The 230,686-nt window shown below is 60.5% G+C and carries 173 protein-coding genes, 3 tRNA genes, 4 rRNA genes and 4 pseudogenes (1 of these 184 cut by a window edge); 97 read left to right on the plus strand and 87 right to left on the minus strand.

Going from position 1 to position 230,686, the window contains the following annotated elements:
• Positions 1-241 precede the first annotated feature (241 nt).
• The 4 genes from PspS04_RS00550 to rrf (PspS04_RS00565) all read left to right on the plus strand — a co-directional run bounded on the left by PspS04_RS00550 (position 242) and on the right by rrf (PspS04_RS00565) (position 5,509).
• Positions 242-1,778: ribosomal RNA gene (locus tag PspS04_RS00550) — 16S ribosomal RNA — on the plus strand.
• 328 nt (positions 1,779-2,106) lie between these two features.
• A 23S ribosomal RNA gene (locus PspS04_RS00555) occupies positions 2,107-4,998 on the plus strand.
• Positions 4,999-5,168: 170 nt separating this feature from the next.
• Positions 5,169-5,284: ribosomal RNA gene (gene rrf, locus PspS04_RS00560) — 5S ribosomal RNA — on the plus strand.
• 109 nt (positions 5,285-5,393) lie between these two features.
• Positions 5,394-5,509, plus strand: a 5S ribosomal RNA gene (gene rrf, locus PspS04_RS00565).
• Together the 16S, 23S and 5S rRNA genes form the textbook arrangement of a ribosomal RNA operon.
• A gap of 149 nt (positions 5,510-5,658) precedes the next feature.
• Here the strand turns inward: rrf (PspS04_RS00565) and PspS04_RS00570 are convergent.
• The 3 genes from PspS04_RS00570 to PspS04_RS00580 form a co-directional block, all read right to left on the minus strand.
• A complete protein-coding gene (locus PspS04_RS00570) occupies positions 5,659-8,172 on the minus strand; it encodes a TonB-dependent siderophore receptor (RefSeq protein WP_159993026.1) in 2,514 nt (837 codons plus the stop codon).
• Between the two features lie 82 nt (positions 8,173-8,254).
• Complete coding sequence (locus PspS04_RS00575) at positions 8,255-9,253, minus strand: FecR domain-containing protein (protein WP_442966608.1); 999 nt, start codon at positions 9,251-9,253, stop codon at positions 8,255-8,257.
• On the minus strand, positions 9,246-9,758 hold the full coding sequence (locus tag PspS04_RS00580; protein ID WP_095172010.1) for a sigma-70 family RNA polymerase sigma factor: 513 nt from the start codon (positions 9,756-9,758) through the stop codon (positions 9,246-9,248). The genes PspS04_RS00575 and PspS04_RS00580 overlap by 8 nt, the downstream gene beginning before the upstream one ends.
• 311 nt (positions 9,759-10,069) lie before the next feature.
• Here PspS04_RS00580 and PspS04_RS28010 point away from each other — a divergent pair.
• A pseudogene (locus tag PspS04_RS28010) lies at positions 10,070-11,095 on the plus strand (HAMP domain-containing protein); the annotation flags it as partial.
• A gap of 69 nt (positions 11,096-11,164) precedes the next feature.
• Complete coding sequence (locus tag PspS04_RS28015) at positions 11,165-11,950, plus strand: methyl-accepting chemotaxis protein (protein ID WP_371917616.1); 786 nt, start codon at positions 11,165-11,167, stop codon at positions 11,948-11,950.
• Positions 11,951-12,028: 78 nt separating this feature from the next.
• On the opposite strand, the gene PspS04_RS00590 is transcribed toward PspS04_RS28015, so the two are convergent.
• A complete protein-coding gene (locus PspS04_RS00590; protein ID WP_159993032.1) occupies positions 12,029-12,739 on the minus strand; it encodes a GntR family transcriptional regulator in 711 nt (236 codons plus the stop codon).
• Positions 12,740-13,010: 271 nt separating this feature from the next.
• Here PspS04_RS00590 and lapG point away from each other — a divergent pair, with 271 nt between their 5' ends.
• Both lapG and lapD read left to right on the plus strand, forming a co-directional pair.
• Positions 13,011-13,703, plus strand: a complete 693-nt coding sequence (lapG, locus tag PspS04_RS00595; protein ID WP_095172004.1) for a cysteine protease LapG — start codon at positions 13,011-13,013, stop codon at positions 13,701-13,703.
• A 14-nt stretch (positions 13,704-13,717) separates the two neighbouring features.
• Entirely contained in the window at positions 13,718-15,664 is a 1,947-nt protein-coding gene (gene lapD, locus PspS04_RS00600; protein ID WP_159993034.1) for a cyclic di-GMP receptor LapD, read from the plus strand.
• 43 nt (positions 15,665-15,707) lie between these two features.
• Here lapD and PspS04_RS00605 read toward each other — a convergent pair whose 3' ends face one another.
• The gene (locus tag PspS04_RS00605) at positions 15,708-16,046 is read right to left on the minus strand and encodes a tryptophan synthase subunit beta (protein WP_095172001.1); all 339 of its coding nucleotides are present in this window, start codon (positions 16,044-16,046) and stop codon (positions 15,708-15,710) included.
• Between the two features lie 149 nt (positions 16,047-16,195).
• Positions 16,196-44,581 (minus strand): retention module-containing protein, encoded by a 28,386-nt coding sequence (locus PspS04_RS00610; RefSeq protein ID WP_159993036.1) that lies wholly within the window; start codon positions 44,579-44,581, stop codon positions 16,196-16,198.
• 356 nt (positions 44,582-44,937) lie between these two features.
• Between PspS04_RS00610 and PspS04_RS00615 the strand changes: the two genes are divergently transcribed.
• The 8 genes from PspS04_RS00615 (at position 44,938) to PspS04_RS00650 (ending at position 55,960) form a co-directional block, all read left to right on the plus strand.
• Entirely contained in the window at positions 44,938-46,290 is a 1,353-nt protein-coding gene (locus PspS04_RS00615; RefSeq protein WP_095170822.1) for a TolC family outer membrane protein, read from the plus strand.
• Between the two features lie 40 nt (positions 46,291-46,330).
• On the plus strand, positions 46,331-48,487 hold the full coding sequence (locus PspS04_RS00620) for a type I secretion system permease/ATPase (protein WP_159993038.1): 2,157 nt from the start codon (positions 46,331-46,333) through the stop codon (positions 48,485-48,487).
• Positions 48,477-49,844, plus strand: a complete 1,368-nt coding sequence (locus PspS04_RS00625) for an HlyD family type I secretion periplasmic adaptor subunit (RefSeq protein WP_095170826.1) — start codon at positions 48,477-48,479, stop codon at positions 49,842-49,844. Before PspS04_RS00620 ends, PspS04_RS00625 begins: the two co-directional genes overlap by 11 nt.
• A 249-nt stretch (positions 49,845-50,093) precedes the next feature.
• Positions 50,094-50,744 (plus strand): TonB family protein, encoded by a 651-nt coding sequence (locus PspS04_RS00630; protein ID WP_095170828.1) that lies wholly within the window; start codon positions 50,094-50,096, stop codon positions 50,742-50,744.
• Positions 50,745-50,799: 55 nt separating this feature from the next.
• Positions 50,800-51,723 carry a LysR family transcriptional regulator gene (locus tag PspS04_RS00635; protein WP_159993040.1) on the plus strand — a complete coding sequence of 308 codons (924 nt, stop codon included), beginning with the start codon at positions 50,800-50,802 and terminating at the stop codon, positions 51,721-51,723.
• 129 nt (positions 51,724-51,852) lie between these two features.
• A complete protein-coding gene (locus tag PspS04_RS00640) occupies positions 51,853-53,391 on the plus strand; it encodes an MFS transporter (RefSeq protein WP_159993042.1) in 1,539 nt (512 codons plus the stop codon).
• Between the two features lie 26 nt (positions 53,392-53,417).
• Positions 53,418-54,488 carry an HlyD family secretion protein gene (locus PspS04_RS00645; protein ID WP_159993044.1) on the plus strand — a complete coding sequence of 357 codons (1,071 nt, stop codon included), beginning with the start codon at positions 53,418-53,420 and terminating at the stop codon, positions 54,486-54,488.
• Complete coding sequence (locus PspS04_RS00650) at positions 54,485-55,960, plus strand: efflux transporter outer membrane subunit (RefSeq protein ID WP_159993046.1); 1,476 nt, start codon at positions 54,485-54,487, stop codon at positions 55,958-55,960. The genes PspS04_RS00645 and PspS04_RS00650 overlap by 4 nt, the downstream gene beginning before the upstream one ends.
• A gap of 17 nt (positions 55,961-55,977) precedes the next feature.
• Here PspS04_RS00650 and PspS04_RS00655 read toward each other — a convergent pair whose 3' ends face one another.
• On the minus strand, positions 55,978-56,736 hold the full coding sequence (locus tag PspS04_RS00655) for a slipin family protein (protein ID WP_159993048.1): 759 nt from the start codon (positions 56,734-56,736) through the stop codon (positions 55,978-55,980).
• A 2-nt stretch (positions 56,737-56,738) separates the two neighbouring features.
• The gene (locus tag PspS04_RS00660) at positions 56,739-57,311 is read right to left on the minus strand and encodes an NfeD family protein (RefSeq protein WP_095170839.1); all 573 of its coding nucleotides are present in this window, start codon (positions 57,309-57,311) and stop codon (positions 56,739-56,741) included.
• A gap of 180 nt (positions 57,312-57,491) precedes the next feature.
• Here PspS04_RS00660 and PspS04_RS00665 point away from each other — a divergent pair, with 180 nt between their 5' ends.
• The 14 genes from PspS04_RS00665 (at position 57,492) to PspS04_RS27470 (ending at position 72,781) form a co-directional block, all read left to right on the plus strand.
• Positions 57,492-57,953 (plus strand): aminoacyl-tRNA deacylase, encoded by a 462-nt coding sequence (locus tag PspS04_RS00665; protein WP_095170840.1) that lies wholly within the window; start codon positions 57,492-57,494, stop codon positions 57,951-57,953.
• 23 nt (positions 57,954-57,976) lie between these two features.
• The gene (locus PspS04_RS00670) at positions 57,977-58,222 is read left to right on the plus strand and encodes a DUF2789 domain-containing protein (RefSeq protein ID WP_159993050.1); all 246 of its coding nucleotides are present in this window, start codon (positions 57,977-57,979) and stop codon (positions 58,220-58,222) included.
• 302 nt (positions 58,223-58,524) lie between these two features.
• The gene (locus PspS04_RS00675; RefSeq protein WP_095170843.1) at positions 58,525-58,953 is read left to right on the plus strand and encodes a MarR family winged helix-turn-helix transcriptional regulator; all 429 of its coding nucleotides are present in this window, start codon (positions 58,525-58,527) and stop codon (positions 58,951-58,953) included.
• Positions 58,950-61,031 carry an FUSC family protein gene (locus PspS04_RS00680; protein WP_159993052.1) on the plus strand — a complete coding sequence of 694 codons (2,082 nt, stop codon included), beginning with the start codon at positions 58,950-58,952 and terminating at the stop codon, positions 61,029-61,031. The genes PspS04_RS00675 and PspS04_RS00680 overlap by 4 nt, the downstream gene beginning before the upstream one ends.
• A complete protein-coding gene (locus PspS04_RS00685; protein WP_095170847.1) occupies positions 61,028-61,237 on the plus strand; it encodes a DUF1656 domain-containing protein in 210 nt (69 codons plus the stop codon). Before PspS04_RS00680 ends, PspS04_RS00685 begins: the two co-directional genes overlap by 4 nt.
• Positions 61,234-62,124 (plus strand): efflux RND transporter periplasmic adaptor subunit, encoded by an 891-nt coding sequence (locus PspS04_RS00690; RefSeq protein WP_095170849.1) that lies wholly within the window; start codon positions 61,234-61,236, stop codon positions 62,122-62,124. The genes PspS04_RS00685 and PspS04_RS00690 overlap by 4 nt, the downstream gene beginning before the upstream one ends.
• The gene (locus PspS04_RS00695; RefSeq protein WP_095170851.1) at positions 62,121-63,569 is read left to right on the plus strand and encodes an efflux transporter outer membrane subunit; all 1,449 of its coding nucleotides are present in this window, start codon (positions 62,121-62,123) and stop codon (positions 63,567-63,569) included. The genes PspS04_RS00690 and PspS04_RS00695 overlap by 4 nt, the downstream gene beginning before the upstream one ends.
• An 83-nt stretch (positions 63,570-63,652) precedes the next feature.
• Positions 63,653-64,288, plus strand: a complete 636-nt coding sequence (locus PspS04_RS00700) for an NADH:ubiquinone oxidoreductase subunit N (protein ID WP_159993054.1) — start codon at positions 63,653-63,655, stop codon at positions 64,286-64,288.
• A gap of 198 nt (positions 64,289-64,486) precedes the next feature.
• The gene (locus PspS04_RS00705) at positions 64,487-65,998 is read left to right on the plus strand and encodes a YdgA family protein (RefSeq protein WP_159993056.1); all 1,512 of its coding nucleotides are present in this window, start codon (positions 64,487-64,489) and stop codon (positions 65,996-65,998) included.
• A 235-nt stretch (positions 65,999-66,233) separates the two neighbouring features.
• Complete coding sequence (pgaA, locus tag PspS04_RS00710) at positions 66,234-68,702, plus strand: poly-beta-1,6 N-acetyl-D-glucosamine export porin PgaA (RefSeq protein ID WP_159993058.1); 2,469 nt, start codon at positions 66,234-66,236, stop codon at positions 68,700-68,702.
• 12 nt (positions 68,703-68,714) lie between these two features.
• Positions 68,715-70,715 (plus strand): poly-beta-1,6-N-acetyl-D-glucosamine N-deacetylase PgaB, encoded by a 2,001-nt coding sequence (gene pgaB / locus PspS04_RS00715; RefSeq protein ID WP_159993060.1) that lies wholly within the window; start codon positions 68,715-68,717, stop codon positions 70,713-70,715.
• 1 nt (position 70,716) lies between these two features.
• On the plus strand, positions 70,717-72,075 hold the full coding sequence (gene pgaC / locus PspS04_RS00720) for a poly-beta-1,6-N-acetyl-D-glucosamine synthase (RefSeq protein WP_095170861.1): 1,359 nt from the start codon (positions 70,717-70,719) through the stop codon (positions 72,073-72,075).
• The gene (pgaD, locus tag PspS04_RS00725) at positions 72,072-72,515 is read left to right on the plus strand and encodes a poly-beta-1,6-N-acetyl-D-glucosamine biosynthesis protein PgaD (RefSeq protein ID WP_095170863.1); all 444 of its coding nucleotides are present in this window, start codon (positions 72,072-72,074) and stop codon (positions 72,513-72,515) included. Before pgaC ends, pgaD begins: the two co-directional genes overlap by 4 nt.
• An 89-nt stretch (positions 72,516-72,604) precedes the next feature.
• On the plus strand, positions 72,605-72,781 hold the full coding sequence (locus tag PspS04_RS27470) for a hypothetical protein (protein WP_174244560.1): 177 nt from the start codon (positions 72,605-72,607) through the stop codon (positions 72,779-72,781).
• 3 nt (positions 72,782-72,784) lie between these two features.
• Here the strand turns inward: PspS04_RS27470 and PspS04_RS00730 are convergent, their stop codons facing one another.
• Positions 72,785-73,357 carry a transglycosylase SLT domain-containing protein gene (locus PspS04_RS00730; RefSeq protein WP_095170867.1) on the minus strand — a complete coding sequence of 191 codons (573 nt, stop codon included), beginning with the start codon at positions 73,355-73,357 and terminating at the stop codon, positions 72,785-72,787.
• 217 nt (positions 73,358-73,574) lie between these two features.
• Here PspS04_RS00730 and PspS04_RS00735 point away from each other — a divergent pair, with 217 nt between their 5' ends.
• The 3 genes from PspS04_RS00735 to PspS04_RS00745 all read left to right on the plus strand — a co-directional run bounded on the left by PspS04_RS00735 (position 73,575) and on the right by PspS04_RS00745 (position 75,256).
• Complete coding sequence (locus tag PspS04_RS00735; protein ID WP_095170869.1) at positions 73,575-73,874, plus strand: type II toxin-antitoxin system Phd/YefM family antitoxin; 300 nt, start codon at positions 73,575-73,577, stop codon at positions 73,872-73,874.
• 20 nt (positions 73,875-73,894) lie between these two features.
• Complete coding sequence (locus PspS04_RS00740; RefSeq protein ID WP_237234949.1) at positions 73,895-74,179, plus strand: type II toxin-antitoxin system RelE/ParE family toxin; 285 nt, start codon at positions 73,895-73,897, stop codon at positions 74,177-74,179.
• Between the two features lie 72 nt (positions 74,180-74,251).
• Positions 74,252-75,256 carry a DUF4434 domain-containing protein gene (locus tag PspS04_RS00745; protein WP_159993064.1) on the plus strand — a complete coding sequence of 335 codons (1,005 nt, stop codon included), beginning with the start codon at positions 74,252-74,254 and terminating at the stop codon, positions 75,254-75,256.
• An 18-nt stretch (positions 75,257-75,274) separates the two neighbouring features.
• On the opposite strand, the gene PspS04_RS00750 is transcribed toward PspS04_RS00745, so the two are convergent.
• Together PspS04_RS00750 and PspS04_RS00755 are read right to left on the minus strand one after the other, a co-directional pair.
• On the minus strand, positions 75,275-76,402 hold the full coding sequence (locus tag PspS04_RS00750) for an acyl-CoA dehydrogenase family protein (protein WP_159993066.1): 1,128 nt from the start codon (positions 76,400-76,402) through the stop codon (positions 75,275-75,277).
• A gap of 8 nt (positions 76,403-76,410) precedes the next feature.
• On the minus strand, positions 76,411-76,644 hold the full coding sequence (locus PspS04_RS00755) for a hypothetical protein (RefSeq protein ID WP_159993068.1): 234 nt from the start codon (positions 76,642-76,644) through the stop codon (positions 76,411-76,413).
• Between the two features lie 82 nt (positions 76,645-76,726).
• Between PspS04_RS00755 and PspS04_RS00760 the strand changes: the two are divergent.
• From PspS04_RS00760 to PspS04_RS00770, 3 genes and pseudogenes are all read left to right on the plus strand, one after another.
• Positions 76,727-78,655 (plus strand): annotated as a pseudogene (locus tag PspS04_RS00760) (type I secretion system permease/ATPase); the annotation flags it as partial.
• 43 nt (positions 78,656-78,698) lie between these two features.
• Positions 78,699-79,949 (plus strand): HlyD family type I secretion periplasmic adaptor subunit, encoded by a 1,251-nt coding sequence (locus PspS04_RS00765; protein ID WP_159993070.1) that lies wholly within the window; start codon positions 78,699-78,701, stop codon positions 79,947-79,949.
• Positions 79,950-79,960: 11 nt separating this feature from the next.
• On the plus strand, positions 79,961-80,851 hold the full coding sequence (locus PspS04_RS00770) for an alpha/beta hydrolase family protein (RefSeq protein ID WP_159993072.1): 891 nt from the start codon (positions 79,961-79,963) through the stop codon (positions 80,849-80,851).
• A gap of 44 nt (positions 80,852-80,895) precedes the next feature.
• On the opposite strand, the gene PspS04_RS00775 is transcribed toward PspS04_RS00770, so the two are convergent.
• Both PspS04_RS00775 and PspS04_RS00780 read right to left on the minus strand, forming a co-directional pair.
• Complete coding sequence (locus PspS04_RS00775) at positions 80,896-83,970, minus strand: Mur ligase family protein (RefSeq protein ID WP_237234951.1); 3,075 nt, start codon at positions 83,968-83,970, stop codon at positions 80,896-80,898.
• A gap of 270 nt (positions 83,971-84,240) precedes the next feature.
• Entirely contained in the window at positions 84,241-84,441 is a 201-nt protein-coding gene (locus PspS04_RS00780; protein ID WP_095170694.1) for a hypothetical protein, read from the minus strand.
• Positions 84,442-85,203: 762 nt separating this feature from the next.
• Between PspS04_RS00780 and PspS04_RS00785 the strand changes: the two genes are divergently transcribed.
• From PspS04_RS00785 to PspS04_RS00795, 3 genes are all read left to right on the plus strand, one after another.
• Positions 85,204-86,058: a MinD/ParA family protein gene (locus PspS04_RS00785; protein WP_159993076.1), complete on the plus strand. Its 855-nt coding sequence runs from the start codon at positions 85,204-85,206 to the stop codon at positions 86,056-86,058.
• Entirely contained in the window at positions 86,051-86,326 is a 276-nt protein-coding gene (locus tag PspS04_RS00790; protein ID WP_159993078.1) for a hypothetical protein, read from the plus strand. The genes PspS04_RS00785 and PspS04_RS00790 overlap by 8 nt, the downstream gene beginning before the upstream one ends.
• Positions 86,327-86,423: 97 nt before the next feature.
• On the plus strand, positions 86,424-86,963 hold the full coding sequence (locus PspS04_RS00795) for a hypothetical protein (RefSeq protein WP_159993080.1): 540 nt from the start codon (positions 86,424-86,426) through the stop codon (positions 86,961-86,963).
• Positions 86,964-87,325: 362 nt separating this feature from the next.
• Here PspS04_RS00795 and PspS04_RS00805 read toward each other — a convergent pair.
• Positions 87,326-87,402, minus strand: a tRNA-Arg gene (locus PspS04_RS00805).
• Positions 87,403-87,752: 350 nt separating this feature from the next.
• On the opposite strand from PspS04_RS00805, the gene gabD reads away from it, so the two are divergent.
• The 3 genes from gabD to PspS04_RS00820 all read left to right on the plus strand — a co-directional run bounded on the left by gabD (position 87,753) and on the right by PspS04_RS00820 (position 92,020).
• Positions 87,753-89,195: an NADP-dependent succinate-semialdehyde dehydrogenase gene (gene gabD, locus PspS04_RS00810; protein WP_095170691.1), complete on the plus strand. Its 1,443-nt coding sequence runs from the start codon at positions 87,753-87,755 to the stop codon at positions 89,193-89,195.
• A gap of 196 nt (positions 89,196-89,391) precedes the next feature.
• Complete coding sequence (gene gabT / locus PspS04_RS00815) at positions 89,392-90,669, plus strand: 4-aminobutyrate--2-oxoglutarate transaminase (RefSeq protein ID WP_159993082.1); 1,278 nt, start codon at positions 89,392-89,394, stop codon at positions 90,667-90,669.
• Between the two features lie 136 nt (positions 90,670-90,805).
• A complete protein-coding gene (locus PspS04_RS00820) occupies positions 90,806-92,020 on the plus strand; it encodes a response regulator (protein WP_095170687.1) in 1,215 nt (404 codons plus the stop codon).
• 60 nt (positions 92,021-92,080) lie between these two features.
• Here PspS04_RS00820 and desA read toward each other — a convergent pair whose 3' ends face one another.
• A complete protein-coding gene (desA, locus tag PspS04_RS00825; RefSeq protein WP_095170685.1) occupies positions 92,081-93,259 on the minus strand; it encodes a delta-9 fatty acid desaturase DesA in 1,179 nt (392 codons plus the stop codon).
• Positions 93,260-93,405: 146 nt separating this feature from the next.
• Between desA and dibA the strand changes: the two genes are divergently transcribed.
• The 6 genes from dibA (at position 93,406) to PspS04_RS00855 (ending at position 99,607) form a co-directional block, all read left to right on the plus strand.
• On the plus strand, positions 93,406-95,325 hold the full coding sequence (dibA, locus tag PspS04_RS00830; protein WP_159993084.1) for a phosphodiesterase DibA: 1,920 nt from the start codon (positions 93,406-93,408) through the stop codon (positions 95,323-95,325).
• A 247-nt stretch (positions 95,326-95,572) separates the two neighbouring features.
• Positions 95,573-95,755 carry a sulfur starvation response protein OscA gene (gene oscA, locus PspS04_RS00835; protein ID WP_095170681.1) on the plus strand — a complete coding sequence of 61 codons (183 nt, stop codon included), beginning with the start codon at positions 95,573-95,575 and terminating at the stop codon, positions 95,753-95,755.
• 70 nt (positions 95,756-95,825) lie between these two features.
• Positions 95,826-96,839, plus strand: a complete 1,014-nt coding sequence (locus PspS04_RS00840; RefSeq protein WP_159993086.1) for a sulfate ABC transporter substrate-binding protein — start codon at positions 95,826-95,828, stop codon at positions 96,837-96,839.
• A 70-nt stretch (positions 96,840-96,909) separates the two neighbouring features.
• On the plus strand, positions 96,910-97,728 hold the full coding sequence (cysT, locus tag PspS04_RS00845; protein ID WP_095170677.1) for a sulfate ABC transporter permease subunit CysT: 819 nt from the start codon (positions 96,910-96,912) through the stop codon (positions 97,726-97,728).
• Positions 97,729-97,741: 13 nt separating this feature from the next.
• On the plus strand, positions 97,742-98,614 hold the full coding sequence (cysW, locus tag PspS04_RS00850; protein WP_159993088.1) for a sulfate ABC transporter permease subunit CysW: 873 nt from the start codon (positions 97,742-97,744) through the stop codon (positions 98,612-98,614).
• Positions 98,615-98,617: 3 nt separating this feature from the next.
• Positions 98,618-99,607 (plus strand): sulfate/molybdate ABC transporter ATP-binding protein, encoded by a 990-nt coding sequence (locus PspS04_RS00855; RefSeq protein WP_095170673.1) that lies wholly within the window; start codon positions 98,618-98,620, stop codon positions 99,605-99,607.
• A gap of 23 nt (positions 99,608-99,630) precedes the next feature.
• On the opposite strand, the gene PspS04_RS00860 is transcribed toward PspS04_RS00855, so the two are convergent.
• Positions 99,631-100,251 (minus strand): LysE family translocator, encoded by a 621-nt coding sequence (locus tag PspS04_RS00860; RefSeq protein WP_159993090.1) that lies wholly within the window; start codon positions 100,249-100,251, stop codon positions 99,631-99,633.
• A 175-nt stretch (positions 100,252-100,426) separates the two neighbouring features.
• Positions 100,427-101,083 (minus strand): response regulator, encoded by a 657-nt coding sequence (locus PspS04_RS00865; RefSeq protein WP_095170669.1) that lies wholly within the window; start codon positions 101,081-101,083, stop codon positions 100,427-100,429.
• Between the two features lie 30 nt (positions 101,084-101,113).
• Here PspS04_RS00865 and PspS04_RS00870 point away from each other — a divergent pair, with 30 nt between their 5' ends.
• Entirely contained in the window at positions 101,114-102,871 is a 1,758-nt protein-coding gene (locus PspS04_RS00870; protein WP_159993092.1) for an ATP-binding response regulator, read from the plus strand.
• Positions 102,872-102,882: 11 nt separating this feature from the next.
• On the opposite strand, the gene PspS04_RS00875 is transcribed toward PspS04_RS00870, so the two are convergent.
• Positions 102,883-103,404 (minus strand): Mpo1 family 2-hydroxy fatty acid dioxygenase, encoded by a 522-nt coding sequence (locus tag PspS04_RS00875; protein WP_159993094.1) that lies wholly within the window; start codon positions 103,402-103,404, stop codon positions 102,883-102,885.
• Between the two features lie 85 nt (positions 103,405-103,489).
• Here PspS04_RS00875 and PspS04_RS00880 point away from each other — a divergent pair, with 85 nt between their 5' ends.
• The 4 genes from PspS04_RS00880 to PspS04_RS00895 all read left to right on the plus strand — a co-directional run bounded on the left by PspS04_RS00880 (position 103,490) and on the right by PspS04_RS00895 (position 106,231).
• Positions 103,490-104,176, plus strand: coding sequence for a Crp/Fnr family transcriptional regulator (locus PspS04_RS00880; protein ID WP_159993096.1), 687 nt, complete (start codon positions 103,490-103,492; stop codon positions 104,174-104,176).
• Between the two features lie 88 nt (positions 104,177-104,264).
• Positions 104,265-104,630 (plus strand): response regulator, encoded by a 366-nt coding sequence (locus PspS04_RS00885; protein ID WP_159993098.1) that lies wholly within the window; start codon positions 104,265-104,267, stop codon positions 104,628-104,630.
• 127 nt (positions 104,631-104,757) lie between these two features.
• Positions 104,758-105,006 carry a helix-turn-helix domain-containing protein gene (locus tag PspS04_RS00890; protein ID WP_159993100.1) on the plus strand — a complete coding sequence of 83 codons (249 nt, stop codon included), beginning with the start codon at positions 104,758-104,760 and terminating at the stop codon, positions 105,004-105,006.
• The gene (locus tag PspS04_RS00895; protein WP_159993102.1) at positions 104,999-106,231 is read left to right on the plus strand and encodes a type II toxin-antitoxin system HipA family toxin; all 1,233 of its coding nucleotides are present in this window, start codon (positions 104,999-105,001) and stop codon (positions 106,229-106,231) included. Before PspS04_RS00890 ends, PspS04_RS00895 begins: the two co-directional genes overlap by 8 nt.
• On the opposite strand, the gene PspS04_RS00900 is transcribed toward PspS04_RS00895, so the two are convergent.
• Complete coding sequence (locus PspS04_RS00900) at positions 106,232-107,236, minus strand: AraC family transcriptional regulator (RefSeq protein WP_095170662.1); 1,005 nt, start codon at positions 107,234-107,236, stop codon at positions 106,232-106,234.
• A gap of 100 nt (positions 107,237-107,336) precedes the next feature.
• On the opposite strand from PspS04_RS00900, the gene PspS04_RS00905 reads away from it, so the two are divergent.
• Positions 107,337-108,410 carry a fatty acid desaturase gene (locus PspS04_RS00905; protein ID WP_159993104.1) on the plus strand — a complete coding sequence of 358 codons (1,074 nt, stop codon included), beginning with the start codon at positions 107,337-107,339 and terminating at the stop codon, positions 108,408-108,410.
• Between the two features lie 64 nt (positions 108,411-108,474).
• Here the strand turns inward: PspS04_RS00905 and PspS04_RS00910 are convergent, their stop codons facing one another.
• Positions 108,475-109,395, minus strand: a complete 921-nt coding sequence (locus PspS04_RS00910; RefSeq protein WP_159993106.1) for a LysR family transcriptional regulator — start codon at positions 109,393-109,395, stop codon at positions 108,475-108,477.
• A 407-nt stretch (positions 109,396-109,802) separates the two neighbouring features.
• Here PspS04_RS00910 and PspS04_RS00915 point away from each other — a divergent pair, with 407 nt between their 5' ends.
• The 10 genes from PspS04_RS00915 (at position 109,803) to PspS04_RS00960 (ending at position 117,746) form a co-directional block, all read left to right on the plus strand.
• Positions 109,803-110,612, plus strand: a complete 810-nt coding sequence (locus PspS04_RS00915) for an energy transducer TonB (RefSeq protein ID WP_095170642.1) — start codon at positions 109,803-109,805, stop codon at positions 110,610-110,612.
• A gap of 45 nt (positions 110,613-110,657) precedes the next feature.
• On the plus strand, positions 110,658-111,380 hold the full coding sequence (locus PspS04_RS00920) for a MotA/TolQ/ExbB proton channel family protein (protein WP_095170640.1): 723 nt from the start codon (positions 110,658-110,660) through the stop codon (positions 111,378-111,380).
• Between the two features lies 1 nt (position 111,381).
• A complete protein-coding gene (locus PspS04_RS00925; protein WP_034148436.1) occupies positions 111,382-111,783 on the plus strand; it encodes an ExbD/TolR family protein in 402 nt (133 codons plus the stop codon).
• Between the two features lie 218 nt (positions 111,784-112,001).
• Complete coding sequence (locus tag PspS04_RS00930; protein ID WP_095170639.1) at positions 112,002-112,583, plus strand: alpha/beta hydrolase; 582 nt, start codon at positions 112,002-112,004, stop codon at positions 112,581-112,583.
• A 56-nt stretch (positions 112,584-112,639) separates the two neighbouring features.
• On the plus strand, positions 112,640-113,563 hold the full coding sequence (locus PspS04_RS00935) for a sigma 54-interacting transcriptional regulator (protein ID WP_159993108.1): 924 nt from the start codon (positions 112,640-112,642) through the stop codon (positions 113,561-113,563).
• A 173-nt stretch (positions 113,564-113,736) separates the two neighbouring features.
• Positions 113,737-114,519: a MetQ/NlpA family ABC transporter substrate-binding protein gene (locus PspS04_RS00940; RefSeq protein ID WP_095170635.1), complete on the plus strand. Its 783-nt coding sequence runs from the start codon at positions 113,737-113,739 to the stop codon at positions 114,517-114,519.
• Positions 114,520-114,768: 249 nt separating this feature from the next.
• Positions 114,769-115,434 carry an amino acid ABC transporter permease gene (locus PspS04_RS00945; RefSeq protein ID WP_159993110.1) on the plus strand — a complete coding sequence of 222 codons (666 nt, stop codon included), beginning with the start codon at positions 114,769-114,771 and terminating at the stop codon, positions 115,432-115,434.
• Positions 115,415-116,074: an amino acid ABC transporter permease gene (locus PspS04_RS00950; RefSeq protein WP_095170631.1), complete on the plus strand. Its 660-nt coding sequence runs from the start codon at positions 115,415-115,417 to the stop codon at positions 116,072-116,074. Before PspS04_RS00945 ends, PspS04_RS00950 begins: the two co-directional genes overlap by 20 nt.
• On the plus strand, positions 116,071-116,868 hold the full coding sequence (locus tag PspS04_RS00955) for an amino acid ABC transporter ATP-binding protein (RefSeq protein ID WP_095170629.1): 798 nt from the start codon (positions 116,071-116,073) through the stop codon (positions 116,866-116,868). The genes PspS04_RS00950 and PspS04_RS00955 overlap by 4 nt, the downstream gene beginning before the upstream one ends.
• Complete coding sequence (locus tag PspS04_RS00960) at positions 116,865-117,746, plus strand: transporter substrate-binding domain-containing protein (protein ID WP_159993112.1); 882 nt, start codon at positions 116,865-116,867, stop codon at positions 117,744-117,746. Before PspS04_RS00955 ends, PspS04_RS00960 begins: the two co-directional genes overlap by 4 nt.
• A 70-nt stretch (positions 117,747-117,816) precedes the next feature.
• Here the strand turns inward: PspS04_RS00960 and PspS04_RS00965 are convergent, their stop codons facing one another.
• Positions 117,817-118,986: an AAA family ATPase gene (locus PspS04_RS00965; protein WP_095170625.1), complete on the minus strand. Its 1,170-nt coding sequence runs from the start codon at positions 118,984-118,986 to the stop codon at positions 117,817-117,819.
• A gap of 252 nt (positions 118,987-119,238) precedes the next feature.
• Here PspS04_RS00965 and PspS04_RS00970 point away from each other — a divergent pair, with 252 nt between their 5' ends.
• The 3 genes from PspS04_RS00970 to PspS04_RS00980 are packed head-to-tail and all read left to right on the plus strand — an operon-like array spanning position 119,239 to position 124,462.
• On the plus strand, positions 119,239-120,345 hold the full coding sequence (locus PspS04_RS00970; RefSeq protein ID WP_159993114.1) for an efflux RND transporter periplasmic adaptor subunit: 1,107 nt from the start codon (positions 119,239-119,241) through the stop codon (positions 120,343-120,345).
• Complete coding sequence (locus PspS04_RS00975; RefSeq protein ID WP_095170621.1) at positions 120,342-121,412, plus strand: efflux RND transporter periplasmic adaptor subunit; 1,071 nt, start codon at positions 120,342-120,344, stop codon at positions 121,410-121,412. The genes PspS04_RS00970 and PspS04_RS00975 overlap by 4 nt, the downstream gene beginning before the upstream one ends.
• A complete protein-coding gene (locus tag PspS04_RS00980; RefSeq protein ID WP_095170619.1) occupies positions 121,409-124,462 on the plus strand; it encodes an efflux RND transporter permease subunit in 3,054 nt (1,017 codons plus the stop codon). The genes PspS04_RS00975 and PspS04_RS00980 overlap by 4 nt, the downstream gene beginning before the upstream one ends.
• 463 nt (positions 124,463-124,925) lie before the next feature.
• On the opposite strand, the gene PspS04_RS00985 is transcribed toward PspS04_RS00980, so the two are convergent.
• The 12 genes from PspS04_RS00985 to PspS04_RS01040 all read right to left on the minus strand — a co-directional run bounded on the left by PspS04_RS00985 (position 124,926) and on the right by PspS04_RS01040 (position 136,969).
• A complete protein-coding gene (locus PspS04_RS00985) occupies positions 124,926-125,555 on the minus strand; it encodes a class I SAM-dependent methyltransferase (RefSeq protein ID WP_159993116.1) in 630 nt (209 codons plus the stop codon).
• A gap of 55 nt (positions 125,556-125,610) precedes the next feature.
• The gene (locus tag PspS04_RS00990) at positions 125,611-126,255 is read right to left on the minus strand and encodes a methionine ABC transporter permease (RefSeq protein ID WP_095167511.1); all 645 of its coding nucleotides are present in this window, start codon (positions 126,253-126,255) and stop codon (positions 125,611-125,613) included.
• Positions 126,245-127,366: a methionine ABC transporter ATP-binding protein gene (locus PspS04_RS00995; RefSeq protein WP_159993118.1), complete on the minus strand. Its 1,122-nt coding sequence runs from the start codon at positions 127,364-127,366 to the stop codon at positions 126,245-126,247. The genes PspS04_RS00990 and PspS04_RS00995 overlap by 11 nt, the downstream gene beginning before the upstream one ends.
• A gap of 2 nt (positions 127,367-127,368) precedes the next feature.
• The gene (locus PspS04_RS01000; RefSeq protein ID WP_095167508.1) at positions 127,369-128,178 is read right to left on the minus strand and encodes a MetQ/NlpA family ABC transporter substrate-binding protein; all 810 of its coding nucleotides are present in this window, start codon (positions 128,176-128,178) and stop codon (positions 127,369-127,371) included.
• 82 nt (positions 128,179-128,260) lie between these two features.
• Positions 128,261-129,628 (minus strand): LLM class flavin-dependent oxidoreductase, encoded by a 1,368-nt coding sequence (locus PspS04_RS01005; protein ID WP_159993120.1) that lies wholly within the window; start codon positions 129,626-129,628, stop codon positions 128,261-128,263.
• Positions 129,628-130,821: an SfnB family sulfur acquisition oxidoreductase gene (locus PspS04_RS01010; protein WP_159993122.1), complete on the minus strand. Its 1,194-nt coding sequence runs from the start codon at positions 130,819-130,821 to the stop codon at positions 129,628-129,630. Before PspS04_RS01010 ends, PspS04_RS01005 begins: the two co-directional genes overlap by 1 nt.
• Positions 130,822-130,845: 24 nt before the next feature.
• A complete protein-coding gene (locus tag PspS04_RS01015; RefSeq protein WP_095167503.1) occupies positions 130,846-132,087 on the minus strand; it encodes an SfnB family sulfur acquisition oxidoreductase in 1,242 nt (413 codons plus the stop codon).
• A gap of 175 nt (positions 132,088-132,262) precedes the next feature.
• Positions 132,263-133,039, minus strand: coding sequence for a hypothetical protein (locus tag PspS04_RS01020; protein ID WP_159993124.1), 777 nt, complete (start codon positions 133,037-133,039; stop codon positions 132,263-132,265).
• A gap of 469 nt (positions 133,040-133,508) precedes the next feature.
• Positions 133,509-134,255, minus strand: coding sequence for an L-cystine ABC transporter ATP-binding protein TcyN (gene tcyN, locus PspS04_RS01025; protein ID WP_095167502.1), 747 nt, complete (start codon positions 134,253-134,255; stop codon positions 133,509-133,511).
• Between the two features lie 4 nt (positions 134,256-134,259).
• Positions 134,260-134,925, minus strand: a complete 666-nt coding sequence (tcyL, locus tag PspS04_RS01030; protein WP_095167500.1) for a cystine ABC transporter permease — start codon at positions 134,923-134,925, stop codon at positions 134,260-134,262.
• Complete coding sequence (tcyJ, locus tag PspS04_RS01035; protein ID WP_095167499.1) at positions 134,925-135,719, minus strand: cystine ABC transporter substrate-binding protein; 795 nt, start codon at positions 135,717-135,719, stop codon at positions 134,925-134,927. Before tcyJ ends, tcyL begins: the two co-directional genes overlap by 1 nt.
• A 254-nt stretch (positions 135,720-135,973) precedes the next feature.
• Positions 135,974-136,969: a D-cysteine desulfhydrase gene (locus PspS04_RS01040; protein ID WP_095167497.1), complete on the minus strand. Its 996-nt coding sequence runs from the start codon at positions 136,967-136,969 to the stop codon at positions 135,974-135,976.
• A 192-nt stretch (positions 136,970-137,161) separates the two neighbouring features.
• On the opposite strand from PspS04_RS01040, the gene epsC reads away from it, so the two are divergent.
• Positions 137,162-138,088, plus strand: a complete 927-nt coding sequence (epsC, locus tag PspS04_RS01045; RefSeq protein ID WP_095167496.1) for a serine O-acetyltransferase EpsC — start codon at positions 137,162-137,164, stop codon at positions 138,086-138,088.
• A 1,332-nt stretch (positions 138,089-139,420) separates the two neighbouring features.
• Positions 139,421-141,382 carry a choline transporter BetT gene (gene betT / locus PspS04_RS01055; RefSeq protein ID WP_162530218.1) on the plus strand — a complete coding sequence of 654 codons (1,962 nt, stop codon included), beginning with the start codon at positions 139,421-139,423 and terminating at the stop codon, positions 141,380-141,382.
• A 15-nt stretch (positions 141,383-141,397) separates the two neighbouring features.
• On the opposite strand, the gene PspS04_RS01060 is transcribed toward betT, so the two are convergent.
• The 8 genes from PspS04_RS01060 to PspS04_RS01095 all read right to left on the minus strand — a co-directional run bounded on the left by PspS04_RS01060 (position 141,398) and on the right by PspS04_RS01095 (position 150,074).
• Positions 141,398-141,655 carry a hypothetical protein gene (locus tag PspS04_RS01060; protein ID WP_159993126.1) on the minus strand — a complete coding sequence of 86 codons (258 nt, stop codon included), beginning with the start codon at positions 141,653-141,655 and terminating at the stop codon, positions 141,398-141,400.
• A gap of 89 nt (positions 141,656-141,744) precedes the next feature.
• Positions 141,745-142,581 carry a taurine dioxygenase gene (gene tauD, locus PspS04_RS01065; RefSeq protein ID WP_159993128.1) on the minus strand — a complete coding sequence of 279 codons (837 nt, stop codon included), beginning with the start codon at positions 142,579-142,581 and terminating at the stop codon, positions 141,745-141,747.
• A 44-nt stretch (positions 142,582-142,625) separates the two neighbouring features.
• Positions 142,626-143,465 (minus strand): taurine ABC transporter permease TauC, encoded by an 840-nt coding sequence (gene tauC / locus PspS04_RS01070; protein WP_159993130.1) that lies wholly within the window; start codon positions 143,463-143,465, stop codon positions 142,626-142,628.
• Positions 143,462-144,256: a taurine ABC transporter ATP-binding subunit gene (gene tauB, locus PspS04_RS01075; protein ID WP_159993132.1), complete on the minus strand. Its 795-nt coding sequence runs from the start codon at positions 144,254-144,256 to the stop codon at positions 143,462-143,464. The genes tauC and tauB overlap by 4 nt, the downstream gene beginning before the upstream one ends.
• 15 nt (positions 144,257-144,271) lie before the next feature.
• Entirely contained in the window at positions 144,272-145,249 is a 978-nt protein-coding gene (tauA, locus tag PspS04_RS01080; protein ID WP_159993134.1) for a taurine ABC transporter substrate-binding protein, read from the minus strand.
• 261 nt (positions 145,250-145,510) lie between these two features.
• Positions 145,511-147,094: a glutamate--cysteine ligase gene (gene gshA / locus PspS04_RS01085; RefSeq protein WP_095167482.1), complete on the minus strand. Its 1,584-nt coding sequence runs from the start codon at positions 147,092-147,094 to the stop codon at positions 145,511-145,513.
• 272 nt (positions 147,095-147,366) lie between these two features.
• Entirely contained in the window at positions 147,367-147,750 is a 384-nt protein-coding gene (locus tag PspS04_RS01090) for a PaaI family thioesterase (RefSeq protein WP_095167480.1), read from the minus strand.
• Complete coding sequence (locus PspS04_RS01095) at positions 147,750-150,074, minus strand: Tex family protein (protein WP_095167478.1); 2,325 nt, start codon at positions 150,072-150,074, stop codon at positions 147,750-147,752. The genes PspS04_RS01090 and PspS04_RS01095 overlap by 1 nt, the downstream gene beginning before the upstream one ends.
• Before the next feature lie 361 nt (positions 150,075-150,435).
• Here PspS04_RS01095 and ompR point away from each other — a divergent pair, with 361 nt between their 5' ends.
• Together ompR and PspS04_RS01105 are read left to right on the plus strand one after the other, a co-directional pair.
• A complete protein-coding gene (ompR, locus tag PspS04_RS01100) occupies positions 150,436-151,176 on the plus strand; it encodes an osmolarity response regulator transcription factor OmpR (RefSeq protein WP_095167476.1) in 741 nt (246 codons plus the stop codon).
• A 108-nt stretch (positions 151,177-151,284) separates the two neighbouring features.
• Positions 151,285-152,598: an ATP-binding protein gene (locus PspS04_RS01105; RefSeq protein ID WP_095167474.1), complete on the plus strand. Its 1,314-nt coding sequence runs from the start codon at positions 151,285-151,287 to the stop codon at positions 152,596-152,598.
• Between the two features lie 61 nt (positions 152,599-152,659).
• On the opposite strand, the gene rimK is transcribed toward PspS04_RS01105, so the two are convergent.
• Together rimK and rimB are read right to left on the minus strand one after the other, a co-directional pair.
• Positions 152,660-153,565, minus strand: coding sequence for a 30S ribosomal protein S6--L-glutamate ligase (gene rimK / locus PspS04_RS01110; protein ID WP_095167472.1), 906 nt, complete (start codon positions 153,563-153,565; stop codon positions 152,660-152,662).
• Positions 153,562-154,044 carry a retropepsin-like aspartic endopeptidase RimB gene (gene rimB / locus PspS04_RS01115; protein WP_095167470.1) on the minus strand — a complete coding sequence of 161 codons (483 nt, stop codon included), beginning with the start codon at positions 154,042-154,044 and terminating at the stop codon, positions 153,562-153,564. The genes rimK and rimB overlap by 4 nt, the downstream gene beginning before the upstream one ends.
• A gap of 220 nt (positions 154,045-154,264) precedes the next feature.
• On the opposite strand from rimB, the gene PspS04_RS01120 reads away from it, so the two are divergent.
• Positions 154,265-154,669, plus strand: a complete 405-nt coding sequence (locus tag PspS04_RS01120; RefSeq protein ID WP_159993136.1) for an RNA-binding S4 domain-containing protein — start codon at positions 154,265-154,267, stop codon at positions 154,667-154,669.
• Between the two features lie 51 nt (positions 154,670-154,720).
• Here the strand turns inward: PspS04_RS01120 and PspS04_RS01125 are convergent, their stop codons facing one another.
• Positions 154,721-155,530, minus strand: coding sequence for a phosphatase PAP2 family protein (locus PspS04_RS01125; RefSeq protein WP_095167466.1), 810 nt, complete (start codon positions 155,528-155,530; stop codon positions 154,721-154,723).
• A 100-nt stretch (positions 155,531-155,630) separates the two neighbouring features.
• Here PspS04_RS01125 and hslO point away from each other — a divergent pair, with 100 nt between their 5' ends.
• Together hslO and PspS04_RS01135 are read left to right on the plus strand one after the other, a co-directional pair.
• Complete coding sequence (gene hslO / locus PspS04_RS01130) at positions 155,631-156,533, plus strand: Hsp33 family molecular chaperone HslO (protein ID WP_159993138.1); 903 nt, start codon at positions 155,631-155,633, stop codon at positions 156,531-156,533.
• Positions 156,534-156,712: 179 nt separating this feature from the next.
• Positions 156,713-158,254 carry a phosphoenolpyruvate carboxykinase gene (locus PspS04_RS01135; protein WP_095167462.1) on the plus strand — a complete coding sequence of 514 codons (1,542 nt, stop codon included), beginning with the start codon at positions 156,713-156,715 and terminating at the stop codon, positions 158,252-158,254.
• Between the two features lie 71 nt (positions 158,255-158,325).
• On the opposite strand, the gene PspS04_RS01140 is transcribed toward PspS04_RS01135, so the two are convergent.
• On the minus strand, positions 158,326-159,456 hold the full coding sequence (locus PspS04_RS01140; protein WP_159993140.1) for a hypothetical protein: 1,131 nt from the start codon (positions 159,454-159,456) through the stop codon (positions 158,326-158,328).
• A 102-nt stretch (positions 159,457-159,558) separates the two neighbouring features.
• The gene (locus PspS04_RS01145; RefSeq protein ID WP_095167457.1) at positions 159,559-159,846 is read right to left on the minus strand and encodes a hypothetical protein; all 288 of its coding nucleotides are present in this window, start codon (positions 159,844-159,846) and stop codon (positions 159,559-159,561) included.
• 422 nt (positions 159,847-160,268) lie between these two features.
• Between PspS04_RS01145 and PspS04_RS01150 the strand changes: the two genes are divergently transcribed.
• From PspS04_RS01150 to PspS04_RS01160, 3 genes are all read left to right on the plus strand, one after another.
• Positions 160,269-162,218, plus strand: coding sequence for a RecQ family ATP-dependent DNA helicase (locus PspS04_RS01150; protein WP_159993142.1), 1,950 nt, complete (start codon positions 160,269-160,271; stop codon positions 162,216-162,218).
• Between the two features lie 90 nt (positions 162,219-162,308).
• A complete protein-coding gene (locus PspS04_RS01155) occupies positions 162,309-163,544 on the plus strand; it encodes a 3-hydroxyacyl-CoA dehydrogenase (RefSeq protein ID WP_159993144.1) in 1,236 nt (411 codons plus the stop codon).
• Between the two features lie 48 nt (positions 163,545-163,592).
• Positions 163,593-164,024 carry an acyl-CoA thioesterase gene (locus PspS04_RS01160; protein WP_159993146.1) on the plus strand — a complete coding sequence of 144 codons (432 nt, stop codon included), beginning with the start codon at positions 163,593-163,595 and terminating at the stop codon, positions 164,022-164,024.
• A 62-nt stretch (positions 164,025-164,086) separates the two neighbouring features.
• On the opposite strand, the gene PspS04_RS01165 is transcribed toward PspS04_RS01160, so the two are convergent.
• From PspS04_RS01165 to PspS04_RS01180, 4 genes are all read right to left on the minus strand, one after another.
• Positions 164,087-164,581, minus strand: coding sequence for a glycine zipper domain-containing protein (locus PspS04_RS01165; protein ID WP_159993148.1), 495 nt, complete (start codon positions 164,579-164,581; stop codon positions 164,087-164,089).
• Positions 164,582-164,815: 234 nt separating this feature from the next.
• On the minus strand, positions 164,816-167,164 hold the full coding sequence (locus PspS04_RS01170; protein WP_159993150.1) for an FdhF/YdeP family oxidoreductase: 2,349 nt from the start codon (positions 167,162-167,164) through the stop codon (positions 164,816-164,818).
• A complete protein-coding gene (gene fdhD / locus PspS04_RS01175; RefSeq protein WP_159993152.1) occupies positions 167,161-168,000 on the minus strand; it encodes a formate dehydrogenase accessory sulfurtransferase FdhD in 840 nt (279 codons plus the stop codon). Before fdhD ends, PspS04_RS01170 begins: the two co-directional genes overlap by 4 nt.
• Before the next feature lie 94 nt (positions 168,001-168,094).
• A complete protein-coding gene (locus PspS04_RS01180) occupies positions 168,095-168,982 on the minus strand; it encodes a LysR family transcriptional regulator (RefSeq protein WP_095167445.1) in 888 nt (295 codons plus the stop codon).
• 136 nt (positions 168,983-169,118) lie between these two features.
• On the opposite strand from PspS04_RS01180, the gene lysM reads away from it, so the two are divergent.
• Complete coding sequence (gene lysM / locus PspS04_RS01185) at positions 169,119-169,559, plus strand: peptidoglycan-binding protein LysM (RefSeq protein ID WP_159993154.1); 441 nt, start codon at positions 169,119-169,121, stop codon at positions 169,557-169,559.
• Positions 169,560-169,633: 74 nt separating this feature from the next.
• On the opposite strand, the gene yrfG is transcribed toward lysM, so the two are convergent.
• Positions 169,634-170,296 (minus strand): GMP/IMP nucleotidase, encoded by a 663-nt coding sequence (gene yrfG / locus PspS04_RS01190; RefSeq protein ID WP_095167441.1) that lies wholly within the window; start codon positions 170,294-170,296, stop codon positions 169,634-169,636.
• An 88-nt stretch (positions 170,297-170,384) separates the two neighbouring features.
• On the opposite strand from yrfG, the gene nudE reads away from it, so the two are divergent.
• Positions 170,385-170,951: an ADP compounds hydrolase NudE gene (gene nudE / locus PspS04_RS01195; protein WP_095167439.1), complete on the plus strand. Its 567-nt coding sequence runs from the start codon at positions 170,385-170,387 to the stop codon at positions 170,949-170,951.
• Positions 170,948-171,784: a 3'(2'),5'-bisphosphate nucleotidase CysQ gene (gene cysQ, locus PspS04_RS01200; protein ID WP_159993156.1), complete on the plus strand. Its 837-nt coding sequence runs from the start codon at positions 170,948-170,950 to the stop codon at positions 171,782-171,784. The genes nudE and cysQ overlap by 4 nt, the downstream gene beginning before the upstream one ends.
• 23 nt (positions 171,785-171,807) lie before the next feature.
• On the opposite strand, the gene PspS04_RS01205 is transcribed toward cysQ, so the two are convergent.
• Genes PspS04_RS01205 through PspS04_RS01215 form a run of 3 tightly spaced genes read right to left on the minus strand, consistent with a single transcriptional unit; the run spans position 171,808 to position 175,521 of the window.
• Positions 171,808-172,263 carry a YiiD C-terminal domain-containing protein gene (locus PspS04_RS01205; protein WP_095167435.1) on the minus strand — a complete coding sequence of 152 codons (456 nt, stop codon included), beginning with the start codon at positions 172,261-172,263 and terminating at the stop codon, positions 171,808-171,810.
• A gap of 49 nt (positions 172,264-172,312) precedes the next feature.
• Positions 172,313-173,716 (minus strand): sigma-54-dependent transcriptional regulator, encoded by a 1,404-nt coding sequence (locus PspS04_RS01210; RefSeq protein ID WP_095167433.1) that lies wholly within the window; start codon positions 173,714-173,716, stop codon positions 172,313-172,315.
• Positions 173,713-175,521 carry a sensor histidine kinase gene (locus tag PspS04_RS01215; protein ID WP_159998706.1) on the minus strand — a complete coding sequence of 603 codons (1,809 nt, stop codon included), beginning with the start codon at positions 175,519-175,521 and terminating at the stop codon, positions 173,713-173,715. The genes PspS04_RS01210 and PspS04_RS01215 overlap by 4 nt, the downstream gene beginning before the upstream one ends.
• A 172-nt stretch (positions 175,522-175,693) precedes the next feature.
• Here PspS04_RS01215 and PspS04_RS01220 point away from each other — a divergent pair, with 172 nt between their 5' ends.
• The 4 genes from PspS04_RS01220 to PspS04_RS01235 all read left to right on the plus strand — a co-directional run bounded on the left by PspS04_RS01220 (position 175,694) and on the right by PspS04_RS01235 (position 181,342).
• Entirely contained in the window at positions 175,694-178,606 is a 2,913-nt protein-coding gene (locus PspS04_RS01220) for an aminotransferase (protein WP_159993158.1), read from the plus strand.
• Positions 178,607-178,905: 299 nt separating this feature from the next.
• Positions 178,906-179,784, plus strand: coding sequence for an N-carbamoylputrescine amidase (gene aguB / locus PspS04_RS01225; RefSeq protein WP_095167429.1), 879 nt, complete (start codon positions 178,906-178,908; stop codon positions 179,782-179,784).
• A 5-nt stretch (positions 179,785-179,789) separates the two neighbouring features.
• Positions 179,790-180,896, plus strand: coding sequence for an agmatine deiminase (aguA, locus tag PspS04_RS01230; protein ID WP_095167427.1), 1,107 nt, complete (start codon positions 179,790-179,792; stop codon positions 180,894-180,896).
• 245 nt (positions 180,897-181,141) lie between these two features.
• Positions 181,142-181,342, plus strand: a complete 201-nt coding sequence (locus PspS04_RS01235) for a hypothetical protein (RefSeq protein ID WP_159993160.1) — start codon at positions 181,142-181,144, stop codon at positions 181,340-181,342.
• Positions 181,343-181,394: 52 nt separating this feature from the next.
• Here PspS04_RS01235 and PspS04_RS01240 read toward each other — a convergent pair whose 3' ends face one another.
• Complete coding sequence (locus PspS04_RS01240) at positions 181,395-183,491, minus strand: TonB-dependent receptor (protein ID WP_159993162.1); 2,097 nt, start codon at positions 183,489-183,491, stop codon at positions 181,395-181,397.
• Between the two features lie 228 nt (positions 183,492-183,719).
• Between PspS04_RS01240 and PspS04_RS01245 the strand changes: the two genes are divergently transcribed.
• Together PspS04_RS01245 and PspS04_RS01250 are read left to right on the plus strand one after the other, a co-directional pair.
• Positions 183,720-184,415, plus strand: a complete 696-nt coding sequence (locus PspS04_RS01245; protein ID WP_159993164.1) for a DsbA family protein — start codon at positions 183,720-183,722, stop codon at positions 184,413-184,415.
• 291 nt (positions 184,416-184,706) lie between these two features.
• Positions 184,707-185,993: an OprD family porin gene (locus tag PspS04_RS01250; RefSeq protein ID WP_095167420.1), complete on the plus strand. Its 1,287-nt coding sequence runs from the start codon at positions 184,707-184,709 to the stop codon at positions 185,991-185,993.
• Positions 185,994-186,240: 247 nt separating this feature from the next.
• Here the strand turns inward: PspS04_RS01250 and PspS04_RS01255 are convergent, their stop codons facing one another.
• From PspS04_RS01255 to PspS04_RS01270, 4 genes are all read right to left on the minus strand, one after another.
• A complete protein-coding gene (locus PspS04_RS01255) occupies positions 186,241-187,074 on the minus strand; it encodes a hypothetical protein (protein ID WP_237234952.1) in 834 nt (277 codons plus the stop codon).
• A complete protein-coding gene (locus PspS04_RS01260) occupies positions 187,074-188,900 on the minus strand; it encodes a hypothetical protein (protein WP_159993166.1) in 1,827 nt (608 codons plus the stop codon). Before PspS04_RS01260 ends, PspS04_RS01255 begins: the two co-directional genes overlap by 1 nt.
• An 18-nt stretch (positions 188,901-188,918) precedes the next feature.
• Positions 188,919-190,463 (minus strand): OmpA family protein, encoded by a 1,545-nt coding sequence (locus PspS04_RS01265; RefSeq protein ID WP_095167416.1) that lies wholly within the window; start codon positions 190,461-190,463, stop codon positions 188,919-188,921.
• Positions 190,464-191,489: 1,026 nt separating this feature from the next.
• Positions 191,490-193,187 (minus strand): ATP-dependent nuclease, encoded by a 1,698-nt coding sequence (locus tag PspS04_RS01270; protein WP_159993168.1) that lies wholly within the window; start codon positions 193,185-193,187, stop codon positions 191,490-191,492.
• A gap of 528 nt (positions 193,188-193,715) precedes the next feature.
• Between PspS04_RS01270 and PspS04_RS01275 the strand changes: the two genes are divergently transcribed.
• Entirely contained in the window at positions 193,716-196,013 is a 2,298-nt protein-coding gene (locus PspS04_RS01275) for an AAA family ATPase (protein WP_237234953.1), read from the plus strand.
• Positions 195,974-196,288, plus strand: a complete 315-nt coding sequence (locus PspS04_RS27595; protein ID WP_237234954.1) for a hypothetical protein — start codon at positions 195,974-195,976, stop codon at positions 196,286-196,288. Before PspS04_RS01275 ends, PspS04_RS27595 begins: the two co-directional genes overlap by 40 nt.
• A 143-nt stretch (positions 196,289-196,431) precedes the next feature.
• Here the strand turns inward: PspS04_RS27595 and PspS04_RS01280 are convergent, their stop codons facing one another.
• From PspS04_RS01280 to PspS04_RS01300, 5 genes and pseudogenes are all read right to left on the minus strand, one after another.
• The gene (locus tag PspS04_RS01280) at positions 196,432-197,427 is read right to left on the minus strand and encodes a hypothetical protein (RefSeq protein WP_159993170.1); all 996 of its coding nucleotides are present in this window, start codon (positions 197,425-197,427) and stop codon (positions 196,432-196,434) included.
• A 165-nt stretch (positions 197,428-197,592) separates the two neighbouring features.
• Positions 197,593-198,234, minus strand: coding sequence for a hypothetical protein (locus PspS04_RS01285; RefSeq protein ID WP_159993172.1), 642 nt, complete (start codon positions 198,232-198,234; stop codon positions 197,593-197,595).
• A gap of 350 nt (positions 198,235-198,584) precedes the next feature.
• Complete coding sequence (locus PspS04_RS01290; RefSeq protein ID WP_159993174.1) at positions 198,585-199,160, minus strand: poly-gamma-glutamate hydrolase family protein; 576 nt, start codon at positions 199,158-199,160, stop codon at positions 198,585-198,587.
• 286 nt (positions 199,161-199,446) lie between these two features.
• On the minus strand, positions 199,447-199,722 hold the full coding sequence (locus PspS04_RS01295) for a hypothetical protein (RefSeq protein WP_159993176.1): 276 nt from the start codon (positions 199,720-199,722) through the stop codon (positions 199,447-199,449).
• A pseudogene (locus PspS04_RS01300) lies at positions 199,719-200,699 on the minus strand (integrase domain-containing protein). The gene PspS04_RS01295 and the pseudogene PspS04_RS01300 overlap by 4 nt, the downstream one beginning before the upstream one ends.
• Before the next feature lie 1,144 nt (positions 200,700-201,843).
• Here PspS04_RS01300 and PspS04_RS01310 point away from each other — a divergent pair.
• On the plus strand, positions 201,844-203,832 hold the full coding sequence (locus tag PspS04_RS01310; protein WP_159993180.1) for an RNA-binding domain-containing protein: 1,989 nt from the start codon (positions 201,844-201,846) through the stop codon (positions 203,830-203,832).
• A gap of 18 nt (positions 203,833-203,850) precedes the next feature.
• Here PspS04_RS01310 and PspS04_RS01315 read toward each other — a convergent pair whose 3' ends face one another.
• The 14 genes and pseudogenes from PspS04_RS01315 to PspS04_RS01380 all read right to left on the minus strand — a co-directional run.
• Entirely contained in the window at positions 203,851-205,164 is a 1,314-nt protein-coding gene (locus tag PspS04_RS01315) for a tyrosine-type recombinase/integrase (RefSeq protein WP_159993182.1), read from the minus strand.
• Between the two features lie 171 nt (positions 205,165-205,335).
• Positions 205,336-205,411 (minus strand) — tRNA-Thr (locus PspS04_RS01320).
• 78 nt (positions 205,412-205,489) lie between these two features.
• A complete protein-coding gene (locus tag PspS04_RS01325; protein ID WP_159993184.1) occupies positions 205,490-206,311 on the minus strand; it encodes an FkbM family methyltransferase in 822 nt (273 codons plus the stop codon).
• Positions 206,312-206,665: 354 nt separating this feature from the next.
• Positions 206,666-207,895: a methyltransferase gene (locus tag PspS04_RS01330; protein WP_159993186.1), complete on the minus strand. Its 1,230-nt coding sequence runs from the start codon at positions 207,893-207,895 to the stop codon at positions 206,666-206,668.
• A complete protein-coding gene (locus PspS04_RS01335) occupies positions 207,876-208,565 on the minus strand; it encodes an ABC transporter permease (RefSeq protein ID WP_095167402.1) in 690 nt (229 codons plus the stop codon). Before PspS04_RS01335 ends, PspS04_RS01330 begins: the two co-directional genes overlap by 20 nt.
• Positions 208,562-209,257: an ABC transporter permease gene (locus PspS04_RS01340; protein ID WP_159993188.1), complete on the minus strand. Its 696-nt coding sequence runs from the start codon at positions 209,255-209,257 to the stop codon at positions 208,562-208,564. The genes PspS04_RS01335 and PspS04_RS01340 overlap by 4 nt, the downstream gene beginning before the upstream one ends.
• Positions 209,258-209,335: 78 nt before the next feature.
• Positions 209,336-210,091, minus strand: a complete 756-nt coding sequence (locus tag PspS04_RS01345; protein ID WP_159993190.1) for an ABC transporter substrate-binding protein — start codon at positions 210,089-210,091, stop codon at positions 209,336-209,338.
• A 13-nt stretch (positions 210,092-210,104) separates the two neighbouring features.
• Positions 210,105-210,878 carry an ABC transporter ATP-binding protein gene (locus PspS04_RS01350; RefSeq protein WP_095167396.1) on the minus strand — a complete coding sequence of 258 codons (774 nt, stop codon included), beginning with the start codon at positions 210,876-210,878 and terminating at the stop codon, positions 210,105-210,107.
• Between the two features lie 493 nt (positions 210,879-211,371).
• Positions 211,372-211,779: a type II toxin-antitoxin system tRNA(fMet)-specific endonuclease VapC gene (vapC, locus tag PspS04_RS01355; RefSeq protein WP_159993192.1), complete on the minus strand. Its 408-nt coding sequence runs from the start codon at positions 211,777-211,779 to the stop codon at positions 211,372-211,374.
• Positions 211,779-212,009: a type II toxin-antitoxin system VapB family antitoxin gene (vapB, locus tag PspS04_RS01360; protein WP_159993194.1), complete on the minus strand. Its 231-nt coding sequence runs from the start codon at positions 212,007-212,009 to the stop codon at positions 211,779-211,781. The genes vapC and vapB overlap by 1 nt, the downstream gene beginning before the upstream one ends.
• Positions 212,010-212,189: 180 nt before the next feature.
• A complete protein-coding gene (locus PspS04_RS01365) occupies positions 212,190-212,642 on the minus strand; it encodes a hypothetical protein (RefSeq protein ID WP_159993196.1) in 453 nt (150 codons plus the stop codon).
• Between the two features lie 5 nt (positions 212,643-212,647).
• Positions 212,648-213,064: a hypothetical protein gene (locus PspS04_RS01370; protein ID WP_159993198.1), complete on the minus strand. Its 417-nt coding sequence runs from the start codon at positions 213,062-213,064 to the stop codon at positions 212,648-212,650.
• A 39-nt stretch (positions 213,065-213,103) separates the two neighbouring features.
• The gene (locus PspS04_RS01375; RefSeq protein ID WP_095167390.1) at positions 213,104-214,078 is read right to left on the minus strand and encodes an alpha/beta hydrolase family protein; all 975 of its coding nucleotides are present in this window, start codon (positions 214,076-214,078) and stop codon (positions 213,104-213,106) included.
• A gap of 55 nt (positions 214,079-214,133) precedes the next feature.
• Positions 214,134-214,712, minus strand: a pseudogene (locus tag PspS04_RS01380) (DUF1016 N-terminal domain-containing protein); the annotation flags it as partial.
• 260 nt (positions 214,713-214,972) lie between these two features.
• Here PspS04_RS01380 and PspS04_RS01385 point away from each other — a divergent pair.
• The gene (locus tag PspS04_RS01385; RefSeq protein WP_159993200.1) at positions 214,973-215,422 is read left to right on the plus strand and encodes a carboxypeptidase regulatory-like domain-containing protein; all 450 of its coding nucleotides are present in this window, start codon (positions 214,973-214,975) and stop codon (positions 215,420-215,422) included.
• Positions 215,423-215,471: 49 nt separating this feature from the next.
• Here the strand turns inward: PspS04_RS01385 and PspS04_RS01390 are convergent, their stop codons facing one another.
• The 5 genes from PspS04_RS01390 to PspS04_RS01410 all read right to left on the minus strand — a co-directional run bounded on the left by PspS04_RS01390 (position 215,472) and on the right by PspS04_RS01410 (position 220,402).
• Complete coding sequence (locus PspS04_RS01390; protein WP_159993202.1) at positions 215,472-216,551, minus strand: hypothetical protein; 1,080 nt, start codon at positions 216,549-216,551, stop codon at positions 215,472-215,474.
• Between the two features lie 113 nt (positions 216,552-216,664).
• Positions 216,665-216,740 (minus strand) — tRNA-Phe (locus PspS04_RS01395).
• Between the two features lie 103 nt (positions 216,741-216,843).
• Positions 216,844-217,116, minus strand: coding sequence for an oxidative damage protection protein (locus PspS04_RS01400; protein WP_095167384.1), 273 nt, complete (start codon positions 217,114-217,116; stop codon positions 216,844-216,846).
• The gene (mutY, locus tag PspS04_RS01405; protein ID WP_159993204.1) at positions 217,113-218,180 is read right to left on the minus strand and encodes an A/G-specific adenine glycosylase; all 1,068 of its coding nucleotides are present in this window, start codon (positions 218,178-218,180) and stop codon (positions 217,113-217,115) included. Before mutY ends, PspS04_RS01400 begins: the two co-directional genes overlap by 4 nt.
• A complete protein-coding gene (locus PspS04_RS01410; protein ID WP_159993206.1) occupies positions 218,177-220,402 on the minus strand; it encodes an AsmA family protein in 2,226 nt (741 codons plus the stop codon). The genes mutY and PspS04_RS01410 overlap by 4 nt, the downstream gene beginning before the upstream one ends.
• Before the next feature lie 251 nt (positions 220,403-220,653).
• Here PspS04_RS01410 and PspS04_RS01415 point away from each other — a divergent pair, with 251 nt between their 5' ends.
• From PspS04_RS01415 to PspS04_RS01445, 7 genes are all read left to right on the plus strand, one after another.
• A complete protein-coding gene (locus PspS04_RS01415) occupies positions 220,654-222,315 on the plus strand; it encodes an OFA family MFS transporter (RefSeq protein WP_159993208.1) in 1,662 nt (553 codons plus the stop codon).
• A gap of 243 nt (positions 222,316-222,558) precedes the next feature.
• Positions 222,559-223,152 carry an imidazoleglycerol-phosphate dehydratase HisB gene (gene hisB, locus PspS04_RS01420; RefSeq protein WP_095167520.1) on the plus strand — a complete coding sequence of 198 codons (594 nt, stop codon included), beginning with the start codon at positions 222,559-222,561 and terminating at the stop codon, positions 223,150-223,152.
• Positions 223,152-223,790, plus strand: coding sequence for an imidazole glycerol phosphate synthase subunit HisH (gene hisH, locus PspS04_RS01425; RefSeq protein ID WP_159993210.1), 639 nt, complete (start codon positions 223,152-223,154; stop codon positions 223,788-223,790). The genes hisB and hisH overlap by 1 nt, the downstream gene beginning before the upstream one ends.
• A complete protein-coding gene (locus PspS04_RS01430) occupies positions 223,791-224,048 on the plus strand; it encodes a DUF2164 domain-containing protein (RefSeq protein WP_095167374.1) in 258 nt (85 codons plus the stop codon).
• A 42-nt stretch (positions 224,049-224,090) separates the two neighbouring features.
• Complete coding sequence (gene hisA / locus PspS04_RS01435) at positions 224,091-224,828, plus strand: 1-(5-phosphoribosyl)-5-[(5-phosphoribosylamino)methylideneamino]imidazole-4-carboxamide isomerase (protein WP_095167373.1); 738 nt, start codon at positions 224,091-224,093, stop codon at positions 224,826-224,828.
• 9 nt (positions 224,829-224,837) lie between these two features.
• The gene (gene hisF, locus PspS04_RS01440; protein WP_159993212.1) at positions 224,838-225,608 is read left to right on the plus strand and encodes an imidazole glycerol phosphate synthase subunit HisF; all 771 of its coding nucleotides are present in this window, start codon (positions 224,838-224,840) and stop codon (positions 225,606-225,608) included.
• Positions 225,609-225,674: 66 nt separating this feature from the next.
• A complete protein-coding gene (locus PspS04_RS01445) occupies positions 225,675-226,430 on the plus strand; it encodes a substrate-binding periplasmic protein (RefSeq protein ID WP_159993214.1) in 756 nt (251 codons plus the stop codon).
• A gap of 15 nt (positions 226,431-226,445) precedes the next feature.
• Here the strand turns inward: PspS04_RS01445 and PspS04_RS01450 are convergent, their stop codons facing one another.
• The 4 genes from PspS04_RS01450 to PspS04_RS01465 form a co-directional block, all read right to left on the minus strand.
• Complete coding sequence (locus PspS04_RS01450; RefSeq protein ID WP_159993216.1) at positions 226,446-227,717, minus strand: Vps62-related protein; 1,272 nt, start codon at positions 227,715-227,717, stop codon at positions 226,446-226,448.
• 103 nt (positions 227,718-227,820) lie between these two features.
• Positions 227,821-228,597 (minus strand): divergent polysaccharide deacetylase family protein, encoded by a 777-nt coding sequence (locus PspS04_RS01455; protein ID WP_095167365.1) that lies wholly within the window; start codon positions 228,595-228,597, stop codon positions 227,821-227,823.
• 1 nt (position 228,598) lies between these two features.
• Complete coding sequence (locus PspS04_RS01460; RefSeq protein WP_095167363.1) at positions 228,599-229,906, minus strand: S41 family peptidase; 1,308 nt, start codon at positions 229,904-229,906, stop codon at positions 228,599-228,601.
• 31 nt (positions 229,907-229,937) lie between these two features.
• Positions 229,938-230,686: the 3' portion of a murein hydrolase activator EnvC family protein gene (locus PspS04_RS01465; RefSeq protein WP_095167361.1), read on the minus strand. 547 nt of this gene lie beyond the right edge of the window; the window shows 749 of its 1,296 coding nt (coding positions 548-1,296); its start codon lies off the right edge, out of view; it ends in the stop codon at positions 229,938-229,940.

Here is a 230,686-nt window from a genome sequence, read left to right on the forward strand (position 1 = left end):
TTCTGAAAAATACCACTTGACAGCAAATGAGGCTGCTGTAGAATGCGCGCCTCGGTTGAGACGAAAGATCTTAACCAATCGCTCTTTAACAACTGAATCAAGCAATTCGTGTGGGTGCTTGTGCTGTCAGACTGATAGTCAAAAAGATTATCAGCATCACAAGTTACTCCGCGAGAAATCAAAGATGTAACCAACGATTGCTGAGCCAAGTTTAGGGTTTCTTAAAAACCCAAAGATGTTTGAACTGAAGAGTTTGATCATGGCTCAGATTGAACGCTGGCGGCAGGCCTAACACATGCAAGTCGAGCGGTAGAGAGAAGCTTGCTTCTCTTGAGAGCGGCGGACGGGTGAGTAATGCCTAGGAATCTGCCTGGTAGTGGGGGATAACGCTCGGAAACGGACGCTAATACCGCATACGTCCTACGGGAGAAAGCAGGGGACCTTCGGGCCTTGCGCTATCAGATGAGCCTAGGTCGGATTAGCTAGTTGGTGGGGTAATGGCTCACCAAGGCGACGATCCGTAACTGGTCTGAGAGGATGATCAGTCACACTGGAACTGAGACACGGTCCAGACTCCTACGGGAGGCAGCAGTGGGGAATATTGGACAATGGGCGAAAGCCTGATCCAGCCATGCCGCGTGTGTGAAGAAGGTCTTCGGATTGTAAAGCACTTTAAGTTGGGAGGAAGGGCAGTAACCTAATACGTTGCTGTCTTGACGTTACCGACAGAATAAGCACCGGCTAACTCTGTGCCAGCAGCCGCGGTAATACAGAGGGTGCAAGCGTTAATCGGAATTACTGGGCGTAAAGCGCGCGTAGGTGGTTTGTTAAGTTGGATGTGAAATCCCCGGGCTCAACCTGGGAACTGCATTCAAAACTGACAAGCTAGAGTATGGTAGAGGGTGGTGGAATTTCCTGTGTAGCGGTGAAATGCGTAGATATAGGAAGGAACACCAGTGGCGAAGGCGACCACCTGGACTGATACTGACACTGAGGTGCGAAAGCGTGGGGAGCAAACAGGATTAGATACCCTGGTAGTCCACGCCGTAAACGATGTCAACTAGCCGTTGGGAGCCTTGAGCTCTTAGTGGCGCAGCTAACGCATTAAGTTGACCGCCTGGGGAGTACGGCCGCAAGGTTAAAACTCAAATGAATTGACGGGGGCCCGCACAAGCGGTGGAGCATGTGGTTTAATTCGAAGCAACGCGAAGAACCTTACCAGGCCTTGACATCCAATGAACTTTCTAGAGATAGATTGGTGCCTTCGGGAACATTGAGACAGGTGCTGCATGGCTGTCGTCAGCTCGTGTCGTGAGATGTTGGGTTAAGTCCCGTAACGAGCGCAACCCTTGTCCTTAGTTACCAGCACGTAATGGTGGGCACTCTAAGGAGACTGCCGGTGACAAACCGGAGGAAGGTGGGGATGACGTCAAGTCATCATGGCCCTTACGGCCTGGGCTACACACGTGCTACAATGGTCGGTACAGAGGGTTGCCAAGCCGCGAGGTGGAGCTAATCCCACAAAACCGATCGTAGTCCGGATCGCAGTCTGCAACTCGACTGCGTGAAGTCGGAATCGCTAGTAATCGCGAATCAGAATGTCGCGGTGAATACGTTCCCGGGCCTTGTACACACCGCCCGTCACACCATGGGAGTGGGTTGCACCAGAAGTAGCTAGTCTAACCTTCGGGAGGACGGTTACCACGGTGTGATTCATGACTGGGGTGAAGTCGTAACAAGGTAGCCGTAGGGGAACCTGCGGCTGGATCACCTCCTTAATCGACGACATCAGCTGCTGCATAAGCTCCCACACGAATTGCTTGATTCATTGAAGAAGACGAGAAACAGCCCTGAGGCATAGGGTTGTTGTTTGTCGTAAAGCTTAGAAATGAGCATTCCATCAAGGCGATGGTGAATGTTGATTTCTGATCTTTAAGATTAGATCGTTCTTTAAAAATTTGGGTATGTGATAGAAAGATAGACTGAACGTTACTTTCACTGGTAACGGATCAGGCTAAGGTAAAATTTGTGAGTTGCTCTATGAGCAAGTGCGAATTTTCGGCGAATGTCGTCTTCATAGTATAACCAGATTGCTTGGGGTTATATGGTCAAGTGAAGAAGCGCATACGGTGGATGCCTTGGCAGTCAGAGGCGATGAAAGACGTGGTAGCCTGCGAAAAGCTTCGGGGAGTCGGCAAACAGACTTTGATCCGGAGATGTCTGAATGGGGGAACCCAGCCATCATAAGATGGTTATCTTAAGCTGAATACATAGGCTTAAGAGGCGAACCAGGGGAACTGAAACATCTAAGTACCCTGAGGAAAAGAAATCAACCGAGATTCCCTTAGTAGTGGCGAGCGAACGGGGACTAGCCCTTAAGTGGCTTTGAGATTAGCGGAACGTTCTGGAAAGTACGGCCATAGTGGGTGATAGCCCTGTACGCGAAAATCTCTTAGTCATGAAATCGAGTAGGACGGAGCACGAGAAACTTTGTCTGAATATGGGGGGACCATCCTCCAAGGCTAAATACTACTGACTGACCGATAGTGAACTAGTACCGTGAGGGAAAGGCGAAAAGAACCCCGGAGAGGGGAGTGAAATAGATCCTGAAACCGTATGCGTACAAGCAGTGGGAGCCCACTTTGTTGGGTGACTGCGTACCTTTTGTATAATGGGTCAGCGACTTATTTTCAGTGGCGAGCTTAACCGAATAGGGGAGGCGTAGCGAAAGCGAGTCTTAATAGGGCGTCTAGTCGCTGGGAATAGACCCGAAACCGGGCGATCTATCCATGGGCAGGTTGAAGGTTGGGTAACACTAACTGGAGGACCGAACCGACTACCGTTGAAAAGTTAGCGGATGACCTGTGGATCGGAGTGAAAGGCTAATCAAGCTCGGAGATAGCTGGTTCTCCTCGAAAGCTATTTAGGTAGCGCCTCATGTATCACTGTAGGGGGTAGAGCACTGTTTCGGCTAGGGGGTCATCCCGACTTACCAAACCGATGCAAACTCCGAATACCTACAAGTGCCGAGCATGGGAGACACACGGCGGGTGCTAACGTCCGTCGTGAAAAGGGAAACAACCCAGACCGTCAGCTAAGGTCCCAAAGTTATGGTTAAGTGGGAAACGATGTGGGAAGGCTTAGACAGCTAGGAGGTTGGCTTAGAAGCAGCCACCCTTTAAAGAAAGCGTAATAGCTCACTAGTCGAGTCGGCCTGCGCGGAAGATGTAACGGGGCTCAAACCATACACCGAAGCTACGGGTATCACTTAGGTGATGCGGTAGAGGAGCGTTCTGTAAGCCTGTGAAGGTGAGTTGAGAAGCTTGCTGGAGGTATCAGAAGTGCGAATGCTGACATGAGTAACGACAATGGGTGTGAAAAACACCCACGCCGAAAGACCAAGGTTTCCTGCGCAACGTTAATCGACGCAGGGTTAGTCGGTCCCTAAGGCGAGGCTGAAAAGCGTAGTCGATGGAAAACAGGTTAATATTCCTGTACTTCTGGTTATTGCGATGGAGGGACGGAGAAGGCTAGGCCAGCTTGGCGTTGGTTGTCCAAGTTTAAGGTGGTAGGCTGGAATCTTAGGTAAATCCGGGATTCTAAGGCCGAGAGCTGATGACGAGTGTTCTTTTAGAACACGAAGTGGTTGATGCCATGCTTCCAAGAAAAGCTTCTAAGCTTCAGGTAACCAGGAACCGTACCCCAAACCGACACAGGTGGTTGGGTAGAGAATACCAAGGCGCTTGAGAGAACTCGGGTGAAGGAACTAGGCAAAATGGCACCGTAACTTCGGGAGAAGGTGCGCCGGTGAGGGTGAAGGACTTGCTCCGTAAGCCCACGCCGGTCGAAGATACCAGGCCGCTGCGACTGTTTATTAAAAACACAGCACTCTGCAAACACGAAAGTGGACGTATAGGGTGTGACGCCTGCCCGGTGCCGGAAGGTTAATTGATGGGGTTAGCTAACGCGAAGCTCTTGATCGAAGCCCCGGTAAACGGCGGCCGTAACTATAACGGTCCTAAGGTAGCGAAATTCCTTGTCGGGTAAGTTCCGACCTGCACGAATGGCGTAACGATGGCGGCGCTGTCTCCACCCGAGACTCAGTGAAATTGAAATCGCTGTGAAGATGCAGTGTATCCGCGGCTAGACGGAAAGACCCCGTGAACCTTTACTATAGCTTTGCACTGGACTTTGAATTTGCTTGTGTAGGATAGGTGGGAGGCTTTGAAGCGTGGACGCCAGTCTGCGTGGAGCCAACCTTGAAATACCACCCTGGCAACTTTGAGGTTCTAACTCAGGTCCGTTATCCGGATCGAGGACAGTGTATGGTGGGTAGTTTGACTGGGGCGGTCTCCTCCTAAAGAGTAACGGAGGAGTACGAAGGTGCGCTCAGACCGGTCGGAAATCGGTCGTAGAGTATAAAGGCAAAAGCGCGCTTGACTGCGAGACAGACACGTCGAGCAGGTACGAAAGTAGGTCTTAGTGATCCGGTGGTTCTGTATGGAAGGGCCATCGCTCAACGGATAAAAGGTACTCCGGGGATAACAGGCTGATACCGCCCAAGAGTTCATATCGACGGCGGTGTTTGGCACCTCGATGTCGGCTCATCACATCCTGGGGCTGAAGCCGGTCCCAAGGGTATGGCTGTTCGCCATTTAAAGTGGTACGCGAGCTGGGTTTAGAACGTCGTGAGACAGTTCGGTCCCTATCTGCCGTGGACGTTTGAGATTTGAGAGGGGCTGCTCCTAGTACGAGAGGACCGGAGTGGACGAACCTCTGGTGTTCCGGTTGTCACGCCAGTGGCATTGCCGGGTAGCTATGTTCGGAATAGATAACCGCTGAAAGCATCTAAGCGGGAAACTAGCCTCAAGATGAGATCTCACTGGGACCTTGAGTCCCCTGAAGGGCCGTCGAAGACTACGACGTTGATAGGTTGGGTGTGTAAGCGCTGTGAGGCGTTGAGCTAACCAATACTAATTGCCCGTGAGGCTTGACCATATAACACCCAAGCAATTTGACTACTTCGAAAGAAGCATCAGATTGCGGTGTGTGAAGACGAAACGAACCGAAAGTTCGAATCTGCTCAAAGCAACACACAACACCGAAAGCTATCACATACCCAATTTGCTGAAGCGAGGTCATCTGGCCACGACTCAGTACCCGAATTTCTTGACGACCATAGAGCATTGGAACCACCTGATCCCATCCCGAACTCAGCAGTGAAACGATGCATCGCCGATGGTAGTGTGGGGTTTCCCCATGTGAGAGTAGGTCATCGTCAAGATTAAATTCCGAAACCCCTATCTGCGTATGCAGGTAGGGGTTTTGTTTTTGTAGAAGTCCATGAATTTCATCGGCACGCTGCTAGCGCAACGGACCGGTACACAGAATTTCTTGACGACCATAGAGCATTGGAACCACCTGATCCCATCCCGAACTCAGCAGTGAAACGATGCATCGCCGATGGTAGTGTGGGGTTTCCCCATGTGAGAGTAGGTCATCGTCAAGATTGAATTCCGAAACCCCTGTCTGCATTGCAGACAGGGGTTTTGTCGTTTCAGGGGTAACCAAAGTCTCTGCAGGGCCTCATAGCTTGCTGCAGAGACAACAAAGCCAGCGGCTGAGACCAGGCGCTGGCTTTGTTGGAATGACCCGCAGTTAGAACTGGTAGCTCACCGTGGCCGCCACGTTACGTTCCTCGCCCATGTAGCAGAAGCTCAGGCTGGCACAGGACGCAATGTAGGATTCGTCAGTCAGGTTGTTGGCATTCAGGCGCACATCGACCCCCTTCAGGCCCACCTTGCCCAGGTCGTAGCCGATCGAAGCATCAAACAGCGTGTACGCAGGCACCTTCATGGTGTTCTCGGCATCCGCCCAACTGTAGCCGACATATCGCACGCCACCGCCCAGGCGCAGGCCATCGAGTGCTGCGCTATCGAACAGGTAGTCCGCCCACAGCGAGGCCATATGGCGTGGTGCCTGAGTCGGCGAGTTGCCCTTGTTTTCGATCACATCGGTGTCGGTGCTCAGGGTGCTGATCATCGATTTGGAGTACTCGATGTCGGTAAAGGTGTAGCTGCCGAGCACTTTCAGGTTGTCGGTCACCTGGGTGTGTGCTTCCAGCTCCAGGCCCTGGGAGCGAACGGCCCCGACTGCACGATAGAAGTTTTCCTGGGGCAGCTTGGTCGCCAGGTTCTCCTGGTCAATGCGGAACAGCGATGCAGTGAACAGGTTGTCCGTCCCGGGTGGCTGGTACTTCAAGCCCACTTCCCATTGGGTGCCATCGGTCGGTGCCAGGGGGTTGCCCGCACTGTCTGCGTAGGAGTTCGGATTGAACGACTCGGAGTAGCTGATGTACGGTGCAATGCCGTTATCAAACAGATACAGCGCCCCGGCGCGTCCGGTCAGCTTGGTGCGTTTGTCGTTGACCTCGGTGCCTTCCGGGCGATTGAACTCGGCCAGGCGGTTTTCTTCCGAGGTTTCTACCCAGTCCTGACGCAGGCCCAGGGAGAACCGCCACTGGTCCATCTCGATCAGGTCCTGCAGGTAAACGCCGGTCTGCTCCAGGCGACGCAGGTAGCTCAATGGATCGTAGTAGGTGATCTCGGCGTTGCCGTACACCGGGTCGAAGGCGTTGATCGGTGCCACCGAACCACTGGTCCAGTCGACCACAGTCTTGCGCCGCTGGTAGTCAGCGCCCATCAATACCGTGTGCTTGCTGTCGCCGGTGAGGAACTCGGCCTGGAGCATGTTATCGACGATGAACGAATGCAGCTTCTCATCGCCACCGGTGTAGTAGCGGTTCAGCTCATTGCTGGTAGGGGTGGTCCAGCCATACCCATAGATCTGGTCGAGTTTGACCTTGGAGTCCAGGTAACGGAAGTTCTGCCGCGCGGTGAAAACATCATTGAAGCGGTGTTCGAACTGGTAGCCGAAAGACTGCTGGTCGCGCTGGTAGCCATCGACTCCCGGTTCGCCTTCAAAGAAGTGCTCCGAGATGCGCTGGCCATTGCGCTGATGCAGTGCGCCATCGGCCGGCATACCGCTGTGATAGCCGCCATCGGGATCGTGCTGCAGGTAGGCCTGCAGGGTCAGTGAGGTGTCGTCGGTGAAGTCGATGCTCAAGGTCGGTGCCAGGGCGAAGCGCTTTTCCTTGTTGTGATCGAATTGCGTGTCGGATTTGTCGGCAAGGCCGGTCAGGCGATAGGCAATGTGCTTGTCGTCGTCTACAGGGCCACTGAAGTCAAAACCCATACCTTGTTGGCCCTGCGTGCCGACCGTGGCTTGAACCTGATGATAGGCCTCGTACAGCGGCTTCTTGCTGGTGAGCGCCACCAGGCCACCGGGCGAACTGCGCCCATAGAGCACCGAGGAAGGTCCCTTGAGGATGTCCACGCGCTCCAGGAAGTACGGGTCGATCTGCATGCTGCTGTAAGTGCCGCTGTCCCCCATGGACTTCAAGCCATCAAGGTAGATGTTGTCCACCGAGCCATCGTTGAAGCCGCGCATGGCCACGTAGTCGTAGCGATGGGTGGCACCATAGGGGTTGGTCAGCACGCCCGGGGTGTAGCGCATGGTCTGGGATACGGTTTGCGCGCCCTGGTCGTCCATTTGCTGGCGAGTGACCACCGACACGCTTTGCGAGGTTTCCAGCAGGGCAGTGCTGGTCTTGGTGGCGACCTGACTGTGAGTGGCGTTGTAGCCTTCCATGCTGCCCAGTGCGTTACCCAGGGCAAACCCCTTGATGTCGGTGGTCGGCAGATTCAGTGCTGCGCCTTCGGCTTGCGGCCGCAGGACGTAACTGCTGCCGTCCTGGCTGACCGCCTGTAGGCCCGAACCGTTGAGCACGTGGCTCAAGGCCTGATCTGCCGAGTAGTCGCCCTGCACCCCAGGCGATTGCCGGCCCTGGGTGAGTTCGGGAGTGGTCGACAGGGTGATGCCGGCCTGGCGCGCGAACTGATTCAGCACATCGCTCAAGGGGCCGGCGGCGATGTCATAGCTACGGCTGGCACTGGCGACGCTGGCATCCGCGCCATGGGCGAGCAACGGCAGCGCGCTCACCCCCAGTGCGGTGGAGAACAGCGCGGCGCGGATGGCTTGGCGCAGCAAGCTGGCGGACGGTGAGTCTGGGGCGCAGGGGCAGGGCAGGGAACGGTGGGTGCGAACAGTCATCATGGGTTTCCGTGGGAGTCGCTCAAGGCAGATTGAAGTGCTTACTGTCTAAGCCGGACTACGCTGGAAAACCCGCCAAAAATCACACCTGGCGCTCCACGGTCACCCACCAGCGTGTGCGATAGCGCACCTGAACGGGGAGCGTCTGCGCCACGATGGCCAGCAGCTTGTCGGTATCCTCCAGGCGGAACACCCCAGACAGACGCAAGTCGGCGATCTGCGAGGCGCAGGCAAGATGCCCACGGCGGTAGCGGCTCACTTCCTTGAGGAAATCCGCCAGGCGCATGTTGCGCGTGACGATCAAGCCATCCACCCAGGCGCCGGGGTCCATCGCCAGAGGCGGGGCAGGTGCCGCCAGGGCAGGGGTGATCAGGTAGCTTTGCCCTGCCTGGACCCGCATCGGCGCGCCGTCCGCCGCCTGCGGTGCAAGCACTGCGACACTGCCACTGGTGACGCTGAGCCGGGTGCAGTCGCGCTCCTGGCGCACGACAAACCGTGCCGTGCTCGCCTCGAACAGACCGTGCTCGCTTTGCACCCGCAACGGCTGGCCCGGGGTCGGCGTCAGGCTGCTGCCGCAGGTCACCATGATTTCGCCACGTGCCAGCTTGATCAGGCGTTGCCCGGCGGTGAAATCCAGGTTGGCGGCGCTGTCGGTGTTCAGGCGCAGGCGAGTGCCGTCTGGCAACTGGAAGCCGCGGCGCTCGCCCGTGGCGGTGGCGAAATCGGCGTTCCACTGCAACCCGCCCATCTGCTCCCGACCGAGCCACGCGGCAGAGCCCAGCAACAGCGCGCCGCCAAGCAGCTTCAGGGCCTGGCGACGGTCCAGGCGTTGCGCACTCTGTTCCAGGGTGTGCAACGCGATCTGGGCACCCGGCACCGCCCGCAGGTTGGCGCTCAACTCTTGTTGCAGCGACTGCACCCGCTGCCAGGCCAGTTCGTGTTCCGGGTGTGCCGTGCGCCACCGCTGACATTGCGCCTGGAGCTTGGGGTTGCTGGCGTTATTGCGCAGGCGCAGCAGCCAACTGATGGCCTGCTTGACCACCTGCTGGTGGGGTTCGCCGTGGGCGCGCAGATTACTCACCCGCCTGGCCCTCATAACGCAGGACGTAGCAGTGATAGAGCGCATCGGCGACGTACCGCTCCACCGACCGCAAGGACAACCCCATCTGCTCGGCGATCTGCTTATGGGGCAGTCCCTCGCACTGGGCCAACACAAACGCCTTGCGCACCTTCGGCTTGAGGCCTTCGAGCATCCGCGTTATGCGCTCCAGCAACTCGAGCACCAAGGCCCGCGCTTCGGCACTCGGCGCTTCGGCTTCGGGCAGGTGGGCGATGCTTTCCAGGTAGGCGCGCTCGATCTCCGCACGGCGCCAGTGATCGATCACCAGGCCACGGGCAATGGTCCGCAAGAAGGCGCGGGGGGCCTTGAGTTCGAGTCGCTCGGTACGCTGCAACAGGCGCACGAATGTGTCCTGGGCCAGATCCGCCGCATCGGCGGCATTGCCCAGGCGGCTGCGCAGCCAAGTATTGAGCCAACCATGGTGGTTGCTGTAGAGCACCTGTACCGCTGACTCAGGAGAGGGCATGAACGCGACAGCCTGGACGTCACAAATGATAATTAGTCGCATTGTCATCAAGGCCTGTGATTTTTGCAACTGCCGCCGCTCTACGCCCTCGATAAACCTCAATGAAAGTGCTCTAGCCCGCCATTCGCCGGGTTTTTGCAGAGATTGTCCCGGGTTCTGCACAAAAGCCTAAGTTTTCCCGACTTGGTGCCGAAAGAGTGGGGGAGACATGCGTGCACCAAAGTAGAGCGGCCACAGAGCGGCCTATGGCGTCACATGGAATGTTGCACCCGGAACGCATCCCTACTCTTTCGCATGAGAAGTCCCCTGACATGAATCTCAAGTTCAGCCATAAAATCCTGTTGGCCGCTTCGGGCGTCGTGGTCCTGGCGTTCGCCTTGTTCACTTTGTATAACGACTACCTGCAGCGCAACACCATCCAGCAAAACCTCGACGCCTCGGTCCAGCAAGCGGGGGCCCTGACCGCCAGCAGCGTGCAGAACTGGCTCAGTGGGCGGATCCTGGTCCTCGAGAACCTGGCGCAGAACGTCGCGCACCAGGGCGCCAACGCCGACTTCCCGGGCCTGGTCGACCAGCCGGCCTTCACCTCGAACTTCCAGTTCACCTACGTCGGCCAGGCAAACGGAGTGTTTACCCAGCGCCCTGACGCGAAAATGCCCGAGGGCTACGACCCGCGCCAGCGCCCCTGGTACAAGCAGGCGGTCGCGGCTGACCAAACCATGCTGACCCCGCCCTACATGGCTGCAGTCGGCGGGCTGGTGGTGACCATCGCCATGCCGGTCAAGAAGCATGGCGAACTGCTGGGTGTGGTGGGCGGCGACTTGAGCCTGGCGACCCTGGTCAACATCATCAACTCGGTGGACTTCGGCGGCATCGGCCATGCGTTCCTGGTCAGCGCCGACGGCCAGGTAATCGTCAGCCCGGACAAAGACCAGGTGATGAAAAACCTCAAGGACATCTACCCAGGCGCTAACGTGCGTGTCGGTGCGGGCAACCAGGACGTGCTGCTCAACCAGCAGGAACGCATCCTGTCCTTTACCCCGGTCAACGGTCTGCCGAATGCGCAGTGGTACATAGGCCTGTCGATCGACCGGGACAAGGCCTACGCCGCCCTGGGCAAGTTCCGCACCTCGGCCTTGATCGCCATGTTCGTCGCCGTGACCGCCATTGCCGTGCTGCTGAGCCTGTTGATCCAAGTGCTGATGCGCCCACTGACCACCATGGGCCGCGCCATGCAGGACATCGCCCAGGGTGAGGGCGACCTGACTCGTCGCCTGGCCGTGGAAAGCAAGGATGAATTCGGTGAGCTGGGCGGGGCCTTCAACCAGTTCGTGGAGCGCATTCATGCCTCCATCAGCGAAGTTTCGTCGGCCACCCGCCAGGTGCACGACTTGTCGCAACGAGTGATGGCGTCCTCCAATGCCTCGATCGTCGGTTCCGATGAGCAAAGTGCACGCACCAACAGCGTCGCCGCGGCCATCAATGAACTGGGCGCAGCGACCCAGGAAATCGCCCGCAACGCGGCGGACGCTTCGCAACACGCCAGCGGCGCCAGCGAGCAGGCCGACGACGGGCGCCAAGTGGTGGAGCAGACCATTCTGGCGATGACCGAGCTGTCGCAGAAAATCAGTCTGTCCTGCACCCAGATCGAAACCCTCAACGCCAGCACCGACAACATCGGGCACATTCTCGATGTGATCAAAGGCATCTCCCAGCAGACCAACCTGCTGGCGCTCAACGCCGCAATCGAAGCGGCGCGTGCCGGTGAAGCCGGGCGCGGGTTTGCCGTGGTGGCGGACGAAGTGCGCAACCTGGCTCACCGCACCCAGGAGTCGGCCGAAGAGATCCACAAGATGATCACCTCGCTGCAAGTCGGCTCGCGTGAGGCGGTATCGACCATGAACGCCAGCCAGCTCTCCAGCGAAGAAAGTGTCGAAGTGGCGAATCAGGCGGGTGCGCGACTGGTCAGCGTGACCCAGCGCATCACCGAGATCGACGGCATGAACCAGTCGGTGGCAGCCGCGACGGAAGAGCAGACCGCCGTGGTGGAGACCCTCAACGTCGACATCAACCAGATCAACCTGCTGAACCAGCAGGGTGTGGCCAACCTCAATGAAACCTTGAAGGATTGCGATGCCCTGTCGCTGCAGGCCAATCGCCTGAAGCAACTGGTGGACAGCTTCAAGATCTGAAGCCTCGTAGCACTGGCAAAAACGCGATGAGCCCGGCTGGGCTCATCGCGTTTTTTTTCGCCTGTGCACCTGCGAGTATCAGTTCGCTGAGGTCTTGCCCTGGGACTCGACGCTGTTCAGATAGCGGGTGATGACGTCCACCGCGCGATTGAGGTGGTGCGTCAGTTTGGCCACGCCCAGGGAGATGTCCCCGGCTTGGGCGATGCGCAGCAGTTCGCGGTGATCTTCCTGGGTGAGCTTGCCCAGCCCCATGGACCCCAGGTTGAAGCGCAGGAAGCGTTCTTCTTCCCACAAGCCGTTTTCGATCAGGGTCAGCAACCGACGGTTGGGCGCCTTGCGGTACAGGGCCATATGGAACAGGCGATTGAGCCGGCCGATTTCGGCGTAATCGGTCTCGGTTTCCAGGTGGTCGATGTGGCTCGCTGCCTCGGCGAAATCCGCTTCATCGAGCAGCGGAATCGACAAGCGCAGGGCCTCGCACTCCAGCAGGATGCGCAGCGCATAAGTCTCGGCGGCATCACCTTCGATCAGAGGCGCCACGACCGCGCCTTTGTGGGCGACGACATGCAGCAGCGATTGCGCTTCGAGCTGGCGCAGCGCTTCGCGTACCGGCATGCGGCTGACGCCGAACAGGTCGGCCAGGTCTTGCTGGCGCAGTGCGGTGCCGCAGGGCAGGCGCCCGTCGAGAATCGCCGAGCGCAGGGTCTCTTCGATCACCGCACGAGCCAGGTGAGCGGGGATAGGGCCGCTGACGGTAATGGTGCTGAGTGGGTTGGGCTTCTGTGCCACGACAATGCCCTCCGACAGTAGAAGTAAATATTGGATCCAATGCACACTAGTGACTGGGTGCCAGCTTGTCAAACGGGCGAGACAATGCCTTTTTCGAGCGTTTAACGCCACAGGCATAGGTGCCGGATGAGCGGATGGCAAACTCGGCGCTGTGATCTTGGTCGGTCCTTCAAGTTTAGCCTGCGCGCAGTGATTGCATCGTGCCATTGTCTTTTACCGATCCAGGCTGCACCATCATCGATTTCCCCACCGCCCTCCCGGAATCACTGCATTGCTGGCACGTTGCGCACTCACTTTGACCTGGCGTTGGCTGTGCTCGGCACTGCTGATCGGCAGTGTCATGCTCGGTGCCCTGCAGGCCGATTGGGACTTCTCGCTGATCAGTCGGCGGGCAGAGGCCTTGTACGGGCCGCTAGGCGAGGGCAAGCAGCGGATCGATGCGTGGCAGCACCTGCTGGCCACACAGCAGCAAGTGCCGGAGCTCGAGCAGCTCAAAGTGGTCAATCTATTCTTCAACAAGCAGATGCGTTACGTGGAAGACATCGACCTGTGGCGTCAGGTCGATTATTGGGAAACACCCGTCGAAGGCTTATGGAAGGGCGCCGGAGATTGCGAAGACTATGCGATCGCCAAATACTTCAGCCTGCGCCATCTCGGGGTTTCCAGCGACAAGTTGCGTATCACCTACGTCAAGGCCCTGCGCCAGAACCGCGCGCACATGGTCTTGACCTACTATGCCAGCCCGGACGCGATGCCACTGGTGCTCGACAGCCTGGTCGACGCCATTGCGCCCGCCAGCCAGCGTACCGACCTGTTGCCGGTCTACTCCTTCAATGCGCAGGGCTTGTGGCTACCGGGCGCCAAGGGTAACCAGAAAGTCGGCGATACCAAGCGCCTGTCCCGTTGGCAGGATGTGTTGAAAAAAATGCAGGCCGAGGGATTTCCGGCCGAGACGACCCACTAGGAGCACGCGTTCAGATGTCATTGTTCAAACAGTTGTTGCTTGCTATCTGCCTGTTCCTGGTGGTCGCCTTCACCGGCAGCTTCATGGTCAGCCTGGAAAGTTCGCGGACCCAGTACGTCAATCAACTGCGCTCCCACGCCCAGGACGCGGCTACGGCGCTGGCGTTGTCGCTGACCCCGAACATCGACGACCCGGCGATGGTCGAGCTGCTGGTCAGCTCGATCTTCGACAGCGGTTATTACGCGAGCATTCGTGTGGTGGACCTCAAGACCGACACCGCCATTGTCGAGCGCAGCGGTACACCCGACGTGAGCAAGGTACCGCAGTGGTTCGTCAACCTGATCGGCCTGGAGCCAGCCGGTGGTGATGCCTTGGTCAGCCGCGGCTGGGAACAGGCGGCCAGGGTCGAGGTAATCAGCCATCCGATGTTCGCCGTGGCCAAGCTCTGGCAGAGCGCCCTGGGCAGCCTTGGCTGGTTGCTGGTGTGTGGCGCGGTCAGCGCGGTGTTGGGGGCGTTGTTGCTGCGCCGCCAGCTCAAGCCGCTGGACTACATGGTCAAGCAGTCCCATGCGATTGCCCGGCGCGAGTTCCTCAGCCTGCCGGAGCTGCCGCGCACACCTGAGTTACGGCGTGTGGTGCAGGCGATGAACCAGATGGTCGAAAAGCTCAAGGCACTGTTCCAGGAGCAGGCCGAGCGCAGCGAGAAACTGCGCGCGCAATCCTATCAGGACACCCTCACGGGCTTGGCCAACCGGCGCTATTTCGAGATGCAGTTGAATGCCCGGGTGAGCAATGCCGAACAGGCGAGCACCGGTTATCTGTTGCTGCTGCGGGTCAAGGACCTGGCGGGCCTCAACCAGCGCCTGGGCGGGCAACGTACCGACCAGTTGCTGCAGGCCGTCGGCCAACAGCTATCGCGTGAGTGTGCGCGGTACCCGGAAACCCAGAACCTGGTCACCCGGATCCGTGGCGGCGAATTTGCAGTGCTGGCGCCAGGACTGGTCCGCGAAGAGGCGCAGCAACTGGCACAGAGCCTGGACAGTGCATTGGCCAGCCTGCATGCCACCGGCGCGACTGACGTGCCAACGGTGGCGGCGATCGGCCTGGCGCCGTTCGTCCACGGCGACACGCCGCAGGCGGTGTTGAGCCTGGCCGACCAGGCACTGTTGCAAGCGGAAGGCGAGGGCGAGTCGAACTGGGCGTGCCTGGAGCACAACGTGGCCGCGACCGTTGGCGAAGACCATCATGCCTGGCACCGGCTGCTGGACCAGGCACTCGAGCAACAGCGCTTCCAGCTGTACTTCCAGCCGGTGGTGGCCAGCCAGGACACCGACCTGGTGCTGCATTACAAAGTCCTGTCGCGTCTGCTCGACGAGCAGGGCCAGACCATTCCCGCCGGGCGCTTCCTGCCGTGGCTGGAGCGTTTTGGCTGGATGTCACGGCTTGACCGCCTGATGCTCGAGGGCGTGTTGACGCAGATGGCCAGCCATCAGCAATCGCTGGCGCTCAATCTGTCCGCCGCGACCCTGGCCGATCCGCAGGCGCTGAACAAGGTCTTCGAGATCCTGCGCCAGCATTCGGACCTGGGGCCACGCCTGACCCTGGAAATCGGTGAGGAGCAACTCCCTGACCAAGCCGTGCTCGAACAACTGACCCAGCGTCTGCGCGAGCTGGGGTTCTCCCTCAGCCTGCAGCGTTTCGGTGGACGGTTCAGCATGATCGGCAATCTGTCGCGCCTGGGCCTGGCCTACCTGAAAATCGATGGCAGCTACATCCGCGCCATCGATCAGGAAAGTGACAAGCGCCTGTTCATCGAAGCCATCCAGCGCGCCGCCCACAGCATCGACCTGCCGCTGATTGCCGAGCGGGTGGAGACCGAAGGAGAGTTGCGGGTGATTCGCGAGATGGGTCTGTACGGGGTGCAGGGCCAGTTGTTCGGCGAACCGAAACCCTGGCAGTAGTAATGAGGATGAGCGTACCCGTCGACCGGGTGCGCTCCGGGGCTCAGATCAGCCCGCTTTCATCTTCGTTGATCAGATGGCTCAACCCACCCAGGGCTTCACGTGCCTGGGTCCGGTCCATCAGCTTGGCTTGTGCGGCCGGCGGCAGGTCGGTGACGCGAATCACCCCTTTGCTGGTCAGCACCTGAATCAGGTCGTCGAGTACCCGGATCATCTCCAGGTCACTCTGTTTAAGCTGTTTGAGGCTGGTTTCCACCACCTCGTTGGCGTACCAGGCCTGGATCTCGTGGTGGTCGGCGGGCAGCGTTTCCGTTGCCTCGGCGTAGGGCGCAGCCTCTACGCGCACCAGCAGGCCCTGTGCATCACGTTGCACGTAGAACATCGACAATCCCTCATGAATGAACCAGCGTCGTGCTGTCAGCAGCATAGGCCAACGCAGGTGAGTATGCGGGGCAACGCTCAAGTCGTCACCCCGGCGGTCACTCGAACAAGCCTGCCGACCTCCCGTGTGGGCGGTCGGCAGGTACCCGGTCAACTGTTGTTGTGGTCGATCTTGATGGTTGGGTCGAGGCCGACCACCAGCGAGTTGACGCTCTGACCGGACCAGTTGTTGCCTTCCAGTTTGATCGTCACGTCGGCGTTGGCGATGCCACCTGCGGTATTGAGCTTGCCTTCGGAACTGACCTGCAACGTCGATACCCCTTCCACCGTGGTGATTTTCAGGAAGTTGTCGATGGTGCTGGCGCTCTCGCCCTGCAACAGGTCACGCAGATCGATGCGGTCACCTTCGCTGGCCTTGAAGTCCTTGATCACGTCATTGCCGGTATCACCTGACTTCCAGACGAAGGTGTCGGCACCAGAGCCGCCGGTCAGGATGTCATTGCCCGAACCGCCCAACAGGATGTCGTTGCCTTCACCGCCCAGCAGCGTGTCCTTGCCGGTACCACCCAGCAGGATGTCATTGCCCTTGCCGCCGTCGAGCACATCGTCGCCACCCTGGCCGAAGATGATGTCGTTACCGGCACCGCCCAGCAGGTTGTCGATACCGTCACGCGCCCCGGACACATCGAACGCGTTGTAGTGCTCGGTGACGTACTGGTGCACATTGCTGGCAGTGACCTTGCTGGCGTCCACCCCAGTTTGCTGGCCAACGAAGGCCTGCATGGCCTGGTAACCCTCGCCGGCAATGCCATTGAAGCTCACCAGGTCGCCGAAGATGATGTCGTTGCCATCACCGCCATCGACCTTGTCGGCACCCGGCAGGGTCGCCTCGGAGTGGCCGAGGATGGCATTGGCCAGGTCCTTCGGATCGATGTTGGTTTGCGGCTTGTCATCGGTGTCGTACGGAATCAGGTCGGCCGGCTTGATGGTCTTGTTCAGGCCGATCGCCTCGACCTGCGACAGGCCACTGAGCAACAGGAAGCTGCTGTTGGAGTTACTGGTCGTGCCATTCCTGTCATCGGTGTAGGAGATCTCATACGTACCGTCACCCTGCGCACGGATCGTGCCGAGGGTATTGGAGTTGTACCACTTGCCCGGCTCGTATTCCGTCCATTTGAGGACCTGGCCGTTACTGTTGATCAACTGGCGGCTCACACCGCCCAGGGTGATATACGCGGTATCGCCCAGTTTGTAGTTGTTGACGTTCAAGTAGTCGTCCAGCTTGCCGTCGTTTTTGGTGGTGCTGTAGTAGAAGTCCGCTACCACCGGGTTGGTCTGCTCGCCACTCTGGTAGTAGTTGGGCTGACCGTCGGTGATGAAGTACGTCAGGTTGGTGGCGCCTTTGTTACCCGTAGCCTGATCGCTCTGGAACCAGTTGGCCGTGGTCTTGAAGACGTCCTCGTAGTTGGTGCCGCCGCCCGACTGCATCGACCTGACCATGCCCTGCAGTTGCTCCAGCGCGCCCTGGTCATTGAGATTGACCGACAGCGTCTTGCTCACGGTGCTGTCGAAGGTTGTCAGGAAGATGTTCACCGTCCCCGAGGAGTCCGCACCCAGGCTCTGCTTGAGGGTGTTGAACATCAGGGCCAGCGACTCCTTCGCCGCCTTGATCGAGGTGTCCATACTGCCGGAGGTGTCGACCATGAACGCGATGTTGTAGTTCTTGCCCTGGACCACGTTCAGGCCACCGATGTCGGCAATGACGATGTCATTGCTGTCGGTCCCCAGGATGTTGTCATCCTTGGTCGTGCCCATGATCGGGTTGTACGTCGCCGGGTACAGGGTCACCGGGATCTGCGCAGTACTTGGCGCGGAACCACCCAACTGCTCGGTGGACGTCGACGTCACCGTCAAGTTGAACGAGGTGCTGTGGTACGGCGGCGGGGTGATGGTCAGCGTGCCGAGGTTCCAGCCGGTGACAATCGCCTCGCCATTGGTCGCGGTGGCCGTGAAGGTATGACCGGCGCCATCGCTGAGCACGGAGCCCGCCGGAATCCCGCCGATCTTCACGCTCAGGCTTTCGGAACCGTCCCTGTCGGTCAGTTCGGTGGTGATGGCCGACAGCTTGATGGTGCCGCCTTCTGGACCGGTGTTGAGTTTGTAACCGTCGTAGTAACCCTCACCGTTGCTGCCGTGCAGGTCGGAAACCGTCACGCCGGCATTGATCAGGTCGTTGACGCCGGTGTAGATCGGCACGCCGGCATTATTCAGGTTGAGCACCGGACCGTTGTCCACCTTGATGTTGACGTCGTAGCTGCCCGCGCCGCTCTGGTTGTGGTGGTAGATGTCCAGGGTGTAGTAACCGCTGGTGGTCGGCGTGAAGCTACCGTTGAGCGTGCCGCCATTGCCCCACAGGGCGCTGGCCACGTTCTGGCCGCCAATGGTCACCAGCAGGCTGTCGTCGCCGGTACCGCTGAAGGAGTAGACCTTGCCGGCTTCGAGGTAAATCAGGCCGGAGGTTTTCGAGGCAACCCCAGCCGTCACACTGCCTTCCTGCACGTCGCTGACGGTGGTGCTGGTGTTTGGCTTGCCGGCCGCGTCGATCACCGATTTCAGGGTGTTGGTTGGTGCACCGCTGCCTGCACCATTGAAGCCGGTGTTCAGCGCAGTCAGGCCGGTCCAGGTTTCCTTGATCAAGCCGGTCGAGTTCACGTTGGTGCCGGCGATGCTCAGTGTTGGCGCATCGGCCTGCGGAGTGATATCGACCTTCAAGGTCGCTTCATTGCCCAGGTTGAAGCCATCGGTAGGCTTGAACTTGATCTGCGCGTAATCCGCGGCTTTGTTGCCCACTCCGGTGCCGCCATAACCGTCGGCACCCGACTCGTTGCGTGCGGGCACAAACGTCAGTTTGCCGAGGGCGATATCCGCCTGGCTGATGGTTTGGCCAACCGTGACCTTGACGCCGTTGAACAGTAACTCGCCAGCGCCCGATACCTGGGTGATGGTGATGCTCAACGGGCTGTCGTTATCGACGTCGGTGACCTTGAAGTTGTCCCAGGTCAGGGTCATGGTCGTGTCTTCGAGACCGGTAACGGCCCCGCCGACAGTCACAGGTGCATGGTCGTTGTCGACGATGGTGGTGATCACGCTGGACTTGTCCGGATCGATCCCCAGGCTTTCGAAGGAACCACCGGTAGCCTTGTCGATAGTGATCACGAAGTTCTCGGCACCTTCGACCAGCTTGTCATCGCGGGTGCTGATATCGAACCCGACATTGTTGCTGTTGGCCGGAATCGTGACCGTCACTACACCGCTGAAATCCACACCATCGATCGCGGTGCCAGTGTACTTCAAGGTCACCGTCACATCGGTCTTGGCGGTGTTGCTCAGGTTCAGCGTGTAATGCGCCGATTGGCCTTCGATCACCGAAGTCACACCACTGATACCCACGGTGGTCAGGTCGCCCTGGCCACTTGGTTCATCTGTCACGGTGGTGGTCAACGTGGTGTCTTTGAGCGTCAGCTTCTCGAAGTTCTCGTTACCGGTGACCGAAACCAGCTTGTTGACGATCGGAGCCTGGCCGCCAGTGAAGATGTCGTCCTTGGCAAAGACCACTGCAGTGCCCGTGGTGCCATTGGCCGGGATCTTGACCGTGGTGCCGTCGCTGAGTTTGAAGGTCAGCTCACCGTGGCTGGCCATTGGCAGGCCAGCGGTGTTGGTCAGGGTCACGGTGTAGGTGATCTGGCCGCCTTCGGCGACAGTGGTTTTATCCACACTCAGGGTGGCCGTCACTTCGGTGAGGGTGTCGCTGACTTTCACCACGGCTTCGCCGCCGAGCACCAGGTTCTCGAACGACTTGCCCGGAACCGTTGCGTCAGTGACGCTCAGCTTGATGGTTTCGCCGTCTTTGTAGACGTCATCGCCCTGGGCTTTCAGCTCGTATGGAACGCTGGTGGTGCCGGCTTTGATCACCACGGTTGCACCGTTGCTCAAGGTGACGGTCAGGTCTTGTTTCAGTTCCTGATCGACTTTCACCGTGAACTTAGGCGCAGCGTTTTCCAGTACATCGCCATTGCTTTCGATGGTGACGGTGATCTTGTCGCCTTGGCCCGCTGGCTCGTCGGTGACGGTAGTGGTGTATTGGTCTTTGCCGAGGGTCAGCTTCTCGAAGTTGTTGGCCGAAACCGACTCGAGTTTGTTGACGATCGCATCCTGACCACCGGTGAAGATGTTGTCTTTGGCGGTGACCACGGCAGTGCCGGTGGTGCTGTTGGCCGGGATCTTGATCTCGGTGCCGTCGGTGAGTTTGAAGGTCAACTCGCCGTGGCTGGCCATCGGCATGCCGGCAGCGTTGGTCAGCGTCACGGTGTAAGTGACTTCACCGCCTTCGGCGACGGTGGTTTTATCCACAGTCAGGGTGGCTTTCACCTCGGTGAGGGTGTCGCCAACCTTGACCACAGCCTCGTCGCCGAGCACCAGATTCTCGAACGATTTACCTGGAACCGTTGCGTCAGTGACGCTCAGCTTGATGGTTTCGCCGTCTTTGTAGACGTCGTCGCCTTGGGCTTTCAGTTCGTATGGCACGCTGGTAGTGCCGGCTTTGATCACCACGGTCGCGCCGTTGCTCAGGGTGACGGTCAGGTCCTGTTTCAGCTCCTGATCGACTTTGACGGTGAACTTAGGCGCAGCGTTTTCCAGCACGTCGCCGTTGCTTTCGATGGTGACGGTGATTTTGTCGCCTTGGCCCGATGGCTCGTCGGTGACGGTAGTGGTGTATTGGTCTTTGCCGAGGGTCAGCTTCTCGAAGTTGTTCGAGGAGACGGTCTCGAGTTTATTGACGATCGCGTCCTGACCGCCGGTGAAGATGTTGTCTTTGGCGGTGACCACGGCAGTGCCACTGGTGCCGTTAGCCGGGATCTTGATCTCGGTGCCGTCGGTGAGTTTGAAGGTCAACTCGCCGTGGCTGGCCATCGGCATGCCGGCGGCGTTGGTCAGGGTCACGGTGTAAGTGACTTCACCACCTTCGGCGACGGTGGTTTTATCCACAGTCAGGGTGGCCTTCACCTCAGTGAGGGTGTCGCCAACCTTGACCACAGCCTCGTCGCCGAGCACCAGGTTCTCGAAGGACTTGCCTGGAACTGTTGCGTCAGTGACGCTCAGTTTGATGGTTTCGCCATCTTTGTAGACATCGTCGCCTTGCGCTTTCAGCTCGTACGGCACGCTGGTGGTGCCAGCCTTGATCACCACGGTCGCGCCGTTGCTCAAGGTCACGGTCAGGTCTTGTTTCAGTTCCTGATCGACTTTCACCGTGAACTTCGGTGCAGCGTTTTCCAGCACGTCGCCGTTGCTTTCGATGGTGACGGTGATTTTGTCGCCTTGGCCCGATGGCTCGTCGGTGACGGTGGTGGTGTATTGGTCTTCGCCGAGGGTCAACTTCTCGAAGTTGTTGGCCGAGACGGATTCCAGCTTGTTGACGATCGCGTCCTGGCCGCCGGTGAAGATGTTGTCTTTGGCGGTGACCACAGCCGTACCACTGGTGCTATTGGCCGGAATCTTGATCTCGGTGCCGTCGGTGAGCTTGAAGGTCAACTCGCCGTGGCTCGCCATCGGCATGCCAGCAGCATTGGTCAGGGTCACGGTGTAAGTAACTTCACCGCCTTCGGCGACAGTGGTTTTATCCACAGTCAGTGTGGCTTTCACCTCGGTGAGAGTGTCACCCACCTTGACCACAGCCTCGTCGCCGAGCACCAGGTTTTCGAACGACTTACCTGGAACCGTTGCGTCAGTGACGCTCAGTTTGATGGTTTCGCCGTCTTTGTAGACGTCGTCACCCTGGGCTTTCAGTTCGTACGGCACGCTGGTGGTGCCGGCCTTGATCACCACGGTTGCACCGTTGCTCAGGGTGACGCTCAGGTCTTGTTTCAGTTCCTGATCGACTTTGACGGTGAACTTCGGTGCCGCGTTTTCCAGCACATCACCGTTGCTTTCGATGGTGACAGTGATCTTGTCGCCGTCAGTACCTGGCTCGTCAGTGACCGAAGTGGTCAGCGTGGTATCACCCAGGGTCAGTTTCTCGAAGTTGTTCGAGGAGACCGACTCGAGTTTATTGACGATTGCGTCCTGGCCACCGATGAAGATGTTGTCTTTGGCGGTGACCACTGCAGTGCCGGTGGTACCGTTAGCCGGGATTTTCACCACGGTGCCATCGGTCAGCGTGAACTCCAGAGGACCATGGCTCGCCATTGGCATGCCAGCAGCGTTGGTCAGCGTCACGGTGTAAGTGACTTCACCACCTTCGGCGACAGTGGATTTATCCACAGTCAGGGTGGCTTTCACCTCAGTGAGGGTGTCGCCAACCTTGACCACAGCCTCGTCGCCAAGCACCAGGTTCTCGAACGACTTGCCCGGAACCGTTGCGTCAGTGACGCTCAGTTTGATGGTTTCGCCGTCTTTGTAGACGTCATCGCCCTGGGCTTTCAGCTCGTACGGCACGCTGGTGGTGCCAGCTTTGATCACCACGGTCGCGCCGTTGCTCAAGGTCACGGTCAGGTCTTGTTTCAGTTCCTGATCGACTTTCACCGTGAATTTAGGCGCAGCGTTTTCCAGTACATCGCCATTGCTTTCGATGGTGACGGTGATTTTGTCGCCTTCGTTAGCTGGGTCTTTTGGATCGCCCGAGCCTGGCTCGTCGGTGACCGAAGTGGTCAACGTCGTGTCGCCGAGGGTCAGCTTCTCGAAGTTGTTAGCCGAGACGGATTCCAGCTTGTTGACGATCGCATCCTGACCACCGGTGAAGATGTTGTCTTTGGCGGTGACCACTGCAGTACCGCTGGTGCCGTTAGCCGGGATTTTCACCACGGTGCCATCGGTCAGCGTGAACTCCAGAGGACCATGGCTGGCCATTGGCATGCCAGCAGCGTTGGTCAGCGTCACGGTGTAAGTGACTTCACCGCCTTCGGCGACGGTGGTTTTATCCACAGTCAGGGTGGCTTTCACCTCGGTGAGGGTGTCGCCAACCTTGACCACAGCCTCGTCGCCGAGCACCAGATTCTCGAACGATTTACCTGGAACCGTTGCGTCAGTGACGCTCAGCTTGATGGTTTCGCCGTCTTTGTAGACGTCGTCGCCTTGGGCTTTCAGTTCGTATGGCACGCTGGTAGTGCCGGCTTTGATCACCACGGTCGCGCCGTTGCTCAGGGTGACGGTCAGGTCTTGTTTTAGCTCCTGATCGACTTTCACCGTGAACTTCGGTGCAGCGTTTTCCAGCACGTCGCCGTTGCTTTCGATGGTGACGGTGATTTTGTCGCCTTGGCCCGATGGCTCGTCGGTGACGGTAGTGGTGTATTGGTCTTTGCCGAGGGTCAGCTTCTCGAAGTTGTTCGAGGAGACGGTCTCGAGTTTATTGACGATCGCGTCCTGACCGCCGGTGAAGATGTTGTCTTTGGCGGTGACCACGGCAGTGCCACTGGTGCCGTTAGCCGGGATCTTGATCTCGGTGCCGTCGGTGAGTTTGAAGGTCAACTCGCCGTGGCTGGCCATCGGCATGCCGGCGGCGTTGGTCAGGGTCACGGTGTAAGTGACTTCACCACCTTCGGCGACGGTGGTTTTATCCACAGTCAGGGTGGCCTTCACCTCAGTGAGGGTGTCGCCAACCTTGACCACAGCCTCGTCGCCGAGCACCAGGTTCTCGAACGACTTGCCCGGAACCGTTGCGTCAGTGACGCTCAGTTTGATGGTTTCGCCGTCTTTGTAGACGTCATCGCCCTGGGCTTTCAGCTCGTACGGCACGCTGGTGGTGCCAGCTTTGATCACCACGGTCGCGCCGTTGCTCAAGGTCACGGTCAGGTCTTGTTTCAGTTCCTGATCGACTTTCACCGTGAATTTAGGCGCAGCGTTTTCCAGTACATCGCCATTGCTTTCGATGGTGACGGTGATTTTGTCGCCTTCGTTAGCTGGGTCTTTTGGATCGCCCGAGCCTGGCTCGTCGGTGACCGAAGTGGTCAACGTCGTGTCGCCGAGGGTCAGCTTCTCGAAGTTGTTAGCCGAGACGGATTCCAGCTTGTTGACGATCGCATCCTGACCACCGGTGAAGATGTTGTCTTTGGCGGTGACCACTGCAGTACCGCTGGTGCCGTTAGCCGGGATTTTCACCACGGTGCCATCGGTCAGCGTGAACTCCAGAGGACCATGGCTGGCCATTGGCATGCCAGCAGCGTTGGTCAGCGTCACGGTGTAAGTGACTTCACCGCCTTCGGCGACGGTGGTTTTATCCACAGTCAGGGTGGCTTTCACCTCGGTGAGGGTGTCGCCAACCTTGACCACAGCCTCGTCGCCGAGCACCAGATTCTCGAACGATTTACCTGGAACCGTTGCGTCAGTGACGCTCAGCTTGATGGTTTCGCCGTCTTTGTAGACGTCGTCGCCTTGGGCTTTCAGTTCGTATGGCACGCTGGTAGTGCCGGCTTTGATCACCACGGTCGCGCCGTTGCTCAGGGTGACGGTCAGGTCTTGTTTTAGCTCCTGATCGACTTTCACCGTGAACTTCGGTGCAGCGTTTTCCAGCACGTCGCCGTTGCTTTCGATGGTGACGGTGATTTTGTCGCCTTGGCCCGATGGCTCGTCGGTGACGGTAGTGGTGTATTGGTCTTTGCCGAGGGTCAGCTTCTCGAAGTTGTTCGAGGAGACGGTCTCGAGTTTATTGACGATCGCGTCCTGACCGCCGGTGAAGATGTTGTCTTTGGCGGTGACCACGGCAGTGCCACTGGTGCCGTTAGCCGGGATCTTGATCTCGGTGCCGTCGGTGAGTTTGAAGGTCAACTCGCCGTGGCTGGCCATCGGCATGCCGGCGGCGTTGGTCAGGGTCACGGTGTAAGTGACTTCACCACCTTCGGCGACGGTGGTTTTATCCACAGTCAGGGTGGCCTTCACCTCAGTGAGGGTGTCGCCAACCTTGACCACAGCCTCGTCGCCGAGCACCAGGTTCTCGAAGGACTTGCCTGGAACTGTTGCGTCAGTGACGCTCAGTTTGATGGTTTCGCCATCTTTGTAGACATCGTCGCCTTGCGCTTTCAGCTCGTACGGCACGCTGGTGGTGCCAGCCTTGATCACCACGGTCGCGCCGTTGCTCAAGGTCACGGTCAGGTCTTGTTTCAGTTCCTGATCGACTTTCACCGTGAACTTCGGTGCAGCGTTTTCCAGCACGTCGCCGTTGCTTTCGATGGTGACGGTGATTTTGTCGCCTTGGCCCGATGGCTCGTCGGTGACGGTGGTGGTGTATTGGTCTTCGCCGAGGGTCAACTTCTCGAAGTTGTTGGCCGAGACGGATTCCAGCTTGTTGACGATCGCGTCCTGGCCGCCGGTGAAGATGTTGTCTTTGGCGGTGACCACAGCCGTACCACTGGTGCTATTGGCCGGAATCTTGATCTCGGTGCCGTCGGTGAGCTTGAAGGTCAACTCGCCGTGGCTCGCCATCGGCATGCCAGCAGCATTGGTCAGGGTCACGGTGTAAGTAACTTCACCGCCTTCGGCGACAGTGGTTTTATCCACAGTCAGTGTGGCTTTCACCTCGGTGAGAGTGTCACCCACCTTGACCACAGCCTCGTCGCCGAGCACCAGGTTTTCGAACGACTTACCTGGAACCGTTGCGTCAGTGACGCTCAGTTTGATGGTTTCGCCGTCTTTGTAGACGTCGTCGCCCTGGGCTTTCAGCTCGTACGGCACGCTGGTGGTGCCAGCTTTGATCACCACGGTCGCGCCGTTGCTCAGGGTCACGGTCAGGTCTTGCTTGAGTTCCTGATCGACTTTGACGGTGAACTTCGGAGCAGCGTTTTCCAGCACATCGCCGTTGCTTTCGATGGTGACGGTGATCTTGTCGCCTTCGTTGGCCGGATCTTTTGGATCGCCCGAACCTGGCTCGTCGGTAACGGTGGTGGTGTATTGGTCTTCGCCCAGTGTCAACTTCTCGAAGTTGTTGGCCGAGACGGTCTCAAGTTTATTGACGATCGCGTCCTGACCGCCGGTGAAGATGTTGTCTTTGGCGGTGACCACGGCAGTGCCGGTGGTGCTGTTGGCCGGGATCTTGATCTCGGTGCCGTCGGTGAGTTTGAAGGTCAACTCGCCGTGGCTCGCCATCGGCATGCCGGCAGCGTTGGTCAGGGTCACGGTGTAGGTAACTTCACCGCCTTCGGCGACAGTGGATTTATCCACAGTCAGGGTGGCTTTCACCTCAGTGAGGGTGTCGCCAACTTTGACCACAGCTTCGTCGCCGAGCACCAGGTTTTCGAATGACTTACCTGGAACCGTTGCGTCAGTGACGCTCAGCTTGATGGTTTCGCCGTCTTTATAGACGTCATCGCCTTGCGCTTTCAGCTCGTACGGCACGCTGGTGGTGCCGGCTTTGATCACCACGGTCGCGCCGTTGCTCAGGGTGACAGTCAGGTCTTGCTTCAGCTCCTGATCGACTTTGACGGTGAACTTCGGTGCAGCGTTTTCCAGCACGTCGCCGTTGCTTTCGATGGTGACGGTGATCTTGTCGCCTTGGCCCGCTGGCTCGTCGGTGACGGTAGTGGTGTATTGGTCTTTGCCGAGGGTCAGCTTCTCGAAGTTGTTAGCCGAAACCGACTCGAGTTTGTTGACGATCGCATCCTGGCCGCCGGTGAAGATGTTGTCTTTGGCGGTGACCACAGCAGTGCCGGTGGTGCCGTTAGCCGGGATCTTGATCTCGGTGCCGTCGGTGAGTTTGAAGGTCAACTCGCCATGGTTCGCCATCGGCATGCCGGCGGCGTTGGTCAGGGTCACGGTGTAGGTGACTTCACCACCTTCGGCGACAGTGGATTTATCCACAGTCAGGGTGGCTTTCACCTCAGTGAGGGTGTCGCCAACCTTGACCACAGCCTCGTCGCCGAGCACCAGGTTCTCGAAGGACTTACCCGGAACCGTTGCGTCAGTGACGCTCAGTTTGATGGTTTCGCCGTCTTTGTAGACGTCATCGCCCTGGGCTTTCAGCTCGTATGGCACGCTGGTGGTGCCGGCCTTGATCACGACGGTTGCACCGTTGCTCAAGGTGACGGTCAAGTCTTGTTTCAGCTCCTGATCGACCTTGACGGTGAACTTCGGTGCAGCGTTTTCCAGTACATCACCGTTGCTTTCGATGGTGACGGTGATCTTGTCGCCGTCAGTATCTGGCTCGTCGGTGACCGAAGTGGTCAACGTCGTGTCGCCCAGTGTCAGCTTCTCGAAGTTGTTAGCCGAGACGGTCTCGAGTTTATTGACGATCGCATCTTGGCCACCGGTGAAGATGTTGTCTTTGGCGGTGACCACTGCAGTGCCGCTGGTGCTGTTTGCCGGGATCTTGATCTCGGTGCCGTCGGTGAGTTTGAAGGTCAACTCGCCGTGGCTCGCCATCGGCATGCCGGCAGCGTTGGTCAGGGTCACGGTGTAGGTGACTTCACCACCTTCGGCGACAGTGGATTTATCCACAGTCAGGGTGGCTTTCACCTCAGTGAGGGTGTCGCCAACCTTGACCACAGCCTCGTCGCCGAGCACCAGGTTCTCGAAGGACTTACCCGGAACCGTTGCGTCAGTGACGCTCAGTTTGATGGTTTCGCCGTCTTTGTAGACGTCGTCGCCTTGGGCTTTCAGCTCGTATGGCACGCTGGTGGTGCCGGCTTTGATCACCACGGTTGCACCGTTGCTCAAGGTTACGGTCAGGTCTTGTTTCAGTTCCTGATCAACCTTGACGGTGAACTTAGGTGCAGCGTTTTCCAGCACGTCGCCGTTGCTTTCGATGGTGACGGTGATCTTGTCGCCGTCAGTATCTGGCTCGTCGGTGACCGAAGTGGTCAACGTCGTGTCGCCCAGTGTCAGCTTCTCGAAGTTGTTAGCCGAGACGGTCTCGAGTTTATTGACGATCGCATCTTGGCCACCGGTGAAGATGTTGTCTTTGGCGGTGACCACTGCAGTGCCGCTGGTGCTGTTTGCCGGGATCTTGATCTCGGTGCCGTCGGTGAGTTTGAAGGTCAACTCGCCGTGGCTCGCCATCGGCATGCCGGCAGCGTTGGTCAGGGTCACGGTGTAAGTAACTTCACCGCCTTCAGCGACAGTGGATTTATCCACAGTCAGGGTGGCTTTCACCTCAGTGAGGGTGTCGCCAACGTTGACCACAGCTTCGTCGCCCAGCACCAGGTTCTCGAACGACTGACCTGGAACCGTTGCGTCAGTGACGCTCAGTTTGATGGTTTCGCCGTCTTTGTAGACGTCGTCGCCTTGGGCTTTCAGCTCGTATGGCACGCTGGTGGTGCCGGCTTTGATCACCACGGTTGCACCGTTGCTCAAGGTTACGGTCAGGTCTTGTTTCAGTTCCTGATCAACCTTGACGGTGAACTTAGGTGCAGCGTTTTCCAGCACGTCGCCGTTGCTTTCGATGGTGACGGTGATCTTGTCGCCTTGGCCTGCTGGCTCGTCGGTGACCGAAGTGGTCAACGTCGTGTCACCCAGTGTTAGCTTCTCGAAGTTGTTAGCCGAGACGGATTCCAGCTTGTTGACGATCGCATCCTGGCCGCCGGTGAAGATGTTGTCTTTGGCGGTGACCACGGCAGTACCGGTGGTGCCGTTTGCCGGGATCTTGATCTCGGTGCCGTCGGTGAGTTTGAAGGTCAACTCGCCGTGGCTCGCCATCGGCATGCCGGCGGCGTTGGTCAGGGTCACGGTGTAGGTGACTTCACCACCTTCGGCGACAGTGGATTTATCCACAGTCAGGGTGGCTTTCACCTCAGTGAGGGTGTCGCCAACCTTGACCACAGCCTCGTCGCCGAGCACCAGGTTCTCGAAGGACTTACCCGGAACCGTTGCGTCAGTGACGCTCAGTTTGATGGTTTCGCCGTCTTTGTAGACGTCATCGCCCTGGGCTTTCAGCTCGTATGGCACGCTGGTGGTGCCGGCCTTGATCACGACGGTTGCACCGTTGCTCAAGGTGACGGTCAAGTCTTGTTTCAGCTCCTGATCGACCTTGACGGTGAACTTCGGTGCAGCGTTTTCCAGTACATCACCGTTGCTTTCGATGGTGACGGTGATCTTGTCGCCGTCAGTATCTGGCTCGTCGGTGACCGAAGTGGTCAACGTCGTGTCGCCCAGTGTCAGCTTCTCGAAGTTGTTAGCCGAGACGGTCTCGAGTTTATTGACGATCGCATCTTGGCCACCGGTGAAGATGTTGTCTTTGGCGGTGACCACTGCAGTGCCGCTGGTGCTGTTTGCCGGGATCTTGATCTCGGTGCCGTCGGTGAGTTTGAAGGTCAACTCGCCGTGGCTCGCCATCGGCATGCCGGCAGCGTTGGTCAGGGTCACGGTGTAAGTAACTTCACCGCCTTCAGCGACAGTGGATTTATCCACAGTCAGGGTGGCTTTCACCTCAGTGAGGGTGTCGCCAACGTTGACCACAGCTTCGTCGCCCAGCACCAGGTTCTCGAACGACTGACCTGGAACCGTTGCGTCAGTGACGCTCAGTTTGATGGTTTCGCCGTCTTTGTAGACGTCGTCGCCTTGGGCTTTCAGCTCGTATGGCACGCTGGTGGTGCCGGCTTTGATCACCACGGTTGCACCGTTGCTCAAGGTTACGGTCAGGTCTTGTTTCAGTTCCTGATCAACCTTGACGGTGAACTTAGGTGCAGCGTTTTCCAGCACGTCGCCGTTGCTTTCGATGGTGACGGTGATCTTGTCGCCTTGGCCTGCTGGCTCGTCGGTGACCGAAGTGGTCAACGTCGTGTCACCCAGTGTTAGCTTCTCGAAGTTGTTAGCCGAGACGGATTCCAGCTTGTTGACGATCGCATCCTGGCCGCCGGTGAAGATGTTGTCTTTGGCGGTGACCACGGCAGTACCGGTGGTGCCGTTTGCCGGGATCTTGATCTCGGTGCCGTCGGTGAGTTTGAAGGTCAACTCGCCGTGGCTCGCCATCGGCATGCCGGCGGCGTTGGTCAGGGTCACGGTGTAGGTGACTTCACCACCTTCGGCGACAGTGGATTTATCCACAGTCAGGGTGGCTTTCACCTCAGTGAGGGTGTCGCCAACCTTGACCACAGCCTCGTCGCCGAGCACCAGGTTCTCGAAGGACTTACCCGGAACCGTTGCGTCAGTGACGCTCAGTTTGATGGTTTCGCCGTCTTTGTAGACGTCATCGCCCTGGGCTTTCAGCTCGTATGGCACGCTGGTGGTGCCGGCCTTGATCACGACGGTTGCACCGTTGCTCAAGGTGACGGTCAAGTCTTGTTTCAGCTCCTGATCGACCTTGACGGTGAACTTCGGTGCAGCGTTTTCCAGTACATCACCGTTGCTTTCGATGGTGACGGTGATCTTGTCGCCGTCAGTATCTGGCTCGTCGGTGACCGAAGTGGTCAACGTCGTGTCGCCCAGTGTCAGCTTCTCGAAGTTGTTAGCCGAGACGGTCTCGAGTTTATTGACGATCGCATCTTGGCCACCGGTGAAGATGTTGTCTTTGGCGGTGACCACTGCAGTGCCGCTGGTGCTGTTTGCCGGGATCTTGATCTCGGTGCCGTCGGTGAGTTTGAAGGTCAACTCGCCGTGGCTCGCCATCGGCATGCCGGCAGCGTTGGTCAGGGTCACGGTGTAAGTAACTTCACCGCCTTCAGCGACAGTGGATTTATCCACAGTCAGGGTGGCTTTCACCTCAGTGAGGGTGTCGCCAACGTTGACCACAGCTTCGTCGCCCAGCACCAGGTTCTCGAACGACTGACCTGGAACCGTTGCGTCAGTGACGCTCAGTTTGATGGTTTCGCCGTCTTTGTAGACGTCGTCGCCTTGGGCTTTCAGCTCGTATGGCACGCTGGTGGTGCCGGCCTTGATCACGACGGTTGCACCGTTGCTCAAGGTGACGGTCAAGTCTTGTTTCAGCTCCTGATCGACCTTGACGGTGAACTTCGGTGCAGCGTTTTCCAGTACATCACCGTTGCTTTCGATGGTGACGGTGATCTTGTCGCCGTCAGTATCTGGCTCGTCGGTGACCGAAGTGGTCAACGTCGTGTCGCCCAGTGTCAGCTTCTCGAAGTTGTTAGCCGAGACGGTCTCGAGTTTATTGACGATCGCATCTTGGCCACCGGTGAAGATGTTGTCTTTGGCGGTGACCACTGCAGTGCCGCTGGTGCTGTTTGCCGGGATCTTGATCTCGGTGCCGTCGGTGAGTTTGAAGGTCAACTCGCCGTGGCTCGCCATCGGCATGCCGGCAGCGTTGGTCAGGGTCACGGTGTAGGTGACTTCACCACCTTCGGCGACAGTGGATTTATCCACAGTCAGGGTGGCTTTCACCTCAGTGAGGGTGTCGCCAACCTTGACCACAGCCTCGTCGCCGAGCACCAGGTTCTCGAAGGACTTACCCGGAACCGTTGCGTCAGTGACGCTCAGTTTGATGGTTTCGCCGTCTTTGTAGACGTCGTCGCCTTGGGCTTTCAGCTCGTATGGCACGCTGGTGGTGCCGGCTTTGATCACCACGGTTGCACCGTTGCTCAAGGTTACGGTCAGGTCTTGTTTCAGTTCCTGATCAACCTTGACGGTGAACTTAGGTGCAGCGTTTTCCAGCACGTCGCCGTTGCTTTCGATGGTGACGGTGATCTTGTCGCCGTCAGTATCTGGCTCGTCGGTGACCGAAGTGGTCAACGTCGTGTCGCCCAGTGTCAGCTTCTCGAAGTTGTTAGCCGAGACGGTCTCGAGTTTATTGACGATCGCATCTTGGCCACCGGTGAAGATGTTGTCTTTGGCGGTGACCACTGCAGTGCCGCTGGTGCTGTTTGCCGGGATCTTGATCTCGGTGCCGTCGGTGAGTTTGAAGGTCAACTCGCCGTGGCTCGCCATCGGCATGCCGGCAGCGTTGGTCAGGGTCACGGTGTAAGTAACTTCACCGCCTTCAGCGACAGTGGATTTATCCACAGTCAGGGTGGCTTTCACCTCAGTGAGGGTGTCGCCAACGTTGACCACAGCTTCGTCGCCCAGCACCAGGTTCTCGAACGACTGACCTGGAACCGTTGCGTCAGTGACGCTCAGTTTGATGGTTTCGCCGTCTTTGTAGACGTCGTCGCCTTGGGCTTTCAGCTCGTATGGCACGCTGGTGGTGCCGGCTTTGATCACCACGGTTGCACCGTTGCTCAAGGTTACGGTCAGGTCTTGTTTCAGTTCCTGATCAACCTTGACGGTGAACTTAGGTGCAGCGTTTTCCAGCACGTCGCCGTTGCTTTCGATGGTGACGGTGATCTTGTCGCCTTGGCCTGCTGGCTCGTCGGTGACCGAAGTGGTCAACGTCGTGTCACCCAGTGTTAGCTTCTCGAAGTTGTTAGCCGAGACGGATTCCAGCTTGTTGACGATCGCATCCTGGCCGCCGGTGAAGATGTTGTCTTTGGCGGTGACCACGGCAGTACCGGTGGTGCCGTTTGCCGGGATCTTGATCTCGGTGCCGTCGGTGAGTTTGAAGGTCAACTCGCCGTGGCTCGCCATCGGCATGCCGGCGGCGTTGGTCAGGGTCACGGTGTAGGTGACTTCACCACCTTCGGCGACAGTGGATTTATCCACAGTCAGGGTGGCTTTCACCTCAGTGAGGGTGTCGCCAACCTTGACCACAGCCTCGTCGCCGAGCACCAGGTTCTCGAAGGACTTACCCGGAACCGTTGCGTCAGTGACGCTCAGTTTGATGGTTTCGCCGTCTTTGTAGACGTCATCGCCCTGGGCTTTCAGCTCGTATGGCACGCTGGTGGTGCCGGCCTTGATCACGACGGTTGCACCGTTGCTCAAGGTGACGGTCAAGTCTTGTTTCAGCTCCTGATCGACCTTGACGGTGAACTTCGGTGCAGCGTTTTCCAGTACATCACCGTTGCTTTCGATGGTGACGGTGATCTTGTCGCCGTCAGTATCTGGCTCGTCGGTGACCGAAGTGGTCAACGTCGTGTCGCCCAGTGTCAGCTTCTCGAAGTTGTTAGCCGAGACGGTCTCGAGTTTATTGACGATCGCATCTTGGCCACCGGTGAAGATGTTGTCTTTGGCGGTGACCACTGCAGTGCCGCTGGTGCTGTTTGCCGGGATCTTGATCTCGGTGCCGTCGGTGAGTTTGAAGGTCAACTCGCCGTGGCTCGCCATCGGCATGCCGGCAGCGTTGGTCAGGGTCACGGTGTAAGTAACTTCACCGCCTTCAGCGACAGTGGATTTATCCACAGTCAGGGTGGCTTTCACCTCAGTGAGGGTGTCGCCAACGTTGACCACAGCTTCGTCGCCCAGCACCAGGTTCTCGAACGACTGACCTGGAACCGTTGCGTCAGTGACGCTCAGTTTGATGGTTTCGCCGTCTTTGTAGACGTCGTCGCCTTGGGCTTTCAGCTCGTATGGCACGCTGGTGGTGCCGGCTTTGATCACCACGGTTGCACCGTTGCTCAAGGTTACGGTCAGGTCTTGTTTCAGTTCCTGATCAACCTTGACGGTGAACTTAGGTGCAGCGTTTTCCAGCACGTCGCCGTTGCTTTCGATGGTGACGGTGATCTTGTCGCCTTGGCCTGCTGGCTCGTCGGTGACCGAAGTGGTCAACGTCGTGTCACCCAGTGTTAGCTTCTCGAAGTTGTTAGCCGAGACGGATTCCAGCTTGTTGACGATCGCATCCTGGCCGCCGGTGAAGATGTTGTCTTTGGCGGTGACCACGGCAGTACCGGTGGTGCCGTTTGCCGGGATCTTGATCTCGGTGCCGTCGGTGAGTTTGAAGGTCAACTCGCCGTGGCTCGCCATCGGCATGCCGGCGGCGTTGGTCAGGGTCACGGTGTAGGTGACTTCACCACCTTCGGCGACAGTGGATTTATCCACAGTCAGGGTGGCTTTCACCTCAGTGAGGGTGTCGCCAACCTTGACCACAGCCTCGTCGCCGAGCACCAGGTTTTCGAACGACTTGCCCGGAACCGTTGCGTCAGTGACGCTGAGCTTGATGGTTTCGCCGTCTTTGTAGACGTCATCGCCTTGCGCTTTCAGTTCGTATGGAACGCTGGTGGTGCCGGCTTTGATCACCACGGTTGCACCGTTGCTCAGGGTCACGGTCAGGTCTTGTTTCAGTTCCTGATCGACTTTGACGGTGAACTTCGGCGCAGCGTTTTCCAGCACGTCGCCGTTGCTTTCGATGGTGACGGTGATTTTGTCGCCGTCAGTACCTGGCTCGTCGGTAACGGTGGTGGTGTATTGGTCTTCGCCGAGGGTCAACTTCTCGAAGTTGTTAGTCGAAACCGACTCGAGCTTGTTGACGATCGCGTCCTGACCGCCGGTGAAGATGTTGTCTTTGGCGGTGACAGTTGCGCTGGCCGAAGTCCCGTTCGCAGGAACGGTGATTTTGGTGCCGTCGGACAGAGTGAAGACCAGCGGACCATGGCTCGCCATCGGCATGCCAGCGGCGTTGGTCAGGGTTACGGTGTAAGTGACTTCACCGCCCTCGGCGACAGTGGTTTTATCCACAGTCAGGGTGGCTTTCACCTCAGTGAGGGTGTCGCCAACCTTGACCACAGCCTCGTCGCCGAGCACCAGGTTCTCGAACGATTTACCTGGAACCGTTGCGTCAGTGACGCTCAGTTTGATGGTTTCGCCGTCTTTGTAGACGTCATCGCCTTGGGCTTTCAGCTCGTATGGAACGCTGGTGGTGCCGGCTTTGATCACCACGGTTGCACCGTTGCTCAGGGTCACGGTCAGGTCTTGTTTCAGTTCCTGATCAACCTTGACGGTGAACTTAGGCGCAGCATTTTCCAGTACATCACCGTTGCTTTCGATGGTGACGGTGATCTTGTCGCCTTGGCCCGATGGCTCGTCGGTGACCGAAGTGGTCAATGTCGTGTCGCCCAGTGTCAGCTTCTCGAAGTTGTTAGCCGAAACCGACTCGAGCTTGTTGACGATCGCGTCCTGGCCACCGGTGAAGATGTTGTCTTTGGCGGTGACCACGGCAGTGCCGCTGGTGCCGTTAGCCGGAATCTTGATCTCGGTGCCGTCGGTGAGTTTGAAGGTCAACTCGCCGTGGCTCGCCATCGGCATGCCGGCAGCGTTGGTCAGGGTCACGGTGTAGGTGACTTCACCACCTTCGGCGACAGTGGATTTATCCACAGTCAGGGTGGCTTTCACCTCAGTGAGGGTGTCGCCAACCTTGACCACAGCCTCGTCGCCGAGCACCAGGTTCTCGAAGGACTTACCCGGAACCGTTGCGTCAGTGACGCTCAGTTTGATGGTTTCGCCGTCTTTGTAGACGTCGTCGCCTTGGGCTTTCAGCTCGTATGGCACGCTGGTGGTGCCGGCTTTGATCACCACGGTTGCACCGTTGCTCAAGGTTACGGTCAGGTCTTGTTTCAGTTCCTGATCAACCTTGACGGTGAACTTAGGTGCAGCGTTTTCCAGCACGTCGCCGTTGCTTTCGATGGTGACGGTGATCTTGTCGCCGTCAGTATCTGGCTCGTCGGTGACCGAAGTGGTCAACGTCGTGTCGCCCAGTGTCAGCTTCTCGAAGTTGTTAGCCGAGACGGTCTCGAGTTTATTGACGATCGCATCTTGGCCACCGGTGAAGATGTTGTCTTTGGCGGTGACCACTGCAGTGCCGCTGGTGCTGTTTGCCGGGATCTTGATCTCGGTGCCGTCGGTGAGTTTGAAGGTCAACTCGCCGTGGCTCGCCATCGGCATGCCGGCAGCGTTGGTCAGGGTCACGGTGTAAGTAACTTCACCGCCTTCAGCGACAGTGGATTTATCCACAGTCAGGGTGGCTTTCACCTCAGTGAGGGTGTCGCCAACGTTGACCACAGCTTCGTCGCCCAGCACCAGGTTCTCGAACGACTGACCTGGAACCGTTGCGTCAGTGACGCTCAGTTTGATGGTTTCGCCGTCTTTGTAGACGTCGTCGCCTTGGGCTTTCAGCTCGTATGGCACGCTGGTGGTGCCGGCTTTGATCACCACGGTTGCACCGTTGCTCAAGGTTACGGTCAGGTCTTGTTTCAGTTCCTGATCAACCTTGACGGTGAACTTAGGTGCAGCGTTTTCCAGCACGTCGCCGTTGCTTTCGATGGTGACGGTGATCTTGTCGCCTTGGCCTGCTGGCTCGTCGGTGACCGAAGTGGTCAACGTCGTGTCACCCAGTGTTAGCTTCTCGAAGTTGTTAGCCGAGACGGATTCCAGCTTGTTGACGATCGCATCCTGGCCGCCGGTGAAGATGTTGTCTTTGGCGGTGACCACGGCAGTACCGGTGGTGCCGTTTGCCGGGATCTTGATCTCGGTGCCGTCGGTGAGTTTGAAGGTCAACTCGCCGTGGCTCGCCATCGGCATGCCGGCGGCGTTGGTCAGGGTCACGGTGTAGGTGACTTCACCACCTTCGGCGACAGTGGATTTATCCACAGTCAGGGTGGCTTTCACCTCAGTGAGGGTGTCGCCAACCTTGACCACAGCCTCGTCGCCGAGCACCAGGTTTTCGAACGACTTGCCCGGAACCGTTGCGTCAGTGACGCTGAGCTTGATGGTTTCGCCGTCTTTGTAGACGTCGTCGCCCTGGGCTTTCAGCTCGTATGGAACGCTGGTGGTGCCGGCTTTGATCACCACGGTTGCACCGTTGCTCAGGGTTACGGTCAGGTCTTGCTTGAGTTCCTGATCGACTTTGATGGTGAACTTCGGCGCAGCGTTTTCCAGCACGTCGCCGTTGCTTTCGATGGTGACGGTGATCTTGTCGCCGTCAGCACCTGGCTCGTCAGTGACGGTGGTGGTGTATTGGTCTTCGCCGAGGGTCAGCTTCTCGAAGTTGTTGGCCGAGACGGATTCCAGCTTGTTGACGATCGCGTCCTGGCCGCCGGTGAAGATGTTGTCTTTGGCGGTGACTACGGCAGTGCCGCTGGTGCCGTTAGCCGGGATTTTCACCACGGTGCCATCGGTCAGCGTGAACTCCAGAGGACCATGGCTGGCCATTGGCATGCCGGCAGCGTTGGTCAGGGTCACGGTGTAAGTAACTTCACCGCCTTCAGCGACAGTGGATTTATCCACAGTCAGGGTGGCTTTCACCTCGGTGAGGGTGTCGCCAACTTTGACCACAGCCTCGTCGCCCAGCACCAGGTTTTCGAACGACTTGCCCGGAACTGTTGCGTCAGTGACGCTGAGCTTGATGGTTTCGCCGTCTTTGTAGACGTCGTCGCCCTGGGCTTTCAGCTCGTATGGAACGCTGGTGGTGCCGGCTTTGATCACCACGGTCGCGCCGTTGCTCAGGGTGACGGTCAGGTCCTGTTTCAGCTCCTGATCGACTTTGACGGTGAACTTAGGCGCAGCGTTTTCCAGCACATCGCCATTGCTTTCGATGGTGACGGTGATTTTGTCGCCTTCGTTAGCCGGATCTTTTGGATCGCCCGAACCTGGCTCGTCAGTGACCGAAGTGGTCAACGTCGTGTCGCCCAGTGTCAGCTTCTCGAAGTTGTTAGTCGAGACCGACTCGAGTTTGTTGACGATCGCATCCTGGCCGCCGGTGAAGATGTTGTCTTTGGCGGTGACCACAGCAGTGCCGCTGGTGCCGTTAGCCGGGATTTTCACCACGGTGCCATCGGTCAGCGTGAACTCCAGAGGACCATGGCTGGCCATTGGCATGCCGGCAGCGTTGGTCAGGGTCACGGTGTAAGTAACTTCACCGCCTTCAGCGACAGTGGATTTATCCACAGTCAGGGTGGCCTTCACCTCGGTGAGGGTGTCGCCAACCTTGACCACAGCCTCGTCGCCGAGCACCAGGTTTTCGAACGACTTGCCCGGAACTGTTGCGTCAGTGACGCTGAGCTTGATGGTTTCACCGTCTTTGTAGACGTCATCGCCCTGGGCTTTCAGCTCGTATGGCACGCTGGTGGTGCCGGCTTTGATCACCACGGTCGCGCCGTTGCTCAGGGTCACGGTCAGGTCTTGTTTCAGCTCCTGATCGACTTTCACCGTGAACTTCGGTGCAGCGTTTTCCAGCACGTCGCCGTTGCTTTCGATGGTGACGGTGATTTTGTCGCCTTCGTTAGCCGGATCTTTTGGATCGCCCGAACCTGGCTCGTCAGTGACCGAAGTGGTCAACGTCGTGTCGCCCAGTGTCAGCTTCTCGAAGTTGTTAGCCGAGACCGACTCGAGTTTATTGACGATCGCGTCCTGGCCACCGGTGAAGATGTTGTCTTTGGCGGTGACCACGGCAGTGCCGCTGGTGCCGTTAGCCGGGATTTTCACCACGGTGCCATCGGTCAGCGTGAACTCCAGAGGACCATGGCTGGCCATTGGCATGCCGGCAGCGTTGGTCAGGGTCACGGTGTAAGTGACTTCGCCGCCTTCGGCGACAGTGGTTTTATCCACAGTCAGGGTGGCTTTCACCTCAGTGAGTGTGTCGCCAACTTTGACCACAGCCTCGTCGCCAAGCACCAGGTTTTCGAACGACTTGCCCGGAACTGTTGCGTCAGTGACGCTGAGCTTGATGGTTTCGCCGTCTTTGTAGACGTCGTCGCCTTGGGCTTTCAGCTCGTATGGAACGCTGGTGGTGCCGGCTTTGATCACCACGGTCGCGCCGTTGCTCAGGGTGACGGTCAGGTCTTGCTTGAGTTCCTGATCGACTTTCACCGTGAACTTCGGAGCGGCGTTTTCCAGGACGTCGCCATTGCTTTCGATGGTGACGGTGATCTTGTCGCCTTCGTTAGCCGGATCTTTTGGATCGCCCGAACCTGGCTCGTCAGTGACCGAAGTGGTCAACGTCGTGTCGCCCAGTGTCAGCTTCTCGAAGTTGTTAGCCGAGACCGACTCGAGTTTGTTGACGATCGCGTCCTGGCCACCGGTGAAGATGTTGTCTTTGGCGGTGACCACGGCAGTACCGGTGGTGCCGTTTGCCGGGATCTTGATCTCGGTGCCGTCGGAGAGTTTGAAGGTCAACTCGCCGTGGTTGCTCATCGGCAGGCCAGCGGCGTTGGTCAGGGTCACGGTGTAGGTGACGGAGCCGCCTTCGGTGACGGTGGACTTATCCACAGACAGAGTGGCAACCACTTCAGAAATGGTGTCGCCGACTGTAACGATGGCTTCGTTGCCGAGGACCAGGTTTTCGAAGGATTTGCCGTCTACTGCAGCGTCGGTGACGCCGAGTTTGATGGTTTCGCCGTCTTTGTAGACGTCATCGCCCTGGGCTTTCAGTTCGTACGGCACGCTGCTGGTGCCGGCTTTGATGACGACGGTGTCGCCGTTGCTCAGGGTCACGGTCAAGTCTTGTTTGAGGACTTGATCAACCTTGACGGTGAACTTAGGCGCAGCATTTTCCAGTACGTCACCGTTGCTTTCGATGGTGACGGTGATCTTGTCGCCTTCGCCCGAGGGTTGGTCGGTGACGGTGGTGGTGAACTGGTCTTTGCCCAGGGTCAGTTTCTCGAACTGATCGGTGCCAGAAACGCTTTCCAGCTTGTTGACCAGCGCTGGCTGACCGCCGGTGAAGATGTCGTTGCTGGTGACCACGGTAGCCGTGCCAGTGGTGCTGTTGGCCGGAACGGTGAGGGTGGTGCCGTCGGAAAGCTTGAAGGTCAGCTCGCCGTGGTTGCTCATCGGCAGGCCAGCGGCGTTGGTCAGGGTCACGGTGTAGGTGACGGAACCGCCTTCGGTGACGGTGGACTTATCCACAGACAGAGTGGCAACCACTTCAGAAAGGGTATCGTCGATAGTGACTTGGGCTTTGTCGCCCAGCACCAGATTCTCGAAGGATTTGCCGTCGACGGTGGCATTGCTGACACCAACTTCCACGACTTGACCGTCTTTGTAGACGTCGTCGCCCTGGGCTTTCAGCTCGTACGGCACGCTAGTGGTGCCGGCTTTGATGACGACGGTGTCGCCGTTGCTCAGGGTCACGGTCAAGTCCTGCTTGAGAACCTGATCAACCTTGACGGTGAACTTCGATGCAGCGTTTTCCAGCACATCGCCATTGCTTTCGATGGTGACGGTGATCTTGTCGCCTTCGCCCGACGGTTGGTCGGTGACGGTGGTAGTGAACTGGTCTTTGCCCAGAGTCAGTTTCTCGAACTGATCGGCGCCAGATACGCTTTCCAGCTTGTTGACCAGCGCTGGCTGACCGCCGGTGAAGATGTCGTTGCTGGTGACCACGGTAGCCGTGCCGGTGGTGCTGTTGGCTGGAACGGTGATGGTGGTGCCGTCGGAGAGCTTGAAGGTCAACTCGCCGTGGTTGCTCATCGGCAGGCCAGCGGCGTTGGTCAGGGTCACGGTGTAGGTGACGGAGCCGCCTTCGGTGACGGTGGTTTTATCCACAGACAGAGTGGCAACCACTTCAGAAGTGGTGTCGCCGACTGTAACGATGGCTTCGTTGCCCAGTACCAGGTTTTCGAAGGATTTGCCGTCGACTGCAGCGTCGGTGACGCCGAGTTTGATGGTTTCGCCGTCTTTGTAGACATCGTCGCCTTGGGCTTTCAGCTCGTACGGCGTGCTGTTGGTGCCGGCCTTGATGACCACGGTGTCACCGTTGCTCAGGGTCACGGTCAGGTCCTGTTTGAGGACTTGATCAACCTTGACGGTGAACTTAGGTGCAGCGTTTTCCAGCACGTCGCCGTTGCTTTCGATGGTGACGGTGATCTTGTCGCCGTCAGTACCTGGCTCGTCAGTGACCGAAGTGGTCAACGTGGTATCGCCCAGTGTCAGCTTCTCGAAGTTCTCAGCGCCGGTAACCGAAACCAGCTTGTTGACGATTGGAGTCTGGCCGCCAGCGAAGATGTCGTCTTTGGCAGTGACGGTCGCGCTGGCCGAAGTCCCGTTCGCAGGAACGGTGATTTTGGTGCCGTCGGACAGAGTGAATACCAGCGGGCCGTGGTTGCTCATCGGCAAACCAGCAGCGTTAGTCAGGGTCACGGTGTAGGTGACGGAACCGCCTTCGGTGACGGTGGTTTTATCCACAGACAGAGTGGCAACCACTTCAGAAGTGGTGTCGCCGATGGTGACCTGGGCTTTGTCGCCCAGTACCAGGTTTTCGAAGGATTTACCGTCGACTGCAGCGTCGGTGACGCCGAGTTTGATGGTTTCGCCGTCTTTGTAGACGTCATCGCCTTGGGCTTTCAGTTCGTACGGCACGCTGCTGGTGCCGGCTTTGATGACGACGGTGTCGCCGTTGCTCAGGGTGACGGTCAAGTCTTGTTTGAGGACTTGATCAACCTTGACGGTGAACTTCGGTGCAGCGTTTTCCAGGACGTCACCGTTGCTTTCGATGGTGACGGTGATCTTGTCGCCTTCGCCCGACGGTTGGTCGGTGACGGTGGTGGTGAACTGGTCTTTGCCCAGAGTCAGTTTCTCGAACTGATCGGCGCCAGAAACGCTTTCCAGCTTGTTGACCAGCGCTGGCTGACCGCCGGTGAAGATGTCGTTGCTGGTGACCACGGTAGCCGTGCCGGTGGTGCTGTTGGCCGGAACGGTGATGGTGGTGCCGTCGGAGAGTTTGAAGGTCAACTCGCCGTGGTTGCTCATCGGCAGGCCAGCGGCGTTGGTCAGGGTCACGGTGTAGGTGACGGAGCCGCCTTCGGTGACGGTGGTTTTATCCACGGACAGAGTGGCGACCACTTCAGAAGTGGTGTCGCCGATGGTGACCTGAGCTTTGTCGCCCAGTACCAGGTTTTCGAAGGATTTGCCGTCGACTGCAGCGTCGGTGACGCCGAGTTTGATGGTTTCGCCGTCTTTGTAGACATCGTCGCCTTGGGCTTTCAGTTCGTACGGCGTGCTGTTGGTGCCGGCCTTGATGACCACGGTGTCACCGTTGCTCAGGGTCACGGTCAGGTCCTGTTTGAGGACTTGATCAACCTTGACGGTGAACTTAGGTGCAGCGTTTTCCAGCACGTCGCCGTTGCTTTCGATGGTGACGGTGATCTTGTCGCCGTCAGTACCTGGCTCGTCAGTGACCGAAGTGGTCAGCGTGGTGTCGCCCAGTGTCAGCTTCTCGAAGTTCTCAGCGCCGGTAACCGAAACCAGCTTGTTGACGATTGGAGTCTGGCCGCCAGCGAAGATGTCGTCTTTGGCAGTGACGGTCGCGCTGGCCGAAGTCCCGTTCGCAGGAACGGTGATTTTGGTGCCGTCGGACAGAGTGAATACCAGCGGGCCGTGGTTGCTCATCGGCAAACCAGCAGCGTTAGTCAGGGTCACGGTGTAGGTGACGGAACCGCCTTCGGTGACGGTGGTTTTATCCACAGACAGAGTGGCGACCACTTCAGACAGGGTGTCGCCGATGGTGACTTGGGCTTTGTCGCCCAGCACCAGGTTCTCGAACGACTTACCGTCGACGGTGGCATTGTCGATACCGACTTCCACAACTTGACCGTCTTTGTAGACGTCATCGCCTTGCGCCGCCAACTCGTACGGAACACTGCTGGTGCCAGCCTTGATGACCACGGTGTCGCCGTTGCTCAGGGTCACGGTCAGGTCCTGTTTGAGGACTTGATCAACCTTGACGGTGAACTTAGGTGCAGCGTTTTCCAGCACGTCGCCATTGCTTTCGATGGTGACGGTAACGGTGTCGATGCTATCGGCGATGGTGGTAACGGCCGGAGTAGTGCTTGGCACCAAGTTCTCAAAGTTACCGCCAGTGGTGCCTGTGATCGTCGTGCTAACGGTGCTGCCGTTGACATACACATCGTTCGCTGGGGTATCGACCACTACAGAACCGCTGGTTTTACCCGCCTCGATGACGATGACCGAGCCATTGCTCAAGGTCACGGTCATCGGCGTGCCCGCCGGGTTGCTCAGGGTTGCAATGTAAGTGATCTGACCGCCTTCGGTAATACCGCCGGTGGCGGTGAGGGTCAGGCCGGTGGCATCTGGCGAATCGGTAATGGTGGTGACAGCTGGTGTGGTGTCCGGCATCAGGTTCTCGAAGTTACCGCCAGTGGTAGCCGTGATCGTCGTGCTAACGGTGCTGCCGTTGACATACACATCGTTCGCTGGGGTATCGACCACTACAGAACCGCTGGTTTTACCCGCCTCGATAACGATGACCGAGCCATTGCTCAAGGTCACAGTCATCGGCGTGCCCGCCGGATTGGTCAGGGTCGCGGTGTAAGTGATCTGCCCGCCTTCGGTGATACCGCCAGTGGCGGTCAAGGTCAGGCCGGTAGTGTCAGGCGAGTCGGTAATGGTGGTAACGGCTGGAGTGGTGTCTGGCACCAGGTTTTCGAAGTTGCCGCCGGTAGTATCGGTAATGGTGGTACTGACAGTACTGCCATTGTTGTAGACGTCATTGGCCGGAGTATCGACCACCACGGTACCGCTGGTTTTACCCGCTTCGATGACGATGACCGAGCCATTGCTCAAGGTCACAGTCATCGGCGTACCCGCCGGATTGGTCAGGGTCGCGGTGTAAGTGATCTGGCCGCCTTCGGTAATACCGCCAGTAGCGGTCAAGGTCAGACCGGTAGTGTCAGGCGAATCGGTAATGGTGGTGACAGCCGGAGTAGGGCTTGGCACCAGGTTCTCGAAGTTGCCACCGGTAGCGCCAGTAATGGTGGTAGTGACAGTACTGCCATTGTTGTAGACGTCATTGATTGGAGTATCGACCACCACGGTGCCGGTGGATTTACCGGCTTCGATGGTGATGACCGAGCCGTTGCTCAAGGTCACGGTCACCGGCGTTTGTGCCGGGTTGGTCAAGGTGGCGGTGTAGGTGATCTGGCCGCCTTCAGTGATCGTCGGCTCCGCGGTCAGTGTGACCGTGGTGGTGTCGATGGTGTCGGTGATCTGGGTGACGGCAGGTGTCGGGTCGACGGTCAGTACCAGGCCGCCGCCACCGGTGGTGCCGGTTACGGTGACGGTAATTTGCGACGGGTCGGTGTAGACGCTGTCGTTCGGGGCCAGGGGAACGTTGACGCTGCCAGTGACCTGACCGGCAGGGATGACAATGATCGCGCCATTGGACAGGGTGATGGTCAGGTCGCTCAGCGGCGCCTGGGTCACGTTCGCGGTGTAGACCAGTACGCCGCCCGCTTCGGTGATGGTCGGCGTGGCGCTCAGGCTCAGGGTCGAGCCGCGCAGCAGGTTGTCGTTACTGCGGTTGTCCTGGCCGCCGGTGGTGTCTTCCACGGCGGTGAAGGCGGAATTGATGCCCGCTGTCGGGAAACCAATGGTCGGGTCAACCCGGCCAGCGGTGGCGTCCAGCATCACAAAACTGTGACCACCTCCGGCGGCGCCCCCGGTACCTGCGGCGCTTTGGCCGGCTGCGGTGGCTTCCAGTTCGGTGGTCGGGTCGGCGCCCGCGACGATGGCTTGCTGCAGTTCTTCTACCGACGGTGCGGCCTGCGCGGTGGCTTGTGCCAAGTCGGTACTGGAGTCCGGAGCACTGCCGCTCCATTGGCTGTCGCGGCCCAGGTCCAGCATGCGACCGTCAGCCAGTTCCAGGGTCACGGCGCCCGCCGGGCCGGTGTCCAGTTGGTCACCTACGAACAGCCGATCGCCTTCAATCAAAATACGGCGGATGCCCTCTGGGGACACCGCAAAAACTTGACCGACAATGCTTTTGACGATGGCAACAACACTGCTCATTAAGGACTCTCCGGTGTTCCGTTCAGTAGGCTTCCATAGACCTGAAAGGGCATTTTGCCGATTCAGCCTGGACGTACATAAAAATAATAGACGTACAAATGACGCGCTTTTCTGTCAATAATTTGGCAATAACTTTTCGCGATTAACTTAATGCCAAACTATTGACCTTCTGCAGGGCATCCTAAACAATTGCCCCGGTAATGTCACATTGATATTTACGCGGCGACCTGTCCTGCAGCGTGTGATCCAGTTCCTGTTTCGAGCTATCTGACATACGGCCATTTCGGTTGCCATTTTCCGCCGCAGCAGCTCCTTTTTGCTGTGATTTGAGACATGAAGTCCTGGGAAATCCTTTTATGCTTTCGCACCTGTTCAAGGCTCTACCGTTTGCCCTCGCCGCCAGTTTTGTAAACGCTCAAACCCTGCCTCAAGCCATGCAACAGGCACTGGACGTCCACCCGGAAATCCAGGCCGGCGTGAACAATCGCCTGGCTGCTGATTATCAACTCAGAGCAGCAGAAGGGGGGTACCTGCCCAAGGTCGATTTGCTCGGCGGGTATGGTCGCGAAGGTACCGACAGTCCGAGCACCCGCGCGGGTACTGGCAGGAACGATTGGGAAACCTTGAGCCGTGGCGAGTCGAGTCTGCGCCTGCAACAAATGGTTTTTGACGGTTTTGCGACGTCCAGCGAAGTCGGGCGTCAACAAGCCACCGTCAATTCTCGCGCCTATTCCTTGCTGGGGACCTCCGAGCGCACCGCGTTGACCGTGGCCCAGGTTTACCTCGATGTGCTGACCCGTCGCGAGTTCGTGCAACTGGCCGAAGACAACCTGCGTAATCACGAACGCATCTTCGATCAGATCAGGTTGCGCACCGAGCGCGGCGTAGGCCGTACCGCCGACCGTGACCAGGCAGAGGCGCGCCTGGCCCAGGCACGCAACAACCTGATCACCGAGCAGACCAACCTGGCCGATGCCCAGACCAATTACTTGAGCGCCGTGGGCCAACTGCCGGATCAACTGGAGCGTCCTGCGCCGTTCATGGCCATGCTGCCGGCCAACCTTAATGAGGCGCGCCAGCAGATGCTGGACAACAGCCCTATCCTGCGTTCCGCAGAATCGGACATCGTTGCCGCCGAGAAGCAGTACGACACCGCCAAGTCGGCGTTCTACCCGCGTTTTGATGCCGAGCTGGGCCGCACCGCCGACAACGACCTGGATGGCATGAACGGTCACAGCAATGAATGGCAGGCGATGTTGCGCATGCGCTTCAACTTGTATGCCGGCGGCAGCAACAAGGCTGACCTGGAATCCAAGGCCTATCAGTCCAACCAGGCGCTGGATATCCGCAACAATGCCCTGCGGGTGCTGAACGAGGAGCTGGGCCTGGCCTGGAACGCCTTGAACAACGCCAACGCCCAGGTGCCGATCGCCCAGAAGTATGTCGACTACAGCACCAGCGTTCGCAGTGCCTACCAGCAGCAGTTCAGTCTTGGCGAGCGGACCCTGCTCGACTTGCTCGACAGTGAAAACGAATTGTTCAGCGCTTCCCGCCGCCTGGCGGAAATCAAGAACATTCAGTTATTTACTCAGTATCGAATCAAGGCGACCATGGGCGAGTTGCTCAAAAGCCAGGGAGTGGTCGCACCGATGGCCTCCGTCGTGCAGAACGACGTGAAGCCAAAAGTCCAGCTACCTGGCATGAATTGAGCTTTATTTAATGTTCAATTGATAGCCAAGAGTACCGAGCGTGGAATCAGAAGCCAGTCGAGTTCATCTCAGTCATGATCCACGCGCGATGCACGATGATCCGTTGCTCGACGGATTATTGGCGCTATGCGCCCTGCACCAGAAACCCGCCAGCGCAGCAATGCTGACCACCGGGTTGCCATTGCCCAAGCAGCGCCTGAGTATCGATCTGCTGCCCCGTGCAGCGGCGCGTGCCGGCCTGCAAGGGCGGGTGCTGCAACGCAAGCTGGACAAGATCCCCGCGATTGCCATGCCGGCGCTGTTGCTGCTCAAGGACGATCGCAGTGCGGTCCTCCTGGGCTGGCAGGGCGACGACCAGGCACGCTTGCTGCTCAGCGAAAGCGACGGTGGCGAAGTCCTGGTCAGCCGCGAGATGCTCGCGGACGATTACACCGGGCAGGCGTTCTTCGCCCAGCCCCAGCATAAATTCGATGTGAACCACGGCACCCTGATCCCGCGTGCGCGTTCCTGGTTCCGCGACACCCTCAAGCGTTCGCGCTGGCTGTACGCCGACGCCATCGCCGCCAGTTTCCTGATCAACATTATCGCCATGGCCGCGCCGCTGTTCGTGATGAACGTCTACGACCGCGTGGTGCCCAACCAGGCTGAAGCGACCCTGTGGGTGCTGGTGGTTGGTATTACCGGCGCCTATATGTTCGACCTGATCCTCAAGAGTTTGCGCAGCCTGTGCCTGGACCTGGCTGGCAAGAAAACCGACCTGATCATCTCCGCCACCCTGTTCGAGCGGATCGTCGGCATGTCGATGAAATACCGACCCGCCCGGGTCGGCAGCTTTGCGCAGAACATCCATGAGTTCCAGAGCCTGCGCGACTTCCTCGCCTCGTTGACACTCACCAGCCTGATCGACTTGCCGTTCACCCTCCTGATTTTCCTGGTGATCGCCCTGCTGGGTGGGCATCTGGTGTGGATTCCGATGCTGGCCTTCCCGATCGCCCTGTTGATCGGCTATGTCTTGCAGAAGCCGTTGCAGGCGACCATGGAACGCACCATGGCCCTGGGCGCAGAGCGCCAGTCGAGCCTGATCGAAACCCTCGCCGGCCTGGACGCAGTCAAGGTCAACAACGCCGAGAGCGAGCGCCAGTATCAGTGGGAGCAGACCATCGGCACCCTCAGCCGGCTAGAACTGCGGGTAAAAATGCTCTCCGGGTTGTCGATCAACATCACCTTGCTGATCCAGCAACTGGCCGGGGTGATCATGATCGCCTTCGGTGTGTACCAGATCATCGCCGGCAACCTGAGCATGGGCGGCCTGATCGCGTGCTACATGCTCAGTGGCCGGGCACTTAGCCCGCTGGCCTCGCTGTCCGGCCTGCTGACCCGCTATCAACAGGCGAAGGTCACCATGGGTTCGGTCGACCACATGATGGAGCTGCCCCAAGAGCGCAACTTCGAAGAGCGCCCGCTGAGCCGCCGCGTGGTGCAAGGCGGCATCGAGTGCCGCCAATTGAACTTCACCTACCCGGGGCAACAGAACCCGGCGTTGAAAAACATCAACCTGGTGATCAAGCCGGGCGAGAAGATCGGCATCATCGGCCGCAGCGGCTCGGGCAAAAGCTCCCTGGCCAAGCTGCTGGTCGGCCTGTACCAGCCGGATGACGGTGCCTTGCTGGTCGACGGTGTGGACATTCGCCAGATCGACGTCAGCGAGCTGCGCCACAACATTGGCTACGTGCCGCAGGACATCCAGCTGCTGGCCGGGACCCTGCGCGATAACCTGGTCTCCGGTGCCCGCTACGTGGAAGACGAAATGGTCCTGCAGGCTGCCGAGCTGGCGGGCGTGCACGAATTTGCCCGCCTGCACCCGCAGGGTTACGAGCTGCAAGTCGGCGAGCGTGGGCAAAACCTTTCCGGCGGCCAGCGGCAGAACGTGGCCATGGCCCGTGCGCTGCTGCTCAATCCGCCGATCATGCTGCTCGACGAACCGACCAGCGCCATGGACAACACCGGTGAAGAACGCTTGAAACAACGCCTGCAAGCCGTTATCGAGAACAAGACCGTGTTGCTGGTCACGCACCGAGCCTCACTGTTGTCGCTGGTCGACCGGTTGCTGGTCATCGATCGTGGGCAAATTCTCGCCGATGGTCCAAAAGCCGTGGTCATGGAAGCGTTGAAGAAGGGGCAGATCAGTGTTGCTTAAGTCCGGTATGCGCGACTCGATCCGTCGTTATTTCAAAGGCTCCGACTCACTCGATGGGCAACCGCTGCCAGAGGTCAAGAAGGCGCTGATCGAAGACGCCCCGCGCGTGGTGCGATTGACCATCTGGGGCATCATCGGCTTCTTCGTGTTCATGCTGGTCTGGGCCAATTTTGCGGTGATCGATGAGGTCACCCGTGGCGACGGCAAGGCGATCCCCTCGTCCAAGCTGCAGAAAATCCAGAACCTCGAGGGCGGGATCGTTGCCGAATTGTTCGTTCGCGAAGGGCAGATCGTCGAGGCCGGCGCGCCACTGATTCGCCTGGATGACACGCGGTTTGTGTCCAACGTCGGCGAAACCGAAGCCGACCGCCTGTCCATGCTGCTGCGTGTGGAGCGCTTGAGCGCCGAGGTCGATGACCGCCCGCTGGCCTTCCCGGATGACGTGATGAAAGCCGTGCCAGTGCAGGCCGCCAGCGAAGAATCTTTGTACATCAGCCGTCGCCAGCAATTGCACGATGAAATTGGCGGGTTGCAGGAACAACTGATCCAGCGTCAGCAAGAGCTGCGTGAATTCAGCTCCAAACAAGCGCAGTACCGCCAGGCCCTGGGCTTGCAGCGCCAGGAAATCAACATGTCCGAGCCGCTGGTGGCGCAGGGCGCGGTGTCTCCGGTGGAAGTGTTGCGACTCAAGCGCGCGGAAGTCGAAACCCGCGGCCAACTGGATGCCACCACCCTGGCGATCCCTCGTGCCGAGTCGGCGATCAAGGAAGTACAACGCAAGATCGACGAAACCCGCGGTAAATTCCGCAGTGAGGCGCTCACCCAGCTCAACGAGGCGCGCACCGACCTGAACAAGGCCCAGGCAACCGGCAAGGCGTTGGAAGACCGTGTCAGCCGCACCCTGGTGACCTCGCCGGTGCGGGGTATCGTCAAGCAACTGCTGGTCAACACCATCGGTGGGGTGATTCAGCCCGGCAGCGACATGGTGGAAATCGTCCCACTGGACGACACCCTGCTGGTGGAGGCGAAGATTCGCCCGCAAGACATCGCGTTCCTGCATCCGGGCCAGGAAGCCATCGTCAAGTTCACTGCCTATGACTACACCATCTACGGTGGCCTCAAGGCCAAGCTGGAGCAGATCGGTGCCGACACCATCACCGACGAAGACAAGAAAAACACCTACTACATGATCACCCTGCGCACCGATCGCAGCCACCTGGGAACCGATGAAAAGCCCTTGCTGATCATCCCCGGCATGGTGGCCTCGGTGGACATCATCACCGGCAAGAAATCGATCCTCAGCTACCTGCTCAAGCCGATCATCAAGGCCCGGGCGGAGGCGTTGCACGAGCGTTGATCGCCAGGCTTGCGCTTGACCTGTAGGAGCGAGCGCCCGCTTGCGGCTTGCTCGCGATGGGCGTCAACGATGACGCGTTAAGCCTGGTGCACCGCGCCGTCCTTGTGTCCATCGCGAGCAAGCTCGCTCCTACAATGATTTTCGATCGCCCACCCCATCACCGTGGATGAAGATGAGAACGGTTGTCCTTTGTCGGGGAGGTGCGCGACAATCGTCGCCCCTGTTTCGGCGCCTCTAAAAGGACTTTCCATGCGTCTACTTCTGCTCGGTGCAGCCCTGCTGTGCTCGTTCAACGCGCTGGCGGCATTCCCTCCGTCTACAGACACGGCCTATATGCCCAAACCCTGGTATCCGGCGGAGCTGGTCGATGTGGTGGGGGATGCGCGGATCAGCCTGAACATTCATAACGATGGTTCCGTCACCGACGTTAAAGTCCTCAGTGCCACCCATGAAGCGTTTGCTGTGGCGGCGAAAGCGGCGGCCGAGCATTGGCGGTTCGAGCCCTGGGAGGTCACGGCGGACGCGCCAGCGGTGATCGACGCGCAGAACACCATGATCTTCTCGCCCGCGTCTGCGCCGAATCAGTTCCTCAATGCGCAGGAAGTCGTGCACAACATGCTGTTCCAGCCGTGCAGCGCGCTGAACGAGGAGTTGGCGCTGTTTCGCAAGAGCTACCCCAAGCAGCCCTTGAGCAGCGCGCCGACGTTCGCCAAGACCAGCGCGGCGCTGCTGCTCCCGGTCTTCGCCAGCCAGCCCGATTCGCAAAAGGGCATGACGCTCAATCACCAGTTGATCGATGCCTTGCCCGACATCGTTCGTCGCTGTGAGGCGCAGCCGGCAAGGATGTACAGCAGTGTGCTGCCCAAAGAGCTGCAAAAGGTCTTTGGCATACCCGGGTAGCAAAGGCTGCTAGCATTGCGTCTGAGTCAATTCTGATCAGCCATGAGTGCTTAGCATGCAGCTACCGGACATGAACCTGTTGGTCGCCCTCGATGCCTTGCTCGACGAAGGCAGCGTGGTGGGGGCCGCGCGACGGATGAACCTGAGCCCGGCGGCCATGAGTCGGACCCTGACCCGGGTTCGTGAAGCGCTCGGCGACCCGATCCTGGTGCGTGCGGGGCGTGGCCTGGTGCCGACACCCAAGGCCCTGGAGTTGCGGGCGCAGGTGCGGGACCTGGTCGAGCAGGCGGCACTGCTGTTCCGCTCGGCCGATGAGGTGGACCTCAGCACCCTGCGTCGGCGGTTCAGCGTGCGCGCCAACGACTTTTTCGTCGGGGTCTACGGTGGGCGTTTGATCGATACACTGAATCGCCAGGCACCCCATTGCGAGTTGCGCTTTGTGCCTGAAGGCGATGGCGACGATGAGGCGCTGCGCGAGGGGCGGATCGACCTGATGATCAGCAACACCCGCCCGCGCACCCCGGAAGTGAAAGCGCAGAACCTGTTCACCACGCACTTTGTCGGGCTGGTGCGCGAAGGTCATCCGCTGCTGAAGGGTGAGATCAGCGCCGAGCGCTACGCCAGTTTTTCCCACATCAGCATGTCTCGGCGCGGTATCGCCCGCGGGCCGATCGATACCGCCCTCAATGCCCTGGGGCTGGAGCGGCGGGTGGCCTTGATCGCACCGAGCTTCCACGCGGCGATGTTCGTGCTGCCCGATTCCGACCTGATCCTGCCGGTACCCAAGGAAGCGTTGCTCAGTGTCGCCCGCCTGGGCTTGCGCCTGCGCTCGTTTACCCTGCCGATCGCGCTGCCGACGCTGATGCTGACCCAGGCCTGGCACCCGCGCTACGACAAGGACCCGGCCCATCGCTGGTTGCGCGAAATGGTCAAGACCAGTTGCGCAGAGACCTGGCAGGCGGCCCAGCCCCCCGGGTAGGAGTGTGTGATAGGGGTCATGGCATTGCTGCGTCCGACGCACTTATAAGCTGTCAATAAGTCAGTTTTCGTCAGCTGTCGGTCTTTCTAAACTGCTCCGGTATTTCTGATATCTGGAGCTGTTCCTGCCATGACTTCCCTCGCTGTCCCTGCCCCGATCGAGGCGGCCAGCACCCCCAAGGTGGTGGCGCCGCCGACGTTCGGGCCGCGCATCATCATCGGCCTGGTTGGCGTGTTGCTGGCCGTGCTGGTCTCGGGCCTGAATGAAATGGTGACCAAGGTCGCCCTGGCCGATATCCGCGGAGCCATGGCGATCGGTTACGACGAGGGCACCTGGCTCGTCGCCTGCTACGCCGCGACCTCCGTGGCCGCGATGGCGTTCGCCCCCTGGTGCTCGGTGACCTTTTCCCTGCGTCGTTTCACCTTGTGTGCAATTGGCCTGTTCACCCTGTTGGGGTTACTGATCCCGTTCGCGCCCACCTATGAAAGCCTGCTGCTGCTGCGCACCGTGCAAGGCCTGGCCGGTGGCGCGTTGCCGCCGATGTTGATGACCGTCGCCCTGCGGTTCCTGCCGGCCAACATCAAACTCTACGGCCTGGCCGGTTATGCCCTGACGGCCACCTTCGGCCCTGGCCTAGGCACGCCGTTGGCGGGCCTGTGGACTGAGTATGTGAGTTGGCACTGGACCTTCTGGCAGATCATCGTGCCGAGCCTGCTGGCGATGGCAGCGGTGGCCTACGGTTTGCCGCAGGACCCGCTGCGCCTGGAGCGCTTCAGGCAGTTCAACTGGCGTGGCCTGCTGCTGGGGTTTCCGGCCATCTGCATGCTGGTGATCGGCATCCTGCAAGGCAATCGCCTGGACTGGTTCGAGTCGAGCTTGATCTGCTGGTTGTTGGGTGCGGGCGTGGTGTTGCTGGTGCTGTTCCTGTTCAACGAATGGTCGCAGCCGGTGCCGTTTTTCAAGTTGCAGATGCTCGGCATCCGCAACCTGAGCTTTTCCTTGCTGACCCTGGCCGGGGTGTTGGTGGTGCTGCTGGCGGTGATCATCATCCCCTCCAGCTACCTGGCGCAGGTCCAGGGTTACCGGCCGATCCAGACCGCCCCGGTGATGCTGTTGATGGCCGCCCCGCAACTGATCGCGCTGCCCTTGGTCGCGGCGCTGTGCAACCAGCGCTGGGTCGACTGTCGCTGGGTACTGGGCATCGGCCTGGGCATGCTGGCGCTGTCCTGCATCGGTGGTTCGCAGCTGACCTCGGTGTGGATCCGCGACGATTTCTACCTGCTGCAATTGCTGCAGATCTTCGGCCAGCCGATGTCGGTGCTGCCGTTGCTGATGCTCGCGACCGGCAGTATCAGCCCGATGGAAGGCCCCTTCGCCTCGGCCTGGTTCAACACCGTCAAAGGCCTCTCGGCGGTGCTCGCTACCGGCTTGCTGGAAACCCTGACCACGGTGCGCCTGCATTTTCACTCGACGATGCTGGTGGACCGCCTTGGCAACTCACCCCTGGTCGGTGGCGATAGCGCCAGCCTGGCGCGGCGCCTGCACCAGCAAGCCGTGGTGCTGACTTCTGCGGACTTGTACCTGTGCATGGCCGGGATCGCGCTGGCGCTGATCCTGCTGATTTTCTGGCTGCCGACGCGGATGTATCCGCCGCGCGCGCCAACTTGAATGTTGACTGAAACAGAAGGTTTTTTATGACGATCTCTAGCAAGCAAAAACTCACCGGCGCCACCGCCGCGGTGTTGGCGGTGGGCGTATTGGTCTACCTGCTGGCCCCCGGGGTATTCGGCAAGAAGCCGCAGCAGAGCACCAATGACGCGTTTGTCAGTGCCGACTTCACCCTGGTGGCGCCACGCGTGGCCGGATTCATCAAGGAGGTGCTGGTCGAAGACAACCAGCGGGTCCAGGCCGGGCAATTGCTCGCGCTGATCGATGACCGCGACTTTCGCGCCGCCGCCCAAGCCGCCGATGCCGATACGCTGGTGGCCAGGGCGCAACTGCAAAACGCCCGGGCGACCCTTGAGCGCCAGGCGTCAGTGATCGCCCAGGCCCAGGCCACGGTGGTGGCCGCCAAGGCGGAGCAGGCCTTCGCCGAGCATGAACTGAATCGCTACAACCACTTGGCGGGTGTCGGCGCCGGCACCGTGCAGAACGCCCAGCAGGCGCGCACCCGGATCGACCAGGCGGGCGCTCGGTTGGCCAATGCCACGGCGGTGCTGGCGGCGGAACGCAAGCAAGTGGAGATCCTCACGGCCCAGCGCGACGCCGCCGAAGGCGGGCTCAAGCGGGCGCAGGCGGACCTGGAAATGGCCAGCTTCCAGTTGTCCTATACGCGCATCGTCGCCCCCGTGGACGGCATGGTCGGCGAGCGCGCAGTGCGGGTTGGCGCTTACGTCACCCCGGGCAGCAAGATCCTCGCCGTGGTGCCGCTGGCGCAGGCCTATGTGCTGGGCAACTTCCAGGAAACCCAATTGACCGATGTAGAGCCGGGGCAGGACGTCGTGGTGCACGTCGACAGCCTGGGCGGCGAAGCCCTGACCGGGCGGGTCGAGAGCATTGCGCCGGCGACCGGGGTGACCTTTGCCGCCGTCAAGCCGGACAACGCCACCGGTAACTTCACCAAGGTGGTGCAGCGTATTCCGGTGAAAATCATCCTCGACCCGGGCCAGCCTTTGGCCCAGCGGTTGCGTGTCGGCATGTCGGTGGAAGCCAGCATTGACACCACAAGCTCGCAGAGCAGCGTGCGCGAGGTGACGCAGCGATGAGCCCTGGCATTCCCCACAAACTCCTGTTGCTCGCCCTGGGCCTGCTGTCATTGAGCGCCTGCACCCTGGGTCCGGACTTTGTCCGGCCGCAGGCACCCCAGGTCGAGCAGTGGTCGAAAGCGCAAAAGGCGGCGGCCAGCGAGGCGGTGAGCACGCAAATGGATGAGCGCTGGTGGGAGGTGTTTGCTGACCCGCAACTGTCCGCCCTCAGCCGTCGCGCGTTGACCGACAACCTTGACCTGCAACTGGCCAGCAGTCGCCTGCAACAAAGCCTGGCGGTGCGCCAGGTGGTCACGGCCGAGCAGTACCCCAGCACCGCTGCCACGGGCGGTTACGCCCGTAAACGCAACAGCGGCGAAGGGCTGAACGACCCGTCCGGGCGCAATGGCAACTCAGCGTTCAGTTTGTGGGAGGCGGGTTTCTCCGCCTCCTGGGAGCTGGACTTCTGGGGCCGCGTGCGGCGCCAGACCGAAGCCGCCGACGCCACCCTGGAAGTGGCGCAAAACGATCGCCGTGGCGTGCTGCTCTCGGTGTTGGCGCAAATTGCCCAGGACTACATCCAGTTGCGTGGCGTGCAGAGCACCCGTGCAGTCACCGAGCAAAACCTCGAGGTCGCCCGGCATAGCTTGAAGTTGTCGCAACTGCGCCTGGCCGACGGCGTGGCCACTGACCTGGACGTCGCTGAAGCGGCTGCCCAGGTGGCCGCCATCGAAGCACGCCTGCCGGCGTTGCAGCAGCGCCAGGCGCAACTGATCAACGCCTTGAGCCTGTTGCTGGGCGAGCGGCCGCAAGCCCTGCAGGCCGAGTTGGCGCAAGACGGCCCGGTGCCGCAGACCCCGCGTCAGGTGGCGATCGGCTTGCCGTCGCAACTGGCCGAGCGTCGCCCCGATATCCGCCAGGCCGAGGCCCGCCTGCACGCTGCCACGGCCAGCATCGGCGTGGCCAAGGGCGATTTTTATCCACGTATCACCCTGTCCGGCAACTTCGGCTCCCAGGCCATGCAATTGAGCGATTTCGGTTCCTGGGGCTCACGCCAGTTTGGTCTCGGGCCGCAATTCAGCGTGCCGCTGTTCGATGGCGGTCGCCTGCGCGGCATGCTTGAGTTGCGCGAGGCACAACAACAGGAAGCGGCGCTGGCCTACCAGCAAACCGTGTTGCGCGCCTGGCATGAAATCGACGACCAGTTGACCCGCTACAACGCCAGCCAACTGCGCCGCGACAGCCTCGCCGAAGCGGTGCGGCAAAACCAGATCGCCCTGCGCACCGCCCAACAGCAGTACGTCGAAGGGGTGGTGGACTTCGTCAACGTCTTGACCGTGCAGGGCGAGCTGCTGGCGACCCAGGAACAACTGGTGGACAGCGCGACCAGCGTGTCACTGGCCATGGTCGGGCTGTACAAGGCGCTGGGCGGCGGCTGGCAGTCGGTGTACCCGCTGGCGCAGGTCGAGGCTGCCGGCCAGGGGCATGGCTGAGTCAAGGCCGGTTGCCCTCAGCCCCTGGAGGACAAGTCCGCCATGCCTTTGAGCAACTCGATCGGTAGCGGGAAGACAATGGTCGAACTCTTGTCCCCGGCAATCGAACTGAGGGTCTGCATGTAGCGCAATTGCATGGCGCCCGGCTGCCGGCCGAGCATTTCGGCGGCCTGCATGAGTTTTTCCGAGGCTTGCAGTTCACCTTCGGCGTGGATCACCTTGGCCCGGCGTTCCCGCTCGGCTTCGGCCTGCTTGGCGATGGCGCGGATCATCGATTCGTTGAGGTCGACGTGCTTGATCTCGACATTGGCCACTTTGATGCCCCAGGCATCGGTTTGCGCGTCCAGCACCTGCTGGATGTCGACGTTCAGGCGCTCGCGCTCGGCCAGCAACTCGTCCAGTTCATGTTTGCCGAGCACCGCGCGCAGGGTGGTCTGGGCCAGTTGGCTGGTGGCCATGAGGAAGTCTTCGACTTGAATGATGGCTTTCTGTGGGTCGAGTACACGAAAGTACAGGACCGCGTTGACCTTCACCGAGACGTTGTCACGGGTGATCACATCTTGCGCTGGCACATCGAGCACCACGGTGCGCAGGTCCACGCGGACCATTTGCTGGACCACCGGAATCAGCAGGATCAGCCCCGGCCCCTTGACTTGCCAGAAGCGTCCGAGCTGGAACACGACCCCGCGTTCGTACTCACGCAGGATACGAAAAGTCGACCCCGCCAATGCAATCAGCAGCACCAGCAGCGCGGCAAAACCCAGTTGCAGGCCCATGGTCATTCTCCCTGCGGCGCCGCGTCAGTCGCGGCCACTTCCAGCATCAGCCCCTTGCGCGCCACCACCTGGACCCATTGCCCCGGTTGCAGCGGCGTCGTACTGCGCACCTGCCAGCGCTCGCCCTGCAGATGGACCCAGCCGTGGTAGACGCTGCCGGGCTGCAGGGCCAGCACCTGGGTGATGCTGCCAAATAGTTCGGTATCGCCGCTGACCGTGTGCCGCGGACGGGTTTTCAGGGCGTGGATCAGCAAGGCCAGCAACAGCAGGGCGCTGATCAGTGCCAGGCCGATGATCAGTGGCGTCGGCACGTCGTTGTTGGCCAACATCACCGCGCCGACCACGAACATCAGGATGCCGCCCAGGCCGATCACGCCGTAATTGGGCAACAGGGCTTCGGCCACCAGAAAGGCGATCCCGAACATCATCAGCCAGACCGCGAACGGGTTGGTCACCAGCAGCATGACCGTGTCCGCCGCGAACACTGAAGCGCTCACACCCGACAACACCACAACCGCACACCAGCCACCGATGTTCACTTGACCCTCCGGGAGAGTCGTCCGTCTGCGAGCCATACGCAGGCCCTGTCTACAGTCTAGTTGAGCCTGGGGTTGAACGAAATTTGATCAGTGCAGGTCGACTGCTCCAGTGGGCAGATTTTCCTTCGCCGCTGAACAGCCGGCCTAGACTTTGAAGTGACAACAGAAGGTTTAACCATGGTCCGCCAGCCTGGGCTGCGGACACCGAGGTGCATCATGCGTATGGCAAGAACCGTACAGCGCAGCCTGGAAGAGGCGCACTGTGAATTTGACGTGGTGGCTCACCCACATTCGGCCAGCAGCCTGGAAACCGCCCGCGTCTCGGGTATTCCGGCCGAGCGCGTGGCCAAGTCAGTGATCCTCGACGACCATCACGGGCACTATTTGATGGCGGTATTGCCGGCCAGCCGGCACCTGGACCTGAGCAAAGTGCGCGGCAGTGGCGAATGGCAGGTCACCCGCGAAAGCACCCTGGCCCACCTGTTCAATGACTGTGAACGCGGCGCTGTGCCGGCCCTGGGCGAATCCTATGGCCTGGACATGGTCATCGACCCCTTGTTGACTCGTCAGAAAGAGATCTACGTTGAAGCCGGCAACCACAACAACCTGCTGCACATGAGCATGGTGCAGTACCTGAAAATGGTGCCCCATGCACAAATCTGCGAACTGAGCCATTAACCCCCTTCACCAGGAGAGTCCCCATGGAAGCACCGACCCACAGCCTGCCCAACCTGTTCAAGCAACTTGGCCTGGAGCATGACGCCGAGAGCATCGATAAATTCATCGCCACTCATTCGCCGCTCAAACCGGAACTGCACCTGGCCGACGCGTTTTTCTGGACTAAAAGCCAGGCGCAGTTCCTGCGCGAAGAAATCCGCGAGGACGCCGACTGGGCAGAAGTGGTCGACCAGTTGAACGTGCTGTTGCGCAAAGGCCGCGGGATATAACCCCCGTAGCAGCTGCCGAGCTCCGCGAGGCTGCGTTCGACTGCGAAGCAGTCGCAGAAGTCGACTAGAGTTTATCTACCCATGAACCGAACGAGGACGTTGTCCTTGGACGCAGCCTCGCGGAGCTCGGCAGCGGCTACAGGCGAATGCGAGGGTGAAGGTGAGCGCGGACGAGTGAATTGGCTGCCGATCAGCAAATTGTTTCAAAACTTGACTGGATTTCCCTTCCAGTGCGATATTGATAGTTAGCAAACTAACAGTGTGCGAATTCTCCTGTGCCCCAGACCCTCGACGCCCTTCAAATGAACATCAGCAGTGCCATGGTGGTGGCCGCGCGGCATTGGCGAAAAATCTGCCAGACCACGCTGGTCAACTTTGGTATCTCCGAAGCCTGTGCTGTCCCGTTATTGATGATCGGGCGCCTGGGTGAGGGTGTGCGCCAGGTGACCGTGGCCCAGGCCGCGGGGATGGAGAGTCCTTCGCTGGTGCGCCTGCTCGACCAGTTATGCCATGCCGGGTATGTCTGCCGCACCGAAGATACCCACGACCGGCGCGCCAAATGCCTGAGCCTGACCGACTCCGGTCGCGAGCTGGTGCAAGCGGTGGAGGTGGAGTTGGTGCGCCTGCGCCGCGAGGTGCTTGAAGGGATCGATGCGGCGGACCTGGAAGCGGCGCTGCGGGTGATTCGCGCGTTCGAGACCGCCGAGCAGGCAGCGGTGAGCCCATCTTGAGCGGATTTTTTTCTGGGATGCCGCCGGCTCGCGACTGGTTCTACGGGGTACGGACTTTCTCGGCGTCGATGATTGCGCTGTACATCGCCATGCTCATGCAGATGCCACGGCCGTACTGGGCGATGGCCACGGTCTACATCGTTTCCAGCCCGTTCGTCGGGCCTACCAGTTCCAAGGCCCTGTACCGCGCCATCGGCACCTTTACCGGTGCGGCGGCGGCCTTGCTGTTCGTGCCGATGTTCGTGCAGAGCCCCTATGTGCTGGTGGTGGTGATTGCGTTGTGGACCGGCACCCTGTTGTTCCTCTCCATGCACCTGCGCACCGCTAACAGCTACGCGCTGATGCTTGCCGGTTACACCTTGCCGCTGATCGCCCTGCCGGTGGTGGATAACCCGTTGGCGGTGTGGGATGTGGCAGAGGCGCGCACTGAGGAGATCTTTCTCGGGATTGTCTGCGCGGCGGTGGTGGGCAGTCTGTTCTGGCCCCGGCGCCTGGCCCCGGTGTTCGATGACGCGGTGAGCAAGTGGTTCGGTAGCGCCGTGACCTATAGCCAGCGCTTCCTCAGTCGTGAGGTCGAGCCTGGGGAAATCAGCGCGCTGCAGGCTTCGATGGTTGCCACCTTCAACTCCCTGGAGCTGATGATCGGCCAACTGCCCCACGAAGGTGCCCGGCCGCAAACCGTGCGCAACATCAAGGAACTGCGCGGGCGGATGATCCACCTGCTGCCGGTGATCGATGCCCTGGACGATGCGCTCTACGCCTTGCAGCGACGTACCCCGGAGTTGGTCGACAAGTTTGCGCCGATCCTCAGTTCATCCCTGCAATGGCTCGAGTACAGCGATGCCTCGGTCGCGCGCTGGGAGGCCCTGCGCGCGCAACTCCAGGCCCTGCAACCCAGCGCGCAAGCCCTGGATGATCGCAAGCAACTGCTGTTTTCCAACGCGCTGTACCGCCTGGGCGAGTGGATCGACCTGTGGCAGGACCTGCGCAGCCTGCAATACGCGATTCACACCGATAACCAGGACAACTGGCGGGCGGTGTACCGGCACTGGCGTCTCGGACGCCTGACGCCCTTTCTCGACCGGGGATTGATGCTGTACTCGGCGACCTCCACCGTGCTGGCGATCATTGTCGCCTCGCTGCTGTGGATTGCGCTGGGCTGGCCCGACGGCGGCAGCGCGGTGATCCTGGCGGCGGTGGCGTGCAGTTTCTTTGCGGCGATGGACGACCCGGCGCCACAGATCTACCGGTTCTTCTTCTGGACCGCATTGTCAGTGGTATTCGCCAGCCTTTACCTGTTCCTGATCCTGCCCAACCTGCATGACTTCCCGATGCTGGTGCTGGCGTTCGCCGTGCCCTACATCGTCGTCGGCACCCTGACGGTGCAGCCGGCGTTTTACCTGGGCATGCTGCTGACCATCGTCAACACCTCGTCGTTCATCAGCCTGCAAGGCGTCTACGACGCGGACTTCCTGAGCTTCGTCAACTCCAACCTGGCCGGTCCCATCGGCTTGTTGTTTGCCTTTGTCTGGACCCTGGTGGCGCGGCCATTTGGTTCGGAGTTGGCGGCCAAGCGCCTGACCCGCTTCAGTTGGCACGACATCGTCGGCATGACGGAGCCGGCCAACCTGGCCGAAAGCCGCAAACTGGGGGTGCAAATGCTCGACCGCTTGATGCAGCACCTGCCACGCCTGGCCATGACGGGCCAGGACACCGGCATCGCCCTGCGCGAAGTGCGGGTCGGGCTCAACCTGCTGGACATCCTGGCCTACGCGCCACGGGTGCTTGGGGTGCCCAATGTGCTGTTGCGCCAGGTGGTGGCCGAGGTCGGCGAATACTTCAAGGCGTGCCTGAAGGCCGGCGAACGCCTGCCGGCCCCGGCCTCGTTGCAGATGACCATGGACCGCGCCCGGCGTGCGCTCAATGGCCAGGGCCTGCAAGGCGACGATGACACCCGCCTGAACCTGTTGCACGCCCTCAGTGGCCTGCGCCTGGCGCTGTTGCCGGGCGTGGAATTCCTCGGCACGGGCGAGCTGGAAGAACCGCTACCCCATGGCATTGATGGAGCGCCTCTATGATCGGTGACCTGGACGTCAGCGGGGTGTTCCTGCCCACCCTGCTGGTGCTGATGGGCATTACCTATGTGTTGTACCTGCTGGTGCACGGGGTGCTGACGCGCTTGCACTTTTATCGCCTGGTCTGGCACCGGGCGTTGTTCAACGTGGGTCTGTACGCCTTGCTGCTCGGCGCCGTGGACTCAATCAGTCGATACCTGATGACATGAAAAAACCTTTTTTGACCCTTGGCCGTGTGGTGTTGACCCTGCTGATCGTGACGCTGGCCGTGTTCGTGGTGTGGCGCATGGTGGCGTACTACATGTTCGCCCCGTGGACCCGTGACGGACACATTCGCGCCGACATCGTGCAGATCGCCCCGGACGTTTCCGGGTTGATCCAGCAAGTGGAGGTGCGCGACAACCAGCCAGTCAAGCGTGGCCAGGTGTTGTTCGCCATTGACCCGGACCGCTTCAAGCTGGCGCTGCGCCAGGCCAAGGCGGCTGTTGCCGACCGTCAGGAAACCCTGGCCCAGGCCCAGCGCGAAGCCAAGCGCAACCGCGGCCTGGGCAACCTGGTGCCGGGTGAGCAACTGGAAGAAAGCCAGTCGCGCGTGGCCCGTGCCGAGGTGGCGCTGATGGAGGCCCAGGTCGCGGTGGACAGCGCCCAGCTCAACCTCGACCGCTCGGTGATCCGCAGCCCTGTCGACGGCTACGTCAACGACCGCGCGCCCCGGGTGCAGGAGTTCGTGACTGCCGGGCGCCCGGTGTTGTCGGTGGTCGACAGCAACTCGTTCCACATCGACGGTTATTTTGAAGAGACCAAGCTAGGTGGCATTCATGTTGGCCAGCGCGTCGACATCCGGGTGATCGGTGACAACGCGCGCCTGCGTGGGCACGTCGAAAGCATCGTCGCCGGGATCGAAGACCGCGACCGCAGCAGCGGCGCCAACCTGCTGCCCAACGTCAACCCGGCGTTCAGTTGGGTGCGGCTGGCCCAGCGGATTCCCGTGCGCATTGCCTTTGACGAGGTACCGCAGGACTTCCGCATGATCGCCGGGCGTACCGCCACTGTGTCGATCATCGCCGACCAGCCCGCCCAGGAGCCAGCCCAATGAAGACCGCTGGCGGATTAGTCACGGTGGGCCTGGGCCTGCTGCTGTCGGCCTGCCAGGTGGTCGGCCCGGATTACCAGGTGCCCAAGGACGCGGCGGTGCAGCGTGCGGACTTGCAGGGCGAGCTGCCAATCGACGCGCACAACGTGGTCTCGGCACCAGTGCCGGCGGATTGGTGGCGCCTGTACCAGGACCCGCGCCTGGATCAATTGGTGCAACAGGCCATGGCCTCCAACACCGATTTGCGAGTGGCGGCGGCCAACCTGTCCCGCGCTCGCACGCAAGTCGAGCAGGCCGAATCGGCCGGTGGCTGGAGTGGTGGGGTCAAGCTTGGCGCCCAACGCTTGCAGGAATCCGGGGAAGCTTTCTTGCTGCCGGAAAAAGTCCCGGTGGCCAACGTCGGCGACGTGGCCCTGACCACGTCCTATCAGTTCGATCTGTTCGGCACCTTGCAGCGCGGTATCGAAGCGGCCAAGGCCAATGCCGATGCCACCCAGGCGGCGGCCGATACCGCACGCATCACCGTGGTCGCCGATGTGGTGCGTGCCTACACCCAGGTGTGCGCGGCCAACGAAGAGCGCGAAATCGCCGAGCATTCTCTCGACCTGCAACGGCAGAGCACCCAGTTGATCCAGCGCCTGCGCGATGCCGGGCGCGGTGACGAAACCCAGGTCACTCGTTCGTTGACCCAATTCAAGTCCCTGCGCGCGGAAATGCCGCGCTATGAAGCGGCGCGCCAGGCCGGGTTGTTCCGCCTGTCGATGCTGTTGGCCAAGCCGGTCGACCAGTTACCGGCCGGCACTGCCAGTTGCCACGAGCTGCCCAGAATCGCCCAACTGTTGCCGGTGGGCGACGGTGCCACGCTGCTCAAACGGCGGCCGGACGTGCGCCAGGCCGAGCGCCGGCTGGCGGCGGCGACTGCGGAAATTGGCGTGGCCACCGGTCAGTTGTACCCGGACATCAGCATCGGGGCGACTGTGGGCACCGTCGGCATCCTCGATCACCTGGGCGAGTCCCAGACCAATCGCTGGGGCTTCGGCCCGTTGCTGACCTGGAGCGTGCCGACCAACGGCGCCCGCGCGCGGGTGCATGAGGCCGAGGCGGTGAGCCAGGGCGCACTGGCGCACTTCGACGGGGTGGTGCTCAACGCCATTCGCGAAACCCAGACCGGCCTCACTCAATACGCTGCGCTGTTGCAGCGCCGCGATGCGCTGGCCGACGCCGAGCAGTCGGCGCAAGTGGCGGCAGACCAGACGCACCGCTTCTTCCAGGCCGGTCGGGCATCGTTCCTCGCCGACCTGCAGGCCACCCGCACCTACACCGACGTACGGGCGCAAGTGTCCATGGCCAACACCCAGGTTGCCATGAGCCAGATCGATCTGTTCCTGGCCCTGGGCGGCGGCTGGGAAAGCGGACGAACGCAAGCGGCAAAACCGACGAAACCCTGAGGCCGTTGCTATGCTTTGAGATGTCGGATCCGCGCGGGCGAATCCGCCAATCAAGGCTCGCACAGGTCATGGGGATTCCAATAATGAAAAACCCTTATGCTCCCGGCTTCTGGTGCGCGATCGCCGCACTGGTGTTGCTGTCTGCTACCTATTTTTATGGCGTCATGCTGGCTCACCAGCTCGACAAGGCCCTACTCTTTCTCGACAGTGCCAGCGCGATGATCGGCGTACTGTCGATCGCGGTGGTCGCCTGGGCCTCGCTGCAAGGCCAGCGGATCAAGAAAAAACAACTCGAACAAGGCAAGACCCTGGTGCAGATCTGGGACACCAAGGTGGCGCTGCGCCGGGTCGAAACGGTGTTCGACCGGTATTTCTGGGGCAGCTACTGGCAGCCGGGTCGCACCTTCCAGGAAGTCATGGGCGAACTGACCGGCACCCCGCTGGAAAAAAGCCTCGAAGCGCTCAAGGTGCAATGCCGGGCCCTCGACCAGCAAGTGACCGGCGAAGGCTGGCACTGGCTGAACAACGCCCGGGAACTCGCTGACGTCGCCACCGCCATGGCCCGCGAACGCTACCAGCTGGATGTCTGCGACCCACGCTTCGATTCACCCGACGGCACGGTGATCAATCGTGACTTCGAGGTGCTGGTGTACACCTGGACCGCGCGCCTGAAAAGCTTTGATCATCAGCTCGACGAGATGGAAACGGAGTATTCCTGAGGCACAAGCCGCTCCTGCAACGGTGCGGGCGTGGCCGCGACTGGTCGTGGTCACTGGACACTCTTTAACCCTTATTCATTGGGTTGCCATAGACCGCTAATGCTAATCTGCTGCGCAATTTGAACGAAGTCGCGCCACGGCCTGTCATGGGTTCAGGGAAGACGACCCTTTCAACAACGGACAATGAACAGGTATTTCATGAATAAATCAGCAGGTGTGCTTCTTGGAATCGTAGTGGCCATTGGTGCAATCAGTGCCGGCGGCGCGTGGTACACCGGCACCAAGCTGGAAGGGGTGTTGCAGACGTCCATCGCCGACGCCAACCAGCAGTTGCAAGCGGCCATGGTCGGCTCCAACGGCACCGCGACCCTGGAATTGGTGTCGCTGGATCGCCAGCTGTTCAGCAGCACCGCCCATTACCGCCTCAAGGGTCAGGGCGAGATGTTTGGCGAACACGCCGATGGCGTAGAGCTGCTGTTCACCGACCATATCGAACACGGCCCGCTGCCGTTCTCGCGGCTGGTATCGCTGAAATGGCTGCCGGTCATGGCCACCAGTCACTACTCCCTGGAAAAAACCCCGCTGACCGCCAAATGGTTCGCCGCCACCAAGGACGTGTCGCCGCTCAAGGGGGTGATCAACCTTGGCTATGACCGCGCCACCAACGGCACCCTTGAGTTGTTGCCTGTCGACACCGTGCTCGACGACCAGTCGACGCTGAAGTTTTCCGGGCTCAACCTTGAGGTCTCGGCCAGCGCCGAGGCGCAGAAGGTCAAGGCCAACGGCTACATGGACAGCCTGACGCTGACCAGCGTCGCCGAGGACCAGTCGCCGGTAAAAGTCGAACTCAACGGCCTGACCCTGGCCAGCAACCTGACTAAAAGCAGCTTCGGCTATTACCTGGGCGATAACACCGTCGAGGTCAGCAGCAGCAAAACTACCTTCGGTGACAAGCAGGCGGTGCTGCACCTGAAGAAACTGGAAATGAAGACCGCCACCAGCGAATCCGGGAGCAACGCGGCGGGCCGTGCCGATTACAAGATTGCCGAAATCACCCTCAACGACAAATCGCTCGGCTCGGCCAAAATGGCCTGGAGCATGAAGAACCTCGACATCCCGTCGACGCTGTCGCTGGTGCAGATCTATCAATCCAAACTGCAGCCGTACGAGGAAGCCGCCGCCGCAGCCGCTGCGGCAGGGCAACCCGTGCCGGAGTTGCAACTGAGCGAAGCCGAGGAGGCCCAGGCCAAGGCTGACCTGGAAAAACTGCTGGCCGCCCAGCCGCAAATCGCCCTGGAGAACCTCTCGTTCACCACCGCCAACGGTGAAAGCAAGGCCAGCCTGGTGCTGGACCTGACCAAGCCGAAGTCGATGGACCAGCCGACCGATCAGATGGTGCGCGAGCTGATTGCCCTGCTGGACTTCAACCTGCAGGTCTCCAAGCCGATGATCACTGACCTTGTGAGTGTGCAGGCCCTGGTCGAAGGCCAGACAGACGCCAAGGCCATTGCCGAAGAAGCCCTGGCCACCAGTGATATGTTCAGCAGCATGGCGGTCGGCACCCAACTGGCGACGCTGGAAGGCAACAACGTCGTGTCCAAGCTGCACTACGCCAACAACCAGGTGGAGTTCAACGGCCAGAAAATGACCGTCGAGGAGTTTGTCGCTTTCGTCATGAGCAAGCTCGGGACCCCGGGCGAAGTCCAGTAAGCCACTGGCACCACCGCCTCACCCAAACGCCCGGCCTGTGCTTACGCACGGTCGGGCGTTTTGTTTTGTAGGACGATTCTGAAGAAATATGCGGATTCGTCTTTTGCCTACCCTCGCCATGGAAGACTGCATCGCAGGATAGCTTGGCCGTGTCATCAGGCACTGGCCGCCTGATGGTGTTGCCATCAGGGGGAAAACCCATCGCTCCAGCTTTCCTCGTACAGGAAACCTGCGAATGTTGCGTACCCTCCATCCCCACCTGCGCCCGATTGTTCGCGTAGCGCTGTGCAGCCAGTTGCTCTGGCCGACCCTGGCGGTTGCCGACACGGCATACGATGACCTGGTGCGCCAGGCCCGTGCGGGCAACTACGGGCCGGTATTGAGCGTGCTGCGCCAGGTTCCCGGCAAGCAGTTATCCACAGGCCAGCTCAGCGATCATCTGCAGATCGCCAGTTGGGCGGGCCTCGACAGCGAAGTCGTCAAGGTTTATGAAACCCAGGCCCGCCAGCGGCAATTGCCCCTCCAGGCGCTGACCGCCACCGCGCGTGCCTACCGCAATCTACAGCGCTGGGATGAAGCCGCCGCGCTGTATCGCAGGGCGCTGGAGCGCGACCCCGATAACGCCGACGTGCAGCTGGGGCTGGCGCTGGTTCAGGCCGATGCCGGTCAACCGGGTGACGCGGTCAACCGCGCCAAAGCATTGGTGGCCGCCAAGCCCGGGGATCCGCATCGCCGGTTGGCACTGGCCTATGCCCTGACTCGCGCCGGGGCGACCTACGACGCCTTGTTCGAGTACGACCAGGCGTTCGTCCGTGCAGGGAGCACGCCTGAAGTCGCCCGCGAATATGTGTTCGCCCTGCAGCGTGCGCGTTTACCGGAACCGGCGCTACGCCTGGCGCGTCAGCGCCCGGGGTTGATCGAACCGACACTGTTGCGGCGTATCGAGGGCGATGTGGCGGCCGAGCGGGTGCGCCTGGCGGAGCTGGCCACGCGCAGCGAGAAGGAGCGCTACGTTATTGCCGACCGTGCCCTGGCCGACTACGACCAGCTCATCCGAACCTGGAGCGCCGACGCCCAGGCACGCGATGACGTGCGGCGCTGGCGTATCGACCGCTTGGGTGCGCTCAAGGCGCGTGCGCGTACCGCCGAGGTTATCCATGACTACCAACAACTGATTGGCGAAGGTGTGCCCATTCCCACCTATGCGCTGCGCTGGGTGGCCGCCTCCTATCTGGATCAGCGTCAGCCGGAAGTGGCCGTCGATATGTACCGCCAGGTTCTGGCGGCACCCGATGCCGACCAGGGTGATCGCCTGGAAGACAGCACGGCGCTGTACTACGCCCTGCTGGAAAACGATCAACCGGAACAAGCGCGCGAGCTCGCCGACAGCCTGGCCCAGAGCCAGAACCCACGGGTCGAGCTCAAGGGCTTGCCGGTGGGCAACCCCAATGATGAGTGGATGGATGCGCAGCAACTGGCGGCCCAGGCCGGCACCTATGGGGCGGATTTGCCCGGGGCCGAGCAGCGCCTGGCGGCCTTGGTCGAACAGGGCCCGGGGAATATCGGCCTGCGCCTGGCCCAGGCAGACCTGTACCGCGCCCGTGACTGGCCGCGTCGTGCGGAGTCCCAGCTCAAGGAAACCGAAAGCATGGCGCCACGCGACGTTGGCCTGGAAGTCGGGCAGGGCTATACCGCACTGGACTTGCAGGAGTGGCGGCAACTGGATGCGTTGACCGACGACGTGGTGGCGCGCTACCCGGACAACCGCCAGGTCCAGCGTCTGCAGCGTCTGCGTGAAGTTCATGACATGGCTGAACTGCGGGTCTCGGCCTATGGCGGCAAGAGTTACGGCGGCGCAGACAGCGGTGCCGGCGCGGTCAACGGCAGCCGCGACCTGGGCATTGAAACAGTGCTCTATAGCCCACCGATCGATGAGGACTGGCGACTGTTCGGTGGTGCCGGCTACGCCACCGGCGACTTCCAGGAAGGCACCGGTCACCATCGCTGGCAGCGCGTGGGTGTGGAGCGGCGGACGCGCGACATGACCCTGGAAGCGGAAATCTCCAATCACTCGTACGGCTATGGCAACAAGACCGGTGCACGCCTGGCGGCGGCTCGTGACATCGACGATCACTGGCAGTACGGCGCTAGCCTCGACTACCTGTCGGCCAATACGCCGCTACGGGCCCTGAACAGTGACATCACGGCCAATGGCGGCAGTGCTTTCCTGCGCTGGCGTGGCAATGAAAGTCGTGAGTGGCAGCTGGCGCTCAGCCCGTCGCGCTTGAGTGATGGCAATCGCCGGTTAGAGGCGTTGTTGACGGGGCGCGAGGGCGTGTACAGCACGCCAGGCCTGCAAGTCGATGCGGGTCTGGAAGTGGGCAGCAGCCACAACTCGAAGAACGCCGATGTGCCGTATTTCAATCCGAAGTCCGACCTCAGCGTGCTGCCGACGCTAAGCGCCAATCACGTGCTCTATCACCGTTACGAAACCGCCTGGAGCCAGCAGTTCCAGGCCGGTGCCGGTACCTACAGCCAGCGTGATTACGGCACGGGGGCCATCGGTCTGCTCAGTTACGGCCAGCGCGTCAGCTGGAACGACGTATTCGAGGCGGGTGCCGCGTTGAGCTGGCTCAACCGGCCCTATGACGGCGATCGCGAGAGCGATCTGCGCCTGATCATCGACCTCACCTACCGCTTCTAGAAGAGTTTGCCCATGCTTGCAATCACACGTTGCATCCTGCTGCAGGGGGTCCTGTTGCTCACCGCCTGCGCCCAGCAGGCCCCAGCATTTGTGCCGCCGTCACAACGACCGCTGGCAGCCAGTGAACAGCCCTGGCCGAAAAACCATGTGCTGGGCATTGCCTATCACGATGTCGAGGACCGCGATCCCGACCAGGCGGTGGTCGCTGTGCGCACCGAACGCTTGATCGAGCAATTGGCCTGGCTGCGGGAAAATCACTACCAGGCGGTGACCGTCGACCAGATCATGGCGGCCCGCAAGGGTGGCCCCGAGCTGCCGGCCAAGGCGATCCTGCTGAGTTTCGATGACGGCTATTCGAGCTTCTATACCCGGGTCATGCCGGTGCTGCGTGCTTATCGCTGGCCTGCCTTGCTGGCTCCGGTCGGCAGTTGGATCGACACACCGCTCAATCAACCGGTGGATTTTGCCGGTACTCCACGCCAGCGCTCGGACTTCCTGACCTGGGAGCAGATTCGCGAAGTCTCGCGTTCCGGCCTGGTGGAAATTGCCGCCCACACCGATGCCAGTCACAAGGGCGTGCTGGCCAACCCGCAAGGAAACCTGCAGCCAGCGGCGGCGACCCGTCGCTACGACGCGCTGACTCAGCGTTACGAGACAGAGGCCGAGTTCCAGGCTCGTTTGCGCAGTGACGTGGTTGCTATCTCGGCGAAAATTAGCGCGGTCACCGGCTACGCGCCACGGGTCTGGGTCTGGCCGTACGGCGCCGCCGACGGTAGCGCGCTACAGGTGGTGGACGAGCAGGGCTACCAGATGGCGTTGACCCTCGACGACGGTCTCGACAGCCTGGCTGACCTGATGAGCAGCCCGCGTTATCTGGTGGCCTCGGACCCGGACGGCGAGCATTTCGCCAACAGCATCGTCGGCGTGCAATCGAAGGCGCCGATGCGCGTGGTGCATGTCGATCTGGACAACGTCTACGACCCTGACCCGGCGCAGCAGGACAGCAACCTTGGCAAACTGATCCAGCGCATGGCCGACATGGGCGCGGACACGGTGTTCCTGCAAGCGTTCGCCGATCCCAAGGGCGATGGGCTGGTGCACTCGCTGTACTTCCCCAACCGCCATCTGCCGGTGCGCGCCGACCTCTTCGATCGTGTTGCCTGGCAGTTGCGTACCCGGGCCAACGTAAAAGTCTTTGCCTGGATGCCGGTGCTCAGCTTTGCCCTCGATCCCGCCTTGCCTCGGGTGACCCGCTGGGATCCCGACAGCGGCCAGGCCTCGGTTGACCCTGGCCAGTACCAACGCCTGTCGCCGTTCGATCCCAACGTGCGACGGATCATCGGCGAGCTCTATGAGGACGTGGCGCGCCTGACCTCGGTCGACGGCATTCTCTACCACGATGACGCCTTGCTCTCGGATTTCGAAGACGCCAGTCCACAAGCCTTGCAGGTCTATGCCGCCAACGGCTTGCCGGGATCGATCGCCCAACTGCGTGGCGATCCGGCCACGATGCAGCGCTGGACGCGTTTCAAGAGTCGCTACCTGATCGACTTCACCCACGAACTCACCGCCAGGGTCCGCGCCATCCGCGGGCCGCAGGTGCGCACAGCGCGCAACCTGTTCGCCGAGCCGATGCTCAATCCGCCGAGCGAAGCCTGGTTCGCGCAGAACCTCGATGATTTCCTCGGCGCCTACGACTGGACTGCCCCCATGGCCATGCCGCTGATGGAGGGCAAGACCCATGAGCAGTCCGGTGCCTGGCTGGAGTCCCTGGTGGCCACGGTCAAGTCCCGCCCCGGCGCCTTGCAGCGCACGGTGTTCGAACTGCAGGCCCGCGACTGGAACCGCAGCGATGCGTCCGCGCCGCTGAGCGGTCAACAACTGGCGGATTGGATGGCGCGTCTCAAGCGCGAGGGTGCCACGAGTTTTGGCTACTACCCCGACAACTTCCTCGAGAACCAGCCGGACCTGAAAACTGTGCGCCCCGCGCTCTCCAACAAGTGGAATCGCTGACATGCTGGACAGACTGCTAGCCGTGTTGGTACTGGCGATCGTGCTGGGGATTCCCCTGGGCGTGATTTTCCTGGTTACCGGGCAATTTTTGATGGACTTCGTGTTTTTCTATCCGCTGTTCATGTCCGGACTGTGGATCGCCGGCGGCCTGTATTTCTGGCTGCACTGGGAACGTCACTGGCCCTGGGGCAAAGACACGTTGCCACCGCCGCTGACCGGTGAACCGCTGATTTCGATCCTGATCCCTTGCTACAACGAGGGTGACAACGCGGCCGATACCATTCATGCCGCATTAGGCCAGCACTACCCGAACATCGAAGTGATCGCCATCAATGACGGCTCCAGCGACAACACCGCTGCCGTCCTCGATGCCCTGGCGCTGCAGGACCCGCGATTGCGCGTACTGCATCTGGCACAGAACCAGGGCAAGGCGGTGGCCCTGCGCATGGGAGCGATCGCTGCGCGCAGCGAGTACCTGGTGTGCATTGACGGTGATGCGTTGCTCGCACCGGACACTGCGGCTTACCTGGTGGCGCCGATGCTGGACAACGCCCGGCTCGGTGCAGTGACCGGCAACCCGCGGATTCGCACTCGCTCGACCCTGGTGGGACGGGTCCAGGTGGGTGAGTTTTCGTCGATCATCGGCTTGATCAAGCGCACGCAGCGGGTGTTCGGACGGATCTTCACGGTGTCCGGGGTGATTGTCGCATTCCGTCGTTCGGCGCTGGATCGGGTTGGCTACTGGAGCCCGGACATGATCACCGAAGACATCGACATCAGTTGGAAGCTGCAACTGGATCACTGGAGCATCTTCTACGAACCGCGCGCCTTGTGCTGGATCCTCATGCCGGAAACTCTCGCAGGTTTGTGGAAGCAGCGGCTGCGCTGGGCGCAGGGCGGTGCCGAGGTGCTGTTCAAGAACATCCGCGGCATCTGGCAATACCGCCATCGTTATCTCTGGCCCTTGCTGTTCGAGTACTGCCTGTCCACCGGCTGGGCCTTCACCTTCCTGCTCTCGGTGATTTTCTGGGCCGTCGGCAAATTCGTCGAAATGCCCGAAGCCATTGCCGTGCATCACTTGTTGCCACCGGCCTTCACCGGGTTGGTGCTGGCGATGGTCTGCCTGCTGCAGTTCGCGGTCAGCATTCTGATCGACCGGCGTTACGAGCGGGGCCTGTGGAAAACCATGTTCTGGGTGGTCTGGTATCCCCTGGTGTTCTGGTTCATCAGCCTGCTGACGACCCTGGTGAGCTTCCCCAAGGTGCTGTTTGGTCAACACCAGAAGCGCGCGCGCTGGGTCAGCCCGGATCGTGGGATCAAACCGCTGAACGACGACGATGACGAGGTGCTCGAACAATGAAAATCATCAGAACCCGGCAACGGCCTTTCCTGGTCGTGCTCGACGCTTTTTTCACCCTGCTGGCCTGGGTCGGCCTGAGCTACCTGTTGGTGCGCGGCCTGTGGCCGTTGCTCAATACACACACGGGACCGCGCATTGAAGTCTCGGTGCTCGACGCCCTCGGTACGTTGCAACTCTACGTCTGGGTCGCCCTGCTCAATGCCGTGCTGCTGATTGCCTGGGCTCGTTACCAGCAGCGCAGGAGCAAAGGCTTCGCGCGTCGCCGAAAAGCGGCACCGGTGGTAGGTGACCATGGCTTGCAGGCAAGCTTTCGCCTGAGCAACGAGCTCCTGATGCAGCTGCGTCGGCCCGGGGTCATGGTGATCCACAATGACGAGGCCGGTGATATCAGCCAGGTGGTCACGGGTTATTTACGGCTCGATCAGTGCAATTACCAATAGATACCCGGGCAACTGAACGTACAGGGATTGGCGTCGATCGGTGAAAGCGCGCACTATCGAGGCAAATCCTGGCGAGTTGGAGGCCAGCTGTGACACAACGTATCGACCGCATTGCCCAATTGCTCAATTGCCCGGTCAAGGGCGAAGAAATGCGCCGGGCAATTACTGAAGCCCGCAAGGACTCTCTGCTGGATGACGACGATGAGGAGGATGACGAGCCATCCTGCGCGCCGGACGCTGGCGATGATCCCGACCCCCAGGCTTGACCCCTACCACCAGCTGCGATTGCTCTCCAGTTCGGCCCGGCATTGCTTGAGTTGCCAGCCGTAGTTTTTCGCCTGTTGCTCAACCTTGCGCGCCACCTGCATCAGCCAGGGTTTTTGCCGGTAACTCTGGCGGCTGAACCCGCCACGCCCCTCATGGTAGGCCAGGTACTGGCTGTAGGTATCCCACTTGGAAATCCCTAGCTGGCGCTGAGTGCCGGCGGCGTACCAACCGACGAACATCACCGCGTCGTCAAAATTGTCCCGCGAGCCGCCATTGCCGGTTGCGCTCTTGTACTCGCCCCACACCGGATCCTGCGCCTGGGCATAGCCATAGGCCGAGCTGACCCGACCCCAGGGAATCACCCACAGGAAATAGTCGCGAGGGGGCAGGGCGTCCTCCACGAAGCTGCTTTCCTGCTTGATGATCGCCATCGCCACATGCGGCGGCAGTCCCCAGGCTTGCTCCATTTTCAGCGTGTCTTCATACCAGTCGGGGTACTGGCGGTAGATGCTGCAAATGTTGCCCTGGTCCCGCGGCGGCGTGGTCGAACAGCCGGCCAGCAGGGCCAGGGCCATGAGTACTGCGAAAAACCGTCCGTGCAAAAATCACTCAATTGGCGACGGGCCAATCCTTGTTGGTTGAGAGGGGGTCTAAACATTTTCGCCTCCTGGGTTGCGGGCGAAACTGGATCCGGCCCCTCTGTGTGGCGCGCAGCCGGTCAGATGTGCGTTGACCCGCTCGCGCTAAATCGAGCACTATCAGGTACCTTTTTTAGTACCTTGGAGTTTGCTCATGGAGCAACTACTCGCTAGCCGCTCAGTCAGCATCACCGAACTCAAGCGCAGCCCGAGTACTGTAATCGAGCTGGCGGGGTCTGAGGCTGTGGCAATACTCAATCATAACCGCCCCGCAGCTTATCTTTTACCCCATGCGGCTTATCAGGCGTTGCTGGAGCGCTTGCATGCCGCGCAAATACGCGAAGCGATAGCGGCCAGCCGGACTGACCCTCGGCCGGCAATAGACGCGGACACGATGTTCGCCGAGCTCGACGCGATCGTTGAGCAGGTCACGGCTGAACCAGGCCGTCCGTGAGGCAGTTGTCGTTCAGCGCCATGGCGCGCGACGATCTACAACACATTGCCCGCTATATCGCTCGAGACAATCGCACCCGCGCTCGAACCTTTGTTGATGAGCTGCGCCAGCGCAGTCTATTACTGGTTGAGCAGCCGGATCTGGGCGTTGCGCGTGAAGACTGCGCCAAAGGTCTGCGCATGCTTACCCATGGACGCTACCTGATCTTTTATAGCGTGAGCGGGCAAGGCATCCTGATAGAGCGTGTTTTACACAGCGCGCGGGACCTCGGGCGTCAGTTCGCAATCGACGACCAGAACCTTTAGCGCACACGCAAGTCGCTATGATGAAGTCCCCTGCATGCAGATGCTCCCACAGCCCCAGTCAGTGAGACCTCAATGCCCAATCCATTGAACCCGCCATGCCAAGGTCGGCGGCAGCTCTTGCGGCTGGCGGCTTGTGCACCGGTGTTGGCCTTGCTCGGTCCACTGGCAGGCTGCTCGCGCAAGCCGCAGATGGACGCCACTTTCCTGCAGATCTGGAAAAGCCACGCCGAACTCAGCCGCGATCAGTGGGCGACGCGTATGGCGGCCATGGCTGAATTGGGCTGTGATGAGCTGGTGCTGCAGTGGGTGGGGTTGCTCGGCGGGGACGAGCCGGACTGGATGCTCCCAGACCCGGTGATGCAGAACCTGCTGGACACGGCCGGCGAGCATGGGATGAAAGTGCGTATCGGCCTGCCTTACGACAATGGCTGGTGGCAGGCGCTGTCGGCCACTGACGAGCCGACCCAGGCCGCGTTCTTCAGTGGGGCTTTGCAGGCGGCGAGTCGCTACATGCGCGAGGCGCCGTGGTCCGCGCATGAGCAGTTTGCCGGTTGGTACATCCCGTACGAAATCGAGCAGTACCACTGGACCGAACCCGCCCGACAGGAGCGCCTGGGCAAATGGCTGACGGCCTTGTCGGGGGTGTCGCAGAACGCCGGTCATGGTGTCCCGGCCATCTCCACCTACTACAGCACCCTGCAGACCGACGGCAGCCTGGTGCAACTGTGGCAATCGCTGCTGGCCCGCACCCAGCTGCGGCCCATGGTGCAGGACGGCGTGGGGGTGGCGGGCTGGAACAACCTCAAGGCGATCGAACCGCTGCTGCAGTACCTGCGTCAGCGTGGGGTGAAGTTCGAGGTGATTGTCGAACTGTTCGAGCAACTGCCGTCAGCGCGTAACGACGGCACTGACTTCAAGGCAGTTTCGGCAGACTACCCGCGGGTCCAGCGTCAGTTGGAGTGGGCCCAGACCACGGGCGCGGAACGCATCATCGCGTTTGCCGTCGATCCCTGGGCGACCGGTACCGACCCCCAGGCGCAACGCTTGCGCCAGCAGTGGCTCAAGGCGCGCTCCTGAGGTTGGCGCCAGCAGGGCTCAGAGTGAGCGCCCGATGATCTCGCGCATGATTTCACTGGTGCCACCGAAGATCCGCAGCGCCCGCGCATCGGCCCAGGCGCGGCCAATCCCGTACTCGGCGCTGTAGCCATAACCGCCATACAACTGCAGCAACTCGTCGAGAATCTGCCCCTGCATCTCGGTGGCATTGAGCTTGGCCATGGCCGCGACCACCGGGTCCAGGTTGCCCTCCATCAGTTGCAGCGCGCAGTCGTCGAGGAATACCCGGAGCATGGTCAGGCGAGCCTTGGCATCGGCCAGGACAAAGCGGTTGTTCTGGTAGTCGATGACGCGCTTGCCGAACACCTTGCGACCCCGGGTGTACTCCTTGGTCTGTTCGAGCATGCCCTCGGTCGACGCCGCGGCCCGCAGGGCGATGGCCAGGCGTTCACGGGACAGTTCGTGACTCATGTATTGGAATCCGGCATTCAAATCACCGAGCAGGCAATCCACCGGCACCCGCACTTCATCGAAGAACAGCTCGCAAGTGTCCTGGGCGTGCTGGCCGATCTTGCGCATGGCCGGGCCCTTGCTGAAGCCGGGCAAGCCTTCTTCGACACACAGCAACGACAGGCCGCGAGCGCCCAGTTCGGGGTCGGTGCAGGCCAGTACGATCACCAGGCCAGCGTTGACCCCGTTGGTGATGAAGGTCTTCTGCCCGCTGAGCACGAAGTCCTCGCCATCGCGTACCGCACGGGTGCGGATCGCCTTGACGTCGCTGCCGGCACCGGGCTCGGTCATGGCAATCGCGCCGATGACCTCGCCGCTGGCCATTGCCGGCAGCCAGCGGTCTTTTTGCGCCTGGGTGCCGAGGTTCCAGAGATAAGGCGAGACCATGTCCGAGTGAATCGAGAAGCCGATGCCCAGGCAATTGGCCCGCGCCAGCTCTTCGATGACCACCACGGCGTGGCCGAAATCACCGTCGGCGCCATAGGGTGCCGGCAGCGCAGAATTGAGCAGGCCTTGCTCGCCGGCCTCTCGCCACAGTTCGCGCGGGGTCACCCCAGCGGTTTCCCATTGGTCGTAGCGCGGCACGATGCGCTCGGCGATGAAGCGTTGCACCTGCTCGCGAAACAGCAGGTGGTCTTCGCGGAATATCTTGCGCATGGGGAGGCCTATTTCGCGTAGAGGTCGGTGCTGCTCAGTTGCCCGCGTAGCACGGGCGCCGCAGCGCTGCCGGTGAGGAACAGGCTGTAGTGATCACCGGGCTTGAGTTGCGGCAACGCCAGTTTCTCGGCCGTGGCCTTGCCACAGCCGGCACTCAGTGACGCGCTCACCGGGTTGATGGCACGCGCAGCAGTGCTGAGTGGGGCTACGTCGGCAAACAATACCGGGCCGCCGTCAGCCACTGCCAGGCTGCCTTTGGGGCAATCGCTCGCCAGGTTGTAGAAGCGCAGTTCGGCTTTCAGGGCGTCTTCGCTGCCGGCGCTGTTGGTCCAGCGGCGCCTGCCCCTGGTGCTGCAGTTCGACGATGGGCAAATCGGTGTGCTGCAGACCCTCAGCGACGACGATGAACTGGGTATTGTCTACAGCGGTGACCAAGGCCTGCAAAGCCGCATCAGCCGTGCCGAGCTGCTGGTGTCGGCGCGCAAGGCGCTGATTCTGCGACCGGTGCAGGCGGCGCGGGACTCGCGGGTCGACGACTACATCAAGCCCTACGAGAAAAGCTGGTTCAGGAACATCGTCCTGCGCGACATGCGCCCCTACGGCCATGTCATGTTGGCGTCGCTGGCGGCGAACATTCTCGGCCTGGCCGGGGTGCTGTTTTCCATGCAGGTGTACGACCGGGTGATTCCGGCCGAGTCGATGCCGACCCTGTACGTGTTGTTCGGCGGAGTGATGCTGGCGCTGTTTTTCGATTTTGTCCTGCGGGTGATGCGTGTGCGCATCACCGATCTGCTCGGCAAGCGTGCCGACATGCGCGTCTCGGACCTGGTCTTCGGCCATGCCATTCGCCTGCGTAACAGCGCCCGGCCAAAATCCACCGGTTCGTTCATTTCCCAGTTGCGCGAGCTTGAGCAACTGCGTGAACTGATCACCTCCAGCACTGCCAGCGCCTTGGCCGACCTGCCGTTTTTCCTGATGTTCGTGGTGATCTACTGGTTTATTGCCGGGCCGCTGGTGGCCGTGCCACTGGGCGCGGTGCTGTTCCTGATCATCCCGGGGCTGTTGTCGCAACGCAAACTGGCGAGGCTGGCCAACCAGTCGATGCGCGAGAGTTCGCTGCGCAGCGCCATGCTGGTGGAGACCGTGCAAGGCCTGGACGACATCAAGATGCTGCAGGCCGAACAGCGTTTCCAGCAGCAGTGGAACCACTACAACGCGACTGCCGCCGAGGCCAGCCTGCGTTCGCGCACGCTCACCAGTGGCCTGGTGACCTGGACCCAGAGCGTGCAGGGCGGCGTGTTTGCCGTGGTGGTGGTGTTCGGTGCGCCGATGGTGATGGCGGGCGACATGACCACCGGTAGCCTGGTGGCCGCGTCGATCCTGGCCTCGCGCATGATGGCGCCGATGTCGCAGATCACCCTGGTGCTGACCCGCTGGCAACAGGCCAAAGTGGCCCTGCAGGGCCTGCACCGGATCATGCAGATGCCGGTCGACCAGGCCGAGGGCAGCAAGCGTGTACACCTGCCGCTGGTGCGCGGCGACTATGAGTTCAAGCAGGCCGAGTTCAAGTACGCCGAAGATGCACCGATGCCGGCCCTCACGGTCAAGCACTTGAAGATTGCCCCGGGTGAGCGCATCGCGGTGCTCGGGCGCAACGGCGCGGGCAAGTCGACGCTGCTGCAGGCCATGGCCGGGATGATCGACCTCAGTTCAGGTTCGCTGACCCTGGATGGCGTTGGCCTGAGCCATATCGACCCGGCCGATGTGCGCCGCGATGTTGGTCTGCTGACCCAGAACTCCCGGCTGTTCCACGGCACGCTGCGGGAAAACCTGATGCTGGGAGCGGCTCACGCCAGCGACCAGGACCTGCTCGAAGCGCTGGCGCTGACCGGTGCACTGGAGTTCATCAGCAAGTTCGCACTGGGCATGGACCACATGATTCTGGAAGGTGGCCTCGGCCTGTCCGGTGGCCAGCGCCAGGCGCTGCTGCTGTCGCGGTTGATCATTCGCCAGCCGCAGATTGTGCTGCTGGACGAACCCACTGCGGCCCTCGACGACGCCAGTGAACGCAAGCTGATCCAGAGCCTGGGCCAGTGGGGCGCGCAGCGCACGCTGATCATCGCCACGCACCGCATGAGTGTGTTGAGCCTGGTGGATCGGATCATCGTCGTCGACAACGGCGCGGTGATCATCGATGACACCAAGGACAACGCCATTGCCCGTCTTTCCAAACCTCGGAACCCGGCGCAGTGAGCCGGCTGCTCCCAGCCACTGACTGCGCAAAAGGATAGCTCAGATGGAAAACAACAATCGTTCCCCGGACTCGAACCCGGACCTGGCGCGGGTGCCACGGGCAGGCTCGGCGAATACCCAGGGTGACAACTCGAACGCCGATGACAGCCTGGATGACGTCACGGTCGTGCGCTCGACGCGCGTCGTCTGGTGTGTGGCGCTGATGCTGTTGGCGTTCGGGGTGTGGGCCTACCTGTTTGAAATCGATGAAGTGTCGACCGGCACTGGCAAGGTGATCCCGACTTCGCGCGAGCAGGTGATCCAGTCGCTGGAGGGCGGCATCGTCGCCGAACTCAATGTAGCCGAGGGGGATATCGTCAAGCAGGGGGAAATCCTCGCCAAGCTGGACCCGACCAAGACCGAGTCCAATTTCGGCGAGAGTGCCGCCAAGTACCGCGCCTCCCTGGCCAGCGTTGCGCGGTTGCAGGCGGAAGTGAACGGCACCACGCTGGCTTTCCCGGCGGAACTCAAGGCCTACCCGGCGCTGATGAGCGCTGAAACCGACCTGTACCAGACCCGGCGCAAAGGGCTGGAAGAGTCGCAGGCGGGGGTGCGGGCCTCCCTGGGGCTGGTGCGCAGCGAGCTGGAAATCACCGAGAACCTGGCCCGGGTCGGCGCCGCGAGTAACGTCGAGGTCTTGCGCCTGAAGCGCCAGAAGTCCGAGCTGGAGCTGAAACTCACCCAGTCGCGCTCCGAATACATGGTACGGGCCGGCGAAGAACTGGCCAAGGCCAACTCCGATGTGCAGACCCTGTCCTCGGTGCTCAAGGGCCGTTCCGACTCGGTCACGCGCCTGACGTTGCGCTCGCCGGTACGGGGGATCGTCAAGGACATCGAGGTCACCACCATCGGCGGGATCATTCCCCCCAATGGCCGCTTGATGCAGATCGTGCCGATGGACGACCAGTTGTTGATCGAGGCGCGCATTTCCCCGCGGGACATTGCCTTCATCCATCCCGACCAGGACGCCAAGGTCAAGATCACGGCCTATGACTACTCCATCTACGGCAGCATGGATGGCAAGGTGGTGACCATTTCCCCGGACACCATCCAGGATGAAGTCAAACCCGAGGTCTTCTACTACCGCGTGTTCATTCGCACCAATGACAATGAGCTGCACAACAAGGCCGGCAAGGCGTTTTCGATTGTGCCGGGGATGATCGCGGCGGCGGACATCAAGACCGGCCAGAAGACTGTGCTCGATTACCTGATCAAGCCGATGAACCGGGCGCGCGAAGCCTTGCGCGAGCGCTAGGCATGCGCTCAATGAGCGTCGCCAGGTGGCTGGCGTGTGCGGTGCTGCTGGTCAGTGCGCCGCTGTGGGCCCGGGGCACGGAAGACCTGCCACTGGCGTGGAATGCCCCGGCAGACCCGGCCACTTGCACCGAACAGGACTCGGCCCTGTGGGTCGAGTACGCCAAGGGCCAGGCCTGCATCCGCTACTTCAGTGCCGTGCCGCTTGCGCACGCGCCGGTGGTGATCGTGATGTTTCATGGTGACCGCAATATCGAAATGCACCGCGCGCCCGCAACCATTGCCGGCAATACCCTGCGCGCCAAGGATCGGCAAGCGGCGGCCCTGAGTCGGCGGGCCGGGGTGCCGGTGGTGATTGTTGCGCGTCCGGGGACCTACGGCTCCAGCGGCAACCATGGCCAGCGGCGCCAACCCGCCGAGTTCCAGGCGCTGGACGCGGCGCTCGACCAGTTGCGCGAGCGCTACGGCATCGGCCGTTTTGTGTTGCTCGGGCACAGCGGCGGGGCGACGGTGGTGGCGGCCTTGCTGACACTGGGGCGCGAAGATGTGCAGTGCGCGGTCATGACTTCGGGAGCCTTTGCCTTGCTCGAACGGGCGCAGATGATTCGGCGCAGCAAAGGCCTGCCGTCCCGCGAGGGGCGCGACACCAATGGCCTGTTGCATCCGTACGATCCGCTGGAGCATGTCGCCGGCATTGCCCAGGTGCCCGATCGGCAGTTGTTTGTGCTGGGCAATCGCAACGACCAGGTCGCCCCCTTTGTGTTGCAGGAGCAGTTCTACCAGGCACTGCGCGATGCCGGATTGCCGGCGCAACTGATCGAAGCACCGGCAACTGCACCGGCGTTTCATCAGTTGCGCAACGATATCGGGCTGAAGACGGCGGCGCAGTGCGCACAACCTTGAAGGCACGACTCGCTGGAGTCAGCGAGTCGTGGTCACGGAGGGTGTCAGAGCGCCGCGACGGCCGGTTCGGCGGCCATCAGTGAGTCGACCACCTGGGACAGCCCAGTGCCGCCAGAACTCTTCACCAGTACCCAATCACCTGGTTGGAACCAGCGCGCGGCGTGCCGTGGCAGTTGCTCCTGCAGGGCCTTGACGTCCTCGAACCACTCGATGGGTAACTGATCGCGCAGTTGCACATACAACCCGTGCATCAGTGGTCCGCAGAGCAGGGTCTGGCGTGGGGCTGCGGCCAGCAGGGACGCGGCCAGTTCCAGGTGATAGCGCTGGGTGTCGGGGCCCAACTCGAGCATATCCCCCAGTACGGCAACGCGCTGATCGGCCCGGCCGGGCAGTTCGGCGAGCATTTTCAGCGACGCCCCCATCGAGCCCGGATTGGCGTTGTAGGCGTCGTTGATCAGTTGGTAGTCACCGTCGCCGCAAGGGATGGTCAGGGTATTGCCGCGGCCATCCACCGCGGCGAATGTCTCCAGTGCAGCCAGGGCTTGGGCCGTGGGCAAGCCGGCGCACACCAGCGAAGCCAGCACCGACAGGGCGTTGAGCACCATATGGTGGCCGCGGGCGCGCAACTTGAAGTGCACGGGCGTGCCGCGCAGGCTGGCATTGACCTGCAAGTGGGACGGGGTCGTGCAGCAGTCCAGCAGTCGCAGATCAGCCAGTTCGTGCTCGCCGTAGCTGAGTACCGTCAATTGCGCGCGCTGGGCGGCATTGGCGAACACTTGGAAGTACGGCATGTCATGGTTCAGCACCGCATGCCCGCCGGGTGCCATGGACCGGAAGATCGCGCTTTTCTTGCGCGCGAGGTTCTCCAGGGTGCCGTGGTACTCCAGGTGTGCCGGGGCCAGGCTGGTGACGACCGCGACATGGGGGCGCACCAGTTCGGAGTTGATAGGCATCCTGCCGACGGCCATTTCCAGAACCCAGAACTGTGCAGGATCGGTCATGCAAGCCAGGTTCCAGGCAATCCCATGGGGCAGGTTGGCGTTGCCCTCGGTTTGCGCCACGCTGCCCAGTTGCGCCAGGGCATGGGTCAGCATCGCGCAAACCGTGGTCTTGCCGGCGCTGCCGGTGACCCCGAACACCTGGCCTGCGAAGGCTTTGCGGGCGTACCGCCCCAGTTGCAGCATGGCATCTGCCGTGTCCGGAACTTGCAGCACCGGCAGGCCGCTGCCGAGGTAAGGCGTGGGGTCGACGCAGACCATGGCTGAGGGACGCAGCTGCGGCTCGGCCTTGGCCCACAGGCGTGCAAGCCGGGCCTCATTGGCGCCGACCTTGCTCGGGTGGCGGCTCAACATGCGTTGCGGTTTGAAGTAGGCCATGGACGGAGCCAGCCCGCTGGCTGTCCAATCCGCCTCGGGTGCGACCGCCCAGGTGCCACCGGTGGCTTGCAGCACTTTGGCCGCATCCCACTGCCAGCCGGCGCCATCTTGCTGTACGTCTGGCTGGGCGGCGCGGACCTGCGGTGCGCCGTCGAGCAGGTAGCGGTGATAGGCAATCAGCCCCGAGAGGTAGTGTTCGACGTCGTCGATACGCACGCGAAAGGCGTGATGGCGGATAAAGAACGAGCCGACGATGCGCGCCGGATGACCAAAGAACATTGCCATTTCCGGCCAGAAGTAGCCGTTGAGCAAGTGCCCGGCGCGGTGGTGCAAGGCGCGATAGAACGCCTGCAAGTCGACCTCGTTGAGCAGATGGCGCAGTTGCGGCAGTTGCTCGATACGCTGCAGCATCTGCTGCGCGGCCATCATCAACTCCAGCAGGGTGGGGAAGGTGGTGATGCGTTGCTGCACAAACCCCAGGTAATCGACGAAGTTGTTCAGGCCGAAGCGGAAGTATTTTTCCTCGGGCCGATAGCGGGTCAGCTCATTGACGCAATAGCTCAGCCAGTGGTCGTGCTCGCGCCAGTGCTCCTTGGCGATGAAATAGTCGAAGGCTTTCTCGACGACGTGCAACCAGCGTTCGTCGCCACTCAAACCATAGAGGCGCATCAGCCCGAAGGCGGCTTCACCGTCGTAGTAGATAATCCGGAACGGCGCTTTGACGCTCAGGTCGTGGGCATGCAGGACGTGGTTGAAGCCACCGGTTTGCGGGTCCTGCATCCAGGCGATGCCATTGGCTAGCGCCGCCAGCAGCGGGAGGTAATCGCGATTGCCGGTCACCTCGCTGTATTTCACCAGGGCCAACAGGCAGACCGCGTTACCGCCCAATTTGATTTCGTCGCCGACATCCACCAGGTACGCGGCGGCGCTGCCGTCGGGCAGGGTGTAGGGCCTGATCAGCGTAAGGGTGAGGTGGTCGAGGGCGCGTTGGATCGAGGCCAGGAGGGCGTCGTCTCGGGTCAGCGCCCAGGCTTCGATCATCGAATAGGTGGTGCTGGCGTGGCGCAGGGCGTTGTAGTTCTGGATGGTGCGGTCAAAACAGGGGAACTGGCCGTAGACAAATTCCCCGCTGTCCTTGACCTGGCGGGCGAGAAAGTCCGAGGCGCTGACGACTTTGTCGCGGATCTCGCCCGCGTCCAGCACCGAGGTCTTGCGGCGCCCGACATCCGGGCCACTGCTGTTGAGGGCGTGGGCGATACCGTCTTCGGCACAAAAAACGCCTTGGGTCTGGAACAGGTAGACCGGGGTCTGCGGGTCGGCTTGGGCCTTCTGGGCGGCCTCCAGCGCTGCTGAATCGGCAAAGCGTTTTTTCACATACACCGAAAAATTGCCCGGGTTAAAGCGGGCCAGCGGCACTGTCGAACCGCCGTAGAGGATTGCGTTGGCGTTGATTTCCTGTTCGGTCAGGGCGGTCTTCAGTTGCGGGTCGAAGGCGATGCCGAAGCGAAAGTAATTGCGTTTGTGGCGCTGCAGGCGCTCCTGCAATTGTGCCCACGACAGCGTCGTCAGGTGGGTAGCGCGCTCAACCCGCAGCCAGAGCCGCTCGGTCGGATGATCTTGTTGGGACGCAACCGGTAGTGGTGGGAAGTTCAGGAGTGCGTGATTCCACGCAGCCTCGAAGGTGTCGGCGCTGTTGTGGAATACCCGTGCCCGTTGTGTGCCGTTGCTGAGGGAAAAAAACAAGGTGCACGTCGTCGGCGCGTCAGTGCTGCTGATGGGCTCTACTGTCTGTGCTTTAAAAAAGTTGTAACAGGCGAGTAATTGCTGTTTCAAAGACATAAGAAAATCCATTGTCAACGTCAGATGAAGACAGAATTCTGGGGGGGCTAGCATTATTGTGTTCGATAATCGAACCCAACTGAATCCATGCAGTTTTCCCGCGTCCGGCAAGAGCGGCGGTGTAATAAGTGACGCGAATGTGAACTACGTCACACGGATACCGGTACTTTCGTTCTAGTTGAGCGGAAAAGCATCGTCGCGGGTTATTTCTTCCGGCGAAAAGCTGATCGGTTGGTCGAACTCGCTCAGGTGGTTCTTGATTAATTTTCTGAGAATCTGCGACACGGTTAGATCGACAGTCTCAGAGAGGTCCTCTAATTTCTTTTTAGTCGGAAGATCAATCAGTATAGTTAGGCGCGCGGTTTTCTTATGCATTTGCGATCCTTCTCTTCCGCCGCTATTACTGCTGTAGCGGTCGGCTCTCCAATTCCCGATAAAAGATAAGGCTTTAGCAGGCAGCGCCAAAGCTCACTAGGGACTCTAATTCAACTGATGAACTTTTTCTACTTTGCCGGGAAAAAAATATCATGGCTTTGCCCGCTCGAATTTTTGGCTCTGGAAAAGGCTTCTTGGGCTGACGTTATAATGCAGCGCACATCTTATTATCATTGTATTAGTCGGATAGTAAGAGGGCTGGGGTGATCATCCTTTCGGATGAAATCAGCATAGGCTAATGCTTTAGTAATAACTATAATTTGGTCTAAGTAAGAAACTTTTCATGTGGCGGGAGCCTGTACGATTGAGGTCGCGTCGACGGGTTGTTTTATTTTCTGCCCGGTGCTGGCCGACGCAGCTGTTTGTGTGTCGGAGGTGGACGGCGCTGTGCGGACTAACAGGCGAGTAATGGGCCTGTAGCGCTGTACTTCGGCCTAACTCATTGGCGCAGTAATCGAGTGATCTCTCTCGTCAGGTAGTGTTGCGTCATGGCATTAACTGCACCGCGCAAGTTTCGCCGTTTTTTAACCGTCGGTTTCTCACGGCGTACTTCGGCAGTTCAGTAGATGGTTACCAACATACTGATACTAAGCATTCATAACCTTCGGCGTAGGGCCGCGTTGGCCAGGTTTTTTGGCCTGCGCGTGTCAGGCACTGTTTTTTGACGGGCGGGTGCACAAGGCGTGTGCAAGAGAAAAATAGATGAATAGTGTGCATCGTGTGCGCGTTATTGCCGTGAGTGGCGGCAAGGGTGGCGTTGGCAAAACCACGGTGGCGGTCAATCTGTCCCTGGCGTTGGCGAGAGCCGGTCGGCGGGTGGTATTGCTGGATGCCGACCTCGGGCTGGCCAGCATCGATGCCTTGCTGGGGCTGACACCCAGGTACCGTCTGGCGGATGTCCTTGCCGGGCGTTGCGAGCTGGCGGATGCGCTGGTACGGGGCCCAGGAGGCATCCGTATCGCTGCGGCAAGTTCCGGTTCGCCGGACATGGCCCACCTGCAACCGGCACAATTTCATGCGCTGATCCATGCCTTCAGCAGTATTGGCGACGAACTGGATGTCCTGGTCATCGATACGGCGGCCGGTATCGGTGAGACGGTGATGAGTTTTCTGCGTGCCGCCCAGGAAGTGATAGTGGTGGCGTGTGATGAGCCCGCGGCGATTCGTGGCACCTGCAACCTGATTCAATTGCTTCATCAGCAATACGGCATTCACCGCTTTCGCGTGCTGGCCAATAAGTCGGCAAATGCACGGGAAGGGCGCAAGCTGTTTGCCGAGCTGGAAAAGGTCACTGATCGGCTTCTCGACGTGCACTTGCACTACCTGGGCGCGGTGCCCAACGACGAGTCAGTGCCCAGGGCTGTACGCAAGCGACAGGTGGTGGTCGAAGCGTATCCACGTTCCCGGTTTGCCAACGCCTTTCGCGACATTGCGCAAAAGATCAACGCCTGGCCTCTGCCGGCTCACCCTGGCGGGCACGTGGAGTTCTTCGTCGAACAACTGGTGCACAATTCCAGGTATGGGGCGCCGAGCCCTGGCGACGAAGTGGATGCCTGAAACAACAAAAGGCCCGGGTTTTCACCCGGGCCTTTCGTTTTATATGGTGCACCAGGCGCCGTTTGAACCTATAGGTAATGTTCCTGTTTTTAAAGGGTTTGGTCTTCTGCTCTTTTCTAAGGGATACACCAGGGGATACACGGCGCTGGTTGCTGGGGTAATTCCTAGAACTCGAATGATCAACGTGGGCTATGCAAAAATGCTGTCTGTTGCCGACGAATGGCACAATCGTGAGCCCGAGAACGCCAAAGATCAAAGCCGCTCATAGCCTCTCGCGTATTGAAATGGATCTAAGAGGTGGCTTGCTCCGATGATGGCATTTAAGTAGTTTCAGCGGCTTCGTCCATGGAACGGTTCTAGGCATCATGCATAAATACGTATCGGTCATTGCGCGCACGCTTGAGCACACCTTCATGGCGTCACTTTGCTTGTTCGTCCCGGTTTACCTTTTTTTCTGGTTCACCCAAACGGTCACTTTCGCAAAATCCTATTCCCTGTGCGTGACCTTGGTGATTGCCCTCGCATACGCATTTGTCCAAGTCTCCAGAAGTATCAATATCGCCTCTTATCGTTCAATCGATGAGTACAGAAAACACTCGAATGACAAGATCATCGCTGGGGTGTTCTCTGGGGTAGCTCTGACGGGGGTGTTGGCTTACACCGCCTACGACGTTGATCAAACTCAACAGGAATGGGCTGATCGGCAGGCGCGTATAGCTACTCGAGCGAATCAGGAAACCTCTTGTCGGGAGATTGGTGTTCAGTATGGGCGAGCATCGGCAAAGGGATTAAAGGCAGAAAGCGTCGCGCTACGGGACGACGTAGTGATTCCTGAACGGTGTAGGAATCAAGCCACGACAAAAGAGGGCATCAAGATCGGTCTCAATCAGGGATTGGCGCGGTAACTTTAGATTGCTACTACCGGTATTCCGGTAGTTTGCCCTGGCCAATTACAGACGCATTTCCCTGATGAGCGTTCGTGGGTCTGTGCCCTATCTGAGGGCGCGCCGGGCGTCCTTGGTGAGCTGGTCGAGCGCTTGCTCCTCGAATGCTGCCGCCATTGCGCTGGCCTTCCTGACGATCAGCAGCGCCAGCTCCGGCGGAAACACCACCTTGTCGGCTGGTAGATAATCACAGTCAATAACGGATACACGAAGGGAAGATATAGGGGGAGACAAGGAGAGATAGCCAGAAACAAGAAAGCCCGCACGAGGCGGGCTTCTTGAGGTGTTCCTTAGACTGTCTGAGACAGGTCTAAACAGCTATATGGTGCACCAGGCGGGATTCGAACCCACGACCCCTGCCTTCGGAGGGCAGTACTCTATCCAGCTGAGCTACTGGTGCAATGCGGGCGCCATAATACTCATAAGCACAGCGTGCGTCCATGCTGCTGAATAGCCTGATGTTTTCTGCCGGTTAAGAGGGTGTTCGCGACGTTGATCAGAAAACCTTGGGTTAAACGGGCTTTTCGTTCTTTTTTTCGAACAACCTATTGTCCTTTACCCCCTTTGATCCTAGGATTCGTTTGAGATTTCAAACGCTCTTGTCTGGGTGCTGAACCGCACGAGTTTCAATCAGTGCGTTATTTATGTGCTTCAGCCCGGTGAATGATTTCCCTGACGGCAGCCTTCAAGGCGCCTTTCTACAATCATAATTCGCTCCGCGCGCGCGCGGTGCTGTTAAGGAAAGCCGACATGCAGCTTAAAGACACCCTGTTGTTCCGCCAGCAAGCCTTCATTGATGGCGCTTGGGTTGATGCGGACAATGGTCAGACGATCAACGTCAACAACCCGGCAACGGGCGAAATTCTGGGCACCGTGCCGAAAATGGGCGCGGCCGAAACTCGTCGTGCGATTGAAGCTGCAGACAAAGCGCTGCCGGCCTGGCGTGCACTGACCGCCAAGGACCGCGCGAACAAGCTGCGTCGCTGGTTTGAACTGATTATCGAAAACCAGGACGACCTGGCTCGCCTGATGACCCTCGAGCAGGGCAAGCCATTGGCCGAAGCCAAGGGCGAAATCGTCTACGCCGCCTCTTTCATCGAATGGTTCGCCGAAGAAGCCAAGCGCATCTACGGTGACGTGATTCCAGGCCACCAGCCAGATAAGCGCTTGATCGTGATCAAGCAGCCAATCGGCGTGACCGCTGCCATTACCCCGTGGAACTTCCCGGCCGCGATGATCACCCGCAAAGCTGGCCCGGCACTGGCTGCTGGTTGCACCATGGTGCTCAAGCCAGCTTCGCAAACGCCTTTCTCGGCATTCGCCCTAGCTGAACTGGCCCAGCGTGCCGGCATTCCTGCCGGTGTGTTCAGCGTGGTTTCCGGCAGCGCCGGCGATATCGGCAGCGAACTGACCAGCAACCCGATCGTGCGCAAGTTGTCCTTCACCGGCTCGACCGAAATCGGTCGCCAGTTGATGGCTGAGTGCGCCAAGGACATCAAGAAAGTGTCCCTGGAGCTGGGCGGCAACGCACCTTTCATCGTGTTCGACGACGCGGACCTGGATAAGGCCGTCGAAGGCGCGATCATTTCCAAGTACCGCAACAATGGCCAGACCTGCGTCTGCGCCAACCGCCTGTACATTCAGGACTCGGTCTACGACGCGTTCGCCGAGAAGCTGAAAGTGGCCGTGGCCAAGCTCAAGATCGGCAATGGTCTGGAAGAAGGCACTACCACGGGTCCGCTGATCGATGGCAAGGCCGTGGCCAAGGTCCAGGAGCACATTGCTGACGCGATCGCCAAAGGCGCCACAGTCCTGGCCGGTGGCAAGGTCATGGAAGGCAACTTCTTCGAGCCGACCATCCTGACCAACGTGCCGAAGAACGCTGCCGTGGCCAAGGAAGAAACCTTCGGTCCATTGGCGCCGCTGTTCCGCTTCAAAGACGAAGCCGAAGTGATCGCGATGTCCAACGACACCGAGTTCGGCCTGGCCTCGTACTTCTATGCTCGCGACCTGGGTCGTGTGTTCCGTGTGGCTGAAGCCCTGGAATACGGTATGGTCGGCGTCAACACCGGGCTGATCTCCAACGAAGTCGCGCCATTTGGCGGCATCAAGGCCTCGGGCCTGGGCCGTGAAGGCTCCAAGTACGGCATCGAAGACTACCTGGAAATCAAATACCTCTGCCTGGGCATCTAAGCTCCAAGAGCTAAGCCCGGCAAGGCATTGCTTGAAACGCAAAGGGCACGAGAGCGCTGTCCCTTTGCGTGCAACACACGCAATTTTCTCTGTGGCCGGGAAAGCTGCGGCAGTCGATCATCGCATGCTGCCCAGTTGCCTCCCCGCCGCATTTTCCTTGAACCACGCCGCCCGATGAGCGGTGAATGAGGACACTATGAGCAAGACCAACGCTTCTTTGATGAAACGCCGCGAATCCGCTGTACCACGCGGCGTTGGCCAGATTCACCCGATCTTCGCCGAGTCCGCGAAGAACGCTACCGTGACCGACGTTGAAGGTCGCGAGTTCATCGACTTCGCCGGCGGTATCGCCGTGCTGAACACCGGTCACGTGCACCCGAAAATCATCGCGGCAGTGACCGAGCAACTGAACAAACTGACTCACACCTGCTTCCAGGTACTGGCCTACGAACCGTACGTTGAAGTGTGCGAAAAAGTGAACGCCAAGGTTCCAGGCGATTTCGCCAAGAAAACCCTGCTGGTCACCACCGGTTCCGAAGCGGTGGAAAACGCCGTGAAAATCGCCCGTGCCGCCACCGGCCGTGCTGGCGTGATCGCCTTCACCGGCGCGTACCACGGCCGCACCATGATGACCCTGGGCCTGACCGGTAAGGTCGTGCCTTACTCGGCCGGCATGGGCCTGATGCCAGGCGGCGTGTTCCGCGCCCTGTACCCGAACGAACTGCACGGTGTGAGCATCGACGACTCGATCGCCAGCATCGAACGCATTTTCAAGAACGATGCCGAGCCGCGTGACATCGCTGCCATCATCATCGAGCCAGTGCAGGGCGAAGGCGGTTTCTACGTCGCGCCAAAAGCATTCATGGCTCGTCTGCGCGAGCTGTGCGACAAGCACGGCATCCTGCTGATCGCTGATGAAGTGCAAACCGGCGCTGGCCGTACCGGCACCTTCTTCGCCATGGAACAGATGGGCGTTGCTGCCGACCTGACCACCTTCGCCAAATCCATTGCTGGCGGCTTCCCGCTGGCCGGTGTGTGCGGCAAGGCTGAATACATGGATGCCATCGCGCCAGGCGGCCTGGGCGGCACCTACGCCGGTAGCCCGATCGCTTGCGCCGCGGCCCTGGCCGTGATGGAAGTGTTCGAAGAAGAGCACCTGCTGGACCGCTGCAAGGCAGTCGGCGAGCGTCTGGTGACTGGCCTCAAGGCCATCCAGGCCAAGTACCCGGTGATCGGTGAAGTGCGTGCCCTGGGCGCGATGATCGCGGTCGAGCTGTTCGACGACGGCGACACCCACAAGCCTAACGCCGCTGCCGTTGCTGCGGTCGTGGCCAAGGCGCGCGACAAGGGCCTGATCCTGCTGTCCTGCGGCACCTACGGCAACGTACTGCGCGTGCTGGTACCGCTGACTTCGCCGGACGAGCAACTGGACAAAGGCCTGGCGATTATCGAAGAGTGCTTCTCCGAGCTCTGATCACCGAGTGTGACCTGGTCCACAAAAAACCCGCCTCGGCGGGTTTTTTTTATCTTTGCCTACACATCGCTGGCTTTTGGCCTGTATCGAATCAGCAGCATTGTCTAAGGTGCAAGGATTGCCCCGGAGTGTCCTGATGAGCGCTGTTGATTTACCTGCCGTGCCGCGCGTGCTGATTGCCGAAGCCGATCCCTGGTCGCGGGACCTGCTCAAACAGGTGTTATTGAACGTGCGCTGCGACGCACGGCTGGACCTGTGTGCCGACGGCCAGCAGGCCCTGCAACTGCTGGCCGAGCAACCCTACGACCTGGTAATTGCCGATGGCGAGCTGCCGGGGGTCGATGGCCTGGGTTTGTTGCGCAGTGTGCGCCAGCGCCGCCGTCATCCGCCGTTGCCGTTTATTCTGATGAGTCACCGCAACGACAGTGCCAGCGTGCGCGAGGCGATCCCGCTGGCGCCCACGGCGTACCTGACCAAGCCGCTGAACATGCAGGGCCTGACGCTGCGCCTGCAGGGCCTGTTGCTGAGCGCCGGGCAGACGGTCTCCTGCGATGTGCCGGCGCTGGCCCCAGGTATGACCCTGGCGACCTTCCTGGAGCGTCGGCGTGAGTTGGCAGACGGCGCGCCCTTGCTGACCGATGTGCAACTGGCGGTCAAGCGCAGCCTGAATCCCAATGGCCTCGACTTGAGGTTGCTGGAAGAAGAGGTGCGCACGGACCCGCAGATCACCGCCGTACTGATCGCCGCGGCCAACAGCGCTGCACAGCACCTGGGCGAGGGAGTGCAGACCCTGTCCCAGGCCCTGCATCGTCTTGGCACCGGGCAAAGCATGAACCTGGTGCTGGGCCTTGCTCTCAAGCGCAGTGCGAAGTTGAGCGACCCGTGCCTGGCCGACTACGCCGAGCGCTACTGGGAGCTGTCGCTGCACACTGCTGAGTACGGCCGCACGCTCGCGCGGTTGCTCGATCTGGATCAGGAACGCTGTTACTGCGCCGGCATGCTCCATTGCCTGGGGGACCTGGCGTTGTTGCGCTGCCTGCAGGAGTGGAAGCAGGCCGGTGGCGAGTTGGATGACGAGCAGGAGGTGGGTGAGGCGCTGGTGACGTTTGCAGCGGCCTACGGTTCGGCGCTGCGCACCCGCTGGCGGCTGCCGCTGGAGCTGCGAGAGCTGATTGCCGCGGTCTATCGGCTTGGTGGCGGGGTTTACTCCAGGGAAGCCCTGGTGATGAACATGGCCGCCCAGTTGGCCCGCCTGACGGAGCATGAGGGCGTCGAGGAGCTGGCGAAAAGCCGAACGGCACGCTTGCTCAAGATCGGTTTGCCGGAACTGATGCGCCTGCGCAAGACCTGATCTGACGCAGAACCTGTGGGAGCGGGCCGGGCGGCGCTCCCACATCTATGGTTTGGGGCTTTACGCCGGACGCAGGGAGTAGGTCTTGAGCTGGTGGGCGAAGTCGCGCAGGGATTGAATTCCGCTGGCCTCGGCTTCGTGGATCCAGTCCTTGATGGCCGCCAGCATGTCGTGGCCGTTGGAGCTGGTCTTGACCCAGATCTGCTGCAGGGCCAGGCGTTTTTCGTAGATGACCTTCAGTGCCTGGCTGTGCTCGAGCATGGTCTGAATGCGCAGGTGATGCTTTTCATCCAGCAGGCTGGTTTCCCGCGAGAGCAGGCGCTTGGCGCGATGGAATTGGTGGCGTACCGAATGGTCGACCTTTTCCAGCTCTTGCTTGACCAACGGGCCGATCACCAGCTTGCGGTACTGGGCCATGATTTGGAAACGATTGTTGAGAATCGCCATGGCGGTGTCCATGTCCAGGTTGCCCTTGCCTTCGACGCGGTGGGCAATGGGCGCAACGCGCTGCACCTTGGCCAGGCGCAGGAAGCTGAACAGCTGGATCCAGGCCCAGCCGAGGTCGAATTCCCACTTTTTCACCGACAGCTTGGCCGAGTTGGGGTAGGTGTGGTGGTTGTTGTGCAGCTCTTCGCCACCCACCAGGATGCCCCATGGCACCAGGTTGGTCGCCGCGTCGCGACATTCGAAGTTGCGGTAGCCGATCGCATGGCCCAGGCCGTTGATCACGCCGGCGGCCCAAAACGGGATCCACATCATCTGGATCGCCCAGATGGTGATGCCGATGGTGCCGAACAGCAGCAGGTCGATCACTCCCATGAGTGCCACGCCCAGCAACGGGTAGCGGCTGTACAGGTTGCGTTCGATCCAGTCTTCGGGGCAGTTCTTGCCGTAGATGCGCAGGGTCTCGGGGTTCTCGGCTTCGGCGCGGTACAGCTCTGCACCTTTGCGCAGGACCGTGGACAGGCCCTTGATGACCGGACTGTGGGGATCATCGACGGTTTCGCACTTGGCGTGGTGCTTGCGGTGGATAGCGGTCCACTCGCGGGTGTTCTGCGCCGTGGTCAGCCACAGCCAGAAGCGGAAGAAGTGTTTCAGGCCGGCATTCAGCTCAAGAGAGCGATGGGCCGAGTAACGATGCAGGTAAACCGTGACACCCACGATGGTGATGTGGGTCATTAACAGGGTGACTGCCACCAGTTGCCAGGCCGACAAGCCGAGTAAACCTTCGTACCACATAGGCTATATGGCCCTCGATAAAGAAAAAAATAGCTCGCGCATTATCACTCAGGACACAGATAAAACCAGTCACCCTTTCAGATAAGAGTGGCGGGATGTTTCTTTATTCTATAATTCCGAACTTTTGTAGGGACATGGACGGCCGGATGCCTGCCTTTTATCGCGATGCATTGCGTGCAGCGCTGCTTTACCTAGTGATTTCCTGCGTGTGGTTGGGGATTACTGGTTGTTTATTGAACAATTTGTTCGATGATTCCGCTCATCTAGCCCGCTGGCAACTGATCAACGGTTACGTCTGGGTGCTGCTCAGTGCCGGCTTGATTGTCCTGGTGCGTGGGCGCTGGCCGGGTTTTCTCGGTCGGGGAGCCGCGTTGGGCCGGGGCACTGAGGACCGCGCGCAATTGCGCCAGGCGCAGGCGGTGTTCGATTGCACCCATGAAGGCGTGTTGGTGACCGATCGCCAGCGCAAGATTGTCCACGTCAATCGCGCCTTCATGGAAATCACCGGTTACCAGCCCGACGAGGTGCTGGGGCGTACGCCCAGCCTGTTCAAGTCCGGTCATCACCCGCCGGATTTTTATAAGAAGATGTTTCAGGATCTCGGGCGTGGTGGTCAGTGGAGCGGTGAGATCTGGAACCGGCGCAAAAGCGGCGAGATTTTCCCCCAGTGGCAAACCATCCGGGTGATCCGTGACGACTGCGGTCAGCTCAGCCACTACGTGGCGGTGTTTTCCGATATCAGCGCGATCAAGGATTCCGAGCACGAGCTCAAGCACCTGGCGCATCACGACCCGCTGACCGACCTGCCCAATCGCCTGCTGTTCGGCGATCGTGTCGAGCAGGCGCTGGCGTCGGCGCAAATCCACAAGCGCGGCTGTGCCTTGCTGATGATCGACCTCGATCATTTCAAGATGATCAACGACAGCCTGGGGCACAACGTCGGCGATCGCCTGCTCAAGGCGGTGGCTTCGCGCTTGCGCGAGATGTTCGGCCCCGGCGTGACCCTCGCGCGCCTGGGGGGCGACGAGTTTGCTGTGCTGGTGGAGAGCTGTGGGCAACTGGTCCAGGCCGCGGCGCTGGCGCAACGGATCATCGATGGCCTGAAAGAGCCCTTCGTGATCGACGCCGATCAGTTGTTTATCAATGCCAGTGTCGGCATCAGCCTGTTCCCCAGCGACGCGCAGAGCGCCGAGCAGTTGCTGCGCAATGCCGATTCGGCATTGTTCAAGGCCAAGAGCGCCGGGCGTAACGATTATGCCTTGTACACCGAGGAATTGACGGCCCATGCCCAGCATCGGGTCGAGACCGCCTTCGAGCTGCGCCGGGCGCTGGAGCAGCAGGAGCTGCGGGTCTACTACCAGCCCGTGCACGACCTGCAGAGCAGCCGCTTGATCGGCGTCGAGGCACTGGTGCGCTGGCAGCACCCGCAGCGTGGCCTGGTGCCGCCGAGCGAGTTCATCCCGATTGCCGAGCGCACCGGGCTGATCGCGGACATCGACGCCTGGGTGATGCGTCAGGCGTGTCAGCAGATGTGCGAGTGGCAGCAAGCTGGCGTGGCGTTGTCATTCATTGCGGTGAACGTGTCGAGCCGCCTGTTCGCCCGACGCGAGCTGTATCAGCGCGTCGCCCAAGTGCTGCATGACACCGAGTTGGATCCGGCCTGCCTGGAGCTGGAAGTGACGGAAAGCGCGGTGATGGGCGACCCGGAAGTGGCCCTGGAGCAGATGCACCGGCTGCGCGAGTTGGGGGTGCGCCTGGCCATCGACGATTTCGGGACCGGCTATTCGTCGCTGTTGCGGCTCAAGCGCCTGCCGGTGCAGAAGCTCAAGATCGACCAGGGTTTTGTCGCCGGACTGCCCTGGGATGATGACGATGCCGCTATCGTGCGGGTGATCATCGCCCTGGCGCAAAGCATGGGCATGCAGGTGCACGCCGAAGGCATCGAGCACGTCGAACAGGCGGCGTTTTTACTCGATCACGGCTGTGACCTGGGCCAGGGTTACTGGTATGGGCGACCCATGCCGGCAGACGAACTGGATTGGGCGCGGGCACCACTGATCCGCTAAGGCGGTGGTGCTTCATCCAAGGGCTGCGCTGCAGCCCAGCGTGATCAAGTATCTGCACCCTCTGTCCAAATCACGGCAGGCAAAACCGTGAAGTCCATGCAAGCCCTTGTCTGGGCGAAAAATACTTTTCAGTTATATAAACATTCTTAAATAGTATTTTTAAGAATATCCACGGCTATCTACTATTGCTCTCACGCCACAAGCAGTGCCGCCACTGCGAGGCACTTCTCATTTCAGGAGCAGCACCATGAGCGCATCCCTACGTAGCGTTGACGGCCATGACGAAGCCACCATCTTGCGCGAGATCCAGAGCGCCCTGCGCGATCTGCGCTTTGGTGCGGTAGAGATCACTGTGCACAACGCCCAAGTGGTTCAGATCGAGCGCAAGGAAAAATTCCGCCTGCAGAACCCGAGCAACAAGCCGAGCTGAGGCGTCGCTGGCAACCCGTTTCCAGAAATCCATAAGAACAGCCAACACCAAAAATTTCAGGAGCTCCACCATGTCGTCGATTCGCCGTTACGCTTTGGCCGCTCTGGCCAGTGCCATTTTTGCCGGTTCCGCGGTTGCCAAGGATTACGAGTTGCTGAACGTTTCGTACGACCCGACGCGTGAGCTGTATCAGGACTACAACGCAGAGTTCATCAACTTCTGGAAGAAGGAGCATGCCGGCGACAACGTCAAGATCCAGCAGTCCCATGGTGGCTCCGGCAAGCAAGGGCGGGCGGTGATCGATGGCCTGCGGGCCGACGTGGTGACCCTGGCGCTGGCCGGTGACATCGACGAAATCGCCAAGTTGGGCAAGACCCTACCTGCTGACTGGCAGAAGCGTCTACCCGAGGCCAGCACTCCCTACACCTCGACCATCGTGTTCCTGGTGCGCAAGGGCAACCCCAAAGGCATCAAGGACTGGGGCGACCTGACCAAGACCGGTGTTGAAGTCATCACCCCGAATCCCAAAACCTCTGGCGGCGCCCGCTGGAACTTCCTGGCAGCCTGGGCCTACGGTCTCAAGGCCAATGGTGGCGACGAAGCCAAGGCCAAGGAATACGTACAGACCCTGTTCAAGCACGTGCCAGTGCTCGATACCGGTGCTCGCGGCTCGACCATCACCTTCGTCAACAACGGTCAGGGTGACGTGTTGCTGGCCTGGGAAAACGAAGCCTTCCTGGCGCTCAAGGAAGATGGCGGCGCAGACAAGTTCGAAATCGTCGTGCCTTCGCTGTCGATCCTCGCCGAACCGCCGGTCGCGGTGGTCGACAAGAACGCCGAGAAAAAAGGCAACGAGCAGATCGCCGAAGCCTACCTCAAGCACCTGTACAGCCCGGCAGGCCAGGAAATAGCGGCGAAGAACTTCTATCGTCCACGTGACAAGGACGTGTCTGCCAAGTACGCCAAGCAGTTCCCGACCCTGGAGCTGGTAACCATCGACAAGGACTTCGGTGGCTGGAAAACCGCCCAGCCGAAGTTCTTCAATGATGGCGGTGTGTTCGACCAGATTTACCAGGCACAGTAATCTTAAATTGCTATCAACGAGCCCCGGATTTACCTTCGGGGCTTTGTTGTGTTCTTGACCAAGGACTTTTATGTCGCGTCGTATCTCCCCCGTCATACCCGGCTTCGGGCTGACGCTGGGCTACACCTTGGTGTACCTCAGCCTGATTGTGCTCATACCCCTGGCGGCGATGTTCGTCCACGCCGCTCAACTTACCTGGGAGCAGTTCTGGACCATCATCACCGCACCGCGGGTGCTGGCGGCGTTGCAACTGAGCTTTGGCACGGCGCTGTGTGCCGCGATCATCAACGGCATCATCGGCACGCTGCTGGCCTGGGTGCTGGTGCGTTACACCTTCCCGGGACGCAAAATCATCGATGCGATGATCGACCTGCCCTTCGCCTTGCCCACTGCGGTGGCCGGTATCGCGCTCACGGCGCTGTACGCACCCAATGGTCTGGTGGGTCAGTTTGCAGCGGACATGGGATTCAAGATTGCCTATACCCCCCTGGGCATCACCCTTGCCCTGACGTTCGTGACCCTTCCGTTCGTGGTACGTACAGTACAGCCGGTATTGGCCGATATCCCGCGTGAGATCGAAGAAGCGGCGGCATGCCTGGGGGCCAAGCCCTTGCAAGTATTCCGCTACATCCTGCTGCCGGCCTTGTTGCCCGCCTGGTTGACCGGTTTCGCCCTGGCATTTGCCCGGGGTGTCGGGGAGTACGGCTCGGTGATTTTCATTGCCGGTAACATGCCGATGAAAACCGAAATCCTGCCGCTGCTGATCATGGTCAAGCTCGACCAGTACGATTACACCGGCGCCACCTCCATTGGCGTGTTGATGCTGGTGGTTTCCTTTGTCCTGTTGCTGCTGATCAACCTGTTGCAGCGGCGCATCGAAACCCCATAAGGAGGCGCGAACCATGTCCCAATCGTCTATTAGCGCCGCTTCCTCGGCCAACGCTGCCCGTCGTGGCAGCGCCAGCTCGCGACGGATCCTGATCGTTCTCGGCTGGCTGATCTTCGCCCTGTTCCTGTTGCTGCCCCTGTTCATCGTGGTGTCCCAGGGCCTGAAACTTGGCCTGGGCGCGTTCTTCGCTGCGATCTTCGAGCCCGACGCCTTGTCCGCCCTGAAACTCACGGTGATCGCGGTACTGATCTCGGTGCCGTTGAACCTGGTGTTCGGCGTCAGTGCCGCCTGGTGCGTGAGCAAGTATTCGTTCCGTGGCAAGAGCATGCTGGTGACCCTGATCGACTTGCCGTTCTCGGTGTCGCCAGTGATCGCCGGCCTGGTCTATGTGCTGATGTTTGGCGCCCAGGGCCTGTTCGGGCCGTGGCTGCAGGACCATGACATCCAGATCGTCTTTGCCTTGCCGGGCATCGTGCTGGCGACAATCTTCGTCACCGTGCCCTTTGTCGCGCGTGAGCTGATCCCGCTGATGCAGGAGCAGGGCACGCAGGAAGAGGAAGCCGCGCGCTTGCTGGGCGCCAACGGCTGGCAGATGTTCTGGCATGTCACCGTGCCGAACATCAAGTGGGGCCTGATCTACGGCGTGGTGCTGTGTACCGCGCGGGCGATGGGCGAGTTCGGTGCGGTGTCGGTGGTTTCCGGGCACATTCGCGGGGTGACCAACACCTTGCCGTTGCACGTCGAGATCCTCTACAACGAGTACAACCACGTCGCCGCGTTTGCCGTTGCGAGCCTGTTGCTGATCCTGGCGCTCTTCATCCTGCTGCTCAAGCAGTGGAGCGAAAACCGTATTAACCGCCTGCGCGCCAGCGCCGCGGAGGAATAATTCATGTCGATCGAAGTGCGTAACGTCAGCAAGAATTTCAACGCGTTCAAGGCGCTGGACAACATCAGCCTGGACATTCAGAGCGGCGAGCTGGTGGCTTTGCTCGGCCCGTCCGGCTGTGGCAAGACCACCCTGCTGCGGATCATCGCCGGGCTGGAAACCCCGGACCAGGGCAACATCGTGTTCCACGGCGAAGACGTCTCCGGCCATGATGTGCGCGATCGCAACGTCGGTTTTGTGTTCCAGCACTACGCGCTGTTTCGCCACATGACGGTGTTCGACAACGTCGCGTTCGGCCTGCGGATGAAACCGAAGAACCAGCGCCCGAGCGAAAGCCAGATCGCCGCCAAGGTCCATGAACTGTTGAACATGGTGCAACTGGATTGGCTGTCGGATCGCTATCCGGAGCAGTTGTCCGGTGGTCAACGCCAACGGATCGCCCTGGCTCGCGCTTTGGCGGTGGAACCCAAGGTGCTGTTGCTCGACGAGCCGTTCGGGGCCCTGGATGCCAAGGTCCGCAAGGAGCTGCGACGCTGGCTGGCCCGCTTGCACGAAGACATCAACCTGACCTCGGTATTCGTTACCCACGACCAGGAAGAGGCGATGGAAGTCGCCGATCGAATCGTGGTGATGAACAAGGGCGTGATCGAGCAGATCGGCTCACCGGGTGAGGTCTATGAGAATCCGGCCAGCGATTTTGTCTATCACTTCCTCGGCGACTCGAACCGCCTGCACCTGGGCGAAGACAACCACGTGCTGTTCCGTCCCCACGAAGTGTCGCTGTCGCGCCATGAACTGGAAGACCATCACGCCGCCGAAGTCCGCGACATTCGCCCCCTGGGCGCCACCACCCGGGTGACCTTGAAGGTGGAAGGCCAGAGTGAGTTGATCGAGGCCGAAGTGGTCAAGGACCACGACAGCCTGACCGGCCTGGCCAAGGGCGAGACCCTGTTCTTCAAACCCAAGGTCTGGCAAAAAGTCTCCAACCTGTAGCACCTGTAGCTGCTGCACAACGTTCATTTCAAGCCGCTTTGCAGCACCAGCACACACCCCAGACCGATCAGGATCGTGCCGCTGAAACGCGGCACGAATCGCTGGCAGCCGGCCGTGGACAAGGGGCCGAGCAACAGCGATGCGCCCAGCACCGCGCCCACGTCGGCGAGGGAAAACACCAGGTTGACGAAGCTGCCCAGCAGCAGGAACTGCAGCCAGACCGGTGCCGAGGCAGTGACGTCGACAAATTGCGGCAGGAAGGTCAGGAAAAACAGCGCGGTTTTCGGGTTGAGCACTTCCACCACCACACTGTCTCGCAGCACCCCGGGCTCTTCCGGGGTGTCGGTCGTGGCGGCCTGTCGACTCTTGACGATCATCGATCCCCCCAGCCAGATCAGATAGCCGGCACCCGCCAGGCGGATCACGTCGAACGCCATCGGCGCCGCATGCAGCAGCGCCGACAAACCTAAGGTGGCTGCCGCAATGTGCGCATAGCAACCCAGGTGAATACCCAGCGCCGCCTTGAGTCCGGCGCGCCGGCCGTGGGCGAGGGTCTGGCTGGTCATGTACAGAATGGCCGGCCCTGGCATGCAGGCGAAGGCCAGGGTGGCGGTGGCGAAGGGAATCCAGAGATGCAGGGACATGGTGGTGCTCTTCCAGTGAGTGATGCCTTCGGGCAGGTTCTGGAAGACGCTGGAGGGAAAGGCCGGGCAGGTCGTGCGAGCAGCGAAGTACCAGAGCCGCAAGGTTAGGGCGGGGGGAAAGGCGGTGAAATACGGCAGTTGTCGTATTTTATCCAGCGGGGCAACGCAGCATGCTTCAGCCCACAGCCAGCCCGAGGCGGACGGCGTACACCGCCAGTTCGGCGGTGTTGTGCAGGTCGAGTTTGCGCATCAGGTTTTCCCGGTGTTTGCGCACGGTCAACGGGCTGATGTGCAGGGCGTCGGCAATGTCGTGCGCGGACTGGCCCGAAGCAACCAGGCCGAGGATCTGCTGCTCGCGGCGGGTCAGCCCACCGCCACTGGTTATCAGGTGGGCGTCGGGGGTGCTGCTGCCATGGCCCTCCACCGCGAAGCGCACGGCCACGGCCAGGTAGCGCTGGTTCAGGCGAATGGCATCGATGGCGTCGAACAGCTCATGGCTCTCGTCGGCCTTGGTGACGTAGCCCTGCACGCCCGCCTCGAGCACGCCGCGAATGGTGCTCAACTCGACGTTGGCGGTCAGCACGAGGATTTTCAACCGTGGGTAATCGGCGCGCAGTTGGCGAATGAATTGCAGGCGGTTGACCCCCGGCATACCCAGGTCCAGGAGCAGCAGGTCGACCTGGTGTTGGGCCAGGACGCTGAGGATCGCATCGCTGTGGGCGGCCTCGCCGACCACCTGCAGATCATCGCGGGTGGACAGGAGAAATCTCAGGCCGTCGCGCACGATGCTATGGTCATCGGCAATCAGGACGTTCAGGCGCTTCACTTCCATTTTCAGTCGCTCTTTTTATTGGGATTGGCCATGCCCGAGATTATCCAGCGCAAGTATTTCGTCGATCTGCTGTTTCGGCAATCCTACGCGGTGCTGTTTGCCAACTTCGTCATACCCTTGCCGGTGGCGTATGTGTTCAGGCATGCCGTGCCCTTGAGCTGGATCATTGGCTGGATCCTGGCGATGTACGGCCTGACGGCTATCCGGCTGCTGCTCTCGCGAACTTACTTTAGCCAATCCCCACGGATCGACCACCACCAGGCGCAACAGTGGGCCTGGCGGGCATCGGCGCTGTCGTGGATGTCGAGCCTGCTCTGGGGCGTGCTCGGCTGGGTCGGCTTTGCCGCCGGCGATCCACAGTTGCTGGCGTTTACCTGCGTGGTGCTGACCGGCCTGGTGTGTGGAGCGGTGCCGTCACTGTCGGCATTCCCGCCGGCCTACGCCGGTTCGCTGGTGGCCATGCTGCTGCCCGTCACCCTGCAGTGCCTGCTGCATTCCGGTGAAACCTACACCATCTACCTGTTCTTTCTCGCCTGCCTGGCCGGGGTCAATCTGTATTACAGCCGGGTCACCTACCGCACGCTGTGCGAGACCATCCGCTTGCGCCTGGAAAACGTCGAACTGGTTGGCCGCCTGGAGCAGGAGCGTGATCGCGCGCAGGCTGCCGATCAAGCCAAATCGCGTTTCCTGGCGGCTGCCAGTCATGACTTGCGCCAACCTATCCATGCCCTTGGCCTGTTTGTCGCGGGCCTGGCGGCGCTGGCTGAGCGCGGCGCTGTGCGGGCCGACAAGGCGCGTGAGGTGGCGGCTCGCCTGGGCGCGGTGATCGGCAATCTCGGTAGCCTGCTCAACGGCTTGCTGGACATCTCGCGGCTGGACGCTGGCGTGGTGGTGGTGAAGCGCGAAGCAGTGTCGCTGGAACGCTTGTTCATCGACCTGGGCGACGAATTCGAGGCCATCGCCCGCACCCGCCAGTTGCACTGGCGAATCCACCCCAACCACCATTGGGTCGACACCGACCCGGTGTTGCTCAAGCGCATCCTCGATAACCTGCTGTCCAACGCTTTTCGCTACACCGATGGCGGCGGCGTCCTGCTGGGCTGTCGGCGGCGGGGCGGACAGTTGGAGATCCAGGTCTTCGATACCGGGCCGGGCATTGCAGCGGAGTATCGCGGGCAGATTTTCGAAGAGTTCGTCCAGTTGCATAACCCCGAGCGCGACCGCAGCCAAGGGCTCGGCCTGGGCTTGGCGATCGTGCGTCATACCGCGCGCCTGCTGGGGCATGCAACACGCCTGGTCTCGGTGCCAGGGCGTGGTTCGATGTTCTCGATCCGGGTCCCGCTTGCGGCGCCGGCGAGCAGCTCAGCCATCGCGCCGCAGCTGCAACGCTCGGACAATGCCCTGGGCATTCTGATCATCGATGATGAACCCAGCGTGCTGGAGGCCCTGCGCGATTTGCTGGAAGTCTGGGGCCACAGGGTCTACGCGGGCGCCTCGGTGGCGCAGGCCTGTGAGCAGCATGGCGCAGCGAGCGAGACAGGGCGGGCGGCGGTGGACCTGATCCTCAGTGACTACCGCCTGAACGGCATGAGCGGCCTGGAGGCGATCCGCCGCGCCCGGCAGTACCTCGATCAAGCCGTGCCGGCGATCATCATTACCGGCGACACTTCACAGGCGTGCCAGCAAGAGACCGCCGCGAGCCATTTCCGGGTCTTGCAAAAACCCCTCGACGCGGCGGTCTTGCGTGACAGCCTCAAGGCCTGCCTGGATGCTCGAATGGCCCGCTGAACTGCGCCGCCTCAGGCGCGGCCGTGGGTCATGCTGCGCACCGGACCTGCCCGTTGCTCGATCTGCTCCTTGAGGTCATGGCGCAGGCCCAGCAGGAATGCCAGTTCGGCCACCACGAACAGCGGCCCGACGATCAACCCGCTGACATCATCGACAAACGCCGGTTTGCGTCCTTCGTAGTAATGCCCGACAAACTGGATCACCCAACCCAGCACAAACAGCCCGATGCCGCTGCCCAGCCACACCCCGGTGCTTTGCACCGCGACGACCTGGCCCAGCCACACGGACAGGCCGAGCAGCACCGTCATGAGCACGCCCAGGCGCACTTCCAGGCGCAGGTAGAACCACGCCGAGGCCAGGGCCACGAGCACTGCCGGCGACAGCCAGAGCCCGGCCACCGACCAGGACGGCCGTGACAGCAGCACCGCGACGGCCACCACAATCAACGGAATCCCGATAAAGTGGCTGGCGATATTGCGCGGGTCACGGTGGTAAGCGGCGTATTGACTGAGGTGGTCAACCAGGCTTTTCATTGTTATTCCTCCTGTAGGGATGTTGATCATGCCCTGAGGCCCGTCGTTGCTCTGTCAGCCAGACGACAATCACTGTGGAGTCTTCATGCAAATACCGGCCTGGCGTGCATGCCTGATGCAGGGGCAGTGGTTCAGCCACCTGCCATCCTGTCTTCAGGATAGCTTGCTGTCCCTGGCGCGCGTGCGGCACTTGTCCGCGGGGCAGCGCCTGTTCGGTCGCGGCGATGCACCCTGTGGCCTGTACGCCGTACTGGAGGGCGCGGTGCGGGTGGGGGCGGTGAGCGAGCAGGGCAAGGAGGCCTTGTTGAGCCTGATCGAAGCGCCGCACTGGTTCGGTGAAATCTGCCTGTTCGACGGCCAGCCACGCACCCATGATGCCTACGCGGTGGGGCCCTGCACCTTGTTGCAGCTGCCACAGGCCGCATTGCTGGCCTATCTCGATCAGCAACCACAGCACTGGCGGCAACTGGCGCTGCTGATGAGCCACAAACTGCGCCTGACCTTCATCAACCTTGAACAATTGACCCTGCTGGCGGCCCCGGCCCGGGTGGCACACCGGCTGCTGATGATCGCCGATGGCTATGGCGAGATCGAGCCGGCGCGGCGAGTCCTGCAACTGCCTCAGGAGCAACTGGCGTTGCTACTGTCACTGTCGCGCCAGACCACCAACCAGATCCTGCGGGACCTGGAAAGCCAAGGCATTCTCAGCCTGGGTTACGGTGCAATCGAGATCCTCGATGCCCCGCGGCTGCGCGCGCTGGTGCAGCCGTGACGTGCTCGGTTGATCCGAAATAAGCGTTAGTGATGGGCTTTGGCCGCCAAGGCGCCTAGCCTGTAGCGACGAATATTCGAGGTGTGCCATGCGATTGCTGTTAGTGGAAGACGAGCCGGAAATCGCCAAGGCGCTGGCCCAGGGCCTGAGCGAAGCCAGCTACACGGTGGATGTGGCCGACAACGGCATGGCCGGTCGGCGTTTCATCGAGACCGTTGAATATGACCTGATCATTCTCGACGTGATGCTGCCGGGCCTGAACGGCTGGCAACTGTTGCAACAGATCCGCCAGCTCGGTGCGACACCGATACTGTTCCTGACCACCAAGGACGGGATCGAGGACCGTTTGCGTGGCCTGGAACTGCATGAAGATGACTACCTGCTCAAGCCGTTCACCCACAGCGCGCTGGTGGCGCGGGTACGCAAGTTGTTGCGCCGCGATCGCGGGCGCTAAGCCACCGGTCAGTGGCAGGCGCATTCTGTTCAGGGATTAGGCTAAGCTCTGGCTCATTAATGCATTAAATACGATGCATACGTATGTTTTTAGTAAAAATGCACTGTATAGGATGCAGGTGAGGCCCATGGAAAACCTTGGCGAACTGATCAGATCGCTGCGCAAAGAACGCAAACTGACGCAGCAGGCACTGGCGATCCAGTACGGGATGAGCCGTGCCACTATCTCGGGCATCGAGAACAACTCCTTGTCGGAAATCGGTATCCGCAAGGTCGAAGCCATCCTTAATGGCTTTGGCTACGAGCTCACGGCGGTACCTAGACAATCCCGGCGTGCGACATTGGACAGCCTGAAAAAGGTTAACTTCCATGAGTGACGCGCTGGATAAGCAACGTTTGCATGTCAGTGTGTCCGGTTCTCCGGTAGGGACCCTGGGTCGCGGTCAGTCGCGCGATGATTCAGTGTTCAGTTATGCCGATGACGCGCAAGAAACCCACGCCGTCTCGTTGACCATGCCCGTTCGCCTGGAGAGCTATGCCTGGGCGCGCGGGTTGCCGCCGGTGTTTGAAATGAACCTGCCGGAAGGCGCGCTGCGTGAGGAACTGGTGCGTCGATTCAGCAAGGCGATTCGCGGCTTTGATGACTTCGCGCTGTTGGCGATCACTGGCCCTTACCAGTTGGGACGCCTGGGACTTTGCGAGATGGGCAGTGCCACTCCCCCACTCCCAGACACCCGCCTCGCAGACCTGCTGGTGCATGATGGCGCCCAAGGCCTGTTTGAAGACCTGTTGCACACTTATGGCCAGTACTCGGGGGTCTCCGGGGTGCAGCCCAAAGTGCTGTTGCGCGACAGTGCTGCCCCCATAGACCGGCTGACCCATCGAGGGGCCACCCATCTGGTCAAGACCTTTCGCCCGGAGGAATACCCGGAGCTGGCGGCAAACGAGTACTTCTGCATGCGCGCAGCGCTGCATTCGGGGCTTGAGGTGCCTGGATTCGAACTGAGTGAGCGCGGGAAATTCCTGGTCGTCGAGCGTTTTGATCTGAATGACCAAGGCTACCTGGGCTTCGAAGATTTCTGTGTACTCAACGCTTGGCCTTCCAGGGCCAAGTACGATGGCTCGTATGAAGGGGCTGCCAAGCAGATCAAGGCGTTCGTTTCTCCGCACTTGTTGGGCCAGGCCCTGGAGTCGTTCTTCAAGATTGTCGCGTTGTCGGCGGGCCTGAAAAATGGCGATGCACACCTGAAGAACTTTGGTGTGTTGTATCCCGACTGCAGTGCTGCGGCGCCCATCAGCTTCGCCCCGGCCTACGACATCGTCACCACCTCGGTCTATATCAAGACCGATAGCATGGCGTTGCTGTTGGGTGGCTCAAAAGCATGGCCCAAATACAAAATGCTGATGCGCTTTGGGCGCTCGGCCTGCAACCTGACCGAGGGCCGTTGCCATGAACTGTTGCAGCAAGTGGTTCATGGCATGGAGTCGGCGATGGTCGAGATGAGGGATTACATCCGCAGCAATCGGGGTTTTGCCGAGATAGGCAAGGCCATGCTCGAGCAATGGCAGGCCGGCACTGAGCGCAGCCTGGTGAAGGGCTGATCAGCGCAACCCATCGCGAAACTGCCCCGGTGTCATCCCGGTCCAGCGCTTGAATGCGCGGCTGAAGCTGCTGGTGTCGGCGAATCCCAACAGATAACTGATTTCGCTCAACGAGCACTGCGGGTCGCGCAGGTGCAGCAGGGCCAGGTTCTCGCGGCTTTCGTTGAGCAGGGTGTCGAAGCGACAGCCCTCGTCCGCCAGGTGCCGTTGCAGGCTGCGCAGGCTCAGGTGCAGGGCCTGGGCGATGCGTTCGGCGCTGGGTTCGCCTTCGGGCAGTTGCTCCTCGATGGCGTCGCGAACCTTGCGCTCCCAGGTCAGTGGCTTGAGTTGCGCCAGGGTGCGCTTGAGCACGGTCTCGTTGTGCTCGGCCAGTTCCGGGTTGGCGTCGTCCAGGTGACTGTCGAAATCCTCCAGGGAAAACTCCAGGCGATCCTCTTCGGCGGCGAAGTACACCGGTGCGCGGAATACCTTGTGCCAGGGATGGGGGTCGGCCGGCTCCGCGCGCCGCAAGTACACTGCCAGTGGCGCGTATTCGCGGCCCAGGCGGTTGCGGCAGGTGCGCACATAGATCGCGGCGAAGGCATCGAGGGCTTCGGGAGCCGGCGCCGGGCTGTCGGCGGGGACTTTGAGGGTGAAGCAGTAGCGGTCCTCAGCCCGGCTCAAGTGCAGTTCGAGGGCATCACTGACGACCTGGTGATAACGCACGATGCGCTCGAACACTTCGCGCAGGCTGCCACTCGCCACCAGCGCATAGCCCAGTGCGTGAAAAGTGGTCGGGCTGACGAACCGCGAGACCCGTAGGCCGATCGCCGGGTCACCACTGGCCTGGACGGCCAGTTCCCATAGGCGCGTGGTGGCCGAGAGTGGATACCGCGCGTTGGGGTCGTCCATCAATTGTGGGTCGAGCCCGGCTTGCCGGCACAGCACATCGCTGTCGAAGCCCAGGGCATCGAGTTGTTTGCGCAGGGCGCGGGTCCAGCTGGCGAGTGAGGTGGGTTCAATCATGATGATTGGCGCTTCCGGTCAACAGGTTGGCGTTCACAGCTAGCGCCCAACGCGACCGCACAGGGCAGGATGCGAACATCAATAACCAGAGGATGGAAGCATGCACGGTACTTCTGCAAGTCCCGAACGCCTGAATGCACAACAACGATCGGCGCATATTCGTGAAGTGGTGCTCGCCAAGGGCGTCGAGCTGCGCCAGCGCTACCCGCTCCTGCTGCATCAGGATGCGCTTGGCGCCGGCATCCTGGCCTTTGCCCTGGCCGGGATGGTCGGTTCGGCGGCGCTGTACATCAGCGGGCACATGGCCTGGTGGGTGTGCCTGCTGCTCAACGCTTTTTTTGCCTCGCTGACCCATGAGCTGGAGCACGACCTGATCCACAGCATGTACTTTCGCAAGCAGCGGCTGCCGCACAACCTGATGATGGGACTGGTCTGGCTGGCGCGCCCGAGCACCATCAACCCGTGGATCCGCCGTCACCTGCACCTCAATCACCACAAGGTATCCGGCACCGAGAGCGACATGGAAGAGCGCGCCATCACCAACGGTGAGCCATGGGGCATCGCTCGGTTGCTGATGGTCGGCGATAACCTGATGTCGGCCTTTATCCGCATGCTGCGGGCCAAGACCTGGGCGCACAAGCTGAGCATTGTCCAGCGCAGCCTCAAGGTCTATGCGCCGCTGGCACTGCTGCATTGGGGCGCCTGGTACGTGTTCCTCGGCTTTCACGGGATCAACGGTATCGCCTGGCTGATGGGCACTGCGGTGGAGTGGTCAGCGAGCACATTGGCGGTGATGCAGGTGATCGATATCGCCGTGGTGGTGATCATTGGTCCCAACGTGCTGCGCACCTTCTGCCTGCACTTCGTCAGTTCGAACATGCACTATTACGGCGATATCGAGGCCGGTAACGTGATCCAGCAGACCCAGGTGCTCAACCCGTGGTGGATGTGGCCGATGCAAGCGTTCTGCTGCAACTTCGGCAGCAGCCACGGCATTCACCATTTTGTGGTCAAGGAGCCGTTCTACATCCGCCAGTTGACTGTGCCGGTGGCACATAAGGTGATGCGTGAGATGGGGGTGCGGTTCAATGATTTCGGGACCTTCGGCCGCGCCAACCGGTTTACCCGCAAGGAGCAGGTGGTGGGGGAGGACGTGCGTACCGTGCGGGCTTGATGGGTGGTTCCATAGGCGCATAGGAGCGAGCCGGGCGGCGCTGCGCCTGCTCGCGATCGGCGGTTCAAACGGCCACGGCCATGCCCTGTTTATCCACCGCCACCAGGGTTTCGATCAGGGCCCGCGCCGCCGGTGACAGGCGATAGCCGGTGCGGCTGACGATGCCGCAGCGGGCGTTCATGCTTTCGATGTTCTGCGCCAGGTTGCGCCAGTGCAACAGCGCCAGCGAGCCCTGGGCGATGTCTTCGACAAAAGCTTCTTCGGTGCCGACGCCAATTGCGTTGGACTGCAGCACGATCTTCACCAGCGCCGGAAAATGCTCGGTCTCGATGGTCGGGGAAAAATCGGTGCGGCCGCTGAGGTTGGCCAACAGTTTGCGAATGCCCGGCGGGATCAGCGTGGTTGCCAGCGGGTAGTCGAACATGTCGTTGGTCGACAGGCTTTCCTTGGCCAGCAACGGATGCCCCGGACGGCAGAAAAACACCCCGCGCCTGGGGGTCAGGGCGCGGGTCTGGAAGTTCGGGTCGGCCTCGAAGTGACGGATGTCGGCGATGAAAAATTCGATCTCTTCACGGCTTAGCGCGCGGCTGAGTTTTTCCCAGTTATCCACTTGAAAGCAGGTGCGCACTTTTGGGTGCGCGTTGACGAATTGCGCCACTGCATCCGGCACCAGTTTCACCGCCGGCGCCGAGCCACAGCCAAAGTGCACTTCACCGGCATCGAGCTTGGTCATCTGCGTCACTTGCGCGCTGAGCAGCGCCGCGCCCTGGACCAGGGTCAAGGCGTGCTGCAATACCACCTGGCCCTCGGGGGTGGGACGCAGATCTTTGTTGGCGCGGTCCACCAGCACGCAACCGAACTCCTGCTCCAGGCCCTGGATACTGCGGCTGAAGGCCGGCTGGGTGATGCCCATGGCGTCGGCGGCGCGGACAAAACTGCGGTGCTCATTGAGGGCGATGAAGTAACGCAACTGACGAAGATCCATAGGCTTTTACGGCATCCTGAAAATAGCTCGCCGGCATTTGCGACAAGGGTTGCCTGAGGTTTTAAAGGCAACCTCTTATTCCGTCAACGAAGCATATAAGTACCTATTAGATCTAAATTGAATATATATAGAGCGGCGCTCGAAAACGGCGTCAGTTTTTCATGCCTTTGGCGAATATTTTCAATGCCTGCAAGGCATGGGATTTTTGCGCCTCCTCTGTAGCCCTTGAGCCGTGCGGCTTTGCGCCTGGACGCGGTTTTTTATATTCCATACGGTTCTATGTGAAGCCTTAAAAATTACTTTAAGGGATAAGCCTCTGCCGCCAATCATTCACCTCCAGGCATTAGCGCGGGGGGAATCAGGCGCTGCTGTCGGGTTATTCGCAAAAGACCGTAGGGAGTCATTCAATGGGCAATGTCCAGACCGCCGCCAGTGCACATGAGGTGTTGTGGCGCCAGGCGCCAAGTGGTGAGTTGGTCGATCTCGGCCGGGCTTATCGCACGCCTCTGGGCCAGTTGCGGCTGCAAAAGACGCCCAAGAGCAGCTTGCGCCGTCGTGAGGCGATTGTGCTGGCGGTGCTGGCAGTGCTGGTGCATGGCGCAGTGATTTATTGGGTCAATCAACAACCCACGCCGGCGCTGCCGATCGTGCCGCCGGAAATTCCGCCGATGACCATCGAGTTCTCGCGTCCGGCGCCACCAGTGGTCGAACCGCCACCGCCACAACCGGCACCGCCGCCGGTTGTGGAGCCACCGCCACCGGTGGTGGATGAATTGGCGGTCAAGCCACCGCCAAAACCCAAGCCGATCCCCAAACCGGTGGTCAAGCAGGTGCCCAAGCCCGCGCCAAAAGCCGTGCAACAGCCGCCTGCGCCGCCGCAACCGGCAGCCCCGGTGGCGGCGCCAGCACCGCCTGCACCCCCGGCGCCGGCGCCGGTCACTCCGGCCTCGGCCAACGCCGCGTACCTGAAGAACCCGGCACCGGAATATCCGTCGCTGGCCCAGCGTCGGGGTTGGGAGGGCACGGTGTTGTTGCGGGTGCACGTACTGGCCAGCGGCAAGCCGGGGGAGATCCAGATCCAGAAAAGCAGTGGCCGCCAGCAGCTCGACGATGCGGCATTAAGTGCCGTGAAACGTTGGAGCTTTGTGCCGGCCAAGCAGGGTGATGTCGCCCAGGACGGCTGGGTCAGCGTGCCCATCGATTTCAAGATTCATTGAACCGCAACTTATTCGCGCTAAGTGTTTACACAGAGGGAACACATCATGACGTTACTGGCATCTCCACTCGAATCCATCGAAAGCGCGGTGATCTGGCTGCTGGTGGTCTTTTCCGTCGCCACCTGGGGCCTGGCGTTGCTCAAGGGTGTGCAGTTCGCGCGCCTGAAAGCCCAGGATCGCAAATTCCATAAACAGTTCTGGGCCGCCTCCAGTCTCGATTCGGCGGCTGAACTGAGCGAGACCCATCCCGGTGCTGCTGCCCGTGTGGCCCAGGCCGGTTACGCGGCGATCCAGGTCGGTGAAGCGCCGGCGGCGGACCTGAGCCAGGCGATCAATCACCAGGACCGCCTGGAGCGCGCCTTGCGCCAGCAAATCGTACGTGAACGGCGCTCGCTGGAAACCGGCCTGGCCGTGGTCGCGAGTATCGGCAGCACCTCGCCGTTCATCGGTCTGTTCGGCACTGTGTGGGGCATCATGGAGGCCTTGAAGGGCATCAGCGCCGCCGGCTCGGCAAGCTTGGAAACCGTGGCCGGACCGATTGGTGCCGCGTTGGTGGCGACGGGTGTGGGGATCGCGGTCGCCGTGCCAGCGGTGCTGGTCTACAACTATTTCCTGCGTCGCCTGAAGCTCACCGCCGCCGATCTGGATGACTTTGCCCACGACTTCTACAGCCTGGCGCAGAAGAGCTCGTTCCGCGTGCTGCTGCACCCGACGGCGCAAAAGAACACCGCCCAGAACGCTGTGCATAAAGTGAAGGAGGCGTCCTGATATGGCCTTCTCTACCCAAGACAGCGATGAGGTACTGAGCGAGATCAACGTCACGCCGCTGGTGGATGTGATGCTGGTGTTGCTGGTGGTGTTCATCGTCACTGCACCGCTGCTGACCAACGCGATTCCGATCAACCTGCCCAAGACCGAAGCGGTCGCCCCGGTGGAACAGAAAGATCCACTGGTGGTAAGCATCGACGGCGCCGGCAAGCTGTTCATCAACAAGGATGAAATCCAACCGGACTTGCTGGAGTTCAACCTGCAGGCGGCCAAGGCCAAGGACCCGGAGGTGCGGGTGCAGTTGCAGGCCGATGACGGTGTGAACTACGGCGAAGTGGCGCGCGCCATGGCGTCCATCGAACGGGCGGGTATTACCAAGCTTTCGGTGATTACTGCGCGCTAATCCATCACAGTTTTCCAGGGCCGTCTCCTTGGCAGGGTGCGGCCCTTTTTTTATTTATCGCAATCCCCCCGCTCGTCAGTGCTGGCTTGCCAGCGCACCCAACCCTCTCAATCTTTCATATTCCATTGGGGTCTTAATAAATAGCTTCTTATTCCTTAACGAATATAAATCTCATCCCTATACTCGATCAGGAACAGACACGCACAGGAGAGCTCCCCATGCGCAACGAATCAATTCGCTACCTGATTGTGCCGGGCTGGCAGGGATCGCCAGACGATCATTGGCAGACCCACTGGCAGAACAGTCTGCCGAACAGCGCACGGGTCGAGCAGGCCGATTGGCTCACCCCTCGTCGTGAAGACTGGGTGGCCGCGCTGGCCGAGGCCATTGCTGCCGACAGTACGCCGGTGATCCTCATCGCCCACAGCCTGGGTTGCATCACCGTTGCCCATTGGGCGGCCACTGCGCCCTTGCAGGCGCTGCGCCAGGTGCGCGGGGCCCTGCTGGTGGCGCCTGCCGATGTCGAGCGCCCGGCGTGCGTGCCGGCGTTGCGCAATTTCGCACCGATTCCCACGCACCTGCTGCCGTTTCCCAGCCAGGTCGTCAGCTCTGACAACGACGCTGCCGTGAGCGCCCCGCGCGCCCTCGAGCTGGCGCGCAACTGGGGCGCCGAGGCAGGCGTCCTGGCAGGTGCTGGACACATCAACGTGAAGTCCGGCCACCATCGTTGGGAACAGGGGTTCGCTTACCTGTATCGCCTGCAGAACCGCATGGAACACCACGCCCTGCGCCGCGCCTGATCGTCCATTTCAATTCAACGCCCCCGTCCGCCGGCGGTTTTGGGCGGGAGCCTGCCATGAGTTTGCATGAAACCTTCGGTCAGCCATTGCTGACCTTTCCCGACGCAGAAAAAAGTCCGCTGAGCATTCGTGCCAAGGCGCTGGTGTTCGTCGACCCACGTTCGCGCACCTTGCGCCAGGAGCTGGAGCAACTGGCACCGCGGGCGATTTCGGTGTTGATTCACGGCGAAACCGGCAGTGGTAAAGAATTGCTGGCACGCCACATTCACCGGGCCAGTGATCGCGGTGGCTTGTTCGTCTCGGTCAATTGCGGCGCCATCAGCCCGACCTATGCCGATGCCGAGCTGTTCGGTTATGCCGGCGGCAGTTTCAGTGGCTCGGCCAGCAGCCGTGCCGGCTGGTTTGGTTCGGCCAACGGCGGGACCCTGTACCTGGATGAGATCGGCGACTTGCCGCTGCCGATCCAGATCAAGTTGCTGGCGGCCCTGGAGAATCACGAAGTCACCCGGGTCGGCGCCCAGCAGCCGAGCCCGGTCGATGTGCGCCTGGTGGCCGCCACCAGCATCGATCTGGCGCAGGCCGTGGCGGCCGGCAAATTCCACGAGCGGCTCTACCACTACCTCAGCGAAGGCCAGTTGCAATTGCCGGCGTTGCGCGAGCGGGTGGGTGACATTCAATCGCTGGCCGAATATTTCCTCGGCATCTACAGCCAGCGCCTGGGCTTGCCGGTGCCCTTTATCAGCGACGCGGCGCAGCAGGTGCTGGAGCAACACAGTTGGCCGGGCAACACCCGTGAGCTGGAGAACGTCATTCATTTTGCGTTGCTGGTCAGCAGTGGTGACGAGATTGCGCCGGAGCATTTGAACCTGCCAGCCACCGAGCAGCCGTTGCAGTTGATTGAGCGCTGGGTGGAGCAATGGGTCCGCAGTGGTAACCGTGAACCCCTGGACAGGCTGAAGCGGCTGTTGGCGCACGTGTAATTCGCGGTGCGTGACGGTTGCGGATTTGTTATTCGTTTATCGAATATAGACTTCGATAAAAAGTATTTTTACGGCATAAAAAATCCGAGTATTGTCCGCCTCACGCCAGCGATAGCACTTCACTGGCACCTCACTTTTAAGCCGTTGTCGACAACGACAAATAAGGACACTGCATGAAAAAGGTTCTGTTGTTTACCGCACTCGCGGCTGCCCTGACGGCTGGCCTGGCCCAGGCCGGCGAGAAACTGGTGGTCGCGGCCACTCCGGTACCGCACGCCGAGATTCTCGAGTTGATCAAGCCAACTCTCGCCAAAGAAGGCGTGGACCTGGAAATCAAAGTCTTCACCGATTACGTGCAACCGAACGTACAGGTCGATCAGAAGCGTCTGGACGCCAACTACTTCCAGACCCTGCCGTACCTGCAGAGCTTCAATGAAGGCAAAGGCACTAACCTGGTGACTGTGATCGGTGTGCACGTCGAACCTTTCGGCGGTTACTCGAAGAAAGTCAAAACCCTGGCTGAGCTCAAGGATGGCGCAACCATCGCCATCCCGAACGAGGGCAGCAACAGCGGTCGCGCTTTGATCCTGCTGCAGAAAGCCGGCCTGATCGAATTGAAAGATCCGAAAAACGCCCTGGCTACGCCAAAAGACATTGCCAAGAACCCGCACAACTTCAAGTTCAAGGAACTGGAATCGGCCATGCTCCCGCGCGTGCTGGATCAGGTCGACCTGGACATGATCAACACCAACTACGCGCTGGAAGCTGGCCTCAACCCAGCTAAAGACGCACTGGTGATCGAAGGCGCGGATTCGCCTTACGTGAACTTCCTGGTAGCTCGTCCAGACAACAAGGACAGCGTCGCGATCCAGAAACTGGCCAAGGCCTTGACCAGCCCTGAGGTGAAGGAATTCATCGCCAAGAAGTACAGCGGCGCGGTCCTGCCGGCGTTCTGATCACGCGATAAACCCCTTCAAGGTTTGAACGCCGACGGCTGCTGCAGCGTCGGCGTTTTTTTATGCCCGGGGGATTGATCCTGGCCACCTACGCCAATCCGGGGCATAGGTTTTTGCGTGATATCAATATGCTTTAACGGTATTTAAATCTTTCTTTTTATGCCTTTAAAGTCAGTGCCTGCCGAGCTGTTATCCACAGCCTTATGGACTGCACCACCGTCGTTTACCCAGCGACGTCCAGGATTCCCCATGACTTTTGACTACGCGTTTATCCTTGGCACCCTGCCGGCATTCCTGCGCGCCGTAGGCGTGACCCTGCAGGTGGGCTTGATCGCTATCGGCACCTCGTTGCTGGTGGCCGTGCTCAACGCCACCGTGCTGGTGCTGCGTACCCCCTACTTGCAGCGCCTGGTGGCGGTGTACGTCGAGCTGGCGCGCAATACCCCGCTGCTGATCCAACTGTTCTTCGTCTACTTCGCCTTGCCCGCGCTGGGGGTGAAGGTCTCCGGCTTTGCGGCAGCGATCATCACCATGACCTTCCTCGGTGGCGCGTACCTGACGGAAGTCCTGCGGGCTGGGGTCGAGGCGGTGCCGGCGGCGCAACTGGAATCGGGTCGCTCGATCGGCCTGTCCAACGGGCAATTGCTGCGCTACGTGATCCTGCCGCAAGCGGGGCTGCTCAGCCTGCCGTCGTTGTTTGCCAACTTCATCTTCCTGCTCAAGGAGACCACGGTGGTCTCCGCGGTGGCGGTGCCGGAAATTCTCTTCACCACCAAGAGCTACATCGCGCTGTATTACAAAACCTACGAAATGCTCGCCGTGCTCACGCTGATCTGCGTGCTGTTGTTCTTGCCGCTGTCGCTGCTGCTCAGCCGCCTGGAAAGGAGGCTCCAGCATGGCCAGTTCGGGTCTTGAGTTGCTCTGGGTGTCTCTGCCGCAACTGGCCAGGGGCGCTGCGCAAACCCTGTCGATCTCTTTCCTGAGCATCGCCATCAGCACCTTGGGCGGGGTGCTCTACGGCGTGCTGTGCAACCTCCATGTGCAATGGCTGAAGGTGGTCTTGCGGGTGTACCTGGAGCTGTTCCGGGCGATCCCGGTGCTGGTCTGGCTGTACCTGCTGTTTTTTGGCCTGCCGATCTTTTTTGGCCTGAGCCTGCCCAGTTTCTGGTGCGCGGTGTTGGTGCTGTCGTTGTGGGGCGCCAGCGAAGTCGGCGAAGTGGTGCGCGGGGCGTTGCATTCCTTGCCACGTGGGCAGCGTGAGGCGGGCTTGTCGATTGGCCTGTCCGGCCCGCAACTGTTCGGTTATGTGCTGTTGCCCCAGGCGCTCAAGCGCATGACGCCACCGACCATCAACGTCTACACGCGAATCATCAAGACCAGTTCGCTGGCGGTACTGATCGGCGTGGTGGATGTGATCAAGGTCGGGCAGCAGATCATCGAACGCACCTACGAGTCGGTGCTGATCTACGGCGCGTTGTTCCTGTTTTTCTTTTTTATCTGCTACCCGCTCTCGGCCGCCTCGCGTGTGCTGGAGCGGCGTTGGACGCAAGCATGAGCGCATTGATCGAGTTCAAGGGTTTCAACAAATTCTTCGCTGAGCAGCAGGTGCTCAAGGGCATCGACCTGAGTGTCGAGGCCGGTGAAGTGATTGTCATCCTTGGTCCCAGCGGCTGCGGCAAAAGTACCTTGCTGCGTTGCCTCAATGGCCTGGAAGTCGCTCATAGCGGAGAGTTGCTGTTTGCCGGGCGCCAGTTATTGGACAGCAACACCGACTGGCGCCAGGTGCGCCAGCAGATCGGCATGGTGTTCCAGAGTTACCACCTGTTCCCGCACATGAGCGTGCTGGACAACCTGCTGCTCGGCCCGCTCAAGGTGCAGAAGCGCGACCCCCGTGAAGCCCGTGAACAAGCCTTGGCCCTGCTCGAACGGGTAGGCCTGGCAGACAAGCGCGACGCCTTCGCCCGTCAGCTCTCCGGTGGCCAGCAGCAACGCATCGCGATTATTCGCTCACTGTGCATGAACCCTCAGGTGATGCTGTTCGATGAAGTGACCGCAGCCCTTGACCCGGAGATGGTCAAGGAGGTGCTGGAAGTGATCCAGGGCCTGGCGCGCGAGGGCATGACGCTGCTGATCGTGACTCACGAAATGGCCTTCGCCCGCGCGGTGGCCGACCGCATCGTGTTCATGGATGCCGGACGCATCCTGGAACAGAACCCACCCGAGATTTTCTTTACGAACCCGCAAACCGCACGCGCGCAGCAGTTCCTGGAGAAGTTCTCCTACGTCGAAGCTCTGCCGAAACAGGCAGCTGCGGCTCATTCGCAAAAAAAGGAACCGTTACCCTCATGAAAACTGCCAAGTCTTCCCTGCTGCTACTCCCCTTGTTCGGCCTTGCGCTGCTGGCCGGCTGCAACAAGACTGAAGAGCCGCCCAAGCCCAAAGTCGCCAGTGAAAGCACCGCGCCGGCCAGCTACCTGGAAAAAATCAAGGCACGGGACAAGCTGATTGTCGGCGTCTTCACCGACAAGCCACCGTTCGGTTTTGTCGATGAGGCGGGGCGCTACGTCGGGTTTGATACCGACATCGGCCGGCAATTCGCCAAGGACCTGCTGGGCGACGAGAACAAGGTCGAGTTTGTCGCCGTGGAGCCGGCCAGCCGGATCCCGTTTCTGCAAAGCGACAAGGTCGACCTGATCCTGGCCAACATGACCGTGACCCCCGAGCGCAAGGAAGCGGTTGAGTTCACCAACCCGAACCTCAAGGTGGCGGTGCAGGCGCTGGTGCCCCAGGCCAGTGACGTGAAGAGCCTGCAAGACCTGGCCAGCCGCACGACCATCGTCACCACCGGCACCACCGCCGATATCTGGCTGACCAAGAACCACCCGGACTGGAAACTGCTCAAGTTCGAGAAAAACTCCGAGTCTCTGCAAGCCCTGGCCAACGGTCGTGGCGACGCTTATGCCCAGGACAATCTGGTGCTGTTCAGCTGGGCCAAGCAGAACCCGGGCTACCGCGTACTCGACGAAACCCTGGGGGCCGAAGCACCGATTGCCCCGGCTGTGAAGAAGGGCAACATCGAGCTGCGTGACTGGGTCAATGCCGAGCTGGCGAAGCTGGGTGAAGAAAAGTACCTGCTCAAGCTCTATGACCAATATGTGCGCAAAGAGCTCAGCGACGACACCAAGCCTGAAAGCGTGATTGTCGAAGGCGGCAAGTGGCAGGGCTGAATTCTTCAGCGCTGCAGTGATCCTTGGGAGCGCTTCGCTGGTGGGTCAGCGAAGCGGTTTTTCGAGTGGCTCAATCCGGCCAGTTCCACGCCGGTTCATCGAGCATGCCCTGGCCGACCATTTCGCTCTGGCCGAAATTTTTCTCAAGCACAATGGCGTTGCACTCAGGGTCTTGTTGCAGCGCAGCAATTAAGCGGCTGGCGTGGGACACCACCCACAGCTGGCTCGCGTGTGAGGCGCGGATGATCAACCGCGCAAGTGCCGGCAGCAGGTCCGGGTGCAAGCTGGTTTCCGGCTCGTTGAGCACCATCAGCGTCGGTGGTCGTGGCGTCAGCAGCGCCGCGATCAGCAGCAGGTAGCGCAAGGTGCCGTCCGACAATTCGGCGGCGGACAGCGGGCGCAATAAACCTTCCTGATAAAACTCGATGGCAAACCGCCCGCCCTGCACCGGGGCGATGTTCAGGCGCGCTCCGGGGAAGGCGTCGCCGATGGCGGTTTGCAGGGCCTGCGGATCGCCGATTTCGCGGATGGTCTGCAGGGCTGCCGCCAGGTCTCGGCCATCGTGATGCAGCACCGGAGTGCGTGTTCCCAACTGCACCTGGCGCGCGGGTGCTTCGGCGTCCGTGCGAAAGTGATCATAGAAACGCCAGCCGCGAATCTGTTCGCGCAGCAGCAACACCTCGGGAGAGGAGCGCAGGTTGCCGACCTGGTCGAACAAGCTGTCGAAGGTCGGCGTGTGCTGGGCCAGCACCTCCCAGGTGGACCCTTCGCGGGCGCGGATCATCGGGCCGGCGCGATTGACCAGCAGGCTGGCAGGGCGATACAGGGCTCCAGCCCAAATGCACTCGCGCTTGATTTCCGGGTCCAGGGAAAAATACGACACCTCATCTGGCAGCGGCATAGGCAGCCCCAGGGCGATCGCATAACTGAAGTCGGTACCGCTGAAACCCAGGCGCAGGCGCATAGGTCCTTGGCGTTGCGACGCCTGGATCGGCACTTCCCCGTTGCGCATGCGCCGGCTGATGTTCTCCGGGCCGGCCCAGAAGGTTGAATCCAGCCCGCCTTCGCGCGCGAGCGCGTTGACCACGCCACCCTGGGCGGTCTCGGCCAGCAGGCGCAGGGCGCGGTAAAGGTTGGATTTGCCGCTGCCATTGGGACCGGTAATCAGATTCAGCCGTGCCAGCGGGATCACCAGTTTGTTGATCGAGCGGTAATTGGCCACGGCGAGGGTCTTGAGCATCCGCAAACTCCTTTGTAGCGAGGACTTGTCCGGGTTGTGACAGATCCGACACGAAACCATCCACACAGTGTGTCAGGATATTAGCCATTTAGCGCCCCACGCTGTGGCGCAGCGGATTGAATCCCGCCGATTTCAAGCTGTCCATGGAAGCGGCGCAAATTGATTTGCGCCACTGGATGCGTCGTTGCCACCCTGATCTAAGCTCTTGAGTCGTACGCCGCACATTCGCCCGCAACACGCAAAGGAGCCTGCATGGCTGGTCGTGGATTGAAAATTATTGTTGGCCTGAGTGTGTTTGGGCTACTGACCGCCTGCGGCGACAAGCCAGCGGTCGAGAAGGAACGCCCCAGGGTGTTCGTGCAAGAGGTCAAGCTGGCAGATTACGCCGCTTCCGTGACCCTGACCGGGGACGTGCAGGCACGGGTCCAGACCGATCTGTCATTTCGGGTTGGGGGCAAGATCATCCAGCGCACGGTGGATGTCGGTGACCGGGTGACGGCCAAGCAGGTGCTCGCCCGGCTCGACCCCAAGGACCTGCAGACCAGTGTCGACTCGGCCCAGGCCCAGGTGGTCGCCGAACAGGCGCGGGTCAAGCAGACCGCTGCGGCATTTGTGCGCCAGCAAAAACTCCTGCCCAAGGCCTACACCAGCCAAAGTGAATATGACTCGGCCCAGGCCGCGCTGCGCAGCAGCCAGAGCGCATTGGCCGCGGCGCAGGCGCAGTTGGCCAACGCCCGTGAGCAACTGAGCTACACCGCGCTGATTGCCGACGCACCGGGGATCATCACCGCACGCCAGGCCGAAGTCGGCCAGGTGGTGCAGGCCACGGTGCCGATTTTCAGCCTGGCCCGCGACGGCGAGCGGGATGCGGTATTCAACATCTACGAATCGCTGCTGACTGAACCGCCGGAAGACAAAACGGTGGAGGTCAGCCTGCTCGACAATCCGAAGATCAAGACCACCGGCACGGTGCGCGAAATCACCCCGGCGGTGTCGGCGCAAACCGGTACGGTGCAGGTCAAGGTCACCCTCAGTGAGTTGCCCGAAGGCATGCGCCTGGGCTCGGTGGTCAGTGCCACGGCCAATGTGCCGGGCAAGTCGGCGGTCGAACTGCCGTGGTCGGCATTGACCAAGAACCTCAGCGATCCGGCCGTATGGTTGGTCGACAGCCAGGGCAAGGCCCAGCTCAAGACCGTCACGGTCGGTCGCTACCTTTCCGGCAAGGTGATCATCAGCGACGGCCTGAGCGACGGCGAGAAAGTCGTCACCGCCGGCGGCCAGTTGTTGCACCCCGATGTGCGGGTGGAAATCGTTACCCCCTCTGCAAGCGCACCGCAATTGCCAGGAGTCCAGCCATGAAGCGCCTGGTGATGTTGCTGGGGGCCGGCCTGCTGCTGGCCGCCTGTTCCGATAAAGAGCCGCCGCCTGAGCCGGTGCGCCCGGTGCTGTCGATCGAAGTGCGCGCCTATGACCAGGAAAACCTCGGGCGTTTTGCCGGGAGTATCCAGGCGCGGTATGAAAGCAATACCGGGTTCCGGGTACCAGGGCGCATTGCCAGCCGCAACGTCGATGTCGGCAGCGAAGTGGCGAAGGGCGCCTTGCTCGCGACCCTCGACCCCACCGATCAACAGAACCAGTTGCGCGCCAGCCAGGGCGACCTGGCGAAGATCGAGGCGCAATTGATCAACGCCCAGGCCAATGCACGGCGCCAGCAGGAGCTGTTCAACCGTGGCGTGGGGGCGCAAGCCCAACTGGACTTGGCCCAGACCGACTTGAAAACCACCCAGGCGTCACTCGACCAGGCTCGGGCCGCCGTCAGGCAGTCCCAGGACCAGTTGGCCTACACCGAGTTGCGCACCGACCATGCCGCAGTCGTCACGGCCTGGAACGCCGAGGCTGGACAGGTCGTGACCGCCGGCCAGCAGGTGGTGACGCTGGCCCGGCCGGATATCAAGGAAGCGGTGATCGACCTGCCTGCAGACCTTGCCGAGCAGTTGCCTGCCGATGTGGTGTTTGTGGTGGCGGCGCAACTGGATCCGTCGACCCATACCACGGCGATCATTCGCGAAATCGAACCCCAGGCACAAAGCGCGACCCGCACCCGTCGCGCGCGCCTGACCCTGGCCGAGACGCCAGTGGGCTTGCGCCTGGGCACGGCCATCAGTGTCACCCTCAGCTCGGCCATCAAGCCGCGCATCGAGTTGCCACTCACCGCCGTGCAGGACGTCGACGGCAAATCGCGGATCTGGGTGATCGACCCGCAGAACCAGACCGTTTCCCCACGGGACGTCAGCCTGCTCAGCCGTGGTGCCGACAGTGTGATCCTGGGAGGCGGGGTGAAGAATGGCGAGCGTGTGGTCAGTGCCGGTGTGAACAGCCTCAAACCGGGGCAAAAAGTCAGAATCGATGAGGAAAGCCCGCGATGAAAGGGAGTTTCAACTTATCCGAATGGGCCCTCAAGCATCAGTCGTTTGTCTGGTACCTGATGTTCGTCGCCTTATTGATGGGGGTGTTTTCCTACCTCAACCTGGGCCGCGAGGAAGATCCCTCGTTCACCATCAAGACCATGGTTATCCAGACCCGCTGGCCGGGTGCGACCCAGGAGGAAACCCTCAAGCAGGTGACTGATCGCATCGAGAAAAAACTCGAAGAGCTCGACTCGCTCGACTACGTGAAAAGCTACACCCGTCCGGGTGAGTCCACGGTCTATGTGTACCTGCACGACACCACCAGCGCCAAGGACATTCCGGAAATCTGGTACCAGGTACGGAAGAAAATCGGCGATATCCACGGCAGCTTCCCGCGGGGCATCCAGGGCCCCTCGTTCAACGATGAGTTCGGTGATGTGTTCGGCTCGGTGTTCGCCTTCACCGCCGATGGCCTGTCGATGCGCCAGTTGCGCGACTACGTCGAGCAGGCCCGCGCGGAGATTCGTGATGTGCCGGGGCTGGGCAAGATCGAGATGGTCGGCCAGCAGGACGAAGTCATCTACCTGAATTTCTCCACCCGCAAACTGGCGGCGTTGGGCATCGACCAGGCGCAAGTGGTGCAGAGCCTGCAGACCCAGAACGCGGTGACTCCGGCCGGGGTGATCGAGGCAGGACCGGAGCGAATATCCGTGCGGACCTCGGGGCAGTTCGCCTCGGAGAAAGACCTGGCGACGGTCAACCTGCGTCTCAACGATCGTTTCTACCGCCTGGCCGACATCGCCGAGATTACCCGTGGCTACGTCGACCCGGCCGCGCCGATGTTCCGTTTCAACGGCCAGCCCGCCATTGGCCTGGCCGTGGCGATGCAGAAGGGTGGCAACATCCAGGAGTTCGGCAAGGCGCTGCACCAGCGCATGGACGAACTCACCGCCGACCTGCCCGTGGGCATCGGTGTGCACAAGGTTTCCGATCAGGCCGAAGTGGTAGAGGAGGCCGTCGGTGGCTTTACCAGTGCGCTGTTCGAGGCAGTGATCATCGTTCTGGTGGTCAGCTTCATCAGCCTGGGAGTGCGCGCGGGGCTGGTGGTGGCCTGCTCGATTCCGTTGGTGCTGGCGATGGTCTTTGTGTTCATGGAGTACAGCGGCATCACCATGCAGCGGATCTCCCTCGGCGCGTTGATCATCGCCCTGGGCCTGCTGGTGGACGATGCAATGATCACGGTGGAGATGATGGTCACGCGCCTGGAAATGGGTGAGACCAAGGAGCAGGCGGCCACGTTCGCCTATACCTCGACCGCGTTCCCGATGCTCACCGGGACCCTGGTGACCGTCGCCGGTTTTGTGCCGATCGGCCTCAACGGCAGCTCCGCCGGGGAATACACCTTCACCCTGTTCGCCGTGATCGCGGTGGCGATGCTCGTCTCCTGGATTGTCGCGGTGCTGTTTGCCCCGGTGATTGGCGTACACATCCTCAGCAGCAAGGTGAAGCCGCATTCCACCGAGCCTGGGCGTGTTGGCCGGGCCTTCAACGGTGGCCTGCTGTGGTGCATGCGCAATCGCTGGTGGGCCATCGGCATCACGGTGCTGTGCTTCGTGCTGGCGGTGTTCTCCATGCGTTTTGTGCAGAACCAGTTCTTCCCGTCATCGGATCGCCCAGAGATCCTGGTCGACCTCAACCTGCCACAGAACGCCTCGCTGGATGAAACCCGCAAGGTGGTCGACCGTCTCGAAGCCACCCTCAAGGGCGACCCTGACATCGTGCGCTGGAGCACTTACATCGGCCAGGGCGCGATTCGTTTCTACCTGCCACTGGACCAGCAACTGCAGAACCCGTACTACGCCCAGTTAGTGATCGTCAGCAAGGACTTCGAAGCGCGCACGGCCCTCAGCCAGCGCCTGCGTGAGCGTCTGCGCGAGGACTTCGTGGGTGTCGGCAGTTATGTGCAGGCGCTGGAGATGGGCCCGCCCGTGGGCAGGCCGATCCAGTACCGGGTCAGCGGCAAGGACATCGATCAGGTGCGCAAACACGCGATTGACCTGGCCAGCGAGCTGGACAAGAGCCCGCATATCGGCGAGATCATTTTCGACTGGAACGAGCCGGGCAAGGTCCTGCGCATCGACATTGCCCAGGACAAGGCGCGGCAACTCGGGCTGTCGTCCGAGGACGTGGCGAGCCTGATGAACAGCATTGTCAGTGGCTCGACGGTGACCCAGGTCGACGATGACATCTACCTGATCAACGTCGTCGGTCGCGCCGTGGATGCTGAGCGGGGCTCACCGAAGACTCTGCAGAACCTGCAGATCCTCACCCCGAGCGGAACCTCGATCCCGCTGCTGGCCTTTGCCACCGTGCGCTACGAACTCGAGCAACCTTTGGTGTGGCGTCGCGATCGCAAGCCGACCATCACCATCAAGGCGGCGGTGCGCGATGAGATCCAGCCAACGGATCTGGTCAAGCTGCTGAAGCCGGACATCGAGAAGTTCGCCGCAGCGTTGCCGGTAGGCTACAAGGTTGCCACGGGCGGTACGGTGGAGGAGAGCGGCAAGGCCCAGGGGCCGATTGCCAAGGTTGTGCCACTGATGCTGTTCCTGATGGCGACGTTCCTGATGATCCAGTTGCACAGTGTGCAGAAGTTGTTCCTGGTGGCGAGCGTCGCGCCGCTGGGCCTGATAGGGGTGGTGTTGGCGCTGATCCCGACGGGTACGCCCATGGGCTTTGTGGCGATCCTGGGGATCCTGGCGCTGATCGGCATCATCATTCGTAACTCGGTGATCCTGGTGACCCAGATCGACTCGTTCGAGCGCGACGGTTGTTCCCCCTGGGATGCCGTGGTGCAAGCCACCGAGCACCGCCGCCGACCGATCCTGCTGACGGCGGCCGCCGCGAGCCTGGGCATGATCCCGATTGCCCGGGAAGTGTTCTGGGGACCGATGGCCTACGCCATGATCGGCGGGATCATCGTCGCCACCCTGCTCACGCTGCTGTTCCTGCCGGCGCTGTATGTGGCCTGGTACAAGATCAAGGAGCCGACTAAAGAGGCGGTATAAAGGCGAGCGCCATGCGCTCATCGCGAGCAGACGGAGCGCCGCCCGACTCGCTCCCACAGTGGTTTTGGGTGCTTGCAGATATTGCATACACCCACGCAGGTCTATGTGGGAGCGGGCTTGCCCGCGATGGCGGTGTGTCAGGCGCCATCGATGCTGAATGTTCCGCCCCCACAGTGGTTTTGGAGTTCGCAGATCTTGCATACACCCTGCAGGCCTGCGATGGCGGTGTGTCAGGCGCCATTTGATGCTGAATGTTCCGCCCCGATCGCGGGCAAGCCCGCTCCCACAGTGGTTTTGGGGTTCGCAGATCTTGCATACACCCTGCAGGCCTGCGATGGCGGTGTGTCAGGCGCCATCGATGCTGAATGTTCCGCCCCCACAGTGGTTTTGGGGTTCGCAGATATTGCATACACCCAGCAGGCTTGTGTGGGAGCGGGCTTGCCCGCGATGGCGGTCTAACGGCCTACGCCGATTTACGCCAGACACTCGCCAGCCAAGGCTGCTGCTCGCGCGGCAGCCCGGCCGGGCGGTAGTAGTGTTCGAGCTCGACAAAACCCGCCTCGGTGAGCAATTGCTGCCACGCTTGAAGGTCGTGATACGCCCCGTATCGCGGGCCATTCCAGCCCTCTTGGTTGTCGCCACGGGGATTGGAACTGAACAGCACACCACCCGGTTTCAAGGTCCCGTGCAGTTGCCGTAGCACCCGCGGCAACTCCTGGCGTGGCACATGAAACAGCACGGCATTGGCGAAAATCCCGTCAAACCGATCGGCCGGCAGGTCGAGCTTGAGAAAGTCCTGCTGCCAGACCTCACAGCCGCTGTCCTCGCGGGCCATCCGGGCAAACTGCTCAGAGCCGTCGAGGCCGACGGCCGTATGTCCCAGGCGGGTGAACGTCTGCAAGTCCCGCCCCGGGCCGCAGCCGAAGTCGAGAATCTGCAGCGGCGCCTCACCCTGGATGTGCCGCAGCAGGGCCGCGATGTTCTGGCTGACGTCATGCTCGCGAGTGCCTTCGCGAAAGCCTTCGGCCACCGAATTGTAGTGATCCAGGGTGGTGGCGGTGATCTGTTGGAGGTCGTCGGGGGTGTGTTTCATGATCGGCTGCGCAGGCAAGGGGAGTGAGCCGAATATACCCTTTGCGGCCGAGGGTTCAACGCTTGTTCAAGCCGCGCGCCAACCGATCCCCGCCCAATTGAATCACCGCCACCAGAATCACCAGCAGCACGATCACCGTGAGCATGATCTGGCTGTCAAAGCGTTGGTAGCCGTAACGGTAGGCGATATCGCCCAGGCCACCGGCACCAATGGCCCCGGCCATGGCCGAGGAGTTGATCATGGTGACCAGAGTGATGGTGAACCCTCCCACAATCCCCGGCAGCGCTTCAGGCAGCAACACGTGCCAGATGATGTGCCAGCGGCGGCAGCCCATGGCCTGGGCCGCTTCGATCAGGCCGTGATCGACCTCGCGCAGGCTGACCTCGGCAATCCGCGCGAAAAATGGTGTGGCGGCAATGGTCAGTGGCACGACGGCGGCCCAGACGCCGTAGGTGGTGCCGACGATCAACCGGGTAAATGGGATCAGCGCGACCATCAGGATCAGGAACGGGATCGACCTGAACAGGTTCACAAAGGCCCCCAGCGCACGGTTCAGCGCCGGGGCTTGGTAGATCCCGCCCTTAGCGCTGGTGACCAGGATCACCGCCAACGGAATACCCGCCAGCAAGGCGATCAGCGATGACACGCCGACCATCAGGAAGGTATCGATAAAGCCTTGCAGCAAACGCTCAAACCACATAACCCAGCACCTCTACCTGTTGCGCCCATGCAGCGGCGCGTTGCCGCAATTGTTCGGTGTGCAAGGACGACCCCGACACTGCCAGCAGCAATTGCCCCAAGGCATGCCCCTGGATTCGCTCGACTCCGCCTTGCAGCAAGCGCACCCGGCCACCCAGGGCGCTGAACAGTGCAGCCAGGTCCGGTTCGTCCTGACTGCTGCCGGTGAACTGCAAGCGCAATACCACGGCGGCCTGGGCTGAGGCGGGTTGGGTTTGCAGGCGGCCTTGCAGGTCCTCCGGCAGGCTGTGTTGCAGCGGCGCCAGCAGGGTTTTGCTGACCTCGTGTTGCGGGTTGCCGAACACTTGCCAGACCGGGCCTTGCTCGACGATCTTGCCGTGTTCGAGCACCACTACCCGGTCACAGATATCGCGGATCACTGCCATCTCGTGGGTGATCAGAATGATGGTCAGGCCCAGGCGTCGGTTGATTTCGCGCAGCAGGCCGAGGATCGATTGGGTGGTTTCCGGGTCCAGCGCCGAAGTGGCTTCGTCGCACAGCAGGATCGCCGGATCGTGCACCAGCGCGCGGGCAATGCCGACGCGCTGTTTCTGCCCGCCCGAGAGCTGTGCCGGGTAGGCCTTGTGCTTGTCCTGCAGGCCCACCAGTTCGAGCAGCTCGCGGACCTTTTGCTCGCGCGCCGGTTTCGCCACGCCGGCGACCTTGAGTGGTAATTCGACGTTCTGCCACACGGTCTTGGCCGACATCAGGTTGAAGTGCTGGAAGATCATGCCGATGCGCCGACGCAGGTGCACCAGGCGGTCTTCGTCGAACTCGCCGATGTCCACCTGATCGATCAGCACCCGGCCCGAGGTTGGTTGTTCGAGGCGATTGATGGTGCGGATCAGCGACGACTTGCCGGCACCGCTGCGGCCGATGATGCCGAACACCTCACCGCGCTGGATCGCCAGGTCGATGCCGTGCAGCGCGGCGACCGGGCCTTGCTGGCCGTTGTAGGTCTTGCCCAGGCCGATGAAACGGACGTGGGCGTGATTGAGGTCGGGGTGCAGTTCAGTCTGGACCGCGTTGTGGGGCTCTGGAATTTCCAGTCGCAGTTGGCTCGCGGCGCTCATGCTCAGCTTTCCCAGCCGGCTTGGTAGAGCTTGCCGTGGGCTTTATCCAGGGCAGCGCGAACGGCGGGTGAATGCTGGTAGATGTCGACGAACTTGATCAAGCGAGGGTCGGTTTTGCTGTTGGGCTGGATCACGAACTGGATCACGTATTCCTTGTGGTCGAGACCGTCGAACAGCAGCGCGGAGCCGGCGTCGAATGTCTTGGCCAGGCGAATGTAGGCTGGGTACCCCTGCACCAGGTCGGCGTCGTCATAGGCGCGCACCAGTTGCACGGCTTCGACCTGGAGGATTTTGATCTGCTTCGGGTTGGCGACGATGTCGTCTTCGGTGGCCTTGTAGCCCACCCCATCCTTGAGCGTGATCAAGCCGGCCTTGGCCAGCAGTTGCAGGCCACGACCGCTGTTGATCGGGTCGTTGGCGATGGCCACGCTGGCGCCTTCGGGCAGCTCGGCGAAACTTTTGTATTTCTTCGAATACAGGCCGACGTTGTTGATGATCCCCGGGGCGAACGGCACCAGGTCGAAGCCGGCGGCGGCCTTGGCGTTTTCCAGGAAGGGGATGTGCTGGAAGTAGTTCACGTCGATGTCGCCCGAGGCCAGGCTGACGTTGGGTGCGATCCAGTCGCTGAACTCCACCAGCTCGACTTTCAGGCCTTGCTTGCCGGCCTCCTCGACCGCGGCCTCCAGGGGAATGGCGAAGGCGGCGGTGGTGCCGACCTTCAGCGGCGCGTCGGCGGCGAAGGTCACGGAGCTGAAAAGGCCGAGGGCCAGTGCCAGTGCTTTGACTGGGTGGGTGAACAAGGTGTTTTTCATGATGGGTTTCCAGTCATAGAGTTGGGTTGTTTGGGAGGCTCTTCGCGAGCAGGCTCGCTCCCACAATGGTTCGTGGGACCGGTCAGCGGCGAAACGTCGAACCGGTGTGCTGTTCGGGTAATTGCGCGGCCCCTTGAAACAGCTTCTCGCGCAAGGTGCCCTGGTCATACGCGGTCTTGTACGAACCACGGCGCTGCAACTCGGGAATCACCAGCTCGATGAAATCCACATAGCTTTCCGGGGTGACGATGCGGGTCAGGTTGAAGCCGTCCAGGCCGGTTTCGGCGATCCATGACTCCAGCTCGTCCGCCACCTGTTCGGGTGAACCGACGAGGGTGATGTAGCGACCGCCCAGGGCGTGCTGATCGAGCAGTTTGCGCCGGGTCCAGTCGTTGTTTTTCAGGTGCTGGGTGGCGGATTGGATGGCGTTGCTTTTCACGTACTGGATAGGCTCGTCCAATCCGTACTGGGAGAAATCGATGCCAGTGGAGGCGGAAAAATGCGCCACTCCGGCTTCGGCGCTGGCGTAGCTCAGGTACTCGGCGTGCTTGGCCCAGGCGGCCTCTTCGCTGGCTCCGACAATCACGTTCAAGCCCATGAATACCTTGATGTCGTCTGGGTTGCGTCCGGCGCTGACGGCGCTGGCGCGCACCTTGTCGACCTGGGCCTTGGTCGAGGTTTTGTCCTGGCCACTGATGAACACGCACTCGGCGTGTTGCCCGGCGAATTGCAGGCCGCGACTCGAACTGCCGGCCTGGAACAGCACCGGGGTGCGTTGCGGCGAGGGTTCGCACAGGTGATAACCCTCGACCTGATAGAACTCGCCGTGGTGCTCGACCTTGTGCACTTTACCCGGCTGGGCGTAGATGCGCTGCTGGGGGTCGTTGAGTACCGCGTCCGCCTCCCAACTGCCCTCCCAGAGCTTGTACAGCACCTGCAGGTACTCGTCGGCCTGGTCGTAACGCCGGTCATGTTCGACCTGCTCGCTCAGGCCCATGGCCTTGGCGGCGCTGTCGAGGTAGCCGGTGACAATGTTCCAGCCCACCCGCCCACGGCTCAGGTGGTCGAGGGTCGACATGCGCCGGGCGAACAGGTACGGCGGTTCATAGGTGAGGTTGGCGGTGAGGCCGAAGCCGAGGTTACGGGTCACCGCGGCCATGGCCGAAACCAGCAGCAGCGGGTCGTTGACCGGCAACTGGATCGACTCCTTGAGCGGTACGTCCACCGAGCCCTGGTACACGTCATAGACACCGACGATGTCGGCGATGAACAAACCGTCGAATAGCCCGCGCTCCAGCAGCTGCGCCAGCTCAGTCCAGTACTCGACGTTCTTGTACTGGGTCGAGTTGTCTCGTGGATGGGTCCACAGGCCGTGATTGATGTGCCCGATGCAGTTCATGTTGAAGGCATTGAGGAGGATTTTTTTCTTCGCGTGCACGGGGCTGCTCATCAGATGGTCCCTCGCAGCGGCGGGTTTTCATCATTGAGGTAGTAGTTGCCCACCGCGTGGTATTTCCAGCGCACCGGATCATGCAAGGTATGCACGCGGGCGTTGCGCCAGTGCCGGTCCAGGCCATGCTCGGCCAGCGTCGCCTGGCTACCGGCGAGCTCAAACAGGGTGCTGCCGGCGGCCAGGGAGATTTCGCTGCTGATGGCGCGGGCTTCGGCCACGGCAATCGAGGCGGCCGCCACGGTGTCTGCGTTGGTGTTGCGCTGAGCCTGGTCGAGGAATTCACCGGCACGCTCCAACAGCGCTTCGGTGGCGTGCAGGCGGATGCTCAGGTGACCGAAGCTTTTCAGTGTAAGCGGGTCTTGGGTGGCCTGGTCGTTGCCGGAGTCGATCCACGGGCGGGTCTTGGTCCGCACGAAGTGCAGCGCGTCTTCGTAGGCGGCGCGGGCGATACCGGTGTCGATGGCGGCGTGGAGAATCTGCGCCAGCGGGCCGACCGGGGTCGGACGCTCGAAGGCGCTTTGAAACGGCACCAGGTCGTCGGCAGACACATAGACGTCCTCGAACACCACCGAGCCGCTGCCTGTGGTGCGTTGGCCGAAGCCGCTCCAGTCGTCGATCACCGTCAGGCCTTGGCTATCGCGGGGCACGAAGGCCAGTTGCTGGACGCCATGGTCATCAACCACTGAGGTGGGAATGCGCTGGGCGTAGAAGGCGCCGGTGGCGTAGAACTTGCGGCCGTTGATGCGGTAGCCCTGGCCATCCTGGGTCAGGCGGGTGACCCGGTCATGGGCGGTCTTGGTCCCCAGTTCCGCCAGGGCATTGCCGAAACGCTGGCCGGCGAGCACTTCGGCGTACAGGCGTGTTTTCTGCGCCTCGCTGCCGTTCACCCGCAGGACTTCGAGGGCATAAAAATGGTTCTGCGGAATCTGCCCCAGGGAACCATCAGCCTGGGCGATCAGGGCGATGACCTTGGCCAGGGTGACGTTGGACACCCCGGCGCCGCCATATTCGCGCGGGACGCTGATGCCCCACAGGCCCGAGCGCGAAAACACTTCCAGCTCCGGATAAGGCAGACGACGTTCACGGTCGCGCAGAGCGCTGTCGCGGCGCAAGTCTTCGGCCAGGTCGCTGGCGACAATAAGGGCTTGTTCATCGCTGGTAATGACCGCGACGGAATGGGAAAACGTCATGTAAATCTCCAGATGTCTGGTCGGTCAGATCCAGGAATGCCGGTTCGGCAAGGTGCCGTTGAGGCGGTAGTCGCCCACGGCGTGGTACTTCCAGCGCACCGGGTCGTGCAGGGTGTGCACGCGCGCATTGCGCCAGTGACGATCGAGGTTGAATTCGGCGAGGGTGGCGCGGCTGCCGGCCAGCTCGAAGAGCTTTTCGCTGGCGAGCAACGAGATCTCGGTGGTCAGCACCTTGGCCTCGGCGACGGCAATCGAGGCGCGGGCGGCGGAAGCGGCAGTGACCGGTGCCGCGCTGACCTGATCCAGCACCTTGCCGGCCTTGCGCAGCAGCGCTTCGGCGGCGTGCAGTTCGATCTTCAGTTTGCCGATGTCGGCAATCACGTACAGGTCATCACTGGCGCGGTCGACCTTGGCATCGATCCACGGCCGGGCGCGGGTGCGTACAAATTCAATGGCGTCGTCGAGGGCGCCGCGAGCAATGCCGGCGTCGATGGCGGCCTGGATCAGTTGGGAGACGGCACCCTGGATATTCGGGCGCTCGTTGAGCCGCCAGTTTTCCACCACCAGGTCGGCGTCGACCCGCACGTTGTTGAGCAATACGGTGCCGCTGGCGGTGGTGCGCTGGCCAAACCCCGACCAGTCGTCCACCACCCGCAGTCCCGGGGTGCCACGACGGATAAACGCCATCACCTGCTTGCCGTCGTCGTTGAGCGCCTTGACCGCGATCCAGTGTGCGAAGAGGGCACCGGTGGAGTAGAACTTCTGGCCATTGAGCACCCAACCATCGCCTTGGGCGGTGATACGGGCCTTGAGTTCCAGGGTGTTCTTGTTGCCCCGTTCCGGGCCGGCATTGCCGATGCGCGAACCGTTGAGCACGCTCTGGAACAACTGCTGTTTCTGCGGCTCGCTGGCCACATGTTGCAGCAGGTTGAGGATGCCGAACTGGTTCTGCGGAATTTGCCCCAGTGCCGGGTCTGCCGCGGAAATGATCGCGAAGACTTCAGCCAGGGTGACGTAGGAAACCTGTGGGCCACCAAAGGCTTTGCCAATGGCGATACTGCCCAGGCCGCTGCGGGTGAACTGCTCGATTTCCGCCCAGGGCAATTTGCGTTGCTGATCGCGGCGCGCGGCTTGCTGGCGGGCGACAGCCGCGAGTTCGTGGGCAGCTTCGAGGGCTTGTGCGTCATTGCCGAGCACCTGTGCGGGCAGCAGCGGCGGGGCGATGTCCAGATCGCTCTGGATGTTTGCTTCGGCCAGACTGGACATCACTGCCACTCCTTGGCTGCACGCAATGCCCTGGCGATCTGCACTGGGGTGATTGTGTTCCGGACCATACCTACCTCACATCTCATGGATAAGCCGCGTCGTGCGGCGAAATCAGAATCAAGAATGTCCGGTGGTCCGGTGCATATACCCTAATCGCGTATAAAAAATTAATAAACTAACTTTTAGGAATATACATAGAAGGTCCGTGCGCTGTTGCCTCAGGGTCGGCTGGCAGCCTGGCGCCGGGTGGGCAGCAGCCGATTCGCAACAGGCGCGCAGGCGCCCAGCGTGAGTTGTTGCCCACCCGATCGAGAATGCAGTAGGTCACTTCCAGGCGACTGTCCTCTCCGGCCTCGAGAATCACTGCCGACGGCACCCACAGGTTGATCGGTTTGCCGACCTCGCCGGGCTTGACCTTGGGCAGGTCCAGGCGCACATCGCCCCAGCGCAGGGTGATTGCATCGGCGGTGGCCATGTTCAGGTAAGGCTCGATGGTCAGCGGCACGCCGCGTTTCATCTGGTTCGGGTTGACCCCATGCTTGCGGATCATCTCTGGAATGCCCAAGGGCGCCAGCCCCTGGTTTTCATCGGCGCACTGGCTGTGTGGTTGCCCACCGGGGCAGTCGAGCTTGACCTGCACTCGCTTGGTCGCTGAGCGCGCCGGGTCATGGCCGACTTGCATGACCCGATAGTGGATACCGGACCTGCCGTTGCGGATAAAGCTCTCGGGCACCCGTAGGTGGATGGGCTGGCCGATATCCGCGGCTTCCAGGACCTTGGAGGCGACGTAGCTAGTGTCCCAGAACAGCTCGATCAGGTCGCCTTCTTCCATGCTGGCGTAGGGGGCAATCTCGATCAGCAGATGAGCCGCTGAGACACCGTTAATGGCGGATCCCGACGATTGCGCCAGGCGTGGAGCCGTCAGTTCTACTTTGTTCCGCAGACAGGTCATGCGTGTTCTCCTTGAAATACCGCAGCGAAGTCCGTTTCGAAGTTGCGTTAGTTCACATTGATTCAGGGTGTCGAGTTCAAGTGATAGCCGATTGGTTAATGCCGGTGTGCAGTTAATTGGCGTCTAGATAAGAGCGCGCCTGATAGGGTGTCAATAGATGAAAGTTGGGAAGTTGGTGATCCTTGGTCAATCAGAAATGTCCTACCTTGGAGGCGTTTCCAGCGTACAGGTGATTGGGGTTTTTCTCGGATGATCAAAGCTATAGAACTATAAAGCAGGCTATTTTCGGGGCGGCGAGACGCAGAGCCTGGGCCAAGGTACGCCGCCGGAGGAAAGGGGAGGACGTATCTATTTATTCCGTGTGCGCGTAGGGATAAATACCAGGGGGGAGTTATTGTTTTTAACAGGCGCCACTTCCTTCCGTGGAAAGTGACTGTTGCAAATGGGAAGTTGCGGGTTGCGCGAAACTTCAGGCGTTAAGAAACTTGCTGAGAAACTGTCGGGTACGCTCTTCCTTGGGGTTGGCAAACAAGGCCTTGGCTTCGCCTTGTTCAACGATCACGCCCTTGTCAAAAAACACCACGCGGTTGGCCACGTCGCGTGCAAAGCCCATTTCGTGGGTGACGATGACCATGGTGCGTTTTTCTTCCGCCAGGCCACGAATGGTCGCCAGCACTTCACCGACCAGTTCCGGATCCAGCGCGGAGGTTGGTTCGTCGAAGAGGATCACTTCCGGCTCCATGGCCAGCGCCCTGGCGATCGCCACGCGCTGTTGCTGGCCGCCGGAGAGCCGGCGCGGGTAGGCATCTTCCTTGCCCGCCAGGCCGACCTTGGCCAGGAGTTTGCGGCCCAGTGCCAGGGCCTCCTCCCTGGGAATCTTCTTGACCACCAGTGGCCCTTCGGTGACGTTTTCCAGCGCCGTGCGGTGCGGGAACAGGTTGAAGTTCTGGAACACGAAGCCCACGTGCTGGCGCAATTGGCGCACCAGGCCCTGCTGCTGGTTCAGCGGGCGGCTACCATCGATCTCGATGTCGCCGACCTTGATCCGGCCACTGCTCGGCTCTTCGAGAAAGTTCAGGCAGCGCAGGAAGGTAGTCTTGCCCGAGCCGCTGGGGCCGATGATGGCGACCACCTCGCCTTCCTTGACCTCCAGGTCGATGCCATTGAGCACAACTTGACCCTTGAACTGCTTTGTCAGTTTTTCCACGACAATCATTGGGTCAGGACTCCTGGTCGTGCCGATTGACCCGCTCTTCCAACTTGTTCTGCAGGTGCGACAGCACCGTGGCCAGAACCCAGTAGATCAGCGCGGCGGCAAGATACATGGTGAAAATTTCGAAGGTGCGGGCGGTAATCAACTGCGCCTGGCGGAACAGCTCCGGCACCTGGATGGTCGCGGCCAGCGCGGTGTCCTTGACCAGCGAGATGAAGCTGTTGCCCAGGGGCGGCAATGCGGTGCGCGCGGCTTGCGGCAGGATGGCCCGGCGCAGGGTCTGCGCACGGGTCATGCCGATACTGGCCGCGGCTTCCCATTGGCCCCGTTCGATCGAACTGATGGCGGCGCGCAGGATTTCGCAGGCATAGGCGGCCATGTTCAGCGAGAAGCCGATCAAGGCCGCCGGCAGCGGATCAAGCTCGACGCCCAATTGCGGCAAACCGTAATAGATCACGAACAGCTGCACCAGCAACGGCGTGCCGCGAAAGAACGACACATAAATGCGCGCGATCCAGCTCACCAGCTTGAAGCGCGACAGGCGCATCAAGGCCAGGCCGAAGCCCAGCAGCAGGCCGAAAAACATCCCGCCAAGGCTGAGGATGACGGTGTAGTACGCGCCCTTGAGCAGAAAGGGCGCGGAGTCCAGCGCGAGTTGGAAAGCCTCGCCCATTACTGAGTGACGTCAGCGTTGAAGTATTTTTCCGAAAGCTTCTTCAGCGTACCGTCGGCACGCAGCTTGTCGATCGCCTTGTTCACTGCGGCCAGCAGCTCAGGCTCGCCTTTGCGCAGGGCGATACCGGCTTCCTGACGAGAGAACGCTTCACCGGCAGCGGTGGTGTCCTTGGCTTTCTTGGCGTATTCCAGCGCGGCGAGGCGGTCGATCAGAATGGCGTCGATGCGCCCGACACGCAGATCCTGGAACTTGGTTGGGTCATCTTCGTAGGTGCGGATGTCAGCGGTCGGCACATTGGCCTTCACCCACTGCTCGTAGTTGGTGCCCAGGCCCACCCCGACTTTCTTGCCAGCCAGGTCGGCGGCGGACTTGATGCTGTCCTTGTTCTTGGTCAGTACCAGCGCCTGAATCCCGGAGACGGTGTAGGGCTCGGAGAAGTCGTACTTCTTCTTGCGCTCTTCAGAGATGGTTACCTGGTTGACGACCGCATCCAGGCGCTTGGACTCCAGGGCGGCGAGGATGCCATCCCACTTGGTCGGTTGCAGTTTGACCTTGACCCCCAGCTCCTTGGCCAGGGCTTCGGAAAATTCGACTTCGAAACCTGCCAGCTTGCCGTCGGCATCGACAAAACTGAACGGTGGGTAGGTGCCTTCCAGGCCGACGTTGATCACGCCCGCGTCCTTGATCTTTTGCAGTTGCTCACCGGCTACCGCTTGCCCCAACAGACCGGCACCAAGTACCAGGCCCAGCGAGCCCACCAGCAGATTTCGACGAAATGCGGAAAAATTCATGACAAGCCCCTGTGTTTTTTATGAAGACGTTTTTTATGAAGCAGGCAAAATCGGGAATTCCACATCCTGCCCTAGAAGCAGCGTATGCGTCTCGCGGCAATTGCGCCTGCGGCGAGACTATAGGGCGGGATTTTTAGACTTGAAAATAATAAAAAGTGAGTTTGTTATTCCTTTTGGGGTTATTTGGTGGATGTCGTGGAATGCTTTAGGGCGCTATCGCGAGCAAGCTCGCTCCTACATGACGTGGATTGGCTTCAGGCGAACGATGCAGCGTAGGCAAACAGTGCCGGGGCGCCGCCAGTGTGCAGGAACAGGATAGGACCATTGTCGAAACGCTGCCGGCCAATGCCATCGAGCAGTCCGGCCATGGCCTTGCCGGTGTAGACCGGGTCGAGCAACAGGCCTTCCTGGCTCGCCAGCAGCTTGACCGCAGCCAGGGTACCGGCGCTCGGCTCGCCGTAGCGGGGGGCGAAGTACTCGTCCCACAGTTGTACCTTGAAACTCGCCGGCAGTTGGATCCCCAGCAGTTCGGCGGTGCGTTCGGCCAGGCCCTGGACCTTGGGGCGCTGGTCTTCATCGGTGCGCGAGACGGTGACCCCGATCACCGGTAGTTCCGGTAGCACTTCACTCAATGCCAGCGCCAGGCCGCTATGGGTGCCGGCACTGCCCGAGGCCAGGACCACGGCCGCAAATTGCAGGCCGGTGTCCTTGATCTGTTCGGCCAGTTCCAGCCCTGCCCGCACATACCCCAGCGCGCCCAAGGCATTGGAGCCGCCAATTGGCACCAGGTACGGCTGCTTGCCGCTGCTGCGCAGGCGCTCCGCCAGGGCTTGCAACTGTTGGTCGGCGTTGTCGAGGTTGTCCACTAGCTCGACCTTGGCATCGAACAGGTCCAGCAGCAGGCGGTTGCCGTTGCCCAGGTAGTTGCTGTCATCCGTGCCGATCGGGTTTTCCAGCAGGGCGACGCAGCCCAGACCGAGCTTTGCGGCAATTGCCGCAGTCTGGCGCACATGGTTGGACTGGATGGCCCCGGCGGTGATCAGGGTGTCGGCGCCCTGGGCCAGTGCGTCGGCGGCCAGGTATTCGAGTTTGCGCAGCTTGTTGCCACCCATGGCCAGCGGCGTCAGGTCGTCACGCTTGACGTAGACCTCGCGCCCCAGCCAGGTCGACAGCCGCTCGAGCTTTTCCAAGGGGGTGGCGTTGACGAGAAGATCCAGTCGGTGAAAGCGAGCAAGCTGTTGTTTGATCATGGGTCCGCACGGGTAGTAGGAGGTGTCTGGACTATAGGCAGGCCGTTTTACCCGGGCAACCGTCAATCGCATATTCCTAAAAGTGCTAAGGCTCGCACAATTCGTTCTTAATTGCGGTTTGTGACCATACCGTAAAGTGACTGCCATTCAGGCGGCCTGGTATGGGGCCGCTGCGTGCGAGGAGTTTTGACCGTGAGTGAGCGTTCCAGCCATTGGCAATTACAGACCATCGTCAGCCAACTGCGCGTAGCCCGTGACCAGTGGCGTGCGCAAAATGGTCGCAGCAGCGGTGAGCAGGGTGGTCGCGAGCTGCCATCGCGCGCAGCGATGGCGGAGATTCTCGAAGCCCTCTGTGGCGCCTTGTTCCCGATGCGCCTGGGGCCGGTGGACCTGCGTGAGGAGAGCGAGGACTTCTACGTCGGGCACACTCTGGACGTGGCCTTGAATGCCCTGCTGGGCCAAGCGCGACTGGAGTTGCGCTATGTCGCCAGGCAAACCGCCCAGGTCGATACCGAGGTCGAGGCACGGGCCATCAGCCTGATCCAGGATTTCGCCCTGGCCTTGCCCGAGTTGCGCGGCCTGTTGGACTCCGACGTGCTCGCCGCCTATCACGGCGATCCGGCAGCCCGCAGCGTCGATGAGGTATTGCTCTGCTACCCGGGGATCCTGGCGGTGATTCACCATCGCCTGGCGCACCACCTGTACCGAGCCGGCCTGCCGTTGCTGGCGCGGATCAGCTCGGAAATTGCCCACTCGGCCACCGGCATCGACATCCACCCGGGTGCGCAGATCGGCCGCAGCTTCTTCATCGACCATGGCACGGGCGTGGTGATCGGCGAGACCGCGATCATCGGCGAGCGCGTGCGCATCTATCAGGCCGTGACCCTGGGCGCCAAGCGCTTCCCGGCGGACGAGGACGGTCAGTTGCAGAAGGGGCATGCGCGTCACCCGATCGTCGAGGACGATGTGGTGATCTACGCTGGTGCGACCATCCTCGGACGGATCACCATCGGCAAGGGCTCGAGCATCGGCGGCAACGTCTGGCTGACCCGCAGCGTACCGCCAGGGAGCAACCTGACCCAGGCCAATCTGCAGCATGATGATGGGACGCAGAAGTAACCCTGCGGAGTCTTTTGATCCTGGGTTTGGGGGGTGGATCCGTTGCTGCGGTGATGGCGGCTTGGGGTTGCGCCCTTACCCCTGACCCACCGCCATCGCGGCATAGGTATCTACACAACTGTGGTGCGACGTTGCACCTGTGGAGAGAGAACCTGCTTGCGTAGTGACCTCGGGGCCGACCAGGGTGTTGGATTAGACCGAGTACATATCCATTTTTGCGGTAACGGCCTCCTATGGTTCCGCCTGACGGCGGCTCACTTTTGAACAGCCGGAATGCCGGCCCAGGCAAAAGTAAGCAAAACGCTCTTACCCCACCACTCGGTGCCTCGCTTAGGCTCGGCATGCCCGTACTCCGACATTGATTTGGGGGGCCGCCGCAATGGGCCCTCCCTGGCCCAGTGCGGCTAAACCGGCGTCCTGCCGGTTTACCCCCCAAATCAATATCGAAGTACGGCCAGCGTGGTTAACGGGGCGCCCAGGATCAAAAACAAAGCGAGGCGGCCTAAAAGCCGACCTGATCGCTAGGGCATGCGCGGTGTAGCTTCTACTTCCCAAGACGCTGACGAAGTCAGCAATCTTTTGATCTGGCTCTGGCTCTGGCTCTGGCTCTGGCTCTGGCTCTGGCTCTGGCTCTGGCTCTGGCTCTGGCTTTTGCTTTGGCTCTGGCTTTTGATCCTGGGCGCCCCGTTAACCACGCTGGCCGAACGCAGGCTTGAAGCCGTGGGTAACCCGGCAGGACGCCGGGTTAGCCGCCCCGCGCCATGGATGGCGCGTGGCGGCGGCCCACGGATTCAAGCCTGCGTGAGGGCACACCGAGCCTAAGCGAGGTGCCGAGTGGTGGGGCAAGAGCCTTTTGCTTACTTTTGGGCTCCTCCAAAAGTGAGCCGCTGTAAAAGCGGAACCATAGGAGGCCGTTACCGCAGAAATGGATATGTACTCGACCTAATCCAACACCCCGTCCAGCCCACAGGCCGCTACAAAGTTGTGTAGATACCTATGGCCATCGCGGGCAAGCCCGCTCCCACAGGGCTTGTGAGACCTGGTAAATGGTGGCTGGCCATTTGCTAAATATCCGTTGAACGATTCCGTTCAACCTCACGTCATACCCTTCCTTGAGCTAGCGTACGAGAGTACCGCCGAGCCTTGGAATTAGTCCTTAGTGCCCTATCCATGTTTAACTTGAACGTTCATTCAAGTTAAACCGGTGGTTCGCTGCCCGCTCACAACAGGAGGCTTGCCTTTGCTGAGTCCGAAATTTACAGCCACGCTTTACCCACAGAAGGTGCACTGTCCATGAGTGCATCCGCTACCCCTCCCAGCGGTCAAATCCGCATGAATCCGCCGGTGTTTTATTTCGCGGCGAGTTTCATCCTGCTGTTCGGCCTGGTGGTCATCGCCTTCCCGCAGCAGTCCGGTGCCTGGCTCCTGGCGGCACAAAACTGGGCGGCCAACACGGTCGGCTGGTACTACATGCTGGCAATGACCCTGTATCTGGTCTTCGTGGTGGTCACCGCCTTGTCTGGCTACGGCAAGATCAAGCTCGGTGCCGACCACGACGAGCCCGAATTCAGTTACCTGTCCTGGGCCGGCATGCTGTTCGCCGCCGGCATCAGTATCACGCTGTTCTTCTTCTGCGTTTCCGAACCCCTGACGCATCTGTCGCTACCGCCCCAGGGCGAAGCCGGCACGGCCGATGCGGCGCGCCAGGCGATGCAGATCCTGTTTTTGCACTGGGGCCTGCACGGCTGGGGGGTGTTCGCCTTTGTCGGCATGGCCCTGGCGTACTTCGCCTACCGGCACAACCTGCCGCTGGCCCTGCGTTCGGCGCTGTACCCGCTGATCGGCAAGCGCATCAACGGCCCGATCGGCTACGCGGTGGATGGTTTTGGCATTATCGCCACGGTATTTGGCCTGGGCGCGGACATGGGCTTTGGCGTGCTGCACCTCAACTCCGGCCTCGATTACCTGTTCGGCGTCGCGCACACCCAGTGGGTCCAGGTCGGGCTGATCACCTTGATGATGGGCGCGGCGATTATCGTCGCCGTCGCGGGTGTGGATAAGGGCGTGCGGGTGATGTCCGACATCAACATGCTGCTGGCCTGCGCGCTGCTGCTGTTCGTGCTGTTCGCCGGCCCCACCCAGCACCTGCTCAATACCTTGATCCAGAACCTTGGCGACTATCTCGGCGCCTTGCCGATGAAGAGTTTTGACCTCTACGCCTACGACAAGCCCAGCGACTGGCTGGGCGGCTGGACGGTGTTCTATTGGGCCTGGTGGATTGCATGGTCGCCCTTTGTCGGGCTGTTCATTGCGCGGATTTCCCGTGGCCGGACCATCCGTGAGTTTGTCTTCGGGGTGTTGCTGATTCCGCTGGGCTTCACCCTGGCGTGGATGTCGATTTTCGGCAACAGCGCCATCGACCAAGTACTCAACCACGGCATGAGCGCGCTCGGTATGTCGGCCATCGACAACCCGTCGATGACCCTGTACCTGCTGCTGGAAACCTACCCGTGGAGCAAGACGGTGATCGCCGTGACGGTGTTCATCAGCTTCGTGTTCTTTGTCACCTCGGCCGACTCCGGCACCGTGGTGCTCTCGACGCTGTCGGCCAAGGGCGGCAATGCCGATGAAGACGGGCCGAAATGGCTGCGGGTGTTCTGGGGGGCGATGACCGCGTTGGTGACCAGTGCGCTGTTGTTCGCCGGCAGCATCGACTCGTTGAAGTCGGCGGTGGTCCTGACCTCGCTGCCGTTCTCGATGATTTTGCTGTTGATGATGTGGGGGCTGCACAAGGCCTTCTATCTCGAGTCGCAGAAGAAGATCGCGCAGATGCACTCCTTGGCCCCGGTCTCGACCTCGCGCCGTGGCAAGGGCGGCTGGCGCCAGCGCTTGAGCCAGGCCGTGCACTTCCCGTCCCGCGATGAGGTGTATCGCTTCCTCGAGACCACGGTGCGTCCGGCGATCGAGGAAGTGACGGCGGTGTTCGTCGAGAAGGGGGTGAACGTGGTTGCACAGCCGGACCCGGCCAACGACAGCGTCAGCCTGGAAATCGGTCACGGCGACCAGCACCCGTTCATCTACCAGGTGCAGATGCGCGGCTACTTCACGCCGTCGTTCGCCCGTGGCGGCATGGGCCCCAAGGAGCTGCGCAACCGCCGTTACTACCGCGCCGAAGTGCACTTGAGCGAGGGCAGTCAGGACTACGACCTGATGGGCTACACCAAGGAGCAGATCATCAACGACATCCTCGATCAGTACGAGCGCCACATGCAGTTCCTGCACCTGGTGCGTTGATCGGGGCCGGGCTGCTCAGGTGTTGCTCATCGTCATGAACAACACCAGGGCAGCCACCGGCACGGCAAACACCATGAACCCCACCATCAACTCATGGATCACTGACTGCCCGCCAACCATCACGCCGATGGCGCCGTTGATTGTCGACAGCGCCAGCCACAGCACGACAAAACTGTAGGTCAGGGTCTGTGGGCTGAAGCCTAGCTGCTGGCCGATGAACAACATCAGCGCCAGCAGGGCCAGGCCGAAGGCGATAATGATGGTGCTGTGCATGGTCGGACGCTCCTGTGCGTCCTATCGAGCATAGGCGTGCTTCGTCCAAATGCGGTTTAGACCAGCGCATCTCCTCGGCAACAATTCAGTTAAAACGGCACATCCCCCAGCACCGTGGCCCGATGCATCACGCGCCGGGCCGGGCGGTAGTCGTCCACTGCAAAGTGCTGGGTCACGCGGTTGTCCCAGAAGGCCACGTCGTCGGTCTGCCAGCGCCAGCGGATGGTGAATTCCGGGCGGGTGGCGTGGGCGAACAGCAGCTTGAGGATGGCTTCGCTTTCGCTGTCCGAGAGCTCATTGATCCGGGTCGTGAAGCCTTCATTGACGAACAGCGACTTGCGCCCGCTGACCGGGTGCGTGCGGATCACCGGGTGCGACAGTGGTGGGTTTTTCTTGCGCGTGGCTTCCCATTGTTCGAGCGCTTGCGCAGTGTTGCCAAAGCGCTCCAGCGGGAACGATTTGACGAAATCGTGGGTGGCGCTCAGGCCCTGCAACAGGACCTTGAGAGGCTCGGACAGGGCTTCATAGGCCGCGATGCCGCTGGCCCACAGGGTATCGCCACCAAATTCTGGCAACAGCTTGGCACTGAGTACTGCGCCCAGGGCCGGAGTCGGCAGGAAGGTCACGTCGGTGTGCCAGACGGCGTTGTCGCGCACATCGGTTTGGGCCGTGTCGAGGATCAGCACTTCAGGTTGTTCCGGCACGTTGGGGTAGATCGGGTGAATGTGCAGGTCACCGAAGTTGGCGGCAAAACGCGCCTGTTGCTGCGGGGTGATCGGTTGATTGCGAAAGAACAGCACCTGATGCTTGAGCAGGGCTTGCTCGATGGCGTCGCGCTGCTCGACGTTCAGGGGCTGGGCAATATCGACGCCACTGATCTGCGCGCCGAGGGCATGGCTCAAGGGGGTGATGGTCAGGCTGCTCATGGGGCTCTCTTCAATCCGGGTGCCGAAGTGTCGGCATAGTCAATTCAATGGGTCTGGCCGTGCCACGGCACCAGTTTGCGTTGCAGGGCACGCAGGCCCATCTCCATGGCAAAGGCAATCAGCGCGATCACCAGGATGCCCAGGACCACGACGTCGGTGACCAGGAACTGCGCGGCCGACTGCACCATGAAACCCAGGCCGCTGGTGGCGGCAATCAGTTCGGCGGCGACCAGGGTCGACCAGCCCACGCCCAGGCCGATGCGCACACCGGTGAGAATGTCCGGCAAGGCGCTGGGCAAAATCACGTGGCGAATCAGTTGTGCCCGGGTTGCCCCCAGCGACTGCGCGGCGCGCAGTTTGGCCGGGTCGACGGTACGTACGCCGGTGGCGGTGGCGATGGCAATCGGCGCAAAGATCGCGAGGTAGATCAGCAGGACCTTGGACAGCTCGCCGATGCCGCACCAGATCACGATCAGGGGCAGATAGGCCAATGGTGGAATCGGCCGGTAGAACTCGATCAGCGGGTCGAGCACGCCCCGGGCGATGCGGTTGTGACCGATGGCAATGCCCACCGGTACGGCACTCAGCACGGCAAACCCCAGACCCAGACCAATACGTCCAAGGCTGGCGCCCAGGTGTTGCCACAAGGTCGAGTCCATGTAGCCGCTGGTCGCCAGCAGCCAACCCTTTTGCAGCACCGCCGAGGGTGGCGGCAGGAACAGTGGTTCGATCAAACCGGTGGCGGTCACGGCCCACCACAGCGTGATCAGGCTGACCAGGGTCAGGACGCTGATCCAGCGGGTGCCGAGGCTGCGCCGCAGTGGCAGGGGACTGGTCGGGCTGGAGGTCTTGGCCGATGCGGCCGGGATCTCATAAGTGCTCATGCGCGCTCCTGCCGCTGGGCGGCGCTGCGTTGCGAGAACACACGGGCGAGCACGTGTTCGCGGGTTTCAATGAAGCGCGGGTCGGATTTGATCGCCCGTGCCGATTCGCCGGCGGCATATCGCTGCCCGAAATCCAATGTCAGGCGTTCGACGATTTGCCCGGGGTTGGGCGCGAGCAGAATCAGGTCGGTGGCGAGGAACACCGCCTCTTCGATGTCATGGGTAATCAGGAATACCGGTTTGGCGGTGCGGCGCCAGACTTGCAGCAACAGCTCCTGCATCTGTTCGCGGGTGAAGGCGTCGAGGGCGCCGAAGGGTTCGTCCATCAGCAACACCCGTGGGTCGGCGGCAAGGGCGCGAGCCAGGCCGACGCGCTGTTTCTGACCGCCCGAGAGCTGCCAGATGCGCCGGCTGTCAAAGCCTGCGAGGTCGACCAGGGCGAGCATTTCCCGCGCCCGGATTTCACGCTGGGCGCGGGGTACACCGGCCAGTTCGAGGCCGAAACCAACGTTGGCCAGCACATCCTGCCAAGGCAGCAATGCATCGTCCTGGAACACCACGCCGCGTTCGGCACCTGGGCCTTTGACAGGGACGCCGTCGAGGGTGATGCGCCCGGCGCTGGGCTCGACAAACCCGGCGATCAGGTTCAAAAGCGAGGTCTTGCCACTGCCGGACGGGCCGAGGGCGACCAGCAGTTGCTGGGGCCCCAGGGTCAAGGAAATATCCGCCAGTACCGGTTCCGGGCTGCCTGGGTACTGTGCGCTGATGCGCTCCAGCTGTAGCAAGGCCATCGCGATGTGCTCCGATCAGTTGGTGATGTATTTGGCGCTGACGTAGGGCGCGTAGTCCGGCAGCACGGCCTCGACCTTGCCTTGTTCCTTGAGGAACGTGGCGGTGTCGGTAATGGCCTTGGTGGTCGGTGCACCCAGGGTGAGCACCTGATCAGCCGCCAGCGGGTAGACGTTGCCTTGCAGCAGCAGCGGAATGTCGCTGGCCTTGGCACCAGACAGCTTCACCAGCTTGTCGACGTTGCCCTGGTTGGCGAGCCAGGCTTGCGGGTCTTTGCGATAGTCGGCGTAGGCATCGAGGGTGACTTTGGCGAAGGCGGTGACGATTTCCGGGTGCTTCTCGGCGAAGTCCTTGCGCACGATCCAGGCATCGAAAGTCGGAGCGCCGAACTTGGCCAGTTCGCCGGAGGTGATCAGCACCTTGCCGTTTTCCTTGGCAACGCCCAGGGCCGGGTCCCAGACGTAGGTGGCGTCGATGTCACCGCGTTTCCACGCCGCGATAATCGCCGGCGGGGCGAGGTTGAGCACGGTGACTTTCGAGGGGTCGATGTTCCAGTGCTTGAGCGCGGCCAGCAGGCTGTAGTGACCGGTGGAGACAAAGGGCACGGCGATCTTCTTGCCGACCAGGTCTTGTGGGGTCTTGATCCCGGAACCGTCGCGGGCGACCAAGGCTTCGGCGGCGCCGATCTGGGTGGCGATAAGGAACGTCTGGACTGGCACTTTGCGGGTAATTGCCGCGGTCAGCGGGCTGGAACCCAGGTAGCCGATCTGCACGTCGCCGGAGGCGATGGCGGCGATGATGTCGGCACCGTTGTCGAATTTGCGCCAGTCGATCTTGGCGTTGGTAGCTTTTTCGTAGGCGCCGTCGGCCTGAGCCACTTTGGCCGGGTCAACGGTGGTCTGGTAGGCGACAGTGACGTCGGCCGCCTGGGCGAAAAAGCTCGCGGCAGCCAGGGACGCGGCCGCCAGGAGGCGTAGGGGGAAGTGCAGTTTCATCATCGAGTCCTCATCAGGCGGCCGGGATTTCGGCGAGTGATGAGACTAAATGATCTAAGAATTCGAAAATAAATAACTTTTTCGAATTAGCTTGTGTGAAGAAAGCTTGAGGAACGACCGCTACGCGGTCATCGCGAGCAGGCTCGCTCCCACATGGGTTTAATGGTGATTGCACGATTGTGCTCACACCGAGAATCCACTGTGGGAGCGAGCTTGCTCCGGGCGCAGTTGCGACGATAACGTGCGCAGGACCTTCGACGGTTAGTTACTGATCGCCAGAATACTCGCCTGATACGAGCCGACAAACACATCAAAGTCACCGACCTCGTTCTGTTCCAGCTCGGTTTGTTGCTCCAGGGAAGCGCGGGCCGCAGCTTCGAACCGGGCCTGTTCTGCGGCGGGAAGCGGTTGGCTACGGAAGAACTCGGCGTGGGCCTGGCTCTGGCGCAGGGAGAACTGGGCGAAGCTTTCCTTGTGCTCGTTCATCGCCGCCAGCACCTGGGCGGACGGGGTCAGGGACGGGTCCTTGATCTTCGCCAGCTGTGCATCGAGGGCTTTGCTGTGGGTGTCAGCGCCATGGCTCTGGTCCAGCAATGCAGCCACCGGGGCGATTTTTTCCAGCAGTTCGAAGGCCCATTCCTTCATGTCCACCGGCTGTCCATCGCGCTGCAGTTGCAGGCCCGGACGGCGCCCGTCCTTGACCACGCTGAGGAAGTTCGAGGTGGCGTTGCTACAGGTGTTGCTGGTCAGCAGCGGGCTGTCGTTCAGCGCGCAGTACAGCAGGAAGGCGTCCAGGAAACGTGCTTCGGGCAGGTCGATGCCGGTCGGCAGGAACGGGTTGATGTCCAGGAGGCGCACTTCAACGTACTGGATGCCCCGGGCCACCAGGGCCTGGATCGGCCGCTCGCCGGTGTAGGTCACACGTTTGGGGCGGATGTTGGAGTAGTACTCGTTCTCGATCTGCAGGATGTTGGTGTTGAGCTGGACCCATTCCCCGTCCTTGTGGGTGCCGACTTCCACGTAGGGCGCATAGGGTGTGGCCACCGCTTTGCGCAGGCTGTCGGTGTAGCTGTCCAGGTCGTTGTAGCACGGCGTCAGGCCGGCCTGGGCGTTGCTCTGGTAACCCAGGTCGCTCATGCGCAGGCTGGTGGCGTAAGGCAGGTACAGGGTGTCGGCGTCCAGTTGTTCCAACTGGTGCGAACGACCGCGCAGGAAACCGGCGTCGAGTGCCGGCGAGGCCCCGAACAGGTACATCAGCAACCAGCTGTAGCGCCGGAAGTTGCGGATCAGGGCGATGTAGGCCGAGGACTGATAGTCGCGATCGGTACCGACAAACCCTTCGGATTCCTTGAGCAGCGGCCAGAGCTTCTCCGGCAGCGAAAAGTTGTAGTGAATCCCGGCAATGCACTGCATGGTCTTGCCGTAGCGCAGGGCCAGGCCCTTGCGGTAGACGTATTTGAGCTGACCGATGTTGGAGGTGCCGTAGTAGGCGATCGGGATGTCTTCCTCGGCCGGCAACGGGCACGGCATCGATGGACTCCACAGGTACTCGTTGCCGAGTTTGCTGTAGGCAAAGCGATGAATGCTGTCCAGGCTCGCCAGGGTATCTGCCGGGTCCGGCAGGGCGGGCGTGATGAACTCCAGCAGCGACTCGGAATAGTCGGTGGTGATTTGTTCGTTGGTCAGCGCGGAACCCAATTCTTCCGGGTGCGGCGTTTGCGCCAGGCGACCTTCGCTGGTCACGCGCAGGCATTCACGTTCGATGCCGTGAAGGCACTGTTCGAGCAGAGAGAGGTTAGCGCGCTCACCGAGCAGAGCCAGGCGGCGGTTGAGAAGTTCGCTCAAGTTGGATTCCTTCACGCGTCAGTCGCCCCAATATGGGGGTGGGCAAGACGGTCTACAAGGGTGAAGTGGAAACTGGCGTTTTCGCCTGGTTTTTTCGCCGCACAGGCCTCATGCCGGTCGGTCGGCAACTGCACAATCCCTGTGGGAGCGAGCTTGCTCGCGATGAGGGCGTCTCAGTCAACATTAACGTCGTCTGACACACCGCCATCGCGAGCAAGCTCGCTCCTACAGGATTCATTGCGCTGAAATTAACCCAAATCGATGAGCGGCATCTATAGGACAGCGAATGTGCCTTGTGCTTTTGCGACCAGTTTGTCGCCTTGCATCACGTCGGCCTCGACCACCAGCGTGCGCCGGCCCGGGTGCAGCACCCGGGCCGTGCACAGTACCTCGCCGTCCGAGACGGCGCGGATGTAGTTGATCTTGCACTCGATGGTCGCGCTCTGCTGGTCAAAGCCATGCACGCTGGAACAGGCCAGCCCCATGGCAATGTCCACCAGGCTGAACAGGGCCCCACCGTGCAGCTTGCCACCGCGATTGCGCAGCTCTGGCGCAAGGCCCAGGGCGACTTGCGCGACCCCGGTTTCCAGGCTGTGCAAACGGCAACCCAAGAGCTTGAAGAAGGCGCTTTCGGACAACCCGGCAGGGACCTCCATCAGCGTTTCTTCAATTGCTTGGCGTTGGCAAACAGCGACGCCATGGCGTTGTTGCTTGGCGCGGCCGCCGGGGTTTCCTTGCGCGGTGCGTTGTTCGAAGACTGGCGTGGAGCCGAGCCTGGACGTGCACCACGGGCACCGTCGATCTTCTCGCCGGGGGTGTCGCTCATGCGCATCGACAGGCCCACGCGTTTACGCGGAATGTCGACTTCCATGACTTTGACCTTGACCACGTCACCGGCTTTCACCGCTTCCCGTGGGTCCTTGATGAACTTCTCGGAAAGCGCGGAGATATGCACCAAACCGTCTTGATGCACGCCGATATCCACAAATGCGCCGAAGTTGGTCACGTTGGTTACCACGCCTTCGAGGATCATCCCCAGTTGCAGGTCCTTGAGGTCTTCGACGCCTTCCTGGAACTCGGCGGTCTTGAACTCGGGACGCGGGTCGCGGCCAGGTTTTTCCAGCTCTTGCAGGATGTCGGTGACGGTTGGCAGGCCGAAGGTTTCGTCGGTGTATTTCTTCGGGTCCAGGCGCTTGAGGAAGCTTGCGTCGCCAATCAGCGAGCGGATATCACGGTCGGTCTCAGCGGCAATGCGCTGTACCAGCGGATAGGCTTCCGGGTGCACCGCCGAGGAGTCCAGCGGGTTGTCGCCGTTCATTACACGCAGGAAACCGGCGGCCTGTTCGAAGGTTTTTTCTCCCAGGCGGGCGACCTTCTTCAGTGCGGCGCGGGTCTTGAATGCGCCGTGTTCGTCGCGGTGGCTGACGATGTTCTGCGCCAGGGTCGCGTTGAGGCCGGAGATGCGCGCCAGCAGCGCCACGGAGGCGGTGTTGACGTCGACCCCGACGGCGTTCACGCAGTCTTCGACTACCGCGTCCAGGCCGCGCGCAAGTTTCAACTGCGACACGTCGTGCTGGTACTGGCCGACGCCGATCGACTTCGGATCGATCTTCACCAGTTCCGCCAGCGGGTCCTGCAGGCGCCGGGCAATCGACACCGCGCCACGGATCGATACGTCCAGATCCGGGAATTCCTTGGAGGCCAGCTCCGAGGCCGAGTACACCGAAGCACCGGCTTCGGAGACCATGACCTTGGTCATTTTCATCGCTGGGTATTTTTTGATCAGGTCGGCGGCCAGCTTGTCGGTTTCCCGGCTGGCGGTGCCGTTGCCGATGGCGATCAGGTCAACCGAGTGCTTGGCGCACAAGGCCGCCAGCACCGCGATGGTCTGGTCCCACTTGTTATGCGGCACGTGCGGGTAGACCGTGGCGTGGTCGAGCATCTTGCCGGTGGAGTCGACCACCGCGACCTTGCAGCCGGTGCGCAGGCCCGGGTCCAGGCCCAGGGTGGCGCGCGGGCCGGCCGGGGCGGCTAGCAGCAGGTCGTGCAGGTTGTGGGCAAAGACGTTGATGGCTTCGGTTTCGGCGCCGTCACGCAGCTCGCCCAGCAGATCGGTTTCCAGGTGGGTGTAGAGCTTGACCTTCCAGGTCCAGCGCACCACTTCGCCCAGCCATTTGTCGGCCGGGCGGTTCTGGTTGGCGATGCCGAATTGCTGGCCGATCATGCCTTCGCACGGGTGCATGGTGCCCGGCAGCTCGTCGCCGACTTTCAGCGCGGAGCTGAGGATGCCTTCGTTGCGGCCACGGAAAATTGCCAGCGCGCGGTGCGACGGCATGCTTTTGAGCGGTTCATCGTGTTCGAAGTAATCGCGGAACTTGGCGCCTTCCTCTTCCTTGCCGGCGATCACGCGGGCACTGAGAGTGGCTTCCTGCTTGAGGTAGCTGCGCAACTTGTCGAGCAGGTTGGCGTCTTCGGCGAAGCGCTCCATGAGGATGTACTTGGCGCCTTCGAGGGCCGCCTTGACGTCGGCCACGCCTTTCTCGGCATCGACGAAGCGCGCGGCTTCGGCGTCTGGCGCGAGGGTCGGGTCGTTGAACAGGCCGTCGGCCAGTTCGCCGAGGCCGGCTTCCAGGGCGATCTGGCCCTTGGTGCGGCGCTTCTGCTTGTACGGCAGGTACAGGTCTTCGAGGCGGGTCTTGGTGTCGGCGAGCTTGATGTCACGCTCGAGTGCCGGGGTCAGCTTGCCTTGCTCCTGGATGCTGGCCAGGATGCTGATGCGCCGTTCGTCGAGTTCTCGCAGGTAGCGCAGGCGCTCTTCCAGGTGTCGCAACTGGATGTCATCGAGGCTGCCGGTCACTTCTTTCCGGTAGCGGGCGATGAAGGGCACTGTGGAGCCTTCATCGAGTAGCGCGACGGCCGCTTCGACCTGTTGTGGGCGGACACCGAGTTCCTCGGCGATGCGGCTGTTGATGCTGTCCATAAAACCACCTGACAAATTGTGAAAGCAGGCTCGCGGGCGCAGTGACTAGGCCCGGCGAGTCTGGTTGAGCGGCCTGGCCTGCGCCGCTACCTGGATCAAAAGGCATCCCATTGACCCGTGAAATCGAAAAATTACTGCCCGGCGCGGAAAAATAAAAAGCCGCCACAGACGGTAACGATCTGACGTTGCCTGACACAAAAGGCCGCGCATTATAACCAGCGTTCCGCGCTTCGGGGGCTAAAGCAACCTGTAGGCACAATGCCTGTATCGCTGGCGGTAGAGGAAAAATCTGCTAACAATGCACACGGTGCGTATAACGGCAGCTACGCCATAATGCGCGCCGAGATCAAAGGAGCATCCAATGAGCAGCACTGCACAAACTGCTGAAGGCGAAAAAATTCTAATCGTTGACGACGATCCGGGGCTCAGCAGCCTGCTGGAACGTTTTTTCGTCAGCAAGGGCTACCGTGCCCGCGCCGTACCGAACACCGAACAGATGGATCGTCTGCTGGCCCGTGAAGTGTTCAACCTGGTCGTCCTCGACCTGATGCTGCCCGGTGAAGACGGCCTGACCGCCTGCCGCCGCCTGCGTGGCGCGAACAACCAGATCCCGATCATCATGCTCACCGCCAAGGGCGACGAGCTGAGCCGCATCAAGGGCCTGGAGCTGGGAGCCGATGATTACCTGGCCAAGCCGTTCAATCCGGACGAGCTGATGGCGCGCGTCAAGGCGGTCCTGCGCCGTCAGTCGACACCGGTGCCGGGCGCGCCGGGCAGCGAAGACGAAAGCGTGAGCTTCGGTGACTACGAGCTGTCATTGGCCACCCGCGAACTCAAGCGCGGCGATGAAGTACACATGCTCACCACGGGTGAGTTCGCGGTCCTCAAGGCGCTGGTGATGAACGCGCGCCAGCCGCTGACCCGCGACAAACTGATGAATCTGGCCCGTGGCCGCGAATGGGATGCCCTGGAGCGTTCCATCGATGTACAGATCTCCCGCTTGCGCCGGATGATCGAACCCGACCCTTCCAAGCCACGTTACATCCAGACTGTCTGGGGTGTGGGCTACGTGTTCGTTCCGGACGGCACTGCGACCAAGTGATCAGTCATTTGTAGGAGCGAATCGACCGGATAGTGCGTTATCCGGTTGATTCGTGATCCGCAACTCTGCGAGTCTCTCTCGCTCCTGCAAAGTGTGTAGCTGTGTCCTATGAAAACCCCTGTGTGGTTCCCTCAGAGTTTCTTCTCCCGCACCCTCTGGCTGGTGCTGATCGTCGTGCTTTTTTCCAAGGCGCTGACCCTGGTTTATCTACTGATGAACGAGGACGTGCTGGTGGATCGTCAGTACAGCCACGGTGTCGCCCTGACACTGCGCGCGTACTGGGCCGCCGACGAAACCAACCGAGCTGAAATTGCCGACTCCGTCGGATTGATCCGTGTGGTCGGCGCTGGCGTGCCCGACGGTGAGCAGCATTGGCCCTACAGTGAAATCTACCAACGGCAGATGCAGGCCGAACTGGGTGGTGACACCGAAGTGCGCCTGCGCATGCACGCACCGCCAGCGCTCTGGGTGCGGGCGCCGAGCCTGGGCGATGGCTGGCTGAAAGTGCCGCTGTACCCGCATCCGCTGCGGGGCCAGAAAATCTGGAGCGTGCTGGGTTGGTTCCTCGCCATCGGACTGTTATCCACCGCCTCGGCGTGGATCTTCGTCAGCCAGCTCAACCAGCCCCTCAAGCGCCTGGTGGATGCCGCGCGGCAACTGGGGCAGGGCCGCAGCGTGCGGCTGCCGATCAGCGACACGCCCAGCGAGATGGCCGAAGTGTATCGGGCCTTCAACCAGATGGCCGAGGATGTCGAGCAGGCAGGGCGTGAGCGTGAGTTGATGCTGGCGGGGGTGTCCCATGACCTGCGTACGCCCCTGACCCGCTTGCGCCTATCGCTGGAGCTGATGGGCGGCCACAACGACCTGACGGACGACATGGTGCGCGACATCGAGGACATGGACGCGATTCTCGACCAGTTCCTGGCATTCATTCGTGATGGTCGCGACGAGTCGGTGGAGGAGGTCGACCTGAGCGACCTGGTGCGTGAAGTGGCGGCGCCCTACAACCAGAACGAAGAACGCGTGCGCCTGCGCCTGGAGCCGATCCAACCGTTTCCGCTGCGTCGGGTATCGATGAAGCGCCTGCTGAACAACCTGATCGGCAACGCCTTGCATCACGCTGGCAGCGATGTCGAGGTGGCGGCTTACGTCTCGGGGGATGTCAGCGCGCCGTACGTGGTGCTGAGTGTCATGGATCGCGGGGCCGGCATCGATCCGGCGGAGCTGGAGGCGATCTTCAACCCGTTCACCCGCGGCGACCGTGCCCGGGGCGGCAAGGGCACCGGGTTGGGGTTGGCCATCGTCAAGCGCATCGCGTCGATGCATGGCGGCAATGTCGAACTGCGCAACCGCTCCGGTGGTGGCCTGGAGGCGCGGGTGCGGTTGCCGTTGGGGTTGATGTTGCCTCGGGATGCGGTTTGACAGCTGAAAAGATTGCAGCCTGAAAAGATCGCAGCTCCTGCAGGGGCTGCGATCTTTTGGTTTAGCCCTTGCCTTTGGTCCGGGTCATGTTCGGTCCACCGTTCTTCTCCAGATGCTGGATGATCATCCCCGCCACGTCCTTGCTGGTGGTGGTTTCGATCCCTTCCAGGCCCGGTGAGGAGTTCACTTCCATCACCAGCGGTCCGTGGTTGGAGCGCAGGATGTCGACGCCGGCCACCGCCAGGCCCATGACCTTGGCCGCGCGCAGTGCCGTCATGCGTTCTTCCGGGGTGATCTTGATCAGGCTGGCGCTGCCGCCACGATGCAGGTTGGAGCGGAACTCGCCTGGCTTGGCCTGACGCTTCATCGCCGCAATCACCTTGTCGCCGACCACGAAGCAGCGGATGTCCGCGCCACCGGCTTCCTTGATGTATTCCTGGACCATGATGTTCTGCTTGAGGCCCATGAACGCCTCGATCACCGACTCGGCGGCGGTCGCTGTTTCGCATAGCACCACGCCGATGCCCTGCGTCCCTTCCAGCACTTTGATCACCAGGGGCGCGCCATTGACCATGTCGATCAAGTCAGGGATGTCGTCCGGCGAGTGGGCAAAACCGGTGACCGGCAGGCCGATGCCACGGCGTGACAGCAACTGCAACGAGCGCAGTTTGTCCCGCGAGCGGGCAATCGCCACCGACTCGTTGAGCGGGAACACGCCCATCATTTCGAACTGGCGCAACACCGCGCAACCATAAAAGGTCACCGACGCGCCGATCCGCGGGATCACGGCGTCGAACCCTTCCAGGGGTTTGCCGCGGTAGTGGATCTGCGGCTTATGGCTGGCAATGTTCATATAGGCGCGCAGGGTATCGATCACCACCATCTCATGGCCGCGTTCGGTCCCGGCTTCAACCAAACGACGAGTGGAATACAGACGCGGGTTCCGCGACAGCACAGCGATCTTCATGCAACACCTGTGGAGGAGAGAGTGGACACCGGGAACACCGGCTTGTCTTGAACGTACTTGATGCCGGGATTGACCACCAACTGGCCGTCGATCAGGGCCTTGGAACCGAGGAGCAAGCGATAACGCATGGACTTGCGGCAGGCGAGGGTGAACTCGACTCGCCAGACCCGATCACCGAGTGCCAGGGTGGTGCTGATCACGTAGCGCACCTGCGCGTGACCATTGGAGCTCTTGATGGTTTTTCGTGTCACCAGCGGCGCTTCACAGCGACGGTGGCGCAACTGCACCACCGTGCCCAGGTGCGCGGTAAACCGCACCCACTTCTCGCCATCGCGCTCGAACGGCTCGATCTCGGTGGCGTGCAGGCTGGAGGTGCTGGCACCGGTGTCGATTTTCGCACGCAGGCCCGCAACTCCCAGATCAGGGAGCGCCACCCACTCGCGCAGACCGACAACGGTCAAATGGTCAAATGTCTTCAAATGTGCTCAACCGGTGAGATACCCGCTCGCACCGCAACGCGGTCGAATGGGCGGTATTCACGCAGAATAGTGGTTAAAAGGCGACAGATATCTACAGCCCGGATTGCCGCTCCTCGGATGCGGCCTGAGGAGGTGGGGCATTGTATGCTGCGGCGGTGAAATTCATGGCATGACAGAAACGGTAGTACAGTTCAGAAATATTTCAGAATGAGGAAAACCCATGGCACAAAAAAGCGAAGAGGACGACAAAGTCCGTCTCGATAAGTGGTTGTGGGCGGCGCGCTTTTACAAAACCCGCGCGCTGGCCAAGGCCGCCATCGAGAGTGGCAAGGTGCATTGTCGAGGTGAGCGCTGCAAGCCAGGCAAGGAGCCGCGCGTCGGTGACGAGTTACAGATCCGCATCGGATTTGAAGAACGCACGGTGGTGGTCCAGGCGCTATCGATTGTTCGGCGCGGCGCCCCAGAGGCCCAGGCGCTGTACGCGGAGACCGACGCCAGTATCGTCAAGCGCGAGAATGCCGCGGCACTGCGCAAGGCCGGCGCCCTGAGTGTCACTACCGACGGCAAGCCGAGCAAGAAACAGCGCCGTGACCTGTTCAAGTTTCACGGCAGCAGCCACGAATAGCGGACCAAGGATTGCCACCTGCAGGTGGCGATCCTTGCGGCGATGATTCAATCAGTTGGCAGGTACATTTCGCACGACGCTCATCCGCGAAACCACCGGCAACTGGCCCAGTAACTTGAAAAGTGGCGCGGTCAGCCGCATAAAGAACTCCGACGCCCTGGCAGCGAACGGCGTGTAGTAACCCCAGCCCAATGCCCAGACCGCCAGCAGCATACCGCCGATGTAATCGTCCTGGCCCCAGTGGGCGCCAGCTACCAGGCGCGGCAGCATGAACAGCAGGGCCAGGCTCCAGACCGTCAGCCATTGCCCCAGGGTACGGCTGAACAGGCTCATGAACAGTGCCCAGATAATCAGCACCGAGGCATGGTCCCCGGGAAAGCTCTGGCTGGAACGGTCCTTGAGTTCCCAGGTCTTTTCCAGGCCCGGGAAGTAGTCGCTCATCTGCACCGCGCCGGCGATCACCATCGACGGGCTCTGGTGTTGCCAGCCAAGGTGCGCGGCGACTTTGGAGAACAGGGTACGGATCACCAGCATCAGCAACAGAATGGCGAAGAAGCCAAAAAAAGCGCGGCGCACATCGCCGGCCTTGAACACCCAGTTGCCGCGAATCAGCAGCGCCAGCAGGATCACCCCGACCACCGCGTCAAAGGGTCTCAGGCTGGCAACCGCCCAGATGTGCAGCCAGGTTGGATTGGTCGCCAGGGGGTCATTGAGTAAATGAAAAAGCCACTCGTCGAAAATCACACACAGCATCTGTCCCGCGGGCCATAACCAGAAACCCAGCAGGGCCAGCGGGACTAAATTACACAGCGTCAATCGGCCGAGGTCCCACCTTGCTTGGAACAGACTCGGATTGTTCATAAAATGCCTCCCATGGCGATAAATCACGCACCAAAATAGTGCGAGAAGCTGATTTTCGGCCCTTGCACACATTTTGTCATCACTTCAGATACCCAGACCTATGACTGATCTACCGGATACCGACTACACCCAGCGCTTCATTTTTGATGACAGCGATACCCGTGGCGAACTGGTTGCGCTGGAGCGCAGCTATGCCGAAGTCCTCGCCAAACACCCCTACCCGGAGCCGGTGGCGCAGATGCTTGGCGAGCTGATGGCGGCTGCGTCGCTGTTGGTCGGCACCTTGAAGTTCGATGGTTTGCTGATCCTTCAGGCGCGTTCCGAAGGCCCGGTGCCGCTCTTGATGATCGAGTGCTCGAGCGAGCGGGAAATCCGTGGCCTGGCGCGTTACGAAGCCGACCAGATCGCCCCTGATGCGACCCTGGCGGACATGATGCCCAATGGCGTCCTGGCTCTGACTGTCGACCCGACCCAGGGCCAGCGGTATCAGGGCATCGTCGATCTTGATGGTGCGACCCTGTCGGAATGCTTCACTAATTACTTCGTCATGTCCCAACAGGTCGGTACCCGCTTCTGGCTGCATGCCGATGGCCGTCGGGCTCGTGGTCTGCTGCTGCAGCAACTGCCCGCCGACCGCCTGAAAGACGACGAAGAACGTGCCGCCAGTTGGCAGCACATCACGGCGCTGGGTAGCACCCTGACCGCCGATGAGTTGCTCAGTCTGGACAACGAAACCGTGCTGCACCGTCTCTACCACGAAGAGCAGGTGCGCCTGTTTGATGTGCAGAAATTGCGTTTTCGTTGCAGCTGTTCCCGCGAGCGTTCCGGCAACGCCCTGGTCAGCCTCGGCCTGGAAGATGCCCAGGCGTTGGTCGTCGAACATGGCGGCAATATCGAGATCGATTGCCAGTTCTGCAACCAACGCTACCTGTTCGACTCGGCCGATATCGGCCAATTGTTCGCCGGTGCGGGTGTGGATACGCCGTCAGATACTCGTCACTAAAACGTTTCAGCGCAGGTAAATTCACTGCTTTGTTCCGGATTAACGCCGTACTGACGGGAGGACCCTACTCTTTTCAGGCTTTTCTGGCATAATCCGGCCCACTTTTTTCGCGGTAGTAGTGCGGGACTTTCTACTACAAAACGTTCGGAGCACTCGGCCACTGGCCGACGGGGAACCTCATGACGCAAGCCAATAACGCCGTATACACCGATCTGAGTGTTGACGATCTGGTCAAAGAAGCCCTGCAGCGCGGTGAAGGCGTGCTTGCCGATACTGGCGCGCTGGTCGTAGAAACCGGTCACCGCACCGGTCGTTCGCCGGTCGACCGTTTCATCGTTGAAGAGCCGTCCACCCAGGCAGCCATTGCCTGGGGCCCGATCAACCGCAAGTTCCCGGCCGACAAGTTCGATGCCCTGTGGGCTCGCGTCGAGGCTTTCAACAACGCGCAAGAGCATTTCGTTTCCCACGTTCACGTTGGTGCTGCCCAAGACCACTACCTGGCCGTGAAAATGACCACCCAGACTGCCTGGCAGAATCTGTTCGGTCGTTGCCTGTTCATCAACCCGGCCCAGTACAACCCGGCCGGCCGTGAAGAATGGCAAGTGCTCAACGTGGCCAACTTCGAGTGCGTGCCAGAGCGTGACGGCACCAACTCCGACGGTTGCGTGATCCTCAACTTCGCACAGAAGAAAGTGCTGATCGCCGGCATGCGTTACGCCGGTGAAATGAAGAAAGCCATGTTCTCGGTACAGAACTTCCTGCTGCCGGCCGCTGACGTGCTGCCAATGCACTGCGCCGCCAACATCGGCGAAGAAGGCGACGTGACCCTGTTCTTCGGTCTGTCGGGCACCGGCAAAACCACCCTGTCGGCCGACGAAAGCCGTTACCTGATCGGTGACGACGAACACGGCTGGGGTGAAGGCGTGGTGTTCAACATCGAAGGCGGTTGCTATGCCAAGTGCATCGACCTGTCCGAGAAGAACGAGCCGGTTATCTGGAAAGCCATCAAGCACGGTGCAGTCCTGGAAAACGTCGTTATCGACGACGCCAAGCACGCCGACTACGCCGATGTCAGCCTGACCCAGAACAGCCGCGCCGCGTACCCGCTGGAGCACGTTGCCAAGCGTTCCGAGCAGAACCTGGGTGGCGAGCCAAACGCTGTGATCTTCCTGACCTGCGACCTGACCGGCGTTCTGCCGCCAGTGTCGATCCTCAACGAAGAACAAGCGGCCTACCACTTCCTGTCCGGCTACACCGCTCTGGTGGGCTCGACTGAAATGGGTTCGGGCAGCGGCATCAAGTCGACCTTCTCCACCTGCTTCGGCGCACCGTTCTTCCCGCGTCCGGCTGGCGAATACGCAGAGCTGCTGATCAAGCGCATCCGCGGCTTCGGCTCCAAGGTCTACCTGGTCAACACCGGCTGGACCGGCGGTGGCTACGGCGTCGGCAAGCGTTTCAACATCCCGACTACCCGTGCGGTGATCGCAGCGATCCAGAGCGGCGCTCTGGTCGGTACCGAGACCGAGCACCTGGACACCGTCAACCTCGACGTGCCAGTGGCCGTACCGGGCGTTGAGACTGGCCTGTTGAACCCACGCAACACTTGGGCTGACAAAGCCGCCTACGACGAAGCTGCCAAGGCCCTGGCCGGCCTGTTCATCGAGAACTTCAAGAAGTTCGACGTGAGCGACGCCATCAAGGCTGCAGGTCCTAAGCTGTAAGTGTTGGTCTGATGCAAAAAAGCCGCCCCTCGGGGCGGCTTTTTTGTGCCTGTGATTGAAGCGCTGCACAATCAGCGAATATCCAGGTAGCTGGACTGCTCAAACACCAGGCTCGCACTCAGCCCTGCCTTCGGCTGCAGGGTCGGACCCTGGACCGTAGAGAAGGCGGTGCCTTTGCTGCCATGGGAGACGTAACGCTCGCCCTGTTCCTGCTCGTTGAAGTAGGTATAGGACTCTTTGCGCATGCGTACGTAATCGGCGTCGGCTTGTTCGATGGCATTGTGGTGGTTCTGCAGATCCGCAGTCGACAGCTGGAGCATCTTGTCGAGCTTAACGCCCCAGCGGGTCAGGCAGCGCTCGGCGAAGTGGCGAACTATCAGGCCGGGTTCCGGCAGTTGTTTCGGGCCACGGGTGCCCTTGAGGGAAGCGTTGCCGGCCAAGGTGCCGTGGCGGCCGGCCATGGGGTAGATATGGGTCCTGGTGCTGTTGTGAGTCAGCGGGATAACGCAGCAAAACCCCTTGGAGCGTTCGTCGCGGGCAAAAAAGCCAACATACTCTTTGACGTTGGCGCCAAGTGTCACCCGCTCAGGCTGAAAGTTCAGGGGGCCAGGAACAGGGTCGACGGCAAAGATATTCACCGGTACCTGTTTCAGTTCAGGATCATCGAGCATCATGTTGGCCAACATGTGACAACTTACCGCACCGCGACTCCAGCCAACAAGATTGACAGTGGTCGGGATAATACCGTCCTTGCGGAACATTTTGATTATTTGTTCCTGTAACTCCTGCTGGCTGACCGGACGTTTGCCGTAATTGTACTTGCGCCAGAACCATGAGCCGACTTTTTTGACCTCTTCAATGGGAATGCCGGCAGCTTTCAGGCGATTATATTCTTCTTCGCTTAGTTCGAGGCGTTGCCAGGAACTCTTGCCCTTGATGAGTTGCAGGGCGTGCTTGACGTTTTCTACCCAGCCACTGCCGAACAGGCTTCCGGCAATACCGTATTCTTCGGATTCGTAGAACATTTCGTCGGCTTGCAAGTTGCTGCTGCCGGGTCCGTCGATCACTGCCCATTCGGCAAACTCTCGACTAAGTTCGTGGCTGGCCAGAGTGGAAACAAGTTCGCCGTTCCAGTACGTATCATTCGTAGCGTCGAACTTAGTCGAGCCGGTTCCGCAGAAATATATAGTTAATGTGGTCATTGGGGGCTGCCTTGATTTTTTTAATGAATAGGCAGGTTAGGTTTGAATGGCTAAGTATTGAAGGTGCTTAGTGTTGCTGGATTTTAGTGTGTGTGGGTAACTTCAAGTTTGTTTTGGCATGCGCTGTTGCATGACTTCAAGCAAGTCACTGCCGTCTTGAATCAATAGATATAACGCGTTGACGATATGCGAAATATCCTTGACGTCCGCCTGGTTGAAACACAGGCAGTAAAAGGTTTCCAGCAAGTTGCTGGCGGCGCGGATGCGTTGTTGAGCCGCGTCGAGCAGAGCCTGGGGAGTGGCGTGGGTGTCGATGACCAGTACCGGGGTATCGCCGGCGGCAGAGCTCAGCCGACGATAGCGCTCGAAAAACGGAGTTAAGGTGCTCATGGGCAAGGTTCCGGTAGGCATATACGAAATCGCTCGGTAAGGGGCGGTTGCGCCTTGCTGCAAACTATAGGGAGTGCTGGCAAGGCGCAGCAAGATGGCCTGCATGGACGGCTGTTGTAGGGGAATTACACGACGATCGGAAGCTGGCCTACAGGCGTTTCGCGGTTTTTTTGGGCGGATGGCCAAGACGCGGATTTCCCACGTGTTGGGTAGGTTTGACGCTTGGCGAGACGGCGTCAGCTCGACAAAACTGAGTAGGATGTTTCGCATTGAAATGCACGATTCGCGAGCGTTGCAGAGTCGCGGGTCATGGGACGTTCTCCCTGTATCATTCCGTATCTTTTTATCCCCGACCTTTTCTCGACGTGCTGCACTCGCCCGCTAGGCTTTTGGCATTGCCGCCGTCAATGGAGTGACCGCTCATGCACAACACCCTCGAACAGGTCTTCGGTTATCCACAGTTTCGTCCCGGCCAGGCGGCGGCGATCAGTGCAGTGCTGGCGGGGCGCTCGGCAGCGGCGATTTTCCCCACCGGCTCCGGCAAGTCCTTGTGTTACCAGTTGCCGGCCTTGCTGTTGCCCCACCTGACGCTGGTGGTCTCGCCGCTGCTGGCGCTGATGCAGGATCAACTGGCATTCCTGCAACGGCACGGCATCGCCGCAGCCAGTATCGATTCGGCCCAGAGCCGTGATGACGCCAACGAGGTGATGGCGCGGGCGCGCAGCGGCGAGTTGAAGATCCTGATGATTTCCGTGGAGCGCCTGAAGAACGAGCGTTTTCGCAATTTTCTGCAGCAGGTGCCGATCTCGCTGCTGGTGGTGGACGAGGCACACTGCATTTCCGAGTGGGGTCATAACTTTCGCCCGGACTACCTGAAGCTGCCGGACTACCAGCGCCAGTTCAACATCCCCCAGGCCTTGTTGCTGACCGCCACCGCGACGCCCAAGGTCATCGTCGACATGCAGGCCAGGTTTGCCATTGCTCCGGATGATGTGGTCACCACCGGCTTCTATCGGCCCAACCTCAATTTGCTGGTGGAGCCGGTACGTGGCCAGGACAAGCGCCGGCGCCTGGTGCAGTGGCTGGGCGAACGGGCCGGGCAGCCGAGCATTGTCTACGTGACCCTGCAGAAAACCGCCGAACAGATCGCCCAGCACCTGAGCCAGCAAGGGCTTGCAGCCGAGGCCTATCACGCCGGTCTACCCCATGATCAGCGCGAAGCGATTCAACGCCGGTTCATGGGCGGCCAGTCCAATTGCATTGTCGCCACCATCGCCTTTGGCATGGGGATCGACAAGAGCGACATCCGCAATGTGGTGCATTTCGACCTGCCCAAATCCATCGAAAACTACAGCCAGGAAATCGGTCGCGCCGGACGAGACGGTGAACCCTCCGACTGCCTGGTACTGGCCAATCGTGACAGCCTCAACGTGCTGGAAAACTTCGTCTATGGCGACACCCCGGAGCTCGATGGCATCCGCTGTGTGCTCGATGAGCTGCAAGCGTGCGCGCCGGAGGGGCAATGGGAGTTTTTGCTGGGGCCGCTGGCCGATCACAGCAACATTCGCCAGTTGCCGCTCAAGACCCTCCTGGTTCAACTGGAACTCAAGCGCCTGATCGCCCCGCGGTACGCCTATTTCGCCGAGTACCGGTTCAAGTTTGTACTGGAACCTGAAGCGTTGTTGGCACGTTTTACCGGCGAGCGCCGGGACTTTGTCGAAGCCATCATCCAGACCTCAAGCCGCGCGCGAACTTGGGTCACGGTCGATTTCGACGCGCTGTACCTGCGATACCAGGCTGAGCGCAACCGGGTGGTCAAGGCCCTGGATTACTTCCAGGAGCAAGGCTGGATCGAGCTGGAAAGCAAACAGACGACCGAGGTCTACAGCCTGCTCCAGAGCGACTTCGATGCGCAGGCGTTGAGCCTGGACCTGCATGCGTATTTCACCCGGCACGAACGCACGGAAGTTGCGCGGATCCACGCCATGCTCGATCTGTTCGCCACTGATCACTGCCTGGGTTTTCGTCTGGCGCAGTATTTCGGTGATAACAATGCGCCTCGGCAATGTGGGCATTGCTCGGTGTGCCATGGTCAGGTTGCCCGTCTGCCGGCGCCCCCCGAATTGCCGGCACTGGCGGATAAAAACTTCGAGGCCCTGTGCGGCGACTTTATCCGCAGGCACCAGGGCTTCAGCGCTCAGGTGCCGAGCGCGGATCGGCTGACGCGGTTTTTGTGTGGCATCAGCATGCCGCTGTTTACCAAGCTCAAGGCCCGATCAATTCCCGGCTTTGCGGCGTTGGAGGCTTACCCTTACGCCGAGGTGCGCAGTTGGGCCGAGCACCATCTACCTGTAGGAACATCCATCTGCTGAATGTCGCCCATCAGCGTAATTGACTTCAAAAAGCCTGGCCGGCTGACTATGGTGATCGCTGTCTAAGGATCGCCAACAAGAGAGCAAACAATGAGCCAGACGCCATTCCAGATTCAGCGTGCCGCCGTGATCGGCGCAGGCACCATGGGCCGTGGCATCGTCATGTGCCTGGCCAATGCCGGGGTGCCGGTGCAGTGGGTCGACAACAATCCGCAGATGCTCGACCAGGCGCTGACGGCCATCGCCCAGACCTGGGCGCACAACGTGCGTCAGGGCCGTATCGACCAGGCCGAGGCGGATGCGCGCATCGCCAGGGTCACGGCCGCTGCGGACTACGCGGCGATCAGCGAGGTGGACCTGGTGATCGAGGCGGTCTACGAAAACCTCGAGCTCAAGCAGCAGATCTTTCGCCAGCTCGACGGGCTGCTCAAGCCCCAGGCAATCCTGGCCAGTAATACCTCGGCCCTGGACATCGACGCCATTGCCGCGGTCACCCAGCGTCCACAACAGGTGCTGGGCCTGCACTTCTTCAGCCCGGCGCACATCATGAAACTGCTGGAAATCGTGCGTGGTGCGCACACCGCCCCGGCGGTACTGCAGGCAGCCAAGGTCCTGGGCGAACGCATGGGCAAGGTCAGTGTGGTGGCGGGTAACTGCTTCGGCTTTATCGGCAACCGGATGCTCAATACCTATGTGCTCGAGGCGCGCAAAATGTTGCTCGAGGGTGCATTCCCCTACCAGGTCGATGCCGCGCTGCAGGGCTTCGGTTTTGCCATGGGGCCGTTTCGCATGTACGACGTGGTCGGTATCGATCTCGGCTGGCGCGCCCGCGAGTTGGCCGGTGTCGGCCAGGATGAGGATGAAATCCAGTTGGATAACCGCCTGTGCGAGCAAGGACGTTTCGGCCAGAAGAGCGGCAACGGCTACTACCACTACGAGCCGGGCAGCCGCCAGGCCGAGCACGATCCTGAGGTCGATGCGCAGGTCTTGCGGGTCAGTGAGCAGCTCGGTTATCAACGCCGCGAGATCGGCACTGAAGAGATCCTCGAGCGCTGCCTGCTGGCATTGGTCAACGAGGGGGCCAAGATTCTCCAGGAAGGCATTGCCGAATCCGCGCGGGACATCGATCTGGTTTACCTGAACGGCTACGGGTTTCCGGCGGACAAGGGCGGGCCGATGGCATGGGCGGACCAGCAAGGACTGGCCGCGATCGAGGCGCGATTGTTGCGCCTGGAGGCCGAGCGGGGCGCCTTGTGGAAGCCTGCCGGGATCATCCGCCAGTTGGCCGCGAGTGGCGGACAGCTGGCGCGGTACCAGGCTGACTGAGCCCCGCTGCAGCCACTACACTGCCAGCCCCTTTGCACGAGAAACCTCATGACTGACCGCATGCCCCAACGCGCCGACTACCGGCACTTCCAGCCGATCATCACTCGCTGGCACGACAACGATGTGTATGGCCATGTGAACAATGTGACCTACTACAGCTTCTTCGACACGGCGGTGAACACCTACCTGATCGAGGTCGGTGGCCTGGATATCCATGACGGCGAAGTGGTCGGGTTTGTGGTGAGTTCGGCGTGCGATTACTTCGCCTCGATTGCGTTCCCCGAGCGCATCGACATCGGCCTGCGGGTCGGCAAGCTGGGCAACAGTTCGGTGCAGTACGAACTGGCTGTGTTCAAGGCCGGTGAGGAGGATGCCTGTGCGGCCGGGCGCTTTGTTCACGTATTTGTCGATCGGGCTTCGAACCAGCCGGTGACCATCCCTGCCGGGCTGCGTGCGGCGTTGGAGCGATTGCTGGCCTGAAACGAAAAATCGCAGCCCGAGGGCTGCGATTTTTTACGCGGGATTTGCGTGATGCGACGGGGTCAGTCGCGATAATGCTTGTGCTTGCGATGCCCATAGGCATGGCCGCGACCCGGGTGGCCGTGACGGTAGTAGCGACGGTCATCGCGACCACCGCGGTAGCGACGATCATCACGATCGTCACGGTCGTCGTCATAGCTTTTATTACCCATGTAGTTACCCAGCGCACCACCGGCACCGCCGCCGGCTGCTGCGCCGATCAGACTGCCCGAGGTACCGCCGACGCTGCGACCGACCACGTTGCCGCCGGCTGCGCCCAGCGCACCGCCGATCGCGGCTTCGCCACGGCTGCGTTTGTCGGCGCCCACCGCACTACCACCAGCACCGCCCAGTGCTGCACCAATGGTTGAGCCAGTGCTGCCGCCCAGTGACTGACCGACGACCGAGCCAAGAACCCCGCCCAATGCGCCGCCCACACCGGCTTCGGTGGTGCCTCCAGCTGACGCGACGCCACTGATCAGGCCAAGGGACAACAAGAGAATCGAGGAGAACTTCATAGAGGAGCCTCAGAGGGATGACGCCGCGATCCTGAGGCTGTGTCAGGATGGTTACAATCGAAATCCGACGAGTAACACGACCTTCGCACATTTTGCTAAGTTGTTGTTTTTGCTGCGGAACTTAATTGAATTTTGCAGGTCTTTAGTTACTTGAGACAGGCCGCTTTGCTAACAAAGCGGCCTTTTTTGTGGGCGTTGGTTAAGCGCAGGCGGCCGACAATTCGACGCCAGGCTTCAGGCCGACCTGGCCTTGATCAAACCACTGGCACTCGCCGCTTCCAGGCGGATCGCGACAAACTTGGACGTTGGGGTGTGACTGCCATCCCCGGTGCTTTCCAGCGGCACCAAGGGGTTCACTTCCGGGTAATACGCCGCCGCTTGTCCGGCGGGTATATCGAACGCCAACAAGGTGAAGCCCTTCACCCGACGCTCGCGGCCATCATCCCAGATCGACACGATGTCAGCCTTCTGCCCTGGCTTGAAGCCCAGGCGGATGATGTCGGCTTCGTTGACGAACAGCACATCGCGCTGGCCCTTGACCCCACGATAACGGTCATCAAGGCCGTAGATGGTGGTGTTGTACTGATCGTGGGAGCGCATGGACTGCATGATCAAGTCTGGCAACTGCCCGGTGGCCCTGGTGCGTTCGTGCACCAGGTCGAGCGGCAAGGCATTGGCGCGGAAGTTGGCGCGGCCTGACGGGGTGTTCCAGCGCCGTTCGCCGGCGCTGTTGCCCAGGTAGAAACCGCCCGGGTGCTCGATCTTCTGGTTGAAGTCCTTGAAGCCCGGAATGGTGTCGGCGATCAACTCGCGAATGCGTCGGTAGTCGGCCACCAGCCAGTTCCAGTCCACGGGAGCGCTGCCCAGGGTGGCTGCGGCGATGCCGGCGACGATCGACGGCTCGGAGCGCATCAGCCTGGACAGCGGATTCAACTGGCCATTGGAGGCGTGGACCATGCTGAACGAATCTTCCACGGTCACCGCTTGCGCCCCTTCGGTCTGCAGGTCGATGTCGGTACGGCCCAGGCACGGCAGGATCAAGGCGGCTTTACCGTGGGCCAGGTGGCTGCGGTTGAGCTTGGTGCTGATCTGCACGGTGAGGTCGCAGTTGCTCAGGGCCTGGAAGGTCCGTGGGCTGTCCGGCGTGGCTTGGGCAAAGTTGCCGCCCAAGCCGATAAAGACTTTCGAGCGACCTTCGAGCATCGCGTGGATGGCTTCGACCACGTTGTGGCCATTGTCGCGTGGCACCTTGAACTGGAAGCGCCGCTCCAGCGCATCGAGGAACGCCACCGGTGGCCGTTCGTTGATGCCCATGGTCCGGTCGCCTTGCACGTTACTGTGGCCACGCACCGGGCACAGGCCCGCGCCCGGGCGCCCGATGTTGCCGCGCAGCAGCATCAGGTTGGCGATTTCCTGGATGGTCGGCACCGAGTGGCGGTGCTGGGTGATGCCCATGGCCCAGCACATGATCACGTTCTTGCCGGCCGCGTACATGCGCGCGGCTTGCTCGACTTCTTCCAGGCTCAACCCGGACTGTTCGACGATCTGCTCCCACGGGGTGTCGTCGATCTGGCTCAGGTAGTCGAGGATGTTGACCGTGTGCTCGTTGAGGAAGTCATGGTCGAATACCGAAGGCGCGCCGCTGTCCTGCGCTTCGCGTTCCCACTGCAGAAGGAACTTGGCCATGCCGCGCAACAACGCCATGTCGCCACCCAGCGCCGGGCGCAGATAGGCGGTGTTGGTCGGCTTGTCGCCGTTGGTGAGCATTTCGATCGGGTGCTGCGGGTGCTGGAAGCGCTCCAGGCCACGCTCCTTGAGCGGGTTGATGCAGACCACCTGGGCACCGCGCTTGACCGCTTCACGCAGCGGTTCGAGCATCCGTGGATGGTTGGTCCCGGGGTTCTGGCCCCAGACGAAAATCGCATCGGCATGTTCGAAATCATCGAAGGTCACCGTGCCTTTGCCCACCCCGACACTCTGCGCCAGCGCCACGCCACTGGCTTCGTGGCACATGTTCGAGCAATCCGGGAAGTTGTTGGTGCCGAACGCGCGGACAAACAGTTGGTACAGATAGGCTGCTTCATTGCTGGCGCGGCCCGAGGTGTAGAACTCGGCCTGGTCAGGGCTCGCCAGGTTTTGCAGGTGCTGGCCGATCAGCGCGAACGCGGCCTCCCAACTGATGGGTTGGTAACGGTCGGTCTCGGCGTTGTAGCTCATCGGCTCGGTCAGGCGACCCTGGTATTCGAGCCAGTAGTCGCTCTGCTCCAGCAATGCGCTGACGCTGTGCTTGGCGAAAAACGCCGCGTCGACACGGCGCTTGGTGGCCTCCCAGTTGACCGCCTTGGCGCCGTTTTCGCAGAACTTGACCATGCCGCTTTCCGGCGAATCGCCCCAGGCACAGCCCGGGCAGTCGAACCCGCCGTTCTGGTTGGTCTTGAGCATCATGCGGATGTTCTTCAGCGCGTTGTCGCTGGTCAACCACGCCTGGGCGACACTGATCAGCGCGCCCCAGCCACCGGCCGGGCCCTTGTAGGGCTTGTAGCGTGGAGTGGGTGTCTGGTCGGCTTGATGATGAGTGCTCACGCTTGATTCTCCATCGCAGGGCTATACACCCGCGGCGCACTTTTGTGCGGCAAGTGGATGAGATTGAGGTTGTGCCGGCGCGCCCACTGCAAGGCAAGGCCGGTGGGCGACGACAGGCTGACCAGGGTCTGGATCCCGGCGCGCAGGGCTTTCTGGATCAGTTCCAGGCTGCAGCGACTGGTGACAATCGCCACCCCGCCCGCCGTCGGGATGTCCTGCCGGACCAGGGCGCCGATCAGCTTGTCGAGGGCGTTGTGCCGGCCGATGTCTTCGCGGCCCAGCAGCAACTCGCCCTGGTTATTCATGAACACCGCCGCGTGCACGGCCCCGCAGTGCTGCCCCAGGGGTTGGAAGGCATTGATGCGCTGGCGCAAGCCCTCCAGCCATTCGGCCGGCGGCAGGGGCGCACCAGGCAAGACGGCGAGCTGCGGCAGGGCCTGCTCCACGGCCTCGACGCCACACAGCCCGCAGCCGCTGGTACCGGCCAGTTGCCGACGCTGCTGCTTGAGGTTCCAGAACGCACGGCTGGCAATATTGACCTGGGCGTACTGCGCAGAGCCCGAGCCGCTGAGTTGCATGTCGTAGATATCGCTCAGATCACTGATGATCCCGCTGCCCAGGCTGAAGCCGACGATAAAGTCTTCGAGATCGGTCGGGGTCACCAGCATCACTGCCTGACTGATGCCGTTGTAGGCAATCGCCAGCGCGACCTCTTCAGCCAGAGCGGTGCTGGCACTGGTGCTGAGGTCGAGGTTGCAATACTGGTAGCTCTGACTGGCGGCGGGCGCGGGCGTGTCGAGGGCGGGCGCCGCGCAGGTCGGGCGCTTGGCGTTCATGGGGCTGTACCGGCGGGTTATCCAGCTTTAAGCCTAGGCGCGGCAAAGTGTCGCGTCTAATCGCTAATACTGATCTACCGATAGATGGCGTCGATCAAGAGCCGGCTTGTGATCTCTGATAAATCGCAAAACAGGCTTCCGCCAGGGCTGAGCGCGGTGCGCTGCGGCGCATGATCAGCCCCAGGCGGCCAAGGGTTTGCGCGTTTGCAATCGGCTGCAGGCGCAGGTGTTCGGTCAAGGCTTCCAGGCCACCTTCCAGGGGCATGATGGCGCAACACAGGCCACCGTGGACGGCCTGCAACAATTGATGAACGGCATCGGTCTGCAGCAATGGTTGTGGGTTGAGGCCCCGGCTGTGGAAATTGTGGTCGATGGACTGGCGAAAGTGCATGCCGCTGGTGAGCATGCCCAGTGGCAACTCGATCAGCGCTTCCCAGCTCAAGGGCGTCTCGCCGAAAGTGAAGAAACGCTGGTCATATAGCAGGCCCATGCGGGTTTCGCTGAAGGCCAGCGAGTCGAAGCGCTCGCCATCCAGGCGCTCGAGATAGGACACACCCAGGTCCAGGCGGTTGTTCGCCAGTTGTTCGAGGATTTGCTCGGAGCTCAGGGCCGACAGCTCGAAGCGCAGGTTCGGGTGTTCGCCGTGCAACTGGTGCAAGAGCGGCAGCGGATCGAAACTCGACAGCGGCACCACCCCCAGGCGCAGTGTGCCGACCAGGTTACCGCGACAGGCCGCAGCTTCCGCGTACAGGCCGTCATAGGCGGCCAGCACGGTGCGCGCCCAGGCCAGCACCCGCTCACCGGGGGCGGTAAAACCTTCGAAACGCTGGCCGCGATTGACCAGCGGCAGGTCCAGCTCTTCTTCCAGGCTGCGCAAGCGCATCGACAGGGTGGGCTGGGTGATGTGGCAGCGCGCGGCGGCCTGGCCGAAGTGGCGGGTTTCGTCGAGGGCGATGAGGAATTTCAGCTGTTTGATGTCCATCTTCATTCCTGGGCGCGGTGAGGGACGGATTCTAGCGGTTGGGTTGCCGTGCGTCATTGGTCGGTTGGGAACCGCGTTGCGCAGAGTTGGTCTAGTCTTTCGCGACCGGACCTATTAAACCCAAGGAGAGTGCACCATGAGTCTTTTGAGCTTTGTGAAAGAAGCAGGCGAAAAACTGCTGGATCTGCTGACACCGGGTAACGCCAATGCGAGCGAGCAGTTGAAGGATCACATCGCGAAGGTCGGCCTGGGCAACCCGAATGTGCAGGCCACGGTGGATGGCGACAAGGTGACTGTGACGGGCGAAGTCAGCAGTCAGGAAGAGAAAGAGAAGATCCTCCTGGCGGTGGGCAACATTGCCGGCGTCGGCAGTGTCGATGACCAGATCACGGTGAGCGGGCCAGTGGTGGCCGCTGCACGCTTTGTAGTAGTGAAGAAGGGTGACACCCTCAGCGCGATTTCCCTGGCGGTGTATGGTTCGGCCAACCAGTACAACAAAATCTTCGAGGCCAACAAGCCGCTGTTGTCGCACCCGGACAAAATCTACCCGGGCCAGACGTTGCGTATTCCTGAGTAACCCTCAAGCCCGCTCCCACAGGGTTGATGCGCGCCCTGTGGGAGCGAGCCTGCTCGCGATGCAGGCGACCAGGTCTAAAGCCCCGCAATAAGCTCTTGATAATCCCCCACCGCGGCAAACTCGGCAGTGTCCTTGGGCCCTTTGCGGCTATCCGGCACGCTGACGGCCAGTAGATGCGCCACACCAAAATCCCGCGCACTGCGCAGGATCGGCAAGGTGTCATCGATGAACAGGCTGCGGCTTGGGTCGAAGCCGATGTCGGCCTGCAACGCATCCCAGAACTGTCGGCTCTCCTTGGGGAAGCCATAGTCGTGGGAGCTGATCAAACGCTCGAAGTAGGGCGCCAGCTCGATCCTTTCCAGTTTCAGCGACAGCGAATCGCGGTGGGCGTTGGTAATCAGGATGACCCGCTTGCCGGCCTGCTTGATCGCCGCCAGAAAGGTATCGGCATCCGGGCGCAGGGCGATCAGGTGAGCGGTTTCCAGCTTCAACTCGCGCACGGGCAAGCGCAGTTCACTGCTCCAGAAATCCAGGCAATACCATTGCAACTGACCGGCGTTGCGCTCGAACAACGGCTGCATTTCCAGCTCGGCCATGGCCCGGCTGATGCCGTGCAATTCGGCGTAGCGCTGGGGCAGGTGTTCCATCCAGAAATGGTTGTCGTAGTGCAGGTCCAGCAGCGTGCCGTCCATATCCAGCAGAACGGTATCGATGTCGCGCCAGGGCAGTGTGGGCATTGCAGGCTTCTCCAGCGGGAAACAGATATCCGGCATAAACAATCAGGAAAGGCCGGGTATAGTAACCCGTTCACGCCAAGGAGCCGCTATGCGCCAAAAACCCGAAGTCCTAGCCCGCGAGATCGTCGCCACCAGCCGCCTGTTTTGCGTGGAAGAGGTGCAACTGCGTTTCTCCAATGGCGTGGAGCGCACCTATGAGCGATTGGTCGGCAAGGGCGCCGGGTATGGCGCAGTGATGATTGTGGCGATGCTCGATGCCGACCATGCAGTACTGGTCGAAGAGTATTGCGGTGGTACCGATGCCTATGAGATGTCGTTGCCCAAGGGCCTGATCGAGCCGGGCGAGGATGTGCTGGCCGCTGCCGAGCGCGAGCTCAAGGAGGAGGCCGGTTTTGGCGCGCGGCAACTGGAGCACCTGACCGAGCTGTCGCTGTCGCCGGGTTACATGAGCCAGAAAATCCAGGTGGTGCTGGCCACCGAGCTCTATGAAGAGCGCCTGGAAGGGGACGAGCCGGAGCCGATGCGGGTTGATCGGGTCAATCTGCGCGAGCTGGCAGCGCTGGCGCAAAACCCGCAGTTCACCGAAGGCCGGGCCTTGGCGGCGCTGTACCTGGCCCGCGACCTGCTGACCCAGCGCGGAGCGTTCCAGCCATGAGGGATTTACCCCAGGCACACCCGTTGCTGGCGTCGGTGGTCGAGCTGGCGCTGCAGGCTGGCGAGGCGATCCTGCCGTTCTGGCGCACCGGTACCGAGGTGATGACCAAGACCGACGATTCGCCGGTCACCGCCGCCGACCTGGCGGCGCACCATGTGATTCTCGCGGGCCTGACGGCGCTTGATCCGAGCATCCCGGTGCTCTCGGAAGAAGACGCCAATATCCCGCAAGCCGTGCGTGCTGGCTGGCAGCGCTGGTGGCTGGTGGACCCGCTGGACGGCACCAAGGAGTTCATCGCCGGCAGTGAAGAATTCACCGTCAACATCGCGCTGATCGAGCAGGGGAGCGTGGTGTTTGGGGTGGTGTCGATGCCGACCAATGGCCGCTGCTATTTCGGCGGTGCGGGGCTCGGCGCCTGGCGCGCCGACAAAGACAGCGCCGCGCTACCGATCCAGGTCCGCCAGGCGCCGGGGGCAGGCGAAGCCTTTACCGTGGTTGCCAGCCGCCGCCATTCCAGTCCGGAACAAGAGCGTTTGCTGGCGGGCTTGAGTGCCAGCCTGGGTGAGTTGCAGTTGGCGAATATCGGCAGCTCGCTGAAGTTCTGCCTGCTGGCCGAAGGCGCGGCGGATTGTTACCCGCGATTGGCGCCAACGTCCCAGTGGGATACCGCGGCAGCGCAAGGCGTGCTCGAAGGCGCGGGCGGCGAAGTGCTGGAACTGAGCGGTGTGCCCTTCACCTACCCAGCCCGGGAATCCTTACTCAACAGCTTCTTCCTGGCCTTGCCGGCCAAGGCCTCGTGGCGGCAAAAGCTGCTGGAACTGGCTCGGGCCTGAACCAGCGCCACTGCTCATGTTCTTCAGCGATGCAACACATATTGCCCGCTGAAGGTCACCGCATCGTCATTGCTGTCGGCGTTGACGATGCGCGTTTGCAGGGTCAGGCGAGCCCGGCCATAACGCTGGTACATGGCCAGGAACTTGTTCCACACCGCCGCACTCGGTGCCGCGCAAATGGCAATCCCGTCGGTGGTCACCGGCAGCGGATAGCTGATGTGCCCTTCCTGGATCACGATGTGCCCGTCCTCGATGCCGGCTTCGCGCAGGCGCAGGTGCAACCAGCCCCAGCCGGCCAGCACGGCGGCGCAGTACAGGCTGCCACCGAACATGGTGCTCTTGTGGTTGACGTTGGCTGCCAGCGGTAGCTGCAGGCGCAACTGCCCGGACTGCCAGTCGAGCACCTTGAGGCCCATGTCCCGCGTCAGGGGGATGTCGTGGTGCAGGATCGATTCCAGGTAACGACTGTCGTGGTTCATGCGTGGGCCTCATGGTGGGTTGCCGGGATGACAGCTGGCGGGCTGTGGCTCAATCGAGCTCCTCGCCGCTGTTGTGGGCGCCGGCGGCGTCGGCGAAGTTCAGGCCGTGTTTGCGCAGTTTGTCATGCAGGGTCTTGCGCGGCACCCCCAGGGCTTCGGCGACGCTGCGCAGGGAGCTGTGGGAGCGTGCCAGTTCGGCGGCGATCAGGTTCTTCTCGAAACTTTCCACCTGCTCGCTGAGGTTGCCGCTGGGTTCGGCAGTCAGCGACACGGGACTGCCATCGTCGGCAGTGGAGTCGAGCGCCAGTTCCAGGCCGAGGGCAAAACGTTCGGCGGCATTCTGCAGCTCGCGCACATTGCCCGGCCAGCGATGGCGCAGCAGCAACGCACGTTGCCCCGGGAGCAATTCGTGGGGCGCCAGGCCATGGCGTTCGCTGGCTTCATCGGCAAAGTGCTGGAACATCATCAGAGCATCTTCGCCGCGTTCGCGCAGGGGTGGAATGCGCAGGGGTGCGACGTTCAGGCGGTAGTACAGGTCGGCGCGAAAGCGCCCCTGGTCGGCCGATTGGCGCAGGTCTTCCTTGGTCGCGGCAATGATGCGGATGTCCAGCGGGATCAACTGATTGCCCCCCAGCCGCTCTACTACCCGCTCTTGCAGCAGACGCAGGAGCTTGACCTGCACGTCCAGGCTCATGCTCTCGATTTCATCGAGGAACAGCGTGCCGCCGTTGGCGAATTCGAACTTGCCGATGCGTCGTTTCTGCGCCCCGGTGAACGCCCCCGGTTCGTGGCCAAACAGTTCGCTTTCGACCACCGACTCGGCCAATGCACCGGCGTTGATCGCGACGAAGGGGCCGTTGCGGCGGTTCGACAAGTCGTGCAGGGCGCGGGCCACCACTTCCTTGCCGGCGCCGGTCTCGCCGAGGATCAGCACATCGGCCTTGGTCGGGGCCAGCGCGCCGATCTGCTCGCGCAGGCGCAGCATCGACGGCGAGTGACCGATCAACCGCGTGCTCAGTTCATTCCGATCGCTCAGGGCCAGGCGCAGGCTGCGGTTTTCCAAGACCAGGCGGCGCAGGGCCAGGGCCCGGCGCACGCTGTCGAGCAGGGCATCGCTGGCGAAGGGTTTTTCGAGGAAGTCATAGGCACCGGCGCGCATCGCCTGCACCGCCAAAGGCACGTCGCCGTGACCGGTAATCAGCAAGACCGGCAGCTCCGGGTCCTGGGCGTGCAGTTCGGCCAACAGCTCCAGGCCGTCCATGCCGGGCATGCGTATGTCGCTGACCACCACGCCGGGCCAGTCGCGCTCCAGGCGCGCGGCCAGGCCCTGGGCTTGCGCCAGCGGCAGAATCTTCAGCCCGGCCAGGTCCAGCGTTTGGCTCAGGGCCTGGCGCAGGTGCGGATCGTCGTCGATCAGCACCACTTCAATCCGATTGTCGATCAGGTTGCTCATTCACTGCGGTCCTCGGACGGTTGCAGGCTTACACCGGGTGCGCCAGCGCGCAGCCGCAGGGTGATCAGGGCGCCGCCTTCCTTGTGGTTGGCGAACGACAGTTCACCGCCGAAGGCGCGCATCAGGGTTTCGCAGATGGCCAGCCCCAGGCCAAGCCCCTGGGTGCGGGTCTTGGTGGTGTAGAACGGCTCGCTGGCGCGGCCCAGGGCTTCCATGCAGAACCCCGGGCCATTATCGCGAATGTACAGATTGACGCCCTCGGCGGTGGTTTCGGCACTCAACCAGAGTTTGCGCGGTGGACCTTTTTCGGTGAGGGCATCGAGCGCGTTGGCCAGCAGGTTGCCCAGCACTTGGCGCAGGCGGGTTTCGCCGGCCTCGACCCACAACGCGGCGGCCGGCAGGTCGCGGATCAGCTCCACTTCCATGCTGCGGCGACGCTTGGCCAGCAACGCCAGGGCATCGTCCAGCGCCGGTTGCAGGGCGACGCTTTCCGGGGCATGGCGGTCGCGTCGGGCGAAGGCGCGCAGGTGGGCGATGATCGAGGCCATGCGCCCGGTCAGTTCGCTGATCAGCTTGAGGTTGCCGCGGGCATCGTCGGTGCGTTGATGATCGAGCAGTACCTCGGCGTTCTCGGCGTAGCTGCGGATCGCCGCCAGCGGTTGATTGAGTTCGTGGCTGATGCTCGCCGACATGGTGCCCAGCGCCGAGAGTTTGCCGGCCTGCACCAGGTCGTCCTGGGCGCGGACCAATTCCTGTTGCGCCTGCTCACGCTCCAGCACTTCTTCCCGAAGCCGGCGGTTGAGGCCTTCCAGGTCACTGGTGCGCTCGGCCACCCGGACTTCCAGTTCACGCCGGGTCTTGGCTTCGAAGTCGATGCGCTGCAGATAGTGGCGCCGGCGCTGCATCATCAGCCCCAGCAGCAACATCAGCACCAGCAGCGTCGCGCCGCCGATGGCCAGCACCGTGCGCACGGGGCGGTCGATCAGGGTCCTGGGCGCAAGAATGCTGACGCGCCAGCCGGTTTCATCGATCTGCTGGGTCTGGGTCAACCAGGCGTTCTGGTCGATCTGCAACGGTCGTGGATCGAGGGTCGGGTAGGGCTGCACGGCAGCGATGGCGGTGCGCTCGTCATCCGTCAGCGGCCGGCTTGCACGGAAGCGCCAGTCCGCCCGCGAGGTGAGGATGACCACGCCATTGTGATCGGTTACCAGCAGTTGCTCCGGAGTGTTGCCCCACAGGCTTTCGGTGTGGTCGAGGTCGACCTTGATCACCAGCACGCCGAGTATTTCCTCGCCGTCGCGCACTGCAGCTGCGAAGTAATAACCGCGCTTGGTGGAGGTGGTGCCCAGGCCGAAAAAGCGTCCGAGGCGACCCTGCATGGCTTCGCTGAAGTAGGGGCGGAAGGCGAAGTTGCGGCCGATGAAGCTGTCCTGTTTGTCCCAGTTCGACGCGGCCAGCGTGTTGCCGCGCACGTCCATCAGGTACATGACCTCGGCCCCGGTCTGGGCGCTGATGTTTTTCAGGAAACGGTTGGCGTTGCCCTGGGTCACGCCATCGTCCGGCGCCCCGAGGACGGCGCGCAAGGCGGGCAGATCGCCGAGGATCTGCGGCAACACCTCATAGCGGTGCAGGGTGCCCAGCAGGTTGGCGACGTACAGGTCCAGGGTCTGGCGGTTCTGTCCGGCCAGTTCGCTGCGGTAATAACGCTCGGCCAGGTGCTCCAGCGGCCACAGCAAGGGGGCCAGGCACAGGGCAAGCAAGGCCAGGCTGCGCCAACGGGGTCTGCGGGGGAGGGCTGGAGTCATGGGCATCGGGCATCGCCTGGGGGGACCGCTGCATTATGCCTAGGCTTGCGCGGCGAGACACTCGCGCAACGCGTTCCATCACGCTGACCGATCACTGACCGCTGCCGGGGGTTGCGTATCGCCCTGAGCAGTGGCGATATAGACGCCTTACAAAAATTCCAGGGGTCGTTGTATGTTGCTCGCCACGTTGATTCACCGCGCCAGTCTGGCCAGTCCGCAAGTCAGCGCAGAACAAGCACTGGAGTTGCTGCGTGAGCACTACGGGTTGAGCGGGACGCTGCAGTCACTGGGCAGCCAGCAGGACCTCAACTATCGGCTCGACAGCGATCAGGGGCGCTTCGTCCTGAAAATCTGCCGGGGCGACTATGCTGCGCTGGAGCTTGAGGCTCAGCACGCTGCGCTCAAACACCTGGCGACACGCCCGGGGCTGCATGTGCCGCGGGTCATCGCAGCGAAGAGCGGCGCCGACCTGCTGACCCTGGAGCTGGCCGGCCAGTCCCTGCACGTGCGCTTGCTCGACTACATCGACGGGCAATCCCTGACTCACCTCGATCACCTGGGCCATGAAGTGGTGGCCGGGTTCGGGCGGCTTTGCGGCGAAATGGACCTGGCCCTGGCCGGGTTCACCCATCCGGGACTGGAGCGCACATTGCAGTGGGATGCCCGCCACGCCAGTGCACTGACCGAACACCTGCTGCCGGTAATCGGCGACCCACAGCAGCGCGAGCTGATCAGCGCCGCCGCCTTGCACGCCGAGCAGCGCTTGCGGCCCCTGCAGGCAAAGCTGCCGGTGCAGGCGATCCACATGGACATCACCGACGACAACGTGGTCTGGACGCGAGATGCGCAACGGCATTGGCAGTTGCAGGGGGTGATCGACTTCGGCGATCTGATCCGCACCTGGCGCATCACCGATCTGTCGGTGACCTGCGCGGCGCTGCTGCACCATGCCGATGGCGATCCCATGGTGATCCTGCCGGCGGTGCGCGCCTACCACGCGGTCAATCCGCTGCAGCGTGAAGAGTTGCAGGCACTCTGGCCACTGATTGTGGCGCGGGCGGCGGTGCTGGTGCTCAGCGGCGAACAGCAGGTGAGCATCGATCCGCAGAACCAGTACAGCCGCGACAACTTGAGCCACGAGTGGGAGATCTTCCGCGTCGCCACGTCGGTGCCTTTCGAGCTGATGGAAGCGGCGATCCTGGTGACTGCCGGCGAGTCGCTGCCGGTGATCGCCAGCCAGGGCTTTGCGCCCTTGCTGCCGAGCCTGGTGGGGCGCGAGTTCGCCTTGCTCGACCTGGGTGTGCTGAGTGCACACTTCGAAGCCGGTAACTGGGAACAGGAGGGCATCGATCAGCGTCTACTGGCGCAAGCGGCGCAGGCCCACGGCCTGGCGGCCAGTCGCTACGGACAGTACCGCCTGTCCCGGACCCGTCCGGACAGTGCGGTGGAACCGGACACTTACCCGCTGCACGTCGATTTGCAGGTGCCGATGGGCACTGCGATCGAGGCGCCGTTTGCGGGTGTCATCCACTTGAGCGCCGATGGCCGCCTGCAGCTCGACAGTGCCCAACTGAGCGTGCGCCTGTGGGGTGTCACCCCGTCGCTGCACAGTGGTGCCGCAGTGCTCAAGGGCCAGGTGCTGGGGGAGGCCGGCGGCGCGTTGCGGGTGCAATTGTGTCGTGGCGCCGAACTCGATCCGCCGCTGTTCTGCACGCCGTCCCGGGCTCCGGCCTGGCAAGCATTGTGCCCGTCTCCGGCGGCGTTGCTGGGGTTGGCCTGCGATGCCGAGGTCGAGCTCGATCCGCACACGTTGCTGGCCCGTCGGGATGCCAGCTTTGCTCGTTCGCAAAAGCACTATTACGTCGATCCGCCGCGGATCGAACGGGGCTGGCGCAACCACCTGATCGACATGCAGGGCCGCTCCTACCTGGACATGCTCAACAACGTCGCGGTGCTGGGCCACGGTCACCCGCGCATGGCCGCCGAGGCCAGCCGGCAGTGGTCGCTGCTCAACACCAACTCGCGCTTTCACTATGCCGCCATCGCCGAGTTCTCCGAACGCTTGCTGGCGCTGGCGCCGGACTCGATGGACCGAGTGTTCCTGGTCAACAGCGGCAGCGAGGCCAACGACCTGGCGATTCGCCTGGCGTGGGCCTACAGCGGCGCTCGCGACATGCTCAGTGTGCTGGAGGCGTATCACGGCTGGACGGTGGGGGCGGACGCGGTGTCGACCTCAATCGCCGACAACCCGCAAGCACTGAGCAGTCGCCCGGACTGGGTGCACCCGGTCACCGCGCCAAACACCTACCGGGGTGAGTTCCGCGGGCCCGACAGTGCGCCGGATTACGTGCGCAGCGTCGAGCACCACCTGGCTCGACTGGACGAGCAGAAGCGCCCGTTGGCGGGTTTCATCTGCGAGCCGGTGTATGGCAATGCCGGTGGTATCTCGTTGCCCGCGGGATACCTGCAGCAAGTCTATGGGCTGGTCCGCGCGCGGGGCGGGGTGTGCATCGCCGACGAGGTACAGGTCGGTTATGGGCGCATGGGCAAGTTTTTCTGGGGCTTTGAAGAGCAGGGCGTGGTCCCGGACATCATCACCATGGCCAAGGGCATGGGCAATGGCCAGCCCTTGGGGGCGGTGATTACCCGTCGGGAAATTGCCCAAGCGCTGGAAGCCGAAGGCTACTTCTTCTCTTCGGCCGGTGGCAGCCCGGTGAGTTGCCGCATCGGCATGGCGGTGCTGGATGTGATGGAAGAAGAAAAGCTGTGGGAAAACGCCCAGGTCGTCGGCGGCTATTTCAAGGAACGCCTGGAGGCCTTGGTCGAGCGTTATCCGTTGGTCGGTGCGGTGCATGGCTCCGGTTTTTACCTGGGGGTGGAACTGGTCCGCAACCGCGAGACGCTCGAGCCGGCCACCGCAGAAACTGCCCTGCTGTGCGACCGCCTGCGCGAGCTGGGGATCTTCATGCAGCCGACCGGAGACTTCCTCAACGTCCTCAAGATCAAGCCGCCGATGGTCACGTCGCGCCAGAGTGTCGATTTTTTTGTCGACATGCTGGCGAAGGTGCTGGGCGAAGGCTTGTAAACCCGCGCTGGCAAGCGGAGCGCCGCCCGGCCCGCTCCCACAGGTTGGGTGGGTGTCTGCAAAACTGTGGGAGCGGGCTTGCCCGCGATGAGGCCAGTAAATCCTCCATAAATATCGATTATTATCGGCATTAGTAGCTGATAAAAGATAAATTCGCATATCAGGCACTTCAAAAGCCGATTTTTATCGGTTATAAAGTCGCCTAACGCCGCGCTGTGAATTTCTGCGCCCGGCCGATCCCCTTTCTGTCATCGGTCGATGCCACGCTCGACCCCCTGCACCCGCCCGGGAGATGATTCATGAGTCGTATCGTTACTGTCGCCGCTACCCAGATGGCCTGTTCCTGGGACCTTGAAGCCAACATCGAGACCGCCGAGAAGCTGGTCCGTGAGGCTGCAGGCAAGGGCGCGCAGATCATCCTGATCCAGGAGTTGTTCGAGGCCCCGTACTTCTGCCAGAAGCCGAACCCGGACTACCTGCAACTGGCGACCCGCGTTGAAGACAACGTGGCCATCAAGCACTTCCAGAAAGTCGCCAAGGAGTTGCAGGTGGTCCTGCCGATCAGCTTCTACGAGCTGGCTGGCCGAGCGCGCTTCAACAGCATCGCGATCATCGATGCCGATGGCAGCAACCTGGGGATTTATCGCAAGAGCCACATCCCCGATGGCCCTGGCTACCATGAAAAGTATTACTTCAATCCGGGCGACACCGGCTTCAAGGTGTGGAACACCCGCTACGCGAAAATTGGCGTGGGCATCTGCTGGGACCAGTGGTTCCCGGAGTGCGCCCGCAGCATGGCGCTGCTCGGCGCAGAGATCCTGTTCTACCCGACGGCCATCGGCAGCGAACCGCACGACAAGAGCATCTCCTCGCGCGACCACTGGCAGCGGGTACAGCAGGGCCATGCCGGCGCCAACCTGATGCCGTTGATCGCCAGCAACCGTATCGGCAACGAAGAACAGGACGGCTACGACATCACCTTCTACGGTTCTTCGTTCATCGCCAACCAGTTCGGCGAGAAGGTCGAGGAGCTCAACCAGACCGAAGAAGGCATACTGGTGCACAGTTTTGATCTGGATGAGCTGGAGCACATCCGCAGCGCCTGGGGTTCGTTCCGCGATCGGCGTCCGAACCTGTATGGCCCGCTGAAAACCCTAGACGGTTCCCTGGAGTCCTGATTGTTATGACCACTTTGCACAGCACCCCCCGCGCCGACGGTTTCTACATGCCGGCTGAATGGGCCCCCCAGACCCAGGCCTGGATGGTCTGGCCAGAGCGCCCGGACAACTGGCGCCTGGGCGGCAAGCCTGCACAAGCCGCCCACGTGGCAGTGGCCAAGGCCATTGCCCGCTTTGAACCGGTGACCGTTGCCGTGTCCGCCGGCCAATACGAAAACGCCCGCGCCCGCCTCGATGTACCGAATATTCGCCTGGTCGAGATGTCCAGTGATGACGCCTGGGTGCGTGATACCGGCCCGACCTTCGTCATCAACAACAGCGGTGAAGTGCGCGGCGTGCACTGGGACTTCAACGCCTGGGGCGGTTTCGACGGCGGCCTGTACTCGCCGTGGAACCGTGACGCGCAAGTCGCCGGCAAGATTCTCGAGATCGAGCGCAGTTCGCGTTACCGCACCGAGGGCTTCGTGCTCGAAGGCGGTTCGATCCACGTCGACGGTGAAGGCACGCTGATCACCACCGAAGAATGCCTGCTCAACCGCAATCGCAACGCGCACCTGAGCCGCAGCGAAATCGAAGCGGTGCTCAGCGCGCAACTGGCTGTGGATAAGATCATCTGGTTGCCGGACGGTCTGTACAACGACGAAACCGACGGCCATGTGGATAACTTCTGCTGCTACGTGCGTCCCGGCGAAGTGCTGCTGGCCTGGACGGATGACCCGCAGGACCCGAACTACCCACGTTGCCAGGCGGCCATGAACGTCCTGCAAAACAGCACCGACGCCAAGGGCCGCCCGTTTGTCGTGCACAAGATGCCGATCCCGGGGCCGCTGTATGCAACCGAGGAAGAATGCGCGGGAGTCGATCCGGTAGACGGCAGCCAGGAGCGTAATCCTTCGGTGCGCCTGGCCGGTTCCTACGTGAACTTCCTGATCGTCAACGGCGGCATCATTGCCCCCAGCTTTGACGATCCGCTGGATGGCCCGGCCAAGGAAATCCTGCAGAACCTGTTCCCGCAGCATGAAGTGGTGATGGTGCCGGGGCGTGAACTGTTACTGGGTGGCGGCAACATTCATTGCCTGACCCAACAGCAACCTGCGCCCCACAAAGGTTGAGTGAAGTTGTAACAGCCTGTGGCTGGCGATGACCGGGCGTTTTAGCCCGCGTCATCGAGGCATTCACAGCCAGCCCGCAGCCCGAAAGGACTGCGGGCTTTTTTATAGCCGCACGTCGGGCTGCCAGGCGCCTTGGCATAGCTCTTGTATTGGTCCGAGGGTGATTCCCGGGAATGCAGAACGGCGATGTTCTGTCATAAACCTTGGATAAGTTGGCCGCTCAAGAACCGGGAGAGAGCGCTGCAATGAACAGGGTCAGCGAGCGGACAGCACATCCCTTGGCACTCAATCGCGAGTCGCTGCAAGTGCTGGCGCAATGGTTGAAGTCCAACGGAACGCGACAGGTCAGGGAACCCGACCCGCGCAGGATGATGATCGAGCGCTACCCCGCTGATTTTTTCAGCGAGGCAGAACTGGAAGCGCTGTGGGATGTGATGCAAGGATAGACAACAATGGATTGCTCAAGCGCTGCCCGGATGGCAGCGCTTTTTTTTGCCTTTAGAAACTGTAGGTCCCGGTGACGACCAGGCTGCGGGGTGCCCCAGGCTGGATCTGGTAGGCGCTGGTCGACGACTCGTAGTAAGTCTTGTCGCTGATGTTGTTCAGCGCTGCGCGCAGGTCCCAGTCTTTCTGGCGGAAACCGGCCAGGGCGTCCCAGCGGCCATAACCGGGCAGGACGGTGGTGTTGAGGTTGTCGGCGTAACGATCGCCCACCAGGGTCAGGCCCGTCTCGGCGTACCAGCCCATCTCCGGTTTCCAGGTGATGAACAGGCTGCCGTTGCGCTTGGCGACGTTGCTGATGCGCTTGCCCTCAAAGCCGTTGTTATCTTTCTCGACGGTGGCGTCCTGAAAGCCCATGCCGCCGCGCACATACCAATTGCCGGTGATTTTCCCGGCGCCAGTCAGTTCGATACCACGCGAACGTTGCACGCCGGTGAGCAGGGTCACGGTCGGATCGTTGGAATCGCTGGTGCGACGGTTGTAGAGCTCAAGTTCGTAGATCGCCAGGGTGGTGCTCAGGCGGTCGTCGAGCCAGTCGCTCTTCACGCCGATCTCTTTCTGCTTGGTCAGCTCGGGGCTCAGGTCGTTGACGTTGGTGGTCAGGCCCGGCGTGATGCCGATCAGGCCGCCACCGACGGGCGAGAAGGTCTTGCTCCAAGAGGCGTAGAACGAGTGGTTCTGCAGCGGGGTCCAGACCACGCCGAGCCGTGGGCTGGTGCTGTGGCTGTCGCGGTCTTCGGAGATGTTCTTGAGCTGGTTGGTCGAGTCGACATCGAAGGTGTCATAACGCACACCGGCCAGCAGTTGCCATTGATCGTTGAGGCGCAGTTGGTCCTGCAGGTAAATGGCGCGGCTTTCGACTTCGGTGTGGGAGTCGCTGAAGACCTGCATGCGCCCGGTGTGCACGATGTTCCGGTCGGGGTGGTACAGGTCCAGGTTCGGCACGGGGCTGTTGCCCGGTGGCGTGGTGGCCGCGTTGTACAGTTTCGGATCGCGGCGCTGGCTGCCCAGTTCCAGCCCGCTGAGCAGGCGATGCTCGAGGCCGAAGGTGCTGAAACCGCCTTCCAGTTCCAGGTTGTTGAACACATTGCGGGTGGTCAGGTCCTGTTGCCAATGCTGGCGAACCACCTGGTTGGTCGTGGTGTTCACATTGGTGACGTAGGTGTTGTCGAAATCACTGTTGAGCTTGAACACCCCCAGGGTGTGGCGCAGTTGCCAGTTGTCGGCAAGCTCGTAACTGAGTTTCGAGCGCAGGGATTGCGACTTGTCGTCGATGAAATCGTTATCGGTGCCGTAGGTGGTATCGCGGCCGACATCGGCGGGCCGTCCGTTGATGGCCGGGATGCCGCGATCGGGCGTGCGGTTGTAGCGGCTGTATTCGTACTGCACCAACCAGTTCAGGTCCGGTGTCAGTTGCCAGCTCATCGACGGTGCGAACAGTTGGCGGCTGCCACTGACGCCGTCGCGGAAGCTGTTTTCATCCAGGTTGCCCATGTTCAGGCGCAGGCTGAGGTTTTCGCTCGGGTCGGTGCTCAGGTCGGCATACAGGCTGCGCATGTCCTCGCTGCCGCCCTGGGCTTCGAGGGTCGAGCGGCGGCCGAACTCTGGCAACTTGCTCACCCGGTTGACGATCCCGCCCTGGCTGCCACGGCCGTACAGCACTGCGGCCGGGCCTTTGAGCACTTCAATGCGCTCGATGTTGTGCAAGTCGCGCACGTACTGGCTGTCGTCGCGGATGCCGTCGAGGTAGAAATCGTTACTGGCGTCGAAACCGCGAATGCGCAAGCTGTCGAAGCGCGTGTCGGCGCCGCTGCTGACGTTGGGGATGCCGCCCAGGGCCGTGCCCAGGTCGTTGGTGCCGTAGTCGGAGAGGTTGGCGGTTTTTACCGAGTCGATGGCCTGCGGGACGTAGCGCACCGGGGTGGCGGTGCGGGTCGCGGTGCTGACTATCTTGACCCGTGAATCGTCGATTTCGCCTACTTCGGCGCTGATCGAGGTGGCGGGCAATTCAGTGATCGCAGCGCAGGTAAAACCGCCGGTCAACGAGGCGCATAAGCCCAGGGTGACGGACGTAAGACGGAAGGGGGCAGGCATTTGAAACGCATCCGGAGGGGTAGGTCATTCGAGGGTGCGAATGGTAATGCTTGCTATTTACTTCCGTTAATTATTCCTGATGCCCCGCCTGGGTTGATTGTTACTAATTATTTCGTTGGCGATTCGACCGCTCTGTGCAACAAACCAAGTCGCGAGGCGAGGTTTTTCCAGGATCGCGTCCGGCATAACCTGCTTGCCACTCATTCTGACCCTTTGCTGGAGCCCCGGATGTCTGGCCCGACCCTTCATTATATTTACGATCCCTTGTGTGGCTGGTGCTATGGCGCTAAACCCCTGGTGCAGGCAGCGCAGGCGGTTTTGCCGGTTTTGCTGCACGGCGGCGGCATGATGACCGGAGCCGACCGGCAGCCGGTGAGTGCGCAATTGCGTGACTATGTGATGCCCCACGACCGGCGAATTGCCGAGTACAGCGGGCAGCCGTTTGGCCAGGCTTATTTCGACGGCCTGCTGCGTGATCACTCGGCAGTCTTCGATTCGGCGCCACCGACCGCAGCAGTGCTGGCAGCGGAACGGCTTGGTGGTCGTGGCCTGGAACTGCTCGGGTGCTTGCAGAGTGCACACTATGTGCAAGGTCGGCGCATTGCCGAAGAGGCGGTGCTGCGGGAACTGGCCACCGCCATCGGCCTGGACGCCGAGGCCTTTGAGGCGGAGTTCAAGCAGATCCTGGCCAACGAGTTGCAGGTCCACTTCAAGCACAGCCGCGGGCTGCTGGCAGAGGTTGGCGGGCAAGGGTTTCCGACGCTGGTGCTGGAGCAGGATGGGCAGTTTTCCCTGATCGATATCGGCCCTTGGCTGGGCAAGCCTGAAGCCTTTGCCCAATGGCTGGGCCAGTCGCTGAAACAGCCTGCGCTTGATAGCGCGGCAGTGGCTCTGACCTGTGGGCTGGACGGTTGTGTCCATTGATCGTGCGGGCTCAGCGGCTTATCCACGAGTCTATGAGTACCGCCGGCAACTGATTTCTTAGACAATTTTCGTCTTATTACAGACGATTCACGAAATTGACACACAGTTACATGCGCGGATAGGATTCGCCCCAACGCCTGTGGCACGTAGCCACGACTCAAAACAATAAAAAAGGGCCCGCCACGCTTTTGTGTGGGCGGGCCCTTTTGTTTAGGGATGAAAAAAGAGCGCAAAAGCAGCCATTTCAGCCAGCGGTCACAGCGCGTATCAACCCGTAATAAGGAAAATAACATGTTGAATAAGCGTATTAGTCTGATCGCACTGGGGATGTTGAGCGCGACTCAAGCAATGGCCAATGACCAAGCTGAGTCCAAGGGTTTTGTTGAAGACAGCAGCCTGAAAGTGCTGCTGCGCAACGCCTACATCAATCGCGATTACAAGGATGGTAACGACGATAAGGCCGAATGGGGCCAGGCTGCCATTGGCACCTTCTCCTCGGGCTTCACCCAGGGCACCGTCGGTGTTGGTGTGGACGCTTTCGGTCTGTACGCTCTGCGCCTGGACGGCGGCAAGGGTCGTAGCGGTGCCGGTGGCATCGACTTCTTCAAGCAAGGCGACAGCGGCGCTGCAGCCAACGACCTGTCCAAGGCTGGCGCGGCGGTGAAATTCCGTCTGTCGAGCACCGTGCTGACCTACGGTGACCAGATGCCGGCCCTGCCGGTGCTGAACTACGACAACTCCCGCCTGCTGCCGGAAAGCTACACCGGTACCCTGATCACTTCCAAAGAGATCGAAGGCCTGGAACTGAACGCCGGTCGTTTCACTGCCGAGTCGCGTAAAAGCGCCGAAGGCCGTGACAGCGGTGGCCTGAAGTCGATCAACGTGTTGGGCGGTAGCTACCAGTTCACCGAGCAGTTCAAGGGCGCGCTGTACGCTTCCGACGTCGAAGACGTGCTGAAGAAGCAGTACATCAACCTGAACTACGTGTTCCCGCTGGCCAGCGATCAGTCCCTGACCCTGGACCTGAACGGCTACCGCACCAAGCTGGAAGACTCCTACGTTCGTGAAAGCGGCGCCACTGGCGACGACAACAAGATCTGGAGCCTGGCAGGCACCTTCGCCACCGGTCCGCACTCGTTCACCCTGGCGCACCAGCGCAGCACCGGTGACAGCAACCTGGGCTACGCCTACGGCGGCTACCAGAAAGACCAGGGTCGTGTCGGTGACGGTGGCAATACCATCTACCTGGCCAACTCCTACTGGTCCGACTTCAACGCTGAAGACGAGCGCAGCTGGCAGTTGGGCTACGGCCTCGACTTCGGCGCTTTCGGCGTGCCAGGCCTGACCTACAACGTGGCTTACGTGCGTGGCGACAACATCACCACCTCCACCAGCACCGGTGGCACCGAGCGCGAAATCTTCAACCAGTTCAAGTACGTGGTCCAGAGCGGCCCGGCCAAAGACCTGAGTGTGAAGCTGCGTAGCTCGATCCTGCGCGTGTCGCAGAAATCCAGCGAGTACAACGTCAGCGGCAACGAGCTGCGGGTGTACGTGGATTACCCGATCAACGTGTTCTGATAAAGCATGCGTGATCGCGGCCTGATACCAGGCTGAAAAAAAAAGCCCCGACTCGCGAGAGTTGGGGCTTTTTTATGCTGAAAACATCCCGCCCCCTGTAGGAGCGAGCCTGCTCGCGATGGACGTCAGGACAACGCAATCCGCCTGATTGCGCTGCGTCATCGTTGACGTTCTTCGCTGGCAAGCCAGCTCCTACAAAGTTCGGCGCACGCCACATACGAGTGTGAGGCAGTCACAATTGGTGCAATCACTCCACCGCGCTAGTCAGCTCAGGGTTACCAAAGCCTTTGAGCGTGGCATTGGACTTGGCGAAGTACTGGCTCCAGAAGCCTTCGAGGTTCTGGATCATCTTGCCGCTGCGGTAGCCGTTCTTGATCTGGGTGGGCACAAAGGCCGCCCCATGCACATAGACCCGGGCCCCGCCAAAGTCCGCCAGCAGGTTTTGCTTCTCGACCTTCGCCAGCTCCACGCCGGGATTGATCTCGCGGATCCCGTTGTTGGTGTAGAAGCTGCCGAAGTCGCTGTACTCGAGCATGTCGGACATCAGCAGGATGACGTTGTCGTCCACCCCTTCGGCGCTCTTGAGGTCGTCGCCGATGGACTTCAGGCTGAACAGGATTTCACTGCGCGGGATGTCCGAGCTGGACTTGCCCATGGCGCTGGCGAAGGCCTTGCCGAAGCGCTGATAGAAGACGGTCGATTGGCCCTTCATGCAGCTGTCGAACTTGCGGCTGGCCATCATCGGCACATCGCCGATTACGGCCGGGTCGATCGGCTTTTCCAGTTCGCCGGCAAACTGCAGGCGCGTGTAATGGCCGTCGAGGTAGGCGCTGAACGAGTACAGGCGCAGCTTGTCGCCGGGCTGCAGGAAGCGCTTGATGTGGCCCCAGGCGGTTTTCTGCAGGTCCTGGGTCAGCGGCGTGGTCTGGTCGACCACCACCGTCAACATGCGCCCGGAAGGCGCACTGCGAAACTGCTCGATCTTGGTCTGGGCGTAGCAGCTCGGCACATCATTGCGCTCCGCTGCCACCAGGGCAGCGGGCACGAATGCCAGAGCCAGCAGCAGGCTCTTGAACTTCATCAGACCTCCTGCTTATCGAGCATTTGCAGCTTGCGCGCGCGACGGATAGTGGCGGCGTCCACGCCTTTCTTGTTGGCCACGTAGTCGATGTCATCTTCATCGAAGGCGGTCAGGTCGCCGAAGGCGTTGTGGTCGAAACCGGTGGTCGACGCAGCGGCTGCGGGTGCTGGTGCGGCGACGGGCGCAGGAGCCGGGGTGGCTTCCACGGTGACGGCCACGACCTGGGCGACTACCGGTGCAGGGGCGGGAGCTGGAGCTGGAGCTGCTGTGGGCGCAGGCGCTGGAGCAACGTAGAAGATTTTCAGGGAGTTGAAGCTCTGCTTCAAACCAACCAACTCTGGATCCTTGTCATCGATCTGCTCAAGACGTGGCATGGCTTGGGCGATCAATTGGTTTATCTTCGCGTCGTCGCCGGCCTTAATGGCAGCATTCACATCGGCCATGATCTGATTGAGATAGTTCAGGATAAGTTGGCGAGCCTGAGTCCGGGTACCCGCTTCACCGTCTTTGATACCTTTGCGCGCGGCCTTGTCATCTTCCTCGTTGATGAAGGCCTTGAAGTTGCGGCTCGACAAGTCTTCGCGCAATTTTGTCTCGTCTTCACCACCAATGCGGAACACTTTCATTTGCAGGCCCTGCAGTGTGCCCAGTGAAGCCTGTGCATCGTTGGCGACGCTGCGGGCTTTTCTGGCGTGATAACGCATGTACTCATCGGCGCTGGAAAATTTGTGGACCAACTCCCAGGCCCTGCGTGAGTGAATACCGGCAAACCCGTAAATGTATGCCAGGTAAGTCGAGGTCGCCTGGATGAAGATAAACAGCCCGCTCAAGACGGCAAAGGTCACCAGGGATGCACGGTGCAGGGCATCGATCTGGTCTTGCGCCGATTTACCTGCCGCGCTATCGGACATCGCTTGCATGTCGTCCGGAAGTGGCACGCCATCGTTGCTCGGGAAGTCGTCAGCGGACTGGCTGATGGCAGGAGGGTTGGCAATCAGGTCGGTTTCCTGAGCGTTGAGGGTTTCGGTACGAACCCAGAAAGCCGCTGCCGCCAGGCCGATAATAAATACGCCATAACCGATAAGAACACCGAAGCTCTTGATGGGCATGCCGTCTTTCTTATCCACTTTGACCCGGTTGAGCATCTGCTGATACTCGGGCAGCTCGCTATCACTTTTGGTGTTGTCGAGGGTGATGACACCCTTGCCGGTGAAGTCGCCTTCGCTACCACTGCGGCGCAGGCTTTGGTAGGACATGATGTGATCGATGACGCTGTTTTTGTACAGCACCCGACCCGCGAACTCGGAGAGGAACAAGCCAATGATCGAGATCACCAGGCCGATGGCGAACGCACCGGCCATCGCGGTGTTTGGCGTGGCCAGGGTCAGGGCGAAGGGCGCCAGGGCAAAACCGAAGGCCGTGGCCTCGATCAGCATCAGGATGATAATCAAGCTCCACAAACCAAGACCTTTCTCGTGGCGACCATCCTCATGAATTTTGCCCAGGTAGTCCTGGTTGCGATGGAAGGCCGCTTCCGACGGTTGGTGATCGCGATAGTAGGCTTCGTAAAAATGGCACAACTCGCTTTCCGACGATAGAAAACCCAGGGCCTTGGGATTCTCTTCGGATGGGGCTTCCTTTGTGCCCGGGTTCTTGACCCAGTGGCGAATCCGGCCAAAACCCGGCATGCGAATGCGCAGGTTCATCCACCAGTATTTGAAGGATGACCAGTAAACAATGACCGGAATCGCCATCAGGGTGGTGAACACGACCGGAATGATCACATACCAGTACGCGGTAAAAAACGCGCGGAAAATCTCGAGCATGGGTGGGTTCCTCTCTACTTATCGACGCTTGGGAGTGAACTGAGCGACGTAAGCGTCACCCTGTTTCGGGTAATAGATTTCACCGGCGACTGCATTGCCGGCGCGTTTGTCGAACACGATATCGATGCAGCTCACCGGCGACTTTTGCTGATCGATCGCGAACACGCGGTACAGAATCTGGTTTTCACCTTCGTAGGTGTTGGCCACCGAGGCGTAGCTCGGGCTCTGCTTTTTCTGTGCGCCGGCGAAGTCGGTGATCAATTGCATCTTCGGTGCCTGGGCCACTTTGGCGCCGTCACGCAGCACGGCAATCGGGCCTACGGCCACGGAGTGACCGTTCACCGCAGTGGCCCATGGCTTGCCGTTCAGGCCAGGGAAAAACTCGGTGGTGGCGAATTCCTTCAGCGGCTTGTCGTCCGCCAGGCTCTTGACCTGACCCTCGATACGCGGCATGTCGGCAACGCAAGAACTGAGCGGGGCCGCAGCGTTGGCGGTGCCGATGATGGCGAAGGGCGAGCTTTTCGGGGTGATGCCCATGGCCAGTTGCGAGCGGGTATCGGTCACTGGACGGCCACCGAAGTCGACACCACCCTTGCCGCTGAGCGGCACGTTCGGCGAGCTGTCGGCAACCACGGGCGCTTTGAGCTCAGGTGCTGGCGCGGGTGCCTGGGCAACCGGGGCTGGGGTCTTGCTCGTGGGCTTGCTGGCCACGACCGCAGGCTTGCTCGAAGGCTTGGTAGTCGCCGGCTTGGCGGTAGTTGCAGGCGCAGTGCCATGGGCGAGGTACTTGGCGTTGCTGCGCTCATTGCGCACGCGCTCCACCAGCAGCTGCTCGCTCTGCACTTCGACGAACTCGACACGGCGGTTCTCGGTGCGCCCTTGCTCGGTGGCGTTGTTGGCCAGCGGACGCGATGCACCGGCGCCCTGGTAGTAAATGTTCTGACGGGGAATACCGACATCGGCAAGGATCTGGCCTACGGCGCGCGCGCGTTGTTCCGACAGCTTCTGATTGAAATCAGCCGAGCCGGTGGCGTCGGTATGTCCAACCACCAGGATTTTCTTGGTAGCGGGGGCCTTGTCCGCTTGCTTGTCTGTCAGTGCCGTCGCTAGCGACGTCAGTTGGCGACGACCGGCCGGAGTCAACTCTGCCGAGCCCACGGCAAACATCTCCGAAGACTGGACCTGGGCTTCAACCCCAACGGCTTGCAGTTTCGGCGCGGCGTTCGGGGTGGCGGCGACATTGGCGTTCAACTCATTGACCTGCATCACCAGGCCTTCCTGCTTGGCCACGGCCTGCAGTTTCTGCACCCGGTCGCGGTACAGCAGGGCCACACCACAACCGGCACCTGCGCCAGCGGTCCCGGCGACCACCATGTCCTTGCCGTCGCCTTTGGTCAGTACCACGACGGCCACTCCCACCAAGGCACCCACGGCGGCGCCCGTCATACAGGCGGTGGTCCCCGACGACTCGCCCATGTAATTGTCGATCTGCGCACAACCACTCAGGCCGACCGCTACCGCCACCGCAAGGGCCGTAGGTTTCACTCTTCCATTTACACGCATGCCAATGTCCTTTTCCCCATTCCTTTACCCGCCCATCAGACGGGAATTCTTGTCAGCCCAGCAGCTGAATGAGTGACGCCCCGCCGGCGATTGAAAATCCCCGCGGTGCTTGTTGATCGATCGCAGTGCGCGTCTTCGAAACCCTGCGGCCACAAACGACAGGCACACAAAAGCCCGAGCCGCGTGCAGTGCGCAGGACTCCAGGCAAAAAACAGGTGATGCAGTGACCCAGGCAAAAGCCCATGGAGGGGAATATCCGTATAAGTGCCAGGCGTTAAAGGCCGGGACGTCCGTGTTCGTAGGTGCCGCGTAGAGGCGACAAATCTAGCACATCACAGCCGTCAGCTATTGGATCGAGGGTAATGGGCACATGATAGAGCGAAAATGAACAATAGTGGCATTGTGATATGTTGAAAAACGACAAATCTGACTTTTGACAGACTTTGGTGGTTGCGGAGGTGGGGGAGAAGGGGGGAATGGAGGTTGGCATAAGGCTAAAACGAAAAAACCCGCCAGAAGGCGGGTTTTTCGGGGGAGGGCAGAGATTTTGAAAGCCTTCTCTGGAACCTTGTATGGTGCCGGCACCAGACGAACGGTTGCATGGCGCGAGGTTAGGTTTTCTGTGGGACTGGAACTCGATGGAAAATTTGGTGTACCCCAACTAGTAACTATAAATAAATCAGCTAGTTATGGCGCTCAGTGGAATCGAACCCGGGATCATTTTCGCGCTATCGTCCTACACGTAAATGCTCCAGAGCAGCATATGGCCAGGCGAACCTGCTGAGTTCGAACGTTGCTGATTATTACCGCCATGGATAATGGGCAGGAATCAGTTGAAAGCGGTCAGGCACACGTGCCGGCTTCAGACCAATAGGTGCTGGTTAGCACTAATAAGAATCGGGCATTAGCGAATGACCAGCGGAACCGGTGTCTAATGGGTCGTAGCGCAGTTGAGCCCCAGCTTTCGGTGCAATTAAATTCACTTCGGAATTCTGTACCGGAGTGACATTCAAAAAAACCAATTGCCTAGTTATCTAGTTTGCTATGGAGCCCTTTGTGCACTCGTTCTACAAATATGCGAAGTTCGTCCAGGCGGTTGTCGCTAAGCGATATATTTGATAGTAGCTTATTTACAAACTTAGGTCCGTGTGATCCAATTTCTGGGCAAAAATTTTCAATCTCTCCGACAGGAACTAGAAATATCCCAACTTCTTCCAGTTTATCTCGGAGATTATTATAATCTCGCTGGGCATCCCCGTTAGGTATCGCTCGTGTACCGTATTTCTTGATCTCCGCCCAAGGCTTACCTTGTTTCATTGCTTCAGCAATGTCTCCTTTTGGAAGATCACCGTCACCAGAGCTGTTTAATATCATGATTACTTCTTGCTTGATTTGCTCTACTGTTTTTGCCTTGATGCCATTCCGCACAGCCGTATCGACGCGAGCCCATAGAGGTTCGATTTCATCCCAAAGACCGCCAAATGCTGTGACTGTTGACCTAACTAAATCACGCTCAGACAAGAAGTCAATATCAAATACTGCTTTCACTGGCACGCCTATCTTTCTTAGAACTCCAGCAACCTTAGGAATGCCATGCTTTCCACCGGTAGGCACATAGGCTGTATCTTTCCACTGCTCGATGGAGCCAGCAGACAAATGATCCGCAATTGAGTTAATTAACCTGCAATCACTGTCATCTTCGCAAATTATGGTCTGCTCGTGAAAAATACCTTCAAGCGCGTTTGAGTAACGAAGTTCCGGTTTTTCCCAAAGCTCCTTTATCACTTCCGGAGATGCTTCTGAGACTATGTTTACGATTCCTTCACGGCGGATGCGTAAAATACGTACATCCCCTTGTGTCCCTTCCAAAAAACCGCGCAAGATATCGCTGCTATGGGTTGAAACTATTAATTGCCCACTAACTTCAGACGAAAGGGTTTCACCTAGGCGCCGCATTTGCGGTGGGTGTAGGAAAGCTTCTGGCTCATCAATCAAAGTAACATTTCGATCTGCCACGACGGCTTCAAATAGAATGCCGGCGTAGCTTTTCATTCCGTCACCCTGCTTATCTAACAGTGGGTTTTGACGGATGGCGTTTACATACGAATCGCCTACACGATCAACTGTTCCCTCAAGTTTAGGAGGCTCCCCTACGTGAATCGGAAGGCGGCTTCCTCCTCGAAAATCGAACATTAGTTCCTTGCCAAATGCTCGCTTAAAAAGCCCACTTATTTTCTTCATCAAAGCTTCGTCGTCATACAGAACATGCTGTGGCTTTGATTTTTGATCGCCGGGTGAAATGCTCTGCTGTTGTTCGCATACCATTAATCGATCATCGGCTGCAATTTTTTTTATAAATCCTGGCGATAGACCGTGGATTAGGTACGGATATTCCCAGAACTGAATATGGCTTTCGGGAACTTGCCAATCTTTGTGGCGATACGTCCCATTTACATAGTCTGCTTCTTCTACCAAAAACTTACGGAATTCTTCTGTGCTGCATGATTTTGAAATTTCGATCTCTGATATGACTATTGCTTGCTCGTTTTTTCCGCTGTCACAGATGGCCAGAATGTCGCGAAGAGATTGCGATTTTCCGCTATTGTTAGGGCCGACCAATATTATTTTTTCATTCGGACCAAGGGAGAAATTACTGCCGCCTGAAAACACTAGTTTAGATATAGATACAATAGGTTTGTTCGGCAAAGTTACTAGCTCCGACATTAGATTTTCCTTTATGTTTTTTTGCAAAATTCTGCACGCTTAAATTATATAGTTAAACTATGGTCAGTAAAAAATATATGAGTGTAAAGGGTGTAAAGGGGACGGATTTATTTTTTAGACCACGGGCTCGCCGGCTGGCGTGCCGCTGATGTCACCCATAGCGAAGCCATCTACGCCGCCTTGGAAAAGGGGACATGGAAAAGGGGACAGATTTATTTCCTTGATCAATCCCCCCTGAATTTGAACGTTGTCGATCATCTCTTTTGTAGAGAATAGTCAGAAATCCGCCAAAAGCTGCCGTGGCGACAGGCGACAGGCGACAGGCGACAGGCGACAGGTGACAGGCGGCCAGAGGCGGCCGCTAGAAGGAGTTTACGAATCTATGGCCGATTCAGTAAGTAACGCTCATTTTAGCGTCCGTGAAAACTTCAGGAAAATACGCGCAACTCTACATTTGTAAATGACCTAGCTCCGCACCGTTGGCTCTGATAGCGTTTTGCTACGATGTACCATCAGGGAGGGAATACAGTGGACGTTCAAGCAGAAATTCGTACATGGCTGTTAAAGCAAAATGACTGGCTACAAGAGGCCGCTGACAGGCTTCTGAAAAATGGAGAGCTGAGTCCGGCGGACATTACAGCCCTAGTGGCCATCATCAAGACTCCAGCAGGCCAAAAACCTACTAAGCACCGCGGCTTTGTGGAGTTGACCAACAATCCAAAGGTAGGAGATGAGCTACGGCTGGTTCGAATCGCCGAGGTTGTCGGGATCGAAAATCTGGAGCCCCGTGTTCCACTTGAATTTGGCAGCGCGAACCTCACCGTGATCTACGGTCACAACGGATCAGGTAAATCCAGCTATACCCGCATTCTCAAAAAGATATCGGGCAAGCCAAGGGCCGTTGACCTGAAAACCAACGTATTTAAGGCCGCACCGGCACACAGCAAATGCAGTATCACCTCTCAGCTCAACGGCGTAGAGAGCTTGCATGAGTGGAGCGTAGAAGGCGATGCCGTCGACACACTGCGAGGCATCGACATCTTCGACAGTGACGAGGCCAGCCATTATCTGACAGCTGAAAGCGCAGCGACCTACATCCCTCCCGTCATCAGTCTCTTTGAGAAGCTCGCTTCTTCGGTCGAAATGGTTCGGCAGACTCTAGAGTCCGAGCAAGACAAACTGGTCAGCGCATTACCCGTGCTCCCATCGATTTACGGCGCAACTCCCTCCAAAAAGCTGTACAGCGAGCTCGGTAAGTTGTCCGTGGCTGAACTTGAAACGGCCCTACGTTGGGCCGCCGAAGACGAGCGTCGGCTTTTAGACCTAGTGGAACGCCTCAAGACCGAAGATCCCTCCGCGCTGGCACAACAGAAACGACGCACCAAGGTCGAGCTCCAGAAGATCATCAGTGCACTCCAGCAAGCGTCTACTGCTTTTGGGGTCGATAACATCCAGGCGCTGCGCCTCCTCAGACAGGATGCGGTGTCCAAACGACAAATTGCTGTCGAGGGCGCCAAGGTAAAGTCAGCCGCGCTTGAAGGGGTGGGTACCGCCACATGGCGTGCGATGTGGGAGGCTGCCAGGCTCTATTCCGCAACGCCATATCCAGAAATTGTCTTTCCGGCGACTGCGGATGCACGGTGCGTGCTATGTCACCAAGAACTGTCTGAAGATGCGCAGCAGCGTTTGAAGGACTTTGAATCCTTCGTGCACGGCAAGCTTGAGTCGGATGCCAAGACCGCTGAATCAACGTACAAAGCGAGTCTTGATCAACTGCCAGGCATCACCTCTGAACAAGATATGCAGACCCAGTGCCAGGCTGCCGGCGTGACAGATGAGGCTTGGTGGAATTACCTCAAAGGATTCTGGCAGCAAGCGCTTTCAGCCAAAAACGCTCTGAATACCCATGAGGTCGGCCAGCCTGCAACCCCAGTTCACGGAGTCGATGAAGCCATCATTAAGTTGACGGTTTATCTAGATGAACTGGAAGCGACCGCCGCCCAATACGATCAGGATGCTCTGGGCTTTGATAGAGCGCAGGCGTCGAACCAAAAGCTCGCGCTGGAAGCCAAGAAGTGGATTACAGAGCAAACTGCGGCAATTGGTATTGAGATCGATCGCTTGCGTAAGGTGAAAGACTATGAGTCCTGGAAAGGGTTAGCAGGCACCCGGGCGATATCGATGAAATCAGCAGAAGTGACCCAGGCCGTCGTCACCGAGGTGTACGTTGAACGCTTCAATCGTGAGCTCCTGGCACTCGGCGCAACCCGTATACAAGTCGAATTGGTCAAGACCAGAACTCGCAACGCCAAGGTACTGCATCAGCTCAAGCTCAAAGGTGCTCAAAACGGCCGTGCCATGCCCGACAGTGTCTTGAGTGACGGGGAACGTCGTATTATTTCCCTTGCGGCATTTCTGGCCGATGTCTGTGATAAGCCGGGAGCGGCCCCTTTCTTATTTGATGATCCTATCTCCTCTCTCGACCATGACTTCGAGTGGTTTGTGGCATGCCGCCTCGTTGAGCTTGCCAAAACCAGGCAGGTGATTGTGCTCACTCACCGATTGTCCCTTTACGGAATCCTGGAAGATCTGGCACGAAAAGAAGGTGATAGGTGGAAAGCAGATCACCACCAGCCTATGTGTATCGAAGCCTACGCTGGTGTTGCGGGCCACCCGGCAGACCAAGACGTTTGGAACGCCAATACAAAAAAGGCCAACAACATGTTGATCAGTAAGCTGGATACCGCGCGCAAGGCGGGTGAGACGGGGGGGCTGCGGCCTACCGGATGCTCGCCCAAGGAGTTTGCAGTGAGTTTCGCAAGCTGATTGAGCGATCAGTTGAAGAGGATTTGCTCAACAAGGTCGTGCTCCGGCATCGGCGTAGCATTACCACCGATAACCGTCTGCATGCTATCCAGGGCATTTTGCCACAGGACTGCAAACTGATTGATACATTGATGACCAAGTACAGCTGCTACGAACACAGTCAATCTAGTGAAATCCCCGTGTTTATCCCGGATGAGCCAGAGCTGCGTCAGGACTTGGAAACACTCAAGGCATGGCGTGACGGTTTGACCAAGCGACGCGCTGAAGTGGCTTAGTCGAGTAATAGCTAGTGCAGGGAGCAAAGCTCTCCAACGATACGCCCAGGTTGATTCCAAGCCTACCAGCGAGCATTAAAATAGGTTAGATAAAGGCGCTCCTCGGAGTGCCTTTATTGTTGATTGGTGAGATCGACCTCCAATCACGACGCGATACGAATACCCGTCGCTCCATAGCGTTGCTTGAGATCTTGATCCACCTCTGCTACGAAGCGTTCGGGGCGCACACCCAACAAAGTTGAAGTCAGCTGCTGGACGGCTTCAACATTTTTAGCTCTAAGCGTCTGAGTTTTAACCATTTGCACCGTCAATACCAGGTTCTCTGGCTCCAAGAAGTCGAAGATCAACTTTTGCTGAGCCCCGAACTCCCGCTCAATCACTGAAAGCGCACCAAGCTCGCGAAAGATCGCCTCGGTTTCAAGCAGTTCAGCCTTGGTCAGGCGCTTCTTGGTAGGAATTGCTTCGAATCGATGGAGAAAGGAGTAAAGTTTTTCTTGGTAGCTTTGCGCATCCAAATCCAGCCAAAGTCCCAGGCCTTTAAGGAATCCACAAATGTGTGGATACCACCGGCGTTCAACGGCGTCCTTGCCTTTTGCCGTTTCGTCTTTCTTGGTGATCTGGTATTCCCACGTTATCTGGAAAGAGTTGCGACGCCAGCGCTCCAAAAGATTTTCAAAAACCGCCTCAGGAAAAGCTTCACGGATTCGGAATATTTGACTTTCTAGGTGGCGGAGCTGTTTCAGGGCGTTTTTGACACGTGTAATCAGTTCTGTTCGGTCCTTAATCCTTTCGTTTATTTGGTGGGCTCGGATAGAAATACGCTCTGCGGAGCCCAGCTCTAAAAGGGCCTTCCTGACTTGGTCGTCATCAAGACCTAGATGGTTGAAGGCGCAGCAGTTGCCAATCAACACCCGTTGCCCGTTTATGCACTCCACCGCAAATCCATGAGAGTGCTCTTGCCCACACCGACTACCCTTCTTAAGAAACTGACACTGTGCTTCTGATTTGATCAAATGATAGGAGCGTAAAGGACGGCTGTAGGTTTCTTTCGACAACAGACAATCGAAATCAATAGCGAAAAGACTTTTGATTTCATCGAGATACCTGATTTCGTGAGTGGCTGTGCTAGATGACGACATGGGCTACTCCACAAGGCATGGGGCGAGGCTTGACCATCGAAGCATGATGTTATCGTCGCATCAGTGGTTATGCAACCAGCCTGTCTAAGCGTACAGTTAGTGTTTTATGAAACCAGGTCCGAGGCCTCGATCCCCAAAAGAGAGCTGCTCCAGATACGGTTGTGCCTAGGCGGATCCGCCCCGCAGCGTCTTGCGGCCAGCGGCGTTTTGCAGATGACAGTCCTTACACACGGCTTGTAGCGTCGCGCTCTGATGCGCCTGTAGCGTGTGGGCGAGAGCGGAGTTGTCTACAGGTAATGTGAAAGGTTGGTCGCTCCACCAATCGAAACCACGAAATGCGTTGCGAAACTCAGAAGTTGTCATAAGCTGCATCGCCTGACGGGCTATCAATTGGAATTCGGGACTCACGTGATCCACTTCGGTAGAGGGAAGAGCTCCACAACGCTCACAGATCGGAAACTCAAGCCTCCGAGCGGATAAAAAGGGCGCTGATGCCAGGCGCAGTGCAGATTGAATCCATTCATTTTGATCTCTTGGATCTAAGCATTGAGACCAAGACACCTTATGCCATATACCTGGATCAAACAGACCATAAAAGTCATAGCCGCCACCAGGTCGATACAGCATGCGGAACTGGCTCGGCCGCAGATCGTGGACAGAGCAGTAGTAGTGCTTTTCGGCGATAAGATCTGAGATCAAGTCGTCTTGAAAGACCTCCTCAAGCTCCCGCTCTTTCAGTCGCAACCGGATACAGGCTCGCAACTGAGTCTTGGTCATCCCTGCAAAAAAAGCTGCGCCTCGTTGCATGCTCTTGTCTCCCTATCATGATGGCCCACTGTAGCCGTCAAGCCACTTTGACGCACGTGTGACGTCTTAATAAAGACCGTTTCCGGTTAGCTGCTTGCAGTCTCGATATGTCGGGCGGTAAGCGTGCGGTCAGCAATGTATCGGAGTGTTCAGGGGTAGTTACGCAGTTAGTCGCGGAGGTATACATTCCTGGTTGGTGCAGCCAAAAGCAGCAAAGAGGGGACAGATTTTATTTGACTCTCGACAGGCGAGAGTAGACCAAGAACTGACAGTAACGGCCGACCGCTGTGGATCAACCGAATACTGGGCTCCAGCAGTGTTTAGAAGTCGTATAGGTTTCGAGTGAATTGTTAACGCTCATCTAACGCAGACCTAATAGCGGAAGAGAAGCGGGCCATAGCGTTCTTATCCGTTGTTAAAGCATCTCTCAATCCGCAGGAAATTTCTAGCTGAAGGCCTTGCCCTTTGGTCCCACGATTACAAATGTTATTTTTGTCGTGCCCTTGAATGCTCGTATCGTTATGTTGACTTGCAGTGAAACCTGCGGCTTTAAGATGGCAGATCATTGACGCACAAAGCTGGTCAGCCAAGCCTCCGACGTTGACGAAATGTTTATTCCCTTTTTGGCCATGAAAGGTCACAACCACCTGAGCTGACTGGGCAACATCGATTCCTTGTGGCTCGTCAAAGCGTGAACTTGTGATATGCAGGTGTCGATTGCTGCGCGACTTGCAACCTTCAAACAAATAATACGTGAGATCTTCCCCGGCGACGCTCCTGCATATCTCCGATGTTCCAGGCTCGATCTTTCCGGCGTGAGGAGCAATTAAAGCTACTGCACTGCCTTTCGGTCTCACCACGATGCGATAAGCGCCATCAGGCTCAGATGTTGAGAGTTCTGCAAAAGTGACGTACTTGTCGGACATGGGCTCGGATACCTGAATGGGCGAAGATCGATTCATCAGTCTAGCCACTATCTAGCTTTCTACCGAGTCGCCTCTGCTTTCTGAACACATCGAACGTCTGCTTCTGGCCCAGAGTGTGTAAAAACGCTTCGCCAAAAATGAAGTGTACGCGTCTGTGCTAAATCTGAAATTTATCGCACGTCAGCAGATGTGGATTTCGCGTAGAAGCGCGATTTCCAGTCCAGTTTTGAGTACCTGTCGCGCTCAAAACGTTTTTACACACCCTCGGCCGTTTTCTGACCTTCGTTTAGCGGTTGAACTGCCAGGGTTTTCCTAGGCGATGAGTGAGTAATTGCATGGTCAGCAAGTAGTAATAGCGCGTCGAGTCAGTGCGCTGTTTTAGGTGGTGATTCAAAAACCACTCAAGGTGTTTTCTCTGCCAAGTCCATGGATTGTCGCGTTGCCAGCGCTCAGCTATTGCTGTTTGGATAGTCTTCGCCTGACGAAGGTGGCGTTGGCGCGTGGTGTGAGACCCAGTCAGGACGCCCGCCAAGAACAGCTCCGTATCGAATGGCTTGCTCATGTTCGACCACCGATATAAGCCGATACCACGTCGATACGGCCGTGCCCCAGCTCATAGCTGATTTGTACTCGGGCCTCCTGATCTAGGCGTCGGTCGAGTTGATAGCAATGGCCACCGTTGATGGGTGCGGGGTAGTGGGTGATTTTTTCATAGCGTTCGCACGCATAGGCTGCCCGCAATTCGTGGAAGCCTTTGAGGTCGTGCTTATGGATGATGTCCCGTGCGGGACGGACGATTCCCTGCACAAAATCGAGGTAGCTTTCGTTCGGTGCAAGCAGGTTGCAGCTACCGTCGAGCAAGACCTGTTCGGCAAACTTCAGTGCGTCGACAATATGATTATCTACCGTAATCCAGCGAGGTGCTGACGCGCCTGAACGGCCACCTTTGGTGCCGTCCTGGATGTTGATTCTGCCAAGTTGCTCTGCTTCACGTTGCAGCCGGGGCAGGTTGGCCAAAATGGCCTCGCGCACGCGCATGCCGGTGGCTCGCGCCAGCTGGGCGATGGCCGCCGCACGCGGCATTTGGTGTTCGCAGAGCACGTCGACGATCCGCTTCACGTGATCGCGGTCTTGGCCTTGCGGCACCGAGCGACGAACACTGTTCCGCCGCATTCCCAGCGTCTTGCTCGGACTCGGCACTTTCACATACTGATCACCGCGAAGTGCGGCCATGGTTCGGTTTACGCTGGACAACCGGTTTTGCGCGGTGGCGATGCTGATAGCGCCTTGTTCAACTTGGTGACGCAGATGACCGGCGTAGTCCAGCAAGGTCCGCCAATCAATTTGCCTCGCATCGTTAAACCCGGGCCCATCCTCAGACCGACACCATCGTACAAATGCCAGCTAACGATCACTGTGCGCTTTGACGGTCCCGTAATGCCCTCCGCCGAACATGTCTTTTAACGCCTGCGGCCCGGCATAACTCAGTTGCCGGCCATAGCCAAAATTGCGCCCGCCACGTTTACCTACCAGTGCCATGATCGAACTCCTCTCGAAGCCAAAAAGTTTCAAACCTTCCTCACGTCATCCCGCCACGAATGTTGAGTGTTATCAGGGATCAAGGCCCCTGCGACCTGTGAGGGTTGTCCTCTAACGCAGGACTGGCGGCTCTTTACGACCGGGAGCTTGGGCATCTCATGATCTGACCTCCTGAACACTTCCAAAGAAGTGGGCGGGTGGAGGCTGCACTGGCTGACGAGACCAATGCCGCGAGATCCTGAGTCGAGTGAAGGTAGTGATGCGATGACCGGGGCATGCCTGACTGTCAGTCAGGTGCAGTCCATTCCGTAGGCTGCGGCACCATCATCGGCATCGCTGTTGCTGGTGACTTCGGCGTTTGTCACGCCGATTGTCACGAGGAGAGTTGCGGCAAAGCCATGTACGACATGGGCTGCAGCAGCGGTAGGAGCGCCCGTCTCTTTCCGGGAGAAAGAGACGGGCGCCGGTTGGCGCAAGGAAATGGCCAAGCGGGTAGGTTGCTGCAGGGCAGCTATGAAAGGGGATGAGTTGCCGCAGTGGGCACACTGATAAAAGTAGGCATCCATCACATCGCTGTGACCATGCGAGCCGCCGGACGCTAATCGCACTTTGGGAGAACCACCACGGTGTGGCGTAGCCTTAAAGATTCTGGCTACCTGGGTTGCTGTCAACGACAGCGCTTTGCCCTATCTTTTCTACGCCTGTGGATAATTTGGGTCAAGGCTCGAGTTTTCGGGAGTCCTGCGGCTGTGGATGAAATTATCCACCGGTGGAGATCAGTGGTTTTCCACAGACAGTTGCGTGGGCTTTAGTTTTTTTAAGTGAGGTCCATCCAAGCAGGGCGGCTTTGCAGCCCTGTTTGGATGGACCCGCGTGGACAAGCGGATCATCGAGATTTCGAGAACGTACGCTTACTTTGCTGCGCCGCGATTGGCTTTTGGCCGTGTGACATTCGTGCAGAGTCGTGAGGAGTGACATCCTCCTGCTGATGGGTGACTGGAAATCGGCTCCACCAGTTCATGATTAGTCTCCGCTCGTCGAGTTGCGTGCGACTATGGAAGACTGAGTACAATCCCCGCACGTATGTCTTTTCTTCGACCTTTTGCAGCTACGTGAAGCAGGCTGATCATTTAGGAAGTCTTTGATGTCACTCAATCCCCACACCCTTGAAGACCTGCCCTCGCTGGTGGAATCTGTCGAGCTCGAATGCAAGCTCGCTCAGGGGCAGGATGGGAAGGGAGAGTTGCCTAAGGATTTCTGGTTAACCTACTCCGCTTTTGCTAACACTCAGGGTGGGGTAGTACTGCTTGGCGTGCGCGAGAAGGATGGGCGGTTCAGCGTTGCAGGTCTATCAAATATCGAGAAAGTACGTACTGACCTGTTCAATACCCTCAACAATCCGGCCAAGGTCAGTGTCAATCTGCTGACTGACCGGGAGGTGGTCGTCAGAGAGCTGGAGGGCAAGCAGGTACTTGAAGTGAAAATCCCGGCGGCTTCGCGTAAGCAGAAGCCGGTATTTCTCAATGGTCAGCCGCTAGGTAACACTTATCGTCGATTACATGAGGGTGATCGGCGTTGCTCTGAGGAAGATGTTCGCCGCATGTTCGCAGAGCAAGTGGAGGACTGTCGGGACGAGCGGATTTTGCCAAATTACGACTTCGCAGACATCGATCCGGACAGTCTGCGTATCTACCGCCAGATGCTTGGCGACATAAAGCCAGGCCATCCAGCGCTGGAGCACCAAGGGATTGAGTTTCTCCGACAGATAGGCGGCTGGCGAAAGGACCGCGCGAACGGAGTCGAAGGGCTGACTCTGGCAGGTTTACTGATGTTCGGACGCTGGCTTTCGATCCAAGAGAGTGTGCCGCATTACTTTGTGGACTATCAGGAGCGGCCGCAGGCCAAAACAGAACTACGTTGGGTGGATAGACTCGTCCCTGATGGAACCTGGTCAGGAAATCTGTTTGATTTCTACCGGCGGGTTTATCGCAAGTTGGTTGAGGACCTAAAGGTACCGTTCGTTCTCAAAGGTGATCAGCGCCAGGATGACACACCGGTACATGAAGCTCTGCGCGAGGCTTTGGTTAATACCTTGGTCCATGCCGACTATACCGGGCGGGTTTCTGTGTTAGTCGTGAAGCGTCCTGACTTGTTTGGCTTTCGCAATCCTGGCGGCTTACGTTTACCCCTTGAGCAGGTGTTGCAAGGTGGTACCAGCGATTGCCGGAACAGGCTAATGCACCAAATGTTTCTTCTTATAGGCCTTGGCGAGCGTGGTGGTTCTGGGGTTCCAAAAATCTACAGCGGGTGGCGCAGCCAGCATTGGCGACCGCCAGCCCTTTATGAAAAGCCCGAGCCCGAGCAAACCCTTCTTGAGCTTCGCATGTTGGACTTGCTTCCTGAAGGGGTGGTGGAGCAGTTACGAGAGCGATTTGGGGTTCGTTTCGAGAGCTTGGAACATACTGCCAGGTTGATTTTGGCCACGGCCGCGATTGAGCGGGTGGTCAGCCATAATCGTCTCCTTGAGATTTGTGATACTCATGCTCATGACTTGAGCCAACTGCTTGCGCGGTTGGTACGCGAGGGATTCCTTGTGCCCGACGGGCGCTCACGGGGCATGATTTATCACCTGCCGGGTGAGCAACTGCCTACGCCGGAGCAAGTGTTCGCAGGTCCGCTGCAGAGCTCCGAACATTACGCCGGCAGCTCCGAACATAACGGGGCTAGCTCCGAACATAACGCAGGTAGCTCCGAACATAAGGTCGAGCTGGATATGCAGCGAAACGATGATGGCTGTTTATTGAGCAATCATATTGACGCGCCGCTGATCGATGATTTGGACAGGCTTGATGCAGGGTTTCGAGAAAAGCTCGAAATACTGGCTGAGGAGCCGCGCAATCGAGAGCGCATGCAAAAGGATCGTATGCAACAGGTGATTATCACCCTATGCAAGGAGCACTATCTGACGCTCAACGTTTTGGCTAATTTGGTAAAGCGCAGTCCAGATGCCCTCCGTCAGCAGTACCTGAATGGAATGGTGAAAAGTAGGCAGATTCAGTTGGCATTTCCGTCCAAGCCGACTCATGAAAGGCAGGCGTACAAAGCGCACATGGGTGGACAGGACGAGGAGTAGGTTAACGGCCTACTCCCTCTAGCGGCTTTTCGCCTTGAGCCGCGTGACGTTCGCCCCGGTCTGGTTCGCAAATTCGTGTGGAGTGACATGCTCCTGTTGATTCGCCTCAAGGTACCGGCTCCACCAGTTCATGATCAGCCTCCGCTCCTCGATGAATTCTGCCTTGTGGATGTAAGCGGCGCGGACGTTATTGCGCTCCTTGTGGCTCATCTGCCGTTCAATGGCTGTCTCCGACCACAATCCTGACTCGATCAGTGCGCTGCAGGCCATCGAACGAAATCCATGCCCGCAGATATCGGTTTTGGTGTCGTATCCCATCGTCCGAAGCGCGTTGTTCACCGTATTTTCGGACATGGGCTTCCAGGGTTTGGCATCCCCTGCGAAGACCAATGCGAATTTGCCTGTGAGTGCATGGATTTTTTCGAGTAGCGCCACTGCTTGCGGCGATAAGGGTACTAAATGGATATCCCCTGCCATCTTCGTACCCCTTGTGGAAAAGGGTACTCCCTCCAACGCGGGTCGAGTGTCCGGTATCTCCCAGACGCCGCGCTTGAGGTCGAACTCGCTCCAGCGGGCGAAGCGCAGCTCGCTGGAGCGTACAAACACATGCAGCGACAGCATCACCGTCAGACGGGTAAGTGCCCGGCCTTTATAGGTGTCGATCCGCTCCTGCAGTTCCGGCAGTCGCGATAAGGGTAGAGCGGGGCGATGTACCACCCGCGGGGCTTTGATCGAGCCTTCGAGGTCGTAAGCAGGGTTTATGGTGATAAGCCGGAGGCGCTTTGCCTCGCGCATGATGCTCTGCAGGTAGTTTTGTACCCTTAAAGCAACGTCGATCGTTCCGCGCTTCTTGATCGCTTCCAAGGGCTGCATGAGGTCATGGGTGTCGAGATCAACAATGGCGCGGGCGCCGATCAGCGGGAATACGTGGGTTTTGAGGCGGCTCATCACAGTCCTGGAATGGCCTGGTGCCCACTTGGCCGACATTTCCGTATGCCAGCCGAGCGCAACGCTTTCAAAGGTTCTGCCTTTGATTACGGCTTCCGCCTTGGCTTGGTGCTTGGTCTCTATAGGATCAACGCCATCCGCCAGCATTCGCTTGACTTCCAAGCGCTTGCGGCGCGCATCGGCGAGGCCAACCACGGGGTAACTGCCGAACGAGGTCAGTCCTTCGCGTCCGTCAGGTTTGACGTAACGGAGCCGCCAGCCTTTGCGGCCATTGGGTTGGACTAGGAGACAGAGGCCATCGCCGTCGAAAAGCTTGTAGGCGCGGTCTGTAGGTTTTGCCAAGCGGCAAGCTGCGTCGGAGAGCGGAGCAGTGGTGCGCGACATAAGGGTACTCCCCCTTTATCGAATTACCTTACCCCTAACACTACCCCTAAAACGGTTGGAATCCACCAGTTTCTGACGGAAACCGATGGAACGCTAAAACGAAAAAACCCGCCAGAAGGCGGGTTTTTCGGGGGGGTCAGAGATTTTGAAAGCCTTCTCTGGAACCTTGTATGGTGCCGGCACCAGGAGTCGAACCCGGGACCTACTGATTACAAGTCAGTTGCTCTACCAACTGAGCTATACCGGCGTGTTGGGCGACGATTATAGCGATTGCTTTGCGTCTGTAAACCCCTGAATTCTGACTATTTTTGCGTAGCGCTCAGGGTCAGGCCCTGCGCAGCACTTTCTTGAGCTTTTCTACGGCTCGCCAGGAGCGGCTGTTGCGCAGGGCGTGGAGTTCGGCTTCGGCACGGTCGGCGCGTTGGCGTTCGTTGTGCAGGGCGGTTTCCAGGTCGGTCAGGGGGTAGCTGAAGCTGTGTCCGTAGCAGAACTGGAACTCGTCGAGGTTGCACGGGGCCAGTTCGAATGCGCCCTTGAAGTGCAGGTGTTCTTCGGCCAGGTAGAAGGTGTTGAGGCCGTCAAACAGTACCGAGTGGTAACCGGCGTCGAGCAGCAGTTGTTCCCAGGTCTGGTCGCGGGTCCAGGGGGTTTCGATGAGGATGATCCAGGGGCGCCATTGGCTGAAGTCCATGCCGCGCAGCACGGTTTCCTCGTGGCCTTCGACGTCGATCTTGAGGAAGTGGATCGGGCCCTTGACGTGTTCTTCGCAGATCGAGGTCAGGGTGCGGGAGTCGACGGTATGGCTGCGCACGTCCATGCCAGCGTCGCGGTGCTGCTTGGCGACGCTGGCTTCCACTGTCGACAGGCCGGTGTCGGCGATGGCGTAGAAGGTCAGGGCCTCGGCGTTTTCACCGGCCACGCATTGCAGGTTGATGTCTTTGGGCCGCTCCTGGCACAGGGCGTCGTGGTAGACCTGCACCGGCTCGATGTTGATGCCGGTCCAGCCGCGTTCATAAAACGCCTTGGTGACCGAGTCCACGGTGGGCTGATTGGCGCCGACGTCGATGTAGAAGCCGTTTTCGAAGTGCTTGAGGGCGCGCCACAGGCGAATGTCTTCGAAGTTCTGTGCATAGGAAATGAACGTCACTGGCGCTTCCTGTCAGTCGGCTACGGCGATTCATGGCACCCGCTGGGCGCCCGATGAATGTGTATAGCAACTGCATCTGATGCGCGCAATTGTTGGCATGTTAGAGGCCGGGATTCGGCAGTTATGTCCTTTGGTTTTAAAGCTTATGCACAACTGGCAGTTGTCTGGCGCTCTGGATGACGGATTTTTTGCAGGAATTCTCAACAAATCGCAACTGGCTGTTTTTTCGTTCGTTTTTTAATGTGAACAAAAAATGACCAAGGGCCTTTTAGCCCTAAAAGCCTTGGATCCAAAGGCCCAGATGGATTTTCATCAACAGAGTTATCCACAGGCTGCGCTGCGACAAAATGCCCCTTAATGGCGCTCGGCTAGCAGCAGCAGGTTGCGCGGCGTCAGCGCGCTTTCGCAGAAGGTGCCGAGGCGAACCTGGTAGCCCTGGGATTCGAGAAATAACGCGCGGTCGAGGACCAGCCACAGTTCCAGTGGGCGGCGGAACAAGCCGCGTACCAGTTCCAGGTTGCGCACTTCGGCCAGGCGTTGCCAGCTTGCGGCTTCCAGTGCCAGCCAGTCCTGGGTGCCGACTGTGGATAAGTCTTTGAGTGCGGCGAGGTCGCGGCAGTAGTCGGCGAAGGGTTTGTCCAGCCAGGCGCTGGGCAGTGACGGCGTCGGCAGGTACTGGTCCAGCCCGCGCAGTTGTCGTTGCAGCAGGTCGAAGCCCAGGCGGCGGGCCATGGAGCTGTCGCGCAGGCGTCGGACCCGGGCGCCGGCGGTCACGGTTTCGTTGAGCGGCAGGGCCAGGTCGTCCAGGGAAAGCTGCAGGCTGGAGGCTTTGCCGGCGCTGGACAGGGCTTGGTATTGGCTGGCCTGGGTGCGGTTGTAGCAGCACGGGGCGATGGCCAGTTGCGGGCAGCCGGCGGCGCTCGCCAGTTGCAACAGGCGCACGTGCAGGTCGCCACAGGCGTGCAGGGCCACTGGCGTCAGGTCGGCGCTGACCTGGGCCGCTGCATCGGCTGCCAGCACGTCTTGCTGCCGATGCCGGGCAGTCAGCCGATGGTGCTGACTCAGGGCCTGGCCGCTGGCGATCAGCGCCGGGTCATGCTCGAGGCAGGTCAGTTGCTGGCCGGCTTGCAGCAGGCGGCGGCCCAGATGGCCCTTGCCCGCACACCAGTCCAGCCAGTGCCGGGGTTGTTCGGCGAACTGCAGGCAGGCGGCAAAGGCTTCGATCTGCTGCCATTTGCGCCCCGGGACGTCGACGTTCAGGCGCGGCGCGGCGGGTTGGATGGCATTGGCAGGGAATTGCGCGAGCACGCTGAGGGCCGCCGACTGCGCCGCCAGCGCCGGGAAAGGTGCCGGGGCGAGTAGCTGTTCGGGATGGTTGTGGTGGTCTTCGGCGTGTTGCAGCGAGCGCTGGCGCAACCACTGGGCCAGTTGCGGGTGGGTGGTTTCCCACGGCAACTGGCGCTGGGTAAACGGGCGCGGGCGCCAGAGTGCCTGGTGCTCGCTCAGGAAGGCATCGAGGGCGTTGAAGCGGGCGAGCAACTGCTCGCCCGTCAGCACCGACGGCTCAGCGTCCCTGGCAGGCATCGACGCGCAACCAGCGCTCCAGCAGCTTGAAACCCCGGACCAGGACGTAGGCCATCAGCAGGTAGAACATGCCGGCGGCGAAGAAGATCTCCACCGGCAGGTAGGTACGGGCAATGATGGTGCGAGCCATGCCGGTCAGTTCGAGCAAGGTCACGGTACTGGCCAGGGCGCTGGCCTTGAGCATCAGGATCACTTCGTTGCTGTAGGCCGGCAGGCCGATGCGCGCGGCACGCGGCAGGATGATGTAGAACAGCGCCTTGGGCCGCGACATGCCCAGTGCCCGGGCGGCTTCGATTTCCCCCGGGGGGATGGCCTGGATCGCGCCGCGCAGGATCTCGGCGATGTAGGCGGCCGTGTGCAGGGTCATGGTGGCGGTGGCGCACCAGAACGGATCGCGCAGGTATGGCCACATCGCGCTGCTGCGCACCGCGTCGAACTGCGCCAGGCCGTAGTAGACCAGGAACAGCTGCACCAGCAGGGGCGTGCCGCGGAAGAAGAAGATGTAGGCGTAGGGCAGGGCGCGCACGTACCAGAGCTTGGACGATCGGGCGATGCCCAGCGGAATGGCCAGCAGCAGGCCGAGGATGACCGCGATGGCCACCAGTTCCAGGGTCAGGGTAGCGCCTTGGGCCAGCTTCGGCAGCCACTTGATGATCACTTCCCAGTTCATTGGTTGCTCCGGGCAAAGCCGCGAGCGGCGCGTTTTTCCAGCAGGTGCATGCCGGTCATGGCGATGACGGTCAGCCCCAGGTACATGAAGGCGGCGACCATATAGAAAGTGAACGGCTGTTTGGTCATGGTCACGCCGTTCTGCGCGTGACGCATGATTTCTTCCAGACCGATGACCGAGACCAGGGCCGTGTCCTTCATCAGGATCATGAACAGGTTGCCCAGCCCCGGCAGGGCGATACGCCACATCTGCGGCATGATCAGCCGGGTGAAGATCCGCCATTTCGACAGGCCCAGGGCCACACCCGCTTCGCGGTGGCCCTTGGGAATGGCCAGGATCGCCCCACGGAACACTTCCGTGGCATAGGCGCCAAAGCACAGGCCGAGGGCGATCACGCCGGCGGCAAAGGCATTGAGCGCCAGGTCAGGTTTGCCGAAAAACTCGCCGAGGGCACGCATCAGGTTGACGGTGCCGAAGTAGATCAGCAGCACCCACAGCAGTTCCGGGATGCCGCGTACCAGGGTCGAGTAGGTGCCGCCAAGCCACTGCAGTGACTTGTACGGGGAAGTCTTGGCCAAGGCGCCGAGCAGGCCGAGCACCAGCCCCAGGCTTAAGGCCGTGAGAGCCAGTTTGACGGTCATCAGCGCGCCAGCGGCGAGCGCCGGGCCGAATCCTTGGAGTTCGATAATCATGGAGGTCTATTCAAGTTGCAGCAGGCTTTGCTAAAGACGCGGCGCGCCGGGTGGGCGCGCCGGTCAGGCACGTCAGGATCAGTAGATGCTGAACGGGAAGTACTTGTCGTTGATCTTCTTGTAAGTGCCGTCAGCGACGATTTCCTTGATGGCGGCGTTCAGCTTGTTGCGCAATTCGTTGTCACCCTTGCGCACCGCGATGCCGATTTCGTCGCTTTCTACCACTGGGTCGCCTTTGAACTCGTAGTTCTTGCCGGCATCGCTTTTCAGCCAGTCGTAGTTGGCGTACTTGTCGGCCAGGATGCCGTCGACGCGACCGGAGGTCAGGTCCAGGTAGGCGTTTTCCTGGGTGTCGTAGAGGCTGACCTTGATGTCGTCACCGTAGGTGTCTTCCAGCCAGGTACCGGCCAGGGTAGCGCGCTGGGTACCGATGGTCTTGCCCTTGAGGGAGTCCTTGTCGGTCTTGAAGTCGACGTTTTTCGGCGCGATGAATTGCAGCTTGTTGGAGTAGTAGCGGTCAGTGAAGTCCACGGCCTGCTTGCGCTCGTCGGTGATCGACAGCGAAGACACCAGGAAGTCGAACTTCTTGGCGTTGAGGGCCGGGATGATGCCGTCCCAGTCAGAGGTGACAACTTCGCACTCGACTTTCATCTTGGCGCACAGGGCGTCGCCGATGTCTTTGTCGAAACCGACTACCTGGCCGCTAGCATCCTTGTTGTTGAACGGCGGGTAGGCCGCCTCGATGCCCATCTTGAGTTTTTCGGCAGCCATTGCGTTGGCCGAGAACACCAGAGTGGCGGCAGCGGCCAGGATGAATTTCTTGTAGTTCTGCATGCGGGTAGCTCCGTTAGCGGTTGCTGGACATGAATTGTTTGCAGCGCGCCGAAAGCGGGTTTTCAAACACCTGCTGTGGCGATCCTTGCTCTTCTACCAAGCCCTGGTGAAGGAACACAACTTCACTGGAGACCTGACGGGCGAAGCCCATTTCATGGGTGACCAGCAGCATGGTGCGGCCTTCTTCGGCCAGGGCGCGGATCACGTTTAGTACTTCCTGAACCATTTCCGGGTCAAGTGCCGAAGTAGGTTCATCGAACAGAATCACTTTGGGCTGCATTGCCAGGGTGCGGGCAATGGCCGCGCGTTGTTGCTGGCCGCCGGACAGTTGCGCCGGGTACGCGTGGCGTTTATCGGCGATGCCAACCTTGGCCAGCAGGGCTTCGGCGACTTCGATGGCCTCGGCCTTGCTCTGCCCCAGCACGCGGCGTGGTGCTTCGATGATGTTATCGAGCACGCTCATGTGCGGCCACAGGTTGAAGTTTTGAAACACAAAACCGATTTCGCTGCGCAGGCGGTTGATCTGCCGGCCGTCGGCGGCTACCAGCTCGCCGTTTTTTGCCGGCTTGAGCTTGAGTTCTTCGCCAGCCACCAGGATCTGCCCCTGGTTGGGGTTCTCCAGGAGGTTGATGCAGCGCAGGAACGTGGACTTGCCGGAGCCGGAGGAACCCAGGATCGAGATCACGTCGCCGTCGCGTGCGGTCAGCGAGACGCCCTTGAGCACCTCCAGCTGGCCGTAGCGTTTGTGCAAGTTGCGGATTTCAAGCGCGGGCGTGGCCTCAGCCATGTACGGTCCTCATTGTGTTCGGTTGTGCCTGTGCTGTTGGGCAGCCTTCCTGGCGAGGCGCCAAGCTAGCATAGCGTTGGAATGGCGGCCAACAGCCCCACGGGGTGCACACGGGAAGTGGTGCGCGGTTGTCGCATCGACGCAGCAGACTGTCGCGCCATCAACAACCGAACATCTGTTTGAAGCCATGTTTGCGTGGGGGGAGCGTAAAAAAAGGCGCGATGGTGCCAGCTTTGGCCGGGTGTTGGAAGCGCTAAGCGGACATTCGTTCCTGATCGGCACGTTTATTGTGCACCAGTGGTTTTTTCTGTGTGTTTTTGGTGCGCCGATTCATCCGGTGGCTGGATGGCACGTTAATGTTCTGGCGAAGTGCTATTAATCTCAATGACTTAGCGTTGGAGCTCGGCCTTTGTGCAGGCCGCGGAATGTGAGGTCATGACACATTTTGGCGCAATTGTTTCGCGCGCAATTAGAAGCGCCATGCTGGTTTATTTCAGGCGGGGTGGACCCAGTCTTCGACGCGCAATCCCGGAATCCGCTGGAATTCACGAAGGTTGTTGGTTACCACAATGAAACCTCGGGAGCGTGCGTGGCCGGCGATCATGTGGTCATAGGGACCTATGGGGGTCCCGGCTTTTGCAAGTTCCGAGCGAATCATTCCGGTATGGGCAGCGGCTTCATAGTCGAACGGCAAGACGTCAAGACGAGCCGCCAGCCCCTCGATAATGGCGAGGTTCTTTTCAGGTGCGGCCGATTTTTCCGCACCGTAGATCAACTCCATCAGAGTGACCGCGCTGATGCACAATTGCCCGTTATGACGATTGAATGCTTCGCGCACTATCTGCGGTTTGTTCTTGATGGTGAAAATACAGATATTGGTGTCGAGCATGTATTTGAGCATCAGAACGACTCGCGCTCTTGATTGGCCGGCTGCTCACGGTCTGCCATAAAGTCATCCGACACTGTGTCGCCATCGAACCAACTGTCCCAGGCTTCTCCGGCCGGGGTGATGAGACGCGCACGGCCAATGGCAATGACCTCAACGCGCTTCACATCAGCGGGCATCGCGACTGCCTTGGGCAAGCGGACAGCCTGGCTGCGATTGCTCAGGAAAAGGGTGGTTTGTTCCATGAGTCTTCTCCACTTGTGGTGCCGTCGAGGCTTAAGAGTAGGCGTTTGGTGGGATATGTCAAAGGGATATACAGCTGTCCGATCGACGGGTTGTCCATGCACGCATGGTAAAGACTGCTAACGAAAAACGGCCGCTGTCGGGGATGACGAGCGGCCGTTCTGGTTAGCGGACTGCAGGGTTTACTCGGCCTTTTCGTCCGGTTCGCCCAGGGATTCGCGGTAGCTGTCCAGGGCGTTGCCGAAGTCGCTGATGAACTGCGGCTCGGTGAGCCAGGCCTGGGCGGTTTCGCGGTCCATGCCGTCGGCCCACATGCGGTAGTCGATCAGCATGTCGGCGGCCAGGTGGGTGGCGGCCATGGCTTCGTTCTCGGCGTTTTCCATGTCGAGCAGATCTGGGTGCTCGTTGATGATCTCGCTGAGGTTCGACAGCAGGGTCAACAGCATGTCATTGCGGCTGGTGGCCTCTGCGGCGTGCATCTTGCTGAACATCGCCAGGGTGTACTCGGGGATCGGCGCGTCCAGGTGGCCTGTCTCGTCATCCAGTGCCAGCGGCTTTCTGCCGACCATGCGGATCTGCTTGGCCTTGGCCTTGGCGCGTTTGGCGCGTTTTTGCTGTTTGTTCGGGGATGCCATGTAATTCAGTTCGCTTTCTGTTGAGTGTTGGCCGCGATGGCGTCGGACGCCGCCACGTAGTCAGCCTGGAAGGCTGGCGATTCGATCCACGCCAGGGCGCCGGCTTCGTCGGTCTCGGTGGACCATTGGCGATATTCGATGAGGGCCGCCAGGATGAAGTCCATGGCACCTTCTTCGCCTTCCTGCTCGTACACCAGTTCCAGCAGCGGGTCTTCGAGGAAGGCGCTGCACAGGGCTTGCTGGCTGGTCTTTTCGGCGTCGATCATTTTCTTGAACAGCTCGGTCAGGTCGACTGACTCGAAGTCGATGCGATCGTCGTTCGGGTCCAGGTCCACCGGCGCGGCTGCGCGTTGGGTGCGGTTCTGCTTGGCCTTGGCTTTGGCGCGGGTGGCGCGTTTTTGCTGCTTGTTCGCGGATGCCATGGGCGTCGTTCCGTGTCTCGTCGAGAGGGTGCAGGCCGGTCAGCTACGGGGGACTCGCCGCCCGGGATGATCGGGGGCCAGTTCGCCATGTTGCAGCCAGGACAATGCAATGGGCCATAGTGTGGCTTGGTATGGGCTGCGAAAAAAGCCGAAATGTCCGACTTGTTGCTCGCCGATGTCTTGCGGGGCGATTCGCAGGTGAGTGTTGGCACTGCGGGTGAAGTAGCCCAGCAGGCGCTCGATGGCGGCAACGGTGCCGTAGGGATCGTCGCTGAGGCTGATTGCCAGGGTTTTCGCGGTAACGGCGACGAAAGGTAGCTGGCCGACTTTTGCGGCAAGCACGCGGCCGCTGGGGCACTGCTCGAAGCGCGGCGCGGATCGGCTCCAGTCGCGCACCACGCCGGCCGGAGTGTCTTCCAGCCAGCCCAGGCGTTTGCCGGGGAAGTAACCGCAGAGCCAGGTCACCAGCGGCATCACCACATGCCACTTGCCGAACATCCGCCAGCGCAGGTCCGGGGTGTAGTCGCGCCAGTAGGCAAACTGTGCACCGACGGTCACCAGGCGCCGGATCACCGGCCCCGAGTTCGCCAATCCCGCGGCACAGCCGCCAAAGCTATGGCCGACAACATCGATGGGCTGGCCAGGAAACTCGCGCTGGGCACGCTTGAGCATGGCCTCGAAGTCCAGGTGGCCCCAGTCCGACCAACTGGCGTCGAGGTTTTTCAGCGAGGCTGGGCGCGACTCGCCAATACCCCGGTAGTCATAGGTGATGACGTCGAAGCCATGGGCGCACAGGTATTCGGCAAAGCGCGAGTAGTGGCGGCAGCGCACCGAAGTGGCGGCGTTGATGATCACCACTGCCCGGGACTGGTCGGTGCCGGCATGCCGCCAAGTGAAGCCACCCAGGGCAAAACCGTCGGCGGCGGGCTCCCGGAAGGAGGTCATAAGCGGCTTGGCCGGCAGTTCCAGTTCGATTTGAGTCGGTGTCAGTGAAGGGCTTTCCTGCAAATTCATTGGCGCGCAACCTTTGCGGGTAGCTGCCAACCATAGTCTGCCTTTGGCGGGTCGACAATCCGGAAAGCTCCAGCACCACCGGGTCGCGGATGAAATCCCGGGGGGTGGCCGGCAGTTGCTGGATATGGGTCGCGGCTTCCTGCTTCACGGTCGAACGATCGCGGCTGGCCAGCAGGCGCTCGTAGTAGAGCGTGCCGATCTGGCGTTCCAGGGCCCGGGTCGACCAGTTCTGGGTGGCGGATTCGATCATGTACCAGTGGCGGGCGTGGTCGTTTTCGACGCGCAAAAGCCTGCGGTAATGAGACCAGCACAATTCGGAACGCACTGCGTTCCAAATTGGGAAAGTTTGGTAGAAGTCTCGCATGTACCGCAGATTGCGCTCATCAAAGCCTTTACCAAACTCCGCCGTCAGCACACTCGCCAGCGTCGCCAGCAGTTGCTTGCCATACCTCGCTCGCCTGGCGCCTTGCTGCTCGAACTCGACGATATGCCGCCCGATCTGCCAGCAGGTCTGTACCTGGGTGGTATCGACTGCGCGCAATACTTTGCGCCGCGCCTCGCGGATCAGGTCGCCGAGATTACCCAGCAGTGAGGCAAGTTGTGGCTCCTGGGGCTGAGGTTCGATGGCGCTCATGAGGGGCTCCGCGTTGGGAAGAACAGGCGAGAGAGCTTCTCAGTCGTGGGGTGGGACTGGATGCAGGGCGGGGCCTGGAAGTCTGCAGGAAAGACCTGTAGTTGCGCTGGAATCCAGCCAGAGGCGGCGGAGTCCGACAGGTGAGTCCTGTAGTCCTTTTCGTGGTTGGCTCAAGTTCAAATCAGTCTGAAACTTGGTCGTGCTGGCGGAAATCGAAAAGGGATAACGATTGGGTTCTACAGAGCCCGGGAGTTGTCATCATGAAACGTGTTCGTTTGTTCCTGTTACCACTCGCGGCGGTCGGTTTGTTGCTGTTCCCCGTGCTGGCGCAAGCCGCCAGTTATGAGCCGATCGACAGCGCCGGGGTGCAAGCCCAGCCACAGCAGCAAAACGGAATTACCTACCTGTCAGGCGGCATCGGCCTCGACGAGTCCCGAGCCATTGAGCAGGCCCAGGGCTACAACCTGCACATGACCTTTGCCGTGGGCCCGCAGAATCAATACACGGCCGACGTCGATGTAGTGGTGCAAAAGGCGCCAGGGCAAGCCGTGCTGACGCTGGATAACGCCGGTCCCCTGGTCTACGTGAAGCTGCCCGCCGGCAAGTATTCGGTGATCGCCACGCGCAATGGCGAGGAGCGGCGTGATACCGCAGATGTTGGCAGTGGCGGGGCAAGTAATCTGGTCTTTCACTGGAATGATGCCCAGTAGCTGCCTGCAGTCGTCCCGGCCCTGTCACTGAGGACAGGGTCGTGGTGGTTCAGGGTTTGCCAGGCGCGTCTGGTGCCGCCAGCCTGATGGAGAGGATGACCGCACTGGGTACTTTGACCTTGATCTCCTGATCTGCAAATGACCACTTGATCACGCTAAGGCCACCCATCGACCAGACCACGTGAACGTGGTTCAGGGCGCAATCGGCCTTGACTCCATAGCTCTCGATCGCCTGGTATTTCTCGCAGAGCTCTTTGCTCAGCAGTACCTGCTCTGCCTGATAATTGCCGAGCCCCAGGGCGCTGATGATTTTCCCGGGCAGGACGCTCCAGGTATTGGCCCCAAACATCAGCAGGAGGGCCAGCAGTGGGCTGACGATCAGCACATGGCGCTGGTTTTGCCGGATCACGGCTGTAATGACCGTGAGGAGTATCAGCAAGGCCAAAAAGCACACGGCCATGAACGGGTATTCGCCCAGGGTTTTGACCATTCCGGGGGCTCCCCTGGCCAGGGCTGTCGTTGCCAGTAGTGCGACGAGGTTGCCGGTAAGGAATGTCAGGAAGGCTGTGATGGCGAACTTCAGCCAGCTATAGGACGGTAGTTCGTAGTTTTTTTGCAGGGGTAGGCCGAACGCGATGCCGATCGCCAGTGGCCCGGCCAACAAGCCGAGGGTAAAGGCGTGGCCGTCCTGTAAAAAATACAGAGCCAGCCACAAGACGGCGAGGCTGCAGAACCCGGGGGCGAAAAAATAACGGTTGATCAGGCGTCGGTCGAGATTTGTCTTGGGAGTGTTGCCGTTGATTCGATACTTCAGCTCTTCATCCACGGGTTTGTCGCTGAAGAATACTTCTGACCAGATCCACCCGGGGGCGGTGAAGCCAAAGCCGATCAGCAGCACGATGACGCACCCCATGAGGGCTGCTGCCGCCAGAAGCGATACGACGCCGAACAGGTCGAAATCCGGGTAGAAGTGGTTTTGGCCGAAATAGATCAGGAAGATCAGGAAGCCGAAAGCCAGGGAGGCGAAGTGGAACAGCTTCCAGTTGTGCTTTTCGATGAACTGGAAAACCTTGTCCAGGGCCTGGAAAGGTTCGGATGGGCCGGGGTTGCCCGTGGTTTGCCTGTCCATGCGTAGAGGTGTCCTTGTGAAGATGCGGGTACGGCGACGGGCTATTTGAGCATCTTCAGTTTTCTACGGGCATAAAAAAACCCTGAATCTTGCGATTCAGGGTTTTCGGTATTTGGTGCCCAGAGACGGAATCGAACCGCCGACACGGGGATTTTCAATCCCCTGCTCTACCGACTGAGCTATCTGGGCAACGGGGCGCATTAAACTGGTTTTTCAGGGGGTCGTCAAGCAAGTTTTCAAAAAAATTTTAATTATTACCGTCGCTTACGATCCGACCCCGGTATCTACGCAATTACTCAGCAGGCGGCACGTAGCCTTCGGCTTTGGCGTAATCCTCGCCGGAGAAGAACTTGTCCATCTCGCCCTGAAGATATTTGCGGTCTTCGGCGTTCATCATGTTCAAGCGTTTTTCGTTGATCAGCAGGGTCTGGTGTTTTTGCCAGTCGGCCCAGGCCTTTTGCGACACGTGGTCAAAAATGTCCTGGCCTTTGGCACCCGGGAAGGGCGCGCGCTCCAGGCCCGGCAGTTCTTCGTTGTACTTGCGGCACATGATGGTGCGGGTCATGACGACTCTCCTGCGTTCAATACGTCGGCCGCGCGCTTGAGCAGTTTTTTCACCGGGGCGGCGAGGCCCAGGCGCGGCGGGGTGGCGAGGTTATACCAGAGCCAGTCGGCCTCGGCCACGTGATGGCCAGCCTCCTCGACCTGAACCAGCCAGGGTTCGATGGCCAACTGGAAATGACTGAAGGTGTGGATCAGGTTCGCCAGCTCGGTGTGTTTGCCCAGTTGCAGCGAGTGTTGCAGGGCCAGGTGCTCCAGGTCGCCGAGGTCATCCAGCTCCGGCAGGCTCCATAAACCGCCCCAAAGGCCGGTGGAGGGGCGCCGGTAAAGCAGGATGGCGCCGTCGCGGTTGGCCAGCAGCGGCATCAGCGTACGTTTCTGGGGTACGGTTTTGCGCGGCTTGGGGATCGGGTAGCGGGTTTCCAGGCCGAGCATGTGCGCTTCACAGCCCTTTTCCAGCGGGCACAGCAGGCAGCTTGGCTTGCTGCGGGTGCAAAGCGTTGCGCCCATGTCCATCATCGCCTGGGTGTAGGCGTTGACGCGGTCGTGGGGGGTGAAGCGTTCGGCGGTGGCCCACAGCTGCTTGGCAACCTTGGGCTCGCCTGGATAACCCTCTTGTGCGGTAAAGCGCGCCAGCACCCGCTTGACGTTGCCGTCGAGGATCGGCGCCCGCAGGCCCATGCTCAGGCTGGCGATGGCGCCCGCGGTGGACAGGCCGATACCCGGCAGGTCGGTGAGTTTTTCCACATCCTGGGGGAATTCGCCGCCGTACTGCTCGACGATGATCTTCGCGGTCTTTTGCAAATTGCGCGCGCGGGTGTAGTAGCCCAGCCCGGTCCACAGGTGCAGCACTTCATCTTCCGGTGCGGCGGCCAGGTCCTGGACCGTGGGCAACGATGCCATGAAACGGTCGAAGTAGTTCAGCACAGTGCTGACCTGGGTCTGCTGCAGCATGATTTCCGAGACCCACACCCGGTAGGGGGTGATGCCCTGTTGCCAGGGCAGGTCATGGCGGCCGTGGCGGTCGTACCAGTCCAGCACCGCCGTTGAAAATTGCTCGGCTCTCATCGTTTGAACAGCCCCTTGAGCGCGTTCTTCAGTTCCGGGCTGACTTTGTCGCCGAGTTTTTCATCGATTTTCTCACTGAGCTTGTCGCCGGCCAGTTTGCTGGCGACCTGGCCGAGGCGCTCGTTGTCCAGGCGGCAGGCCTTGGCGCCGAGCTCCAGTGGGCCGCGGCAGCGCAGCGGCCACTCGATACCGACGAATTTCTCGCCAACCTGGCAGGCCGGGTCCGGCATGTCGCGCTGGTCGCCTTCGACAATGATGCCGACGCGGTAATCCATGCCCAGCACGCGCAGGTCGACGTCGCCGTTGCCGTTGACGGTCATCCCCGGGATACGCACTTTCAGGTCTGGATTGCTGGCGACGCCATTACGCAAGGTCAGGTTGCCCTTGAGTTCCTGGAACGGCGTGTCCTTGCCCCGTGGCTCGCCGCTGAGGGTCTTGCGGTTGAGGGTGGCGATGCCTTTGCACAACTGCTGTTCGAGGTTGGCGTTGAGCAGCACGCCATTGTTGATGACGAAGCTGGCGTTGCCGTTGAGGCTGTCGATCAGAGTTTTCTGGCTGTTGCCGTTGGCGGTGAGCTGGCTGTTGAGCGTGATCAGGCCCTTGACCGGTGGGTTTTTGCCTTGGCTCTCGAGAATTTTTTCCGCAGGCACCCGGTTGATCGCCGTCTGCATGCTCAAGGCCGGCACCGGCTGGCGCACATCGAGGGTGCCCTTGGCGTTGAAGGTGCCGTTGTACAGCTCGCCACTGAGGTTTTGCAGGGTCAGCAAGCCGCCCTGGCCGGTGGCCTTGAGGGCTGCGTTGTGGATTGGCAGTTGGCTGAGGGTCAGTTGGCCGAAGGTCAGGTCGGCGTCGAGGTCGAGCTTGCTCAGGCGCTCGGCCGGGATCAGCTTGTCGTTACTCCACGCACCTTTGGTCGGGGCGTTCGGCAGGGGCGTGCTGCCGGCGCCGGCCAGGGCATCGGCTTCGGTGCTGCTGACTTCCGCCTGGCGGGCCACCGCTGCACTGTTGGCATCGGCGGACTTGGGCGGCAGGTAGCGATCAGCGTTGAAGGTGTCGGCCTTGAGCTGCACGCGCAGCGCTTGTTTGGCGAAGTCCTCGACGGCGATGCGGCCACTGAAGGTGCTGTCGTCGAGTTTCAGGTTGATGTTGTCCAGCGACAGGCTGGTGGGGGTCGCGGCCAGGCGGCTGACCAGTTCGACTTTGCTCAGGCTGCCCTCGGCCATGGCCGGGAGTTTCTGGCCGATGCTGTCGACAAACTTGGCCAGGTCGAACTGGGCGATCGACAGGGCGCCGCTGATTTGCGGGGTTTTGTCGAGGTCATTGGCCTTCAGTTCACCGAGGGCGCGCAATTGATTGACGGACAGCTTGATGCCCGTCCATTCGGCGACGTTCGCCGCTTTATCGATGAATACCTGCCCTTGGGCGGCAAAGGTTACGGCCTTGCCTTGCAGCGGTTCTCCGGTCAGTTCGCCTGACAGTTTCATGTCTTCGAACTTGTAGCGCTGCAGCGCGCGTTCGAAGCGCAGTTCGCCATTGAGCTCGGTGCGCACCCGCAGTGCGGGTTGGTTACTGGCGAGGAACGCGGTCAACTTGACGTCGATATTGGTCGCATCGTGCACGGGCCCGGTGCTCAGCTGGATGCTCTCGGCGGTGAATTGCTTGCCGGTGCGCTCGTCGGTGTACTCCACCCGGGCGTTATTCACGGTCAGGCTGTCGATATCGAGGCGAATCGGCTGGGCGGGTTTCTCTGTCGGGACCGGAGCGCTGGCAGTGGTGTCGCTGCTGGTCGCCGCTACCTCGGGCTGGCCCGCGACCGGCACGGCCTTGCCGATGTCTTCCCAGTTGCCGTGGCCATCCTTGTCGCGGTTCAGGCGCAGGTTCAGGCCTTCGACCCGGACATCGCTCATCTGTACTTCGCGGCGCAGCAACGGCAGGACCCGCACCGAAAGACCGAGCATCTGCAGGTCGGCGAACGGTGCCTTGGGGTTGCTCAGGGTCGCGACACTGGCTTCGTGCAGTTCCAGGCCGAGCCAGGGGAACAGGCTCCAGCCGATGTCGCCATTGAGCGTCAGCTCGATGTGGGCCTTGTCGCGGGCAATCTGGCGAATCTCGTCTTTGTAGTCATTGGGATCAAAGAAGTGGGTCAGGGCAAAGCCCAGGGCCACAATGACCAGCAACAGCCCGAGAAGTACCAGACCCAGGATTTTGCCGAACGCTTTCATGGGGCGAGTCCTTGTAGAGAGTCGAATTCGAAATTTAGCGGGGGAGTATAGCGCTCCGAAACTGACGACTGGTCAGTGACTGGTTTTTCTCTCACGGGCAAATGGTAATCTTCGCCCGTCCGCCTGCCTCGCTGCGACCGGTTGTCGCGCCAGACGCACCCTCACTCGATAAAACGGCCATGCCAATGTGCAAACAAGGCTGTGGGTGAGGAGTGGCGGGCGAACCATACTAATAATTGGGGGAAACACACATGAGCACGAGCACCGAGGCGGGCATTATTGCGCCCCCGCCGACGTTCCTGTCCAAGGAGCGCATCATCGCCAAGCCCGGTTTCAACCGCTGGCTGGTGCCACCGGCCGCACTGGCCATTCACTTGTGCATCGGCATGGCCTATGGCTTTTCGGTGTTTTGGCTACCGCTGTCCAAGGCCCTGGGTGTGACCGCGCCCGTGGCGTGCGCGCCGGACATGAGCTTTATCGCCCAGGTGTTCTCGTCCCAGTGTGACTGGCCGATCTCGATGCTCGGCTGGATCTACACCCTGTTTTTCATCTTCCTCGGTTGCTCGGCGGCTATCTGGGGCGGCTGGCTGGAACATGCCGGGCCGCGCAAGGCCGGTGTGGTGTCGGCACTGTGCTGGTGTGGTGGCCTGTTGGTTTCCGCGCTGGGTATCTATACCCACCAGATCTGGCTGATGTGGCTCGGTTCCGGGGTGATCGGTGGGATCGGCCTGGGCCTGGGCTACATCTCCCCGGTGTCGACCCTGATCAAGTGGTTCCCGGACAAGCGCGGCATGGCCACCGGCATGGCGATCATGGGATTTGGTGGCGGGGCCATGGTTGGTGCGCCGCTGGCAGCCGCGTTGATGGGGCATTTCGCCTCGCCAGGCGGAGTCGGCGTCTGGCAGAGCTTCCTGGTGATGGCGGCGATTTACTTCGTGTTCATGATCGGCGGGGCGCTGTCGTACCGCGTGCCGCCGACCGGCTGGAAGCCTGAGGGCTGGACCCCGCCGGCGAAAAAAGTCGCCAACGCGATGATTACCCATCGTCACGTACACGTGAATGTGGCGTGGAAAACCCCGCAGTTCCGCCTGGTATGGCTGGTGTTGTGCCTCAATGTATCGGCCGGGATCGGCATTCTCGGCATGGCCTCGCCGCTGCTGCAGGAAGTGTTTGGCGGCAAGTTGCTGGGTAACGATTTGGCATTCGGTCAACTGGACGCCGGGCAACTGGCCTCGATCGCGGCCATCGCCGCCGGTTTTACCGGGTTGCTGAGTCTGTTCAACATTGGCGGGCGGTTCTTCTGGGCGTCGTTCTCCGACTACCTGGGGCGCAAAAACACCTACTTTGTGTTCTTCGCCCTGGGCTTTGCCCTGTATGCGCTGATCCCGAACCTCGGGCATCTGGGCAACGTCTCGCTGTTCGTCGCCGCGTTCTGCATCATCCTGTCGATGTACGGCGGTGGTTTCGCCACGGTGCCGGCGTACCTGGCCGACCTGTTCGGCACCCAGATGGTCGGGGCGATCCACGGTCGCCTGCTGACGGCCTGGGCGGCGGCGGGCGTGCTGGGCCCGGTGCTGGTGAACTACCTGCGCGAGTATCAGCTGAGCATCGGCGTCGAGCGTGCAGCGGCCTATGACATCACCTTGTACATTCTCGCCGGCTTGCTGGTGCTGGGGTTCCTCTGCAACCTGCTGGTGCGTCCAGTGGCAGACAAGTACTTCATGACCGACCCCGAGCTCGCAGCAGAACAGGCCCTGGGGCACGACAAAGGCGCCGACAGCACTACGGTGCTGGAGTGGAAGGCGTCGTCGGCCAGCGTGCCGTTGGCCGTGGCGGCCTGGCTGGTGGTGGGGATTCCGCTGGCGTGGGGCGTGTGGGTGACCCTGCAGAAGACGGCAGTGCTGTTTCACTAGTCAACTCGCACTACCCGGCACACCGTGAGCCCCGTCGGAGCAACGCTTGCTCGCGACAAACGGCAGCGCGGTGTGCCTGATACACCACGCTCGACAGCGTTCAGGCTCATACATGTCATGACAGGTATATCCCCGGCCACATTGGCTTCAACCGGTCAGGGATATCATTTGGCGTGTTTCTGTTTGCCGCTGCCGTGCCTATAATGGATGCCTTTTTCGCCCAATGATTTTGCGGAGCTGGTGATGGCCGAACGTATGGCGTCCGTCGAGCGCGACACTCTGGAAACCCAGATCAAAGCCTCGATCAACCTGGATGGCACCGGAAAGGCCCGATTTAATATCGGTGTACCTTTTCTTGAGCACATGCTGGACCAGATCGCCCGACACGGGCTGATCGACCTGGATATCGAGTGCAAGGGCGACCTGCATATCGACGACCACCACACCGTGGAAGACGTCGGTATCACCTTGGGGCAAGCCTTCAGCAAAGCCATCGGCGACAAGAAAGGCATCCGTCGCTACGGCCACGCCTATGTGCCGCTCGATGAAGCGCTGTCGCGCGTGGTGATCGACTTCTCCGGCCGTCCTGGCTTGCAGATGCATGTTCCCTATACCCGCGCAACCGTGGGTGGTTTTGACGTCGACCTGTTCCAGGAATTTTTCCAGGGTTTCGTCAACCACGCCAACGTCAGCCTGCACATCGACAACCTGCGTGGCACCAACACCCACCACCAGATCGAAACCGTGTTCAAGGCTTTCGGCCGCGCCCTGCGCATGGCCGTCGAGCTCGATGAGCGCATGGCCGGGCAAATGCCTTCGACCAAGGGCGTTCTGTAATGCAGACGGTCGCGGTTATCGATTACGGCATGGGAAACCTGCACTCGGTGGCCAAGGCCCTCGAACACGTAGGTGCCGGCAAGGTGCTGATCACCAGCGATGCCAATGTGATTCGCGAAGCCGACCGGGTGGTTTTCCCCGGTGTTGGCGCGATTCGCGATTGCATGGCCGAGATCCGTCGCCTGGGCTTCGACTCGCTGGTGCGCGAAGTCAGCCAGGACCGTCCGTTCCTCGGCATTTGTGTCGGCATGCAAGCCCTGCTCGAACACAGTGAAGAGAATGACGGCGTTGACTGCATCGGCCTGTTTCCAGGCGCGGTAAAGTTCTTCGGCAAGGGCCTGCATGAAGACGGCGAACACCTGAAAGTCCCGCACATGGGCTGGAACGAAGTGCAACAGGTGGTGGATCACCCGCTGTGGCACAACATCCCGGACCTGGCGCGCTTCTATTTTGTGCACAGCTACTACATCGCCGCCGGTAACCCGCGGCAGGTGGTCGGCGGCGGTCACTACGGCGTCGACTTCGCCGCTGCGCTGGCCGAAGGCTCGCGTTTCGCGGTGCAGTTCCACCCTGAGAAGAGCCATACCCATGGCCTGCAATTGCTGCAGAACTTCGCGGCGTGGGATGGTCGCTGGTAAATGGCCGTGAAGAAGAAGCCGCCGATCCTGACCCTCACTCCTGAACAGGAGAACGAGGCCAATCACAAGATCAAGCGCTTCATGGAGGACCGCTTCGAACTGGACCTGGGTTCGTTCGAAGCGGGCGAAATCCTTGAGCTGTTTACCCGCGAAATTGCTCCGCACTATTACAACAGGGCGATTTTCGATGTGCAGACACACCTCAAAGAGAGGTTTGAAAGCATCGAAAGCGACCTGTGGGCGCTCGAGAAAAACTGATTTCCGAGCAATGCTGAAAAATCGAATTTGAAGGTTTGCCAGATGCTGATTATTCCCGCTATCGATCTCAAGGACGGTGCCTGTGTACGTCTGCGCCAGGGCCGCATGGAAGATTCCACAGTGTTCTCCGATGACCCGGTGAGCATGGCAGCCAAGTGGGTAGAGGGCGGTTGCCGTCGTCTGCATCTGGTCGACCTGAACGGCGCGTTCGAAGGCCAGCCGGTCAACGGCGAAGTAGTGACCGCCATCGCCAAGCGCTACCCGAACCTGCCGATCCAGATCGGCGGTGGCATCCGCTCGCTGGAAACCATCGAGCACTACGTCAAGGCGGGCGTGAGCTACGTGATCATCGGCACCAAGGCAGTCAAAGATCCGGCCTTCGTCGCCGAAGCCTGCCGCGCATTTGCGGGTAAGGTGATTGTTGGCCTGGACGCCAAGGACGGTTTTGTCGCCACTGACGGCTGGGCTGAAATCAGTACCGTGAACGTCATCGACCTGGCCAAGCAATTCGAATCCGATGGCGTGTCTGCCATCGTTTATACCGACATCGCCAAAGACGGCATGATGCAGGGTTGCAACGTGTCGTACACCGCTGCCCTGGCTGCGGCCACCCGGATTCCGGTAATTGCCTCCGGCGGTATCCACAACCTGGGTGACATCAAGTCGCTGCTCGACGCTCGCGCACCGGGCATCATCGGCGCCATCACCGGCCGGGCGATCTACGAAGGCACCCTCGACGTTGCCGAGGCGCAAGCCTTCTGCGACTCGTACCAAGGCTGAGGACTGACCATGGCGCTGGCCAAACGTATCATCCCTTGCCTGGACGTGGACAACGGCCGGGTCGTCAAAGGTGTGAAGTTCGAAAACATCCGTGACGCCGGCGACCCGGTGGAAATCGCTCGTCGCTACGACGAGCAGGGTGCCGATGAGATTACCTTTCTCGACATCACCGCCAGCGTCGATGGCCGCGACACTACTTTGCATACCGTCGAGCGCATGGCCAGCCAGGTGTTCATTCCGCTGACCGTGGGCGGTGGTGTACGCACCGTGCAAGACATTCGCAACCTGCTCAATGCCGGTGCGGACAAGGTCTCGATCAACACCGCGGCGGTGTTCAACCCGGAGTTCGTCGGCGAAGCCGCGCAGCATTTCGGCTCGCAGTGCATCGTCGTGGCCATCGACGCGAAGAATGTCTCCCTGCCGGGCGAAACCCCGCGCTGGGAAATCTTCACCCACGGCGGGCGCAAACCCACCGGGCTGGATGCGGTGGAGTGGGCGAAGAAGATGGAAGGCCTGGGGGCCGGGGAAATCCTCCTGACCAGCATGGACCAGGACGGCATGAAAAACGGCTTCGACCTGGGCGTGACCCGCGCCATCAGTGATGCCCTGGGGATCCCGGTGATCGCTTCCGGCGGCGTCGGCAATCTGCAGCACTTGGCTGACGGTATCCTCGAAGGTCACGCCAGTGCAGTGTTGGCGGCCAGTATCTTTCACTTCGGCGAATACACCGTGCCGGAAGCGAAGGCCTACATGGCGGCGCGCGGGATTGTGGTTCGATAAAGGCCAGTGGACAGCATGGCGGGCTCAAGGCAAGCTTGGGCACGCCAATGGATTGCGGTAGCCGACATGCTCAGACGCCTTTTCCTCGTTCTTGCCAGTACTTCGTTACTGTTCTGCGGCGTGCTACGGGCTGCTGAAAAAACCGATATCGACCTGGTCTTGCTGACGGAAAACTTCCCGCCCTACAACATGGCGAAGAACGGCAAGAACTTCGCTCAGGACGAGAACATCAATGGCATCGCCGTGGACATCGTTCGCGAGATATTAAAGCGGGCCAACATCACCTACAGCCTGACCCTGCGTTTCCCCTGGGAGCGAGTCTACAAACTCGCCCTGGAAAATCCCGGATACGGGGTGTTCGTCATGGCGCGCTTGCCCGACCGCGAAAACCTCTTCAAGTGGGTCGGCCCTATTGGTCCGGACGACTGGATCATGCTGGCCAAGGCCGACAGCAAAATCACCCTGCAGACCCTGGAAGATGCGCGCAAATACAAGATCGGCGCCTACAAGGGCGACGCCATCGCCGAGACATTGGCCAAGCAGGGACTCAAGCCGATCGTGGTGCTGCGCGATCAGGACAACGCGAAAAAACTGCTTAATGGCCAGATTGACCTGTGGGCCACCGGGGACCCTGCCGGGCGCTATCTGGCGCGCCAGGACGGGGTCACGGGCCTCAAGACGGTCCTGCGTTTCCACAGCGCGCAGTTGTATCTGGCGTTGAACCGCGAGGTGCCTGACGAAACCGTCGCCAAACTGCAGGCTGCGCTCGATCAGTTGCGCAAGGAAGGCGGGGTCGACGAGATCATGGGGCGATATCTGTAGTTTTTTGACCCTGCGCTATTGTTCCGGCGGATATTCGCTCAAATGCAGTTTGTCGTAGTCCGAGTAACTGCCCTCGCTTGCCACTTGTGTGCCGTTGCTGCGTAGCAATTGGTAGTCAAACTGTGTGCGATAAACCGCGACGACGCGCTTCTTCGCAACGATGGTAACCACGAGGGCCGCCAGGGGGCCGATCAACCTGCTGTTCTGGGTGCCGACGGGGGAGAAACTGTTGCCCAGTTTTGCCGAGAACTCGACTGAAAAGGTCGGTGGCAGCGATATGGAAAATTCCGGCAACCTGGAGCTCCATTCCACTCCTACCTCGACAGAGGTCAGTCGAGAGAAGGTTTCGAGGCTTTCGGCGGTGGGTGCCTCATCGGTCCATTTGAAGGTTTTTCCCGAGGAGCTGGTGTTATGGCCGTGGCCGATCAATACGTACTGCTCTTTTCTATGTAATAGGTAGTAGGGAGAAGTACGAAACTGCTCGAAGGCGCTCAGGTTGGGATCCTTGATCGCGAACCAGGGGAGCCGCGCAGTCTGGGTGACTGTGGCGGATTGGCTTGAGGTGGGGGGTTCGTATCCGGTCAGGGACGGAGGCACTGGCGAAGGTTCGGCTTTGAGCGAAATGCGCATGCGCAGTGCATGCGCGGCGGCGTGCGTTGCTGGTTTGGTATAGCTGTTGACGCCGACGAATGTGCCTGGCGCAAAATGAATCTCTCCTGCGGCCGCGACCGGTGGCAGGACACTCCACACGCTGAAGTCCTGCTTGGCGCGACTGCCCTTGTCGCTCCAGATCATTGTGTCGATGGATGCCGCCACGACAAGATCTGCCCGCACGCAACGCACGGAGTTGACTGAAGGTTTATCGAGACCGTCAGCGCACACCAACCCAAGTGCCACGTAGCCCTCAGGTGGTACGGGGCGCCATATTGAACAGTCCGTTTTGGCGCCTGAGCCCGTGTCTTTCCAGACCTGTTCAAAATCATCGGGCTTGCTCAGTGCCTTGCCCTGGTTAGCGCCAGCACTTGGCGGCTCGCCTTCGCAAACGACGGCCACTACTCTTCGATTATTGATGTTGTCGTGGCCGGATACGGCGAGGTCACCGAGTGGGAAAAAGCCTGGCAGCGAGTCAGGGGCAGGGCTGGGGCGCCAAAAGCCACCGGGTTTCGAGCGTGAGCCTTTGTTATCCCAGATCCGGAGAAATTCGGTCGTAAAGTTGATCAGCAGGTTTTCAACTTTGATTGATTCCATTGGCCTTGAGGGTGCCGCGTCATCTTCATGTGGGTTCATGGTTATTCCTGATAATTGAAAGGCAGCCCAATTGGGTTGCGGGTTTCAATATCCAGAATTGGCTGAGACGCCTGGCGGTAACTATGTAGTGGCCCGCTGCTGGTTAGCGATAAATCCCATCTTTGCCATGGGCAGTCATGGCGCGATTGCCGCGCACGCTGATCATCTGCCGGATATCAATCCAGTCGATGCCCTGGGCCTTGAGCTTGGGCAGCTCGCGTTCCAGCACTGCCAGGGTCTGCGGGTAGGGATGGCCGATCATCACCGCCGAACCCTGTTTGCGCGCCAGGCTTATGGCGCTCTGCAGTTGGTTGTAGATCGCTGCTTCGGTGCGTTCGTCGTCGAGGAACACATCCCGTGAAGCGCTGGCCAGGCCGATCTTCTGCGCCTCGGCGGCGGCGACGGTCTGGGCGCTGGTGCGGCTGTCGACGAAAAGCTTGTGCCGGCGTTGCAGCTCGGCCATCAACCAGGCCATGGCCGGTCGCTGGGCGGTCATGCGGCTGCCCATGTGATTGTTGATGCCGGCGGTGAAGGGGACGGCCTTGAACGCGGCGTCCAGGCGCTTGCGCAGTTCTTCGACGGGCAGTTCGGGGTGCCAGGCGAACGGGCCGGTGGCCGGGTCCATGGGCATGTGCAGGATGACGATCTTGCCAGCGCGGTGGGCCTCGCGGGCAAATTCAGCGGCGTGGGGGGTGTCGGGCATGATCGCTGCGGTGACTGGTCCGGGCAGCGCCAGCACGCGGCGGTCCCGGGGCAGGTTCTGCCCCAGGTCATCGATGATCAGGCTCAGGTAGGCCTTGTGGGGTGGCGCCTGCCCGGGCGTTGCATGGGCAACGCCGGCCAGGCAGCACAGCAGGCCGAGGAGCAACCGCAGGCGCATCTCAGCGGCCGCGGGTAATGCTCAGGCCCTTGAGCAGGCTCAACGCCTGGGCCAGTTGGTAGTCGTCGTCCTGTGGCATCGGCTTGGCCTTGCCGCCGGAGCCGCTTGGCTTGTCGGCGCCGCCGTTGCCATTGCCCAGGTGGCCTTGCAGGTCAGCTTCCTTGAAGTACTCGCTGTCCTGCTCGCTGGTGATCTTGGCCCGACGCACTTCGATGTCCGGAACGATGCCCTGGGCCTGGATCGAGCGCCCGTTCGGGGTGAAGTACAGTGCGGTGGTGATCTTCAGCGCGCGGTCGTTGTTCAGCGGCAGCACGGTTTGCACCGAGCCCTTGCCGAAACTGGTGGTGCCCATCACGACTGCACGTTTCTGGTCCTGCAGGGCACCTGCGACAATTTCCGAGGCCGAGGCGCTGCCGCCGTTGATCAGCACCACCATCGGCACTGCTTCGCTTTCGTCCTTGCCGGTGGCCGAGAAGCGCAGTTCGGAGTTGGCGATCCGGCCCTTGGTGTAGACGATCAGGCCCTTGGTGATGAAGTGGTCGACCACTTCCACCGCCGATTGCAGGACACCGCCTGGGTTGTTGCGCAGGTCGAGCACGATGCCGCTGAGCTTCTTGCCGTTTTCCTTGCGCAGCTTGGCCAGGGCCTGGGAGACCTCTTCGCCGGTCTTGACCTGGAACTGGGTGATGCGGATGTAGCCGTAGCCCGACTCCAGCAACTGCGCCTTCACGCTCTTGACCTGGATGGTCGCGCGGGTCAGCGTCACGTCGAAGGGCGAACCGCCGTCGCGGACCAGAGTCAGGGTGATTTTCTCGCCGATCTTGCCGCGCATCTTGTCCACGGCTTCGGTCATGCTCTGGCCGCGGGTAGGCTGGCCGTTGATCTTGACGATGAAGTCGCCCGCCTGGATGCCCGCCTTGGAGGCAGGGGTGTCGTCGATCGGCGACACCACCTTGATGAAGCCGTCTTCGGAGCCGACTTCGATGCCCAGGCCGCCAAACTCACCGCTGGTGCTTTCCTGCAGCTCGGCGAAGTCTTCCGGCCCCAGGTAGGCGGAGTGTGGGTCGAGGTTGCTGAGCATGCCCTTGATGGCGTTTTCCAGCAGGGTCTTGTCGTCCACCGGCTCGACATACGCGGCCTTGATCCGGTCCATGACCTCGGCAAAGGTACGCAACTCATCCAGCGGCAATGGCGCCTTGGTGGTCGCAGCCGAGGTCGACGAGGCCGGTTCAGCGGCAAACGCCAGGGGCGCACCGATCACCAGGGCGATCGTCAGGGCCAGCGAAGTGAGGCGGGACAAATGCAGCATGTCGAACGAACTCCTGAGTTAGATGGTGCGCTTATCCTTGCGCACGGCACCATTGTGCCGGATCACTCGGGTGACCCTGCTGACGAATAGCGAAATACAGCGCGGGCGTGTCCTGGCCGCCACTGTTACCGACAGTGGAGATGGACTCGCCGGCCTTGACCACGTCGCCAGCCGATTTGAGCAGCGTCTGATTGTGGCCGTACAAGCTCAAGAAGCCGTTGCCGTGGTCGAGAATCACCAGCAAGCCGGCGCCCCGCAACCAGTCGGCGAACACCACGCGTCCGCCGTGCACGGCATGCACCTGGCTGCCAGCGGAGGCGCTGATCATCACGCCGTCCCACTTGGTGCGGGCATCGTCGCCGCGACTTTCACCAAAGCGGGCAAGCAATCGACCATCAACTGGCCAAGGAAGTTTTCCCCGCGTTGCAGAAAATGCCCCGCCGAAGGTTTCGCCAGCGCTGGAGACCAGGGCGCCGGGTGTCGGTCGGGTAATTTTGCGTGGGGCATCGGTCGGGGCGTCTGCCGCGGCCTGTGCCTCACGTAAACGCTTTTTTTCCGCTTCCTGCTGGGCGATCAGCGCTTTTTGCCGCGCTTCTTCTGCCTCCCGGGCCTGGCGTGCCAGGGTTTCCTCAATGGTTTTCAGGACTTTCGACAAGTCGGCCTGGTCCTGCTCGCGAGCCTGCAGCTTCTGGTCGCGGTCCTTGACGTCCGTGTTGAGCTTGGCCAGCACTTGCTGGCGCTCCTTGCGGACCTTGTCCAGCTCGTCGCGCTGGCTGTCGA

The organism is Pseudomonas sp. S04 (genome assembly GCF_009834545.1).
Classification (GTDB): Bacteria; Pseudomonadota; Gammaproteobacteria; order Pseudomonadales; family Pseudomonadaceae; genus Aquipseudomonas.

Coding starts and splice junctions, on each gene's coding strand:
- PspS04_RS00820 (WP_095170687.1), top strand. CDS start 90,806: ATGAGCGCTGTTGATTTACCTGCCGTGCCGCGCGTGCTGATTGCCGAA.
- PspS04_RS01370 (WP_159993198.1), bottom strand. CDS start 213,064: ATGGCATCCGCGAACAAGCAGCAAAAACGCGCCACCCGCGCCAAAGCC.
- PspS04_RS00890 (WP_159993100.1), top strand. CDS start 104,758: ATGGAAAACCTTGGCGAACTGATCAGATCGCTGCGCAAAGAACGCAAA.
- PspS04_RS00785 (WP_159993076.1), top strand. CDS start 85,204: ATGAATAGTGTGCATCGTGTGCGCGTTATTGCCGTGAGTGGCGGCAAG.
- PspS04_RS01180 (WP_095167445.1), bottom strand. CDS start 168,982: ATGGACATCAAACAGCTGAAATTCCTCATCGCCCTCGACGAAACCCGC.
- PspS04_RS00840 (WP_159993086.1), top strand. CDS start 95,826: ATGTCGTCGATTCGCCGTTACGCTTTGGCCGCTCTGGCCAGTGCCATT.
- dibA (WP_159993084.1), top strand. CDS start 93,406: ATGCCTGCCTTTTATCGCGATGCATTGCGTGCAGCGCTGCTTTACCTA.
- PspS04_RS01150 (WP_159993142.1), top strand. CDS start 160,269: ATGCACAACACCCTCGAACAGGTCTTCGGTTATCCACAGTTTCGTCCC.
- PspS04_RS01140 (WP_159993140.1), bottom strand. CDS start 159,456: ATGACCACATTAACTATATATTTCTGCGGAACCGGCTCGACTAAGTTC.
- PspS04_RS01220 (WP_159993158.1), top strand. CDS start 175,694: ATGTTGCTCGCCACGTTGATTCACCGCGCCAGTCTGGCCAGTCCGCAA.
- PspS04_RS00975 (WP_095170621.1), top strand. CDS start 120,342: ATGAAGCGCCTGGTGATGTTGCTGGGGGCCGGCCTGCTGCTGGCCGCC.
- PspS04_RS00925 (WP_034148436.1), top strand. CDS start 111,382: ATGGCCTTCTCTACCCAAGACAGCGATGAGGTACTGAGCGAGATCAAC.
- PspS04_RS00730 (WP_095170867.1), bottom strand. CDS start 73,357: ATGGCCCTGGCCCTGCTGGCCGGCTGTTCGACCACGCCGCCGCGGGAC.
- cysQ (WP_159993156.1), top strand. CDS start 170,948: ATGAGGGATTTACCCCAGGCACACCCGTTGCTGGCGTCGGTGGTCGAG.
- PspS04_RS01310 (WP_159993180.1), top strand. CDS start 201,844: ATGTCACTCAATCCCCACACCCTTGAAGACCTGCCCTCGCTGGTGGAA.
- PspS04_RS00900 (WP_095170662.1), bottom strand. CDS start 107,236: ATGATTGAACCCACCTCACTCGCCAGCTGGACCCGCGCCCTGCGCAAA.
- pgaB (WP_159993060.1), top strand. CDS start 68,715: ATGCTTGCAATCACACGTTGCATCCTGCTGCAGGGGGTCCTGTTGCTC.
- betT (WP_162530218.1), top strand. CDS start 139,421: ATGAATCCGCCGGTGTTTTATTTCGCGGCGAGTTTCATCCTGCTGTTC.
- PspS04_RS00985 (WP_159993116.1), bottom strand. CDS start 125,555: ATGAAACACACCCCCGACGACCTCCAACAGATCACCGCCACCACCCTG.
- PspS04_RS01235 (WP_159993160.1), top strand. CDS start 181,142: ATGAACAGGGTCAGCGAGCGGACAGCACATCCCTTGGCACTCAATCGC.
- PspS04_RS00610 (WP_159993036.1), bottom strand. CDS start 44,581: ATGAGCAGTGTTGTTGCCATCGTCAAAAGCATTGTCGGTCAAGTTTTT.
- PspS04_RS01285 (WP_159993172.1), bottom strand. CDS start 198,234: ATGCAACGAGGCGCAGCTTTTTTTGCAGGGATGACCAAGACTCAGTTG.
- hslO (WP_159993138.1), top strand. CDS start 155,631: ATGACTGATCTACCGGATACCGACTACACCCAGCGCTTCATTTTTGAT.
- pgaA (WP_159993058.1), top strand. CDS start 66,234: ATGTTGCGTACCCTCCATCCCCACCTGCGCCCGATTGTTCGCGTAGCG.
- PspS04_RS00735 (WP_095170869.1), top strand. CDS start 73,575: ATGGAGCAACTACTCGCTAGCCGCTCAGTCAGCATCACCGAACTCAAG.
- PspS04_RS00770 (WP_159993072.1), top strand. CDS start 79,961: ATGAGCGTCGCCAGGTGGCTGGCGTGTGCGGTGCTGCTGGTCAGTGCG.
- PspS04_RS01445 (WP_159993214.1), top strand. CDS start 225,675: ATGCTCAGACGCCTTTTCCTCGTTCTTGCCAGTACTTCGTTACTGTTC.
- PspS04_RS01125 (WP_095167466.1), bottom strand. CDS start 155,530: ATGAACAATCCGAGTCTGTTCCAAGCAAGGTGGGACCTCGGCCGATTG.
- PspS04_RS01040 (WP_095167497.1), bottom strand. CDS start 136,969: ATGATCAAACAACAGCTTGCTCGCTTTCACCGACTGGATCTTCTCGTC.
- PspS04_RS00660 (WP_095170839.1), bottom strand. CDS start 57,311: ATGGCTCGCAGACGGACGACTCTCCCGGAGGGTCAAGTGAACATCGGT.
- PspS04_RS00940 (WP_095170635.1), top strand. CDS start 113,737: ATGAAAAAGGTTCTGTTGTTTACCGCACTCGCGGCTGCCCTGACGGCT.
- PspS04_RS00645 (WP_159993044.1), top strand. CDS start 53,418: ATGACGATCTCTAGCAAGCAAAAACTCACCGGCGCCACCGCCGCGGTG.
- PspS04_RS00995 (WP_159993118.1), bottom strand. CDS start 127,366: ATGAGCGCCGCGAGCCAACTGCGACTGGAAATTCCAGAGCCCCACAAC.
- PspS04_RS01345 (WP_159993190.1), bottom strand. CDS start 210,091: ATGCAGAACTACAAGAAATTCATCCTGGCCGCTGCCGCCACTCTGGTG.
- fdhD (WP_159993152.1), bottom strand. CDS start 168,000: ATGAACGCCAAGCGCCCGACCTGCGCGGCGCCCGCCCTCGACACGCCC.
- PspS04_RS00795 (WP_159993080.1), top strand. CDS start 86,424: ATGCATAAATACGTATCGGTCATTGCGCGCACGCTTGAGCACACCTTC.
- PspS04_RS00895 (WP_159993102.1), top strand. CDS start 104,999: ATGAGTGACGCGCTGGATAAGCAACGTTTGCATGTCAGTGTGTCCGGT.
- PspS04_RS00675 (WP_095170843.1), top strand. CDS start 58,525: ATGAACATCAGCAGTGCCATGGTGGTGGCCGCGCGGCATTGGCGAAAA.
- hisH (WP_159993210.1), top strand. CDS start 223,152: ATGCAGACGGTCGCGGTTATCGATTACGGCATGGGAAACCTGCACTCG.
- hisF (WP_159993212.1), top strand. CDS start 224,838: ATGGCGCTGGCCAAACGTATCATCCCTTGCCTGGACGTGGACAACGGC.
- PspS04_RS01210 (WP_095167433.1), bottom strand. CDS start 173,716: ATGAGCAACCTGATCGACAATCGGATTGAAGTGGTGCTGATCGACGAC.
- aguB (WP_095167429.1), top strand. CDS start 178,906: ATGAGTCGTATCGTTACTGTCGCCGCTACCCAGATGGCCTGTTCCTGG.
- vapC (WP_159993192.1), bottom strand. CDS start 211,779: ATGCTCAAATACATGCTCGACACCAATATCTGTATTTTCACCATCAAG.
- tauC (WP_159993130.1), bottom strand. CDS start 143,465: ATGAGCACTTATGAGATCCCGGCCGCATCGGCCAAGACCTCCAGCCCG.
- PspS04_RS00740 (WP_237234949.1), top strand. CDS start 73,895: ATGGCGCGCGACGATCTACAACACATTGCCCGCTATATCGCTCGAGAC.
- yrfG (WP_095167441.1), bottom strand. CDS start 170,296: ATGCCCACACTGCCCTGGCGCGACATCGATACCGTTCTGCTGGATATG.
- hisA (WP_095167373.1), top strand. CDS start 224,091: ATGCTGATTATTCCCGCTATCGATCTCAAGGACGGTGCCTGTGTACGT.
- PspS04_RS00870 (WP_159993092.1), top strand. CDS start 101,114: ATGCCCGAGATTATCCAGCGCAAGTATTTCGTCGATCTGCTGTTTCGG.
- tauB (WP_159993132.1), bottom strand. CDS start 144,256: ATGGCCTTGCTACAGCTGGAGCGCATCAGCGCACAGTACCCAGGCAGC.
- PspS04_RS28015 (WP_371917616.1), top strand. CDS start 11,165: ATGGCGTCCTCCAATGCCTCGATCGTCGGTTCCGATGAGCAAAGTGCA.
- PspS04_RS01295 (WP_159993176.1), bottom strand. CDS start 199,722: ATGAGCAAGCCATTCGATACGGAGCTGTTCTTGGCGGGCGTCCTGACT.
- vapB (WP_159993194.1), bottom strand. CDS start 212,009: ATGGAACAAACCACCCTTTTCCTGAGCAATCGCAGCCAGGCTGTCCGC.
- PspS04_RS00780 (WP_095170694.1), bottom strand. CDS start 84,441: ATGCATAAGAAAACCGCGCGCCTAACTATACTGATTGATCTTCCGACT.
- PspS04_RS00855 (WP_095170673.1), top strand. CDS start 98,618: ATGTCGATCGAAGTGCGTAACGTCAGCAAGAATTTCAACGCGTTCAAG.
- PspS04_RS00665 (WP_095170840.1), top strand. CDS start 57,492: ATGCGTATGGCAAGAACCGTACAGCGCAGCCTGGAAGAGGCGCACTGT.
- PspS04_RS01375 (WP_095167390.1), bottom strand. CDS start 214,078: ATGAATTTGCAGGAAAGCCCTTCACTGACACCGACTCAAATCGAACTG.
- PspS04_RS00945 (WP_159993110.1), top strand. CDS start 114,769: ATGACTTTTGACTACGCGTTTATCCTTGGCACCCTGCCGGCATTCCTG.
- PspS04_RS00695 (WP_095170851.1), top strand. CDS start 62,121: ATGAAGACCGCTGGCGGATTAGTCACGGTGGGCCTGGGCCTGCTGCTG.
- PspS04_RS00570 (WP_159993026.1), bottom strand. CDS start 8,172: ATGACTGTTCGCACCCACCGTTCCCTGCCCTGCCCCTGCGCCCCAGAC.
- aguA (WP_095167427.1), top strand. CDS start 179,790: ATGACCACTTTGCACAGCACCCCCCGCGCCGACGGTTTCTACATGCCG.
- PspS04_RS00915 (WP_095170642.1), top strand. CDS start 109,803: ATGGGCAATGTCCAGACCGCCGCCAGTGCACATGAGGTGTTGTGGCGC.
- gabD (WP_095170691.1), top strand. CDS start 87,753: ATGCAGCTTAAAGACACCCTGTTGTTCCGCCAGCAAGCCTTCATTGAT.
- PspS04_RS00980 (WP_095170619.1), top strand. CDS start 121,409: ATGAAAGGGAGTTTCAACTTATCCGAATGGGCCCTCAAGCATCAGTCG.
- PspS04_RS01120 (WP_159993136.1), top strand. CDS start 154,265: ATGGCACAAAAAAGCGAAGAGGACGACAAAGTCCGTCTCGATAAGTGG.
- pgaC (WP_095170861.1), top strand. CDS start 70,717: ATGCTGGACAGACTGCTAGCCGTGTTGGTACTGGCGATCGTGCTGGGG.
- mutY (WP_159993204.1), bottom strand. CDS start 218,180: ATGAGAGCCGAGCAATTTTCAACGGCGGTGCTGGACTGGTACGACCGC.
- PspS04_RS01165 (WP_159993148.1), bottom strand. CDS start 164,581: ATGAAGTTCTCCTCGATTCTCTTGTTGTCCCTTGGCCTGATCAGTGGC.
- PspS04_RS00905 (WP_159993104.1), top strand. CDS start 107,337: ATGCACGGTACTTCTGCAAGTCCCGAACGCCTGAATGCACAACAACGA.
- cysW (WP_159993088.1), top strand. CDS start 97,742: ATGTCCCAATCGTCTATTAGCGCCGCTTCCTCGGCCAACGCTGCCCGT.
- PspS04_RS01240 (WP_159993162.1), bottom strand. CDS start 183,491: ATGCCTGCCCCCTTCCGTCTTACGTCCGTCACCCTGGGCTTATGCGCC.
- PspS04_RS01020 (WP_159993124.1), bottom strand. CDS start 133,039: ATGACCTGTCTGCGGAACAAAGTAGAACTGACGGCTCCACGCCTGGCG.
- lapD (WP_159993034.1), top strand. CDS start 13,718: ATGTCATTGTTCAAACAGTTGTTGCTTGCTATCTGCCTGTTCCTGGTG.
- nudE (WP_095167439.1), top strand. CDS start 170,385: ATGCGCCAAAAACCCGAAGTCCTAGCCCGCGAGATCGTCGCCACCAGC.
- PspS04_RS00640 (WP_159993042.1), top strand. CDS start 51,853: ATGACTTCCCTCGCTGTCCCTGCCCCGATCGAGGCGGCCAGCACCCCC.
- tauA (WP_159993134.1), bottom strand. CDS start 145,249: ATGAAACTGCACTTCCCCCTACGCCTCCTGGCGGCCGCGTCCCTGGCT.
- PspS04_RS00865 (WP_095170669.1), bottom strand. CDS start 101,083: ATGGAAGTGAAGCGCCTGAACGTCCTGATTGCCGATGACCATAGCATC.
- oscA (WP_095170681.1), top strand. CDS start 95,573: ATGAGCGCATCCCTACGTAGCGTTGACGGCCATGACGAAGCCACCATC.
- PspS04_RS00670 (WP_159993050.1), top strand. CDS start 57,977: ATGGAAGCACCGACCCACAGCCTGCCCAACCTGTTCAAGCAACTTGGC.
- PspS04_RS01315 (WP_159993182.1), bottom strand. CDS start 205,164: ATGTCGCGCACCACTGCTCCGCTCTCCGACGCAGCTTGCCGCTTGGCA.
- hisB (WP_095167520.1), top strand. CDS start 222,559: ATGGCCGAACGTATGGCGTCCGTCGAGCGCGACACTCTGGAAACCCAG.
- PspS04_RS00950 (WP_095170631.1), top strand. CDS start 115,415: ATGGCCAGTTCGGGTCTTGAGTTGCTCTGGGTGTCTCTGCCGCAACTG.
- PspS04_RS01205 (WP_095167435.1), bottom strand. CDS start 172,263: ATGAACCACGACAGTCGTTACCTGGAATCGATCCTGCACCACGACATC.
- PspS04_RS01090 (WP_095167480.1), bottom strand. CDS start 147,750: ATGGAGGTCCCTGCCGGGTTGTCCGAAAGCGCCTTCTTCAAGCTCTTG.
- PspS04_RS00615 (WP_095170822.1), top strand. CDS start 44,938: ATGCTTTCGCACCTGTTCAAGGCTCTACCGTTTGCCCTCGCCGCCAGT.
- PspS04_RS00790 (WP_159993078.1), top strand. CDS start 86,051: ATGCCTGAAACAACAAAAGGCCCGGGTTTTCACCCGGGCCTTTCGTTT.
- PspS04_RS01270 (WP_159993168.1), bottom strand. CDS start 193,187: ATGTCGGAGCTAGTAACTTTGCCGAACAAACCTATTGTATCTATATCT.
- PspS04_RS01245 (WP_159993164.1), top strand. CDS start 183,720: ATGTCTGGCCCGACCCTTCATTATATTTACGATCCCTTGTGTGGCTGG.
- tcyL (WP_095167500.1), bottom strand. CDS start 134,925: ATGGGCGAGGCTTTCCAACTCGCGCTGGACTCCGCGCCCTTTCTGCTC.
- PspS04_RS01365 (WP_159993196.1), bottom strand. CDS start 212,642: ATGGCATCCCCGAACAAACAGCAAAAACGCGCCAAACGCGCCAAGGCC.
- PspS04_RS00955 (WP_095170629.1), top strand. CDS start 116,071: ATGAGCGCATTGATCGAGTTCAAGGGTTTCAACAAATTCTTCGCTGAG.
- PspS04_RS00875 (WP_159993094.1), bottom strand. CDS start 103,404: ATGAAAAGCCTGGTTGACCACCTCAGTCAATACGCCGCTTACCACCGT.
- PspS04_RS01450 (WP_159993216.1), bottom strand. CDS start 227,717: ATGAACCCACATGAAGATGACGCGGCACCCTCAAGGCCAATGGAATCA.
- PspS04_RS01350 (WP_095167396.1), bottom strand. CDS start 210,878: ATGGCTGAGGCCACGCCCGCGCTTGAAATCCGCAACTTGCACAAACGC.
- lysM (WP_159993154.1), top strand. CDS start 169,119: ATGAGTCTTTTGAGCTTTGTGAAAGAAGCAGGCGAAAAACTGCTGGAT.
- PspS04_RS01260 (WP_159993166.1), bottom strand. CDS start 188,900: ATGCTCGAGATTTTCCGCGCGTTTTTTACCGCGTACTGGTATGTGATC.
- PspS04_RS00885 (WP_159993098.1), top strand. CDS start 104,265: ATGCGATTGCTGTTAGTGGAAGACGAGCCGGAAATCGCCAAGGCGCTG.
- PspS04_RS01340 (WP_159993188.1), bottom strand. CDS start 209,257: ATGATTATCGAACTCCAAGGATTCGGCCCGGCGCTCGCCGCTGGCGCG.
- PspS04_RS01290 (WP_159993174.1), bottom strand. CDS start 199,160: ATGTCCGACAAGTACGTCACTTTTGCAGAACTCTCAACATCTGAGCCT.
- desA (WP_095170685.1), bottom strand. CDS start 93,259: ATGTGGTACGAAGGTTTACTCGGCTTGTCGGCCTGGCAACTGGTGGCA.
- PspS04_RS01400 (WP_095167384.1), bottom strand. CDS start 217,116: ATGACCCGCACCATCATGTGCCGCAAGTACAACGAAGAACTGCCGGGC.
- PspS04_RS01410 (WP_159993206.1), bottom strand. CDS start 220,402: ATGAAAGCGTTCGGCAAAATCCTGGGTCTGGTACTTCTCGGGCTGTTG.
- PspS04_RS00965 (WP_095170625.1), bottom strand. CDS start 118,986: ATGCTCAAGACCCTCGCCGTGGCCAATTACCGCTCGATCAACAAACTG.
- PspS04_RS00765 (WP_159993070.1), top strand. CDS start 78,699: ATGGAAAACAACAATCGTTCCCCGGACTCGAACCCGGACCTGGCGCGG.
- PspS04_RS00745 (WP_159993064.1), top strand. CDS start 74,252: ATGCCCAATCCATTGAACCCGCCATGCCAAGGTCGGCGGCAGCTCTTG.
- PspS04_RS01095 (WP_095167478.1), bottom strand. CDS start 150,074: ATGGACAGCATCAACAGCCGCATCGCCGAGGAACTCGGTGTCCGCCCA.
- PspS04_RS00700 (WP_159993054.1), top strand. CDS start 63,653: ATGAAAAACCCTTATGCTCCCGGCTTCTGGTGCGCGATCGCCGCACTG.
- PspS04_RS01010 (WP_159993122.1), bottom strand. CDS start 130,821: ATGACGTTTTCCCATTCCGTCGCGGTCATTACCAGCGATGAACAAGCC.
- PspS04_RS01155 (WP_159993144.1), top strand. CDS start 162,309: ATGAGCCAGACGCCATTCCAGATTCAGCGTGCCGCCGTGATCGGCGCA.
- PspS04_RS01215 (WP_159998706.1), bottom strand. CDS start 175,521: ATGACTCCAGCCCTCCCCCGCAGACCCCGTTGGCGCAGCCTGGCCTTG.
- PspS04_RS00580 (WP_095172010.1), bottom strand. CDS start 9,758: ATGCCCTCTCCTGAGTCAGCGGTACAGGTGCTCTACAGCAACCACCAT.
- PspS04_RS01060 (WP_159993126.1), bottom strand. CDS start 141,655: ATGCACAGCACCATCATTATCGCCTTCGGCCTGGCCCTGCTGGCGCTG.
- PspS04_RS01460 (WP_095167363.1), bottom strand. CDS start 229,906: ATGCTGCATTTGTCCCGCCTCACTTCGCTGGCCCTGACGATCGCCCTG.
- rimK (WP_095167472.1), bottom strand. CDS start 153,565: ATGAAGATCGCTGTGCTGTCGCGGAACCCGCGTCTGTATTCCACTCGT.
- PspS04_RS00920 (WP_095170640.1), top strand. CDS start 110,658: ATGACGTTACTGGCATCTCCACTCGAATCCATCGAAAGCGCGGTGATC.
- PspS04_RS00880 (WP_159993096.1), top strand. CDS start 103,490: ATGCAAATACCGGCCTGGCGTGCATGCCTGATGCAGGGGCAGTGGTTC.
- PspS04_RS00605 (WP_095172001.1), bottom strand. CDS start 16,046: ATGTTCTACGTGCAACGTGATGCACAGGGCCTGCTGGTGCGCGTAGAG.
- PspS04_RS01145 (WP_095167457.1), bottom strand. CDS start 159,846: ATGAGCACCTTAACTCCGTTTTTCGAGCGCTATCGTCGGCTGAGCTCT.
- PspS04_RS00655 (WP_159993048.1), bottom strand. CDS start 56,736: ATGGGCCTGCAACTGGGTTTTGCCGCGCTGCTGGTGCTGCTGATTGCA.
- PspS04_RS01265 (WP_095167416.1), bottom strand. CDS start 190,463: ATGCGTGTAAATGGAAGAGTGAAACCTACGGCCCTTGCGGTGGCGGTA.
- PspS04_RS00910 (WP_159993106.1), bottom strand. CDS start 109,395: ATGGATCTTCGTCAGTTGCGTTACTTCATCGCCCTCAATGAGCACCGC.
- cysT (WP_095170677.1), top strand. CDS start 96,910: ATGTCGCGTCGTATCTCCCCCGTCATACCCGGCTTCGGGCTGACGCTG.
- PspS04_RS01105 (WP_095167474.1), top strand. CDS start 151,285: ATGAAAACCCCTGTGTGGTTCCCTCAGAGTTTCTTCTCCCGCACCCTC.
- PspS04_RS00705 (WP_159993056.1), top strand. CDS start 64,487: ATGAATAAATCAGCAGGTGTGCTTCTTGGAATCGTAGTGGCCATTGGT.
- PspS04_RS00860 (WP_159993090.1), bottom strand. CDS start 100,251: ATGTCCCTGCATCTCTGGATTCCCTTCGCCACCGCCACCCTGGCCTTC.
- PspS04_RS00970 (WP_159993114.1), top strand. CDS start 119,239: ATGGCTGGTCGTGGATTGAAAATTATTGTTGGCCTGAGTGTGTTTGGG.
- PspS04_RS01455 (WP_095167365.1), bottom strand. CDS start 228,597: ATGCGCCTGCGGTTGCTCCTCGGCCTGCTGTGCTGCCTGGCCGGCGTT.
- PspS04_RS01390 (WP_159993202.1), bottom strand. CDS start 216,551: ATGGACAGGCAAACCACGGGCAACCCCGGCCCATCCGAACCTTTCCAG.
- PspS04_RS00935 (WP_159993108.1), top strand. CDS start 112,640: ATGAGTTTGCATGAAACCTTCGGTCAGCCATTGCTGACCTTTCCCGAC.
- PspS04_RS01335 (WP_095167402.1), bottom strand. CDS start 208,565: ATGAACTGGGAAGTGATCATCAAGTGGCTGCCGAAGCTGGCCCAAGGC.
- PspS04_RS01255 (WP_237234952.1), bottom strand. CDS start 187,074: ATGAAGTTCAAGAGCCTGCTGCTGGCTCTGGCATTCGTGCCCGCTGCC.
- tauD (WP_159993128.1), bottom strand. CDS start 142,581: ATGAGCAGCCTGACCATCACCCCCTTGAGCCATGCCCTCGGCGCGCAG.
- PspS04_RS00650 (WP_159993046.1), top strand. CDS start 54,485: ATGAGCCCTGGCATTCCCCACAAACTCCTGTTGCTCGCCCTGGGCCTG.
- tcyN (WP_095167502.1), bottom strand. CDS start 134,255: ATGATTGTCGTGGAAAAACTGACAAAGCAGTTCAAGGGTCAAGTTGTG.
- PspS04_RS00685 (WP_095170847.1), top strand. CDS start 61,028: ATGATCGGTGACCTGGACGTCAGCGGGGTGTTCCTGCCCACCCTGCTG.
- PspS04_RS01330 (WP_159993186.1), bottom strand. CDS start 207,895: ATGCCTGCCAGGGACGCTGAGCCGTCGGTGCTGACGGGCGAGCAGTTG.
- PspS04_RS00635 (WP_159993040.1), top strand. CDS start 50,800: ATGCAGCTACCGGACATGAACCTGTTGGTCGCCCTCGATGCCTTGCTC.
- pgaD (WP_095170863.1), top strand. CDS start 72,072: ATGAAAATCATCAGAACCCGGCAACGGCCTTTCCTGGTCGTGCTCGAC.
- PspS04_RS00690 (WP_095170849.1), top strand. CDS start 61,234: ATGAAAAAACCTTTTTTGACCCTTGGCCGTGTGGTGTTGACCCTGCTG.
- PspS04_RS00930 (WP_095170639.1), top strand. CDS start 112,002: ATGCGCAACGAATCAATTCGCTACCTGATTGTGCCGGGCTGGCAGGGA.
- ompR (WP_095167476.1), top strand. CDS start 150,436: ATGAGCAGCACTGCACAAACTGCTGAAGGCGAAAAAATTCTAATCGTT.
- PspS04_RS00630 (WP_095170828.1), top strand. CDS start 50,094: ATGCGTCTACTTCTGCTCGGTGCAGCCCTGCTGTGCTCGTTCAACGCG.
- gabT (WP_159993082.1), top strand. CDS start 89,392: ATGAGCAAGACCAACGCTTCTTTGATGAAACGCCGCGAATCCGCTGTA.
- PspS04_RS00960 (WP_159993112.1), top strand. CDS start 116,865: ATGAAAACTGCCAAGTCTTCCCTGCTGCTACTCCCCTTGTTCGGCCTT.
- PspS04_RS01250 (WP_095167420.1), top strand. CDS start 184,707: ATGTTGAATAAGCGTATTAGTCTGATCGCACTGGGGATGTTGAGCGCG.
- PspS04_RS01000 (WP_095167508.1), bottom strand. CDS start 128,178: ATGAAAAACACCTTGTTCACCCACCCAGTCAAAGCACTGGCACTGGCC.
- PspS04_RS01160 (WP_159993146.1), top strand. CDS start 163,593: ATGACTGACCGCATGCCCCAACGCGCCGACTACCGGCACTTCCAGCCG.
- PspS04_RS01430 (WP_095167374.1), top strand. CDS start 223,791: ATGGCCGTGAAGAAGAAGCCGCCGATCCTGACCCTCACTCCTGAACAG.
- PspS04_RS00750 (WP_159993066.1), bottom strand. CDS start 76,402: ATGCGCAAGATATTCCGCGAAGACCACCTGCTGTTTCGCGAGCAGGTG.
- PspS04_RS01280 (WP_159993170.1), bottom strand. CDS start 197,427: ATGTCGTCATCTAGCACAGCCACTCACGAAATCAGGTATCTCGATGAA.
- PspS04_RS01135 (WP_095167462.1), top strand. CDS start 156,713: ATGACGCAAGCCAATAACGCCGTATACACCGATCTGAGTGTTGACGAT.
- PspS04_RS01415 (WP_159993208.1), top strand. CDS start 220,654: ATGAGCACGAGCACCGAGGCGGGCATTATTGCGCCCCCGCCGACGTTC.
- tcyJ (WP_095167499.1), bottom strand. CDS start 135,719: ATGAATTTTTCCGCATTTCGTCGAAATCTGCTGGTGGGCTCGCTGGGC.
- PspS04_RS01385 (WP_159993200.1), top strand. CDS start 214,973: ATGAAACGTGTTCGTTTGTTCCTGTTACCACTCGCGGCGGTCGGTTTG.
- PspS04_RS01015 (WP_095167503.1), bottom strand. CDS start 132,087: ATGTCCAGTCTGGCCGAAGCAAACATCCAGAGCGATCTGGACATCGCC.
- PspS04_RS01005 (WP_159993120.1), bottom strand. CDS start 129,628: ATGAGCAGCCCCGTGCACGCGAAGAAAAAAATCCTCCTCAATGCCTTC.
- PspS04_RS00990 (WP_095167511.1), bottom strand. CDS start 126,255: ATGTGGTTTGAGCGTTTGCTGCAAGGCTTTATCGATACCTTCCTGATG.
- PspS04_RS27595 (WP_237234954.1), top strand. CDS start 195,974: ATGCTCGCCCAAGGAGTTTGCAGTGAGTTTCGCAAGCTGATTGAGCGA.